The sequence below is a fragment of the Nocardioides sp. FY1077 genome, from assembly GCF_058681775.1.
Genome location: NZ_JBZWDB010000001.1, coordinates 677,214 through 905,885 on the forward strand (window position 1 = coordinate 677,214; position 228,672 = coordinate 905,885).

Below are 228,672 nucleotides of genomic sequence, written 5' to 3' on the forward strand. Positions count from 1 at the left end.
GGGTCAGCAGGGTCTCCAGGGCCCCACCGGCCTCGACGAGCCGCTCCGCGGCGTCGAAGCCCGACGCGGGGACCTCGGTGGCGGCCTGGTGCTCGGGGTAGACGAGGTCGGCGGGCGCCACGGCCGCGTCGCGGGACGCGGACCGGCCGGCGGTGGCGTCCTCGACGGTCTCCAGGTCGACCCACGACTGGTCGAGCCCGGTGAAGAACGACGCGCCGTCGCTCGGCACCCAGTCGTGGGGCAGCACGGCCACCAGCGGCTCGGCACTCCCCTCGCCCTCGACGTCGAGGAGCCGCACCGCGACCTCGGCCAGCAGCCGCTGGCGCATCGCGGTCGGCGTACGACGCTCGCCGGGGGCGGGCCCGCCGGCCATCGCGCCGGAGGAGGTGACCACGACCCGGCGACCGCCGACGGTGGCCGTCGTCGGCACCGACCCGTCGTCGCGGCGCAGGCCGGCGTCGCCGCGGGCCACGGCGCGGTCGGCGAGCAGCACCGTCTCGTCCTCGTCGGCGCCCTCCACCGCCTGGCCGGAGAGGTAGCCGAGCGGGGAGCGCAGGGCCGGGGTGGTCTCGACGTCGAACGGCGCGAGCACCGAGCCCGACCGGCGTCGGGCGCGCTCGTAGAGGCCGGGCTCGTGCACGGCGGCGGCCGAGACGTCGACGTCGCCGTAGGGCAGCGACAGCAGCTGGCTCGAGCCGTCGAGGGCGGTGCCGAGGTCGTCGAGCCAGGCGGAGCCGGCCTCCGCGGCGGCCGCGGTGGTCGGGTCGAGCTGGGCGGGCTCCTCCTCCGCCGAGGGGCTGGCGCTCGGCGAGGCGGTGCCGGCGGTGGCCCCCGGCGAGGTCGGCTCGCCGGCCCCGTCCCCCTCGTCGCCGTCCCCCTCGTCGCCGTCGCCGTCGCCCTCGTCGCCCGCGTCATCGCCGCCCTCGTCGGGGTCGACGGTGGGGGCGATGGAGCGGGCCGGGTTGCCGGCGGCGAGGCGCCCGGCGGCGTCGGTGACGGCGGGGTCGACCAGCCAGGTCAGCGGACGGGAGCCGGCGGCCGCGCCGAACTCGAGGGCGGCGCGGAGCCGGCCGCCGTCGCCGAGGCTGGTCGTCCAGTCCTCGACGTCGTCGATCGAGCCGTCGGCGGCGTAGGTGACGCCGCGGCGCAGCGGCACCACCAGGGCCAGGGGCACCGCGTCGTCGTCGGCGCGGGTGCCGTCGACCAGCGGCAGGAAGGTGCGGGCCCGGCCGTCGGCGGTGTCCTCGCGGCCGTCCTCGTTCTCGCCGTTGGCGTGCACGCCGAACCAGTAGACGCCGGGCTCGCTGACCGGCACCCGCCGCGACGGCAGCGTGATGCGGTAGGTCGTGCTCTGGCCGGGCGCCAGGGACTCGACGGTGTCGTAGGGCCCCGGGTCGACGATCCGGTCGCCGGCGTAGGAGAGCGGGTCGGTGGCGGCGGCCGCGGCGAGCTCGGCCGGGGTCGTCATCGGGGTGGTCACCCCCGGCGTGGACGAGGTGGCCCCGGGGCTGGCGGTGCCGAGCACGGGGTAGAGGTTGATCGCGGCCCAGTCGGTGTCGTCGACGTTCGTGATGGTGCCGGTGATCCGCAGCCTGCCGTTCTCGGGCACCACCGCCGGCGTCATCGAGTCGATGGTCACCTCGAGCGGCTCGACCGGCTCGTCGGCCGCGGGGGCCACCTGGGCGGGCCCGGGGGCGGCCGTCGCCGGGGCCGTGGTGCCGAGGGCCACCGCGAGCGCCGCCACGAGGGCAGGCAGCAGCGCGGACGGTCGGGACACGCATCGATGCTAGACGAGGAGCCTGTGGGTCCCGGGAAGCGCGACGGGGGTGCCCGCGCGGATAGACTGCCCGCCCGTGTCGTCCGACGAGCCCGCCCTCCTGCGCCCCCCTGGCCCCCTCAGCGTGGTCGAGGTGCAGCGCGCCGTCGCCGACGAGCTCGACCGCATCGCCGAGGTCATCGACGAGCTCGGCCGCCGCTTCACCGACGCCGGCCACGAGATCGCGCTGGTGGGCGGTCCGGTGCGCGACGCGATGCTGGGACGGCGCCACAACGACCTCGACCTCACCACCTCCGCGCGCCCCGACGAGACCGAGCGACTGCTGAAGGGCTGGGCCGACGCCACCTGGGACATGGGTCGCGCGTTCGGCACGATCGGCTGCCGCCGCGGCGACTGGCAGGTCGAGATCACGACGTACCGCTCGGAGACCTACGACCCCTCCTCGCGCAACCCCGAGGTGCAGTACGGCGACTCGCTGGTCGGCGACCTCGCCCGGCGCGACCTCACCGTCAACGCGATGGCGGTGCGGCTGCCGGGCCGCGAGGTGGAGGACCCGTTCGGCGGGGTGGTCGACCTCGCCCACCGCCGGCTGCGCACCCCCGGGCGCGCGGAGGACTCCTTCTCCGACGACCCGCTGCGCATGCTGCGGGTGGCGCGCTTCGCCGCCCAGCTCGGCTTCGACGTCGACCCCACGGTGACCGCGGCCATGACGGCGATGGCCGAGCGCATCGAGATCATCTCGGCCGAGCGGGTGCGCGACGAGCTGGTCAAGCTGGTCTGCGCCCCCCACCCGCGCGCCGGCCTGAGCCTGCTGGTGGAGACGGGCCTGGCCGAGCGGGTGCTGCCCGAGCTGCCGGCGCTGGCGCTGGAGCGCGACGAGCACCACCGCCACAAGGACGTCTACGAGCACACCCTCACCGTGCTCGAGCAGTCGATCGACCTCGAGGACCGGCTGCCGGGCGGCGGACCCGACTTCGTCTCCCGCTTCGCCGCCCTGATGCACGACGTCGGCAAGCCGCGCACCCGCCGCTTCGTCGACGACGGCACGGTCACCTTCCACCACCACGACGTGGTGGGCGCGAAGCTGACGCGCAAGCGGATGAAGGCGCTGCGCTTCTCCAACGACGAGATCGACGCCGTCTCCCGGCTCGTCGAGCTGCACCTGCGCTTCCACGGCTACGGCTCGGGGGAGTGGACCGACTCCGCGGTGCGCCGCTACGTGCGCGACGCCGGCGACCAGGTGGAGCGCCTCCACGTGCTCACCCGTGCCGACTGCACCACCCGCAACCGGCGCAAGGCCGAGCGGCTCAGCCGCACCTACGACGAGCTCGAGGCGCGCATCAGCGTGCTGGCCGAGGCCGAGGAGCTCGACGCGCTGCGTCCCGACCTCGACGGCAACCAGATCATGGAGGCCCTGGGCGTGGCGCCCGGCCGTGAGGTGGGCGAGGCCTACCGGTGGCTGCTGGAGCGGCGGATGGACCGCGGGCCGGTGGAGCCCGACGTCGCCCGCGCCGAGCTGCTCGCGTGGTGGGCGACACGCTGACGTCGCGACGTACTGACGGTACGTTCGGGCTATGACGGACACCACAGCCCCCACCGAGCTCGAGGCCACCATCGAGGTCGCCGCCTCCCCCGCCCAGACCTGGGCGCTCGTCTCCGACGTGCGCCGGATGCGCGAGTGGAGCCCGCAGGTGCTGCGCACCTTCGTGCCCGGCGGCGCGGTGCAGCAGGGCAGCCGGATGGTCAACCTGAACCACCGCGGCCGGCTGGTGTGGCCGACCACGGCCAAGGTCGTGCGCTTCGAGCCGCACCGCTCGTTCGCGTTCCGCGTGAGCGAGAACCGCACGATCTGGTCGTTCACCCTCGAGCCGACCGCCGACGGCGGCACCCGGATCACCCAGCGTCGCGAGACCCCCGACGGCATCGCCGCAGTCTCCAACGCACTGGTCAAGGTGGCGATGGGCGGGGTGCCGACCTTCGTCGGCGAGCTGCAGCAGGGCATGCGGCAGACCCTCGAGCGGATCAAGACCGAGCTCGAGCGCTGACGGGGCCGACCCCGGGTCGATTCCGGGGTTGACCTTGTCCCAGCGGCAGGCCGCACGGTCGCCTCACCGGCGAACGGTTCGCCGGTGACGAGGACGGACAGGATCGACCCGTGCCCCCACCCGCACCGATGACCATCGGCGACTTCGCCCGCGCCAGCGGGCTGACGCCGAAGGCCCTGCGGCTCTACGACGACTCGGGCCTGCTGGCCCCGGCCGCCGTCGACCCCGTCACGGGCTACCGGTGGTACGCCGCCGACCAGCTGGGCCGCGCCCGGCTGGTGGCGCGGCTGCGGCTGGTCGGCATGCCGCTGGCCCGGATCCGGGTGGTCGCCGACCTCCCTCCCGGGCCCGCCGCGGCCGAGCTGGTGTCGTACGGGCGCCAGCTCGCGGCCGACACGGCCTCGGCGCGGGCCCTCCTGGCCGACCTCGTCGACGAGCTCACCCGTGAGCCGAGCGAGGAGAACGAGATGACCCACCACCTGCACACCCGCAGCGCCGCCCGCCTTGAGCAGGGCGCGCGCGAGAGCCAGGAGGACGCCGTCCTCCTCGGAGCCCGGCTCGTCGCCGTGGCTGACGGCGTCGGCTCGGCCCGCGGCAGCGCGGAGCGCGCCCTCGCGGCGCTCGCCGCCGCCGAGCGCGACGGCGACCTCCCCGGCACCGACCCGGTCGCCGCCCTCGACGCGGCGCTCACGCGCGCGGCCGCTGCGGTCGCGGCCGACCCCGCGGCGGCCTCCACCCTGACCGCCGTCACGCTGGCCGACGGCCAGGCCGTGCTCGCCCATGTCGGCGACTCCCGCGGCTACCTGGTGCGCGACGGGCGGCTGACCCGGCTCACCCGCGACCACACCGTCGTGCAGACCCTCGTCGACGAGGGGCGTCTCACCGACGAGGAGGCGCGTGCCGACGACCGGCGGGTGCAGCTCAACCGCGCGCTGGCCGGCACCCGACCCCCGGAGCCCGACCTGTCGGCGTTCGCCGTGCGCCCCGGCGACAGGCTGGTGCTGACCACCGACGGCGTGCACGGCCGGCTTACTCCCGCCGCCCTCGCCGACCTGCTGTGCGCCGGCGGCGACCCGCAGGCCGTCGCCGACGCGGTCGCCGGCGCCGTCGAGACCGCCGGCGCCGACGACAACCTCGCCGTCGCGGTCGTCGACCTCACCTGACGCCTCGGCCTCGTCGTTCGAGCAGGGGAGGAGCGTCGGCGACGAGCCGTGTCGAGACCCCTGTCTCTCCGACACGTCCTGCTCGACCTCCGCTCTCGTTGGTCGAGCAGGGGAGGAGCGCCAGCGACGAGCCGTGTCGAGACCCTGGACGCACGACGGCCCGCCACCCTCGTCGGTGGCGGGCCTCGTGTGGTGCTGTTCGTTGCTGTGCGGCTCAGGTCGCGCTGTCGGCTGCGGTGGTCTCGACGCGCCCGTCAGCGGCTCACGACGAAGGAGTCGACGTAGGCCGCTCCGCGCCTCACCACGAGACGTGCGGTGTGCTCCCCCTCACCGAGGCCGGAGAACCGGGCCCGGGCGGGGAAGGCCGGCCGCTTCCGCTCGCCGCGGAACGACACCACGCCCGCCCGCTCGCCGTCGATCAGCACCACGGCCCGCCCGCCCGCCGTGGCGCGTCCGTGCACGACCTCCAGGCTGGGCCCGGAGAAGGTGGTGGTGAGGACGTCGCGACCGCGGCGCGAGCCCAGGTTGTCGCAGTACTGGCCACCGGGTGCGCCACCCGCGCGCACCTGGCGCCACGAACCGGTGCGCTCCACCCTGCCGGAGCCGCACACCACGATGCGGCGCACGGTGACGTCGCGGGTCGCGGTGTCGCTGGCGCCGGTCTCATCGGTGACGGTGAGCGTCACCTCGCGGGGGCCGGCCGAGGGGAAGCGGGTCGTCACCTGCTCACCCGAGGCGTCGGCGACGCCGTCGCCGTCGAGGTCCCAGCTGTAGACGAGGTCGTCGTCGCCGGAGTCGGCGTCTGTCGTGTCCTCCGCCGACAGGGTCGCTCTGGCGCCGACGTACGGCGAGCGCGGCGACACGGTGAACGCGGCCTCGGGGGAGGTGCCGGCCGCGGCGTCGTCGGCGACGGTGACGGTGACGGTCTCGGAGTCGCTGAGACCGGCGGGGTCGGCAACGGTCAGGACGACGTCGTAGGTGCCGGCCTCTTCGAAGGTGTGGGTGACCCGTGCCCCGGTGGCCTTCTCGCTGCCGTCGTTGAAGTCCCACGAGTACTCGAGGTCGCCGGGGGTCTCCGCGTCGGTGCTGCCCGCGGCGTCGAAGGTGACCTCGTCGCCGGTCCGCGCCGACGACGGGGTGGCCGACGCGCTGGCGCTGGGGGCGGTGTTGGCCGGCGGCTCCTCGACGGAGCCGGGGTAGCCGTGGTCGAAGGTGCCGCAGCCGGCGCCGAGGTCGAACGCGACGTCGCCGGTCAGGTCGCCGTCGGCCGTGGTCGGGCCCTCGCCCTGCCCGGTCATCGACAGGACGTCGAAGGTGAGGCAGTCGAACTGGAACCGCCACGGCGTGGTCACGTCGGGGTGGCGCTCGTCCACGTCGTCCTCGGCGGGGTCGGCGTAGTTGTCGGTGTGGCCCTCGCCGGAGTCGGTGAAGCGGGAGTCACCGGACGCCGCGGTCCACGCCGCGTCGTCCAGGTCGGGCGTGGCGCTGCCCGGCTCGGGCTGGCTGTCGAGCGGCGACTGGGCCGGCGGGTCGTCGACCCCGGCGTTGCCGTAGCCGTGGGCCTCGTCGGTGTAGACCAGCGACAGCCCGGCGCCGAAGCCGATGGGCTCGCGGTCGACCTGACCCTCGCCGTCGAGGTCGAAGCCCGACCGGTCGCGCATCTCGAGGTAGTAGGCGTGGTCGTTGGCCGCCTCGGCGCCGGCCTCCACGTAGCTCCAGCCGACCGTGCACTGCGGGGCGGTCTGCAGGTCGCGCCGGCAGCCGCCGTTGAAGACCCGGTCGTCGTCGGGCGTGCCCGAGGTCTCGAAGTCGGTGACCAGGACGTCGTAGGGGGCCTTGCCGGGCTCGGTCACGCTCACCGTGACGTCGTCGATGAACCAGCCGGGCAGCGCCAGGCCGGGGTCGGTGGCGTAGCTGAAGCGCAGCGCGCCGTCGGGCTCGCCGACCAGGTCGGAGACGTCGTAGCGGTCGGTGAGGAAGACGGGGTCGGGTTGCTCGCCGAGCTTGCGGTCGGTGACCTCCGTGCCGGCCTCGTACGACGCGCTGCTGCCGGTGAGGCCGTGGTCGTAGGTGGCCAGGCAGGCGTTCTGGTTCGGGTTGCCGGCCAGAGGGTCGGCGACCGAGGTGGTGTAGCCCTCCAGCGACTCGTGCGAGGTGTAGCTGTCTCCGCCGTCGGTCGTGGTCATCACGAAGCCGTAGTCGTAGTCCCACTCGATGTTCCACAGCGACTTCAGGCTCAGCTCGGCCGTGGTGCCCGCGGGGAGGTCGGCCAGCTGCGGGATCGACAGGTCGAGGTTGTGCCCGCCCTGGGGAGCGCAGCCGAAGTCGTTGCCCGAGCCCGACCACCAGGCGTGCGTGGCGCTCGCGCCCTCGCCGGAGTCGAAGACGGAGGCGTCGAGCAGCTGGCGGCCGGGGAGCTTGGCGACGTACGCCTCCGAGTTCTGCACCCGGCCGACGCCCTCGCCCTCGACGAGGGTGTACGGCGTGCCGTCGGCGGTCTTCCAGGCGATCGTGTCGACGTCCTGCTTGGAGTCGCGCCAGTCGTCGACGGTGGGCGACGTACCGGGCTCCAGCACGCGCGGCACCACCCAGCCGAGCTCCTGGCGGGAGAAGACGTCCATGTGCTGCGACTTGTCGGTGGCCATCAGGTTCCAGTCGCCGTAGGTCTCGCGGCTGCCGGTGGAGTAGAAGTCGGGCAGGCCGAGGGAGTGGCCGTACTCGTGGGAGATGACCGAGGCCTTGTCGATGGCCGTCTCGGGGTTGACGTTGTAGGGCCCGACGCGCACGAAGACTGGGAAGTCGGTGACGTCGGTGGTTTGCTGCGAGCGGGTCTCGTCGGTGTAGAACACCGGCTCGCCCTGGAGGTTCTCGAGCTGGTCGTCGGTGGTGTAGCCGGGCAGGCCGGTCTCGGGGTCGGTGTAGGAGAACTCCAGTGACGAGGAGTGCGGCCAGATGTTGTCGTAGGGCACCGCGTCGGACTGCGACGTGCAGCCCACCGCTCCGAGCTGCGAGCCGCCGTTGCCGCCGCAGCCGGCGAAGACGGCCATGAAGAAGTCGACCACGCCGTCCTTGTCGGTGTCGTAGTCCGAGTAGTCGATCTCGGGGTCGGCGATCGCGGCCGCGTCGTAGACGAGCTTGCCTGCCGGGCCGCACCCGGAGTCGATCTGCTGCAGCGTGCCGACCCCGGCCAGGGAGCCGACCACGGCGGAGCCGTTGGCGTCGGAGCCGTAGTAGCCGGTGGTGCCGGGCAGGTTGTAGACGCCGTCGGTGATGCGCTCGCTGTAGTCGACACCACCGACCGTGCCGGGGGCGGGCACGTCGCCGAGCGGCGTGGAGGTCTGGGTGACCCCGCCGCAGGTCTGGCCAGGCTGGACCTGCGAGAAGTCGAACCCGGGCTCGTAGTCGAAGCCGGCGGTGTCGACGCCGGCCGAGGGCACCGTGCCCTCGGGGAACAGCTGGCCCAGTGACATCTCCTGGAACAGGTTGAAGGTGGACCCGGGCAGGGCGGGGGAGTTGATGACCTCCTCGAGCTGCTCGCCGGTGTGGCCGTCGGTGTAGGCGCGGTCTCGGTACTGCACCGGCACCACCGGGAACGGGCGGTCGCCGTAGCGAGCGGTCTCGTACGCCGTGCCGGGCGGGATCACCTTCGGGCCGTGGCTGCCGGCCGACCCGGTCGTCTGGCCCACCTGCAGCTGCGCGGTGGTGGACAGGTCGCGCCACACCAGCGTCGGCAGCTGGGCCAGCGTGGCCGCACGGTGACCGAGCACCAGCGTGAGCGTGGCGGGCTCCTCGCCGGCTGGGGTGGCGGGCACCGACGGCACGCGCCAGGTGACCGTGGACGCCGACTGCGCCGCGGTGGTGCCGCCAGGCTCGTCGACGCCGGTGAACGTCGTGCCCTCGGGCGCAGTCACCGTCACCGTGGCTCCGGTGACGGCGGTGTCGCCGGGGTTGGTCAGGATCAGCCGCGAGGAGTAGGTGTCGCCGGGCTTCACCCACCCGACGTCCGAGACGAAGCTGTTCTCGAGCTCCAGTGCGCCGGCGCTGACGGTGGACTCGACCGGGGCCAGGCGTGCCGGCGCGACGGCCGCGGCGGCGAGACCGGGTGGGGTGGCTGCGGTGGTGGCTGCGGCGGACAGGACGCCGGCGAGGCCGACGGCGAGGGCGGCGGTGGCCACCACGGGGCGCAGGCGCCCGACAGGAGCGAAGGTCATGGGGTTCCTCGAGGCGGGGGGTCGCCGACGGGCGACCGGTTGCCAGGGGAACGACGCACCTGCGCGCCGGGTTACGTGGCTTCTCCCCGCCCCGGGCTGCCGAACCCGACGTGACCCGGGACGCACGACGGCCCGCCACCCTCGTCGGGTGGCGGGCCTCGTGTGTTGCTGTCCGGCTCAGGTCGCGCTGTCGGCTGCGGTGGTCTCGACACGCCCGTCGCGGCTTCGTCCCTCAGCCGCGGGGCTCGCTCGACCTGGCCCGGTGCGGACCCCCCGCTCGTTCCTCGCCGGTGTCCGCCGGGCTCACCTCAGCCGCGGGGCTCGCTCGACCTGGCCCGGTGCGGACGACCCGCTCGTTCCTCGCGGGTGTCCGCCGGGCTCACTCGTCGCCGGCGATGAACGCCTCGACGCGACGGCGGCCCTCGTCGTCGGGCAGCTGCACGGGCGGGGACTTCATCAGGTACGACGACGCCGAGATGATCGGGCCGCCGATGCCGCGGTCCTTGGCGATCTTCGCGGCGCGCAGGGCGTCGATGATGATGCCGGCGGAGTTGGGGGAGTCCCAGACCTCGAGCTTGTACTCGAGGTTCAGCGGCACGTCGCCGAACGCGCGACCCTCGAGGCGCACGTAGGCCCACTTGCGGTCGTCGAGCCACTGGACGTAGTCCGACGGGCCGATGTGCACGTTGCGGTCGTGGATCTTGTCGGCCAGCTCGCCCTGCAGGTTCGAGGTGACGGCCTGGGTCTTGGAGACCTTCTTGGACTCCAGGCGCTCGCGCTCGAGCATGTTCTTGAAGTCCATGTTGCCGCCGACGTTGAGCTGGTAGGTGCGGTCGAGGGCCACGCCGCGGTCCTCGAACAGCTTCGCCATCACGCGGTGGGTGATCGTGGCGCCGACCTGGCTCTTGATGTCGTCGCCGACGATCGGGACGCCGGCGTCCTCGAACTTCTTGGCCCACTCGGGGTCGGAGGCGATGAAGACGGGCAGGGCGTTGACGAAGGCCACGCCGGCGTCGATGGCGCACTGGGCGTAGAACTTGTCGGCCTGCTCGGAGCCCACGGGGAGGTAGGACACCATCACGTCGGCCTGGGTGTCCTTGAGGACCTGGACGACGTCGACCGGCTCGGCCGCGCTCTCCTCGATGGTCTCGCGGTAGTACTTGCCGAGGCCGTCCATGGTCGGGCCGCGCTGGACCTCGACACCGAGGGTCGGCACGTCGGCGATCTTGATCGTGTTGTTCTCGGAGGCGTTGATGGCCTCGGAGAGGTCCTTGCCGACCTTCTTGTCGTCCACGTCGAACGCGGCGACGAACTCGACGTCGCGCACGTGGTACTCGCCGAACATCACGTGCATGAGGCCGGGCACGGTGGTGTCCGGCGTGGCGTCCTTGTAGTACTCGACACCCTGGACGAGGGAGGTGGCGCAGTTGCCGGCTCCCACGATGGCTACTCGAACCGAACCCATCGGATTCCTTCCTTACTTCTGCTGCTCAGCCGCGGAGGCCGCGGGCGGTGTGGTGGTGCGTTCCTGGCGACGCGCCAGTTCGTCGGCGACCCGTTCGGCGTCGATGAGCTCGGACAGCCAGCGCACCTCGCGCTCGACCGACTCGACCCCGTGACGCTGGAGCTCGGCCGCGTAGCGGTCGACCTCCTTCTGGGTCATGGCCAGCTGGCCCTGCACGCGCTCGAGCCGCTCCTGGAGACGGGTGCGGCGGCCTTCGAGCACGCGCAGCCTGATCTCCATGTCGGTGCGGCCGAAGAACGCGAACCGGATGTCGAAGTTGTCGTCCTCCCACGCGGTGGGACCGACCTCCGACATCAGCCGCTCGAACTCGCAGTGGCCGGTGTCGGTGACCTGGTAGACGATGCGGGGACGACGGCTCACCGGGGTGGTGGTCGTCGCGGCCTCCTCGATGAGGGTGCCCTTCAGCATCTTCTTCAGCGTCGGGTAGAGCGAGCCGTACGACAGCACCCGCCCCCACCCGAGCATGAGGTTGAGCCGCTTGCGCAGCTCGTAGCCGTGCATGGGGCCCTCGTGCAGCAGCCCGAGGACTGCCAGCTCGATGGTCTCTGCCCGACGCGTCATGCGACCTATCGTAGCGATATATCCAGTTGTCGCGAACCACCGATGCATCGCGCGTGTCCAGCACGGTGTCGGGCGGAGGACCGGGGCCCCGGATCGGCGAGGAACCGCGGTACGGCGGGCGGTTGCGTACCCTGAGGGGCGCACCGCCGCCGGGTCCGACCCGCCGGTGGTGCTCCGCTGTGACCTCGAGGCGACCTGGAGACGACGACGTGAGTGGCAAGCGCAGGGCCGACGGCCCGCCCGTGACGAAGGCCCCGAAGCAGCCCGGGCGCCTCAAGCGGCGCCTCCTGACGGCCGTCAAGTGGCTGCTGGTGCTCGGCATCGTCGGTGCACTCGTCGCGGCGGGTGGCTTCTACTACCTGTACTCCACGACCGAGATCCCCGACCCCAACGAGGACTTCGAGACCGCCACGTCGTTCGTCTACTACAACGACGGCAGCAGCGAGGTCGGCAGCTACGCCACGCAGAACCGGGTGCCGGTCGACATCGAGGAGATCCCCCAGGAGCTGCGCGACGCGGTGGTCGCCGCGGAGAACCGCACCTTCTGGTCCGACAACGGCATCGACCTCAAGGGCATCGCCCGCGCCTTCCTCAACAACGCCACCGGCGAGTCGACGCAGGGCGCCTCCACGATCACCCAGCAGTACGTCAAGGTCCTCTACCTCTCCCAGGAGCGCTCCTACACCCGCAAGGTGAAGGAGGCCGTGCTGTCGCTGAAGCTGGCGCGCAAGGAGAGCAAGACCGACATCCTCGAGGGCTACCTCAACACCATCTACTTCGGCCGCGGCGCGTACGGCGTGCAGGCGGCCTCGGAGGCCTACTTCGCCAAGGACGTGCAGGACCTCGACCTGCGCGAGTCGGCGGTGCTGGCCTCGGTGCTGAACAACCCCACCAACCTCGACCCCGACAACGGCCGCGACGCGCGCGCCGAGCTCAAGGGCCGCTACGACTACGTGCTCGACAGCATGGCCGAGCTCGACATGGTCGAGCAGCGCGACGCCCAGCGGGCCACCGCGAAGCTGCCGGTCTTCCCCGAGATCGACGCCGAGAGCACCTACGGCGGGCAGAAGGGCCACGTGCTCACGCTGGTGCGCTCCGAGCTGCGCCGGCTCGGCTACACCGACGAGCAGATCGACGGCGGCGGGCTGAAGGTCACCACCACCCTCACCCCGCAGGCCATGCAGGCCGCCCAGCAGGGTGTCGTCGAGGCGCGTCCCGAGGGCTTCGGCGACAAGCAGCTGCACGTCGCCGTGGCCAGCGTGGAGCCGGGCAGCGGTGCGCTGCGCGGCTTCTACGGGGGTCAGGACTACCTGAAGTCGCAGCTGAACTGGGCCGTGGAGGGCGGGATGGTGGGCTCCACCTTCAAGCCGTTCACCCTGGCCACCGCGATCAACGAGGGCTTCTCGATCCAGGACACCTTCGAGGGCAACTCGCCCTACGAGTTCCCCGACGGCCTCGAGGTGCGCAACGAGGGCGACGGCCCCGACGGCCTCGGCAACGACTACGGCGCCGCCGTTGACGCGACCTACGCGATGGAGCAGTCGATCAACACCGCGTTCGTGGACATGTCGGCCTCCCTCGAGGACGGCCCGCAGAAGATCCTGCGCACCGCCGCCGACATGGGCGTGCCGCCGGCGGAGGCCGACAAGCAGTACCCCGGCATCCCGCGCACCAGCACCGACCTGTCACCCGACGACACCCTGATCACGCTGGGCCGGGCCCGGATCAGCCCGATCAACATGGCCAACTCCTACGCCACGCTGGCCAACGGCGGCGAGCGCGCCGAGGTGCACCTCATCGAGAAGGTGGAGAGCCCCAACGGCGACGACGACTACACCTGGGACGAGCCGACCCGGCGGGTGCTCGACGAGGACGTCGCCGCCGACGTCTCGTTCACCCTGCAGGAGACCGTGGCCGACGGCACCGGCGCCACCGCCGCCGGGCTCGGTCGCCCCGCCGCGGGCAAGACCGGCACCGCCACCAACGACAAGGACCAGGTGTCGTCGGCGTGGTTCGTCGGCTACACCCCCCAGCTGGCCACCGCGGTCATGTACGTGCGCGGCGACGGCGACGACCAGCTCGACGGCTGGCTGCCGTCGTACTTCGGCTCCGCCTACCCCACCGACACCTGGCTGGCGGTGATGGAGCCGCTGATGGAGGGCCGCGACGTCATCGAGTTCCCCGAGCCGGCCTACGTCGACGGCGACGCCCCCGGCGAGGACTCCGAGCCGGTGGAGACCACGGTGCCCGAGACGTCGGCGCCAGCCCCCGAGCCCGCGCCGGTGCCGTCCTCCCAGCCGCCGGCTCCCCAGCCGTCGTCGCAGGCCCCGGCCCCGCAGCCGTCGCAGACCCAGCAGCCGACGCCGACACCCACGCCGACGCCGACCCCGTCACCGACGGACGACGGCGGGATCATCCCGACGCCGACTCCCACGCCGACGCCGACTCCCACGCCGACCGCCGAGCCTTCCAGCGGGGGCGGGCAGGGCCCCAGGGAGCCGAAGGAGCCCAAGGGGCCGAAGGAGCCGGGGAATCCCGGGACCACCCGGGTCGCGCCGCGGCCGGCCCCCTGGGCCGTCCGACCGGCCTCGACCTCGGCGACGCTCTCGTGGGTGCCGGCGTGGCTCACCGCCCTGTGGTGACCCCGCGTGGCTGAGGCCCGCCGCCCCCACGTGCACCCCACGCGCGACGACGCCGTCGCACGGGCGCTCTCGGAGGGCGTGGGCGGGCCGGTGGGCGACCACGCGGGCCACCACCCCTGGTGGACCCCGGTGCGGGTGCTGCTCGCGCTGACCGCGATCTGCTTCGCCCTGGGGATGGTGCAGAAGAGCAGCTGCTTCGACGACACCTGGCAGGACGGACAGGCCCGCTACACCCACATGTGCTACTCCGACCTGCCCTACCTCTACACCGGGCGCGGGTTCGTGGAGCGGGCGTGGCCCTACTCCGACGACGCCGAGGTGCGCGAGCGCTTCCCGCAGGTCATGGAGTACCCCGTCGGCATCTCGTACGTCGCGTGGGGCACCTCGGTGCTGACCCACGCGGTGGTCGGGTGGCCCGACCTCGACGAGCGTCGCGCCGAGCCCACGGCCGGGCAGTTCGTCGACCCCGAGGTGGTCACCGAGATCCGCTGGTTCGTGGTGCTCAGCGCGCTGGGCTTCGCGCTGGTGGCCCTGCTGACCACCTGGCTGCTGGCCACCACCCACCGACGCCGGCCCTGGGACGCCGCGATGTTCGCGGTCTCCCCGGCCCTGCTGCTGACCGGCCTGGTCAACTGGGACCTGCTCGCCGTGGTCACCGTCGCGGGCGCGCTGTGGGCCTGGTCGCGCGACCGGCCGGTGCTCACCGGCGTGCTCGTGGGTCTCGGCACCGCCACGAAGCTCTACCCGCTGTTCCTGCTCGGCGGGGTCCTGATCATCTGCGTGCGGCAGCGGCGCTACCGCGAGCTCGGCGCCTGCATCGGCGCCGCGGTGGTGACCTGGCTGGTCGTCAACGCGCCGGCGTACCTCACCGGACCCGAGGAGTGGACGGTCTTCTGGACGTTCAACTCCGAGCGCGGGCCCGACCTCGGCTCGATCTGGCTGGTGGCCCAGGGCCTGGTCGACGACCCGATCAGCGCCCACACCGTCAACGTCGGCTCGTGGCTGTTCTTCGCGCTGTGGTGCCTGGGCGTGCTGCTGCTGGGCCTGCGCGCCCCGGTGACGCCCCGGCTGGCGCAGCTGGGGCTGCTGGTGGTCGTCGGCTTCCTGCTGGTCAACAAGGTCTACTCACCGCAGTACGTGCTGTGGCTGCTCCCGCTGGCGGTGCTGGCGCGACCCCGCTGGCGCGACCAGGTGGTGTGGCAGGCCACCGAGGTCCTGTACTTCGCGATGGTCTGGTGGCACCTCGGGGGCTACCTCGACGCGGCTGGCGGCGACGACTCCGGCTTCTACTCCGTCGCGATCGTGCTGCGCCTGCTCGGCGAGCTCTACCTCGTCGCCGTCGTGGTGCGTGACGTCCTGCAGCCGGCCCACGACCCCGTGCGCGGGTCGCCGGACCTCGGTCGGACGCCCGCGCTCAGTCGGTGACGACGCGGTCGAACGACGTGGTGGTGTAGCGCACCCGCACGTCGATGCGTTCGCCCACCTCGGGCACGCGCGCCCCGCCCGGCAGGAAGAGCATCGAGGCCTGCATGTGCGGCGGCTCGGCGAACAGCCGCTGCTTGCCGTCGGTGGAGAACGGCGAGCGGACGAACCCGACCGCGTCGAGCCCGCCCCGGGCCAGGGTGGCCGCGCGGGCGCGCAGCCCGGAGTCGCCGGTGGGGGACTCCAGGCCGATGCCGTGGGCGGTGCCGCCGGAGACGATCAGCAGGTGGCCGTCCTTGGGTGCCGTGCGCGAGCGGTAGCCGAACGCGTCGCCGCGCGCGACGGGGTGCACGTCGAGGACGGTGGAGGTGACCCGCAGCGCGCCGCGGTCGCCCAGCCAGAGGCCGGTGCCGATGCGCGGTCGCAGCCGGAAGTCGGGGTAGGCGCCGCGCAGCTCGGCCAGCTCGGCGTCGGTGAGGTGGCTGACCCACACCGTGCGGGCCGCCGTGGTGTCGGGGAGCCCGGCACCGATCACGTCGGTCATCAGTCGGTGCACCTCGCCGACGTGGGAGCCCTGCTGCAGCGGCAGGTGGAGGGCGATGCCCTCCAGCCGCGCCCGGGGGTGGGCGCGCAGCGAGTCGGCCACGGTCCACAGCTCGCGCGCGGAGAGCCCGTGGCGCTGCATGCTGGTGAGCCGCTCCAGCACGAAGCGGGCGTCGGGCTGGCGGGCGAGCAGGTCGGCGACGTCGGCGGCCCGGCTGAGCGTGTGCACGACCCGACCGGCGAGCGCCGGGTCGACCTCGAGGGCCGACTCGAACGGGCGCCAGGGGGTGAGCACCATCAGGTCGCCGTCGAAGCGGGTGGCGAGGTGGGGCAGCTCGTCGTAGGTGCCGACGGCAACGGTGTCGATGCCGTGGCCGCGGTCGTCGAGCCACTGCGCCTTGCGGGCGAGCCGGGCCAGCGTGAAGCCGTACCCGTTGCCCTTGCACACCGGCACCAGCCCGGGGTGCTTCTCGGCGGTCGCCAGGAGGTGGCGGCGCCAGCGGTCGCCGTCGACGGTGAGGGTCAGGCTCATCTCAGCGCCTCGCCATGTAGAGGTCGAAGGCCTTGTAGAGCAGCTTGTTCAGCGGCAGGTCCCACTCGCCGGCGTACTCGACGGCCTCGCCGCCGGTGCCGACCTTGAACTGGATCAGCCCGACGTGGGAGTCCTCGGCGTCGAGGGTGTCGGTGATGCCGCGCAGGTCGTAGACGTCGGCGCCGGCCGCCAGGGCGTCGCGCAGCATCGCCCACTGCACCGCGTTGGAGCCGCGCACCTCGCGCTTCTCGGTGGAGGAGGCGCCGTAGGAGTACCAGCAGTGGCCGCCGACGCGGATCGCGATGGTGGCGGCGACCAGGTCGCCCTCGTGGCGGGCGGCGTAGAGGCGGATGCGGTCGTCCTCCTCGGCGCCCAGCGCCTCGACCATCGTGCGGAAGTACGACAGCGGCCGCGGGGTGAAGTGGTCGCGCTCGGCGGTGTGCACGTAGAGGGGGTGGAAGTCGTCGAGAGCGGCGAGCGCCTCGGCGGGGGTGGTGCTGGAGGTGATCTCGACCCCCTCCTTGGCGGCCTTCTTGATGTTGCGCCGCCACAGCTGGTTCATGCCCTTCAGGACGTCGTCCTCGGTGCGGGGCTCGCCGTGCTCGTCGCGCAGCGGCACCTGGAAGACGTACTGCGGCTGGCCCGCGGCGAAGCCGCCCTCGGTCTGCTGCGGAAGCCAGCCCAGGTCGCGCAGCTGGGAGACCACCCGGGCCCCGGTGTGCTCGCGCCCGGCCGGCGGCAGCTGGCCCAGCGTCGCGACGTCGGCGTCGGCGATGCCGGCCTTCACCTGGGCGGCGCTCCAGCGACGGCACACCACCGGCGGGCCCATCCGCACCCCGAACGCCCCCTGCCCGGCCAGGTGGGTGGTGAGCGGCTCGAGCCACGCTGCGAGGTCGTCGTCGGCCCAGTCGATCACCGGCCCCTCGGGCAGGTAGGCGAGGTAGCGCCGCACCTTCGGCAGCTTGCGGTAGAGCACCAGCGCCACGCCGACCGGCGCCGGGCTGCCGTCGCGGAAGAAGCCGAGCGACTCGCGGCGCCACTCCGACTTCACCCGGCCCCACGCGGGGGTCTGCAGGAAGCTCGCGGAGCGCTGCGTGGCCAGGAAGGCCAGGTGCTCCGCGTCGGAGATCGGGCGCACCACCAGCGCGCTGACGGTGCGGGCGGTGGCGGTCTGGTCACGAGGCACGCCTGGGAGGCTACCGCCCGCGCAGCCGCCCCCGGGCCCGGCGGGGGTGGGGCTCAGAGCCGGTCGCGCAGCCACGTGAAGTCGTCGACGTGGGCCTGCGCCGGCCCCGGCGTCTCGCACACGACCGGCGCCCCGGCCTGGCGGACCACGCCGGCCAGCAGCTCGGGGTCGATGCGCCCGGTGCCGAAGCTGGCGTGCCGGTCGGCGCCGGAGTCGAACTCGTCACGGCTGTCGTTGGCGTGCACCAGGTCGATGCGCCCGGTGATGGCCAGCACGTCGTCCACGACGCTCTCCAGCGGGTTGCCGCCGGCGTGGGCGTGGCAGGTGTCGAGGCAGAAGCCGACCTGCTCGAAGCCCTCGGCCGCCGAGATGGCCTCCCACACCCGCGCGATGCGCTCGAGGTGGCGGGTCATCGCGTGGTCGCCGCCGGCGGTGTTCTCGATCAGCAGCGGGACCTTGAGGTCGGTGGCCTCGACGGCCTTGCGCCAGTTGTCGAACCCGGTCGCCGGGTCGTCGGACCTGCCGACGTGGCCGCCGTGCACGACGAGCCCCTTCGCGCCGATCTCGGCGGCGGCGTCGACGTGCTGCTGCAGCAGCTTGCGGCTCGGGATGCGGATGCGGTTGTTGGTCGTGGCGACGTTGACGATGTAGGGCGCGTGCACGTAGAGGTCGACGCCGGCCGCCTCGGCGTCGGCACGCAACGCCTGCGCGCCCCCGGCGTACGCGACCTCCGGGCCCTGGAAGCCCTGGGGGTCGCCGAGGAAGAACTGCACCAGCGGCGCCTGCCGCGCCGCGGCCTCGGCGAGGGGGTCGACCTGGTCGACGTGGGCACCGATGCGGACGTCGTGGCTCATGGCCTCACCCTACGAGCGGACGCCGACAGCGGCGGGCCGGAGACGGGCCGGAGACGGGCCGGTGGAGACGGGGCTGTGGAGAGCGGACGGCGGCGCGGGCCACGCGCTGCCAGGCTGAGGTCATGGCGTCGGAGTCGGCCGGGTCGACGGGGTGGCCGGGGTCGTCGCGGTCGGTGTCACCGGTCGCGTCCGTCCTTGTGGTGCTGCTGCTGGCGGGCTGCCGGGCCCCGACCGCCACCTCGGCGCCGGCGCCGGCCGACCCCGCCGACGTGCTGGAGCGTGTCGACGGCGCCGCGAGCGGCCAGCCGGTGCCACCGGTGACCCCGGGGCGCCACCTCGACGCCACGGTCGAGCCGGCGGCGGAGAACATCTACTCCGTGCGCCGCACGGTGCCCGGGTCCGTCCTCGAAGTCGGCGCGACGGCCCTCGGGCCGGTCGGGCCCGGCGCCCCGCGGCTGGCGGTGCTGCTGGGCTACCAGCGCCCCGACGGGCGGCTGGTGGCCTGCGGGCGCTCGAGCAGCGACGTCGCGGCACCGCCGGGCATGCCGCTGGCCACGGCCGTGGCCCGGTCGGTCGTCGACCGCGGCTGCGCCGCCCAGGACACCCTGGCGGCGTCGGTGTTCGCGCCCGCGGGTTCGAGGGTGCCGGTCGGCACGCCGTACGAGCTCGACGTGCGCGAGCTCGTCCCGCGCGGACGCGCGACCCGGGCCGCCGCGCCGCGGCCCACCCTGCCCGACCCCGTCGCGCCGACCGCCCGGGTCACGCCGGGGGCGGCGCCGGCGACCGCAGCCGTGGTCGAGCCGGGCGGTGCGGTGCGGGTGGAGGTCGAGGCGGGCCGGGTGGCCTGGGTGGGGGTGCCGGTGGGTGCCGGGGGGAGGGTGGCGGCCCGCCTCGCCACGGGGTCGCCCGCCGGGGCGGGGCTGGCCCTGGTGGGGCCGCTCGGCGGCGTCGTCGTAGGCGCTTCCGGGCGGGCGGGCGACGGCGGGGAGGGCGGGCTCGACGTGGAGGTCGTCGGGCCGGCCCCGGGGGCCGACGGTGCCGGGGTGCAGCACCTCGCGGTGTGGGTCGAGCCCGGTGCCGGTGCCGGGGACGCGGGCGACGTGGTGCCGGTGACGCTGACGACGACGGTCACCGCCGCGCCGCCCGCCACGGCCGCGGCGCCCGTCGACACATCCTTCCCGGCGCCGCAGGGGACGGCTCCCGTGGCGTGGTCGCCCCCGCAGCCGGACGGCGCTCCGGGCCGCCGCGACGTCGCGGCCGCAGGCGCGATGCTCGCTCTGGCGGCGCTGCTGGCGACCGCGGGGGTGCTCCTGCTGCGACGGGTCGCCCGGTCGCGGCGCGCGGGCTGACCCGGTACCCGGCGGGGTTCAGCCCAGGAGCAGCCGCAGCGCCGCGACGACCAGCCCGGCGGCTGCGACCAGGCACGCCAGCGCCGGTGCCAGTCCCGGTGCCGGTCCCGGTGCGAGCCGGTCCGTCGCCGGGGCGGGGCCGGCCACGGCGGGCGGCGGTGGCAGGGGTGGCGGGCCGAGCCGGTCGACGACGTCGGGCGGACGGTCGTCGTCCTGCCAGGGGCACCCGGCCGGCACCCCCAGCTCGTGCAACAGCCCGCGGGCCCTGGCGGCGGAGGCCGGGCGCCGCTCGGGGTCGGGATCGGTCAGGGCGTCGAGCAGGGGTGCGAGCGCCCCGGGCGGCACCACCGCCGGGCCCGTCGCCGCTGGGGCCCGGCCGGTCAGCAGCTCGACGGCGAGCACGCCGAGGGCGTGCAGGTCCTGGCGCGGGGCGGGCGGGGCACCGAGGCGCTGCTCGGGGGCCATGTAGCCGTCGGTGCCGACGCCGCCGGGGTGACGGGTCAGCCGCACCTCGTCGGCGGAGGTGGCCACGCCGAAGTCGCCCAGGCGCGCGTGGGGCCGGCCCGTGCCGGTGACCTCGAGCAGCACGTTGGCCGGCTTCACGTCGCGGTGCACCAGCCCCGCGCCGTGCACGGCGTCCAGCGCGAGCAGCAGCTGGTCGAGCACCACCGCCACCCACGACGCCGGCAGCGGCCCGTGGGTGGCGAGCAGCCCGCCGAGCGAGCCCCCGGCGACCAGGTCCATGGTCAGCACGACCAGGTCGTCCTCGGCGGCCCAGCCGCGCGGCGCGACGACGTGGGGGTGCTCGACCCGCAGCGACTGCTCGCGCACGAAGCGCAGCAGCATCGACCCGTCGTGGCGACCGAGCAGCTTGGCGGCGACGTGCTGCCCGCGGCGCCGGTCCCAGGCCCGCCACACCGCACCCATGCCGCCGGCGCCGACCTCGTCGAGGAGCACGTAGCGCCCGGCGACCACCGGCCCCGGGACCAGGGGCGCCGGCGGGGTCGGGCCGTGGACGGGGTGCGATCGGTCGGGCGGGCGCATCGGCACCGACGCTAGTGCCGCGGCGCCCCGGGCGGCCGGGCGTCGTCCACAGGGCCGCGGCGGTCCTCCCCAGGCGACGGACGCGGATTCCCGGCCCCCGGGCCGGCGCTGGTAATCTCAGGCGTCTCGCACGACGGCCCACCGACGGGTCCTCTCGGCGAGACAGCCACCCGAGCCGGCGCAGCCGGCGACGGTGGTCCGCACAGCCCTCCTGCCACGGAGAGACCGTGGCCGCCGAGTCCAGAGGAGGTGGAGACCGCTATGCGTGCTTATGAAGTGATGGTCATCCTCGACCCCAGCCTGGAGGAGCGCACGATCGCGCCCTCGCTCGAGAAGTACCTGAACGTGATCACCAAGGACGGTGGCTCCGTCGAGTCCGTCGACGTCTGGGGACGTCGCCGTCTGGCCTACGAGGTCAAGAAGAACGCCGAGGGCATCTACGCGGTGGTCTCGCTGACCGCCGAGCCGGCCACGGTCAAGGAGTTCGACCGTCAGCTGACCCTCAACGAGGCGATCCTGCGCACGAAGGTCATCCGCCCCGACGCCAAGTGAGCGTGGGTGGCGTCCCGGTCGTCCTGCGACCGGTCCGACCACCTGTGGACGACCCCTGTCCCTTGTCGGTGCCAGCCGCCACGATGGCGACCACCGGCATCGGACACGACTGATGCGCACCACCCGACACCCCTAGGGAGACCCCATGGCCGGCGAGACCCTCATCACCGTGGTCGGCAACCTGACCGACGACCCGGAGCTCCGCTTCACCCCGTCCGGGGCGGCGGTCGCCAACTTCACGGTGGCCTCGACCCCGCGCACGTTCAACCGCCAGACCAACGAGTGGGAGGACGGCGAAGCCATGTTCCTCCGCTGCTCGATCTGGCGGCAGGCGGCGGAGAACGTCGCGGAGTCGCTGCAGCGCGGCATGCGGGTCGTCGTCCAGGGTCGACTCAAGGCCCGGTCCTACGAGACGCGTGAGGGCGAGAAGCGCACCGTCTTCGAGGTCGAGGTCGAGGAGATCGGTCCCTCGCTGAAGTTCGCCACCGCCAAGGTCACCCGCGCCTCCCGTCAGGGCGGCGGGGGCGGCTACTCCGGCGGCGGCGCACCCAGCGGTGGGGGCTCCCAGGGCGGTCAGGGTGGCGGGCAGTCCGGCGGCCAGTCCGGCGGCGACGACCCGTGGGCCAGCCCGGCCCCCTCCGGTGGCGGCCAGGGCGGGGGCCAGTCGCGTCCCGCGGCCGGCAACGACCCGTGGGCTGCTCCCGGCGTCCAGGACGAGCCCCCGTTCTGACCTCGCACCACCTGCACCACCCGCTCGACCGCGCTGGTCGTCGACCAGCGCCCTGTCCATCCACCCTCAACCATTCCGACCTGGTAACCACTCCGGGACGGGCTTCTAGAAAGGAAGCACCACAATGGCCAAGGCAGTGATCCGCAAGCCGAAGAAGAAGGTTTGCCAGTTCTGCAAGGAGAAGGCGACCGGTGTCGACTACAAGGACACCACCCTGCTCCGCAAGTTCATCTCCGACCGCGGCAAGATCCGCGCGCGTCGGGTGACCGGCAACTGCGTGCAGCACCAGCGCGACGTCGCCATCGCGGTCAAGAACTCCCGCGAGGTCGCCCTGCTGCCCTACACCTCCACCGGTCGCTGAGAGGAGCGGAGAAGATGAAGCTCATCCTGACCCAGGAGGTCACCGGTCTCGGTGCCCCCGGCGACGTCGTCGAGGTGAAGGACGGCTACGGCCGCAACTACCTCATCCCGCGAGGCCTCGGCATCCGCTGGAGCCGCGGCGCGCAGAAGACCGTCGAGTCCATCAAGGCCGCCCGCGCCACCCGCGCGGTGCGCGACCAGGAGCACGCCGCCCAGATCAAGGGCCAGCTCGAGTCGGGTCCCGTCACCGTCAAGGTGCGCGCCGGCGAGGGTGGTCGCATGTTCGGCTCCGTCAGCGTCACCGAGATCGCCACGGCGATCACCGACAGCACCGGCGAGCCCGTCGACAAGCGCACGATCGCGGTCACCAACCCGATCCGCTCGCTCGGCGCCCACCAGGTGTCGGTCAAGCTCCACGACGAGGTGTCGGCCCAGGTCGCCCTCAACGTCGTCAAGAGCTGACGCCGCAGCACACCCGCACGGCCACCGGGGCCGGTCCTCCCACACGGGAGGGCCGGCCCCGTTGCCGTGTCGTGTTGCCGTGACGTGCCGGCGGGCCGGTACCCGACCCAGGTGACCGGGCTCAGGTGACCGGGGGAGCGGGGTGGCCACCGGCGGCGGCCGGCGCGGGCAGCGCCCAGGCCCGTCCGGCGTAGCGGAACCCGAGCCACACCACCAGCAGCAGCAGCGCCTGCGAGGCGACGTACGCCGGGGTCTCCAGCGCCCGCACCCCGGAGCCGAACACCACCGGGGGCAGCACCGCCACCACCGCTGCCAGCGCCCGCGCGCTGCGCAGCCAGGCCGCCGCGCGGGCCTCGCCACCGGCGGCCGCCGCGACGGCGAGCTCGTGGCACAGCAGCACCACCGTCAGCAGCTGCGGCAGGCTGGCGGTCCACACCAGCGCCGGGTCGGCGCCGGCGACCGCGTCGCCCACCGACGGGAACCAGACCACCGCCGACGTGGCCGCGGCGAGCGCGGCGAGGCCCAGCAACCACGAGCGGTGCGCCACCCGCAGGTCGCGCAGCCCCAGCAGCACCAGCACCCACCCGACCGGGTCGGCGAGCAGGTCGTGACCGCTGCGCGTCGGGGCGACCAGGACGATGATCACCAGCCCCATCGCCACGGACTGCAGCGGCTTCATGGCCTCACCCTAGGCGGGTCACCCGGGGTGCCGGGCCGGCCGGGGCGCCGCGCCGACGACGAGCCAGGCGTCGCCGCGGGCACGGTGGACCAGCACCGCGAGGCGTGCGCCCATGAAGACGCCGCTGTAGACGACCCACAGCAGCACCAGCCCGCCGACGGGTGCCAGCAGCAGGGCGAGCGGGGCGTAGACCACCAGGGTGACGAGCCCGCCCCACGCGAGGTAGCGCCCGTCGCCGGCACCGATCAGCACGCCGTCGAGCACGAACACCACCCCGGCCACGGGCTGGCCCAGTGCGGCCACCAGCAGCACCGGCACCAGTCGCTCCGCGACTGCCGGGTCGTCGCTGAACAACCCCCCGAGCACCGGGCTCAGGGCGGCGAGACCCGCTCCGGTGACCACCCCCGAGACCAGGCCCCACTGCACCATGCGCCGGGTGACCGCGCGGGTGCCGCGCACGTCTCCGGCGCCGAGCGCGCGGCCGGTGAGCGCCTGCGCGGCGATGGCGATGGCGTCGAGCACGAAGGCCAGGAAGGTCCACAGGGTCATCGCGAGCTGGTGGGTGGCCAGGTCGACGTCGAGCCGGCCCCCCTCGGCCTCGGCGACCACCCCCAGCGTCACGGCGTACGTCGTGACCAGCAGCGCCGCCCGCAGGGTCAGCGTGCGCACCACCAGCGGGACGCCGGCGCGCGCGGCCGCCCGGATCCCGGCGGTGTCGGGGCGCAGCGGGGCGCCCTCACGGCGGGCCCCGCGCACCACCACCACCAGCAGGGCCACCGCGCTTAGGACCTGGGCCACCACCGAGCCGATCGCCGACCCGGCGATGCCGAGGTCGAAGCCGTAGACCAGGACGAGGTTGAGCACGATGTTGAGCAGGTTGCCGACGACCGCGACGACGAGCGGCGTACGGGTGTCCTGCAGGCCGCGCAGCACCCCCGTGGTGGCGAGCATGACCAGCAGCGGGGTCGTGCCGAGGAAGGCCAGTCGCAGGTAGGTCTCGGCGTGGCCGGCGACCTCGGTGCCGGTGCCGAAGGCGGCGACCAGCGGCGTGGTGGCCGCGACCCCGACCACGGTGACGACGACGCCGATGGCCACGGCCAGCCAGATGCCGTCCACCCCCTGCGCCAGGGCCCGGCGCCGGTCGCCCGCGCCGAGGTGGCGGGCGACGGCGGCGGTGGTGCCGTAGGCGAGGAAGACGCACAGGCCCACGGCCGTCTGCAGCACGACCGCGGCCACGCCGAGGCCGGCCAGCTGCGGGGTGCCGAGGTGGCCGACGACGGCGGCGTCGGTGAGGAGGAACAGCGGCTCGGCCACCAGGGCGAGGAACGCCGGCACCGCGAGGCGGAGGATCTCGCGGTCCTCGGGTCTGCGCATGGGCCGGAGCCTAGCCCCGTAAGGGGCACCAGCGGCCTGTGGTCCTGACGCCACCGGTCTCCGCGAATCGGTGGATAACTCGCCCTCCGCTGTGCAAATCTGCTAGCCGCGGGGGTTTGTCGACATAGGTGCCGCGCAGACCCGGGATGACCGTCTGGTGAACGGAACTCCCCGAGAAATCTTCCGTTCCACACCCGGAAAGTGCCGTTCCTGCAGGTCAGGGACGTGCAGGTCGCCCACATCGGTGAGTTGTCCACAGGCTCCTCCCCAGGCGGTGCACAACTCGGCGCGTGTCGTCCACGGGGTGACCGGGGTTATCCACAGGGCCTGTGGACAAGGTGGTGTCGCCGGCCCCCTCGGGACGCGTACGGTCCGACGACTGTCGGTGGGGATCCCTACCGTCGACAGCCACCGGGGACGGTCCGTGCGCGGCCCGCCCGGGACGTCGGTCCGGGGTCGTGGCGAGCAGGAGGCAGTGCGTGAGCATCACCGAGCAGACGGGTCCCTCGGGGTCCGCGGAGCCGGCCGAGCCCCCCTTCGACGACTGGGGCGACGGGCCGGTGTCCTACGCCCCCGGCGAGCGTCCGAGCACCCCCGGCGCGCGCACGCCCCCGCAGGACATGGCCGCCGAGCAGTCGGTGCTCGGCTCGATGCTCATCTCCAAGGACGCCATCGCCGAGGTCTCCGAGGTGCTGCGCGGGGTGGACTACTACCGCCCCTCCCACGAGACCATCCACGACGCGGTCATCGACCTCTACGGCCGCTCCGAGCCGGTCGACATGATCACCGTCGCCAACGAGCTCCAGCGACGCGGCGAGCTGCAGCGCATCGGCGGCGCGCCGTACCTGCACACGCTGTCGGCCAACGTGCCGATCGCGGCCAACGCCGGCTGGTACGCCCAGATCGTGCACGAGAAGGCGGTGCTGCGCCGGCTCGTCGACGCCGGCACCAAGATCGTGCAGATCGGCTACGCCGGCGAGGGCGACGTCGACGACATCGTCGACCAGGCGCAGGCCGAGGTCTACAAGATCGCCGACAAGCGCAGCAGCGAGGACTACGCCCCGCTCTCCGACATCATGGACGGCGTCCTCGACGAGATCGAGGCCATCGGCAACCGGGAGAACGGCCTCTACGGCGTGCCCACGGGCTTCGCCGACCTCGACGACCTCACCAACGGCCTGCACGCCGGGCAGATGATCATCGTCGCGGCGCGGCCCGCCATGGGCAAGTCGACCCTGGCCCTGGACCTGTGCCGCTCGGCGTCGATCCACAACAACCTGTCCAGCGTCTTCTTCAGCCTGGAGATGACGCGCTCGGAGATCACGATGCGGCTGCTGTCGGCCGAGGCGAAGGTGCCGCTCAACCACATCCGCAACGGCGCGATGAACGACGACGACTGGACCAAGCTGGCCCGCAAGATGGGCGAGATCTCCTCGGCGCCGATGTTCATCGACGACTCGCCGAACATGACGATGATGGAGATCCGGGCGAAGGCCCGCCGGCTCAAGCAGCGCCACGACCTCAAGCTCATCGTGATCGACTACCTGCAGCTGATGAGCTCGGGCAAGAAGGTGGAGTCGCGACAGCTGGAGGTCTCGGAGTTCTCGCGGCAGATCAAGCTGCTCGCCAAGGAGCTGGAGCTGCCGATCATCGCCCTCTCCCAGCTCAACCGTGGTCCTGAGCAGCGCGGCGACAAGCGCCCGATGATGAGCGACCTGCGCGAGTCGGGCTCGATCGAGCAGGACGCCGACATGGTGATCCTGCTGCACCGCGACGACGTCTACGAGAAGGAGTCGACCCGCCCCGGCGAGGCCGACCTGATCGTCGCCAAGCACCGCAACGGCGCGACCCGCGACATCACCGTGGCCTTCCAGGGCCACTACAGCCGCTTCGTCGACATGGCCCACTGACACCCTGCCCGGGTCGGACGGCGGGCCGGCTCAGGTGACCTCGTCGCGCAGCAGCGCGAGGAACTCCTCGGCCATCGCCAGCTGCCCGGCGAGGGCGTCTCGGCGGGCGTCGGCGTCGGCGCGGATGTCGGCGAGCCGGGACCGGGCGGCGGTCACGTCGGCCCCGGTGGCGTCGGGGCGGCGCAGCGTCTCGACGTCGGTCATCACCGCCCGCATCTGCTCGAGGCTGAACCCCAGGGGCTTCATGCGACGTACGACGAGGATCTTCTCCACGTCGTCGTCGGTGTAGAGCCGGAAGCCGCCGTCGGTGCGCCCCGACGGCGTGATCAGCCCGACCTCCTCCCAGTGGCGCAGGCTGCGCAACGACAGCTCGGTGCGCGCCGCGACCTCCCCGATGTGCATGAACGCCGGCACCGCCGGCTCGGCGGGAGGGTCTGCGGCGGGGCGGGGCTGACCGGTCATCGTGGGCTCGCTCACTGCTGGTGGACTGCAACCCTCACCTTACGTCAGGGTAGTGTCGTGCCCGGCCAACCCCGGCACGCGTGTCCCGAGCCCACCGCGCGACCCGCGCCCTCGAACGGAGCGACCACCCTGTCCACCACTGCGCCCTCCCCCGCCCCGGCCACCCCCCTCGAGCCGACCGTGCGCAACGCCCTGCGGTCCCCGACGATGCTGCGCACCGAGGTGCTCGCGGGGCTCGTCGTCGCGCTGGCGCTGATCCCCGAGGCGATCTCGTTCTCGATCATCGCCGGGGTCGACCCGCGGGTCGGGCTGTTCGCGTCGTTCACGATGGCGGTGTCCATCGCGTTCCTGGGCGGGCGACCGGCGATGATCTCGGCGGCCACCGGCGCGGTGGCGCTGGTGATCGCCCCCGTCATGCGCGAGCACGGGCTCGACCACCTGATCGCCACGGTCCTGCTGGGCGGGCTGCTGCAGGTGGTGCTGGGTCTCGCCGGGTTCGGCCGGCTGATGCGCTTCATCCCCCGCTCGGTGATGGTCGGCTTCGTCAACGCCCTGGCCATCCTGATCTTCCTGGCCCAGGTGCCGTACCTGGTCGACGTGCCGTGGCTGGTCTACCCGATGGTCGCCGTGGGTCTCGCGGTGATGGTGGCCCTGCCGCGGGTCACCGCGGTGGTGCCGGCGCCGCTGGTCGCCATCGTCGCGCTGACCGGCTTCACCGTGCTCGCCGCCATCGCGGTCCCGGACGTGGGTGACCAGGGCGACCTGCCCGACTCGCTGCCGACGCTGTTGCTGCCCGACGTGCCGCTGAGCCTCGAGACCCTGCAGATCATCGCGCCGTACGCGCTGGCGATGGCGCTGGTCGGCCTCCTGGAGTCGCTGATGACCGCCAAGCTCGTCGACGACATCACCGACACCCCGTCGGACAAGACGCGTGAGTCGTGGGGCCAGGGCGCCGCCAACATCATCACCGGCTTCTTCGGTGGCATGGGCGGCTGCGCGATGATCGGTCAGACGATGATCAACGTGAAGGCCTCCGGGGCCCGCACGCGCATCTCGACGTTCCTCGCCGGCGTCTTCCTGCTGGTCCTGGTGGTCGGCCTCGGCGACGTGGTGGCCGTGATCCCGATGGCCGCCCTGGTCGCGGTGATGATCATGGTCTCGGTCGCCACCTTCGACTGGCACTCCGTGCAGCCGGCCACGCTGCGCCGCATGCCGAAGTCGGAGACCGCGGTCATGCTGGCCACGGTCGCGGTGACCGTGGCCACCCACAACCTCGCCATCGGTGTCGTCGTCGGCGTCCTCGTCGCGATGACGCTGTTCGCGCGCCGGGTCGCCCACCTCACCGAGACCCACCGCGAGCTGGTCGAGGACGCCCACGGCGGCGCCACGGCCGTCTACCGGGTCACCGGCTCGCTGTTCTTCGCCTCGTCGAACGACCTCTACACCCAGTTCGACTACGCCGGCGACCCCGACCGCGTCGTCATCGACCTGACCGACTCCCACGTCTGGGACGCCTCCACCGTCGCCTCCCTCGACGCGATCACCACCAAGTACGCCCGCCGCGGCGCGACCGTGGAGATCGTCGGGCTGAACGACGCCAGCGCCGAACGCCACGGTCGGCTCACCGGCCGGCTGCCGGCCCACTGACGGTCCGGGCGGACCGCCGAGGCTGATCGACTCGTGCTCGGTTCGGTCCGGTTCGTAGGCTGGCGGCATGGTGACGGTGCGCACGGGGCGGGGCGGTCCTCGCGCTGCCCGACCGGCGCAGTCGCGCCAGTTGCGCAGGCCCAGCGCGTCCGGACCCGTCCGAACCGTGCAAACCCCGACGCAGGCGCGGCCGGCCGCGTCATGGTCGGTGCCGGGCCGCCCGAACAGCGCACGTGCGCCGGTCGGGCAGGCCGGGGCCTCAGGTCGCTCTGCCACCAGGGCCCGGCGGGCCGGCCGGGCCGCGGTGGTGGCGGGCGTCGTCGCCGTCGTCCTGGGCATCCTCGGGATGCACGCCCTCGGCCTGCACGGCACGGCAGCGGCCGCCCCGGTCGACGCCACCCACGCCGCCCACGCGGACGGGCACACCACGGCTCCCGCGGACGCCGCCGAGAGCGGCAGCGCCAGCAGCGCCGGCAGCGCCGGCAGCGCCAGCCGCGACAGCGGCGACAGCGGCGGCGGGGGCCACGGCGACCACGGCTCCGGCGGCGCGGCGGCGCTGTGCCTGGCCGTGCTGGCCGCCGTGGGCGGCCTGCTGGCGCTGCGCGCCCTCGCCCGCCGCCTGCCCCGACGCACCTGGGCGGTCCTGCCCGCCGCGGTGGTCGCGATGGTGGCCGCCCGTCCGCCGCCCACCGGCACCGGACCGCCCCCGGTGTGGAGGTTCTCCGTCGTCAGGTGCTGATCGGCGCCGCCGCCGTGCCACGACCTCGTCGTGGCTCCGGACGGCTGCCGTCGACCCCACCGAAGCGATCCCAGGAGAACCGACATGCACGCACGCACCACCGCCCGCCGCACCACCGCACGCCGTACGACCGCCCGCCGGGCAGCGGGGTCCGCTGTCCTCGTCCTCGCGCTGAGCGCCACGACCGTCGCCTGCGGCGACGGCGAGGGCGAGGGCGGGACCAGCGCCTCCACCGAGGTCTCGGCCACCGAGCACAACGACGCCGACGTGGCGTTCGCGACCGAGATGGTCCAGCACCACGCCCAGGCCCTGTCGATGGTCGACCTCACGCTGGGGCGCCCGCTCGACCCGGAGGTGCAGGAGCTCGCCGACCAGATCCGGGCGGCCCAGGCCCCCGAGATCGAGACCATGAGCGACTGGCTCGTCGACTGGGACGAGGAGGTGCCGGAGACGGTGCGCGACCACGCCAACGCCGGGCACGGTGCGGGCGACCCCGGTCACGCCATGGAGGGCATGGACCCCGAGATGACCGACATGCCCGGCATGATGAGCGCCGCTGACATGAGCGCCCTCGCCGACGCCCCCGACGACGAGTTCCAGGCCCTCTGGCTGGAGATGATGGTCGAGCACCACACCGGTGCCGTCGAGATGGCGCAGGCCGAGCAGGAGAGCGGTCGGTACGCCCCGGCCGTCGAGCTGGCCGGCGCGATCGCGGAGGGCCAGCGCGCGGAGATCGCGACGATGGAGGACATGCTCGCCTCCTGAGGCGCCGCCTCAGCCCGTACGGCGGTCGGCCGCGCGGCTCAGCACGCCCTGGTCGGTGCAGAACCCGGCGCCGGTCGCCTTCAGGCAGAGCAGGCCGAGCAGCCGGCCGTCGGGGTCGACGACCGCGAGGCGGCGGCGTCCGGCGTCGACCATGGCCTCGTGGGTCGTCGCCAGGTCGGCGTCCGGGCCCACGGTGAGGTCGCCCAGCCGGGCGTGGCGCAGCGCGGGCTCGGCGGGTGCGGCCGCGGCGAGCTCGTCGCGGCCCACCGCGCCCCGCAGCACGCCGTCCGCCACGAGCAGCACGAGGTGGAGGTGGGCGCCCTCGAGCGCCGTACGGGCCTCGGCGACCGTGGTGGCGTCGCCGTGGGTGCGCGGCACGGTGATCATCGCCTGGCCCACGGTGCGCCCCGGCGCGCCCCGGGACGACGCCGCGGCCGTCCCGTCGATGCTGTGCACCCCACCATCCTGCACCGCGGGCCCTGCTGCCGCGGGCTCAGCCCCAGCGGCTGGGCCCACGGTCGGGCCCACGGTCGGGCCCACGGTCGGGCCCACGGTCGGGCCCACGGTCGCGGCCCTGGCCGGGCGGCGGGTCCTCGGGCGGGAGCTCGCCGCCGTCCTGCAGGGTGTCGATGACCTCGTCGTCGGTGGCCTCGTCGGCGGAGACCGCCTCGAACCGCTCCTGCACCTGCTCGCGCTCCTCGTCGCTCAGGCGGGCCAGGCCCTCCTCGAGGTTCTCGTAGTTCCGGGTCGCCATCGCCCAGAAGGTCGGGTGCTCGAACACGCGGCGCACGCTCTGCTCGCCGGCCAGCACGCTGAGGCACAGCCGCCGCAGGTCGGGGTCCTCGGTGCGGCGGGCGATCACCGCCATCGTCGCCCGGAGCCGCCGGGCCTGCCGGACGTCGCCCCTGGTCATCGCCTCGATGCCGGAGAAGTCGGGCCCGGTGGGGCCCCCGGCGCTGCTCACGCGTGGGCGCCGTTGCTGTAGGGCGTCCGCGGGAACCGGTGGCCGGTGTCGGTGTCCTTGAAGGCTTGGTCGAGGTACATCACCAGGCCGAGGAAGCTCTCCACGACGGTGGAGACGTGCCCGGTGTACTTGATGAACAGCGCGACGGCCTCCTTGGTCACCCACACCTGGTAGGCCCCGATGGCGGCGATGATGACGTTGATGCCCGGCACGCTCGCCAGGCAGCCCGCCGCGGCGAGCTCGGCCACGCAGATCAGGACCTGGTCGATGGCCGTGGCCAGGGCGCTGCCGAGGATCTCGGCGATCTGGGAGCAGCACTGCACGAGCTCGGCGTACTTCTCGCCGAGCTCGTCGAGCTCGCCGGCGTGGTCGGTGATGGCGGTCGCGAGCTCGGTGAAGTACGCCTGCGCCGCGTCGGCGCCGTTGCCGTTCCAGGTGGTCAGCAGGGTGCCGACCCCCTGCTCGAGGGCCCCGGCCAGGGCCCGTTCGAAGTCGGCGAGCGCCTCCGCGGCGTGACCGGCCTGGGCCAGCTCGTCGTAGTCGCCGAGCACCGACTGGGTGAGGTCCTTGACGGGGTCGAGGCCGAAGACCTGGGCGATCTTCAGGGCCACGCCGGCGATGGAGAGCCACCCGGCCTTGTCGATCACCCAGTGCACCATGTCGGGGATCGGCGCGTCCTGCGACGGCACCGCCGACAGGGCCGCGGTGGTGTCGCCCGGGTCGGGCCGGGTGCCGCTCGACTCCGGCAGCGGGGGCACCGCCGTACCGGGCCACACGCCGTCCATGCGCGCCGACTGGTCGGCGTCGGTGTCGCGGTAGATCTGCGCCGAGTGGCGCAGCGAGATCCCGTTGCCGGCGAACACGAAGCCGAGCTGCTGGAACGCGGCGTCGAGGCGGGTCACCACGTTGGCGTTGGCGGCGTAGATGTCGGCGAACAGGTCGCCGCCGTCGTGGGGCACGCCCGAGTACTTCGCGACGTAGTCCTGGGCCTCCTGGCAGGCGCCGCTCATCGTGGCACCCCCGCCGTAGTTGGTCAGGAAGTCGGCGAACGCGTCGAGGTCGGCCGGGACGACGGAGAAGGCGGACATGCGGTGCTCCTCGGAGGCGTGGGCCCCTCGGGGGGCGCTGTCACCGTAGGGTCTCCCCGTGGCGCGCACCTCAAACGACCTCGTCGGCCGGCCGCACTCCACGCAGCGGATGGTGAGCGTCCTGCCGGGTGTCCCGATGCTGCTCATCGGGGTGTTCCTGGTGGTCGCGCGCGCGAACCTCGTGGGTCTGGTGCTCGTGGTGCTCGGGTTCGTGATGGTGTCCAACCTGTGGCGCAAGGTGACCGTCACCGACGACCGGCTGGTCGCCCAGGGCCGCTTCTCGCGGCGCGCCCTCGACCTGCACGAGGTCACCCAGGTGGGGCTGTCGTCGTTCGCGGCGCCGTGGGTGCAGCCCCGCGACGGCGAGGCCGTGCTGCTGTGGATGGTCTCCGAGGGCGACGACGTGGTGAACCCCGGCCGGCAGCGGTTCGTGGGACTGCTGCGCGAGCGGGCCGCCCGGGCCGGGGCCACCCTGGGGCCCGAGCTGACCGAGCCCACCGACCCCGAGAGCCGGACCACCCTCTTCGGCCGCTGACCGCGTCGCCCTGCGCCGCCCCGCGAGGCCCCGCGCCGCGCTGCGCCGCAGACGCGACGAGGCCGCCCCCGTGGTCGGGGGCGGCCTCGTCGTACGACGTCCGGCCGGGTGGGCCGGGGGAGTCGGGTCAGCTCTTGGCGACGGCCTTCTTCAGCTGCGCGCCGGCCTTGAAGGCGGGAGCGGTGCTCGCGGCGATGTCCATGCTCTCGCCGGTCTGCGGGTTGCGGCCCTGGCGCGCGGAGCGCTCGCGGGTCTCGAAGGTGCCGAAGCCGGGCAGGGTGACCTTGTCACCGTCGGCGAGGGCCTTGGTGATGGAGTCGATGACGGCGTTGACGGCCTTGTCGGCCTGCGCGCCGCTGATGTCGGCTGCGGCGGCGACGGCGTCGCGGAGCTCGGTCTTGTTCATGGTGGAACCACCTCTCGGGTGCCGGGGCACCCCTGTCGAGTATCGGGATCCGCTCGCCGACGGCCCGTCCCGCGGGGCCGTGAGGGCCCGGGCCGGTGCCGTCGTCGGACGGCGGGAGCCTCGATCCCACCGCGCCGAGGGCGTTCCTGCCAAGTCGACGCACCGTGCAGACCCCTCGAAAACCGCGGAACGACGCGCCTCGTGGGCCGTTCGAGGCCGGTTCCGGGCCGGTTCCGGGCCGGTTCGGGGTCTGGTCGGGGCCGGCGGGGGTACCTCACGGGCCCGTGGCGTGGACGCGCGTTGTGACCGCCGACACGGCGTCGTAGGTTCGAGGGGACGCGGCCCGCCGGGGCGCCAGGACGAGGAGTGTGCGGTGGCCGAGCGCGAGAGCTTCGACTACGTGGTCGTGGGGGCCGGCAGCGGTGGTGCGGTGGTCGCGGCACGACTGACCGAGGACCCGTCGGTCTCGGTGCTGCTGCTGGAGGCGGGAGGCGCGGCGGAGGCCGACGAGATCACCATCCCGGCGGCGTTCGCCAACCTCTTCAAGACCCGCTGGGACTGGAACTACACCACCTCCGAGCAGAAGCAGCTGGAGAGCCGGCGCGCCTACTGGCCGCGGATGAAGGCGCTGGGTGGCTGCTCGTCGATGAACGCGATGATCTACATCCGCGGCAACCACCACGACTACGACACCTGGCGCGACGCCTACGGCGCCACCGGGTGGGGCTTCGACGACGTGCTGCCGGCGTTCGTGCGCTCGGAGGGCAACACCCGCCTCGGCGGGCCGTACCACGGCCAGGACGGCCCGCTGCACGTCGAGGACCGCCGCTACACCCACCCGCTCACCCAGGCCTGGGTCGACTCCGCGGTCGTGTCGGGCTTCCGGCCCACCGACGACTTCAACGGCGCCGAGCAGGAGGGCGCCGGGCTCTACCAGGTGACGCAGAAGAAGGGCCGGCGCTGGTCGACGGCCAAGGCCTACCTCGAGCCGGCCGCCGAGCGCCCCAACCTCACGATCCGCACCGGCGCGCTGGCCGAGCAGGTCGTCGTGGAGGGCGGGCGGGCCGTGGGCGTGCGCTACCAGCACGGGCCCACCACCCGCACGGCGTACGTCGAGGCCGAGGTCGTGCTCGCCGGCGGCGCGGTGAACTCCCCGCAGCTGCTGATGCTCTCCGGCATCGGCCCGGGCGCCCACCTGCGCGAGGTCGGCGTCGACGTCGTCGTCGACCTGCCCGGCGTCGGGCAGAACCTGCACGACCACCCGGCGGTGCCGCTGGTGTTCCGCACCCGGGGCACCACCGACCTGATGGACCACAACACCCTGACGCAGTTCGCCCGCGCCAAGGCCACCGGCCGCGGGCCGCTCACCTCCAACGTCGGCGAGGGCGGCGGCTTCTGGCGCTCCCGCGACGACCTGGTGGCTCCCGACCTCCAGGTGCACATCGCGCCCACCGGCTTCTACGACAACGGCCTGCACGAGCCGACCACGCGCAACGTGACCGTGGCCCCCACGCTGGTGCACGTCGCCAGCCGCGGCTCGGTGCGGCTGCGCTCCACCGACCCGCACTGGCACCCCGAGATCGACCCGGGCTACTACGACGACCAGGCCGACCTCGACGCGATGACCGCCGGGGTGCGCCGGATGCTCGAGACGGTGGCCACCGGCCCCCTGGCCGAGCTGGTCTCCGGGCCCGGCCTGCCGACGATGGCCGGCTGGGGCGACGACCCCACCGACGCGCAGATCGTCGAGCACGTGCGTGCGCAGACCCAGACGCTCTACCACCCGGTCGGCACCTGCGCGATGGGCGGCGACGAGCGCGCCGTCGTCGACCCCCAGCTGCGGGTGCGCGGCGTGGAGGGCCTGCGCGTCGCCGACGCCAGCGTCATGCCGATGGTCACCCGCGGCAACACCAACGCCCCCTCGATCATGATCGGCGAGCGCGCCGCTGACCTGCTGCAGGGTCGGGTCGCGCTGGCCGGGAAGGCAGTCCGATGAGCATCGACACCGCATCCCGCACCGACGGGCAGGCCCCCACGGGCCCCGAGACGTTCGAGTCGGTCAACCCCGCCACCGGTGACGTGGTCGGCGTGCACCCGGTCCACGACGCCGCCGAGGTGGACGCCGCGGTCGCCCGCGCCCGGGCCACCGCGGGCTGGTGGGCCGACCTCGGCTTCGCCGGGCGCCGCACGGTGCTCGAGCAGTGGCGCGGTGTGCTGACGCGCCGCATCGGCCAGCTCGCCGACGTCGTGCACCAGGAGACCGGCAAGCCCCATGCCGACGCCGCCCTCGAGATCGGCCTGGCCATCGACCACCTCGCCTGGGTGGGCGCCCACGCCGAGAAGGTGCTCGGGCGCCGGCGGGTCTCGCCGGGGCTGCTGCTGTCGAACAACGCCGCCTCCGTGGAGTATCTCCCGCTCGGCGTGGTCGGCGTCATCGGCCCCTGGAACTACCCCGTCTTCACGCCGATGGGCTCGATCGCCTACGCGCTCGGCGCCGGCAACCCCGTGGTGTTCAAGCCCAGCGAGCTCACCCCGGGCGTGGGCGCCTGGCTGGCCGCGAGCCTGCGCGAGGTCGTGCCCGACCGCGACCTGCTGCAGGTCGTCACCGGCTTCGGCGAGACCGGCGCCGCGCTGTGCCGCGCCGAGGTCGACAAGCTGGCCTTCACCGGCTCCACCGCCACCGGCAAGCGGGTGATGGCCACCTGCGCGGAGCGGCTCACCCCCGTCGTCATCGAGGCCGGCGGCAAGGACGCGCTGATCGTCGACGAGGACGCCGACCTCGTCGCCGCCGCCGACGCCGCCGCCTGGGGCGCGTTCAGCAACGCCGGGCAGACCTGCATCGGCGTCGAGCGGGTCTACGTGCACACCCGCGTGTACGACGCGTTCCTCGCCCAGCTCACCCAGCGCGCTCGCGCCGTGCACGCCGGCGTCGACTCGGAGGCCAAGCTCGGGCCGATGACCATGGCCAGCCAGCTCGACGTCGTGCGCAGCCACGTGGACGACGCGATCGCCCGCGGTGGTCGTGCGGTCGTCGGCGGGCCCGACGCCGTCGGCGAGCGCTTCGTGCAGCCGACCGTCCTGGTCGACGTGCCGGAGGACAGCCTGGCCGTCACCGAGGAGACCTTCGGACCGACCGTCACCGTGCGCCGGGTGCGTGACATGGACGAGGCCGTCGAGCTCACCAACGCCGGCAAGTACGGTCTGGGCTCGACGGTGTTCTCCGCCAAGCGGGGCCCCGAGATCGCCCGCCGGCTGCGCACCGGGATGACTGCGATCAACGCCGTCATCGCGTTCGCGGCCGTGCCGGGACTGCCGTTCGGTGGCGTCGGCGACTCCGGCTTCGGGCGCATCCACGGGCCCGACGGGCTCAAGGAGTTCACGTTCGCCAAGGCGGTGACGCGGCAGCGGTTCAAGCCGGTGCTGAACCTCACCACCTTCGACCGCACCCCCGCGCAGGACACCACCTTCGCCACGCTGCTCACCGCGCTGCACGGGCGCGCCACCCAGCTGCCGAAGCGTCCGCTGAAGACGAAGCGGGCCGCCCGGCCGTAGGCCCGTCGCGCCGGCGCGCATCGTCCCGGTGGTCGAGGAGCGAGCGCCATCGAGCGTCGTGCCGGTGGTCGAGGAGCGAGCGCGAGCGGGCGTCGTGCCGGTGGTCGAGGAGCGAGCGCGAGCGGGCGTCGTGCCGGTGGTTGAGGAGCGAGCGCCAGCGAGCGTCTCGAAACCACCTCGGCGAGGAGGACAGCGGCGGCGGGCTTGGACGGGCCTGCTCCACTGGGCCGGTGCCCGAGGGTCATTCCATCCACCGGCTGGCCCGGCGCCACCGTCGCATGGTGGGCGCCCGGGTGGCGGCATCGAGCCCGCAGGGGCGGTTCGCCGAGGGTGCGGCGCTGCTCGACGGGCAGGTGCTGGAGGAGACCACCGCCCACGGCAAGCACCTGTTCCACCGCTACGACGGCGACCTGTGGCTCCACGTGCACCTCGGCCTCTACGGCAAGTACACCGACGGCTCGGGCGAGCCGCCCGAGCCGCGGGGTGCGCTGCGGCTGCGCCTGGTCACCGAGCGGCACTGGCTCGACCTGCGCGGGCCCACGGCGTGCGAGCTGATCACCCCGGCCGAGCGCGACGTCCTCCTGGCGCGGCTCGGACCCGACCCCCTGCAGGACGACGCCGACCCCGGTCCGGCCACCCGGCGGGTGCTGCGCAGCCGGGCGCCGGTCGGGACGCTGCTGATGGACCAGTCGGTGCTGGCCGGCGTCGGCAACGTCTACCGCGCGGAGGTGCTGCTGCGCCACGGCACCAGCCCGTTCCTGCCGGGCCGCGAGCTCGACCCCGCCACGTGGGAGCACGTGTGGCAGGACCTGCGGGTGCTGATGGCCGACGGCGTGCGCACCGGCCGCATCGTCACCACCGACCCCGAGCACCGCGAGCGCCCCGCCGGGCGACCGCGCCGCGTCGACGCCCACTACGTGTACGGCCGCGCGGGCCTGCCGTGCCGGCTGTGCGGGACGCCGGTGGCCTCCGGCGACCTCGCGGCGCGTCGGGTGTTCTGGTGCCCGACCTGCCAGCCGCAGCCCTGAGCGCGACCGGCCCGGCTTGCCGGCCGCTGCCACAGTGGGCGACATGACCTCGCGCCTGCCTCCGCCGCGTCGTGGCCCGGCCCTGCTGGTCGCCGTCGGCCTGTGCGGCGTGCTGGGCGCCACCCTGACCGGCTGCGGCGCCGGCGACGACGCCCCGGGCGCGGAGCCGAACCCGGCGACCCGCACGGCCGCGCCGGACGCCGTGGCCGCCGACCCGCTGGTGGCGCGGGAGGTGGCCCGCGACCTGACCACGCCCTGGGGCATGGTGCTGCTCGAGGACGGCGCGGCGCTGGTGAGCCAGCGCGACACCGGCGACGTCCTGCTGCTGCCCGCGGGCGACCCCGCCTCGCCCGAGGTGGTCGCCACCCTCGACGACGTGCGCCCCAGCGGCGAGGCCGGTCTGCTTGGGCTCGCCGTCACCGCCGACGAGCGCACCGTGCTCGCCTACTACACCGCTGCCGACGACAACCGCGTGGTCGCGATGAGCTGGGACGGCGTCCGCCTGGGCGAGCCCGAGGTGGTGCTCGACGGCATCCCGGCGGGTGCGACGTACCACCACGGCGGCCGGATGGTCGTCGGGCCCGACGACCTGCTCTACGTCAGCACCGGCGAGACCGGCGACGTGGAGCTGGCCCAGGACCCCGATTCGCTCGGCGGCAAGATCCTGCGCGTCACCACCGAGGGCGAGCCGGCGCCGGGCAACCCGTCGGGCACCGCCGTCTACAGCCTCGGCCACCGCAACGTGCAGGGGCTGGCCTTCGACGACCAGGGCCGGCTGTGGGCCTCGGAGTTCGGCGCCCAGTCGTGGGACGAGCTCAACCTCGTCGAGGCCGGCGGCAACTACGGGTGGCCGCGCGTGGAGGGCACCGGCGGCGGGTCGCAGTACGTCGACCCGGTGGCGGTCTGGCGCACCGAGGACGCCTCCCCCTCGGGGCTGGCGTTCTGGGACGGCTCGCTCTGGATGGCGGCGCTGCGGGGCCAGCGGCTGTGGGAGGTGCCGCTCGACGGCGGTGACGGCCCGGAGACGGTCGGCGAGCCGGTGTCGCACCTCGCGGGCGAGTACGGCCGGCTGCGCACCGTCACCACGCTGCCCGACGGCTCCGGGCTGTGGCTGGTCACCTCCGACACCGACGGTCGCGGCGTGGTCGACGACGGCGACGACCGCGTCCTCGAGCTGACCCGCTGAGCCGGCAGCGCCGAGCCGGCCGGGCCCGTCAGCCGCGGCGGGCGTGCCACTCCTCGGCGAGCAGCGCGTAGCCGTAGCCGTCGAGCCACTCGCCGCCGCGGTGCAGCGAGTCGCGCACGGTGTGGGTCTCGCGGCGCATGCCGAGGCGCTCCATCAGCCGCCATGACGGCTCGTTGTCGACGAAGCACTCCGCCACGACCCGCCGCAGCGCCAGCGGCCCGAAGCACAGGTCGACGACGGCGGCGACCGCCTCGGTGGCGAGCCCGCGGCCGGCGTGCGCGGGGTCGAGCACCCAGCCCAGGTGGGCCTGGGTGCCGGCCGCCCGGTCGGCGACCTCGACCTGGGCCCACGCATCGCCCACCGCGAGCATCAGGTCGCCCACCAGCGGGCCCGGGGCGTCGTCGGGCCCGCGCAGGGAGTAGACCAACGTGGTGGCCAGGCGGCGCGGGTCGGTGAACGACGTGGCGTACGAGCCCGGGTCGAGCGCGGCCCGCGAGAGCCAGCGGTGCACCTCGGGCGCGCGGCGCAGCAGGTAGGTCGCCGTGGTGTGGGCGGGTCGGGCCCGCTCCAGCACGAGCCGGTCGGTGAGCACCGGCCAGGTGACCGCGTCCAGGGGGTCGGGGCGGTCGGGGCTGTCGGAGGGGCCGGGCGCGGTCGTCACCCGCCCATCCTGGCCCACCCCGTCAGGTCGTGGCCTCGGTGCGGACCGCGATAGGGCAGGGTGAGGGCGTGTACTTCATCGGCGTGGACCTCGCCTGGGGCGACCGCAGCCCCACGGGCCTGGCCGTGCTCGACGGCACCGCGCGCCTGCTCCACCTCGCCGCGGTGCGCACCGACGACGAGATCGCCGACGCGCTGGCGCCGTACGTCGCCGGTGACTGCCTGGTGGCCCTGGATGCCCCGCTGGTGGTCACCAACCCCACCGGGTCGCGACCGGCCGAGAAGGCGCTGAGCGCCGACTTCCGTCGCTACGAGGCCGGCGCCCACCCGGCCAACACCGGCAAGCCGGAGTTCGCCGACGGCACCCGCGGCGCGCGGGTGGCCGAGCGGCTCGACCTCGACATCGACCCGCGCTCCTCGCGCAGCCGGCGCGCCATCGAGGTCTACCCCCACCCCGCCACGGTCGTGCTGTTCGACCTGCCGCGCACGCTGAAGTACAAGAACAAGCGCGGCCGCGACCTGGAGACCCTGCGCGGCGCCCTGCTGACGCTGATGACCCACGTCGAGGGCGTCGTCGACGTCGACGACACCTGGGCCGGGCTGCGCCGGCAGGTGGAGCGGGCGGCCCGCAAGAGCGAGCTGCGGGTGGTGGAGGACCAGGTCGACGCGGTGGTCTGCGCCTACGTCGCGCTGTTCGCGGCCCGCTCGCCCGACCGCGTCACGACGTACGGCGACCTGGCGACCGGCTACATCCTCACCCCGTCGCTGCCCGGCGCTGCGCCGGAGCGGGCCCGCGACGACGTGGTGCGCGCCGCGGTGCGGGCCTACGACGCCGCCCACGGCGACCTGCGGCGAGCCGCCGAGGAGGCGGCGCGGCTGGTCACCGGCATCCTCGACGAGGCCGGCATCAACTACCTCACGGTGACGGCGCGCGCGAAGAGCGTCGCGTCGTTCGCGGAGAAGGCGGCGCGGACGTCGGCCGGCGTGGCCCTCTACTCCGACCCGCTCACCCAGATCACCGACCAGGTGGGCGTGCGGGTGATCACCTACACCGTCGGCGACGTCGACGCGGTGGCCGAGCTCCTCGGCGACCAGGTCGTGGTGAAGGACGACCGCGACATGGGCCAGCAGGCGATCTCGGCAGGCGGGTTCGGCTACGCCAGCCGCCACCTGCTGATCTCGCCGGCGCCGGCCGGTGAGGCCGACCCCGCGCTGGCCCACCTGCACGGGCGCACCGCCCAGGTGCAGGTGCGCACCGTGCTGCAGCACGCGTGGGCGGAGTTCGAGCACGACATCCGCTACAAGGGCGTGGTGCCCGAGGAGCACGCCGCCGACTTCGACCGCCGCTTCACCCTCGCCGCGGGCCTGCTCGAGCTCGCCGACCGCGAGTTCGCCGCGATCCGCGACCGGCTGCGCGCCGCCCCCCACGAGGCGCCGGAGGCCGGCCCCGCCGACGACCCCGACACCGACCCGCGCCTCGACGCGCGCGAGCTCGCGGCGTTCCTCGCGGGGCAGTACGCCGACGCCGGCTGGTCGCGCACCGACCACTACGCCTGGATCTCGGGCCTGCTGCTCGAGCTCGGCGTCACCTCGCTGCAGGAGCTCGCCGAGGCGCTGCGCCCCGTCGCCGAGGTCGACCTGAACGACCGGATGGACTACCGCTACCCGCCCGGCGCCGTGCGCCGCCTCGACGACGCCCTGCTCGCGGCCTACGGCGAGCGCTACGTCGCCCTGCACGGCAACGCCCACCGCGTCCCCCTCCTCACCTCCCGCCTCGAGCGCCTCCGCGGCTGACCCGCCGGGGCCTCGGGCTCTCGCGTGGGTCGATGGTTTCGAGACGCTCGCTGCGCTCGCTCCTCAACCACCGGGCGCTCGCCAGCGCTCGCTCCTGGACCACCGCGGGCGCTCGCTGGTCGAGTGCCGAGGAGCGCCAGCGACGAGGTGTATCGAGACCCCTGGCGCCTGCGCGCGGACTCGACCGCCGGCGGGCTCCGTCGCGACCCGGTGGTTTCGAGACGCTCGCTGGCGCTCGCTCCTCAACCACCGGGGACGCTCGCTGGCGCTCGCTCCTCAACCACCGGGGCCGCTCGCTCCTCGACCACCGCGGGATTCGTCGGTCGAGTGCCGAGGAGCCCCGGCGACGAGGTGTATCGAGACCCCTGGCGCCTGCGCGCGAAACCACCTCCACCGGGGCCGCACGGCACCGACGTACGGTCGGGGCATGACTCCCGCACAGCTGCTGACCGACGCCTTCGAGCGGGTCGTGGAGGGCGGGGTGGCGGCGGTGGACGGCCTCGACGTCGACGCGCTCGCGACTCGGCCTGCGCCCGGCGCCAACCCGGTCGGGTGGCTGGTGTGGCACCTCGCGCGCGTGCAGGACGACCACGTCGCCGACGTCGCGGGGCACGAGCAGGTGTGGACGGCGCAGGGCTTCGCCCGCCGCTTCGACCTGCCCTACGACGACACCGACATCGGCTACGGCCAGGACAGCGACGAGGTCGGGCGGCTGCGGGTGAGCGCCGACCTGCTCGCCGACTACCTGCGAGCGGTGCACGCGCAGACCGTCGCCTACCTCGCCACGCTCGAGGCGGACGACCTCGACCGGGTCGTAGACGAGCGCTGGGACCCGCCGGTCACCCTCGCCACCCGGTTGGTGAGCGTGGTGGACGACGACACCCAGCACGTCGGCCAGGCCGCCTACGTGCGCGGGCTGCTCGGCCGCTGACCCGCCTGCTGATCCGCCAGCTGACCGGGCCGGAGGGCCCGGTCACCCCAGGAAGCGCACGTCCACCGGGCTCTCGGCGACGGTGACCTCGGCCATCGCGTCGTCGAGCCCGTCGGCGTCGCCGGCGCGGTGCACGCGGAACGCCCGCGCGTCGGGCCGCGAGGAGACCGCCTCCACCACCTCGCCGTCGCGGTAGAGCACCGCGCAGCCGTCGTCGACGGCGATGCCGGAGGGGAGGTCGCCGCGGCCGACGAGGTCGACGTACGTCGGCTGCCGCTCCGCCTCGCCGTCGTAGTGGGGGCAGGCGCTGCCGCGCAGCAGCCCGAGCCCGTCGGACAGCGCCGCGAGGGGACCCCAGGAGTCGGTGACCGACCCCTCGAACCAGCAGTTCATGCCGGCGCTGACCCCGGCGAGCACGACGCCGTCGCGCCCGGCCTCCACCAGCGCGGCGTCCACGCCGTGCAGGCGCCACAGCGCGAGCAGGTTGAGGGTGGACCCCCCGCCGACGTACACCACGTCGGCGCCGCCCACGACCTCGCGCACGTCGCGGCCGTCGCGCTGGAACAGCCGCAGCACGTCGGTCTCGGCGCGGTCGGCGAAGGCCGCCTCGAAGCTCTCGACGTAGGTCTCCGCGTCGCCGCTGGCGGTCGGCACGAACAGCACCCGCGGGCGGCCGCCGGCGCCCCGGCGCCGGGTGGCCAGGGAGAGGAGGTGGTCGTCGAGCAGGGGGTTGTCGGGCTCCATGGAGAAGCCGCCCCCGCCCATGGCCAGGATCGTGGTGCTCACCGGTGGTCGTCTCCCTCGTGGGTGTGCTCGGGTGCCTGCGTGTGGTCCTGCTGCTCCTGGTCCTGCTGCTCCAGCTCGTCCTGGGCCTTCTCGACGCGCTTCTTGATGCCGCGCAGCCCGGGCAGCTTGCCTAGCATCTCGTTGAGCTCGCGGGAGACGTCGAGCAGGTCGTGGATGTCGGGCGCCACGGTGGCCAGCGTCGACAGCACCGGCAGCACGTCGGTCTGCACCTTCTCGGCCAGCTCAGGCATCTGGTCGATCAGCGCGACCATGGCGTCGACCTCGCCGGGGTGGGTGGTCTCGGCGAGCCGGTCGAGCACCGGCATCAGCCGGGTCAGCGACGGCACCGCCGCGGCCAGCAGCGGCTCCAGCTCGGCGAGCAGCGCGGCCGCGCGACCCACGAGCGGCTCGGCCTGCCCCACCAGCCCCTCGGCGCGACCGACCAGCGGCCCGCCCTGCGCGACCAGCCCCTCCGCCTGCTCCACCATCGGTGCGGCGCGGACGACGAGCGGCTCCACCTCGCCGACCAGCCCGTCGGCGCGGGCCACCAGGGGTTGCGCGTCGTCGAGCAGCCCGGCCACCCGGGCCACCTGCGGCTCCACGTCGTCCAGCACCGACGACGTGCGCTCGGCCAGCGGCTCGAACGACGTGAGCGCGTCGTCGGCGCGCTCGCGGGTGAGGTCGGAGGCCGTGACGAGCTCGTCGGCGCGCACCCGGGTCTCCTCGATGCGCGCCACCAGGCCCCGGACGTCGCCGAGCACGGCCTCGGCCGCCCCGAGCAGCTGGAGGGCCCGCGGCCCCGCCCCGCCCACCTGGTCGAGCAGGCCCAGCACGTCGGACGGACCGGGGATGGCAGGCAGTCTCATCGAGCCACCGTAGGCACGCCGACCTGCACGGGCATCGTCCGCACGGGTGACCGGCCTCACCCGGCGACGGGCGGTGCGGGCTGCGGGGAGCGGGTGAGCCGGTAGCGCACGAACGAGGGCACGGCGATCGCGGCCACGACGGTGCCGACCACCACCAGCACCCCGCCGCCGGCCGCGGCGGCGCCCGCCCCGACGGAGGCGGCCGCGGCGCCGTGGGTGACGTCGGCGATGCGCGGCCCACCGGCCACCACCACGATGAACACCCCTTGGAGCCGCCCGCGCACGGCGTCGGCGGCGGCGGTCATCAGCATCGAGTTGCGGAACGCCGACGAGGCCATGTCGGCGGCCCCGCCGAGCACCAGCATCAGCAGCGCCACCACCAGCATCGGGGTGCGCCAGCCGTCGACGGCGGCCAGCAGCACCGCCGTGCCGAAGCCGATGATCGCGGCCCCCCACACGAGGATGCACACGATGACGGCGAGGCCCTGCCGCTCCACGCGGGAGACCCACCCGCTGAACACGCCGCCCACCACCGCCCCCGCAGGGATCGCGGCGAAGAGCAGCGCGAACACCAGGCCGCCCTCGTCGGGGCCGCCGAAGTCGACGTGAGCGATCTCGGGGAACAGCGCCCGGGGCATGCCGAACACCATCGCGACCAGGTCGACGACGAACGACATCAGCAGCACCGGCTGGCTGCGCAGGTAGTGCAGTCCCTCGACCACCGAGCGCAGGCCCGGGGTGCCGGCCACGGCGTCGACCACGGCGAGGCGGGGCAGCCGCACGACGGCCCCGAGCGTCGCGAACAGCGTGATCGTGTCGACGAGGTAGAGCCACTCGAACCCCACGACCGGGATGAGCACCCCCGCCACCAGCGGCCCGGCGATGGCGCCGGCCTGCATCACGGTCATGTTCAGCGAGTTGGCCGCCGGCAGCAGCTCGGGGCCGACCAGCTTGGGCAGCACGGCACTGCGGGTGGGCTGGTTGACCGCGAAGAACGCCTGCTGCACCGCGAACAGCCCCAGCAGCAGCCACACGCTGCCGACGTCGGCAGCGGCCTGCGCCCAGAACAGGGCGCTGGTCGCGATCAGCCCGACGGTCGTGACGACGAGGATGGTGCGGCGGTCGAACACGTCGGCCAGCGCCCCGCCGTACAACCCGAAGACGACCAGCGGCACCAGCCCGAACAGGCCGGTGAGGCCGACGTACGCCGACGAGCCGGTGTCGGCGTAGATCTGCGCCGGCACCGCGACCACCGTGAGCTGCGCCCCCACGACCGTGACGATGTTGGCCAGCCACAGCCGCCGGAAGTGCGGATTCTTCAGCGGCCGCGTGTCGGCGACGAGGTCCCGGATGCCCACGTGGCGGCAACCTACGCCCCGCCCCTCGACGGTCCGCCCGCGGCCGGGGGTGGGCTGCGGTCGGGGCCGCGGTCGAGACTGGGGTCGGGACGTCATCCGAGTGGTGGGTGCGGCTCCACCATCCGTGTGACGCCCGAGCTCGGGCCACGGCGCCGGTAGCGTGCGGTCATGGACGCCACCGAGCCCGCCGCCCGCGAGCACCCCGCGCCGCCGCACGAGGCGGAGCAGGCGGGAGTCGACGTCGCCGACCTCACCGCCCGCCTCGACCGGCGCGGCGTCGTCGGCGTGACGGTCGGGTGGGTCGACAACAACGGCATCGTGCGCTCGCGCACCGTGCCGACCGCCGAGCTGCCCGCCGTGGCGCGCCGCGGGGTGGGCGTGACGGCGGCCTTCGCGGTGTTCGACTCCCACGACGGCATCACCTTCGCCCACGAGGGCCTGGCGACGCCGTCGGGCGACGTGCGGCTGGTGCCGGTGCTCGACGGGCCCGGCAGCGTGGTGCCGCTGACCGGTCAGCCCGGGCTGGCGTGGGCGGCCGGGCGGCTGCTCGACGCCGACGGCGACCCGTGGGCCTACTGCCCGCGCCGGGTGCTGGAGCGGCAGGTCGACGCCGCGGCCGAGGCCGGCTTCCAGGTGCGCGCGGGCTTCGAGGTGGAGATGGTGGTGGCGCGCGAGGGCGAGCACTTCGCACCCGCCCACCGCGGGCCGGCGTACGGCCCCAACGCGCTGCGCGACGTCGACGAGTTCACCCGGCGGCTGCTGCGCGACCTCGCCGCCGAGGGCATCGGGGTCGGCCAGCTGCACGCGGAGTACGGCGAGGCGCAGGTGGAGCTGGCGCTGTCGGCGCTCGACCCCCTGGCGATGGCCGACACCCAGGTGCGGGTGCGCCAGACCGTGCACAACGCGGCGCGCGCGGAGGGCCTGCGGGTCAGCCTGGCGCCGGTGACCACCGCCGACGGCGCCGGCAACGGGTGGCACCTGCACACCTCGCTGGTGCGCGACGGGCACAACGCGCTCACCGGCGACGGCGCGCACGGGCTCTCCGATGTCGGCCGCGGCTACCTCGGCGGCCTGCTGCGCGAGCTGCCCGGCGTCGTCGCGGTCACCGCGCCCAGCAGCGGCTCGCTGCGCCGCCGTCGTCCGGGCTACTGGGCCGGCGCCTACGGCTTCTGGGGCGTGGAGAACCGGGAGGCTGCACTGCGTCTGGCGCCGACCTCGCGCCTGCTCGGCCCCGAGCACACCAACGTCGAGCTCAAGGCGTGCGACGCCTCCGCCAACCCCTACCTCGCGCTGGCCGTGGTGATCGCTGCAGGCCTGGCCGGCGTGGCCGACGGCGCCGTCCTGCCCGAGCCGGTGCAGGAGGACGTCGGCACCTGGGACGACGCGCGCCGCGACGGCGCCGGCATCCGGGCGCTGGCCACCACCCACGCCGAGCAGCGCGCCCACCTGCTCGGCAGCGCGCTGGTGCGCGACGTGCTCGGCGCCGACCTGCTCGGCGCGTTCGTGGCGTGCCGCGACGCCGACGCCGCGTGGGCCGAGGACCACACGCCCGAGGAGGTCGTGGAGTCGCACCGATGGCTCTACTGACGTTCCCGGGGGCCGAGGCGGTGCTGGCCGCGCACGGCCCCGCGCTGCCCCAGCCCGACCAGCTGTGCGGCCCGTTCTCCGCCGCGGTGGCGCTGCACGCCGTGCTCGCCGACCCGCCCGGCGCCGTCGCCCTCGCCGCGGTGTCCGGGACCGCGGTCTGGCCCCACGACGTCGCCGCCTGGCGCCCGGCCGGCGCGCCGCTCGACCGCACCGGCTGGCCCGACCTCCCCCGCGCCGGCTCGCCGGAGACCTGCGGCACCGACGCGGCCGGCCTGCTCGACGGCCTCGAGGCGCTGGTCGGCGACCGCGTGGCGGTGGTGCCGGTGCCGGGGCGCGGGACGAGCGCCGCGGCGGTGCGCCACCTGCTGGGTGGGCTCGGCGCGGCCCCCTGGCCGGTCGGGGTGGTGGCCAACCTGCGCACCGGTCCGGTCGCCCCGCCCGGCGCCACCTGGGACGTCGGGCACTTCGTCGTCGTGTGGGGCCACGACCCCGACACCGACGAGGTGGCCCTCGCCGACACCTACGCCGAGCTGGGCGCGCCCGGACTGCCGCCCGGGTGCCGCATGGCCCCGCTGACCGCCCTGGCCGAGGCGCTCGCGGCGCCGCCCGGGCGGGGGCTCGTGCTGCTGGCGGACGTCGGCCACCGCGCCGAGCTCGAGGCGCGGGTGCGCGCCGCCGGGCTCGACCTCGGCCGCTGGGCCACCTGAGCCGGCCACCCGAGCCCGAGGGGTGGGGAACCCGCCCCGCGGCCGACCTACGCTCACCGCGTGCGTCCTCTGAACCCGCTCAAGCGCGACAAGCCCGGACCCGGCCAGGAGTCGGTGTGGGACTACCCCCGCCCCCCGGCCCTCGACGAGAGCCGCGAGTCGATCGAGGTGGTGCTCGGCGGCGTCGTCGTCGCCCGCACCACCCGCAGCTGGCGGGTCATGGAGACCAGCCACCCGCCCACCTACTACCTGCCCCGCGAGGCGTTCCTCGACGGCGTCCTGCGCCCGGCCGAGGGGGGCAGCTTCTGCGAGTGGAAGGGCCTGGCGACGTACTTCGACCTCGTCGCCGGGGAGGCTGGCGGACCTGGCGACGTCGTGGCGGCCCGCGCGGCCTGGACCTACCTCACCCCCACCCCCGGCTTCGAGGCCATCACCGGCGCGATCGCGGTGATGCCCGCCGCCGTCGACCGGATCACGGTCGACGACGAGGTCGTCGTGCCGCAGGAGGGCGGCTTCTACGGCGGCTGGATCACCTCCCGCGTCGTCGGTCCGTTCAAGGGCGCCCCCGGCACCTGGGGCTGGTGACCCGGCGCGGGGGCCGCGGCTCCCGTCGGTCGAGCAGCGGAGGGCCGGAGGCTCGGCGTCGTCGAGACCACCCGCCCCCGGGCCAGGACCCGGCGTGCGTCGCGTCCGGTGCGCGGCCTGCGGTGGTCTCGACGACGCTCGTCGCTGGCGCTCCTCCCTGCTCGACCTGCGGAGTCGGCGTGGCCTGCGGGGGTCTCGACGACGCTCGTCGCTCGCGCTCCTCCCTGCTCGACCTGCGGAGTCGGCGCGGCCTGCGGGGGTCTCGACGACGCTCGTCACTGACGCTCCTCCCTGCTCGACCTGCGGAGTCGGCGTGGCCTGGGGAGGTCTCGACGACGCTCGTCGCTGGCGCTCCTCCCTGCTCGACCGACGGAGGCGCCTGACGCCCTTGCGGGCCCTCGACGCTCGGCGTACGCTCACGATATATCGCGAAGCAGTCGCCGACATTCGGCCGGTGGCGGCGCGACCACCGTCGAGAGGAGTCCCGCCATGAGGCACGGACCTGACAGGCACGACCACCCCTGGGCCGGACGCGCGGAGGCGCACTGGGCCCAGCAGTGGGCCCAGCACGGCGGCCGACCCGGCGGGCCCTGGGGCCCGTGGGGCTCCTGGGCCGGTGGCCCCGGTGCGCCGGGTGGCCCTCGCGGACGCGGCGGACGGCCCGGCCCGCCGCCGTGGCTCGCCGGGCTGTTCGGCATGGGCGCACCCGAGCCCGGCCGCGGCCCGAAGGTGCGGCGCGGCGACGTGCGCGCCGCGATCCTGGACGTCGTCCGCAGTGCCGGCGAGGCCGGCGAGCCGGTCAACGGCTACCAGGTGATCCAGCAGATCGCCGAGCGCTCCGGCGGGGCCTGGCGCCCGAGCCCCGGCTCGGTCTACCCCACCATCGCCCAGCTGCAGGACGAGGGCCTGGTGGAGGCCGACGACGAGCCCCGCGGCCGCCGTACCCTCGCCCTGACCACCGAGGGCGAGGCGTACGTCGCCACCCACGTCGCCGAGCTCGCCGCCGTGTGGGCCCCCTTCGAGGTCCCGCACGCCGAGCCCGCGGGCGAGCGGGTCGACCTGCGTCCCGAGATCGGCCAGGTCATGAGCGCGGTGTGGCAGATCGTCACCACCGGCACCGACAGCCAGCGCCGGGCGGCGGTGGAGATCCTGGTCGACGCGAGGCGCCGGCTCTACGGCGTGCTCGCCGACGGTGACGCCCCGCTCGACGGCCCCGACGCCGAGGACGGCTTCGACGAGGGCACCGAGGGCGAGCTGCCCGACGGACCGCACGGGACCGGCGCGTGATGACCGGGCTGCGCATCGGCGACGCCGAGCGGGAGCAGGCGGTCGCGGCGCTCGGGGAGCACCACGCCCAGGGCCGCCTCGACGTCGAGGAGCACGGCGAGCGGCTCGACCGGGCGTGGGCGGCACGCACCGCCGAGGACCTGGTGCCGCTGTTCACCGACCTGCCGGCCCCCTGGCCCGAGGCCGTGGCCCGGGCTGCGGCAGCGGCGTCCGGCGCCACGCGCGCCGCCGCCTGGGCCGGTGCACAGCAGGCACCGTGGCCCGGCCAGTGGTCGACCGCCCCGGCGCGCCCGGCCCGCGGAGCGCGGGGGCTGGTGGCGCGGCTGCCCGCGCCGGTGCTCGCGGTGGCGGCCGTCCTGCTCGTGGTGGGCGTGGTCGCCCACCTGCCGCTGCTGCTGCTCGGTCTCGGCGCCTGGCTGTTCGTGCACTCCCGCGCGTCGCGTCGCTCCGGGTGCGCGCAGCGGACGGGTCGCGCCCACCCCGGCTGGTGAGGGCCGGGCGCTGACCGCGGGCCCGGGTCAGATCCAGCCCATGCGCCGCGCGATGGCGCACGCGTCGTGGCGGTTGGCAGCGCCCAGCTTGCCGACGGCGTTGGAGAGGTAGTTGCGCACCGTGCCGGGCGAGAGCGAGGCCCGCTCGGCGATCTCCTCCACGGGGGCGCCGTCGGCGGCGAGCTCGAGGACGTCGGCCTCCCGCGGCGTGAGCGGGCTGTCGCCGGCCGCGATCGCCTCGGCGGCCAGCTCGGGGTCGACGTGCCGTCCGCCGGCGTGCACGGCGCGCACCACCTGGGCCAGGGTGGCCGCCGACGTGGTCTTGGGCAGGAAGCCGCGCACCCCGGCGGCCAGCGCCCGCTTGAGGTGGCCCGGGCGGCCGTGGCTGGTCACGATCACCGTGGCGCAGCCCGGCCGGCTGCGGCCGAGCTCCTGCGCGACTCCGATGCCGTCGAGGCCGGGCATCTGCAGGTCGAGCACCGCCACGTCGACGTCCTCGGCCAGCGCCGCCGCCACCGCGGCGGGACCGGTGTCGGCCTGCGCGACCACCACCAGGTCGTCCTCGAGGGCGAGCAGCTGGGCCAGCGCGGCGCGGATGAGGTGCTCGTCGTCGGCGAGCAGCACCCGGATCACGCCTCCACCCCCGTCGGCACCGTGGCCGCGGCGTGCCCCGCGTCGGGCGCCGGGGTCTGCGGCAGCCGCACGCGCACGACGTACGCCGGACCGGTCGGCGCGTCCTCGACGCCGGCCAGCAGTCGCGCGCCGAGGGGGGCCAGTCGTTCGGCGAGGCCGGCCAGCCCGCTGCCGGGCGCGCTGCCGGCCTCCGACGCGGCGGGCCGGGGGCGGTCGTTGCGCACCACGAGCTCCTCGGCGGTGCCGGTGACCTCCACCGTGGTGGCCGCGGAGTGCCGCAGCACGTTGGTGACCGCCTCGCGCACCACCCAGCCGGCCGCCTCGTGCCACGCGGACGGCAGCGCGGCGACGTCGAGGCGCACCGCGATGCCCGCCGCGCCGAGGAGCGACCGGGCGCCGTCGAGCTCCTGGTCGAGGTCGGTCGCGCGGTAGCCGCGCGCCAGTGCCCGGGCCTCGCGCAGCGCGTCGTGGGCGACCTCCCGGACCTCCAGCATGCGCTCGGCGGCGCCGGTGTCGCCGCGCTCGGCGAGCCGGGCGGCCAGCTCGGCCTGCAGCGCGATGGTGGACAGCCGGCGTCCGAGCACGTCGTGGACGTCGCGGGAGAAGCGCAACCGCTCCTCGGCCACCGCCAGCTCGGCCTGGGCGCGCCGGGCACGGTCGAGCTCGCGCACGACGCCGAGCAGCCACAGCGAGACCCGGGCGGTGAACACGAGGAACGCCGCGGTGGCCGCCCCGCCCAGGGCCAGCCACGGCAGCCCGGTGGTCAGCCCGAAGGCCAGCGCGGCGCCGACGACCAGCGCGGCCGCCACCCGGTTGTCGCGCAGCCCTCCCAGGCTCCAGGTGGCGGAGCTGACCGCGATCATGGTGCCGAGGCCTCGCAGCCCGTCGGGCAGGAACCGGTCGACGACGAGCGATGCGGTCACGGCCGCGAGGAACAGCGTCAGCAGGCCCCGCGGCAGCGGACCGGTGGCGGGGTGCAGGCCGCTGACCACGTGCAGCACCGCCGTGGCCAGCGCGGTGGTGCCGGCCACGGCGAGCACCAGGGCGGCCACGAGGACCGGCGGCTGGGCGCCCGCGTCCTCCGCGCCGAGGAGGACCAGGGCGTTGAACGTCCACAGCAGCAGGTAGAGCGACTGGCGGGTGTAGAGGTCGACGCGCTCGATCTCGCTGCGCTCCGACCACGGCGTCCACCTCATGCCGGGCCTCCTGGTCGATCGGGTGCGGGCTCCTCGCCACGCCGGGAGCGAGCGTAACCAGGCCCGCTCCTGGGGCCCCGTCACGCCGTGGGTCGTCAGCGCCGACCGACGCCGGTCAGCGCAGGGGCTCCCAGCGCAGCCAGCGGCGGGCCATCGCCACACCGATGGCCGTCCAGGCGACGAGCACCAGCAGCGGCTGGCCGGCGGCGGCCCAGCTCTCGCCGAGGCCGAGGCTGGGCGTGGTGCCCGAGCCGTCGAGACCGAACCACCCGACACGCACCAGCTCGGTCAGCGCCGAGCCGGGCGTCAGGTCGGTGAAGCGCTGGACCGAGTCGGAGAACGACACCGCCACCTGGCCGACCACGAGCAGCAGGATCACCGGCAGGCTCGTCATCTGCGCGGCCTCGGCGTTGCGGGTCCAGGCCGCCGTCCAGAACGCCAGCGCGACGGCCATCACCGACCCCACGAGGACGGCGACGACGTGCAGCAGCGGGTTGACCGGGGCCGGCACGCCCATCGCCAGCGCCACCACCGCGGTGAGGACCGAGACCACCACGCCCACCGCCACCCCGGGCAGGGCGAGGGCGACCAGGAGCTCGAGGTCGCGGGTCTCGCCGGTGCGCAGCCGCTTGAGCACCAGCTCGTCGCGGCGGGTGACGAACTGCGAGAGCAGCGTGTAGTAGACGGGGAACAGCAGCGTCATCATCAGGCACGAGACGAGGCTGGCGGCGCCCGCGCCGACGTCCCCGCGATCGGCGGCCAGCAGCAGCGCCAGCGGTGCCACCGGCAGCACCAGGCCGTAGAGCAGGGTCAGCCGGTTGCGCGCCATCAGGGTGGCGTTGGCGCGGGCCAGGCCGACGACGCGGCGCAGGGCGACGCGGCTGCCGTCGGCGCCGCCCGCGGAGTCCGGGCTCGTGGGGCCGGTGGGGTCGTGCGGGGTCGCGGTGGGGGTGCTCATCGGCTCGCTCCAGCGGTGTCGGGGGTGGCGGTGTCGGGGGTCTCGGGGGCGGGGTGGGTGTCGGGGGTGCGCCCGTCGGCGACGGCGAGGAAGACCGTCTCCAGGCTGGCCGTGCGTGCGTCGAGGCGCTCGAGGCGCACGCCGTGCTCGTCGGCCCAGCGCAGCAGCGCGCCGAGGGTGGCCTGCAGGTCGGGGGTGTGCACGGCGGTGGTGTGGCCGTCGTCCTCGGTCCGGGCGGCGGCGAGCGCCGGCAGCGGGCGGCCGGGGGAGGCGAACCGGATCGTCGACGGGTGGCCAACGGCGATCTCCGCCGGCGTGCCGGCGCGCTGCACCCGGCCCGCGTGCATGATCGCGAGGTGGTCGGCCAGCGCCTCGGCCTCCTCGAGGTAGTGGGTGGTCAGCAGCACCGCCGCGCCCTGGTCACGCAGGTCGCGCACGATGCGCCACACGTCGCGCCGGCTCTCGGGGTCGAGCCCGGTGGTGGGCTCGTCGAGCAGCACCACGTCGGGGCGGCCCATCAGGGTGCAGGCGAGGTCGAGCCGCCGCTGCTCGCCGCCGGAGAGCGAGCCCACCCGCACGTCCGCACGGTCGGTGAGCGAGAGCCGCCGCAGCGACTCCTCCACCCCGCGCGGGGCCGTGAGCGTGGCGGCCCACATCCGCAGCGTCTCGCGCACGGTGAGGTCGCCGGAGAACCCGCTGGTCTGCAGCAGCACGCCGGTGCGCCGCCGCACCGTCGCCCGGTCGGCCACCGGGTCGAGGCCCAGCACCCGCACGCTGCCGGAGCTGGGCGAGGCGAGGCCCTCCACGAGCTCGAGGGTGGAGGTCTTGCCGGCGCCGTTGGTGCCGAGCAGCGCGGTCACCGAGCCGGCGGCGACCTGCAGGTTGACACCGCGCACGGCCTCGAAGGCCGTCGCACCGCTGCCGTAGCTGCGCCGCAGGTCGGTGAGCTCGATGGCCGGCGCGGTGTCGTCGGTGGGTGGTCGGTGGGGGGAGGGGCTGCGGTCGTCGTCCATGGGCACCAGCCTGCTGCGCCGACGCCGTCGGCGGCAGTGCCTGGGCTCACCGGTCGCGGTGGGGGCTGCACGCCTCGGCGGTGACAGATGTCATCGGTGCCGCAGGAGCGCTCGGGGCCGTCGGGGGCCGTCGGGGGCCGTCGGGGTTGGCCCGGGCGGTGGCGGGGCAGGGTGGGGGTGTGGGCGACGAGGTGCGGATCGGTGACGCGGAGCGGGAGCAGGCCTCGGCCTACCTCGCCGCGATGTACGCCGACGGGCTGCTCACCACCGACGAGCACGCCGACCGCGTGGGCCGCATCTGGGCCGCGACCACCCGCGGCGACCTGGTGCCGCTCTTCGCCGACCTTCCCGGACCCCACCAGCAGCCCGGGTGGTCGTCGGGCCGCGGGCCGGCCCCGACGTACGCCTACGGCCACCCGCCCGTCGCACCCCTGCCGGTGCGGCCGCGCGGGTCGTCGCCGGCCGGCCCCGCCCGCAGGGGCCTGCCCGGCACGACGACGGTGAGCCTGGCGCTCGGGGCGTCCGCGGTGCTGGTCGTGGGGTGGTGGACGACCACGTGGTGGCTGCTGCTCGGCGCGCTGGTGGCGCTGGTCGTCGTGCTGGGCCACGACCGCCGCGACCGGCGTCCGCGCTGACACCTGCACGCTTCCGGCTCCGCAGGAGCCGTTGCGTGGGCGCGTGGGGCCTGCCAGACTATTACCGACCGCTCGGTCTGTAATCGCACCGGCACCCGCTCCCGGAGGCACGATGACCACCACGCACCCCGCCACCGAGACCACCGGCGCCGCCACCGAGGCCGGGACCGACGCCGCCACCGACGCCGACCGGCTCGCGGAGTTCGAGGCGATCGTCGCCCGGCACGACCGGGTGGAGCCCCGCGACTGGATGCCGCAGGGCTACCGCGCGACGCTGGTGCGGCAGGTGGCGCAGCACGCCCACTCCGAGATCATCGGCATGCAGCCCGAGGGCGGCTGGCTCACCCGCGCCCCGAGCCTGCGGCGCAAGGCGATCCTGCTGGCCAAGGTGCAGGACGAGGCCGGCCACGGGCTCTACCTCTACTCCGCCTGCGAGACCCTCGGCGTCTCGCGCCAGGACCTCACCGAGAAGCTGATCGACGGGCGGCAGAAGTACTCCTCGATCTTCGCCTACCCCACGCTGTCCTACGCCGACGTCGGCACGATCGGCTGGCTGGTCGACGGCGCGGCGATCTGCAACCAGGTGCCGCTGTGCCGCACCTCCTACGGGCCCTACGGCCGCGCGATGATCCGGGTCTGCAAGGAGGAGTCGTTCCACCAGCGCCAGGGCTTCGAGCTGCTGGCCACGATGATGCGCGGCACCGACGAGCAGCGGGCCATGGTGCAGGAGTCGGTGGACCGCTTCTGGTGGCCGGCGCTGATGATGTTCGGCCCGCCCGACGCCGACTCGCCGAACACCGCGCAGTCGATGGCCTGGGGCATCAAGCGCGACACCAACGACGAGCTGCGCCAGAAGTTCGTCGACATGACCGTGCCGCAGGCCGAGGCGCTCGGGGTGACCCTGCCCGACCCCGACCTGGCGTGGAACGCCGAGCGCGGCCACCACGACTTCGGCACCCCCGACTGGGAGGAGCTGATGCGGGTGGTGCGCGGCGGCGGGCCGTGCAGCGCCGAGCGGCTGGCCCACCGGCGCCGCGCCTGGGACGACGGCGCCTGGGTGCGCGAGGCCGCGACGGCGTACGCCCGCGGCGGCCTGCCGCTGGGCTCCCCGGACGGGCCGGGTGCCACGCCGCGGACCGGGGCGCGCCTCACCGCGGGGGCGACGGCGTGAGCGCCGACCAGGACCAGCCGCGCGACCTGGCAGCCGGTGGGGGCCACGGGGCGGTGCCGCTGGCCGGCGTGCCGAGCGGGCTGGCCGACGGGCCGACCGACGGGGTGGGCGCGTCACCACGGGGCGAGTGGCCGCTCTACGAGGTGTTCGTGCGCAGCCGCCGCGGGCTCAACCACGTGCACGTCGGGTCGCTGCACGCCGCCGACGACCGGATGGCGCTGCACCACGCCCGTGACGTCTACACGCGCCGCAACGAGGGCGTCAGCATCTGGGTGGTGCGCGCCGAGCAGGTGGTGGCCTCCAGCCCCGACGAGAAGGACCCCTTCTTCGCCCCGGCCGGCGACAAGGCCTACCGCCACCCCACCTTCTACTCCGTCGCCGACGACGTCCCGCACCTGTGAGCGTGCGATGAGCCCCGACACCGGGTCCAGCACCGACCACGGGTCGGTCTACGACGGCCTCGCCGGCGGCGACGACTCCCGCTGGGCGTTCGGCACCGACGTCGAGGACCCCCTCGCCGGCGTCGACACGACGGTGCCCGACGGCGTCGACCCCGCCGCGCTCGCGGCGTACTGCCTGATGCTGGGCGACGACGCGCTCGTGCTGGCCCACCGGCTGTCGCAGTGGGCAAGCAACGCCCCCGACCTCGAGGACGACATCGCGCTGGCCAACGTCGCGCTCGACCTGCTCGGCCAGGCCCGGCTGCTGCTGGCGCGCGCCGCGGCCGCCGACCCCTCGGTGGTGCCGGTGCTGCCGGCGGCGTCGCCGGTGCCCGCAGAGGACGCACTGGCGTTCTTCCGGGAGGCCGGGGAGCTGCGCAACGTGCGCCTGGTGGAGGCCGCGAACGGCGACTTCGCCGCGACGACCGCCCGGCTGCTGGTCTTCTCGGCCCACCGCCTGGCCCTGCTGCAGCGCCTGCGCGACAGCCGCGACCCCGTGCTGGCGGCGGTGGCGGCGAAGGGTGTCAAGGAGGTCGCCTACCACCGCGACTACTCCGCTCGCTGGTTCGTCACCCTGGCCCGCGGCACCGAGGAGTCGCGCCGTCGGCTGCGCGCCGGGCTCGCCGTGGTGTGGCCTCACCACGACGAGCTGTTCGGCACCCACCCGGTGGAGGCGGCCCTCGCCCGGCAGGGCGTCGGTGTCGACCCGGCCGGGCTGGCCACGGAGGTGGCCGACGTGCTCGACCAGGTGTTCACCGCCGCCTCCGTGGAGCGTCCTGCGGTGCCGCAGGCCGGGGCAGTGGCGGGCGGTACCGGCCGCCACGGGCGCCACACCGAGGCCCTCGGGCCCATGCTGGCCGAGATGCAGGTCGTGGCGCGGGCCCACCCGCTGGGCCGGTGGTGAGTCCCGTGGTGAGTCCCGTGGTGAGTCCCGTGGTGCGTCCGGTGGTGAGTCCGGTGGGTCCGACGCCGACCCCCGTGCGCCCCGTCGTCGCGGACGACGTCCGCGCCCTGGTCGCCACGGTGGTCGACCCGGAGATGCCGATGCTGACGCTGGGCGACCTCGGCGTGCTGCGCGGCGTCGAGGTGGACGACGCCGGCCGGGTGGTGGTCACGCTGACCCCCACCTACTCCGGCTGCCCGGCGCTGGCCACGATGCGCGACGACGTCGTGCACCTGCTGCACGAGCACGGGCACCGCGACGTGGAGGTGCGGGTGAGCCTGGCGCCGGCCTGGTCGAGCGACTGGATCACCGCCCGGGGACGCGACCGGCTCCGCGCCCACGGGCTGTCGGCACCGGCACCGGCCCCGCTCCCCGGGCGGGTGCTGCTCGACCTGGCGCCCACGCGCCGGGCGCTGACCTGCCCGCGCTGCGGGTCGCCCGACGCGGTGCTGGTCTCGGAGTTCGGGGCGACGGCCTGCAAGGCGCTCTACCGCTGTCCGGCCTGCCTGGAGCCCTTCGAGCACGTCAAGGAGATCTGAGTGGCCCCCGCGACGACGACCGACGCCCGCACCGGCACAGGGACCGGGACCGGGACCGGCAGGCTCGGGTTCCACCCGCTCACGGTGGCGGCGGTGGAGCGGCTCACCGACGACGCCGTGGCGGTCACCTTCGACGTGCCCGAGCACCTGCGCGCGGCGTACGCCTTCACCGCGGGGCAGGCGCTCACGCTGCGCCGGGTCGTCGACGGCCAGGAGCACCGTCGTTCCTACTCCCTGTGCGCCCCTCCGGGCGGGGCGCCGCGGGTGGGGGTGCGCGAGGTCGCCGACGGGTTGTTCTCGACGTGGCTGGTGCGCGACGTGCGCCCCGGCGACACCGTGGAGGTGGCGCCGCCGTCGGGCGGGTTCCGCGTCGTCCCGCGCCCGGGCGGGCGCCACCTCTGCGTGGCGGCCGGCTCCGGCATCACCCCGCTGCTGTCGGTGGCGGCCGCCGTGCTCGCCGACCCCGACGCCAGGCTCACCCTGCTCTACGGCAACCGCACCAGCGGGTCGGTGATGTTCGCCGAGGAGCTCGCCGACCTCAAGGACCGCCACGGCCACCGGCTCGAGCTGGTGCACGTGCTGTCGCGGGAGCCGCGCGACGGCGAGCTGTTCTCCGGGCGTCTCGACGCCGACCGGTTGCGGCGGCTGCTCGCCGCGCTGGTGCCTGTCGCCGAGCTCGACCACGTGTGGCTGTGCGGCCCGTTCGGCCTGGTCACCGACGCCCGGGCCGTGCTCGACGAGCTGGGGGTGCCCCGCGAGCGGGTGCACGTCGAGCTGTTCCACGTCGACGAGCCGCCGCCCGAGCCCCGCCGTGCCGCGCCCGCGGCCGACGGCGACACCAGCGAGGTCACCGTCGTCCTCGACGGCCGCGCCACCACCTCGGCGCTCCCGCGCGGGCGCTCCTTGCTCGACGGCGCCGTGGCCACCCGCCCCGACCTGCCGTTCGCCTGCAAGGGCGGCGTGTGCGGCACCTGCCGGGCCCAGGTCGTGGCCGGCGAGGTCGACATGCGCCGCAACTACGCCCTCGACGACGACGAGGTGGAGCGCGGCTACGTGCTCACCTGCCAGACGTACGCCGTCGGCGAGCAGGTGAGCGTCGACTTCGACGCCTGACCCGCCGCGCTGCCTACGCGATGCCTGCGGGCGACCGGCGGCCGGCGGCGGTCAGCGGGCGCGCAGGCCCTCGAAGGCCAGCGCGGTGACCGCGTCGGCCAGCTCGGCGGGGTCCACCGGACCGCCGGGGCGGTACCACTCCACCAGGGAGTTGACCGTGCCGAACAGCAGCCGGCTGATCAGGTCGGGCGCGATGTCGTCGCGCACGGCGCCCTCCGCGGCCGCCTCCCGCACCAGTCGCGCGAGCTGGTCGTCGACCGCCCGGCGCCGCTCCAGCGCGGCGAGCTCCACGGCGCTGTTGCCGCGCACGCGCAGCAGCAGCGTCACCGCCGGCAGGTGGCGCACCAGGATCTCCACCGACTGGTGCACCGCCGTGCGCAGCCGCTCGCCGGCGCTGGTGGCGGGGTCGTCGACGGCGTCGGCCACCGCCGCGGTGAGCCCGTCGAGCGCCTCGTCGAGGGCGGCCGACAGCAGGTGCTCCTTGCTCGGCACGTGGTGGTAGATCGCCGACTTCGTCAGGCCGAGCTCGCGCGCGACGTCGCCCATGCTGGTGCCGTCGTACCCCTGCCGGTTGAACAGGTCGATCGCCCGCCGCAGCACGGTCTCCTGGTCGTAGCCGGGCCGCCCGCGCCGGGCCGGGGGCGCCGCGGGGGAGGGGCCGTCAGCGGTCACCGGCCGATCGTCCCACGGCCCGGCCGGGCGTCGACCGGGCATCCGCCACGCCGGCGGCCGGGGGGTGCCAGGATGGGGACATGGCGGTGAAGGCGGGGCGCTACCGGGGCATGTCGGCCCAGGAGCGTACCGCCACCCGCCGCGCGCAGCTGCTCGAGGCGGCCCTCGAGGTGTGGGGCGCGGCGAGCGGTCCGCGGGTGACGATGACGCGGATCTGCGCCGAGGCCGGGCTCACCGAGCGCTACTTCTACGAGCACTTCGCCTCCCTCGACGACGCCCTGGTCGCGGTGCTGCGCGGCATCAGCGACGAGATCACCCGGGCGGTCGTCACCGCGATCGACGAGACCGAGGGCGGCCCCACCGAGCGGGTGCGCGCCGGGCTCGGGGCCTTCGTCGCCGTGGTCGCCGACGACCCGCGGCGCGGCCGGGTGGCGATGCTCGAGGCGCCCGCCCGCCCCGAGACCCGCCCCGAGCGCAACGCGCTGCTGCGGAGCTTCGGCGAGCTCGCGGTGCGCGAGGCCCAGGAGCTGTACGGCGACGACGCCCTCACCGGCGAGGAGGCCCGGCTCTGGGCACTGATGTTCATCGGCGGGATCACCGAGCTGGTGACTGCCTGGCTCGAGAACGCCGTGGACACCGACCCGACGCACATCGTCGACGCGGCCACCCGCGCCTTCGCGCTCACCGCCCGCCGCTGACCCCGCCCGCCCGCCAGGCCGGGGCCTGGGGGCGTGGCGCCGGCGTGGTCAACGGAGGGGCACACGTGTGCCCCTCCGTTGAGCAGCGTGGATCCCAGCGCCGCCGCGGCGCCGCCCGTCCGTCGGGCCGCCCGGGCGACGAGGCCGTCCCTCACCAGGCTCCGGCCCGCCTGCCGACTAGGCCGTACGACGGGCCAGCAGCGTGGCGTCGTGCACGTCGACGGTGACCCCGTCGCGCACCATCGTGCGCGGGCGCTGCTCCACGACGACGACCTCGAAGCCGTCGGGCAGGCCCGGCACCAGCTCCTCGGCGAGGAACATCGCGCGGCGGTGGCTGTCGCTGAGCTGGGTGAACACCGACGACGGTGCGTGACCGACGACGAGGAGGTGGCCGCCGGGGGCGACGGCGCGGGCCAGCAGGCCGGCCACCTCGACCATGCCGCCGTCCGGCGGGTGCAGGAAGTGGGTGGTCACCAGGTCCCAGGTGCGACCGGCGGGGTCGAAGGTGCGGGCGTCGACCTGCCACCAGTCGGTGCGCTCCGCGACGCCGGACTGCTCGGCGTGCCGGGCCGCGCGGGCGAGGCCGTTGGCGGAGAAGTCGGCGCCGGTGACGCGCCACCCCTGCTGGGCCAGCCACACCACGTCGCCGCCCTCCCCGCAGCCGACGTCGAGGGCGGTGCCGGGGGTGAGCCGGGCGGCCTCGGTCACCAGCTGCGGGTTGGGCCGACCGCTCCAGATCGTCTCCTCGCCGGCGTAGCGCTCCTCCCAGGCGGGCGGCTCGAACATCTCCGTCGCGTGCCCCTGGTCCCGGTAGGTGGCGTCCCCGTGCTGCTCGTGCCCGCTCATCGCTGCTCCTCGCGCTCGTCGGCCGCTGTCCGCGACCGTCGTACCAGCCTGCGTGACCCCGCGCCGATTGACAAACATTGTTGCCGGAGTGGCAAACTGGTCGCATGGACGGACTGGCAGGTGCGCTGGAGCGGGTGGGGCCGCGGCTGCGCGCCCTGAGGGTCGAGCGGGGTGCCACCCTGACCGACCTCGCGGCGAGCACCGGCATCTCGGTGAGCACCCTGTCGCGGCTGGAGTCGGGGCAGCGCAAGCCGACCCTCGAGCTGCTGCTGCCGCTGGCCCGCGCCCACCAGGTGCCGCTCGACGAGCTGGTCGACGCCCCCGAGACCGGCGACCCCCGGGTGCGCGCCCGGCCGATCGTGCGGCACGGTCGCACCTACGTGCCGCTCACCCGGCGTCCCGGCGGGCTCCAGGCGTTCAAGATCGTGGTGCCGGCGCACGACCCCCCGGAGCCCTACGAGCCGCGGGTGCACGAGGGCTACGAGTGGCTCTACGTCCTGTCGGGCCGGCTCCACCTCGTGCTCGGTGACCGCTCGCTCGACCTCGCCCCGGGCGAGGTGGTCGAGTTCGACACCCGCACCCCCCACGTCATCGCCAACCGCGGCGACCACCCCATCGAGCTGCTCGGCCTCTTCGGCCCCCAGGGCGAGCGCATGCACGTGCGCTCCGGCGCCTGACGCCTGACGCCTGACGCCCGACGTCCGACGCCGTACGGCGGGCCCGCGCGGCCCGCGCTCACCCCTCCCGGGGGTCCGTGGCGGCGCCCTGCTCGCTAGCGTCGCGGAGATGAGGCAGCGGTGGGAGGAGCGGGCGCAGGACCCGATCTTCTGGACCGACGTGACCCAGCTGGTCAAGACCGTGGTGGCCGCGGCGCTGGCCTGGGTGGTGGCCACCCACGTGCTGTCGCTGCCGCAGTCGTTCCTGGCGCCGTGGTCGGCGCTGCTCGTCGTGCACGCCACCGTCTACCGCACCTTCTCCCAAGGAGTGCGCCAGGTCGCCGCGGCGGTGGCCGGGGTGGTGCTGGCCTGGGGCGTGGGCGACCTGCTCGGCCTGCAGACCGCGGCCGTGGTCGTCGTGCTTGCCCTGGGCCTGGCCGTCGGGGCGCTGCCGTGGTTCGGCACCGAGTCGACGACCGTGGCCGCCACCGCCCTGATCGTGCTCACCACCGGCTTCTCCGACGAGCAGAGCATGCTGTTCTCCCGGCTCGCCGACACCGCCATCGGCGTGGTCGTCGGCCTGCTGGTCAACCTGCTGGTGTGGCCGCCGCTGCGGCGGCGGGTCGCGGTGGTGGCGATCGACCGCATCGACGACGGCATCGGCGCCCTGCTCACCGACATCGCCGACGGCCTCGCCGAGGGCTGCTCCGACGAGGCCGCCGACGGGTGGATCGACCGCACCCGCGACCTCGACGGCGAGCTCGACCACGCCTGGGGGCTGGTGCGCCAGGCGCGTGAGAGCGCCCGGATGAACGTGCGCCGCTCCGCACGCGAGATGCGTGACCCCGAGGAGTGGTACGGCCTGCTGCGCCGCATGGAGCAGGCCGTGGCGGAGGCCCGCAGCATGGCGCGCACCCTCGGTTACCGCTCGACCGACCGCGCGGCTTGGCCCGCGTCCTTCCGACACGGCTGGGTGGAGCTGCTGCGCGACGCCGGGCACGCGGTGGCCGAGGCGCAGCCCACGGCGCTGCGCGACGTGCGGGTGCGCCTCGACGCGCTGGTCGACGAGCTGGGCGACAGCCTGGGCGCCGAGCTCGACCCCGCCGACCCGGCACCGCGGCTGTGGCCGGTGCTGGGCGGGCTGGTGATCAACCTGCGCAACATCCTCGACGCCCTCGACGAGGTGGCCGCGGCCAACCCGATGGGCCGCCCGCCCCTGCCGCTGTCGGCGGTGGTGCAGCGCCGCGCCGAGCGCCGGGCCCGCCGGGAGCAGCCGGCCGGCGGGGGCGGGGGAGAGGCGTGAGCCGCAGCGCTGACCGAGCTGGTGCGCCCGCACGGCGCCGGTTCCACGGCCGGATCGCCGGCGTCGGCACCACCAGCGGGGTGCGGGTGGTGGTGGGCCACTGGCACGACACGCCCCTGGGGCGGTTCTCCGACGCCATGGTGGAGACCGCGGCGGGCCACCGGGTGCTGCTGGCCCCGCACACCGAGGCGGCCGACTTCATCGAGGCCACCTACACCTTCGACGAGGTGCGCATCGAGCCGTTCTCGGTGGTCTCCGGCGCCACGGCCTGGCAGGTGCGGTCGCCCTCGCTGCAGCTCGACCTCGCCGTCGGGCGCCGCACCGCGATCGGCGTCCTGCTGCGCGCGGTGCCCGACCGGGTCGCTGCCGCGCCCTGGTGGTGCGCGGTCACCGACCCCGTGGCGCGCGTGGCGGTGCGCGGCGTACGCACCCGCGGCACCGCCGGCGGCAGCCGCCGTGAGTGGTACGGCGCCACCGACAACCACGCCGTGACCGCCGTCTCGGGATCGCTCGGGGGCGCCGACCTCGGCGCCCTGGCCGCGGTCGACCCGCCCCCGCGCTTCGGGTTCTCCTCCACCCCGCGCCGCCCGTCGGTCACCTCCGTGGTCACCACGGTGGAGGTGCCGGGCTGAGCCGGCCGCACGCCGGCGCGGTTCAGCGCCGGACGTCGGCGACGATCTTGGTCACGCCGTTGGCGTAGGTCTGGCTCTCGACGACGTCGAGCGGCGTGCGGTCGCGGTCGGCGTCGGAGAACAGCCGCTTCCCGGCGCCGAGCAGCACGGGGAACACCAGCAGGTGGTAGCGGTCGACCAGCCCGGCGTCGGCCAGGCTGCGACCGAGGCGGGCGCTGCCGTGCACGAGGACCGGTGCGCCGTCGGTCTGCTTGAGCGCGGCGACGTCGTCGAGGGAGCGCAGCACGGTGGCCGGCCAGCGCTCGTCGTCGGTGGCGAGGGTGGTGGACACGACGTAGCGGGGCATCGCGTTGTAGCCGGCGAAGTCGTCGACCATCGTGGGCCACACGGGGGCGAAGGCCTGGTAGGAGACCCGGCCCAGCAGCAGAGCCCCGGCCTCCTCCTGCTCGCGGCCCTTCAGCTCGTAGGCGGCGTCGTCGTGGGCGACGTCGCGGAAGGTCCACCCGCTGTTGCGGTAGCCGGGCTCGCCGCCCGGCGCCTCCATCACGCCGTCGAGGGACATGAACGCGGTGACGACCAGCTGGCGCACGGGGGGACTCCTCGGTGGTGACGAGCGGACGCTCCGCACGCTATCGCCGAGACGGGGGTCTCGACACACCTCGACCACCGAGGGCTGGCCCGGTTCGTTGGTCGAGCAGGGCGCGCAGCGCCCGTATCGAGACCTCCGCAGCCTGCGCTGGGACCGGGGTGGTCTCGATACACCTCGTCGCTGGCGCTCCTCGGCACTCGACCACCGAAGGCCGTACGGCGCTCCTCGGCACTCGACCACCGAGGGCTGGCCCGGTTCGTTGGTCGAGTAGGGCGCGCAGCGCCCGTATCGAGGCCCCCGCAGCCTGCGCTGGGACCGGGGTGGTCTCGACGACCCGTGTCGAGCCCCGTGCCGCGACAGGTGGGTCAGAGGCGGGTGGCCCGGTGCACCCAGGTGGAGGCGACCTGCATGCCGACCCGCTCGTAGAGCCCCAGCGCGCCGGTGCGGGAGTCGGTGGAGAGGGCGGAGGTGGTGGCGCCGTGGGCGGCGGCCTCGGCGAAGGCGTCGACGAGGAGCGCCTGGGCGAGGCCCTGGCCGCGCCGGTCGGCGCAGGTGGCGAGCCGGTCGACCCAGGCGACCCGCTCGTCGCCGTCGTCGGTGAGCACCACCGCGGCCATCGCCACCACCTCGCCCCCCGGATCGACGACCACCCGCAGCGCCCACGGCTCGGCGTCGGGCCGGTCGACGACGGCGGCGCGCCAGTCGGCGTACGGCAGCCGTTCCCGGTCCGACCACTCGAGGAACGCGTCCTCGTTGACCCGCCAGCACGCCTCGTGCTCGGCGGCGGTGGCCGCCCGCACCACGTGACCCGGCGGCAGTGGTCGCGCCGGGACGACGTGGCCCGGTGGCAGCCGCAGCTCCCAGCTGGTCCAGCGCACGTGGTGGCCGCGCGCCGCGAGCAGCCGGTCACCGGCCGAGCCCTCCGGCACCGGCATGCCGACCACCTCGGCGCCGCGCGAGCGCGCCAACTCCTCCACCCAGTCGGCGAGCAGCGTGCCGATGCCCCGTCCGCGGTGGTCGGGGTGCACGGCGGCGTCGTAGCGGGTGGGCCAGACGAGCTCGACGTACCCGACCAGCCGCTCCCCCTCGAGCACCCCCAGCGAGCTGCTCGCCAGGTCGTACGACGGGCGCTGCCAGTCGGCGACGATGTCGGCCTCGTCGAGGGTGGTGTGGCCGAGGTCGTGGAGCTCCTGGGCGGCCATCAGCTCGAAGACCGCACGGCTGTCGCCGGGCTGCAGTGTCCGAGCGATGACGCCGGGCGGCAGGTCCGTCGGCAGGTCCGTCGGCAGGGCGGGGCCGTCGGCGGGGGTGCTGGTCATCCCGCCATGCTGGCAGCAGACGCACGACGGGGCCGCTGGTTTTCCAGCGGCCCCGTCCGGGTGCGGCTCCCGTCGGGAGCCGGTGGTCAGGCGTTCTTGATCGCCGAGACGTCGAAGTCGAGCTTGATCTTCTCCGAGACCAGCACGCCGCCGGTCTCGAGCGCGGCGTTCCAGGTGAGGCCCCAGTCCTTGCGGTTGATCGAGGTCTCGCCCTCGAAGCCCACGCGGGTGTTGCCGAAGGGGTCCTGAGCGGAGCCGGCGTACTCGAAGTCGATGGTCACGGACTTGGTCACGCCGGCGATGGTGAGGTCACCGGTGATCGCCCACTCGGAGCCGTCGCGCTCGACCTTGGTGGAGACGAAGGTGATCGTCGGGTTGGCCGCGGCGTCGAAGAAGTCGGGGGAGGTCAGGTGGCCGTCGCGGTCGGCGGAGCCGGTGTCGATCGACGCGGTGACGATGGAGAGGGTCACCGACGACGCGGCGGGGTCGGCGGTGTCGATGTGGGCGGTGCCGGACCAGTCCTTGAACTGGCCGCGCACGGTGGTGACCATGGCGTGGCGCGCGCTGAAGCCGAGGCGGCTGTGGGTGGCGTCGATGGTGTAGTCGCCGGTGAGGTCGTCGACGACCGTGGTGGGCGGGGCGTCGAAGGTGGCGGTGTCGGTCTTGCGGCTGAAGATACCCATGAGGTGCTCCTGAGGTGTGGCGTCGGCGAGGCTGGCGCGGGGTGGTCGGTGAAGATTCAACCACTCTAACCGGACCATGGTCCGATTTCATTCCCGGGCGGGCTCGGCGAGTCCCGACGTGCGACGAGCCGCGACCCCGGCGGGGTCGCGGCTCGTGGCTGGTGCTGCGTCAGGCGGCGTACGGCCGGTGGGCCGGCATCGCGGTCTGAGCAGCAGCGGGGTCGATCCAGCGCGCCTCGAGGTGGGCGCGTCCGGTGGCGTCGGTGACGCTCACCCAGACCTGGGTCGGCCGGTCGGCCATCTGTGAGTTCAGCATGAGACACCTCCTGTTCATCCTCTGTTCACCAAAGGTAGCACGGCCCCACCGGGAAGTCCCGTGGAGCGCTCAGGTGGACGCGGTCCCCCACCTGGAGGGGTGATCTAGCGGCTGGCGCGGCGATGCCGCTCCACCTCGACGGATCAGGCCCCCCTGCCGAACGCCCTCACGACGCACCGCGACGAGAGCGGGCGGATGCAAGACCCCATTCCTGCCCGGATCCGGGCAGGAACTTGCCGAAAACGGGTCGGTGGCCCACGATCACCGGGTGACCCCCGCCTGGACGCCGCTCGTCGAGCACGTCGCGGCCACCACCGGCCTCAGCGAGGCCGAGGCGGCCCGCGTCGTGCAGGACGTCGTCGACCACCTCGCCGAGCCGGTGGAGGTCGTCGTCCGCCGGCGCCACGCCGAGCTGCAGCGGCGCGGGGTGCGCAACGCCGAGATCTTCGCGCTCCTGGCCGTCGAGCTGCGGAGCCGCGTCGTCGCGGCGCCGCCGCTCACCGAGCGCCAGCTGCGGCGCCTGGTCTACGGCTGACCCACCCCGCACGTCCCCGTTCACGAGCTCGACCCCACCCGGCACGACCAGAGGAGACCCCCGCATGTGCGGCATCGTCGGCTACATCGGCACCCAGCAGGCCGCCCCCCTGCTCCTGGAGGGCCTGACCCGCCTGGAGCACCGCGGCTACGACTCCGCCGGCGTCGCGGTGGTCGGCACCGGCCGCGAGCCGGTGGTGAAGGTCGCCAAGCAGGCCGGACGGGTGCGCGACCTCGGCGTCGACCTGCCCAAGCGCTTCGCCGGCAAGGTCGGCATCGGCCACACCCGCTGGGCAACCCACGGTCCGGCCAACGACGTGAACGCCCACCCGCACACCAGCGAGAAGGGCGACGTCGCCGTCGTGCACAACGGCATCATCGACAACGCCGCCTCGCTGCGCGCCCGCCTCGCCGACGAGGGCGTGAGCCTGGCCTCCGACACCGACACCGAGGTGCTGGCCCACCTCGTCGGGCGCTCCGAGGCCCCGACGCTGGAGGAGAAGGTCGTGGAGGCGCTCGCCGCGGTCGAGGGCACCTACGGCATCGCGGTGGTGCACGCCGACTTCCCCGACCGCATCGTGGTTGCGCGCAACGGCAGCCCGCTGATCATCGGCGTGGGGGAGAAGGAGATGCTCGTCGCCTCCGACCTCGCCGCGCTGGTGCGCCACACCACCACCGTCGCCCACCTGCAGGACGGCGAGATCGCCACGCTCACCGGCTCGGGCTTCACCACCGTCCGCCACGACCTCACCCGCATCGCCCGCACCGCCACCGAGGTCGACGTCGACCCCGGCTCCTACGAGACCGGCGAGCACGAGTCGTTCATGCGCAAGGAGATGCTCGAGCAGCCCGCCGCCGCCGAGCGCGTCCTGCGCGGGCGCCTCGACGAGCGGTTCGGCACCGCCCACCTGGGCGGCCTCGAGATGGACGCCCGCGACACCCGCGCGGTGCGCCGCGTGAAGATCCTGGGCTGCGGCTCGGCGTACTACGTCGGGCAGATGGGTGCTTCGATGATCGAGGAGCTCGCCCGCATCCCCGCCGACGCCGAGGCGGCCAGCGAGTTCCGCTACCGCAACCCGATCATCGAGCCCGACACCCTCTACGTCGCGGTGAGCCAGTCCGGCGAGACCGTCGACACGCTGCTGGCGGTGCAGGAGATCCAGCGCAAGGGCGGACGGGTGATCGGGCTGGTCAACGTCGTCGGCAGCGCCATCGCCCGCGAGGCCGGCGCCGGCATCTACCTGCACGCCGGGCCCGAGGTCGCGGTGGCCAGCACCAAGGCGCTGACCAACATGTTCCTGGGCTTCGCGCTGCTCGCGCTGCAGCTCGGCCGGGTGCGCGACCTGTCGGTGGCCGACGGCCGCCGCCTCATCGCGGGGCTCACGGCGCTGCCGGCCCAGCTCGAGGAGGTGCTGGCCGGCGAGGACCGCCTCGCCGACGTGGCCGCCCGCCTCGCCGCCGCCGACAGCCTGTTCTTCGTCGGGCGGGTGCGCGGCTTCCCGGTGGCACGTGAGGGCGCGCAGAAGTTCAAGGAGATCAGCTACCGCCACGCCGAGGCGTACCAGACCTCCGAGCTCAAGCACGGCCCGCTGGCGCTGATCTCCGCCGACGTGCCGACCGTGGCGATCGTGCCCGACGACGAGCTCACCGGGCGCAACGTCGCGGCGCTGCACGAGATCGCCGCCCGTGGCGGGCCGCTGGTGGTGATCACCCACGAGGGCGTCGACCTCGGCGAGCTCGACGTGGAGCGCATCGACGTGCCGCGCAGCGAGAAGGAGCTCGACCCCATCCTGATGACGATCCCGCTGCAGGTGCTGGCCTACCACGCCGCCAAGCACCTCGGCCACGACATCGACAAGCCCCGCAACCTGGCGAAGTCGGTCACGGTGGAGTGAGGCCGGCGGGGTCTCGGGTCGTGTGTGCGGCGACGCGCCGCAGCGCGTCGGGGGGCACACGACCCGGCCCTGTCACCCCACCTCGGCGGCGACGTGACCCAGGCCTCCGCGACGACGAATCCACCGCCGCCGCGCCGACCCACTACCGTTGCCGGGTGCCCCCTTCTGACGTACCGGCCGCCGCACCCGCTCCCGAGACCCCCGCCGACGCCCCTGTCGAGCCCACCTTCGCCGACTTCGGCCTCTCCGACCAGGTGCTCAAGGCGCTGCGCGACGTCGGCTACGAGACCCCCTCGGCCATCCAGGCCGCCACCATCCCCACCCTGCTCGAGGGCCGCGACGTCGTCGGCCTCGCGCAGACCGGTACCGGCAAGACGGCGGCCTTCGCGCTGCCGATCCTGTCCCGCCTCGACCTGTCGCAGAAGACGCCGCAGGCGCTGGTGCTCGCCCCGACCCGCGAGCTGGCGCTGCAGGTGTGCGAGGCCTTCCAGAAGTACGCCGCCGGCATCAAGGGCGTGCACGTGCTGCCGGTCTACGGCGGTCAGGCGTACGGGGTGCAGCTGAGCGCGCTGCGCCGCGGCGTGCACATCGTCGTCGGCACCCCCGGGCGCATCATGGACCACCTCGACAAGGGCACCCTCGACCTGTCGCAGCTGCGCTTCCTGGTGCTCGACGAGGCCGACGAGATGCTCAACATGGGCTTCGCCGAGGACGTCGAGACGATCCTCGCCGACACCCCCGACGACAAGCAGGTCGCGCTGTTCTCGGCGACCATGCCCTCGCAGATCCGCCGGCTCTCCAAGCAGTACCTGAACGACCCGGCCGAGATCACGGTGAAGAACAAGACCGCGACGGCCGCCAACATCACCCAGCGCTACCTGATGGTGAGCTACCCGCAGAAGGTGGACGCGCTCACCCGCATCCTCGAGGTCGAGAACTTCGAGGGCATGATCGTGTTCGTCCGCACGAAGAACGAGACCGAGACCCTCGCCGAGAAGCTGCGTGCACGGGGCTTCTCCGCCGCGGCCATCAACGGTGACGTCGCGCAGGTGCAGCGCGAGCGCACGATCAACCAGCTCAAGGCCGCCAAGCTCGACATCCTCGTCGCCACCGACGTCGCGGCCCGCGGGCTCGACGTCGAGCGGATCAGCCACGTCGTCAACTACGACATCCCCACCGACACCGAGTCCTACGTGCACCGCATCGGCCGCACCGGCCGCGCCGGCCGCTCGGGCGACGCCATCTCGTTCATCACCCCGCGCGAGCGCTACCTGCTCAAGCACATCGAGAAGGCCACCCGCTCGCCGCTGACCCAGATGCAGCTGCCCAGCGTGGAGGACGTCAACAGCACCCGGCTGACCCGCTTCGACGAGGCGATCACCGCGGCGCTGCAGGAGACCGCGCGCATCGACCGGTTCCGCGACATCATCACCCACTACATGAGCGAGCACGACGTGCCCGAGGTGGACGTCGCCGCTGCGCTGGCCGTGGTGGCGCAGGGCGACACCCCGCTGCTGCTCGACCCCGCCGACGACCGCGCGATGCGTGCTCCGGCCGAGCGGCCCGACCGTGGCGGCGACCGACCGGGCCGGGGCGAGCGTCCCGACCGCGGGGGCGAGCGGGGCGCCCGCCCGGCGCGCCGCGGCCAGAGCGACGTGCCGATGGCGACGTACCGCATCTCCGTGGGCAAGCGCCACAAGGTCGAGCCGCGCCAGATCGTGGGCGCCATCGCCAACGAGGGCGGCCTGCGGCGCGGCGACTTCGGGCACATCCAGATCCGGCCCGACTTCTCCCTCGTCGAGCTGCCCGCCGACCTCGACAACAGCGTCTACGCCAAGCTGGAGAACACCCGGATCTCCGGCAAGCTGATCGAGCTGCGCGAGGACGCCAGCGGCCCGGTGCGTCGCACGGCGCCCGGCGCCGACGAGGCGTCGTCCCGCAAGCCGCGCCACAAGGACTGAGGCACCCCTCGCCGCCCGAGGAGCACTCGAGGCGCGCGCTGCCCACGACGAGGGGAACCCCTCGTCGTGGGCGGGGTCGGGCCGAGGTCCTTCCGCGGTGGGTCCTGCGGCCCTAGGTTGCGGAGCACCGGTGCCGCTCGGGGCCCCGGGACACCCCCCGGAGGACCCGTGCCCGACCAGCCCGCCGCCCACCCGACGCCCCGGCCCTCCGCGGCCCCGCACCCCACCACCCGGACGTCGCGCGGCCGGCTGGTGAGCGCTGCCGTCGGCGTCGCCACCGTCGTGGCCTCGCTGGGCGCCACCTCGGCCGCCACGCTGCTGCCGGTGGTGCCGGCCCAGGCCGCGGCGCCGACGTACGTCGCCCTCGGCGACTCCTACTCCTCGGGCACCGGCACCCGCAGCTACCTCGACGACGGCACCACCTGCCAGCGCTCGACTCGCGCCTTCCCCAGCCTGGTGGCCGCCCAGCGTGGCTACGCGCTGAACTTCCGGGCCTGCTCCGGCGCGACGATCCCCGACGTCACCGCCACGCAGCTCGGCGCGCTCGGCGCCGCCACGTCGTACGTCACCGTGTCGGTCGGCGGCAACGACGCCGGCTTCGCCGACGTGCTCACCGAGTGCGCCCAGCCGGGCTGGCTGAGCGACTGCGACGACGCCGTCGACCGGGCGCAGGCCTTCATCAGCGGCACCCTCCCGGGCCGGTTGTCCACCCTCTACGCCTCGATCCGCAGCCGTGCGCCGCAGGCCAGGGTCGTGGTGGTCGGCTACCCGAGGGTGTTCATGGGCGAGGACTGCAACGCCGCCACTTTCTTCTCCCCGGCCGAGGAGACCCGCCTCAAGACCACCGCCGACCGGCTCAACGCACGGCTCGCCAGCGCCGCCGCGGCGCGCGGGTTCGCCTTCGCCGATCCCACCTCGCGCTTCCGCGGGCACGCGGTCTGCGACGACGTGGAGTGGATCAACGGCTTCAGCAACCCGGTCTCCGAGAGCTACCACCCCAACCAGCCCGGGCACGCCTCCGGCTACACCCCGCTCGTCTCAGGGGCCCTGGTCGGCGCCGCCCGCACCGCCCGGCCCGCCCCCGTCGACGCCGACCTGCGGCGTGCCGCCGACGCCCAGGGCGAGGCGCTGGCCGCCCAGCAGCGCACCTACGCCGAGGCCGACGCCGCCATCGAGCCGGAGAGCTTCGTCGCGCCCGACCTGACCACCCCCGCCGCCCGCGCCGCCGCCCGCCGCGCCGGCATCGACCTGGAGCGGTGGCTGGCGCGCCACTGAGCAGCGGCGGCGCGGGGCCGGTCGACAACCGGACGGCGCTCCCGCGCGTCTCCCTGGCGGAGCACCCGACCGTCACGTAGAAGGGACGACATGCCGCGACGCACCACGCCCCACCCGCCGGTCCCCGCCGAGCGACCCACCACCGCCCGCACCACCCGGCCTGGCCGCACGACCCGCACCCTGCGGAGCCGCGCCGCCGGCACCACCGCCCTGCTCGCCGTCGCGGGCCTGCTGTCGGCCTGCGACCAGGTGGCCGAGCAGGTGCGCACGCCCGACCCGGTGCCGACGGTCGACGCGCTCGCGGAGGGCCTCAGCGGCGGCGACGTGAGCGCCGTGGCCTGGGCCGGCCTGAGCGGCGCGCAGGCGCAGGCCCTGCTCGACGACGTGGTGGCCGGGCTCGGCGACCTCGAGCCCGCCGTCGTCACCGCCGGACCCGTCGAGGAGGACGGCGACGCCGCCACCGCCACGCTGACCTGGGCCTGGCCGGTGGCCGGCTCGACGTGGACCTACGACAGCACGGTCGACCTGGTGCGCGAGGGCGAGCAGTGGCAGGTGGCCTGGGAGCCGGCGCTGGTGGAGCCGAGCCTCGGCGAGCAGGAGGTGCTCGACCTGACCCCGGTCGCCGCCGCGCGCGGCGACGTCATGGGCGCCGGCGGCCAGACGCTGGTGACCGACCGCCCGGTCACCCGCCTCGGCATCGACCGCAGCCAGTTCCGCCGGGCCCCCCAGGCGCGACCCGCCGCGCTCGCGCTCGCACGGCTGGTGGGCGTGGACCCCGCGCCGTACGCCGAGCGGGTCGCCGCCGCCGGCGACGAGGCCTTCGTGGAGGCGATCACCTTCCGCCGCGAGGAGGTGCCGACCCGGGTGGCCGACGGCTACCGCCGCATCGCCGGCGCGCTCGCCGTGGCCGACGAGCTGCCGCTGGCGCCCACCCGCGAGTTCGCCGCGCCGCTGCTCGGCGCCGTGGGCGAGGTGACCGCCGAGATGGTGGAGGAGTCGCCCGACACCTACGCCGCGGGCGACGAGGCCGGCACCACCGGCCTCCAGGCGCGCTACGACCCCGAGCTGCGCGGCACGCCCGGCGCGGTCGTCAGCGCCGTGGCGGCCGACGGCGGGGACACCGGGGACACCGGGGGCGCGGCCGAGCGCGAGCTCCACCGGGTGCGGGCGCGCGACGGCGACGACCTGCGGCTCAGCCTCGACCGCGGCCTGCAGACGACGGCCGAGCGGCTGCTCGAGGGCGTCCCGTCGGCGAGCGCGCTCGTGGCGCTGCGCCCCAGCGACGGCGCGCTGCTGGCCGCGGCCAACGGCACCGCCAACGACGGGCTCAACCTCGCGACGTACGGCCAGCTGGCGCCGGGCTCGACGTTCAAGACGGTGAGCACGCTCGCGCTGCTGCGCGCGGGCCTGACCCCCGACAGCCCGGTGCCGTGCACGACGACGATCACCGTGGACGGCCGGGAGTTCGGCAACTACTCCGACTACCCCGCGGGGGCCACCGGCCAGGTGCCGCTGCGCACCGCCATCGCCAACTCCTGCAACACCGCGGTGATCAGCCAGGCCGACCGGCTGCGGGGCACCGACCTGTACGACGCCGCCGTGTCGCTCGGGCTCGGCATCGACCACGACCTCGGGTTCCCGGCGTACTTCGGCAGCGTCGAGCCGGCCGGCTCGCCCACCGCCGAGGCGGCCGACCTGATCGGTCAGGGCACGGTGCTGGCCTCGCCGATGACGATGGCCTCGGTCGCCGCGACCGTCGCCTCCGGCGAGCTCACGGTGCCCTGGCTGGTGCAGGGGCAGCGCTCCACCCCGCCCGACGGCGCGGCGCCGCTCACCGGGCGCGAGGCCGCCGCGCTGCGTGAGGTGCTGCGCGCGGTGGTCACCGAGGGCAGCGGGTCGCTGCTGGCCGACGTGCCGGGACCGCCGGTGCTCGCCAAGACCGGCACCGCGGAGTTCGAGCGCGGCGGGCGGGTGCTGACCCACGCCTGGATGATCGCGGCCCAGGGCGACCTCGCCGTCGCGGTGTTCGTCGACGTCGGCGAGTCGGGGTCGGGCACCGCCGGACCGGTGCTGGAGGCGTTCCTGCGCGCCGCCCGCTGAGCCTCCCGCCCCGCCCGCCCGGCCCGTCGGCCCCGCTGCTGCGGGGGGTGCGGCCGACGTAGGGTGACGCCACCATGTCTCGGCTCGTGGGTCGCCTCGACCTGCTCCGGGAGGTCGCGGACCTCCTCGGGCAGGGGACGCCGGTCGCCCTCCACGGGCCCCACGGCAGCGGTCGCAGCGCCCTGCTCGACGAGCTCGAGGCCGCGGCCCACGCCCGCGGCGAGACGGTGCTGCGGGCGGCGGGCGTGCCGGCCGAGCGGCGCCTGCCGCTGGCGGCGCTGCGCGACCTGGTGGCCCAGCTGCCCCGCCCGCTGGTCGACGCCGCACTGCTCGCGGTGGCGCCCGCCGCGCGCGACCGGGTGGGCGCCGGCCTCCTCGGGCTGCCCGACGACGTCGACGACGCCCTGCGCGCCCGGCTCGGCGCCACCCTGCAGGCCCTGCTGGCCGGGCTGTCGACGACCGCGCCGGTGCTGGTGCTGCTCGACGACGTGCAGTGGCTCGACGCCGAGTCGTCGGCGGTGGTCGGCTACGCCCGGCGCCGGCTCCCGGGGCGGGTGCGGCTGGTGTCCACCGTCGGGCCGGTCCGGACCACGGACGCCGGCGCGGCCGACCTGGCCGACCTGCACCAGCTGAGCGTGCCGCCGCTGCGCCCGGGCGACACCATCGAGCTGCTCGCCCGCCTGGGGCTGCCGGCCCATGTCGCCCAGCGCGTGCACCTCGACGCCGCCGGCCTACCGGCACCGGCGCTCGCCCTGGCCGGCGCGCTGCGCGACGAGCCCGCCCTGCTCGGACGACCGGTGCCGCTGCCGGCCAGCATCGAGGGGGTGCTGCGCGAGCGGCTGCTCGCCCTGCCCGACGGCGTGCGGGAGACGTTGCTGGTGGCCGCTGCGCTGCACCGGCCCACCGCGCGCCAGCTGGCGCGCTGCGGACGCCTCGACGCCGAGCACGACCTGCGCCACGCCGAGCTCGCCGGGCTCGTGGTGCGCGAGCGCGACGACGTGGTGGAGGGCGGGGTGCGGTTCACCCCGGCCCGGCTGCGCCGCGTGCTGCTCGACGTCACCCCGGCCACGCGCCGGGCGGCGCTCCACCACGACCTCGCCCGCTGGGCCGCCCGACCCGCCGAGGCGGCGCGCCACCGCGCCCTGGCCGACCCGCGGCCCGACGCCGCGCTGGCCGGTGACCTCGCGACGCAGGCGGCCGCGGCCGCGGCGTACGGCGCCCGCGAGCTGGCCGCCGAGCTCTACGTGCTCGCCGCCGACCGCGCCCCGGCCGAGCGGGCCGCCGACGCGGTGGAGTGGCTGGCCACCGGCATCGAGACCGCGGCTCCGGGCAACCACGGCGAGCTGGTGCACCGGGCGCTGGGCGACCTGCTCGACGCCGCGCCGAGCCCCGCGCAGACCGTGCGGGTGCGCCTCGCGCTGGCCGAGCTGGCCGGCTCCCCGGCCGGCACCCTCGACGAGGTGCTGGCGGTGGCGCTGGCCGACGCCGGTGACGACGACCGGCTGGTGGCGATGGTCCTGCTGCAGCGCTGCCGGGTGGCGCTGATGGAGGCGCGGCCCGAGGAGGCGGTGCGCCGCGGACGCCACGCCGTCGACCTGATGGCCCGCGCCGGCGACGACCTCGGGCGCGCCGCCGCGCTCACCGCGCTGGCCGCGGCCCACCGCTGGGTGGGCGGGCCCCACGCGGAGACCCTGGCCAGTGCCGTGCGCCTCGCGGGGCCGGGGCCCGGGCCCGACGGGCTGGTGCACACCTCGCCGGGCTACATGGCGGCGCGCTTCGCCTTCTACGACGACCGCCTCGACGTCGCCTGGAGCGCGTTCCGCACGATGCTCGGGCAGGTCGACCGCGGGGCCGGCGCCGACCAGGTGCACGTGCTGCGGTGCCTGGTGGAGGTGGGCGCGCGGGCCGGGCACTGCCGCGAGGTGGTCGAGTACGCCGCCCGGGCGGCCCGGGTGGCGCAGGCCCACGGCCTCGACCCCCACACCGCCTGGTTCGTCTCCGCCCAGGCCGAGCTGGTGGCCGGTGACCTCGGCGAGGCGCGGCGGCTGGCGGAGCGCGGCGCCGCCGCGGCCGAGGACAGCGGCGACCTGCGCTACCTCCAGCGCCACCTCGTCGTGCTCGGCCAGGCGCTGCTGCGCGGGGGCGACGCCGCGCGGGCGGCGCTGGTGCTGGGTCGGCTGCCCGCCCTCGAGGCCAGCCACGGCATCGCCGACCCGACGGTCAACCGCTGGCAGCACGACCTGGTCGCGGCCCTCACCCGCCTCGGCCGCTACGGCGAGGCCGCCGACCTGCTGGCCGCCACCCGGCAGGCCCTCGACGGGCGCAGCGGCACCGACGGGGTGCGCGCCCAGCTCGACCGCGCCGAGGGCGAGCTGCTCACCGCGCGCGGCGACGTGGACGCCGCGCTGCTGCTGCTCGAGCGGGCGGCCGTGGCGTGCGCCGTGCTCGGCCTGCGCGTCGACCTCGCCCGCACGACCGTGGCGCGTGCCCACCTCGAGCGGCGCCGCCGCCGCGCCGCGGCCGCGCGCACCGCGCTCGAGGACGCGCTGGCCCAGCTCACCGCGCTGCGCGCCCGACCGTGGGTCGCGCAGGTGCAGGCCGAGCTCGCCCGCGACCTGGTCCCCGGGGCCGGCCCGGTGGCCGTCGCCGGCGTGGCCGGCACGACCGGCACGACCGGCACGGCCGGCCCGGCCGGGGCAACCGGCGCAGCGCTGCTGGAGCGGCTCACCGAGACCGAGGCCCGCATCGCCCACGAGGTGGCGACCGGCGCCAGCAACCGCGAGATCGCCGAGCGCACCTTCGTCAGCGTGAAGACCGTCGAGGCCACGCTGACGCGCGTCTACCGCCGCCTCGGCGTGCGCTCGCGCACCCAGCTGGCCACCCTGCTGCGCCCCGGCGCCGAGGGCTGAGCCGCGGTGTGGGCGCGGGGCCGGACGGACCGGCCCCGCGCTCGCCGTGCGTGGGCGTGCCGCGTGGGGACGTCGGGCACACCCGTGCAAGGACGGACCCCTCGCTGCATGGGGTCAGCAAGGGGTCCACCGCCGTCGTCGGATTGCTCCCTCCGAGTTCGACGTGGCGAGTTTCCCACGGTGGGGGCGACGGTGTCACCGACTTGTCACAAGTGCGGGCCCGCAGTTGGATCGAGGACATGACTGGTCTCGACGTCCCCTCCTCCCTGCTGTCCGACGAGCACCGGGGGATCCTGGTAGGCGGCACGTGGCGCCCCGCGGCGGGCGGCGAGGTGTTCGACGTCCTCGACCCCGCCGACGGCTCGGTGCTCACCCAGGTGGCCGACGCCTCGGTCGACGACGCCCGCGCGGCGCTCGACGCCGCGGTGGCCGCGCAGGCCGGGTGGGCGGCCACCGCCCCGCGTGAGCGCGGCGAGATCCTGCGCCGCGCGTTCGAGGCCGTGGCGGCCGCCGCCGACGACCTCGCGCTCCTGATGAGCCTGGAGATGGGCAAGACCGTCAAGGAGGCCAAGGGCGAGGTGGCCTACGGCAACGAGTTCTTCCGGTGGTACTCCGAGGAGGCCGTGCGCATCCACGGGCGCTGGATGCAGGCCCCCGCCGGGGGCAGCCGGCTGCTGACGATCAAGAAGCCCGTCGGGCCCTGCTTCTTCGTCACGCCGTGGAACTTCCCGCTCGCGATGGGCACCCGCAAGATCGGCCCGGCGGTCGCCGCCGGCTGCACGATGGTGGTCAAGCCCGCTGCGCAGACCCCGCTGACCATGCTGGCGCTGGCGCGCATCCTCGGCGAGGCCGGCCTGCCCGACGGCGTCCTCAACGTGGTGCCGTCGACGCGGGCCGCGGAGATCAGCCAGGCGCTGCAGGGCGACGACCGGCTGCGCAAGGTCAGCTTCACCGGCTCCACGGGCGTCGGCAAGGTGCTGGTGCGCCAGTCGGCCGACCGGCTGCAGCGGGTGTCGATGGAGCTCGGCGGCAACGCGCCGTTCCTGGTGTTCGAGGACGCCGACGTCGACGCCGCGGTCGACGGCGCCATGGTGGCCAAGATGCGCAACATGGGCGAGGCCTGCACCGCCGCCAACCGGTTCCTCGTGCACTCCTCGGTGGCCGAGCGCTTCGCCGCCGCCCTGGGCGAGCGGATGGGCGGGCTCACCGTGGGCCGCGGGCAGGACGACGGCGTCGACGTGGGCCCGCTGATCGACGAGAAGGCCGTCGAGTCGGTCACCACGCTGGTCGGCGACGCCGTCGACGCCGGTGCCCGGGTCGTCACGGGCGGCTCGCCCGTCGACGGCGCGGGCTGGTTCTACCCCCCGACGGTGCTGCTCGACGTACCGGCCGACAGCGCGCTGAACCGCGAGGAGATCTTCGGCCCCGTGGCGCCGGTGACCACCTTCGAGACCGAGGACGAGGCGCTGGCGCTGGCCAACGACACCGAGTACGGCCTGGCCTCGTACGTCTACACCCGCGACCTCTCGCGCACGATCCGGCTGGCCGAGCGCCTGGAGTTCGGCATGGTCGGCGTCAACACCGGCCTGATCTCCAACCCCGCCGCCCCCTTCGGTGGGGTCAAGTCCTCCGGCTTCGGGCGCGAGGGCGGCTTCGAGGGCATCGAGGAGTACCTCGAGACCACCTACGTCGCCCTGCCGGCCGGCTGAGGCGGGGCGGGGCGGGGCAGTTTCCCCGCTCGAGCGGGGAAACTGCCTCTTGGTGGCTGAAATATCCGCCACCATGTTCCGGTTTCCCCGGCCGGCCGGGGAAACTGCCTGCCCCGCTCAGGCGGGCCCGGTGCCGTCGACGGGGGTGACCTCGAGGCCGGTGCCGACGGCGGCCTTGCCGACCGACTGCTTGATCAGCGCCTCGAGGTCGAGGCCGGTGGCGGTCTTCAGCATCGTCAGCGTCTGCACGACGTTGTCGGTGACCTGCTTCGGCATCGCGCCGGCGCCGTCGGTGGAGATGACGGTGAGCTGGTCGATCGCGCTGATCGGGGCGGCGACCTCGCGGGCGATCTGCGGGAGCACCTCGATCAGCATCTGCAGCACGGCGGCGTCGTTGTAGTTGGCGAAGGCCTCGGCGCGCTTGTCCATCGCCTCCGCCTCGGCCTGGCCGATGGCCAGGGTGGCCGCGGCCTGCGCCTCGCCCTCGGCCCGGGTGGCCTCCGCCTCCGCCGTACGACGGGCACGCTCGGCCTCACCGCGGCGCTCGCCCTCGATGGCCTCGGCCTCGGCGAGCGCGGTGCGCCGGGACTTCTCGGCCTCACCGCTGAGCCGGGCCTCCTCGGCGCCGGCCTGGGCGGCGGCGATGGTGGCGGCCTTGCGCGCCTCGGCGCCGGCGATCTCCGAGCTGCGGCGCGCCTCGGCCTCCTGCTCCACCTTGTAGCGGGCGGCGTCGGCCGGCTTGCGCACCTCGGTCTCCAGGTTGCGCTCGGTCAGCGCGGCCTGGCGCACCGCCACCTTCTCCTGCTCCAGCAGGATCGCCTGGTCGCGGTCGGCCTGGGCCAGCGGGCCGGCCGAGGCGGCGTTGGCGGAGGCGGCGTCGGTCTCGGCCTTGATCTCGGCCTGCTTCAGCGCCAGCGCGCGCTGGGAGACCGCGATCTCCTGCTCCGCGGCGATCTGCGCCTGCTCGGCGGCCTGGCGGGCGTTGGCCTCGGCGATGCGGGCGGCCTGCCCGACGCGGGCGGCCTCGGGGCGACCGAGGTCGGCGAGGTAGCTGCCGTCGTCGGTGACGTCCTGGATCTGGAACGCGTCGAGGATCAGGCCCTGCCCGGTCAGCGAGTTCTCCGACTCGTCGGCCACGCGCTGGGCGAAGGCGGCCCGGTCGCGGATGATCTGCTCCACGGTCAGCCCGCCCACGATCGAGCGCAGCGCGCCGGCGAGCACCTCCTGGGTGAACGCCTCGACGTCGGCCTGCTGCGACAGGAAGCGCTGGGCGGCCAGCCGGATCTGGTCGGCGTTGCCGCCGACCTTCACGATCGCCACGCCCTCGACGTTGAGCTTGATGCCCTGCCCCGACACCGCGCCGCGGATCTGTACCGAGATGCGCCGCGACGACAGGTCGAGGGTGGCCAGCTTCTGCACGAACGGGATGACGAACGTGCCGCCGCCGAGGATGACCTTCTGCCCCGACAGGTCGGTGGTCAGCGCACCGGTCTCGGGGTTGAGCACCGCCTTGCCCTTGCGGCCGGTGACGATGTACGCCTCGTTGGGCCCGGCCACCTTGTAGCGGCTGGTGACCAGCAGCACGAGGAGGACGAGCAGGACGAGGAGCCCGCCGAGCGGGATGAGCAGGTCCATGGGTGACCTTCCGGGAGTGGGGCGGTGACGAGCGGGGCGGGGCGAGCGGGGTGGGGCGAGCGGGGTGGGGCGGGACGGGAGCGGTGGTGCTCAGCGCACCTCGGGCCACAGCGGCGCGACGGTGACGGCGGTGGGGGAGAGCACGCTGGTGACGTGCACCCGCGTGCCGGGCGCGAGCGGCGCCTCGGCGCGGGCGTTGAGGCGCACGGTGTGGCCGCCGACCAGCACGTCGACGACGCCGTACCCGTCGACCGGCACGGCGTTGACCACCCGGCCGTCGCGGCCCAGGGCGTCGTCGGTGGTGAGGGTGTCGTCGCTGCCGCCGTCGCGCACCAGGCGGGTCAGCCACGTCGCGAACCACCCCGCCACGACGCCGGCGACCACGCCGACGGGCAGCGACAGCGCGAGGGGTGCACCGAGCGCCTGGGCGGTGGCGCCCCCGAAGCCGAGCGCGGAGAGGAAGCCGCCGAGCACGGCGGTGGAGAACACGTCGCCCGACAGCGCGTCGAGGAGGCCGTCGAGCACGTCGCCGAGCAGCAGCGAGACGGTGAGCACCACGAGCCCGACCAGCCCGACCACCACGTAGACCGTCACCCGCGCCGCCCCCCTCTCCGCGCCGGGGAGCCCCGGTCGACAGCCAGCATGTCCGAGCGGCCCCCCGCGCAAACCCCGGCCCCACGCGGCACACTGCGCTCATGGAGCTGTGGGGCGACCTCGCCGAGCGCTACCGCGACTTCGCGGCGTACGCCGACGGCGACTCGTCCTGCTTCGCCGACTGGGCGCGCGCGGTGGCCGACGACCCCGAGGTGCTGGCCTGGCTCGCGACGCTGCCCGACGCGAAGCGCCAGCCCAACCTGGTGCTGGCCGCGGCCCGCTGGCACGGCGTGGCGGCGCCGGGGCCGTACGCCGGGCTGCGCGACGCGCTGCTCGGCGACGACGGGCGGCTGCGCGCCACCGTGCTGTCGCGGGCCACGCAGACCAACGAGGCCGGTCGACTGGCCACGCTGCGCCCGGCGTTCGCGCTGGCCGCGGCAGGAGGCGACGAGCCGCTGGTGCTGCTCGAGGTGGGTGCCAGCGCCGGGCTCTGCCTCCACCCCGACCGCTGGCGCTACCGCTGGACGACGCCCGAGGGCGCTGTCGAGCAGGGTGGGCCGGCGCTGCCGCTGCTCACCTGCGACGTCACCGCGACCGGCCCGGCGGGCGTGCCGGTCGACCTGCTGCGCGCCCCGCTGCCGCCGGTGGCCTGGCGCGGCGGCCTCGACCTGCACCCGCTCGACGTCACCGACCCCGACCACCCCGACGACGCGACCTGGCTGCGCGCACTGGTGTGGCCCGAGCACGACGACCGCCGGGCCCGCCTCGACCAGGCGGTGGAGGTGGCCAGGGCCGACCCGCCCGACCTGCGCCGCGGCGACCTGCTCACCGACCTGCCTGCGCTGGTGGCAGAGGTCGCCCCGCGCGGACGCGTCGTGGTGTTCCACAGCGCGGTCGTGGCCTACCTCGACGACGCCGGGCGCCGCGACTTCACCACGATGATGACCGGTCTGGTCGCCGACGGCGCCTGCCGCTGGGTGAGCAACGAGGGGCGCGGCGTGCTGCCGGAGGTCACCGCCACGGTCGCCGGGCTCGACCCGGCTCGCTCCACGTTCGTGCTGGCTCTCGACGGGCGTGCGCTGGCCCTCACCCACGGCCACGGGCGGCGCATGGAGTGGCTGGGCTGAGCGCGGCACCACGCAGGCTCAGTCGGCGAGCAGCACGGCGAGCTGGGCACGCGAGGAGATGCCGAGCTTGCGGTAGATGCGGGACAGGTGCCACTCCACGGCCTTCACGGTGACGTCGAGTCGGGCGGCGACCTCGCGGTTGGTGGACCCGCCGGCCACGGCCGTCGCCACGAGCCGCTCGCGCTCGCCGAGCGGGGCCAGCAGCTCGGCGGCGGCGCGCCGCGGCTCCTCGCCGAGGTGGGTCAGCAGCCGCCGGGCGCGGTCGTGCAGCGGGCGCAGCCCCGACCGGCTGGCGAACCGCTCCACCGGGCGGAGCAGGGCGACGGCGCGTTCCCGGGCCTCGACGCCGAGGGTGAGCGCGAGGGCGCCTGCGAGGTCGGTGTCGACCTGGGCGGCCAGCCGGGCCGCCGGCACGCCCTCCAGCGCGGCGCGCGCGGCCTCGAGGCGGGCCACGGTGTCGGGGCCGGCCACCACGGTGGCGTGGGTGCGCAGCGCGCCCGCCAGCGCGTACGGCGACCCGGAGCGACCGGCCAGCGTGAGGTGCTCGCGGGCCAGCTCGCGGGCCTCGACCCGGTCTCCGGTGCGCACCAGTGCGATGGCCAGGCTGGCTCTCCACGGCAGCAGCGCGGGGTGCGCGTCGGGGTCGAGGCGGCCGGTGGCCCGGGCGTGCTCCACGCAGCCGGCGGTGTCGCCGGTGGCGGCGGCCAGCTCACCGAGGGCGTGGTGCACGACCGCCTGCACGACCTGGGCGGGGCGGTCGTCGGGTCCGACCGGGGCGAGGCGCAGCAGCACGCGACCCAGGTCGAGCGCGTCGCCGAGCGCACCGGTGGCGAGGTGGGCGTCCACGGCCGTGGCCACCGCCCGCACCGCCACCGGGTCGGGGCGCACGACGGTGCCGACCGGTCGCGGGGAGGGGTGCGGGGCCATCAGCGGCACCAGCAGCGGGGTCAGCGACTCCAGCGCCGCCCCGGCCCGCCCGGCGCGCAGCAGGTGGATGGCGCCGGCCACGGTGACCGCGGCCGCACCGGGCGTCGGGTCTGCACCGCCGGCCGGGTCCGGGGCGCCGGCGTGCGCGGGCGGGGGGAGCGTGCGGCGTCCGTCGAGCTGGCCGTCGCGGGCGCCGTTCAGGCCGGTGAGGTCGGTGCGGTCTGCGCGGTCGGGGCGGGCGCTCAGGCCGGTGGAGAGGGCCGCCGCCAGCTCGGCGGGACCGGGGCCGTCGGCTGCCGGGGTGCCCGGCGCGGCGGGCACCCCGGGTGTCGCGGGGGTGGTGCGCTCGCCGGACGGGGCGGCCGGGGAGACCTGCATGGGCACAGGTTAGGAAGCCCGGGGCTCCCCCGGCAGCCGTTTGGCCCGATTGACCCTCCCGGGCGTGGCGTCGGGCGTGGCGTCGGTCCTGCGGTGGGGTCGGGCCCGATGCCCCGGCACGTGGTCGACGTCACGGCCCAGCAGGGCCAGCAGCCGGACGTCGGGTGCGCTCGAGGCGGGCTCCTGCGCCGGGGCGAACGACCCGCCGGCGACGTCCAGCAGCAGCGGAGCCACCTCGAGCAGCCGCGCCGCGAGGGCCGCCGGCACGGGGTGCTCGGTGCCGGTCGCGCGTGCGACGTCCCAGCCGTGCACGGTGACCTCGAGCGCCGAGGCCGCCACCAGCAGCGGCGCCGGCAGGTCGCGGTCACCCACCGTGACGGTGGCGGGACGACCGGGTGCGGGCGCCACCCATGCCGCGAGCAGTGCGCAGGCCTTGACCTGCAGGCGCGCCACGACGTCCTCCCGCGGGTCGACGGCCCCCGGGCCCAGCGGCGCGGGCAGCCCCACCGACCCGGCGGCGGCCTCGGTGAAGGCGTCGAGGGAGTCCTCCATGTGGGCCAGCAGGGCCTGCAGGTCCCAGCGCGCGCACGGCGTCGGACGTCGCAGCCCGGCCGGGTCGAGGTCGACGCCGGCCAGCGCCACCCGGGTGTAGCCCAGCGACCGCTCGAGCAGCTCGACCGCCGGGCCGAGCCGCGGGATCACCCGTGGCTCGCCGGGGAGGGGCTCGCCGGGGTCGCCGGGTCAACGGCCGGGGTGGGGTCGCCGGGGGTCCAGCCGGTCGGCAGCCGCGCGGGGAGGCCGAAGCGGGTGAAGTCGACGTCGAAGAACGCGCCGACGTGGCGCACGCGCTCGCCGTCGAGCTCCAGCACCTGCAGGTGGAACGGCTCGAAGTCGCCGGCGGGGGTGCGCATGTAGAGGCCGAAGGCGGGCTGGCCGTTGGCGGACGTCGCCAGCATCGGCATGTCGTGGTGACCGCCGGGGCACTGCCCGTCGATGAGGGCGCCGATGTTGGCGGCGCCGACGTACCAGCCGGTGAAGGGGGGCATCTCCCAGATCGCGTCGGCACGCAGCATCGCGACGACCTGGTCGACGTCCTTGCGCCAGAAGGCGTCGACGTAGCGCTCGAGCAGCCGCTCCTGGTCGGGGGTGAGCTCGGGGCGCACGGTGTCCTCGGTGAGGCCGCGCTGCTCCATCTGCGCGTGGGCGCGCTGGAGGGCGCTGTTGACGGCCGCCGACGTGGTGTCGAGGGCGGTGGCGACCTCGGCGGCCGACCAGCGCAGCACGTCGCGCAGGATCAGCACCGCGCGCTGGCGCGCCGGCAGGTGCTGCAGGGCGGCCACGAACGCGAGGCGGATCGAGTCGCGCTCGGCCACCACCACCGCGGCGTCCGGCACCGGCTCCAGCCAGGCGATCTCGTGGTCCTGCTCCAGGGCGTCGCCGGCCATCTGGTCGGGCGTGCCGAGGCCGGCCGGCAGCGGACGCCGCGGGCGGCCCTCGAGGTTGGTCAGGCAGACGTTGGTGGCGATGCGGTAGAGCCAGGTGCGGACCGACGAGCGGCCCTGGAAGTCGGCCGAGGCCTTCCAGGCGCGCAGGAACGTCTCCTGCACCAGGTCCTCGGCCTCGTGCACCGAGCCGCTCATCCGGTAGCAGTGGGCCAGCAGCTCGCGCTGGTAGCGCTCGGTCAGCGCCGGGAAGTCGGTCAGCTCGCCCTGCGCGGTCGCGCCGTGGGCGCTGCGGGTGGTGCGGGTCGTGCTCGTGCCGCTGGTCGTGCCGCTGGTCGTGCCGCTGGTCGTGCCGGTGCCTGTCTGGGTCATCGTCCTCGTGCCTGTCGCCGTGGCCGTCATCGCCGCTCCTGGTCCCTCGTCAGTGTGCCCGCCTGCACCGACCGGCGTCGACGGTCGAACTCATCGGTCCCGGGCGGACCTGCTGCGCCCGGCTGGGCCGGGTGGTGGCGGGGCCTGCGTCATACGAGTCGTGGAGGCGACTCCACGGAACGTATGACGCTCGGGGGGCCGCGGGGGCGGGCGGCGCGGGACGTCATGCAAATGGTGGAGGCGACTCCACAGAACGGATGACGTCCGGGTGGCCGCGGGGGCCCGCGGGCGGGACGTCATCCGAACGGTGGATGCGACTCCACGACTCGTATGACGCACGCCCCGCCTCAGCGGCAGGCGCCGGGAGCGGCGTCAGGACCGCGCGGCGGAGGCGCGCACGAGGTCGAGGGCGCGGCGGGCGGCGGGCTCGGCGAGGGCGCGGTCGGCCGGCACGAGACCGACGCGGGTACGACGGTCGAGCAGGTCGCCGACGTCGCAGGCGCCCTCGTGGGTGACGCCGAAGACCAGCTCGGCCAGCGTGGCCGGCACGCCGGGGGCCAGCGGGGCGAGCAGGGCGTCGGCGTCGAGGCCGGTGACCTCGCGGGCGGTGGCGAGCACCAGCGCGGCGTCGGTGCCGTAGCGGCGCACCAGCCGCTCGGGCTCCTCGAGCGCGGCGAGCACCGGTCGGGGGGCGGCGCCCAGCAGCGGCAGGGTGCGGGTGCGGCAGGGCCCTGCGTCGGCGGCCCCGGGGCCGAGGGCGAGCACGGCGGCGTCGACGGCGTCCTGCGCCATCCGGCGGTAGGTGGTGAGCTTGCCGCCGACCACGGTCACCACGCCGCCCGGCCCGGGCAGCACGGCGTGGCGGCGCGACAGGTCGGAGGTGGAGCCGTCGGCGCTGTCGAGCAGCGGGCGCAGCCCGGCGAAGGCACCCACCACGTCGTGGCGGTGCAGCGGCCGGGCGAAGCACGCCGAGACGACGTCGAGCAGGAAGCCGACCTCGGGCTCGGTGGGCTGCGGCACGTCGGGCACGGGCCCGTCGGTGGGTTCGTCGGTGAGCCCGACGTACACCGTGCCGTCGGCCTGGGGGAGCACCAGCACGAAGCGGTTGCGGTGGCCCGGCACGGGCGCGAACACGCTGACCCGCAGCCCGGGCAGCGTCTCCGCGCGCAGCACCAGGTGGGTGCCGCGGCTGGGCCGCAGGGTGACCCGCGGGTCGAGGGAGCCGGCCCAGACGCCGGTGGCGTTGACCACCGCGCCGGCGCTCACCACGTGGACGGCGCCGGTGAGCTCGTCGCGCAGCTCCACCCGCGAGCCGCCCGTGCCGCAGCCCGGGCCGCCCGGTCCGCCGTCCCGCGGGACGATCGACACCACCCGCGCGCGGGTGCGCACCTGCGCGCCGTGCGCGGCGGCGGTGCGGGCCAGCGTGGTGACCAGCCGGGCGTCGTCCTCGAGGTGGCCGTCCCAGCTGAGCAGGCCGCCGCGCAGGCCGTCGGGGCGCAGCGCCGGGGCGAGGCTGAGGGTCTCGGTCCGGGAGAGTCGCCGCGGCCGGGGCAGCGTGTCGGTGGAGGTGCGCGCGCCGCGGCGCAGCGCGTCGCCGGCCAGCAGCCCGGCGCGGGTCACGGTCTCCTGGGCCCGGCCCAGCGAGGTGGTGAGCGGCAGCAGCATCGGGGCGGGCCGGGTGAGGTGGGGCGCGGTGACGTCCATCAGCACCCCACGCTCCACCGCGCTCTCGTGGGCCACCGCGACCTGCCCCTGGGCGAGGTAGCGCAGGCCGCCGTGCACCAGCTTCGACGACCACCGCGACGTGCCGAACGCCAGGTCGTGGGCGTCCACGGCCAGCACCCGCAGCCCGCGGGTGGCGGCGTCGAGCGCGGCCCCGGCGCCGGTGACACCGAGCCCCACGACCAGCACGTCGACGTCGGTGGCCGCGCCGGTCAGCCCGGCCGCGATCCGCATGGCCGACCCGTCGCGGCTCACGGGCGCAGCGCCCGGGTGAGCGTCGTGGTCAGCTCGTCGTCGAGGGCCGTCGCGTCCACCCGGTCGTCGACCATGGTGTGGGCCGACAGCACGTGGCCGTGCACGGCCAGCACGAGCCCGCGGGCGATCGTCGTGGCGTCGCCGGCCCGCACGGCTCCGGCGTCCTGGCCGGCGCGCACGGCCTGCTCCACGACGTCGAGCACCAGGTCCTGGGAGCGGCCGCGTCGGGAGAGCAGGTAGGGCAGCACGAGCTCGGGGTCGAGCTCGACGATGCGCACGAACAGCTCGTCGTCGCGCAGCCCCCGCACGGTGGCCGAGACCTGCGCGACCAGCCGCTCGACGGGCGGCAGGTCGGCACCGGCGCTGACCGCGTCGACGACCACCGCCGACCACTCGCGCGTCATCAGGTCGCCGAGCAGCGTGGGCATGTCGGCCCAGGAGCGGTAGATCGTCATCCGCGACACCCCGGCACGGCGGGCCACCTCGGTCAGGGTCGTCCGGCGCCACCCGACGTCGAGGATGCAGGCGCGGGCGGCGTCGAGGTACCCGTCGCGCGGGTCGACCGGGCCGCCGGCCGCAGCGTTGTGACGAAGTGACGACATGTGTCACACTGTAACACGTGACCACGACCACGCCCGGCGCCGACGGACCGCCCGCACCGCACCCCGAGACCCCGTCGACCGAGGCGCGGCAGCCCGAGATGCACCCGCAGCGCTGGGGCCGGGCCGAGCGGGCGGCGCCGCTGCCGGAGGCCGCCCGGGGACTGGTGGAGCTGGCGTTCGGCGTCGACGAGCGCACGCCGGTGAGCGACCCGGTGCCGCCGCCGTCCCGGCTGGCGCCCGAGGTGCACGCCGCGCTGGTGGCGCTGCTCGGCGAGGCGCACGTGTCGACCGACGACGCCGCACGCCGGCTGCGCACCCGCGGCAAGTCCACCGCCGACCTGCTGCGCGCCCGCGCCGGCGACCTCGCCGACGCCCCCGACGTCGTCGTGCGTCCCGCCGACCACGACGAGGTGGCCGCGGTGCTGGCCCTCGCCGTCGACCACCACCTCGCCGTGGTGCCCTTCGGTGGCGGTACGTCGGTCACCGGCGGCCTGGTGGCGCGCCGCGACGGCTGGGCCGGGGTGGTCAGCCTCGACCTGGGCCGGCTGCGCCGGCTCCTCGCGGTCGACGAGGTGTCGATGACCGCGGTGCTCGAGCCGGGGCTGCGCGGCCCGGAGGCCGAGGCGCTGCTCGGCGCCCACGGACTGACCCTGGGCCACTTCCCGCAGTCGTTCGAGCACGCCACGATCGGCGGCTTCGCCGCCACCCGCTCCAGCGGGCAGGCCAGCGCTGGCTACGGCCGCTTCGACAGCCTCGTGGTGGCCCTGCGCGCGGCGACCCCCCGCGGCGAGCTGCGCCTCGGCACCGCCCCCGCCAGCGCCGCCGGCCCCGACCTGCGCCAGCTGCTGCTCGGGTCGGAGGGCGCCTTCGGCGTGCTCACCGAGGTCACCGTGCGGGTGCGTCGGGCGCCCACCGCCACGGCGTACGAGGGCTGGCGCTGGCCCGACCTCGCGGCCGGCACCACCGCCCTGCGCACCCTCGCCCAGGCGGGGCTGCTGCCGACGGTGCTGCGGCTCTCCGACGAGGCCGAGACCGCGGTCAACCTGGCCCGCCCCGACGAGATCGGGGGCGAGGCGGCGGGCGGCTGCCTGATGGTGGTGGGCCACGAGGGCGATGCCACCACGGTCGCGGCGCGCCGGGCGGCGGTCGCCGCGGTGCTCGCCGACCTCGGCGGCACCCCCCTCGGTGACGAGCCCGGCGAGGCCTGGGTGCGCGGGCGCTACGACGGGCCCTACCTGCGCGACGCGCTGCTCGACGCCGGCGTGCTGGTGGAGACCCTGGAGACCGCCACGTTCTGGAGCGGGGTGCCGCGCCTGCACGCCGCGGTGCGCGAGGCGCTGGAGGCCTCGCTGGGCGCCGACGGCGGCTCGGTGCTGGTGCTGTGCCACGTGAGCCACGTCTACGAGACCGGCTGCTCGCTGTACTTCACCGTCGCCGCGCGCGGCGGCGACGACCCGCTGGCGCGGTGGGGCGCCGCCAAGGCGGCCGCGAGCGAGGCCATCATGGGCGCGGGTGGCACGATCACCCACCACCACGCCGTGGGCAGCGACCACCGGCCGTGGCTGGCGCAGGAGGTCGGCGGGCTCGGGGTGTCGCTGCTGCGCGCGGTCAAGGCCGAGCTCGATCCCACCGGCATCCTCAACCCCGGAGTCCTCGTCCCGTGACCCGTTCCTTCACCTTCCTGGTCAACCCCGCCTCGGGCGGCGGGGCCGCACCCGGGGCCGTCGTGCCGGTGGCCCGCCTGCTGCGCGAGGCCGGCGCCCGCGTCGACGTCACCTACTCCCCGGGCCCGCGCGCAGTGGCCGCGCTGGTCGACGAGGCGGTGGCCCGCGGCGACGTCGTGGTCTCGGTGGGCGGCGACGGGATGTTGTCCCACCTCGTCGGCGGCGTGGCCGCCGGAGGCGGCACCCTGGGCGTGCTGCCGGCCGGGCGTGGCAACGACTTCGCCCGCATGCTCGGCCTGCCCACCGACCCCGACGCCGTGGCCACCCTCCTCCTCGACGGCGCGGCCACCCCGGTCGACCTGCTCGCGTGGTGCCTGCCCGGAGCCCCCGAGCGGCTCGTCGCGGGCTCGGTCTACAGCGGCGTCGACGCCCGCGCCGCTGCTCTGGTCGACCGCATGCGCCGTACGCCGGCCGCGCTGCAGTACCCCCTCGGCGCGGTGCGCGCGCTCGCGACGTACCAGCCCGGGCGGTTCCGGGTCAGCGTCGACGGCGTCACCGCGGAGTACGCCGCCGCCACCGTGGTGGTCGCCAACTCGGGCTACTACGGCCAGGGCATGCACGTCGCCCCCGCGGCCGCCGTGGACGACGGCCGCCTCGACGTCGTGGTGGTCGAGGCCGCCTCGCGCCTCGAGCTGGTGCGCCGCTTCCCGAAGATCTACGACGGCTCCCACGTGCACCTGCCCGAGGTCACCGTGCTGACCGGCACCCGCGTCGAGCTCACCGCCGACTCGCGCACCCCCGTGCCCGTCGGCGCCGACGGCGAGCCGCTCGGCGTGCTGCCCCCGCTCGGCGCCGCCCCGGCCGTGGTCGAGCTGCGCCCCGCGGCGCTGACGGTGGTGCGCTGAGCCGCCGCCTCGCGCTGGCCGGTGCGTCATGCGAATGGTGGGTGCGACTCCACGATTCGCATGACGCCCGACCCGGCACCCGGGGCGTGACACCACGCCGAGGCGGAGGTCAGCCGGCGAAGGTCCAGACCAGCAGCTCGGTGGGTACGGCGGCGGTGACGTCGTGGGCGGGCTCGTCGGTGAACAGGTAGGCGTCGCCCGACTGCACCGGCTCGGCCAGCGAGGCGCGCATCAGGGCGCCGCGGGAGACGAAGACGTGGGCGAGGGGCGCGGCGGGCAGGGTCACCGTGTCGCCGGTCTCCAGGCGCAGCACCTGCAGCCGGGCGCCCGGCACGCGCGGCACCTCCAGCGACGTGGCACCGGGGTGCACGGCGTACGCCGGGGCGCGCTCGGCGTCGGGGTCGACGCGCAGCCAGACCTGCACCAGGCGCACCGGCCCCGCGCCGGCGACCGCCACCTCGCTGTGCGTGACGCCCGTGCCGCTGCTGAGCAGCGCCAGCGAGCCGGCCTCCACCCGCACGGGCTCGTCGCCGGCCTCGTCGGTGGCCCCGTGGCGGTGCTCGAGGGCGCCGCTGACGACGTAGGTGACGATCTCCAGGTCCTGGTGGTGGTGGGGGTCGAAGCCGGTCCCGCCGCGCAGGTGGTGGTCGTCGTGGCAGACCATCGGGCCGAAGGCGAGCCGCTCGGGGTCGTAGTGCTCGCCGAACGAGAAGGAGTGGCGGGTCTCCCGGCCGGGGGCGCGGCTGACGAAGCGAGCGGTTCCCCGGCGGATCTGGCTGGTCACGGCCATCATTGTGCCGTGCCGACCCCCCACCGCCCTGTCGCCGGCCCCCCGCCGCAGCTCGTGCCGGGCTCACGGATCGGGGTGCTGGGCGAGACGTTGGGCGAGACGTCGGGCGAGACCGCAGGGGCCGGCGTGGACGTCGCCGACACCGCGCTGCTGGCCGGCCTGGGGGTGACGTCGGTGCGGCTGGGGGTGTCCTGGCCCGGGCTGCAGCCCGACGGCCGCGGTCCGCTCGACGCCGCGGCCCTCGACCGGGCCGACCGCCGTCTGGATGCACTGGCCGAGGCCGGGGTGGCTCCGTCGGTGACGCTGCACGACGGCACGCTGCCGCGGGCGCTCCAGGACGACGGCGGGTGGCTCAACCCCGCCACGGCCGAGCGCTTCGGCGACCTCGCCGCCGCCCTCGCCGCCCGCTGGGGCGACCGCGTCGAGCACTGGGTGCCGGTCGACCGGCCCGCGGTCGTCGCGGTGGACGGCCACATGACCGGACGTCGGGCGCCGTGGCGGCGCCTGGCCTTCGACGCGCTGCCCGCCGCCCACCACCTGCTGCTCGGCCACGGCCTGGCCGTCGGTGCCCTGCGCGCCGGCGCCTCCGGGTGGCCCGGCCCGCGCGGGCCGCGGGTGAGCGTGGGGTGCGCCAACCACCACGCCCCGATGTGGCCGGTCAGCGACGACGCCGCCGACGTCGCCGCGACCAAGCTCTACGACGCGCTGTGGAACGCGATGTTCCTCGAGCCGATGCTGCTGGGCCGGCACCCCGTCGACCTGCAGCCCCTCCTCGACGACCTCGGGCTCGGCGGTGACCTCGCCACCGTGCGCCAGCCGCTGGACTTCTACGGCGTCACCTACGACAGCCCGGTCAAGATCGGCATCGCCGGCGAGGACTCCCCGCTGCCCTTCGAGGTGTGCGCGCTGCTGGGCCACCCCGTGACCGACGACGGCCTCCCGGTGGTGCCCGACGCGCTGCGCGAGTGGCTGATCACCCTGCGCGCCCGCTACCGCGCCGCGCTGCCCCCGGTGCACGTCACGCTGCTGGGCCCGGCGTACGGCGAGCACCGCGACGCCGACCGCGTCGACCACCTCGACGGCCACCTGCGTGCGGTGGCCACCGCCGCCCGGCGCGGCGTCGACGTGCGGGTGGTGCACGTGGGGCCCCTGCTCGACCCCCCCGCCGATCCGGTCGACCCCGCCGGACCCGCCGACGCCGCCGCCGACCCCGCTGGCCCCACCGACGCCAGGCGCACCCCGGCGCCCCGCGGGCTGGTGCGCACCGACGGCCCGGGCGCCCCGGCACCGCGCGCGGCGTACGGCTGGCTGGCCGAGACCATCGCCGCGCAGAGCCGCTCGCGGGGCTGACCCCGGCGGCACCGGGCGTCGCTAGGGTGAGGGCCATGTCGTCCGAGACCCCGGTGCCCCGCCCGTCCCCGGCGACCCCCGGCCCCGCGCCGACCGGCCCCGCGCCGACCAGCGACGTGCTGGCCGAGCCGACCGAGGTGCCGCGGCGCATCGTGTTCGTCGTCGGCCCGGGCCGCAGCGGCACCAGCACCATGGCCGGCGCGCTGCAGGCGCTCGGCATGCACGTGCCGCAGCCCGAGGTGGCCCCCGACGAGACCAACCCGAAGGGCCCCGTCGAGCCGCAGTGGGTGGTGGACCTGCACGACGAGCTGCTGGGGCGCTGCAACGTCGAGGTCGCCGACGCCCGGCCCTCGGCGTGGTTCGACGCCGGCAAGCTGGCCACCTACGGCCCGCTGCGCGCGCGGCTGCACACCTGGCTGGAGCAGCAGCTGGTCGAGGGCGGTCCCGAGCTGGTGGTGAAGGACCCCCGCGCGGCGTGGTTCCTCGGCCTGTGGCGGGCCGCGGCGCTGCGCTGCGACGCCACCCCGGCCTACGTCACGATGCTGCGCCCGCCGGCGGAGGTGGTGGGTGCCGGCGCGGCGTCCGGCGCCGCGGGCCACGAGGCGACCACCCGCACCGCGGCCTGGGTCAACGTCATGCTCCACACCGAGCGCGCGACGCGCGGGTCGCTGCGGGGCTTCGTGCGCTACGGCGACCTCCTCGACGACTGGACCGTGCCGGTGTTCGGCCTCGGGCAGCGCTTCGACCTCGACGCCGTGAAGGCCGCCTCGGCCAACGACGTGCGCGCCGTGCACCGCTTCGTCGACCCGGCGCTGCGCCGCGGGCAGCTCACCTGGGCCGACCTCGACGTACCCGCCCGGCTGCGCGAGGTGGCCCAGGAGTCGTGGCTGGCCCTCGACCGGCTCGCCGACGACGACGGCGACACCCCCGAGACCCACGCCCGCCTCGACGAGCTGCGCGCGGCCTACACCACGCTGTTCGAGGAGTCGGCGGCCGTCGCGTCGTCGGTCGCGGTGGCGGCGCGCCGGGAGGGCGAGGCGGCGGCCGTCGAGCCGGACGTGGTCGCGGCGCCTGCTGCCGGTCCTGCGCGCGCCGGGGTCGACCGGGTGCCCCACTCGGTGCGGGCGCTGGTGCCGCCGTCGGTGCGCCGGGGGCTGCGGAAGGCCGCGGGCCGCGCGCGATGAGCCCCGTGCGCGGCGCCGACATCCCCTGCCGGGAGGGCGACCCGGCCTACGACGTGCGCTGGCCCTGGCACCGTGGCCCGGCGATCCCCGGGCTGACCTGCGTGTTCCGCGTGCGCAACGAGGCGCACAACCTGCCGTGGGTGCTGCCGCCGATGCTCGAGGCGGTGCAGCGCGTCGTGCTGGTCGACAACCGCTCCGACGACGGCACCGCCGAGGTGGCCCGCCGGGTGGCCGAGGAGTGCGGCGCCGGCGACCGGCTCACCGTGCTCGACTACCCCTTCCAGGTGTCACGCGCCGGCACCGAGCACCTGACGACCCCGCCCGACTCCGTGCACTCGCTGACGCACTTCTACAACTGGTCGCTGTCGCAGGTGACGACGACGTACTCGATGAAGTGGGACGGCGACATGGTGCTGACCCGTGAGGGCTCCGCGCTGCTCGCCGACCTGTCGTGGCAGCTCGAGGACTCCGGCGCCGTGGTGGCGATCCCGCGCCACCCGCTGACCGTGGTGAGCGAGTCGCTGGCCTGGCTCGACCTCGGCTACCGCTTCCTGGAGCCGTGGGTCTACCCGATGGGCCCGGAGTACACCTTCAAGAAGGCCTTCGAGTGGGAGGTGCGCGAGTTCCCCGAGGACGCCGACCGCATCATCGCCCCCGAGGGGATGGTGGTGGAGCTGAAGTGGCTCGACCGCGACGAGTTCGCCCACTGGACCAGCCCGAACGACTTCGACTCCTCCCGGGCGCCGCGCAAGCGCCGCGAGTGGGAGGTGTGGAGCGCGCTGCGCGACGGCCGCGGTGACGAGGTCGTGGGGCTGCAGCGCATCGAGGCACCGCCGGGCGTCCACGTCGTCGACCACGTGACCCGCACCTGGCTGCCCCAGGCCCCCCGCCCGCTCGTCGGGCGGCTGGGCCGGCTCACCGTCTGAGGCACCGACCCCTCAGGCCAGCGCGGTCGCGAGCCGCCGTACCGCCTCGGTGAGCCGCTCGGGGCTGGTGGCGACGTTGAGCCGGGCGTGGCCGGGCAGGCCGGGGTGGTAGTCGTGACCGGGCGCCAGCCGCACCCGCCCGCGCTCGAGCGCCGCCGCGGCGGGGTCGTCGTGACCGAGCGCGCGCAGGTCGAGCCAGGCCAGGTACGTCGCCTCCAGCGGCCGCACCCGGGCCGCCGGCAGGTGCTCGGCGAGCAGTGCGCCGAGCAGGGTGCGCTGGGCGTCGAGCCGCTCCAGCAGGGCGTCGAGCCAGGGGTCGCCGTCGTCGTACGCCGCCACCGCGGCGACCACGCCGAGCGACGACCAGGAGTCGTTGCGGACCAGCTCGACCTCGCGCAGGCGACGGTGGGTGGCAGCGTCGGCGCTCACCACCTGGGCGCACTTCAGGCCCGCGGTGTTGAACGCCTTGCTCGCCGCCACCAGCGCGACGGCGTGGTCGGCGGTGCCGTCGAGGGACAGGTAGGGCACGTGCTCGGCGCCCGCCAGCACCAGCGGGGCGTGGATCTCGTCGCTGACCACCCGCCCGCCGTGGCGCACCACCACGTCGCGCACGGCCTCCAGCTCGGCGCGGGTGTGGGCGTGCCCGCAGGGGTTGTGCGGCTGGGTGAGCAGCAGCGTGCGGGCGCCGTCGGCGAAGAGCCGCTCGAGGTGGTCGAGGTCGAGCACGTAGGCGTCGCCGTCGGGGGTGACCGGCAGGTCCCACCGCTCCCGGCCGGTGACCCGGGGCAGGTCGAGCTGCGGGGCGTACGCCGGCAGCGGCAGCACCACCGGCCCGGGGTCGCTCAGCGCGTCGACCACCAGCCGCACCCCGGCGCTCACGTCGACGGTGGGCAGCACCTGCGCCGGGTCGACCTCCCAATCCCAGCGGCGCCGGGCGAACCCGGCGTACGCCTCGCCGAGCTCGGTGGGCGCGCCCTCGGTCGGGGCCATCGCGGGGTAGCCGGTGACGCCGCGCTCGATCGCGGCGTGGAGCGCAGCGGTGACCACCGGGGCGACGGCGTAGTCCATCTCGGCCACCCACAGCGGCAGCACGTCGGCGGGCACGTCCCACTTGGTGACCAGCGCGGCGCGGGCCTCGGCATCGGTGAGGTCGCGGATCATGGGTCGAACCTAGGCCACGCACCAGCCGCCGCACGGCGTCCGGCGGTCCTAGGGTGGGTGGCCTCGCACGCCACCCGTCCGCGTGCCCTCTCGGAAGGCCCGTCATGCGCCTCGTCCCCCGCCCGTCGACCGCCCTGCTGCCGCTGCTGCTCGCGGCCCCCCTCCTGGGCGCCGTGTCCGCCCCCGCCGCTGCGTCGGCTCCGGAGCCGGGCGCAGAGCCCGTCTCCACGACCGTGACGGTCGACGACCCCGCCGGCGACGTGGTCGTCGACGGCGGGAAGCGCAGGGCCTGGCGCGACGACCTCGACGTGTTCTCGGCGACCTACACCGTCGACCGGCCGGTGGACGCGGCGCCGTCGCTGCAGGTCACCTGGCAGGTCGACGACCTGGTGCGGCCCGCTCGGGCCCGCGGCCAGCAGCTGTTCGTCCTGACGGGCTCCTCCGGCGGGGAGAGCCGATGGACCGTCGTCGTCGCGGTGGGCCGCGACGGCCTCGTCGAGCTGCCGCCCGGGACCACCACCACGGAGGACTACCGCGGCGACGTGCTGGCCGTCGAGGTGCCGCTGAGCAGCCTGCCCGACGGGTCGGTGCGGCTGCGGTCGGCGTCGCTGGTCGAGGAGCGTGGCGGCGGCCGCGACCTGGGGTACGACACGGTGGCGTCCACCGGCCTGGTCGACCTCACCGACGCCGGCCCCAACGGCTGACCTCGGCCGGGCGCGCCGCGCGGGGCCCACCACGCGGGGCCCACCACGCGGGCGGCGCGGCGGCGGCGGCGTACCCGCTCCTAGGGTGGCTCGACGCCCCGACCCCCGAGGAGACCTCGTGACCGACGCCCCCACCGCCCCGCTCGCCGGACGCACGCTGCTGATGTCCGGCGGCAGCCGCGGGATCGGCCTGGCCATCGCGCTGCGCGCCGCCCGCGACGGCGCCAACGTGGTGATGCTGGCCAAGACCGACACCCCCGACCCGCGCCTCGACGGCACCGTGCACACCGCGGCGGCCGAGGTGGAGGCCGCCGGTGGTCAGGCCCTCGCGGTGGTGGGCGATGTCCGCAAGGAGGAGGACGTGCAGCGCGCCGTCGACCTCGCCGTGGAGCGCTTCGGCGGCATCGACGTGGTGGTCAACAACGCCTCCGCCATCGACCTGTCGTCGACGGCCGACATCGCGATGAAGAAGTACGACCTGATGATGTCGATCAACGCGCGCGGCACCTTCCTGCTGTCGAAGACCGCGCTGCCGTGGCTGGTGCGCTCCGAGCACGCCCACGTGCTGACCATGTCGCCGCCGCTCGACCTCGACCCGCGCTGGGCCGGGCAGTACCTCGCCTACACGATGGCGAAGTACTCGATGAGCCTGGTCACCCTCGGCCTCGCCGAGGAGCTGCGCGAGCAGGGCGTCGCCGCCAACTCGCTGTGGCCGCGCACCCTGATCGCCACCGCCGCGGTGCAGAACCTCCTCGGCGGGGCCGAGGCCGTCGCCAAGGCGCGCACCCCCGCCATCGTCGCGGACGCCGCCCACGTCATCCTGTCGCGCGACCCCCGCACCTGCACCGGGCACTTCTACCTCGACGACGAGGTGCTCGCCGAGGAGGGCGTCACCGACCTGTCGGGCTACCGCGCCGGCCCCGGCGACGGGCCCCTCGAGGCCGACCTCTTCCTCGACCCGCTGGACTGAGACCCGCTCCCTCGCTCCGGTTCCTGCGCGGGGTGGGGCCGAGCGTCATACGTCGCGTGGAGTCGCACCCACCATTCGTATGACGTACGGCCCGGCGCGCCGCCGGGCGGCCCCCGACGACCAGCACGGTCAGAGCGCCGCGGCGACCCGGGTGCCCTGCTCGATGGCGCGCTTCGCGTCGAGCTCGGCGGCGACGTCGGCGCCGCCGACGAGGTGGGCGGTGACACCGGCGGTGACCAGGTCGTCGTACAGGTCGCGCACCGACTCCTGCCCGGCGCAGAGCACGACGTGGTCGACGGCGAGCACGTGGTCGACGCCGTCGACGGCGTAGTGCAGACCGTCGTCGTCGACTCGGTCGTACGTCGCGCCGCTCACCAGCGTCACGCCCGACTGCTTGAGCACCGCGCGGTGGGCCCAGCCGGAGGTCTTGCCGAGGCCGGCGCCGATCGGGGTGGTCTTGCGCTGCAGCAGGGTCACCTCGCGCAGGGGCTCGCGCGGGGTGCGGTCGGTGAGGCCGCCGCGGTGCAGCGACGGGTCGCCGACGCCCCAGTGCGCCAGCCACGCGTCGAGGTCCTCCGTGGCGTCGTGGGCGGTCCCTGAGGAGGGAGCGGAGCGACCGTCTCGATGGGTCAGCCAGACGCTCACGTCGACGCCGATGCCGCCGGCCCCGACCACCGCCACCCGCCGCCCGGGCACGACGCGACCGGCCAGCACGTCGGCGTACGACACGACGCTCGGGTGGTCGATCCCGGCGAGGTCCGGCACCCGCGGGGTGACGCCGGTGGCGACCACGACCTCGTCGAAGCCGGCGAGGTCGGCCACGCCGGCGCGGGTCGAGAGGCGCACGTCGACGCCCAGGACCTCGAGGCGACGGCGGTAGTAGCGCAGCGTCTCGGCGAACTCCTCCTTGCCCGGCACCTCCATCGCCAGGCGGAACTGCCCGCCCAGCTCGCTGCCGGCCTCGAAGACGGTGACGGCGAGGCCGCGCTCGGCCGCCGAGACGGCCGTGGCCAGGCCCGCCGGCCCGGCGCCGACCACGGCCACCCTGGCGCGGCTGCGCGTCGGGGCGAGCACGAGCGTGGTCTCACGGCCGGCGCGCGGGTTGACCAGGCAGGAGGCGGGCTTGTTCTGGAAGGCGTGGTCGAGGCAGGCCTGGTTGCAGGCGATGCAGGTGTTGATCTCGTCGGCGCGGCCCTCGGCGGTCTTGCGGGCGAACGCGGGGTCGGCCAGCAGCGGGCGCGCCATCGACACGAGGTCGGCCTCGCCCGCGGCCAGCACCGCCTCGGCGAGGTCGGGGGTGTTGATCCGGTTGGAGGCGCACACCGGGACGTCGACCTCGGCCTTCAGCCGCGCGGTGAGTGAGCGCCAGGCGCCCCGCGGCACCTGCGTGATGATCGTCGGCACCCGCGCCTCGTGCCAGCCGATGCCGGTGTTCAGCACCGTCACCCCGGCCTCGACGAGGCGGTGGGCGAGCTCGACGGTCTCCTCCCACGACTGCCCGTCCTCGACCAGGTCGAGCAGCGAGATGCGGTAGAGGATCGGGAAGTCGTCGCCCACCACCTCACGGGCGCGCCGCACCACCTCCACCGGCAGCCGCATCCGCTTCTGTGCCGTCCCGCCCCACGCGTCGCTGCGGTCGTTGGTGCGCGCGGCGAGGAACTGGTTGAGCAGGTAGCCCTCCGAGCCCATCACCTCCACCGCGTCGTAGCCGGCCTCGCGGGCCAGGCCGATGCTGCGCGCGAAGTCGGAGGCGGTGCGGTCGACGGCGCGGCTCGACATCGCCGAGGGCCGGAACGGGGTGATCGGCGACTTGCGGCTCGACGCCGACACGCTGAACGGGTGGTAGCCGTAGCGCCCGGCGTGCAGCACCTGCAGCGCGATCGCACCGCCCTCGGCGTGCACCGCGCCGGTCACCGCGTGGTGGCGGCGGGCCTGGCGCCGCGTCGACAGCTCGGAGGCGAACGGCTTGAGCCAGCCGCGCCGGGAGGGGGCGTAGCCGCCGGTGACGATGAGCCCGGTGCCGCCGCGGGCGCGCTCGGCGAGGTACGCCGCCAGCGCCGGCAGGTCGCGCACGCGGTCCTCCAGGCCGGTGTGCATCGAGCCCATCACGATGCGGTTGCGCAGGGTGAGCGCGTCGGCCCCGGCGCCGAGCGTGAGCGGCGAGAGCAGCAGCGGGTGGTCGGTCATCGGGGCTCCTGGGGTGCGGCAGCGGTGGTCGTGTCGGTGGTCGTGTCGGTGCGGGGAGGGTCGGGGGCGGCGTCGTGCGCGGCGAGGTACTCCTCCAGCCACGACGTCCAGAACTCCTCGAGCCGCACCCCGCCGCGCAGCACCAGGTGCTGGTCGAGGGCCAGCCCGCCGTCGGCGTACCGGGTGTCCCGGCCGGCACGGGGGGCGAGGGCGCCCGGCGCGGACGGGTCGCCGTCGCGCTCGAGCAGGCGGCGGTAGTGGGCGAGGCGCAGGTGGTGGTCGGCGAGCTCGGCGCGCACGACGTCGAGCACGGCGGCGCGGTCGCCGAACGACGCCCCGCGCATGCGCACCGCGAGGCCCGAGCGCATCGGCTCGGGCTCCCCGGGACGGCCCAGCCAGTCGGCCAGCTCGGCGCGTCCGGACGCGGTGACGTCGTACACCTTCTTGTCGGGGCGCCCGACCTGCGCCACCTCGGTCACCGCCACCCAGCCGGCGGCCTCCATGCGGGCCAGCACGCGGTAGACCTGCTGGTGGGTGGCCGACCAGAAGTAGCCGATGGAGCGGGCGAAGCGGCGGGTGAGGTCGAGCCCGGAGGCCGGTTGCTCGCGCAGGGCGACCAGCAGTGCGTGCTCCAGGGCCATGCCGCCATCGTCACCCACCTATGCAACGAGTTGCAAGCCGCGCCCGACCCGGTGGCGGGTCTGGTCACCGGGACGGCGACCGCCGGCGTCCACGGGCGGTGCCGGTCGCCCGCGGGGTCTCGCGGCGCGGCCTACGATTCGCCCATGCTCCTGCGCTCGCTGGCCTCCGCCGCCGTCCTCCCGCCCCTGCTGGTGCTCACCGCGGCCTGCGCGCCGGTCGAGGACAGCGACACCGCGGGCGACCCGGCCCCCTCGACCGGAGAGTCGTCCGACGCCTCCGGCTCGGCCACGCCGGCCGCCGACGTCGACCCGGCGCAGTGCGCCGCCGAGGCCGGTCTCGTCGAGGACGGCACGCTCACCGTCGGCACCGACTCGCCGGCCTACGACCCCTGGTTCACCGAGAACGACCCGACGACCGGCGAGGGCTTCGAGTCGGCGGTGGCCTACGAGGTGGCCGACCGGCTCGGGTTCGCCGCCGACGAGGTCACCTGGCTCACGGTGCCGTTCAACACCTCCTACAAGCCGGGCCCCAAGGACTTCGACCTCGACATCAACCAGATCTCGATCACCCCGGCCCGCGCCGAGGTCGTCGACTTCTCGCAGGGCTACTACTCCGCCGCGCAGGCCGTCATCGCGCTCGAGGGCACCCCCGGCGCCGAGGCCGCCAGCCTGGAGGACCTGAAGGGGCTGCGCCTGGGCGCCCAGACCGGCACCACCTCGCTCACCGCGATCCGCGACGTGATCCAGCCTGAGACCGACGCCGTGGTCTTCGAGGACACCAACGCCGCCAAGCAGGCCCTGCAGAACGACCAGGTCGACGCCGTCCTCGCCGACCTGCCCACCGCCTTCTACATCTCCGCCGTGGAGATCCCCGGCAGCGTGCTCGTGGGGCAGTTCCAGCCCGAGACCGGCGAGCAGGAGGAGTTCGGCATGCTGTTCGAGAAGGGCAGCGCGCTCGTGCCCTGCGTCGACGCCGCGCTCACCGCGATGCGCGACGACGGCACCCTCGCCGACCTCGAGCAGCAGTGGCTCTCGGACGTCGTCGACGTGCCGCAGCTGCAGTGACGGCCACCCCGGCCACCCCCGCGACCCCGGCCACCCCCGCCGCCTGGACCCCCAGCGAGCGCGAGCTCGAGCGCCGCGCCGTGCGCCGGGGCGTGCGCCGGCGCTCGCTGGCCACGGCGACCACCGCGCTGCTCGTCGTCTTCGTGGGTCTCGGCGCCCTGCTGGTCACCTCGCCCGGGTGGGCGCGGGTGCGCGACTCGTTCTTCGACGGCTTCCACGCGGGGGCCTCGGTGGGCGACATCGCCGACGCGTTCTGGATCAACGTCACGATGTTCCTGGTCGCCGAGCCGATCATCCTGGTGCTCGGCCTGCTGATCGCGCTCGCCCGCGGCGCCCGGGCGCCGCTGCTGGCGCCGCTGCGGGTGCTCGCGGTGGCCTACACCGACGTGGTGCGCGGCGTGCCGACGCTGCTGCTGGTGCTGCTCATGGGCTTCGGCATGCCCGCGCTGCAGCTGCAGGGCCTGCCGAACAGCCCGTTCTTCTGGGCCACCACCGCGCTGGTGATCTCCTACAGCGCCTACGTCGCCGAGGTGTTCCGCTCCGGCATCGAGTCGATCCACCCCTCCCAGGTGGCCTCCGCCGAGGCGCTGGCGCTCTCGCGCGCGCAGACCCTGCGCTTCGTGGTGGTGCCGCAGGCCGTGCGCCGCGTCGTGCCGCCGCTGCTCAACGACTTCGTCTCGCTGCAGAAGGACACCGCCCTGGCCTCCACGATCGGTGTCTTCGAGGCGGTCTTCGTGGCCCGCGACTACACCAACTACAACTTCAACTACACGCCGTACGTCGTGGTCGCGGCGTTCTTCGTCGCCCTCACCATCCCGCTGGCGCGGCTCACCGACTGGCTGGGCCGCCGCTACGCCCGCCGCGAGCGGACCGGTGCCCTGTGAGCGCGCTGCTGCAGGCCTCGGGGCTGCGCAAGTCCTACGGCGACCGGGTCGTGCTGGCCGACGTGTCGCTGGAGGTGCAGCCGCACGACGTGATCTGCCTGATCGGCTCGTCGGGGTCGGGCAAGTCGACGCTGCTTCGCTGCCTCGACCTGCTCGAGGACGTCGACGACGGCACCATCGTCTTCGAGGGCCGCGAGGTCTCCGACCCCCTGGTCGACCCGCGCGAGGTGCGCCGCCGCATCGGGATGGTGTTCCAGGCCTACAACCTCTTCCCGCACCTGTCGGTGCTCGACAACTGCACGCTCGCCCCGCGGCGGGTGCACGGCGTGTCTCCCGCGGCGGCCGACGCGCGGGCGCGGGAGCTGCTGGCCCAGTTCGGGCTGGCCGACCACGCCGACAAGCACCCCGACAAGCTCTCGGGCGGTCAGCAGCAGCGGGCCGCGCTGGTGCGGGCGCTGTGCACGTCGCCCACGCTGCTGCTGCTCGACGAGATCACCGCCGCGCTCGACCCCGAGCTGGTCGGGGAGGTGCTGGCCATCGTGCGCGACCTCGCCGCGGCCGGCACCACCATGGTGCTCGCCACCCACGAGATGGCCTTCGCCCGCGAGGTCGCGACGTCGGTCTGCTTCCTGCACGAGGGCCGCATCCTCGAGCAGGGCCCGCCCGAGGAGATCTTCTCCGCCCCGCGCGAGCCGCGCACCCGCGAGTTCCTGCGGCGGGTCCTGCCCGGCTGACGCGTGGCGACGTCCCGACCGCGCGGCGACCGACCCCGACACGAGCGCCCAGCCGAGGCAATCGTGACACCACTACTGTCACGGTTAGGGCACAATGGCGGCCATGAGCTACGAGCTGGGGCAGGGGACGGGCCCGCTGAAGGGCGTCAAGGTCGTGGAGATCGCGGGCATCGGGCCGGGCCCGCACGCGTGCATGCTGCTGGCCGACCTGGGTGCCGACGTGGTGCGGGTCGAGCGTCCCGGGGGGTCGGCGATGAGCGGGGGCAGCCACGACCTGCTCAACCGCGGTCGTCCGAGCGTGGCGCTCGACCTGAAGAACCCCGAGGCCGTGCAGACGGTCCTCGACCTCGTCGAGGGCGCTGACGTGCTGGTCGAGGGGATGCGCCCGGGTGTCACCGAGCGGCTGGGGCTCGGCCCCGAGGAGTGCCGTGCGCGCAACCCGCGGCTGGTCTACGCCCGGATGACCGGCTGGGGCCAGGACGGGCCGCTGGCCCGCGCGGCCGGCCACGACATGAACTACGTCGCGGTCACCGGTGCGCTCTTCGGCCTCGGGCAGGACAAGGCGCGCCCGCACTTCCCGACCAACCTGCTCGGCGACTTCGGGGGTGGCTCGACGTACCTGGTGATCGGGATCCTGGCCGCGCTCCTCGAGGCGCGCGTGAGCGGCGAGGGCCAGGTGGTCGACGCGGCGATCGTCGACGGCACCGCCCACCTCAACGCGATGACCACCGCGTTCGTCGGCGCGGGCCTGTTCCGCGAGGAGCGCGCGGCCAACCTGCTCGACGGCGGCGTCCCGTTCTACGACGTCTACGAGACCTCCGACGGGCGCCACCTGAGCGTCGGCGCCCTCGAGCCGCAGTTCTTCGCCGAGCTGGTGCGCCTGCTCGGGGTCGCCGACCGGTGCCCCGGGCAGGGCGAGCCCGAGCGGTACGACGAGATGCGGGCGCTCTTCGCCGAGACCTTCCGCGGTCGCACCCAGGCCGAGTGGGTGGAGCTCTTCGAGGGCACCGACGCCTGCGTCGCCGGGATCATCCCGCTCACCGAGGCCAAGGACCACCCCCACCTCGCCGCCCGCGGCACGCTGGTGGAGCGCGACGGCCGCCTGCAGCCGGCCCCAGCGCCCCGCTTCTCCCGCACGGAGGCGACCCTGTCCACCCCGCCGCCCGACGCGGCCGGCCGGCACACCCGTGACGCGCTCACCGCCTGGGGCGTCGCCGACGTCGACGGGCTGCTCGCCCGGGGCGTCGCGGTGCAGGCCGACTGACACCGGCGCGGCGCCGACCGGCACACTGGCGCGGTGCTCCCCTTCCTCTTCCTCGGCACCCGCGCGGAGGACCTCGCCGCCGACGGGGAGTACGACGCCGTCCTGCGCTGCACCGGGCTCGACGAGCGCGACGTGCGCCGGGTGCGCCTGGAGCGCGACGGCCTGGCCGAGGCCCTCGGTGGCCCGCTGCGCCTCGACGACTGGTCGGGCATCGTGCTGGGCGGCGGACCGTTCAACGTCTCCGACCCCGCCGCAGCGAAGGGCGCCACCCAGCGCCGGGTCGAGGCCGAGCTGCACGACCTCGCGCTGCGGGTGGTCGCCGCCGACCACCCGTTCCTCGGCGCCTGCTACGGCATCGGCACCCTCGGCGTCCTGCGGAGCGGCGTCGTCGACCGCACCCACGCCGAGCCCATCGGCGCCACCACGATCACCCTGACCGACGCCGGGCGCGCCGACCCGCTCACCGGCGTCCTGCCGACCTCCTTCGACGCCTTCCTCGGCCACCAGGAGGCGGTGTCGCGGCTCCCCGACGGGGCCGTGCTGCTGGCCGGCTCGCCCGGCTGCCCGGTGCAGGCCTTCCGCCTCGGCGAGCGCGTGTGGGCCACCCAGTTCCATCCCGAGCTCGACGTCGAGGGCATCTGCACCCGCATCGACGTGTACGCCGACCACGGGTACTTCGAGCCCGGGGGAGCCGCCGCCCTGCAGGCCGCCGCCCGCACCGCCGTGGTCACCGAGCCGGCCCGGATGCTGGCCCGGTTCGTCGAGCTCGCCGCCCGCTGAGCGCGGTTCCCCGGCGGTGCCGCGCCCGGCGGGGTTACCGTCGGCCATGAGCATCACCGCCGCCCGCGGCCGTCGCCGCGCCGCCCGCCTCGTCGTCCTCCCCGCCCTGCTGGCCGGTGCCCTCGCCGTCGGGGCCTCCGCGGCCCCGGCCCGGGCGCCCGGGGAGCCGCGGGTGCCGACCGAGGTGGTGCGCGCCGAGCGCTTCTACCCCGCCGGGCCCAGCGCGGTGTACGGCAGCGACTTCGGCTCGATCGGCGGCGTCCGCGCGGTGCCGGTCACGGTGCCCGACACGTCCGACACGGGCGCAGCGGGCGACACGTGGTCGGCCGTGGTCACCGTGTCGATGCAGTACGTCGCGCGCGGTGAGGGTCCGTTCACCCTCTCGCTCGGGGTGGACGACGCCGACGACGGCGGCACCGGGCCCGGCGACGGCGACGACGGCGGCTCCGACGTGACGGTGCGCCCCGGCGACACCCGGCTGGGCGCCACGGGGGGCTCGCCCACGACCACGACGGCGCGGTTCCTGGTGCCGGAGCTGGTCGGCGGCACGACGTACCGGTTCACGCCCTCGGTCAACGCGGCGATGTCCGACGCCGGGCCCAACCTCGTGCGCACCCGTGCGGTGCTGGTGACCGTCGAGCTCGCCGCGCGCTGACCTGCGCCCACCCCCTCGCCCACCCCCTGACCCACCGGCGCGACCTGGCCGCGCCGCCGGCCCTCGGCACCAAGGGGTGATCACGGGCACCGGTGCACAGTGGTGCACTGGGGGGGTACCCCAGGGAACAACCGACACGAAGGAGACGACCATGGGCATCGGCGACAAGATCAGCAACAAGGGCGAGAACCTCGGCGGCAAGGCCAAGGAGTCCACCGGCAAGGCGACCGGCGACGAGCACCTCGAGGCCGAGGGCAAGGGCGACCAGGCCTCCGCCGGCCTCAAGGACGGCGTCGAGAAGCTCAAGGACGCCGGCAAGGACATCAAGGGCGCCGCCAAGAAGTGACCGCGCCGTGCGCCGGGTGACCAGGCGCACACCCCGCCGGGGCACCGGCGAATCGAGATCACCGGGCTGCACCCCTAGAGTGGGGTGCAGCCCGGTTCGTCTTGCCTCGGGCTCCGCCGGACCGACGTACCACCGCACCACCAGGTCCGCGCGCCGCCTCCGCCGGAGGCACCCCGCTCCTCTCGCCCGTCTCCGGGCCAGTCGTGCAGCCATCATCATGGCGAGACACGCCAACAGTGAGTGACTACTTCTGTGTCTGACGCAACTCCCTCTGCCCGCACGCCCCGCACCGCCGGCTTCGCCGAGCTGGGTGTGCCCGCCGACCTCGTCGCGATCCTCGCGGCCACCGGCATCACCTCCCCGACCCCGATCCAGGCCGCCACGCTGCCCGACTCCCTCGCGGGTCGCGACGTGCTCGGCCGTGGCCGCACGGGCTCGGGCAAGACCTACGCCTTCCTGCTCCCGCTGGTCGCCCGCCTCGTCGCCTCGTCGATGCCCGCCACCCCGCGCCGTCCGCGCGCGCTGGTGCTGGCCCCGACCCGCGAGCTGGTCAACCAGATCCACGACGCCCTCAAGCCGCTGGCCAAGGCCGCGGGCCTGACCACGCAGACCGTGTACGGCGGCGTGGGCCAGACCCCGCAGGTCACCGGCCTGCGCAAGGGCGCCGACATCGTGCTGGCCTGCCCCGGCCGGCTCGAGGACCTGATCTCGCAGAAGCACTGCGACCTCGGCGCCGTCGAGGTGACGATCCTCGACGAGGCCGACCACATGGCCGACCTGGGCTTCCTGCCCGCCGTGCGCCGGATCCTGTCGCAGACCCCGGCCTCCGGCCAGCGGCTGCTGTTCTCGGCCACGCTGGACAACGCCATCGACACCCTGGTGAAGAAGTTCCTCACCAACCCGGTGACCCACCAGGCCGACTCCGCGCAGTCGCCGGTCTCGACGATGGACCACCACGTCCTGCACGTCGCCCGCGAGCAGCGGGTGCCGGTGCTGGCCGACCTGGCCAGCGCGCCTGGCCGCACCGTGGTCTTCACCCGCACCAAGCACGGCGCCAAGGCGCTCACCCGCCAGCTCAACAAGCTGGGTGTGCCCGCCGTCGAGCTGCACGGCAACCTCAGCCAGAACGCGCGGGTGCGCAACATGGACGCCTTCCACGCCGGCAAGGCCAGCACCCTGGTCGCGACCGACATCGCCGCGCGCGGCATCCACGTCGACGACGTGGCCCTCGTCGTGCACGCCGACCCGCCGGCCGAGCACAAGGCCTACCTGCACCGCTCCGGGCGCACCGCCCGCGCCGGTGCCGCCGGCACCGTCATCACGCTGATGACCGCCGAGCAGGTGCGCGACGTGCGCGACCTGACCCGCGCGGCCGGCATCAAGCCCACGATCACCAAGGTCGAGGGCACCGCCAACCCGATCCTCGTGCAGCTCGCCCCCGGCGAGCGGGTGCTGGTGCCCGGTGGCCTCGCGGTCGCCGAGGTGCCGTCCTCGGGCGGCTCGGGCTCCGGCTCGCGCCCGGCCGGCGGCGGCGGCGGACGTCGCCGCTCCGGCGGTGGCTCGGGCGGGTCGGGCGGCTCGCGCGGCGCGGCCGGCTCCGGCTCCTCGCGCCAGGGCCAGTCCGGCCGCAGCGCGTCGGGTCGCGGCGGCCAGCCCGCCGCCGGCGGCTCGACGTCCGGCGGTCAGCGCTCGGGCTCCGGGCGTCGCTCGAGCGGCTCCCGTGCGGGCTCCGCCACGGGCGGGTCCGGCAGCGGCAGCCACAGCGCCTCCACCTTCAGCTCCCGTAGGGGCTGACCGTAAGGTCGTGGGCGTGAGCCCGGTGCGTGAGTTCGTCAGGCGTTCGTTGTGGGACGTCGTCCCTCGCGACCACCGGGACACCCCCGCGGCGCTGCGGCGCCGCCAGGTGGTCACGGCCGTCTTCGTGGTCATCGGGGCGGTGGTGCTCGGCTTCTCGCTGCGCATCGAGCCCGGCAGCGGCTGGTTCTACGTCTCGACGGTCGTGCTGGCCCTGGTGTGGATCGTGGGCGCGTTCGTCTCCGGTCCGCTCCACCTGGGCCGGATCGGCAACCCCGAGAACCCCCGACGCCCGGTGGTGTCGCCGATCCTGCTGGGCGCGGCGATGGTGGCGGTGTTCGTGGTCGGCGCGATCGCCATCCGCGAGATCCCGCTGGCCGACCCGCTGGTGCGCCAGATCCAGTCGGTCCTCGACTACACCGTCGAGGGCCCCTGGCCGCTGCTGCTGTTCGTCACCGCTCTCAACGGCGTGGCCGAGGAGCTGTTCTTCCGCGGGGGTGCGTACGCCGCCACGCCGCGCTACCCCGTGCCGATCACCACGGTCGCCTACACCGTGGCCACGCTGGCCACCGGCAACGTGATGCTGACCTTCGCCGCCGTGCTGCTCGGCGTCGTGGTCGGCCTGCAGCGCCGCGCCTCCGGCGGCATCCTCGCCCCGATCCTGACCCACCTCACGTGGTCGGTCTCGATGCTGTTCCTGCTGCCGCTGATCTTCCTCTGAGCCGATCGCTCGCTCGGTCGCGCGGCGCGGGTGCGGGGCGGGACGTCATGCGTTGTGTGGAGTCGCCCCCACGATGCGCATGACGCTCCGGCCCCGGCCCCGGCCCCGGCCCCGGCCCGGCGGCGCGGCGCGGGTCAGGCCTTGGAGTCCTCGGCGACGGCGCGGCGCACGGCCTCGGCGTAGCTGAGGGGCTCGCCGGGCACGACGTCGCGGATGGCGTAGTCGGTCTGCAGCACCTCGGTGCCCATGGAGTCGATGAGGTTGGCCGCGGTGGTGGTGTTGACGCCGGTGACCAGGCGGATCCACCACGACGACAGGTACGGCGTCCCGACCGGCAGCTGCACGATGGGGATGTTGCGGCCCAGGATCTCCTTGGCCGCGCCCCGCATCATGCCGACGTAGCTGAGCTGGTCGGCGCCGCCGACCTCGAAGACGCGTCCCTTGGCCTCGTCGTTGCCGGTGACGCCGACGAGGTAGCGGATGACGTCGTCGACGGCGATCGGCTGGGTGCGGGTGGCGGCCCACCGCGGCACGACCATCGCCGGGAGGTTCTTGACCAGGCCGCGGGTCATCTCCCACGAGACGCCGCCGGCGCCGACGACGATCGCCGCGCGCAGCACGGTGACCGGGACGCCGGAGTCGCCCAGCAGCTTCTCCACCTCGCGGCGCGAGCGCAGGTGGGGCGAGAGCACGTCCTCGTCCTTGCCGAGCCCGCCCATGTAGACGATCTGGTCGACGCCGCTGGCGGCCGCGGCCAGGCCGAACGCGGTGGCGGCCTCGGCGTCCTTGCGCTCGAAGTCGCTGTCGTCGAGGGAGTGCACCAGGTAGATGGCCACGTCGACGCCGGAGAGCGGCTCGGCGAGGGTGCCCGGGTCGCTGACGTCGCCGTACACCGCCTCGCCGGGGCCGTCGTAGCCGTCGGGGTGGCGCGTCATCGCCTTGACGTGGTGGCCGGCGTCGGCGAGGGCGGGCACCAGGCGCTTGCCGATGAACCCGGTCGCTCCGGTGACCAGCACGGTGAGACTCATGTCGCCAGGGTAGGGGGTGCCTCCGCGCCCGGCCTCACCCTCGCGGCGACCGGGCTCAGCCCTGCGCCCGCCGGGCCCGCCGGGCGATGCGCTCGCGCTTGGCCTCGTCCATCGCCTGCTCGTAGGCCGACACCAGTCCGGCGATCGAGAGCGGCTTGAGCCGTTCCACGACCTCACGGATGGTCTCGGGGGAGGCGCCGGCCTCCTTGTACGCCGGCCACACCATCGTGGTGAAGACCTCGTTCAGCTCCTCGGCCAGCTGCCGCCCGTGGCGGGCGTAGACCTGGGCCGAGGCCACCGCGGCCTCGGTCGGGAAGCCGAGGTCGAGCAGGCTGAGCCCCACCGGCAGCTGGGTGAGCGCCACGGCGTACCGCCCGCCGCGCAGGGGGCGGGCGATCCCGAGGGCGGCCAGCGTCGACAGGTCGTCCTCGGAGATCTCGCGCCCGGCGCGGGTGGCGAGCTCGGCGACGGTGAGCTCCTCCGGCACGTCGGCCTGCCACGGCGCCAGCATCGTGCGGTGCAGGGCGATGTCCTCGGGGGTGGCGTCGGTCGGGATGGCGGCGACGTAGCGCTCGATGGCCGAGAGGGTGAACCCGTGGCCCTGCAGCTCGGCGACCAGCTCGAGGCGGGCGACGTGGTCGGGGGTGTAGTAGCCCGAGCGGCCGCGGCGGATCGGCGGCGGCACCAGGCCCTTGGTCGTGTAGAAGCGCACGTTGCGCACGCTGATGCCGGCGCGCTGGGTGAGCTCGTCGAGGGTCATCAGGTCCTTCACCGACGCCGTCGGGTCGTTCGGGGTCTCCCTGCGGGGCTCCGTCACGCTGCTCCTCCTCCCCGGCGCCGTGCCGGCGCGGCCGCACCCATCCTGCCGGTGTGGCCACCGACACACCCCGGCGGCGCGCACGGCGTCCCGGATCGCTTGACGACCATGACAGCAACAATGTCACAATCGAGGCCGCAACCGAGGACACAGACACCGCACTACGAGGGACGGTCATGGCAGAGGCATTCGTGTACGACCACATCCGCACGCCGCGCGGCAAGGGCAAGGCGGCGGGCGCGCTGCACGAGGTGAAGCCGGTCGACCTCGTCGTCGGGCTCCTCGACGAGCTCACCGTCCGCAACCCCGGGCTGGACCCGCACCGCGTCGACGACGTCGTGCTCGGCGTCGTCACGCCCGTGGGTGAGCAGGGCGGCGACATCGCCAAGACCGCCGCGCTCAAGGCCGGCTACCCCGACACCGTGGCCGGGGTGCAGCTCAACCGCTTCTGCGCCTCCGGCCTCGAGGCCGTCAACCAGGCGGCGGGCCGCATCCGCGGCGGCATGGAGGACCTGATCCTCGCCGGCGGCGTCGAGTCGATGAGCAACGCCCCGATGGGCTCCGACGGCGGCCCCTGGGCCCAGGACCCGGCGACCGCGCTCGCCACCGGCTTCGTGCCGCAAGGCATCGGCGCCGACCTGATCGCCACCCTCGGCGGCTGGCGCCGCGAGGACGTCGACGCGTTCGCCGCCGAGTCGCACCACCGCGCCGCCAAGGCGTGGGCCAACGGCTACTTCGCCGACTCCGTCGTCCCGGTGAAGGACCAGAACGGCCTCACCGTGCTCGACCACGACGAGCTGATCCGCCCCGACACCAGCGTCGAGGGCCTCGCCGGGCTCAAGCCCAGCTTCGCGCAGATGGGTCGCGACGCCGGCTTCGACGACGTGGCGCTCGAGAAGTACCACTGGGTCGAGAAGATCGACCACGTGCACCACGCCGGCAACTCCTCCGGCATCGTCGACGGCGCCGCGCTGATGGCGATCGGCACCGAGCAGGTCGGCACCGACCTCGGGCTGACCCCGCGTGCCCGCATCGTGTCGATGGCCGTCTCCGGTGCCGACCCGACCATCATGCTCACCGGTCCTGCCCCGGCCGCCCGCAAGGCGCTGGGCAAGGCCGGGCTCGAGGTCGGCGACATCGACCTGTTCGAGATCAACGAGGCCTTCGCGGCCGTGGCCATGCGGTTCATGCGCGACATGGGCATCAGCGACGAGATCACCAACGTCAACGGCGGCGCCATCGCCATGGGACACCCCCTCGGCGCCACCGGCGCGATGATCCTCGGCAGCCTCATCGACGAGCTGGCCCGCCGCGACCTGCGCCGCGGCCTCGCCACGCTCTGCGTCGGCGGCGGCATGGGCATCGCCACGATCGTCGAGCTGGTGTGAGCCAGGCGCGAGCAGCCACCAGCTGAAGGTGGTCGAGCGCGACACGGCCGAGCGACGCCGTGACCCGCGCGCCGAGACCAGGTGACGTGCCCGCCCGACCGGGCCACCCAGGCGCCGCCCCGGACCAGCCCCGCGGGGCCGCGCCCGCCGTACCCACTGACCTCCACGAACAGGACCACACGATGAGCACCACCACCCACGAGCAGCAGACCGCCGTCCGCTACGACAAGGACGCCGACGGCATCGTCACCCTGACCCTGGACGACCCCAACCAGTCGGCCAACACTATGAACGAGCTCTACAGCGCCTCGATGCGCGCCGTCGTCGACCGCCTCGAGGACGAGATCGCCGCCGACCCCGACTCCGTCACCGGCGTCGTCGTGGCCAGCGCCAAGAAGACGTTCTTCGCCGGCGGCGACCTCAAGGGCATGGTGAAGGCCGGCCCCGACGACGCCGCCGACGTGTTCGCGATGGCCGAGGGCGTCAAGGCCCCCCTGCGTCGCCTCGAGAAGCTGCCCCGTCCCGTCGTCGCCGCCGTCGGTGGCGCCGCGCTCGGCGGCGGCTTCGAGATCTGCCTGGCCACCAACCACCGCATCGTCGTCGACGACCCGAAGGTGGCGCTGGGCCTGCCCGAGTCGTCGCTGGGCCTGCTGCCCGGCGGGGGCGGCGTGACCCGCGTCGTGCGGCTCCTGGGGCTCCAGGAGGCGCTGATGGACGTGCTGCTGGCCGGCACCCAGTTCACGCCCGCCCAGGCGCTGGAGAAGGGCCTGGTCGACGAGCTGGTCGCCACCCGCGACGAGCTCGTGCCGGCCGCGAAGGCGTGGATCAAGGCCCACCCCGAGGCCACCCAGAACCCGTGGGACGCCCCCGGCTACAAGATGCCCGGCGGCAACCCGAAGGGCCCGGCGCTCGGGGCGTTCCTGCCGGCGTTCCCGGCGCTGCTGCGCAAGCAGACCAAGGGCGCGGTCTACCCCGCCGCCCGGGCGATCCTCTCGGCCGCCGTCGAGGGCGCGATGCGCGACTTCGACACCGCCTCGCGCATCGAGTCGCGCTACCTGACCAAGCTGATCACCGAGCAGGGCTCGAAGAACATGATCCAGGCGTTCTTCTTCGACCTGCAGGCCATCAAGTCGGGCTCGCTGCGTCCCCAGGGCGTCGAGCCGTGGAAGGCCACCAAGGTCGGCGTGCTCGGCGCCGGCATGATGGGAGCCGGCATCGCCTACTCCTGTGCCCGCGCGGGCATGGAGGTCGTGCTCAAGGACGTCTCCGACGAGAACGCCGCCAAGGGCAAGGCCTACTCCGAGAACCTCCTCGACAAGGCCATCTCCCGGGGCAAGAGCACCGAGGAGAAGAAGGCCGAGCTGCTCGGCCGGATCACCGCCACCGGCGACCCCGCCGACCTCGCCGGCTGCGACCTGGTCATCGAGGCCGTCTTCGAGGACCCCTCGCTGAAGGCCAAGGTGTTCGCCGAGGTGGCGCCGTACGTCGACGCCGACGCGCTGCTGTGCTCCAACACCTCCACCCTGCCGATCACCGAGCTGGCCCAGGGCGTCGACCGCCCCGCCGACTTCATCGGCCTGCACTTCTTCAGCCCCGTCGACAAGATGCCGTTGGTCGAGATCATCCGCGGCGCGGAGACCTCCGACGTGGCGCTGGCCAAGGCCTACGACGTGGTGCAGCAGATCCGCAAGACGCCGATCGTGGTCAACGACAGCCGCGGCTTCTACACCTCGCGGGTCATCGGGTTCTTCGTCAACGAGGGCCTCGCGATGCTCGCCGAGGGCGCCCACCCGGTCTCGCTCGAGCGCGCCGCCACGCAGGCCGGCTACCCGGTCGGCCCGCTGCAGCTCACCGACGAGCTCAACATGGAGCTGATGGCCAAGATCGAGAAGGCCACCCGCGAGGCCGGCGAGCGCGACGGCACGCCGTACGCCACCCACCCCGGCACCGCCGTCGTGCAGCGGATGCTCGGCCTCGAGCGCCCCTCGCGGCTCAAGGGCGCCGGGTTCTACGAGTACGCCGACGGCAAGCGCCAGGGTCTCTGGTCCGGGCTCGCCGGAGAGTTCCCGGTCGCCGAGGAGCAGATCCCGTTCGTCGACATGAAGGAGCGGATGCTCTTCGCCGAGGCGCTCGAGACCGCGAAGTGCTTCGAGGAGGGCGTGATCACCTCGGCCGCCGCGGCCAACATCGGCTCGATCATGGGCATCGGCTTCCCGCCGATGACCGGCGGCGCCGCGCAGTACATGACCGGCTACCAGGCCGCCGACGGCGAGATCGGCCTCGCCGCCTTCGTCCGTCGCGCCGACGAGCTCGCCGCCGCCTACGGCGACCGCTTCGCCCCCACGCCGTACCTGCGGGCCATGGCCGAGCGGGGCGAGTCGTTCCCGGTGTGAGGTGGTGAGGGTTTCACCGGATATCCGGTGAAACCCTCGGTCGTCGGCCGAAGCCTCGGTCGACAACCAAGGGTTCGGGTCGACAACCCCCGGCCGACGGGTGGGCGGGGCGGGTCTGCGGGTTTCACCAGCCGGCTGGCGAAACCCGCACCTGTCGGCCGACGCACGGGCCGACAGGTGCGGGTGCGGGCCGACAGGTGGGACGCCTGGGGTCGGCCGCCCCCCACACCGACCGGCCCAGCGGTGCGACCGGCCGACGAGCCGCGCCCGAGCCGTACGACGGGCGCAGGACGGCACGAGCGCCTGACCGGACGCGCGCCTGCCGCACGACCGGCACCGAGTCCTCCGATCGGGGGACCCGGTGGCGCGTCCGGGTCATTGTGGCCGTGACCCGTCGCGCGGGGGCGCGCGGCGGGCGAGGATGGCGCGGTGACGACCCCTCCGCCCGCTGTCGACGTTCGCGGCCTGCACGTGCGCTTCGGCGAGGTGGAGGCCGTGGCCGGTGTCGACCTGCAGGCCCACGCCGGGCGGGCGACCGCGCTGCTGGGCCGCAACGGCGCCGGCAAGTCCACGACCATGCGGGTGCTGGCGGGGGTGGTGCCGCCGACCGCCGGCACGGTGCTGGTGGCCGGCCACGACGTGCGCCGCGACCCGCTGCGCGTCAAGCAGGCGGTGGGCTACTGCCCCGACGTCGGCGGACTGGTGCCGCGGGCGACGCCGTGGGAGCACCTGCAGCTCTCCGCGCGGCTGCGCCGCCTCGACCGCACCTGGCGCGACCGTCCCGGCGGGTGGGAGCGCCGCGGGCGCGACCTGCTGGAGCGCTTCGAGCTCGGTGACGCCGCCCACCGGGTCACGGCGGGCTTCTCCCACGGCATGGGACGCCGGCTGTCGGTGGTGCTCGCCGCGCTGCACGAGCCCGACGTCCTGCTCCTCGACGAGCCGTTCGACGGCGTCGACCCGATCGGGGTGGAGGCCACCCTCGAGGTGGTCGCCGACGCCCGCGCCCGTGGCGCCTGCGTGCTGGTCTCGACCCACCTGCGCGAGCTGGCCATCGAGGCCTGCTCCACCGTCACGGTGCTGCGCGGCGGCGCCCAGGTGGCCACCCTCGCCGCCCAGGAGATGGTGGGGGAGGACGGCGCACGTGCCTACCGCGGTCTCCTCGACTGAGCCGGCGCCCGCCCCCCGCCGCGACCGGGTCGCGCCGGCCGGCGTCCTGGCCGACGTGCTGGCCGACGCCGGGCGTGCCGTGGTCGACACCGGGGTGCTGCTGCGCTTCCGGCGGGCCGGCGTACGACGCCGCGGCGTCCTCGCCGCGCTGGTGGCCCTGCTCGTCGGCGTGACGGTGGCGGCCGCGGTGGTGCCGGCGTTCGTGCCGGGCGCCGGGGACACCGACGGCGGCGCCTTCGACGCGCTGCTGCTGCTGCCCACCGCGATGACCGGCTTCCTGGCGCTGGCCCTGGTCTCGGCGGTGGCCTCCGGCGGCGGGCGCGAGCTGCTGGCGCGCGAGCCCGCCGCGGTGCACCCCGTCAGCCCCACCACCGACCACCTCGGCGCGCTCGCGCTGGCGCCGCTCAACATCGCCTGGCTGCTGCAGGCCTGGACCCTCCTGGGCGCCACGGCCTTCGCGCTCGGACCCGACCGGGTGGCCGCCGCCCAGGCCGGCATGGTGCTGTGGCTCGCCGCCGCGACCGCCCTGGCCCAGGTGGTGGCCTGGACCCTCGAGGGCGTACGACGCACCCGTCACGGCATCGCGGTGGTGCGCACCCTCACCCTCGCCGCGGTGGTCGCCGCCGTGGTGCTGCAGGCCACCGGTCGACTGGTGGCGGCGCTCGACCGGGTGCCGACCGTCGAGGTGCTCGCCGGGCTCGTCGACGGCGTCTCGCTGCGCTGGGCGGTGACCCTGCTGGCGCTCCTGGGGCTGCTGGTCGGTGCGGTCGCCGTCGGCGCCGTGCCGGCGCACCTCGCGGCGCGGCTGCTGCCGCGCGACGAGTCCGACGTGGAGACCGACCACCACGCCGTGCGCCGGCTCCCGCGCTCGGCGTTCGCCGCGCTGGTGCGCACCGACCGCGCCTCGGTGTGGCGGGCGGTGCCGATGCGGCGGGGACTGCTGGTGCTGGCCGTCGGCCCCGGGCTGGTGGCCCTGCTGGGCGACCTGCCGTGGAGCACGATGACGGTGCTGCCCGGGCTGGTCGCCTCCGGCGGGGCTCTGCTCTTCGGCGTCAACGCGTGGTGCCTCGACGGTCGCGGCGGACGCTGGCGCGAGAGCCTCCCCGTCGACCCCGCCACCGTCTTCGCCGCGCGGGCGTGGGTGCTGGCGGAGTTCCTGCTGGTGGCCTCGCTGCTCACCATGGCCATCGCCGCCGTGCGCGCCGGCGTGCCGACCCCGCCCGAGCTCGCCGCGCTGGCGGCGTCGGTGGTGGTGGTGACCGTGCAGGTCGTCGCGGCCGCGATGCGCTGGTCGGCGGCCCACCCCCACGCCGTCGACCTGCGCTCGGCGCGCGCCACCCCCGCCCCGCCGCTCGGCATGGTCGGCTACTCCACCCGCCTCGCGGTCAGCACCACCGTCACCGGCCTGGTCTTCTCCGGCCTGGCCCGCACCGAGGGCGTCGGCGTGCCGCTGCTGTGCGCCGTGCCGTTCCTGGCGTGGTCGTCGGGGCGGCTGCTGCGCACCCGGCGCCGCTGGCTCGACCCCGTCGACCGGGCCCGCGTCGTCCTCACCGTGACCGCCTGACCGGCTCCGGGTTCGCCGGGGCCGCCGGGTCCGCCGGCGGAGGGGGCGTTGCGTCATACGAGTCGTGGAGTCGCATCCACGGTTCGTATGACGTCCGCCCGCGGGGCGGGGGCGGTGGGCCGAGCGTCATACGGAGGGTGGAGTCGCATGCACGATCCGTATGACGTCCGACCGCGGGGCGGGGCGGGGCGGGGCGACCGCGGGGCGGGGGCGGGGGGGGCCGAGCGTCACACGAAGGGTGGAGCCGCATCCACGATTCGTATGACGTCCACCCCCGGACCCCCAGACCCCCAGACCCCCAGCCGCCCAGACCCCAGACCCCAGGCCACCGACCACCCGACGGCCCCGCCACGAGGCACGCGGCGACCACCACGAGGACCCTGAGACGGCGGTCACGCGGCAGGTCCTAGGGTGCGAGGCATGGACTTCTCCCCGTCCCCCCGCGCCGCCGACCTGACCGCCCGGGTGGCGGCCTTCATCGCCGAGGAGGTGGCGCCGGTCGAGCCGGCGTACCACGCCGAGCTGGCCCGGCGCCGCGCCGACAGCACCGGCCCCAGCCCCTGGGAGCCGCAGCCGGTGCTCGAGGAGCTCAAGGCGAAGGCGCGGGCCCGCGGCCTGTGGAACCTGTTCCTGCCCAAGGAGCACGCCGGCGAGTACGCCGCCCGCTTCGGCACCGACGGCGGCGAGGGCCTCACCAACGTCGACTACGCCCCGATCGCGGAGCTGACCGGGCGCAGCGCGATCGCCCCGCTGGTGCTGAACTGCAACGCCCCCGACACCGGCAACATGGAGGTGCTGCTGCGCTACGGCACCCCCGCCCAGCGCGAGCGTTGGCTGGAGCCGCTGCTCGACGGGCGCATCCGCTCGGCGTTCACGATGACCGAGCCGGGCGTGGCCTCCTCCGACGCCACCACGATGGAGGCGACCGCGGTCGTCGACGGCGACGAGGTGGTGGTCAACGGCCGCAAGTGGTGGTCGACCGGGGTGGGCCACCCCGACTGCGAGATCTTCGTGTTCATGGGGCTCACCGACCTCCCGGAGAACCAGCAGAGCGTCGACCGCCACCACCGCCACTCGATGGTGCTGGTGCCGCGCGACACCCCCGGGGTGCGGATCGAGCGGATGCTCAGCACGATGGGGCTCCACGACGAGCCGCTGGGGCACGGCGAGGTGTCGTTCGCCGACGTGCGGGTGCCGGTGACCAACATCCTCAGCGGCCCCGGGGAGGCCTTCGCCATCGCCCAGGGCCGTCTCGGCCCGGGCCGGGTGCACCACTGCATGCGCCTGATCGGGCTGGCCGAGATGGCGCTCGAGCTGGCGTGTCGCCGCGGCCTGGAGCGGGAGGCGTTCGGCAAGCCGCTGGCCAACCTCGGCGGCAACCGCGAGCGCATCGCCGACGCCCGCATCGCGATCAGCTCCGCGCGGCTGCTCGTGCTCGACGCCGCCTGGAAGCTCGACGTCGGCGGGCCGATGAACGCGCTGTCGGAGGTCTCCCAGATCAAGGTGGCGGTGCCGAGCATGGCCCAGCAGGTCATCGACATGGCCATGCAGCTGCACGGCGGTGGCGGGCTCTCCGACGACCACCCGCTGTCGGCGGCCTGGACGTCGGCACGCGCGCTGCGCCTGGCCGACGGCCCCGACGAGGTGCACCGCGGCGTCGTGGCGCGCCTCGAGCTCGGCCGCTACGGGGCGCGCCGGTGACGACCCCGCAGACGACCCCGCGGACGACCCCGGGCCACGGCCCCCTCGACCAGCCGCGCCGGGTGCTGGTCACCGGCGCCGCCTCCGGGCTCGGGGCGGCGCTGTCCGACGCCCTCGAGGCCGGCGGCCACCGCGTCCTGCGCACCGACCTGCGCGCCCCCGAGGGCGGCCTGGCCCTCGACATCACCTCCGACGAGCAGTGGGCCGACGCGGTCGTCGAGGTGGAGCGGCGCTGGGGCGGGCTCGACGTGCTGGTCAACAACGCCGGCGTGGCCGGCGGTGGGCGCCTCGACGTGGCGACCGTCGACGAGTGGCACTGGATCTTCGAGGTCAACCTGTTCGGCGCGGTGCGCGGCACCCGCGCGGTGGTGCCGCTGCTGAAGCGCCAGGGCTCCGGCGCGATCGTCAACGTGGCGTCGCTGGCCGGGCTGGTGCACCCGGCCGGGATGGCGTCGTACAACGCCGTGAAGGCCGCGGTCGTGGCGCTCACCGAGACCACCGGGCACGAGCTGGCCGCCCACGGCGTGACGGCCCACGCGGTGTGCCCGTCGTACTTCCGCACCAACCTGATGGACTCCCTGCAGGGCGCCGACGCCGCCCTCGGCGCCACCATGGCGCGACTGGTCGAGCGATCGACGACCACCGCGGCCGACATCGCCGCGGCGGTCGTCGAGGGCCTCGCGCGCGGCGACGAGCTGATCGTGCCCGACCAGCCCGCCCGCGACGCGTGGGCGCTCAAGCAGCACGACCGCGCGGCCTACGACCAGGTGATGCGCGCCCAGGCCGCCAAGCTCGAGAGGAACGCACCGTGACCGCACACCCCGAGGCCGACGGCAACCCCGCGAAGGCGCTGCGCGCGGAGGACTCCTTCGACGTCGCCGCGCTGGAGGCCTGGCTGGGGCGCGGCCCGGTGGCCGAGGTGCGCCAGTTCCGCGGCGGTGCGTCCAACCTCACCTACCTGCTGCGCATGGAGCAGGGCCCCGACCTGATCCTGCGCCGGCCGCCGGCGGGGCGGAAGGCGAAGGGCGCCCACGACATGGGCCGCGAGCACCGCATCCAGGCCGCGCTCGCCCCGGTGTTCCCCTACATCGCCCCGCAGCTCGGCCACTGCGACGACGAGTCGGTGATCGGCTCGGAGTTCTACGTCATGGAGCGCCTCGACGGCACGATCCTGCGCCAGGACTTCCCCGAGTCGATGCAGCCGGTGACGCCTGCGACGGCCGAGGCGCTGTGCGAACGGTTCCTCGACGTGCTGGTCACCCTGCACGGCATCGACGTCGACGCCGTGCCGGAGCTGGCCGCGCTGAGCCGCGGCGAGGGGTACGTCGCGCGGCAGGTCTCGGGCTGGACGCGCCGACTGGGCGACGCCCGCACTGACGACACCGGCGACTGGTCGGACCTGACCGGCTGGCTCGACGCCCACCAGCCCGCCGACACCGGCCGGGTGCTGATCCACAACGACTTCCGCTTCGACAACCTCGTGCTCGGGGCCGACCTCGACGTCGTCGGGGTCCTCGACTGGGAGCTGGCCACCGTCGGCGACCCGCTGATGGACCTCTCCTGCACCTCCGCCTACTGGGTGCAGGCCGACGACGACGAGCTGTTCCAGCTGTTCCGCCGCCAGCCCACCACGACCCCCGGCATGTGGACCCGTGCCGAGCTGGCCCGCCGCTACTGCGAGCGCACCGGCCTCGACCTCACGCCGACCGCGTGGACGTTCTACGAGGTCTTCGGCCTGTTCCGCCTCGCCGTGATCGCCCAGCAGATCTGGTACCGCTACGTCCACGGCCAGACCACCAACGAGTCTTACGCCGTCTACGGCCAGGTCGTGCCCTACCTCGAGGCGCGCTGCCGCCGCCTCGTCGCCGAGGCCTGATGGGGGTCCTGCTGCTGGTGCGCCACGGGCAGGCCAGCTTCGGCGCCGACGACTACGACGTGCTCTCGCCGACCGGCTGGGAGCAGGGCCGCCTGCTCGGTGCGTGGCTGGCCGCCCACGACGTACGACCCACGCGGCTGGTGCGGGGCGCGATGCGCCGCCACCGCGAGACCCTGGAGGCCGTGTCGCAGGCCGCGGGGTGGGCCGATCTGTCGGCGGACGTCGACCCCGGGTGGGACGAGTTCGACCACCTCGGCGTCCTGGGCGCCCACCCCGAGCTGCTCGGTCCCGACACCCTCGACGACCGGCGCGCGTTCCAGCGGGCCTTCGAGGAGGCCACCCGGCGTTGGACGGCGGGCGAGCCCGGTGCCGGCGGTGCGGCGTACCCCGAGTCGTGGCACGACTTCACCGCCCGGGTACGGGCCTCCCTGGACGCCGCGGCGCGCGCCTCGGGCCGGGGCGGCACCACCGTGGTGGTCACCTCGGGCGGGGTGGTGGCCGCGGTGGCCGCCGCGCTGCTCGACCCCGACGAGGACGACGCCGCGCGGGTCGCGCGGTCGTGGAGCCGGCTGAACACGGTGTGCGTCAACACCGGCGTGACCCGCGTCGTCGTCGGCTCCACCGGCGCGCGCCTGCTCACCTTCAACGAGCACCCGCACGTCGCGGGCGAGGCGCTGACCTACCGGTGAGCACCGACCCCCTGCTGTCGGTGCTGGCCAGCACGCTGGCCCGCGTGCTGCTGGGCGGGTTCCTCGTCGTCGCCGGGGTCGCCCACCTCGTCGACGTCGACGCCTTCCTGGCGCAGGTGCCGCCGTGGTTCCCGGCACGGGAGACCACCGTCGTGGTCTCCGGCGTGGTCGAGATCGTGCTCGGCACCGCGCTGCTGCTCACCCGCGGACGCTGGCGCGCCCGGGTCGGCCTGGCCGTCGCGGCGCTGCTGGTGGCGGTGTTCCCGGGCAACGTCAGCCAGTACGTCACCGGCACCGACGGGTTCACCCTCGACACCGACCGCGCCCGGCTGGTGCGGCTGTTCTTCCAGCCGGTGCTGGTCGCGTGGGCGCTGTGGTGCTCGGGGGCGTGGGACCTGCTGCGCGACGTCCTCGCGCGCCGCCGCCGTGGGCGCTGAGCCGGGCTGACCCAGGGCTGGTCCAGGGCTGGCCCAGGGCTAGAGCAGGCGCTTGAGCACGCCGAGCGGGGCGTGCCGCACGACCACCGACAGCGGCGCCCACGGCAGCGCCGGGACGCACGCCGAGTCGACCTGCTTCTCGATCGCGGCCACCATCGCCCGCACGCCCTTCTCGGTGGAGACCATCAGCGGCGTCGAGGACGTGTGCTCGTTCATCTCCGAGGCGATGTAGCCGGGGTAGAGCACCGTGACCTTGACGCTGCGCGCCAGCGGGGTGCCGTGCAGCTCGTGGCGCACGCCCTCGGCGAGGTAGGCCGCGCCGATCTTGCTGGCGGCGTACGTCGTCATCGACCGCGGCATCGCGCGCAGCGCGGAGACCGACGACACCATCACGAGGTGCCCCTGCTCCTGGGCGCGGAACACCTCCATCGCGGCCTCCACCTGGCTCAGCGCGCCCACGAAGTTGGTCATCGCGGTCTCGCGGTTGACCTCGGCGCGACCGGTGCCGACCGGGGCGCCCTTCCCAAGGCCGGCGTTCACCACGACGCGGTCGAGGTGGCCGAAGGCGGCACGCAGGTCCTCCACCACGGCCGGCACGGCGTCGTGGTCGGTGACGTCGAGGGCGCGCACCTCCACCCGTCGGTCCGGGTGGGCGGCGAGCACCTCGGCGCGCAGCGCGTCGAGCCGCTCGGTACGTCGGGCGCAGAGCGCGAGGTCGTGGCCGCGGGCCGCCAGCTGGCGGGCCATCTCGGCGCCGAGGCCGGAGGAGGCGCCGGTGATCAGGGTGGTCGGCATGGGCGCGATCATCGCCCACCCGCTCGGTGCAGGGTCGCCCGGGGCGCGTCTCGGTCGTACCACGTTCGGGTGTCGGCGCGGCGTACCCCTTGACAGGGGCCGCGTGGTGGCCTTCTGTCGTCTACACCGCGCCTTCTGTCGAAACATCGGGTGTCGACGCGCGGGTGTCTCGGTCTCAGGGAGTCTTCGTGTCGATCTTTCACTCACGCCGGGCGGCGCGCAGCGCGCTCGGCGTCGTCTCCGCGGGCGTCGTCGCGGCCGGGTTGGTGGCCACCGTGTCGCCGGCCGGCGCCGCCGACCCCAGCGGCATCCAGCCCCTCGACGCGTCGCAGCGTCCTGCGCTCGACGTGTTCGAGGACGGCCGCTACATCGTCCTGATGGAGCAGCCCAGCATCGCCGCCTACGACGGGGGCACCCGCGGCCTCGCCGCCACCAAGGCCGCCCCCGGCCGGTCCCTCGACGCCCGCTCCGCGGCCGCCGTCGACTACCGCGCCTACCTGCAGCGCCAGCAGCGGGCCTCGGCCTCCGCCGTCGGTGCGGAGGTGGTGCGCAGCTACACCACCGCCACCAACGGCTTCGCGACCCAGCTGACCGGGGCCCAGGCCACCGAGCTCGCCGCGTCCAAGGACGTCTACGCGGTCGTCCCGGTGGAGGCGCGCACCCCCGACGCCAGCACCACCAACACCGCGGCGGCGCTCGGCATGTACGGCAAGGGCGGCGTGTGGCGCCAGCACGGCGGCCAGGCCCGCGCCGGCTCCGGCGTCGTGGTCGGCGACCTCGACACCGGCATCTGGCCCGAGAACCCGTCGTTCTCCGGCCAGCAGCTCAGCGGCACCCCCACCGGCCAGTGGCGCGCCCGCGTCGACCCGCTGGGCAACACCACCATGGAGAAGGCCGACGGCGGCGCGTTCCGCGGCGCCTGCGAGACGACCGACGACTTCGCGATCACCGACTGCTCCACCAAGATCATCGGCGCGCGCTACTACCCCGACAGCTTCGTCGACACCGTCCCGCCCGAGGAGTACGGCCCCGGCGAGTTCATCTCCCCGCGCGACGGCGGCGGACACGGCAGCCACACCGCGAGCACCGCGGCCGGCAACGTCGTGCCCGACGTCTCCGTCGACGGCATCGACTTCGGCGAGGTCACCGGCATGGTGCCCGGTGCCTCCATCGCCTCATACAAGGTCTGCTGGGAGGACACCGACCCCGACACCGGCGGCTGCTACACCGACGCCATCCTCTCCGCGATCGACGACGCCGTGCGCGACGGCGTCGACGTCATCAACTTCTCCATCTCCGGCGCCCTGGACACCGTCGTCGACCCCGTCGAGATCGCCTTCGCGGGCGCGGCCGACGCCGGCATCTTCGTCGCCGCCTCCGCCGGCAACAGCGGCCCGACCGCCTCGACCGTGGCCCACAACAGCCCCTGGCTGACCACCGTGGCCGCCACCACCTACCGCAACTTCGACGGCACCGTCGAGCTCGGTGACGGCACCCGCTACCTCGGCGCCATGATCGACGGCGAGGGCCTGCCCACGCAGACCCCGCTGGTCGACTCCGCCGAGGCCGTCGCCGCCGGGTCCACCGAGGACGACGCCGCTCTCTGCGCGCCCGACAGCCTCGACCCCGCCGTCGTGGCCGACACGGTCGTGGTCTGCCTGCGCGGCACCTACGGCCGCGTGGAGAAGTCCACCGAGGTCGAGCGCGCCGGGGGCGTCGGGATGATCCTGGTCAACCCCGCCCCGAGCAGCATCGACGCCGACCTGCACCCCGTGCCGACCGTGCACCTGAACAACGACGACGCGGAGGCGATCTACGCCTACCTCGACACCGCGGCCCCCACGGCCGCGCTGCTCCCGGGCAACCAGACCGACGAGGCGTCGGCCGCGCTGCCCCAGGTCTCCGGCTTCTCCTCGCGGGGCCCGGCCGAGGCCAACGAGAGCGACATCCTCAAGCCCGACATCGCCGCGCCCGGCCAGAGCGTGCTCGCCGCCGTCGCGCCGCCGTCGAACAGCGACCGTGACTTCGACCTCTACTCCGGCACGTCGATGGCCGCACCCCACATCGCCGGTCTCGGTGCGCTGCTGCTCGCCGAGAACCCGACCTGGACCCCGCAGATGGTCCAGTCGGCGATGATGACCACCGCCACCAGCACCCGCACGGAGAACGACGGCGCCTCGCGCGACGCCTTCGCCCAGGGCGCCGGCCAGGTCACGCCGGGCAGCATGTTCCAGCCCGGCCTCTTCATCACCTCCACGCCGCGCCAGTGGTACGGCCTGATCACCGCCCAGGGCTACGACACCGGTGTCGAGGAGTTCGACGCCAAGCGCGTCAACCTCCCCTCGATGGCCGACCACGCCGTCGTGGGCAGCACCTCCTTCACCCGCACCGTCACCAGCCAGGCGAAGGGCTCCTGGAAGGTCGTGCCGAGCGTCCCGGGCTTCAGCGCCACCGTCGACAAGCGCACCATCTCCGCGGCCGGTCCCGGCGTGAAGCGCAAGATCACCGTGACCTTCACCGCCAAGCCCACCACGGCGACCGACACCTGGAAGAAGGGCTTCGTCAAGCTGGTCGGCACCACCACGGCCCGCATGCCCGTCGCCCTGAAGGCCGTGGCCCTCGATGCACCCAGCGTCGTGACCGGCACCGGCACCGACGGCTCGGTCGACGTCACCGTCACCAGCGGTGAGACCGGCGAGATCGACCTGACCACCCAGGGCCTCACCCAGGCCGAGTCCGTCGAGGACTCCGTCGACGTCGGCGACGACGCGGTCTACTGCGTCGACGTGCCGGCCGGCACCCCGCTGGTGCGCTTCGACGCCGACGCCGCCGACGACACCGCCGACCTCGACCTGTTCACCTACGAGGCCACGGCCGGCTGCGCCGCAGCCACCGCGGAGGGCCCGTCGTCGGCCACCGGTGCCGCCGACGAGTCGGTCACCATCACCGAGCCGAGCGCCGCGGCGTACTTCGTCGTGGTCAACGGCTACGCCGCCGGCGAGGAGGGGGCCCCGATGGACTTCCGTCTCGACAGCTACGTCGTCGACGACGCCACCGCCGTGGGTGACCTCACCGCCACCCCCGACCCGCTCCCGGTGACGCAGGGCGAGGAGTCCACCTACGAGATCTCGTGGACCGGTCTGGCCGAGGACGCCCGCTTCCTGGGGCAGGTCCTCTACGGCGACACCGGTCTCGCGACCACCGTGGAGGTCTCCACCGCCACCCCGTGACCCGGTGACGGGGTTGCACTCGACCCCACCCTGGTCCACGAGCACGACCTGGACGGCCACCCCGCTGCGGCGGGGTGGCCGTCCGGCGTTCCCGGCCGTCGGGCACCACCTCGGGCTTGCATCCTGGGTATGCATACGTGGTATACATACTGCGTATCCATGAGGCCGCGGCTCGCGCGGCCCCGGAGGGACGAGGTGGTCACGTGTCGGTCAAGCAAGCACTCCTGGCGCTGCTGGAGCAGGAGCCCATGTACGGCTACCAGCTGCGCACCGAGTTCGAGCAGCGCACCGGGGCGACCTGGCCACTGAACGTCGGGCAGGTCTACACGACGCTGACCCGCCTCGAGCGCGACGGCCTGGTGGAGGCCGCCGGCGCCGACGACGAGGGCCACGAGCGGTGGCGGCTCACCGACGCCGGCCACGACGAGGTGGCCACCTGGTTCACCACGCCGGTGGCCCGCACGCAGCCCCCGCGCGACGAGCTGGCGATCAAGCTCGCGCTGGCCGTGACGGTGCCCGGCGTCGACGTCGGCACGGTCATCCAGCAGCAGCGCAGCGCCACGATGCGCGCGCTGCAGGACTACACCCGCCTCAAGCGCCGCGTCGGGAGCGACCCCGACGACCGCGCCGACCTCGCCTGGGGCCTGGTGCTCGACTCGCTGGTGTTCTCCTCGGAGGCCGAGATCCGCTGGCTCGACCACTGCGAGGCCCGGCTGCGACGTGCGGCCGTGCAGCGCGACGACAGCGCGCCCCGCGTGTCCGCCTCCGGCTCCGGCTCCGGCTCCGGCTCCGAGCGCGGCGCCGACGTCCGCCGCACCCCTGACGGGAGCCGGCGATGAGCGCCCCGACCAGCGCGGTCGCCCCGGCGCAGGCCGCCGCCCTGCGCCAGGCCGAGGCCCGCTGGCTGGCCCAGTCGGCGGCCCGCCTGGCCGCCGCCCCGCGCCGCCGCGCCGCCGCCTCGCGCCGCCGCGCCGTCGGCGCCCGTCGTACGGCGGTGTTGCGATGAGCGCCGTGCTCGAGCTCGTCCGGGTCTCGCGGGTGCACGGCGAGGGTGCCACCGAGGTGCACGCGCTGCGCTCGGTCTCCTTCGCCGCCCACGCCGGCGAGCTGGTCGCCGTGATGGGTCCCTCGGGCTCCGGCAAGTCCACGCTGCTGACGCTGTCGGGCGGCCTGGACACCCCCACCGACGGCGTGGTGCGCGTCGAGGGCGCCGACCTCGGCGCCCTCGGACAGCGGGAGCGGGCGCGGATGCGCCGCACCTCCATCGGCTACGTCTTCCAGGACTTCAACCTGGTGCCGGCGCTGACCGCGGTGGAGAACGTCTCTCTGCCCCTCGAGCTCGACGGCGTCCGCACGCGCGCGGCCAGGGCCGCGGCCGTCGTGGCCCTGCAGGAGGTCGACCTGGCCGACCTCGCCGACCGGTTCCCCGACGACATGTCGGGCGGGCAGCAGCAGCGGGTGGCCATCGCCCGCGCCATCGTGGGGGAGCGCCGGCTGATCCTGGCCGACGAGCCCACCGGAGCCCTGGACACCGAGACCGGTGAGGGGATCCTGCGCCTGCTCCGGGCGCGCTGCGACGCCGGCGCGGCCGGCGTCATGGTGACCCACGAGGCCCGTCACGCCGCCTGGGCAGACCGCGTGGTGTTCCTGCGCGACGGCGTGGTGATCGACGAGTCCGGCTCCGTGCCGGTCGACGTCCTGCTCGAGGAGGGGGCGAGCCGATGAGCCCGCTCTCCGGATGGCGGGTGCCGCTGCGCCTGGCCTGGCGCGACGCCAAGCGCGCCCGCGGGCGCAGCCTGCTGGTGCTGGTGATGATCGCGCTGCCCGTGCTCGCGGTCGCCGCCGCCGACACGTTGTACGGCACCCAGGACGTCTCGGGGGTCGAGAGCCTGGAGCGCCGGCTCGGCGCCGCCGAGGCCCGGGTGGAGCTGTCGCCCGGCTCCCGGGAGGCGGTGCAGAGCTTCGACCCCGACAGCGGCAGCTGGGGCCTCGGCGAGCGCCGGGAGCCCGGCGCGGCCACCCTCGACGACGTCGAGCGGGTGCTGCGCAACCCCGACCTGGCGACGGTGCCTCTGGAGTCGGGAAGCACCCGGGTCGAGACCGACGACGGCCAGATCGACGTCGACGTCACCGGCACCGACCTGCTCGACCCGCTGACGCGGGGCCTGGTCGAGCCCGTCTCGGGGCGCCTCCCGCGCACCGACGACGAGGCGGTGGTCAACGGCGACCTCGCCCGGCGCGGGCCCGGCGAGGGGGAGCAGCTGGTGCTCGAGGACGGCACGACGCTCGACGTCGTGGGCGTCGTGGAGTCGACCGCCGTCACCGGCTACCCGCAGGTGTGGGCCCGCCCGGGCGTCGTGGAGGCCGGGGTCGCCGCCTCCCGCCCCACCACCGTGCTGGTCGGGGGCGACCCCGTGTCGTGGGAGCAGGTGCGCGCGCTGAACGTCCTGGGCGCCGTCGTGCTGTCGCGGGCGGTGGTGACCACCCCGCCGCCGGACTCCGCGCTGCCCGCCCAGCTGCAGGGCCCCGACGAGGGCCTCGACGAGGCCACGCTCACGGTGCTGGCGCTGGTGGTGGTCATGGTGCTGATCGAGGTGGTCCTGCTCGCAGGTCCCGCCTTCGCCGTCGGGGCGCGCCGCCAGGCACGCACGCTGGCGCTGCTCGCGGCGGTCGGTGGCGTGCCGGCGCAGGCCCGACGGGTGGTCCTGGCCTCCGGGGTCGTCCTGGGCGCGCTCGGCGCCGTGCTGGGCGTCGGGCTGGGCCTGCTGGCGGCGCTGGCGCTCGCGCCGGTGCTGCAGGCCTACTCCATGACGCGCTTCGGGCCGTTCGAGGTGTCCTGGACCCACCTGGCCGGCATCGCGGCGTTCGGCCTGGTGAGCGCGCTGCTCGCCGCGGCCGTGCCGGCGTGGGTGGCCTCGCGCCAGGACGTCGTGGCGGTGCTGGCCGGACGCCGCGGCGACCGGCAGGCGTCCCGGCGCTCGCCGGTGCTGGGCCTGGCCCTGCTGGGCGTCGGCATCGCGGGAGCGACGTACGGCGCGATGGGCCGCGGCGAGATCTGGATCGCGGTGTCGGCGATCGTGTCGGTGCTGGGCATGATCCTGCTGGTGCCGGTGGTGGTCGTCGCGGTCGCCGCGCTCTCCTCCCGCTTCCCGCTCGCGCTGCGCTTCGCCGCGCGTGACGCCGCGCGCCACCGCACCCGCACGGTGCCTGCGGTGGCGGCCGTGGCCGCCACCGTCGCCGGCGTCGTGGCGCTCGGCATCGCGGTCACCAGCGACGAGACGCAGAACCGCGAGACGTACGTCGCGGCGTTCGCCACGGGCACGGGGGTCCTCAGCGCGTACGGCGGCGACCTCGACTGGGACGCCTACCGCGCGGCCGCGGTCGACGCGCTGCCCGACGCCACGGTGGAGGAGGTGATCGGCACGCGGCTGCCCCGTGAGGGACGGGCCTACCGCCAGGTCACCGTCACCCGGCCCGGCGGCGGCGACCGGCTCCTCAGCAGCTACGGCGGACCGTTCAACGCCGACCTCCTGGTCGGCACCACCCTCCCGCCGGGGCTCGCCGGCGTCGACGACCTGGAGGCCGACCGGGCCGCGCGGGTGCTGGCCTCCGGCGGCGCCGTGGCGTTCTCGGCGGGACCCGTCGACGACACCCGCGTGCGGCTGGTCACCGAGACCTACGCCCGCAACGGACCGAGCGAGCGCACCCGGCTCGAGGTGCCCGGCACCTACATCGACCTCGGGCAGGACTTCGCAGTCGTGCCGGGCATGGTCGGGCCGCAGCTGGCCGAGCGGCTCGGCGGCCGCGACCGGGTGGTGGCCGTGGTGGCCGTCGCGGCCGGCGGAGCGATCAGCACGGACGCCGAGGAGCGGCTCTCCGAGGCCGTCACGGCGCTGAACGGCGAGGCGTCGTTCGACGTCGAGCGGGGCTACACCACCGAGGAGGAGACGCTGGTGATCCAGCTGATCCTCGGCGCCCTCGGCGGCGTGCTGATGCTCGGCGGCACGCTCACCGCGACGTTCCTCGCCCTCTCCGACGCCCGCCCCGACCTCGCCACGCTCGCCGCGGTGGGCGCCAGTCCCCGACGCAGACGCGGCATCGCGGCGTCGTACGCGCTGGTGGTGGGGCTGGTCGGTGCGGTGCTCGGGGCGCTGGTCGGCGCGATCCCGGGGGTGGCGATCACCTACCCGCTCACCGGGCCGAGCGACTACGGCTCGCCGGCCGGCGCCCCCGGCAGCTACCTCGACGTGCCGTGGCTGCTGGTCGGCGCCGTCGTGGTCGGCCTGCCGCTGCTCACCGCGGCGCTGGTCGGGCTCACCGCCCGCTCCCGGCTCCCGCTGGTCGCCCGGCTCGACTGAGGCGCCGGCACCTGTCGGCCCTGACCCGCACCTGTCGGCCCGCGCGACGGCCGACAGGTGCGGGTTTCACCAGCCGGCTGGTGAAACCCGCCAGGTGAGCGGCGGGCCGCCGTCCTGGAGGTCGTCGACCCGAACCCTCGGTTGTCGACCGAGGCCTCAGCTGACAACCGAGGGTTTCACCGGGTGTCCGGTGAATCCCGCAGAACAGTCAGGCTTGACTGTTTGTAAGTGCGCGGGGTGTGATGGGCGCGTGACGACCACCCCGACCCGTGTGCCGCAGGAGGAGCGCAGCCGCCTGATGCGGGCGCGGCTGCTGGAGGCGACGGTCGAGCTGCTGGTGGAGCGCGGCTTCGCCGGGACGACGACCACGCTGGTCTCGCAGCGGGCCGGGGTGAGCCGGGGTGCGCAGCTGCACCACTTCCCGTCGAAGAACGACCTGGTGGTCGCGGCGGTCGAGCACCTCACCGAGAAGCGCGGGGTCGAGCTGAGCGCCGCCGCGGCCGCGCTGCCCAGCGGCGAGCGGCGTACCCGCGGGGTGCTGCGGATGCTGGGCGAGCACTTCACCTCGCCGGTCTTCACCGCCGCCCTCGAGCTCTGGGTCGCCGCCCGCACCGACGCCGCGCTGCTCGCGGCCGTCGCGCCGCTGGAGCAGCGGGTGGGCCGCGACATCCACCGGCTCACCGTCGAGCTGCTGCGCGCCGACGAGTCGCAGCCGGGCGTGCGCGAGCTGGTGCAGGCCACCCTCGACCTGGTGCGCGGCCTCGGCCTGGCCGACACCATCACCGACGACGCCCGGCGCCGCGAGCGGATCCTCGACCAGTGGGCCGCCACCCTCGACGCCACCCTCGACGCCACCCCCGACCGGCGTCCCGCCGCCGGCCCGACCCCGACCCCGGAGCGCCCGTGAGCACCCTGCTGGATGACCTGCTCGACGACCTGCGCGCGGAGGGCGACCAGCTGCGCGCGGTCGTCGCCGACCTCCGGCCCGCCGGCGGCGACACCGGCACCGACGCCCACGCCCACGGCGGCTGGGCCACCCCCACGCCGGCCGCGGGCTGGACCGTGGCCACCCAGGTGGCCCACCTGACCTGGACCGACGAGGTGGCCGTGCTCGCCGCGCGCAGCGCCACCCCCGAGGGGAAGCAGGCCTGGGACGACGTCGTCACCGGGGCGATCGGCGACCCCGACGGCTTCGTCGACACCAGCGCCCACGCCATCGCCGCGCTGCCGGGCGCGGAGCTCCTGGCCCGCTGGGACGCCTCCCGCGAGGCGCTCGCGCGGGCGCTGCGCGATGTGTCGGCCGGGCAGCGGATGCCGTGGTTCGGTCCGCCCATGTCGGCGGCGTCGATGGCCACCGCCCGCTTCATGGAGACCTGGGCCCACGCCCAGGACGTCCACGACGCCCTCGGCACCCACCCCGAGCCGACCGACCGGATGCGCCACGTCGCCCACCTCGGTGTCCGCACCCGCGACTTCGCCCACTCCCTGCACGGCGAGCCCGCTCCCGGCTCGCCGTTCCGCGTCGAGCTCACCGCGCCCTCCGGCGCCACCTGGAGCTGGGGCCCCGACGACGCCGAGCAGCGCGTCACCGGCCCGGCGCTCGACTTCTGCCTGCTGGTCACCCAGCGGGTGCACCGCGACGACACCGCGCTGGTGGCCACCGGCGCCGGCGCCGACCACTGGCTGTCGATCGCCCAGGCCTTCGCCGGCGCCCCCGGGGCCGGCCGCGCCCCCCGCGCCGCCCACGACGCCGTACCCGGACGCACCGACAGGGCCACGTCGTGACCGCGACCGTGACCGCGACCGGGCAGCAGCCCGGCACGCTGCTGGTCGGCAACTGCTCCGGCTTCTACGGCGACCGCCTCTCGGCCATGCGCGAGATGGTCGACGGCACCGTCGGTGGGCGCCACCTCGACGTGCTCACCGGCGACTACCTCGCCGAGCTCACCATGCTGATCCTGGGCCGCGACCAGCTCAGGGACGCCTCGCTCGGCTACGCCCGCACCTTCGTGCGCCAGCTGGAGGACTCCCTCGCCGGCGCCCTCGAGCACGGCACCCGCATCGTGGCGAACGCCGGCGGCCTCAACCCCGCGGGCCTGGCCGACAAGGTGCGCGAGGTGGCCCGCGGCCTCGGCCTCGACGTCGCGGTCGCCCACGTGGAGGGCGACGACGTGCGCGCCCTCGCCGCCGAGCAGGGCTGGCACGACGCCCTCACCGCCAACGCCTACCTCGGCGGCTTCGGCATCGCCCGTGCGCTGGCCGGCGGCGCCGACGTGGTGGTCACCGGGCGCGTCACCGACGCCTCGCTCGTGGTCGGTCCGGCCGCCGCCCACTTCGGCTGGACCCCCGACCAGCACGACGCCCTCGCCGGGGCGGTGGTCGCCGGACACGTGCTGGAGTGCGGCGCCCAGGCCACCGGCGGCAACTTCAGCGGGTTCGCCGCGCTGCTCGCCGCCGGCATGGACCCCGCCCTGCCGCTGGGGTTCCCCGTGGCCGAGGTCGCCGCCGACGGCAGCAGCGTGATCACCAAGCCCGACGGCACCGGCGGCGCGGTCACCTGCGACACCGTCACCGCCCAGCTGGTCTACGAGATCCAGTCCACGCGCTACCTCGGCCCCGACGTGACCACCCACCTCGACTCCGTGCGCCTCGAGCAGGTCGGCCCCGACCGGGTGGCCGTCTCCGGCGTCACCGGCCAGGCGCCCCCGGAGCGGCTCAAGGTGTGCGTCAACGAGCTGGGCGGCTGGCGCAACACCGTCGAGCTGGTGCTCACCGGCCTCGACGTGGAGGCGAAGTCGGCCTGGGTGCGCGCCCAGCTGGAGCCACGCCTGCGCGCAGCGAGCGTGACCTGGTCGGAGGCCGCGACGCCGCAGGCCGACGCCGACACGGAGGAGGGCGCCTCCACCCTGCTGCGCTGCACCGTGATGGACCCCGAGGCCGGGCCCGTCGGCAAGGCGTTCACCGCCCCCGTGGTGGAGCTCGCCCTGGCCTCCTACCCCGGCTTCACCCTCACCGGGCCCCCGCCGCAGCCCACGCCGTACGGCGTCTACCGCGCGGCGTACGTCGAGCGCGCCGCCGTCGAGCACACCGTGGTGCACCCCGACGGCCGCCGCGAGGTGGTGGCCGACCCCACCGGGCCCGACGGGCTCGCCGACGTCACCGCGGCCGAGCACGACGCGGGCCGGCGTCCCTCGCCGTACCCCGCCCCGCCCGACACCCTCAACCGGCGGATGCCGCTCGGCACGTTCGTGCACGCCCGCTCCGGCGACAAGGGCGGCGACGCCAACATCGGGCTGTGGGTGGCCCGCGACGGCTCGCCCCGCTACGCCGAGCGCGTCACCTGGCTGGCCAAGGTGATGAGCCCGCGCAAGGTGCGCGAGCTGGTGCCCGAGACCGCCGACCTGCCGCCCGACGCGGTCGAGGTGCACCTGCTGCCCCACCTCGGCGCCGTCAACGTCGTCATCCACGGCCTCCTCGGCCGCGGCGTCGCCGCCTCCACCCGCTTCGACCCGCAGGCCAAGGGCCTGGGGGAGTGGCTCCGCTCCCGCACCGTCCACGTCCAGGAGGGCCTTCTGTGACCGCCCAGCTCACCGCCCCGTCCACCAGCCCGTCCACCAGCCCGCCCGCCGCCGACCGCGCGGCCGAGCGGGCCGCCGAGATCGCGGCGCTGCGCGAGACCGCGGCGGAGTTCACCCGCCGCGAGGTCGTGCCCCACCTCGACGACTGGGAGGAGGCCCGCGAGGTGCCCCGCGCCCTGCACCGCGCCGCGGCACGCCAGGGCCTGCTCGGCATCGGGTTCCCCGGGTCGGTGGGCGGCGAGGGCGGCGACCTCAAGCACGCCACGGCGCTGCAGGAGGCGATGTTCGCCGCGGGCGCCTCCAGCGGCCTGATGGCCGCGCTGTTCACCAGCGGCATCGCGCTGCCCCACCTCGCCGCCCACGGCTCGCCCGACCTCGTCGAGCGCTTCGTGCGGCCCACCCTGGCCGGCGAGCTGGTCGGCGCGCTGGCCGTCACCGAGCCCGGCGGCGGCTCCGACGTCGCCGGCCTGCGCACCACCGCCCGCCGCGACGGCGACCACTTCGTGGTCAACGGCACCAAGACGTTCATCACCTCCGGGGTGCGCGCCGACTTCGTCACCACCGCGGTGCGCACCGGTGGTGCGGACGGCGGCGACCAGGGCCACGGCGGCCTCAGCCTGCTCGTGGTGGAGAAGGGCACGCCCGGCTTCTCCGTCGACCGCACGCTGGAGAAGATGGGGTGGCACTGCTCCGACACCGCCGAGCTGTCGTACGTCGACGTGCGGGTGCCGGTGGGCAACCTGGTCGGCCAGCAGGACGCCGGCTTCTACCTGATCGCCGAGCAGTTCGTCGTCGAGCGCCTCGCGCTGGCCGTGCACGCCTACGGCACCGCCGCCCGCGCGCTGGCGCTGACCGCGGCGTACTGCCGTGACCGCGAGACGTTCGGCCGACCCCTGGTGGCCAACCAGGTCGTGCGCCACCAGCTGGTGGAGATGCACCGCCAGGTCGAGGTGGCGCGCGCCTACACCCACGACGTCGTGCGCCGCCACGTCGCCGGAGAGTCCGTGATCGCGGAGGCGTGCCTGGCCAAGCAGACTGCGTGCGAAGCCGCCACCGCGGTCTGCGACCGGGCGGTGCAGCTGCACGGCGGTGCGGGCTACCTGCACGGCACCGAGGTGGAGCGGCTCTACCGCGACGCCCGGATCCTGCCGATCGGCGGTGGTGCCACCGAGGTGCTGACCGACCTGGCCGCCAAGCTGCTCGGCTACGGGCGGTGACCGCGATGACCACCGACGGCACCGACGGCACGGGCAGCACCGGCGCGGGTCTCGCCGGCACCACGGGCCACCGCGAGGCCATGCTCGCCAAGATCGACGCGCTGCACGTCGAGCACGCCAAGGCGGTGGCCGGGGGCGGGGAGAAGTACGCCGCGCGCCACCACGCCCGCGGCAAGCTGCTGCCGCGCGAGCGCATCGAGCTGCTCGTCGACGAGGGCTCGGCCTTCCTCGAGCTCAGCCCCCTGGCCGGCTGGGGCTCCGACTTCGCCGTCGGCGCCTCCCTGGTCACCGGCATCGGCGTCGTCGAGGGCGTGGAGTGCCTGATCACCGCCAACGACCCCACGGTCAAGGGCGGCGCCAGCAACCCGTGGACGCTGAAGAAGGCGTTCCGCGCGGCGCAGGTGGCCGAGGAGAACGGGCTGCCCACGATCGCGCTGGTCGAGTCGGGCGGGGCCGACCTGCCCACGCAGAAGGAGATCTTCATCCCCGGCGGGCGGATGTTCCGCGACCTCACCCGCGCCAGCGCCCGCAAGCAGCCCACGATCGCGCTGGTGTTCGGCAACTCCACCGCCGGTGGCGCCTACGTGCCGGGGATGAGCGACCACGTGGTGATGGTCAAGGAGCAGGCCAAGGTGTTCCTCGGCGGCCCGCCCCTGGTGAGGATGGCCACCGGCGAGGAGTCCGACGACGAGTCGCTGGGCGGCGCCGAGATGCACGCCCGCACCTCGGGCCTGGCCGACCACCTCGCCGAGGACGAGCACGACGCCCTGCGCATCGGGCGTCGCATCGTGGCCCGGCTCAACTGGCGCAAGGCGGTCGCCGCGCCCGACCCCGCGTCGTACGCCGAGCCCGACCTCGACCCCGACGGGCTGCTCGACCTGGTGCCGAGCGACCTGAAGGAGCCGTTCGACCCCCGCGAGGTGGTCGCCCGCGTCTGCGACGGGGCCAGCGCCGCCAACGCGGTGGCCTTCGACGAGTTCAAGCCGCTCTACGGCACCTCGCTGGTCACCGGCTGGGCCCGGCTCCACGGCCGCCCGATCGGCGTCGTCGCCAACGCCCAGGGCGTGCTGTTCAGCGAGGAGGCGCAGAAGGCCGCGCAGTTCGTGCAGCTGGCCAACCAGACCGACACGCCGCTGCTGTTCCTGCACAACACCACCGGCTACATGGTCGGCAAGGAGTACGAGCAGGGCGGCATCATCAAGCACGGCGCGATGATGATCAACGCCATCTCCAACTCCACCGTGCCGCACCTGACGGTGATCCTCGGCGCCTCCTACGGCGCCGGCAACTACGGCATGAACGGGCGCGCCTACGACCCGCGCTTCCTGTTCACCTGGCCCTCGGCGAAGTCGGCGGTGATGGGCCCGGCGCAGCTGGCCGGGGTGATGGAGATCGTGGCGCGCCAGTCGGCCGAGGCCAAGGGCGGCGACTTCGACGTCGAGGGCTTCGCCCCGGTCAAGCAGCTGGTGGAGAGCCAGATCGAGGAGCAGTCGCTGCCGTACTTCCTCTCCGGGATGGTCTACGACGACGGCGTCATCGACCCCCGCGACACCCGCACCGTGCTCGGCATCTGCCTGTCCGTGATCGAGAACCGGCCCTGGACCGGCGCCGCCGGCTACGGCGTCTTCCGGATGTGATCAAGCGAGCAGCGGGCCGCGAGGAACGAGCGGGCCGCGTGGGCGAGACGAGGTCGAGCGAGGCCCGCGACCGAGGAACGAGGTCGCGACGGCCGCGTCGAGACCACCCGACCCGGGATTCCGGACGGCCGCCCCAACCGGCGCAGTTGCGCTACCTGAGCACCCCACCCACGGGACAACCCGCCCAACCGGCGCGATCCCCCTCACGAGCACCGACGGAGACCCGAGCATGACCATCACCCGCCTCCTCGTCGCCAACCGCGCGGAGATCGCGACCCGCGTGTTCCGCACCTGCCGTCGCCTCGGCATCGCCACGGTGGCGGTGCACTCCGACGCCGACGCGACCCTGCCCTACGTCACCGAGGCCGACGTCGCGGTGCGGCTGCCGGGCACGTCGCCGGCCGACACCTACCTGCGCGTCGACCTGCTGCTCGAGGCGGCACGGGCCACCGGCGCCGACGCGGTGCACCCCGGCTACGGGTTCTTGTCGGAGAGCGCCGACTTCGCGCGCGCCGTCCTCGACGCGGGGCTGACCTGGGTGGGCCCCGACCCGGCGTCGATCGAGCAGATGGGCTCGAAGATCCGGGCGAAGGAGCTGATGGCGGCCGCCGGCGTCCCGGTGCTGACCAACCACGCGGTGGAGACCGCCACCGAGGCCGACCTGCCGCTGCTGGTGAAGGCGTCGGCGGGCGGCGGGGGCCGCGGGATGCGCGTCGTGCGCCACCTGGCCGACCTGCCCGGCGAGGTCGAGCGGGCGCGCGAGGAGGCCGCGTCGGCGTTCGGCGACGGCACCGTGTTCGTGGAGGCCTACGTGGAGCGCGGCCGCCACGTGGAGGTGCAGGTCGTCGGTCACCGCGAGGGCGTGCTGGTGCTGGGCGAGCGCGACTGCTCGGTGCAGCGCCGCCACCAGAAGGTGGTGGAGGAGTCGCCCGCGCCGGGCCTGCCCGACGTGGTGCGGGCGCGGCTGCACGAGGCGGCCCGGGCGGCGGCCGCGGCCATCGACTACCGCGGCGCCGGCACCGTGGAGTTCCTCTACGACCCCGACACGTCGCGGTTCTTCTTCCTGGAGATGAACACCCGCCTGCAGGTGGAGCACCCCGTCACCGAGCTGGTGCACGGCGTCGACCTGGTCGACCTGCAGCTGGCCGTCGCGGAGGGCGGGGTGCCCGACCCCCGCGCGATCGGCGAGACCTACGGCCACGCCCTCGAGGTCCGCCTCTACGCCGAGGACCCGGCCGACCACCAGCCCCAGAGCGGCGCGCTGACGCTGCTCGACGTGCCCGGCGTCGACGCGACGTTCGACCTGCTCAACCGTCCCGGGGTGCGTCTCGACGCGGGGTTCGCCACCGGCAGCGAGGTGTCGACCCACTACGACGCGATGCTGGCCAAGGTGGTCGCCTGGGCGCCCACCCGCGACCAGGCCGCCCGTCGCCTCGCCGACACCCTCGCCCGCACCCGGGTGCACGGGGTGCTCACCAACCGCGACCAGCTCGTGCAGGTGCTCCGCTCGCCGGCGTTCCTCGCCGGCGAGGTGAGCACGGCGTTCCTCGCCGACCACCCCTTCCAGCCCCGCGCCGCCGACCCCGACGCCCCGGTGGCCGCCGCCCTGGCGCTCGCCCAGCGCGCCCGGGCGAGCCGCACCGTGCAGCACCGCGCACCGCTGGCCTGGCGCAACGTGGCCAGCCAGCCGCAGCGCACCGAGCTGCTCCACGACGGCGAGCCGGTGGTCGTCGCGTGGTGGGGCGGGCGGGGACTGCCCACCGTCGAGGGGTGCACGGTCGTCGCCGTCGGCGCCGACGCGGTGACCCTGGAGCGCGACGGCGTGCGCACGACGTACGCCGTGGCCGTCACCGGCGCGCTCGGTCGTGAGGTCGCCGACGTCGACTCGCCCCGCGGCCACGCGCGCCTCGAGCGGGTGCCCCGGTTCGTCGACCCCGCCGACCAGGTGGCCGGGGGCTCGCTGCTGGCGCCGATGCCCGGCACGGTCGTCAGCGTCTCGGTGGAGGCGGGCCAGCAGGTCACCGCGGGCCAGCCCGTGCTGGTGCTCGAGGCCATGAAGATGCAGCACACCGTGAGCGCGCCGACCGACGGCGTGCTCACCCGGATCGACGTACGACCCGGTGCGCAGGTCGCCGCCGGCGAGGTGCTGGCCGTGGTCGAGGCCACCGACGGAGAAGAGGGAGCATGACGACGTTCACCGAGACCGAGGAGCGCCAGGAGCTGCGCACGCAGGTGGCGCGGCTCGCGGCGAAGTACGGCCGGGAGTACTTCACCGAGAAGGCCCGCAGCGGTGGCAAGACCACCGAGCTGTGGCTGGAGATCGGCCGCAACGGCTACCTCGGCATCAACATCCCCGAGGAGTACGGCGGCGGCGGGGGCGGCATCGGCGACATCGCGGCGGTCTGCGAGGAGCTCGCCGCGCAGGGCTGCCCGCTGCTGCTGATGGTCGTCAGCCCCGCGATCTGCGGCACGATCATCGCCCGCTACGGCACCGAGACCCAGAAGCAGCGCTGGCTGCCGGGCCTGTGCGACGGCACCGGCACGATGGCCTTCGCGATCACCGAGCCCGACGCCGGCACCAACACCCACAACATCACCACCACCGCGCGCCGAGACGGCGACGGCTGGGTGCTGACCGGCCAGAAGATCTGGATCTCCGGGGTCGACGAGGCCGAGAACGTCCTGGTCGTGGCCCGCACCGAGGACGCCCGGACAGGTCGGCTCAAGCCGTGCCTGTTCGTGGTGCCGACCGACGCCGACGGCTTCGAGGCCCGCGCCATCCCGATGGAGATCGTGTCGCCGGAGAAGCAGTTCCAGGTGTTCATCGACGACGTGCGGCTGCCGGCCGACGCGCTGGTGGGCGACGAGAACGGCGGGCTCGTGCAGCTGTTCGCGGGGCTCAACCCCGAGCGCATCATGGCCGCCGCGTTCTCCCTCGGCCTGGCCCGGCACGCGCTGGAGAAGGCCACGCAGTACGCCAAGGAGCGTGTCGTCTTCGACGTGCCGATCGGCGCCCACCAGGCCATCGCCCACCCGCTGGCGCAGAGCCACATCGAGATCGAGCTGGCCCGGCTGATGAACCAGAAGGCCGCCGCCCTGCTCGACGCCGGTGACGAGCAGGCGGCCGGCGAGGCCGCCAACATCGCCAAGTACGCCGCCGCCGAGGCCGCCTGCGACGCCGTCGACCGCGCGGTGCAGACCCACGGCGGCAACGGCGCCAGCCAGGAGTACGGCATGGCCGGCCTGCTGGTCGCCACCCGCGTCGGCCGCATCGCCCCCGTGAGCCGCGAGATGATCCTGAACTACGTCTCGATGCACTCCCTCGGCCTGCCCAAGTCGTACTGACCGCCCCTCGCCCCCCTCGCCCCCCTCGCCCCGAGCCGGCACAACGCTTGTAACGCGCCGTTGCCCCTTCTGCCACCCCGTCACGACGGGGCAGCAGAGGGAACAACAGCGCGTTACAGCGGACGTCACAGCGGGCGGGGGCCGGTGCCGGGGCGGGGCGGGGCGGCCGCGGCGGCCCGCCTAGGGTCGAGGCGTGGCAGGGGTGTTCTCGGGGTTCGCGACGATCGGCGTGCTCATCGCCCTCGGGATCCTGCTGGCCCACCTGCGCGTCGTCGACCTCGCGGGGCAGCGCACGCTCGCGACGCTGGCGTTCTACGTCGCCAGCCCCGCGCTGCTGGTCACCGTGCTGGAGGACAGCGACCTCGCGGAGGTCTTCTCCGCCACGCTGGTGGCCAGCGCCTGTGCGGTCGTCGTCACGGTGGCGGCGTACCTGGCGCTGCGCCGCCTGCGCGGCCCGTTCGACCTCGGCACGGCGGTGATCGGGTCGATGACGGCGGCGTACGTCAACGCCGGCAACCTGGGGGTGCCGATCGCGGCGTACGTGCTCGGCGACGTGGCGCTGGTCGCGCCGATCCTCCTGATGCAGATGCTGGTGCTGCAGCCCCTCGCGCTGACGCTGATGGACGTCGCGGTCAGCCAGACCCGGCTCGGCGTGGGGCGGGTGCTGGCCCGCCCGCTGACCAACCCCCTCACCATCGCCTCGGCGATCGGGGTGGCGCTGGCGCTGAGCGGGGTGCGGCTGCCCGACGTCGTGCACGACCCCCTCGAGCTGGTCGGCGGGATGGCGGTGCCGGCCATGCTGATCGGGTACGGCGTCGCACTGCGGCTCGGCCCGCTGCCGGGACGCGGCGTCCCCGCCACCGAGCTGGTGCTGCCGGTGGCCGTCAAGCTGGTGCTGCAGCCGGTCACGGCGTACGTCGTGGGCCGCTTCGTGCTCGGCCTCGACACCGACGCGCTGCTCGCGGTGACGGTGCTCTCGGCGCTGCCCACGGCGCAGAACGTGTTCGTCATCGCCACCCGCTACGCCCGCGCCGAGCTGCTCGCGCGCGACGCGATCTTCGTGAGCACCCTCGCGTCGGTGCCCGCGGTGGTCATCATCACCGCGCTCATCGCATAGCGTCGACGTCATGACCCGGGTCGTGCAACGTGCTGACAGGGTGCAGCGACGCGTCCCGCCGCTCGGGGTGCCGCTGGCGATCCTCTACAAGTACTTCGACGACCAGGGCAGCTACCTCGCCGCGATCATCACCTTCTACGCCTTCGTCGCGATCTTCCCGCTGCTGCTGCTGGCCTCCTCGATCCTCGGGTTCCTGCTGCAGGGGAACCCCGAGCTGCAGGGGCAGGTGCTGAGCTCGGCGCTGAGCCAGTTCCCCATCATCGGCGACCAGCTGGGTCGCCCCGAGGGCCTCCAGGGCTCGACGACCGCGGTGGTCGTGGGTGGCGCCGCCGCCCTCTACGGCTCGCTCGGCCTGGGCCAGGCCCTGCAGAACGCGATGAACATCGCCTGGTCGGTGCCGCGCAACAGCCGGCCCAACCCGGTGCTGCTGCGGCTGAAGAGCCTGGTGCTGCTGATCACCGCCGGCCTCGCGGTGCTCGCGGTGTCGGTGATCTCGGCCCTCGGCTCCCAGACCGACGTGTTCGGCCCGCGCCTCGACGGCACCGTGACCTGGCTGATCCGGGTGGCCACGGTGCTGGCGGTCGGGCTGGTGCTGACGTTCGTGTTCCGCCTGGCCGCCGCACGCCGCCACGGCCTGCGCGCCGCCCTGCCCGGCGCGATGGCGCTGGCGCTGATGTGGCAGCTGCTGCAGGTGCTCGGCACGGTCTACGCCACCCGGGTGCTCGCCGAGACCACCGCGATGAACGCCACCTTCGGGTTGGTGCTCGGCCTGATCGGCATCATCTACATCGCCTCGGTGATGGGCGTGCTGGCGATGGAGGTCAACGTCGTGCTGACCCGCCGGCTGTGGCCGCGCGCACTGCTCACCCCGTTCACCGACAACGTCGAGCTCACCGACGCCGATCGTCGCGCGTACGCCGGCTACGCCCGCGCCCAGCGCCACAAGGGCTTCGAGCACGTGGAGGTGTCGTTCGCCGACCCCGACACCGGCGCGATCACCCTGCCGGCCCCCGAGCCCGGCCGCGAGCGGCGCCGCGACGACCGGGAGCCCCGCCCGCCCCGGGCCGACCCCGACCCCGCCGACCCCGACCCCGCCGGTCCCGACCCCGCCGGACCTGCACCCGCCGGACCTGCGGCGGCGACGCCCACGGGCGGGGCCACCGCGGCCGGCCCTGTCGAGCGCTGACGCGTCGCGACCACGCCGCTCGCGCGTCGCGCGCGGTTCACCGGCCGGTCGGCGACCCCCGGCAGCCTGCCGCCCATGCGTCCCACCGCCCCGACCCTCGTCGTCGTGTCCTGCCTCACCGCCGCCACCGCGCTGCTGGCCACCGCCACGCCCGCCCCGGCCGACGGCCGGACCGCGGAGCCGACCAGCGCCGCCGCGCGCGCCGCTGCGACGTCCACCGCCGCCGCGCCCGCGTCGTACGACGTGCTGCGCGCGCGGGCGGAGACCCCGTCGGCCTTCGACGACGCCGCCGGCGGTGACGCCGACGCCGACGACCCCGCGATCTGGGTGCACCCGACCCGGCCGGGGCGCAGCGTGGTGCTCGGCACGCTGAAGAACGGCGGCCTCGACGTCTACGACCTCGACGGGCGCCGCCTGCAGCACGTCGACGTGCCGCAGGCCCCGGGCGAGGGCCTCGAGGAGGGCCGGTTCAACAACGTCGACGTCGTGTCCGACTCGGCGTGGGGCGCCCTCGCGGTGGTCACCGACCGCGGCCGCGACCGGCTGCGCGCCTACCGCATCGCCCCCCGCGGCGCCGCCGCCGGCCGCGAGGTGCTGCGCGACGTCACCGACCCCGCCGCCGCCCCGCTGTTCAGCGCCGACGAGGCCGAGGTGGAGCAGCAGGCCACCGGCTACGGCCTCGCGCTGCGGCCCGTCGGCTCGACGACGTACGCCGTGGTGAGCCGTCGCCACACCTCGACCCTCGGCATGGTGCGCCTGGTCGGGGAGCAGCGCGTGGGCTACCGGCGCACGGCGCTGCTCGAGCTGCCCGACACCTTCACCCTCTCCGACGGCACCACCTGGTCGCCGTGCGGCGAGCCCGGTGAGGGCCCGCAGGTGGAGGGGATGGTCGTCGACGCCGACCGCGACGTGCTCTACGCCGCCCAGGAGGACGTCGGCGTGTGGCGCATCCCGCTGGAGGGCGACGGCTTCGGCGAGCCGCGCCTGCTCGACCGGGTGCGCGAGTTCGGCCGGGAGGCGACCTACGACCCGGAGACCGAGGAGTGCACCGTCTCCACGACCCGTCACCCCGACAGCGGGCGCCACCTCTCCGCCGACGCCGAGGGGCTCACCCTCGTCGAGCGCGGCGGTCGGGCGACCCGGCTGGTGGCCGCTAGCCAGGGCAACGACACGTTCGCGGTCTACGGCCTGCGCGGCGGGTTCGAGCGCGGCTTCGTCGTGCGGGGCGGCTCGGCCACCGACGGCGTGCAGCACAGCGACGGCGCGGCGCTCACCACGACCCCGCTGGGCGGGCGCTACCCCCACGGCCTCCTCGTCGTGCACGACGGGGAGAACCGCCCCGTCACCCTCGCCGAGGGCGAGCAGCGCCCCGACACCGACTTCAAGCTCGTCGCCTGGCCGCGTCGCTCCTGACCACCGCCTCGCGGGTTCCGTGGACAGGAGCCGCGCCGGCGCGCCAGGATGCTCCGCGTGAGCAGGCTCGGTCTCGTCGTCGGCGTCCTCGGCTTCGTGCTGTGGGTCTACTGCCTCGTCAGCGTCATCACCACCCCGGCCGACCGGGTGCGCCACCTGCCCAAGGTGGCCTGGGTCGTGCTGGTGCTGCTGTTTCCCCTGGTGGGTTCGGTCGCCTGGCTCGCGGTGGGTCGCGAGCGCGTCGCGCGGCCGCTCACCCGCGGCCAGGGCGGCGCCCCGGGGTTCCCGGAGTACGAGCGGCCCGGCCGGATGGCCCCTGCCGACCCCGCGAAGGACGAGGAGTTCCTGCGCCAGGTGCGCGCCCGCGCCGAGGAGCAGCGCCGCCGCCACGATCAGGCCCGCCGTGAGCAGGCCGCCCGTGAGGAGGCCGACCGCCAGAGGCGGGCGGGCGACGCCCACGCGGCGGAGGACGGCTCGCCCGGCGACTCCGGGGCCGACCCCCTCACCTGACGCCGGCGTCGGTCGGCCGCGACCCGTCGCGGGGGGCCGTCAGGACCAGCTGTGGCCCTGGGAGTCCTGGTGGGGATCCTGGGCCGGCACGAGCTGGTCGACCAGTGCGGCCAGGCGACGCTCGTTGCGCGCCCTCAGCCGCACCGAGGCGTACGCCGTCAGGGCGAGCACGAGGGTGACCACACCCAGGAACACCAGCACGCCGACCGGCGCGTCGCCGCGGACGGCGGAGACCACGACCACCACGGCCAGGACGACGCCGAAGACGACAGGGCCCGCCCAGGACAGCCACACCATCCACCTGCTCTCGGCGAGGAAGCGCCGCCGGCGGGTGAGCTCACGGGCCCACGCCTCGCGGTCGGCCTCGGGCGGCACCGTGCCGGTGCGCATCGCCTGACGCAGCAGCTTCGTCTGCCCCGAGCCGCCGAGCCGGCGGCCGGCGAGGCGCTGGCCGACCACGAGCAGCACGACGGTGACCAGGGCCATCACGCCGAGGTACGTCCAGCGGCTGCCCCGGTCGTCGATCTGGTCGGGCACGATCCGCAGCGCGACCCAGAAGGCCACCGCGGCGACCACGCCGACGGTCCAGCGCACGGCCGCCGGCAGGTCGTGCCAGCGCCGCCGCCAGGTGCCCTCGCGGTACGGCGTGGTGGTGCGCGCCATCAGCGGCGTCTCGGGGGTGCGGGGAAGAACATGGGGACCCTCTCGGCGTACTCGGGGAAACCGTCGCGGCGCATCATCTTCTCCTCCAGCAGCCGGGCGCCGGTGACGTTCCGCAGGAACCACGTCATCACCACCGGGCAGGCCAGCGTCAGCAGGCCGGGCAGCCAGCCGGAGGCGAGGCCTGCGCTCAGCCACAGGCCCCACCAGACCAGCGCGTCGCCGAAGTAGTTGGGGTGGCGCGTCCAGGCCCATAGCCCGCGGTCCATCACCGGCGGGCGGGTCCCGCGCGGCAGGGCGCGGTACGCCGCGAGCTGGCGGTCGCCGACGGCCTCGAAGACCGAGCCGACCGCCCACACCGCGACGCCGACCCACACCACCGGCCACCACTGCACCGTGAGCACGGCACCCACCTGCACCGGCAGGGAGACGAACCACTGCGCGGCGCCCTGCACGGCGAAGACGCGGCGCACCACCGTGCGCATCCCGACCTCGGCCAGGCTGCCGCCGAGCATCTCGGTGTAGCGGGGGTCGTCGGCGCCGCCGTGGTCGCCCAGCGCGCGGCGGCGCACGTGCCAGGCGAGCCGAGCGCCCCACAGCGCCACCAGCACCAGCACCAGCCAGCGCCGTCCGTCACCGCCGTCGCCGTACGCCGAGGCGAGCCCGGCCGCGACCGCGGCCACCGCCACGAAGCCGAGGCCCCACGCCACGTCGACCACCGCCACGACACCGAGCCGCCGCGCCCGGAGCGCGGTCAGGGTCATCACGACGGCGACCGTCGCCAGGCAGGCGGCCAGCACGAGCGGCAGCAGGATCAGCGGGTCCACCGGGGTCACCGCCTCAGAGGTCGCGGACCCAGGGCAGCGTGTGGGGGCCGCCCGGGCGCACCATCAGGACCTGGTCGACGCCCATCCGGCCGTCGCGGAACGCCATCGCGCCGCCGACGAGGTAGAGCCGCCAGACCCGCACGACCTCCTCGCCCACCAGCTCGGTGAGCCGCTCGACGTTGGCCTCGAAGCGGGCCAGCCAGCCGGCGACGGTCAGCACGTAGTGCTCGCGCATCGCGTGCACGTCGCGCACCTCGAGCCCACCGCGCTCGAGGAACGCGACGGTCTCCCCGACGGGGCGCATGTACATGTCGGGGGCGATGAACGACTCGATGAACGGACCGCCGCCGGGCCACCGGCCGGTGCGCGACATCTGCTGCACCAGCACCCGCCCGCCGGGGCGCACGGAGTCGTGCAGCACGGAGGCGTAGGTGGGGTAGTTCGACTGGCCGACGTGCTCGCCCATCTCGATCGACGACACGGCGTCGTACTCCTCGCCGGCCGGCGGGACGGCGTCGCGGTAGTCCTGGAGCCGGATCTCGACGCGGTCCTGCAGGCCGCGCTCGGCGATGCGGGCGTCGATGAACCGCTTCTGCTCGGCCGCGATCGTCACGCCCACCACCCGGGCGCCGAAGTGCTCGGCGGCGTGCAGCGACAGCGAGCCCCAGCCGCAGCCGACGTCGAGCAGCCGCATGCCGGGCTCGAGGCCGAGCTTGCGGCACACCAGCGACAGCTTGGCCGCCTGCGCCTCCTCGAGCGGCTGCTCAGGCGAGGAGTGGTAGCCCGAGGAGTAGGCCATGCTCTCCTCGAGGATGAGGGAGTAGAACTCGTTCGACAGGTCGTAGTGGTGGCTGATCGAGCGGACGTCGCGCAGCTTGGAGTGCAGCCGCCCGCGGATGCGCGCCTGCGAGGCCGGGTGGGCCGGGGGCAGGCCGAGGACGCCGAGGTCCTTGGCGGTGCGCAGCGCCTGCGCCATGGCCGCCGGCGCGGGCAGCCCGCCGCCCGACAGCCCGCGCTCGCGGGCCACCGCGAAGGCGTGGGTGAGCGCGGCGTCGAGATCGCCGTGCACCTCGATCTCGCCGGTGACGTAGGCCTGGGCGGCGCCGAGCTCGCCCGGGCGCCACAGCAGCCGGCGCACCGCGTCGGGGGTGCGGATCTCGACCAGCGGCGCGTCGAGCGGGCCGGCCTCCGAGCCGTCCCAGGCGCGCAGGCGCACCGGGAGGTCGCCGCCGACGAAGGGCCGCAGCGCCTCGGCGAGGCGTCCGGCGACGCCGCCGGGCGCAGTCGTGGGGTCGGTGGGGCCGGTCGTGGTGGTGGTGGGCACGGTGTCGGTCACGCTCGCTCCTCGGGTCGGGTCAGCACGACCTGGTTGACGTCGAGGTAGCCCGAGGCGAATCCCGCCCGGGAGTACTCGAGGTAGAAGTGCCACATGCGCAGGAAGGTGTCGTCGAAGCCGAGCTCGAGCACGCCGTCGGCGTCGCCCAGGAAGGCCTCGTCCCACAGCCGCAGCGTCTCGGCGTAATGCTGCCCGAAGGACAGCCGGTCGCTCAGCCGCAGCGAGGTCTGCGCACGAGTCACCTCGTCGATGACCTCCACCGACGGCAGGAAGCCGCCGGGAAAGATGTACTTGTGGATCCAGGTCCAGGTGTTGCGGGTGGCCAGCATCCGGTCGTGCGGCATCGTGATCGCCTGGATGCCGACGCGGCCGCCGGGGGCCAGCACGCGGTCGATGGTCTGGAAGTACGTCGTCCAGAACTGGTGGCCGACCGCCTCGATCATCTCCACCGACACCACGGCGTCGAACTCGCCCGACACGGCGCGGTAGTCGCACAGCTCGACGCGCACGCGGTGCGACATGCCGGCCGCCTCGATCCGGGCGCGGGCCAGGGCCTGCTGCTCGGTCGACAGCGTGATCGTCAGGACGTCGGCGCCGCGCTGCGCCGCGCGCAGGGCCAGCTCGCCCCAGCCGGAGCCGATCTCCAGCACCCGCGTGCCCTCGGTGACGCCAGTGGCGTCGAGGAGCCGCTCGATCTTGCGCGCCTGGGCGTCGTGCAGGTCGTCGCTGGTCACCCCGAGCGGGGTGGCCGCCACGTGGTGGTCGCCGTGGTCGGCCACGGGCACGTCGAACAGCGCGGAGGAGTAGCTCATCGACGGGTCGAGGAACAGCTCGAAGAGCGCGTTCGACAGGTCGTAGTGGTGGGCGATGTTGTCGCGGGAGTTGGCCCGTGAGCTGACCTGCGCCCGCGGGGGCCGCTTGGTCACCACGGCGCGCAGGCGCTGCAGCGGTCGGGGCACCAGGTCGCCCATGCGGGCCGCCAGCACGGCCAGGAAGCCGCCGAGGTCCTCGGCGTCCCAGGCCCCCACGAGGTAGGCCTCGCCGAACCCGATCAGCTGGTCGCGCCCGAGCCGGGCGAAGAACTCCTCGGGGCGGTGCACGACCGCGACCGGTCCGCCGCGGCCGACGGTGGTGGTACCGCCGGCGTCCTCGATCACCACGGTGAGCGGCAGCCGGCCGAGCGCGGCGGTGAACAGCCGCCGGGCGACGCGGGCGCTGACCTGCGTGCGTGCGCCGGACGGGACGACGTCCAGGCCGCCCCAGCGCTCGGTGGCGGGGTGGGCGGAGCGGGCCGGCGGCTGGGGGCCGCCCTCGGGGGCCGGTCGGGTGATGGTCACCGCGGGCCTCCTTCCGGTGCTGGGTCGGTGCCTGCCCCGAGGTCTGCGGGGCCGGCGGGGGACAGGTGGCGCTGGGCGACGGGCGGCTGGACCGTCGGCTGGGCGTGCGGGGGCCGCGGCCGGATCGGCAGCCGACGCAGCCACAGCCAGGTGCCGTGGGCGCGGATCAGCAGCGAGCCCCTCAGCGCCGCCGGTGCCGCACGCAGGGCGCCGGTGGTGGAGCGCACGCCGTCGAGGGAGGCGCTGAACACGGCGCCGTCGTCGCTGTGCAGGGTGACCGCGACGTGCAGCCGGTCGCCGGGCACCGGCACGGCCAGCTCGTAGTGGCCGTCGGTGCCGTGGAACGGCGACACGTACATCGCCTTGTCGGTGCGGGCGCGGCCCTGGGCGTCGGGGTGCACGAGGTAGGCGTGCCGGTCGCCGTAGGTGTTGTGCACCTCCACGACGGTGGCGACACCGCGCCCGGCGCGGTCGAGGCACCAGAACACGGTGATCGGGTTGAAGCAGTGGCCGAGAGCACGCGGCTGCGCGGCCATCAGCACCCGACCGCCCTCGGCGGGGGTCGGCAGGGTGACGCCGGCGGTCGCCAGGAACGCCTCGAGGTTGTCGCGGATGCTGCGCGCCGGGTCGCCGAGGTGGTCCCGGGCCTCGAACGAGCCCGTGAACCACGACCGGGCGCCGTGGTCGGGGAGGTCGTCGAGGTCGACCAGCCAGGTGTGGGAGGTGTGGGTGAAGCGCCGCTCGAACGGGCGCCGGCGGGTGTGGCGCACCGTGGTGTCGTAGATCGCGGGCGTCTCCACGCGGGGAGCGGCACCCGGCTCCTCGGGCCAGGCCAGCCCCAGGCGCTCCGCGGCGGCCAGGCCGGAGCGTGCGCCGTCCTCGTGGAAGCCCCAGCCGTGGTAGGCGCCGGCGAAGGCCACCCGGTCGGTGTCGAGCTCGGGCAGGCGCTGCTGCGCGGCCACCGAGGCGGGGGTGTAGAGCGGGTGCTCGTACTCCATGCGCTCGATGACGGTGGCGGGGTCGACGAGGTGCTCGCCACCGAGGGTGACCAGGTAGTGGGTGTCGGTGTCGAGGCGCTGCAGGCGGGTGAGGTCGTAGGTCACCACGACGCCCGGGCTGTCGTCGGGGCGCGGCGCGTCGGCGGCGGGGCGCTGGAAGTTCCACGACGCCCACGCGTTGCGGGTCGTCGGCAGCAGCGAGGTGTCGGTGTGCAGCAGCGCCACGTTGGGTGCGTACGGCATCGCACCGAGCACCTCGCGCTGCGCCGGCGTCGGCTCGGCCAGCACCGCGAGCGCCTGGTGGGGATGGGTCGCCAGGACCACGGCGTCGTAGGTGTCGACGACCCCGTTGCCGTCGGTGACGGCCACCCCGGTGGCGCTCTCCTGCACGGAGGTCACCTTCGTGCCGGTGCGGACGTCGGGGAGCCCTGCGGCCACCCGGGCGACGTAGGTGCGGCTTCCGCCGGTGACGGTGCGCCACGTCGGCGAGCCGAACACCGAGAGCATGCCGTGGTGCTGCAGGAACGTGAACAGGTAGCGGGCGGGGTAGTCGAGGGCCACCTCCGGGTCGCACGACCACACCGCTGCCACCAGCGGCTCCATGAAGTGCCGGGTGAAGAACGGCGTGAAGCCGTGCTGGGCCAGGAAGTCGCGCAGCGGCTGGTCGGCGCCGGTGCCGGGCGTGGCCAGCAGGGCGCGGGCCGCGCGGTGGAAGCGCGGCACCTCGGTGAGCATCCGCAGGTACGCCGGGCGCGTCAGGTTGTCGCGGCGGGGGAAGACCCCGCGGCGGCCCAGCGCGCCGGCCCACTCCAGCCCGGTGTCGTCGTCGCGGATCGACATCGACATCTCGGAGGGCTGGGTCTCCACGCCGAGCTCGGCGAACAGCCGCAGCAGCACGGGGTAGGTGCGGCGGTTGTGCACGATGAAGCCGGTGTCGACACCGAGCGTGCGACCCGTGGCGTCGTCGACGACCAGCGAGGTGTCCGCGTGGCCGCCGAGGCGCTCGTCGGCCTCGTAGAGGGTGACGTGGGCGGAGCGCGAGGCGACGTGGGCAGCCGTCAGCCCCGCCACACCCGATCCGACCACCGCCACCCGGGCGGTGGAGGTCATGCCTCGAACTCGACCGTCCCGAGCACCGTCTCGCTCGGCTGCACCGGCTGGCTGCCGGCCTCCTCCAGCGAGATCGCCGCGCCGCTGGCGTCGGCGGCCTGGCCGCTGAAGACCGTCTCGTCGCCCTCGGAGGCCATCGGCCCCGCTGCGACGTACTGGCCGTCGCGCTGCAGCCACAGCTCGTACATGTAGCCCTCGGGCGGCGGCGGCATGTCGGAGGTGACGATGACCGCGCGGTTGAGGTCCTCGGAGCGGATGACCGTGGCCGCGGCGTCGGCGTCGACGCCCTCGGCGAGGGCCACCTGGAAGCGTTCCGCGTCGTCGGCGCGCTTGACGGCCTCGACGGCGGTGTAGTCCTGGGGCGAGTCCTGCGACGCGGTCCACACCGCGCCGCCGCCGCCGACGACGATCACGGCAGCCGCCGCGGCCACCAGGCCGCGAAACCGACGGCGCTCGCGCCGGTCGGACAGGGAGGTCACCTCCGCCACCACGGGGGGCAGCGGTCGCACCGTGGTGATGCCGGTGAGCACCCGGTCGCGCAGGTGGGCCGGTGGGGCGATCGCGATGGCCTCGGCCATCAGGGAGGCGGCCTCGGCCAGCCCCTGGACCTCGTCGCGGCACTCGGCGCAGGTGTCGAGGTGACGCTCGAACTCCGCGCGCTCGTCGTCGTCGAGGGCGTCGATCGCGTATGCCCCGGAGAGCGCATGGCTGTCGCTCATGACCCACCCACTCCCATCGTGTCGCGCAGCCGGATCAATCCGTCTCGGATGCGGGTCTTGGCGGTGCCGACCGGGAGGTCGAGCAGTCCTGCAACTTCTGTGTGCGTGTAGCCACCGAAGTACGCCAGCTCCACGGCCTCGCGCTGGACGGCCGTCAGGCTGCTCAGCGCGCCGCGGACCCGACGTGCCTCGAGCGAGGCGTGTGCGGCCTCGGCGGTCGAGTCGTGGTCGACCGGTTGGTTCTGGTGGTGGTACTTCTCGTCGCGCCGGCTGGAGGCCTCCGCCGAGCGGACCCGGTCGACGGCCTTGCGGTGCGTGATCGTGAGCAGCCAGCTGAGCGGACTGCCCCGGTCGGGGTCGAAGCGGGTGGCGGTGCGCCAGATCTCCAGGAAGGCCTCCTGGAGGACCTCCTCGGCCTGGGCCGGGTCACGCACCACCCGGACCGCGAGCCCGAAGACCCGCGACGAGGTGGCGTCGTACAGACGCGCGAACGCAGCCTCGTCTCCTCGGCCGGACTGCTTGAGCAGCTCGGCGAGGTCGGGTGCGGCGTGGGCCGCCGGGGCCCCCCTCTGCAGGGGGGCCCCGGCGGCTGCTGGCCTGGCTTCGTCCACGTCAGTCATTCTCTCGTGCCGGTGGGACCGGTGCTGGTCCGGTCCGGCCAGCGGGTCGTGCCAACTGCTAGGTGGTGCAGGGTACTGCCGGGTCGTGCTCGGTGGTGCTGGTTCGTGCTGGTTCGCGCTGGGCGGTGCTGGGTGCTCCGGCTCAGGCGGCCGGGGGCATCAGGACCTCACCGATGACGTACACGGTGGCGTTGGCGGTGGGCACGTTGCCGCACAGCACGTCGACGCCGTTGACGGTCATGCCCTCGGTGTCGCCCATGACGTTCACGGTGCCGCCCTGGACCGACTTCTGCTTGCCCACGACGGCCTCGGGGTCGAGGTTCTCGGGGAGCACGTGGTAGGTCAGGATCGTCGAGAGGAGCTCCTTGTCGGCCAGCACGGCCTTGAGGTCCTTCGGCGGGATCGCGGCGAACGCGTCGTTGGTGGGCGCGAAGACGGTGGCCGCCTCCAGGTCGTTCAGGGTGCCGACCAGGTCGGCCGCGGTGACGGCGTCGACGAGGGTCGAGAGCAGCGGGTTGTTGCTCGCGGCGGTGGCGACCGGGTCCTGGACCATGCCGTCGAAGGAGCCCGGGCCGGAGGTGGGGACAGCCGCGCAGGCGTCACCGAAGGTCTGGGCGCCGGCCTCGGAGGCGGGAGCCTCGGAGGTCTCCTCCTCGGCGGGAGCCGAGGACTCCTCGGAGGGGGTGGACTCCTCGGAGGGCGCAGCGCTCTCGGCGGCGTCGGCGCCGGTGGAGGCTGCCTCCTCCGCCTCGTCGCCACAGGCGACGAGCGAGAGGGACAGGGCGAGGGTGGCGACAGCGGCGGCGCTGTTGCGGCGGAACGTGGTGTTCTTCATGGGGAATCTTGCCTTCCGTCTGAGTGACTGGACGGGGGTAGTTCGGCACCGGGGGGGAGGCGGATTGGTCGGTGTGGGAGGAATTCCCGTTCCTGGCCCAGAAGGGTGGCTTTCCGGCCGGTCCGGGTGTAGCGGCCCCCGCCGCCGCAGGCGGCACGTCGTCGCTCGGCTCTCGGTGGCCGCTCTCCTCCTCGCCCCGCTGGACCGGGCTCCGCTGTGTCGCCTCTCGGTCCTGGGTGGGGCGGGCGGGGCGTCATGCGTTTCGTGGGGTCGCATCCACGGTCCGTATGACATCCGGCCCCGCCCTGTGCCGCGCAGCTCGAGGGGGGCGCGGCGTCGAGCGTCATGCGTTCTGTGGGGTCGCATCCACGGTCCGTATGACGTCCGGCCCCGTCCGGTGTCGCCGCCGGGGGGCTGAGCACCGTGAGGTGCACGCAGCTGCAGGACGCAGCACGGCCCCGTGCGCGCCGTGGGGCGCGGACGGGGCCGAGTGGGCCGCTGGTGCGGCTCGTGCTGCGGGCGGTGCCGGGTCAGGCGACGCTGACGATGAGCGAGTGGATGCCGCTGGCGCCGTTCGGGAAGGGCTGGGCGGACGCCGGCGTCTGCACGTTGCCCTCGCCGTCGACGCACCGCGCGGCGATGGTGTGCTGGCCGGTGTCGCGGGCGTCCCACTTGTAGAACCACTGACGCCAGTAGTCGTTGTTCACGTCGGGGCCGAGCTCGGCCTCCTGCCAGCCGCTGCCGTCGATCTGCACCTCGACCTTGGCGACGCCGCCCTTCTGCTGGGCCCAGGCCACGCCGCCGATGATGTTCTGTCCGGCGTCGAGCTGGTCGAGGGCGTTGGGGGTGTCGATGCGGGTGGAGATCTTGATCGGGGCGTCGGTGGCCCACTCGCGGTCGGTCCAGTAGGCCGTCTGCTCGTCGTACGTCGTCAGCGTGAGGCGGGTGATCCACTTGCAGGCGCCGACGAAGCCGTAGAGGCCCGGGGTGATCATCCGCGCCGGGAAGCCGTGCTCACGGGGGAGCGGCTCGCCGTTCATGCCGATCGCGATCATCGTGTCGCGCCCGTCGACGGCGAGCTCGAGCGGCGTGGAGATCGTCATGCCGTCGTAGTCGGTGGCCAGGAGCTGGTCGGCCCCGGTGCCCTCGATGCCGGCGCGCTCGAGCAGGTCGGTGACCCGCACGCCCAGCCAGGTGGCGGCGCCGACGAACTCGCCGCCGACCGAGTTGGAGACGCAGGTCATGGTGATGTCGCGCTCGATCAGGTCCATCTCGAGCAGGTCGTCGAAGGTGAACGTGACCTCCTCGTCGACGTCGCCGTCGATGGTCAGCGTCCAATCGTCGGCCGACAGGATCGGGGTGTCGAGGCGGGTGTCGACGCGGTAGAAGTCGTCGTTGGGGGTGCGCAGCGGCGAGATGCCGGGGTACTGCTCGGAGAGGTCGGTCGGCAGCGCCTGCACCGGGTCGGCCGCGGTCGGCAGCTCGACGTCCTCGGGGCGGGTGCGCACGCTGGTGATCAGGCGCCCGGCGCCGGCGAGGGCGGCCGCGGCGAGGGCGAGCACGCCGGTCGCGATCAGCACGCCGCGCCGCGAGGGGCTGCGCACGTCGTCGCCGGCGCCGTGGGCGGCGTGGGCGGAGCCCGAGCCGGGCTCGGTCGGGCGGGCGGCCTTGGCCTCGGCGCGGGTGGCGGTGCGGTGGAGCAGGTACAGCGCGGCGACACCGGTCGCGGCGGCCACCAGGCTCGGCACGACGTCGGACAGCTTGGCGCCGGTGCTGGTGAGCGCGGCGAACGCCGCCACGGCCACGAGCACGACCAGGAGGGCCGCGCCGAGGAGGAAGCGCTTGCGCGCCAGCAGCCCGGCCACCGCGGAGAGCAGCAGCACCACGACCAGCACCGAGCCGATCAGGATGGGCTTGTCGGCGGTGCCGAAGGTGCGGATCGCCCACTCCTTGACCGGCGTGGGCGTGGCGTCGATGACCCGGGAGCCCACCGCCAGCACGGGAGAGGCGGAGGGAGTGGTCAGCGCGGCCAGGAAGTGGCCCGCGGCCATGCCCACCAGCGTCGCGAGGACGCCGAACAGGGCCCACATGGCGGCGGGGCCGACCCGGGTGCGCGGTGAGGAGGTCATGGCAGGTGTTCGGAGCCGCGGGCGTCCCGGATTCCCGAACCGGTGTCCGTCCCGGGTGACCCGGGTCCCACCGGGGCCGGTCAGGGGGCCGGTCAGGGGGCCGGTCAGGGGGCCGGTCAGGGGGCCGGCCGAGGTGGGGGAGCGGCTCAGCGACCGGGCTCGGGCACCGGCCCGAAGTCGCGGTTGCACGCCGCGGGCCCGGCGCAGCGCGACAGCAGGCGGGTACGGCGCTCGAGCTCGGCGCGCACGGCGGCGTACCGCGGCGACTGCGCCACCGACTCGACCTGGAACGGGTCGCGCTCGCGGTCGTAGAGCTCCTCGAAGCCGTCGTCGAAGCGGGCGTAGGTGTAGCGCGCCGTGCGGATGCCGCGGTAGAACCAGCCGCGCGGGCCGGTCTCGGACTTGTAGGCACCGGCCTGGATGAGCACGCCGCCCTTGTGAGGGTCCTCACCGCGCTCGCCGTGCCACAGGTCGAGCATCGAGACGCCGTCGAGGGTCAGGTCGGCGCGGGCGCCGGCGATGTCGAGGAACGTCGGCACCAGGTCGACCAGCGTCATCGGCCGGTCGGTGCGCGAGCCGGCCTCGACGCCCGGACCGCGCACCAGCATCGGCGTGCGGAGGTTCTCCTCGTAGGGGAGGATCTTGCCCCAGAAGCGGTGCTCGCCGAGCTGGTAGCCGTTGTCGGTGACGAAGACCAGGTAGGTGTTGTCGAGCTCGTCGTCGGCGGCCAGCTGGGCCACCAGGCGGTCCACCGAGCGGTCGACCTCGTCGAGCGCGGCGGCGCGTCCGACGACCTGCTCGTAGGCCTGGCGGGCGGCCACCCGCGGCTTCGTGCGCACCAGGTGCTGCTTGTCGGAGACGTCGCGCTCGTTGAACGACGGCTTGGCCACCAGCTCGCGGGCGTAGGCGCGCGCCGCGTCGTCGGTGGTGGCGTCGCCCATCACGCGGCGCTGCAGCGTCGTGGTGGGGCCGGCCGCGGGCGCCCGCAGCGTGCACGTCTCCCCGGCCTCGCAGTCGGGGGTCTTGCGCGACGCGTGGGGGCCGAAGTGGGCGACCCACATGAAGAACGGCGCGTCGCGCTCGCTGAGCTCGTGGGCGTAGTCGACGGACTTCTGCGAGACGTAGTCGGTGAAGTAGCCCGGCTCCTGCACCGACTCGCCGTTGGCGTACTGGGTGAAGTCGACGTAGTCGGAGAACCCGTGGCTGCTGGCGTCGAAGATCGTCCAGCCGGGGTCGCGGCCGTCCTTGTCGGAGTAGCCGTTGAGGTGCTTGCCGACGAAGGCGGTGTTGTAGCCGGCGTCCTGCAGCCAGGTGGCCAGCGTGTGGCGGGTGTCCAGGCGGTCGTAGCCACCCTCGGGGGCGAAGTTGGTGTGCACGCCGTTGTTCTGGGCGTACTGGCCGGTGAGCATCTCCGCACGCGCCGGGCAGCACAGCGGGTGGGGCGTCACGGCCTGGGTGGCGGTGAGCCCGGCGTCGCCGAGCAGCCGCTCGGTGCGGGGCAGGAACTGCATCTCGTCGTAGCGCTGGTCGTCGGTGATGATCAGCACGATGTTGGGCCGCTCGTCGCCGGGGGCCGTGCGGGCGTCCACCCCCACGGGCGCGAGGCCGGCGTCGGCCAGGCGCTGCACCGAGGTGGCGGGCGTCGCGGACGGCGGCTGCGCGGCCACCACGGCGGCCGGTGTGCCCGAGCCGCGGTGCTCCACCACCTCGAGGCCCACCGCGAGCGTCGACAGCAGCAGCGTGAGCAGCAGCATCGCGCGGAACGGGGTCACAGGAGGTCCAGGATCGGTCTCGGGGCGGCGGTCGCACGGACGGGCGCGTCGTGGCTGCCCCGGCCCGGGCGACGATAGCCGAGGGCCCGGCACCCTCCCGCACCGTCGGAGCGGGGCCCCCGGGCCGGCGGCCGACGACGGCGGGCGGGACGGGGGACGGGTGCGGCAGGATGTCGCGCATGTCACCCCTCCCGGCCGACGAGACCGCTGCCGCACCCGCCGACGGCCCGCTCGTGGGCTACCGGGTGGACGGGCCGGTGGCCACGCTCACCCTCGACTCCCCGCACAACCGCAACGCGCTGTCGCGGCGCCTGCTGGGCGACCTGCACGCCGGGCTCGACCGCGCCGAGGCCGACCCCGACGTGGTGGTGGTGGTCGTCGCGGCGACCGGACGGGTGTTCTGCTCCGGCGCCGACCTCGCCGAGGCCGCCTCGGGGTCGATGGCCGAGGGCGCCCGCGCGATCGTCGCGCTGCAGCGACGCCTGCTGGCCTCGGCGAAGCCGGTGGTCGCGCGCGTGCAGGGGCCGGTGCGGGCCGGCGGCACCGGCATCGTGGCCGCCGCCGACGTCGCAGTCTGCGCCACGGGGGCGACGTTCGCCCTCACCGAGGTGAAGCTCGGGCTGGCGCCCGCCGCGATCTCGCTGACGGTGCTGCCGCGGATGACCTCGCGCGCCGCCGCCCTCGCCGCCCTCGGCGGGGAGGTGTTCACCGCCGCGGACGCCGCCGCCGCTGGCCTGGTGACCCGTGCGGTGGAGCCCGACGACCTCGACGACGCCGTCGCCGAGGTGTGCCGGTCGCTGGCCACCGGGGCCCCCCAGGGCCTGCGCGAGACCAAGGCGCTGCTCAACCGCGCCGTGCTCGCCGACCTCGACGCCCGCGGCGACGACCTCGCCGACCTCTCCGCCCGCCTCTTCGGCTCCGACGAGGCGAAGGCCGCCATGACGGCCTTCCTCACCCGCGGCCGCTGACCCGTCCGTCGGTCGAGCAGCGAGGATGGTGTCGAAACCACCGGCAGGTCCGCGTGGTCTCGATACACCTCGTCGCTGGCGCTCCTCGGCACTCGACCACCGAAGGGCTGGCGCTCCTCGACACGCGAGGCGAGCCGCCCTTCGTTGGTCGAGTAGCGAGCGCCAGCGAGCGTATCGAGACCCCTCGACACCATCGGCATGATGACGGCCGGAACGGGGTCGCCGGCCGGGCAACCTGAGAGGTGGGCCAGGTGGTCCAGCAGGACATGACCCCACTGACCCGGACGCGGGACACCGCGCCCACCTCGGGAGGACCGGTGCCGCAGGAGCGCGTCGGCTTCGAGGAGTTCGTCGCCGCTCGGTCGGGCAGCCTGCTGCGCACGGCGTACCTGCTGACCCACGACCACGCCCTGGCCGAGGACCTCCTGCAGACGGCGCTCACCAAGGGCTACCTCGCATGGGGCCGCATCGAGGGCAGCCCGGAGGCCTACGTGCGCCGCATCCTGGTGACCACCTACGCCACCTGGTGGCGTCGACGCTGGAACGGCGAGTCGCCCACCGAGGAGCTGCCCGAGGCTCCGTCGGGCGACGCGACGGCCGCCGCCGACGCCCGCCACGACCTGTGGGCCGCGATGGAGCGGCTGCCGCGCCGCCAGCGCGCGGTGGTGGTGCTGCGCTGGTTCGACGACCTGTCGGAGGCCGAGACGGCCCGGGTGCTCGGCTGCTCGGTCGGCACCGTGAAGAGCCAGGCCAGCAAGGCCTTCGCCAAGCTGCGCATCGATCCCTCGCTCGCCCCTGACCACACCGCGGCGCCCGCCGTCCACGAGGGAGACCCGGCATGAGCAGCATCCAGGACCTGCGCGACACCCTCGCCGGGCACGCCGACACCGTCGCCGACCACGACACCTGGGCCCGCACCGTGGCCGTGCGCCGGCGCGCAGGGGTCGTGCGCCGCCGCCGCCGGGGCGTGGCCGCGGTCGCCGCGACGGTCGTGCTGGTCGGCGGCGCCGGCCTCGGCGCCGGGCTGCTCGAGGACGACGCCGGTGTCGACGCGGCGGCCGTGCCGACCGTCGCGGGCCGCGAGGTGCCCGCGAGCGTCACGGTGCTCGGCCAGGGCTACGAGCTGACCGCGACGGAGCAGGCGGGCGCCGGGGACGCGCTGCGGCTGCGCGTGCCCGGCGGGGACGACGACGGGGTGGTGTCGCTGGTCGCCGCCGACCTCGGCGACGGCACCGCGACCCTCTGGCGAGACGGCTCGCCGGTCGCGCGCTCGACCGGTGGCGGCGCGGTGGAGGTGCCGGTCCCGGCGTACCCCGGCTCGCGGCTCGTCGTGCGCGTCGACGGCGCCCCGGCGGAGGCGGTCGCCGGCCTGGCCCTCTACCAGCCGGACGGCGAGCCGCCCGCCGGCGTCGGCACCGGCGACGGCCGGTTCCGCGCCGAGGAGTCCGGCGCCCGGCTGCTGGACACGCAGGTGTCGAGCCCCGGCGACACCTCGGTCACCGCCGGCTACACCACGGCGGAGCAGCAGGCGGAGATCTGGACCTCCTGCACCACCGACCGGCGCGGGCTGTGGCTGCAGGTGGAGGTGGACGGCCGCCCGGGCGTCGCGACGACCTGCAGCCCCGACGACACCGGCACCCCGGGACCGACCTCCGACAACGGCGGGGCACCGGGGCGGGCCCACGAGGTGGAGGTGTTCCTCACCCGCGGCTCCGACGGCCCCCGGGTGCTCCTCGACGAGGCCACGACGCTCGGCGTCGGGGTGTACGAGCCGGAGGCGCCGGCCGCCACGGTCTCCGGCATGTCCGTCGAGCGCACCGTCGAGGCCGAGGGCCGGGCCTGGACGTTCGGCGGCGTCGACCCCGCCGACGGGGGCAGGGTGACGATCGACCTGACCGGTCCCGGCGCCGAGGACGTCCTGGTCGGGTTCGTCCTCCCGCCCGGCCTGCGCTCGCCGGTGTCGCGGGGCAGCGTGTCGGGACCGGTGTCGGACGGCAGCTACGACAACCGCGCCGGCACCCCGACGATGACGGGCGGCACCCTGCTGCTGCGCGGTGAGGTGTGGACCGTCGACCCCGACGGCGGCACCGTGCTGCGCTGGACCCCCGCCGACTGACCTCGCCTCGGGTGGTCTCGATACACCTCGTCGCTGGGGCTCCTCGGCACTCGACCACCGAACGGGTCCGACGCTCGTCGGCACTCGACCACCGAACGGGTCCGACGCTCGTCGGCACTCGACCAGCGAACGGGTCCGGTGCTCCTCGGCACTCGACCACCGAACGGGTCCGGTGCTCCTCGGCGCTCGACCACCGAGGAGAGTCCGCGGTTCGTTGGTCGAGTAGCGAGCGCCAGCGAGCGTATCGAGACCCGTGCGCGCCGGGCGGTCTCGATACACCTCGTCGCTGGCGCTCCTCGACACTCGACCACCGAAGAGGTCGGCGCTCCTCGGCACTCGACCACCGACGAGGTCGGCGCTCCTCGGCACGACAGCGGCGTCCCGGCGTCCGCAGCGGGATGTGCCCGACCGGCGAGCGCGGGGGAGCGGTAAAGTCAGGTTGCTCGCCACCAGGGGGTGGCGCGGGCACGTCGAGGAGCAGGGTTGAGCAGCAGCACCGCGGACCAGCAGGCCGAGCGGGAGATCGCCGCCGAGCAGGCGTTCGTCGACCGGGTCCACCTCCAGCTGACCGAGTCGGCCCGCAACGCGCGCGAGCTGGCGCGCGAGGGTCACGACCGCGCCCGCCTCGGCCACGAGGGCGGGCTGGTGGAGCGCGACGCGATGGTGTTCCAGGCCGCGCGGCGCATCGCCCAGCTCGACGCCGCCCACGAGGGCGTGGTGTTCGGTCGCCTCGACATGGACCCCGACCTCGACCCCGCGCCCCGCTACGTCGGCCGCATCGGGCTGCGCGACGCCGACCGCGACTCGCTGCTCATCGACTGGCGCGCGCCGGCCGCGGCGGTGTTCTACCAGGCCACGGCCGCCGAGCCCCACCGCGTGATCCGCCGGCGGGTGCTGCGCTGCGCCGGTCCCAGGGTCACCGGCGTGGAGGACGAGCTGCTCGACGCCGAGCGCCTCGAGGAGAGCGGCGCCGACCTGCCGATCATCGGCGAGGGCGCGCTGATGGCCCAGCTCTCCCGCGCCCGCGACCGCACGATGCACTCCATCGTGGCGACGATCCAGGCCGAGCAGGACCGTGCCATCCGGGCGCCCGGCAAGGGCGTGGTCACCATCTCCGGCGGCCCCGGTGTCGGCAAGACCGTCGTCGCGCTGCACCGCGCGGCGTTCCTGCTCTACAACGACCGGCGCCGCTACGAGGCCGGCGGCGTGCTCGTCGTCGGGCCCAGCGGGGTGTTCATGCGCTACATCGAGCGGGTCCTGCCCAGCCTCGGCGAGACCGCCGTGGCCCTGCGCTCGCTCGGCGAGGTGGTCGACGGCGTGCGCGCCGTGCGCCACGACGAGCCGGCGGTGGCCGCGGTGAAGGGCTCGGCGCGGATGGCGGAGGTGCTGCGGCGCCTCGCGCGCCAGCAGGCGCCGGGCGGTCCGACGCAGTTCCGGGTGTTCTGGCGCGACGACGTGCTGCTGCTCGACCGCGGCCTGCTGGGCCGGCTGCGGCGCCAGCTGATGACGCAGGGCCGGCGCAACCGGCAGCTCCCGCGCGTGCCGGGCACCCTGCTCGACGCGCTGTGGCGCCAGGTGCGCGGCGAGCGGGGTCGCGAGCGCGGCCGCGAGGCCTTCAACGACGACCTGCTGTCCGACCCGTCGTTCCTGGAGTTCGCCGCCGCCTGGTGGCCGCCGCTCGACGCCCCCACGGTGCTCGGCTGGCTGCGCGACCCCGAGACGCTGGCGCGGGTCGCCGACGGCGTCCTCGACGCCGAGGACCAGCGGCTGCTGCTGAAGTCGTGGGGGTCCTCCGAGCCCGACGCGGGGCTGTCGGTGCAGGACGTGCCGCTGCTCGACGAGCTGCGCTACGCCCTCGGAGACGTGCCGGCCCGCACCGACGACGAGCGCGACCTCGACGACACCGGGCTGCTCGAGGGCGGTCACGACATGAGCGAGCTGACCACCGCCGCCGACCGCGAGTACGCCCCGGCCGGCCGGTCGTGGACCGCGCCCACCCACCGCATCGAGGACGACCCGTTCGCCCACGTGCTGGTCGACGAGGCCCAGGACCTCACCCCGATGCAGTGGCGCATGGTCGGACGGCGCGGGCGCACCGCGTCGTGGACGATCGTCGGCGACCCCGCGCAGTCGTCGTGGCCGGTGCCGGAGGAGTCGGCGGCCGCGCGCGCGGAGGCGTTGCTCGGCAAGACCCTCCACGAGTTCCACCTGTCGACGAACTACCGCAACTCCGCGGAGATCTACGACTTCGCCGCGGCGTACGCCGCCCGGGTCGGGCTCGACGCCGACCTGCCCACCGCGGTGCGCTCCACCGGGGAGGAGCCGCGGGTCGTCGAGGTGACCGGGGAGGACAGCCTCGAGGAGGCGACTCGGGCGGCCGTCGACGAGGTCGCCGGGCGCGTCGGCGGCACCGTCGGCCTGGTGGTGCCGGTGGCCCGCCGGGCCGAGGTCAACGGCTGGCTGGCCGGCTGGCCCGAGCGGGCCGACGACGCGCCGTCGGCCCGCGAGGCCGCCGGACCGGGCGGGTCGGGCGCGTCGCCGTCCGGTGACGACCGGGTGGTGGTGCTGACCGGGCTCGACACCAAGGGCCTGGAGTTCGACGCGATCGTGGTCGTGCGGCCCCAGGAGATCGAGGACGAGTCGGCCACCGGCCGGGCGACCCTCTACGTCGTGCTCACCCGCGCCACGCAGCTGCTCACCACCGTAGGCTGACGGCGCACGTCGGCGCTCGTCGGCGCCCGTCGGGCCTCGCACCGGCCCGCGGGGGCCGCCACGGGCCCCACTACAGTTCGCGCATGACGACCACGCCGCCATCCGCCCGGGACGCCCTCGCCGCGCTCCAGGAGCACGAGGCGTGGGCGGTCATCCGGCGCTCCACCCGAGCCGGTGACCGCGACACCGTGGGCCTGGTGGGCGGGCGCCGCCACGTCGTGGAGTCGCTGCTCGACGTGCCGCTCGAGGACGGCCCGCCCGCTGAGGGCCACGTCGCCGACCGGCTGCTGGCCATCCCGTTCCGTCAGGTGCGCGAGCGCGGTTTCGAGGCCCACGACGACGGCACCCCGCTGGTGGTCGTCGACGTGGAGACCGAGCTGGAGTTCTCCGTGGCCGAGGTGGTGGCCGCCATCGACGACGTGCCGGTGACCTTCGCCGACACCGGCGGCTTCGACACCGACGACGCGACGTACGGCGAGCTGGTGCGCACCGTGATCGACGACGAGATCGGCCAGGGCGAGGGTGCCAACCTCGTGCTGGGGCGCAACTACCGCGCGAGGCTCGCCGACTGGGGCGCCGCCACCGCGCTCACCGTGCTGAAGCGGCTGCTCGAGCGCGAGCGCGGCGCGTACTGGACCTACGTGTTCTTCACCGGCGACCGCTACCTCGTGGGCGCCAGCCCCGAGCGCCACGTCTCCATCCACGGCGGCGACGTGCGGATGAACCCGATCAGCGGGACGTTCCGCATCCCCGCCGAGGGTGACACCAAGCAGCAGCTGCTCGACTTCCTCGCCGACGAGAAGGAGGTCTACGAGCTCTTCATGGTGGTCGACGAGGAGCTCAAGATGATGTGCGACATCTGCACCGAGGGCGGGCAGGTGCTCGGGCCGTTCCTCAAGCCGATGAGCCGCCTGGTGCACACCGAGTACCTGCTGGCCGGGCGCACCACCCGCGACCCCCGCGAGGTGCTGCGCGACACGATGTACGCCGCCACCGTCACCGGCTCCCCGGTGGAGAACGCCTGCCGCCTGATCACGCGGTACGAGACCGAGGGCCGCGGGTACTACGGCGCGGCGCTGGCCGTGCTGGGCCGCGACGCCGCCGGCGGGCCGGTGGTCGACAGCCCCATCGTCATCCGCAGCGCCGACGTGGACCTCGAGGGCAACCTGCGGGTGACCGCCGGCGCCACGCTGGTGCGCGACTCCGACCCGGTCTACGAGGTGGCCGAGACCCACGCCAAGGCCGGCGGCATCCTCAGCGCGTTCGGGCTCGTCCCGCCCGCGCCCGTGCCGACCACCGACGTCGCCGAGCTGGTGCTCGACGAGGACGTGCTGCTCGCGCTCAACGCGCGCAACCGGCGGCTGTCGTCGTTCTGGCTCACCGACCAGGGCGGCTCGCCGCCCGACCCGCGCCTGCGGGGGCTGAGCGCGGTGGTGCTCGACGGCGAGGACGACTTCGTCAACATGCTGCGCCACGTCCTGCGGGTGCTGGGCATGACCAGCGAGGTGGTGCGCCACGAGGACTACGTGCCGGGCTGCCTCGACGGCCACGACCTGGTGGTGATCGGCCCCGGCCCGGGCGACCCGCGCGACGGCGACGACCCCAAGATGGCGAAGCTGCGCGCGGCGGTCGCCGACGTGCTCGCCTCGGAGCAGCCGTTCCTCGCGGTGTGCCTGGGCCACCAGGCGCTCTGCCACACCCTCGGCCTCGACCTCGCGTTCAAGGACATCGTCTTCCAGGGCACCCAGTCGGCGGTCCCGATCGCGGGGCGCACCGAGCGGGTCGGGTTCTACAACACGTTCGTGGGACGCGTCGGCGCGGCCGGCCTGCCCGACGGGGTCGAGGTGGAGGTCGACGAGGCCACCGGCGACGTCCACCTGCTGCGCGGGCCGCACTACCGCGGGATCCAGTTCCACGCCGAGTCGATCCTCACCGAGCACGGCTACGACCTGCTGCATGACATCGTGGTCTCGCTGCTGCTGGACCGCTGAGCGCGGTGGCGTCCGCTCCGGGGGCCGGCGTGGTGGGGGCTGGCGTGGCGGGGGCCGACGTGGTGGTGGTCGACCACCACGACTCCTACACCTGGAACCTGGTGCACCTCGTGGCCGCGGTGACCGGGACGCTGCCGCGGGTGGTGCAGCACGACGAGGTGGAGCCCGACGACGTGCTGCGCCACTCCCACGTCGTGCTGTCCCCGGGCCCGGGGCACCCCGACGAGCCGGCCGACTTCGCGGTGGGCGGCGCGGTGCTGCGCGCCGGCACCCGGCCGGTGCTGGGGGTGTGCCTGGGCATGCAGGGGCTGGTGGCGGCGTACGGCGGTCGCGTGGAGCGGGTGCCGCCCGGGCACGGCGTCCTGGCGCGGGTGCGCCACGACGGCACCGGGCTCTTCGCCGGCGTGCCGACGCCGTTCGCCGCGGTGCGCTACCACTCGCTGGCCGCCGTCGCGCTGCCGTCGTGCCTCGAGGCGACCGCCACCGACGACGACTCGGGCCTGGTGATGGCCGTGCGGCACCGCTCGCTGCCGCTGGTCGGCGTGCAGTTCCACCCCGAGTCGGTGCTCTCCGAGAACGGTGAGCGGCTGGTCGCGAACTTCCTGGGCGCGGCGTGACGCCGGACGCGCCCCGTGGGTCGGACGGCCCTGCGGGTCCGGACGGGTTGGAGGCGTGGGTGGGCGCGCTCGCGGCCCGCTGCTCCCGCGTCGTGTGGCTCGACGGCGGCGGGGGTCGCGACTGGTCGGGCCGGCGTTCGCTGGTGGGCTGGCTGGAGGACGACGACGTGTCGCTCACCTGGTCCGCGGCCCGGCGCGAGGTGACCCGCCATGCCGGCGGCCAGGCGCGGGTGGTGGGCGACGACCCGTTCGCCGTCCTCGCCGCCGAGGTGGCCGCGGGCCGCCCCGACGACACCTGGCTCGGCTACTGGGGCTACGCCTGCCGCCCCGACCTGCCCGCCCGCGCCTCGACCGACGTGCCCGACGCGGTGTGGGTGCGGCCCTCCCACCTGCGGGTCGTCGACCACCCCGCGACCCACAGGCCCGGCGCCGACGACGGACCTGTCGGCCCGGACCCGCACCTGTCGGCCCACGCGACGGCCGACAGGTGCGGGTTTCGCCAGCCGGCTGGCGAAACCCGCGACCCCACCCCCGCCTACCGGGAGGCGTTCGACCGGGTGCAGGAGCGACTGCACGCGGGAGACACCTACGAGGTGAACCTGACCCACCGGCTGCGGGTGGAGAGCGGAGTGGCGCCATTCGCGGCGTACGCCCGGCTGCGCGCGGCCAACCCGGCGCCGTACGCCGGGTTCGTGCAGCACGACGTCGACGGGGCGCGGGGCTGGCTGCTGAGCAGCAGCCCGGAGCGCTACGCGCGGGTCGGCGCCGACCGCACGGTGGAGACCCGCCCGATCAAGGGCACCACGGCGCGCTCGGGCGACCCCGTGGAGGACGCCGCGCAGCGCGAGGCGCTCGCCACGCTGCCGCGGTTCCGCGCCGAGAACCTGATGGTCACCGACCTGCTGCGCAACGACCTGGCGATGGTGTGCGCGCCCGGCACGGTGGAGGTGCCGCGGCTGATGGCGGTGGAGTCCTACGCCTCGGTGCACCAGTTGGTCACCACGGTGCGTGGGCGGCTCCGCGACGACGTGACCACCCTCGACGCGCTGCGCGCGCTCTTCCCGGCCGGGTCGATGACCGGGGCGCCGAAGCGGCGCACCATGGAGGTGGTCGACGAGGTCGAGGCCACCCCGCGCGGGGCGTACGCGGGCGCGCTCGGCTGGGTGGGCGGCGACGGGCGCGCCGACCTCGGCGTGGTGATCCGCTCGCTGACGACCACCGGTGACGGCCGCTGGCAGGTGGGTACCGGTGGCGGGGTCACCGTCCACTCGGAGGTGACCGAGGAGTGGGAGGAGACGCGGATGAAGGCCGAGCGCTTGCTCCACGTGCTCTCCCAGGAGTTCAGTGGGGTGTCATGACCGTGAAACACCCGCTCGATAGCCTCGACCGCATGGAGAAGCCGCACGTCGTCGTGCTGTTCGGAGCCACCGGGGACCTGGCCCGCCGCAAGCTGCTGCCGGGCCTGCTGCGCCTGTTCGAGGCCGGCCTGCTGCGCGACGCCAAGATCGTCGGCACCTCCCTGGAGGAGGTCGACACCGAGCACTTCGCGAAGCTGGCGCGCGACGCCTGCGAGGAGTTCGGCAAGGGCACCATCGACGACGTCCGCTGGGCGCCGTTCGGCGACATGCTCAGCTACGTGCCGCAGACCGCGGGCCCCCACGCGCTCGCCGCGGAGGTGCAGCGCGTCGAGGACCTGCTGCCCGGCGAGCCGGAGGACCGGCGCCGGCTGCACTACCTCTCGGTCCCGCCGAAGGCCGCCCTCGACGTCATCCGCCAGCTGCAGGACGCCGGTCTCGTCGAGCGCTCGCGCATCATCATGGAGAAGCCGTTCGGCACCGACCTGGAGTCGGCCAAGCGGCTCAACCACGAGGTGCACCAGGTCTTCGACGAGAGCCAGGTCTTCCGGATCGACCACTTCCTGGGCAAGGAGGCGGCGCAGAACATCCTGGCCTTCCGCTTCGCCAACGGCCTGTTCGAGCCGATCTGGAACCGCCAGTTCATCGACCACGTGCAGATCGACGTGCCCGAGACCCTCGGCCTGGAGGGGCGCACCAAGTTCTACGAGACCACCGGCGCCTACCGCGACATGGTGGTCACCCACCTGATGCAGGTGCTGGCGTTCATGGCGATGGAGCCGCCGACGTCCCTGGCGCCGGGCCCGATCAGCGACGAGAAGCTCAAGGTGTTCCGCTCGATGCGCCCGGTCGAGCCGCAGAACGTCGTGCGCGGCCAGTACGCCGGCTACCGCGGCAAGGAGGAGGTCGCCGACGACTCCGACACCGAGACGTTCGTGGCGCTGAAGGTCGAGATCGACAACTGGCGCTGGGCCGGCGTCCCGTTCTTCCTGCGCACCGGCAAGAAGCTCGCCGAGGGCGCCCGGATCATCTCGATCGCCTTCAAGGAGCCCCCGCTGACGATGTTCCCCAAGGGGTCGAACGTCGGCACACAGGGTCCCGACCACCTCACCTTCGACCTCGCCGACCAGTCGCGGATGTCGCTGTCGTTCTACGGCAAGCGTCCCGGCCCGGGCATGACGCTGGACAAGATGTCGATGCAGTTCGCCACCCACGACACCACGTCGTCGGCGGCGGTGCTCGAGGCCTACGAGCGGCTCATCCACGACGCCATGCGCGGTGACCACACGTTGTTCACCACCGCGGCCGGCATCGAGGAGCTGTGGGCCAAGTCGATGCCGCTGCTGGAGCACCCCGCCCCGGTGCGCAGCTACCAGCCCGGCTCCTGGGGCCCCAATGCCATCCACCAGCTCGTCGCCCCGCACGCCTGGCGGCTGCCCTTCGAGCGGTCCTGGCGCGACACCACCGTCACGACGCAGATCTGATCCTGGCGGGCTCCGGGGGTCTCGATACGCCTCGACCAGCGAGGTGGCGGTCTTCGTTGGTCGAGTAGCGAGCGCCAGCGAGCGTATCGAGACCCGGTCGGTCGGCGGAGGGGTCTCGATACGCCTCGTCGCTGGTGCTCCTCGGCTACTCGACCAGCGAGAAGCGGCTGCTGCTCGACCGACGGATGGCGTCGTCTCGTTGGTCGAGTAGCGAGCGCCAGCGAGCGTATCGAGACCTGGTTCGTCGGCTGAGGGGTCTCGATACGCCTCGTCGCTGGCGCTCCTCGGCTACTCGACCGACGAGAAGCGGCTACTCGACCAGCGAGGTGGCGGTCTTCGTTGGTCGAGTAGCGAGCGCCAGCGAGCGTATCGAGACCTGGTTCGTCGGCTGAGGGGTCTCGATACGCCTCGTCGCTGGGGCTCCTCGGCTACTCGACCAACGCAAGCGGCTAGTCGACCATCGAGGGGGAGGGGCGGCCGGGGAGCTGCAGGACCAGGCGGGCGCCGCCGTACGGCGAGCGCTCGGCGCGCACGGAGCCGGAGTGGCGCTCGGCGGTCTGGTGGACGATCGAGAGCCCGAGGCCGGAGCCGGGCATGGAGCGGGACTCGTCCGAGCGCCAGAACCGCTCGAAGACCCGCTCGAGGTCGGCCTCGGCGATGCCCGGGCCCTCGTCGTCGACGACGAGCACGCCCTCGGCGAGGCTGACGTGGATGGTGGCGCCGGCAGGGCTCCACTTGGCGGCGTTGTCGAGCAGGTTGGTCATCGCCCGCTCGATGGCGCCCGACTCGCCCTCCACGACCCAGGCGCTGGTGGTGACCTCGAAGTCGACGCCGGGGGCGCGGCGGCGCACTCGGGCCAGCGCCTGGTCCAGGACCTCGGTGAGCTCCACGGCCTCCACCACCGGCGCCATCGGCTCGTCGCGGGCCAGCTCGACCAGGTCGCCGATCAGGGTGGTGAGCTCCTCGATCTGCGCGGCGACGTCGTCCAGCAGCTCGGCGCGCGCGTCGGGGGGCAGGAAGCCGCCGTCGGGGGCGGCGTCTGACTGGCTGAGCAGCTCGATGTTGGTGCGCAACGACGTCAGCGGGGTGCGCAGCTCGTGGCCCGCGTCGGCCACCAGCCGCCGCTGGCGGTCGCGGGAGGCCTCCAGCGCCACCAGCATCTGGTTGAACGCGGTGGCGAGCCGGGCGATCTCGTCGTCGCCCTCGACCTGGATGGGGTCGAGCCGCTCGGTGCGGGCGATGTCCTCGACCGCGGTGGTCAGGTGGCGCACCGGTCGCAGCCCGTTGCGCGCCACCGCCATGCCCGCCACCGCGGCGGCGATCACGCCGGCGAGGCCGAACAGCAGCGTCACCGCGCCGAGCTTGCGCAGCACCTGCTCCTGCGACTCCAGCGACTGCGCCAGCACCAGCGCCTGGCCGTTGGCCTGCGCGGGCACGGCCACCACGCGGTAGCGCAGCTCGCCGGCGGAGATGGTGCGGATGCTGGTGTCGCGCTCGCCGGTGGCGACCTCCAGCTCGGGCCGGTCGATGGTGAGACGGGGGCCGTCGTCGAAGGAGACGGTGTCGACGGTGCCGTCGTACACCGAGACGAACGCGATGCGGATGTCGGCCGCGCCCAGCGCCCAGGCCGGGAAGCGGCCCTTCACGGTCAGCTCCTGCAGGGCCGGGGAGTCGGCAGCGGCCTGGGCGCGCGAGAGCAGCGACTCGTCGAGGGTGTCCTGCAGCTGCATGCGAGCGGTGACGAACGCACCGAGCGCGACGAAGGCGACCGCGAGGCCCACGGCGATCGTGGTGAGCAGGGTGACCCGGGACGCCAGCGAGCGGCGGTAGCGCAGCCGGCGGGGCCCGTCGGTCGACCCGTCGCCCGGAGCAGCGGTCGACCCGTCGGTCGGTGCGTCGCCGGGCTCGGCCGCCAAGGTGCGGCCAGGTGGCCCGGACGGCGGCGGCCCGAGGGGCCGACCGGACGACGCGGGCGCCCGGACGTCGTCCGGGGCCGTGCTGCCCGTCCCGCCAGGCGTCCCGCCGGTCGTTGCGCCGCCCGCCCCGGGCGCCGGGTCGGCGGCGGTGCCGCGACGCGCCAGGGCGTCGCTCATGACTCCTTGAGCACGTAGCCGACCCCACGCACCGTGTGGAGCAGCCGCGGCTCGCCTTCCGCCTCGGTCTTGCGTCGCAGGTAGCCGACGTACACCTCGAGGGAGTTGGCGGTCGTGGGGAAGTCGTAGCCCCAGACCTCCTCGAGGATGAAGGAGCGCTCCAGCACACGACGCGGCCGGCGCAGGAACATCTCGAGCAGCGTGAACTCGGTGCGGGTGAGCTCGATGCCGCGGCCGGCGCGCACGACCTCGCGGGTGGCGACGTCCATCGACAGGTCGGCGAAGGCCAGCACCTCGTCGTCGCCGTCGCCCTCGGGCGGCACGGCGCGGCGCAGCAGGGCGCGCAGCCGGGCCAGCAGCTCCTGGAGGGCGAAGGGCTTGGTGAGGTAGTCGTCGGCGCCGGCGTCGAGGCCCTCCACGCGGTCGCCGACGGCGTCGCGCGCGGTGAGGACGAGGATCGGCACGTCGTTGCCGGCCTGGCGCAGCGCCCGGGTCGTCTCGATGCCGTCGAGGCGCGGCATCATCACGTCGAGCACCACCACGTCGGGGGCCGTGGCGCCGATGATCGCCAGCGCCTCGGCGCCGTCGGTGGCCAGGGCGACGTCGTAGCCGTTGAACTGCAGCGAGCGCCGCAGCGACTCGCGCACGGCCCGGTCGTCGTCCACGACGAGGGCACGGGGGCGAGTGGCGGCGACGGGGTTCACGGACCCATGGTGCCAGTGACCCCTGAGGTGGCCCTGAGGAAGCGCCCTGAGGAAGCGCCGGGCACGCCGACGCTGGCCCGGGGGGGGGTGAGTCGCGGCGGGGTGGGGGTGAGTCCGCGCTTGTGGGCAGGGGCGACGGGTACCGGCTGCCGAGCACCGGGCGACGAGCCCTCCACCGAGCGCGCGCACGCGCCGCACCGGGGTGCGAGAGACAGAGCGAGGCCGAACCATGGAACGCAACGAGTACTCCACCGACCGGGACCGCGATCCCGTGGTCCACCAGGACGACGACCGCGCCACCATCCCGCGACCCGCCGACGAGGAGGTCGTCTACCGCGCCGAGGGCGGGGGCGACGTAGTGGGGGCCAAGAAGCCCAAGTTCGACCTGCCGGCGACCATCGCCGGCGCGCTCGCCGCGCTCGGCACCCTGGTGCTGCTCTCCAGCCTGGTCGGGGCCGTCATCGGCTCGATCGGCTACCAGAGCGGCGTCGAGGACGACGACCTGTCGATCGGCGGCCTGATCGCCGGTCTCGTCGTGCTCACCCTGGCCTGCCTGGTCGGCGGCTGGGTGGCCGGCCGCATCGCCCGCCACCGCGGCGGCCTGCACGGCCTGGTCGCGATCCTGTGGCTGGTGCTGCTCGCCGCGGCGCTCGCCGCCCTGGCCGCCCTCGCCGGCGACGCCTACGACGTGACCGAGCGCGTCGGCCTGCCCGACTGGTTCTCCTCCGACGCCCTCACCGCCGCCGCGATCGGCACGGGCCTGCTGGCGCTGCTGCTGATGCTCGGTGCCGGCTACCTCGGTGGTCGCCTCGGTGAGAAGCACCGCTCGACCGAGGGTGTCGAGGTCGTCTCGACCCGCCGCGCCGTGCGCGAGCACCCCGGCGGCATCCAGGCGGGTGGTCAGCGATGAGCGACACCACCGGCGGTCGCCACGACCCCCTCTCCGACCCGGTCGACCCCGCTGACCGCACCACCGAGGTGCCGGTCGTCGGAAGCCACGAGACCGACGACACCTACGACACCTACCGCGCCGACTCCGGCGGCGCCCACCCCGTCACCGGCGAGGTGGAGCCCGGCGACCGCGAGCCGGTGGCCTACACCGACAGCGATCAGACCCGGGCCGTCGGCGACGTGGGCGTGACCCGCCACGAGGAGAACGCCGTGGTCGGCACCGAGCTCCACGAGACCGGGCGGGTCAAGGTGCGCAAGCACGTCGAGACCCACCAGGTCGAGGAGGTCGTGCCCCGCAGCGTCGAGCACGCCGACACCTCCGAGCGGGTCACCGCGGTCGAGGGAGACAGCGGTGAGGTGGAGGTGCTCGAGGACGGGTCGGTCTCCATCCCCGTCTTCGAGGAGGTGCTCGTGGTGACCAAGAAGCTGGTGGTCCGCGAGCGCGTCATCGTCCGCAAGCACACGGTGGTCGACGAGCACACGCTGCAGACCGACCTGCGCCGCGAGCACGTCACCGTCGACACCGACGGCGACGTCGACCTCGACCAGTCCGCGGTGTCCAGCACGACCGGCACCACGACGACCACGGACGACGACCACGTCGACCGCGACAGCACCACCGGCGACCTGCGCTGAGGTCCACCGGCGCGGCCTGACCACTGCCGCGCGAGCGAGTGGTCGAGGGAGGGGCACACCTGTGCCCCTCCCTCGACTGCGTCGTGGGGGGTCCGGCGTGGTGTCAGGCGTAGCGGGCGGCGGCCTCGGCCGCGCGGGCGCCGTACCCGCCGCCGAAGCTGCACGCGTGCACCAGGAGCGGGAACAGCTGGTGCAGCGCCACCCGGTCCTCCCAGTCCTCGGCCAGCGGCGACGCCTCGTCGTAGGCCTCGAGGACGCGGGGCAGGTGGGGGAGCCCGAAGAGGGTGAGCATGGCCAGGTCGGCCTCGCGGTGGCCGCCGTGGGCCGCAGCGGCGTCGACGAGGTAGGTGCGCCCCTCGGGGCCCCACAGCACGTTGCCGTTCCACAGGTCGCCGTGCAGGCGTGAGGGCGCCTCCTCGGGCAGCAGCGTCGTCAGCCGTCCGACCACCGCCTCCACCCGCGCGGCCTGCGGAGCGGTCACGTGCCCGCGGTCGCGGGCGAGCTTGAGGTAGGGCAGCACCCGACGCACCGCGAAGAACTCCGCCCACGTCGGCGCCGTCCGGTTGGGCAGCGGCAGCCGGCCGATGAACCCGTCACGCTCCCCGCCGTACGCCGGGGCGCCGGCGGCGTGGGTCGCGGCCAGCGCCCGGCCCAGGTCGGCCGCGGCGTCGGCGGTGCTGCGGCCGGGCTCGACCCAGCGCAGGATCACGCAGTCGTGGTCGGCGGCCAGCAGCTCCGGCACCGCCACACCGCCGGTCCCCGCGGCCTCGTCGAGCCACCGCAGCCCCGCCGCCTCGGCCTCGAAGATGCCGTCGGGGGCCTGCGGGAGCGTCTTCATCAGCGCCACGGTGCCGTCGGAGAGGCGCAGCTTGGTGGCGGTGCAGACGTCTCCGCCGGCGACCGGTGAGGTCGCGGCGACGGCGGAGCCGAGCAGGTCCTCGGCGCGGCGGGCCAGCAGGGGCTGACGGGTCATCGCGCTCCCGGCGCGAGCAGCGGGTCGCGCTGCAGGGCCGCGACCAGCGCCGCCGACGTGCGCTCCACCATCGCGAGCACCTCCTCGAAGCCGTCCTCGCCACCGTAGTACGGGTCGGGCACGTCGTCGCCGGTGCCGACGGGGTCGAAGTCGCGGTAGAGGCGGACCCGCTCGCCGGCCCCGCCGAGGTCGGCGAGGTTCTGCGCGTCCATGGCCAGCAGCAGGTCGGGGGTCGGTGCGGCGGGGTCGTGCTGCCGGGCGCGGTGGGCGCTGGGGTCGTAGCCGGCGGCGAGCAGGCTGGAGGCCGCCCGCAGGTCCATCGGCTTCCCGACGTGCCAGCCACCGGTGCCGGCGCTGCTCACCGTCACCTTGGCGGCGAGGCCGGCCTCGTCGAGGCGCTCGCCGAGCACGACGTCGGCCATCGGGGAGCGGCAGATGTTGCCCAGGCAGACCAGGGCCAGCGTGTAGCGCCCCGGCTCGCGGGCGGGCGGCAGCGAGGCCGGGCCGTGCACGCCGGTCACCGGCTCTCGTCGCGGCCGACGAGGGCGTCGACGGCCCAGGTGACCACGGTGACGACGACGGCGCCGAGCACGGCCGGCCAGAACCCGGTGACCCGGAACCCGATGTCGAGCTGCTCGGCCAGCCAGCCGGTGAGCAGCAGCACGGCGGCGTTGATCACCAGCAGGAACAGCCCGAGCGTGACGATGATGAACGGGATCGAGAGCAGCTTCAGCACCGGCTTCACCAGCGCGGTGACCACCCCGAGGATCAGCGCCACCCCCAGCAGCGGCAGCAGCTTCTCCTGCACCTCGGCGGTGCCGGCGCGCGGTCCGACGAAGCGGATGCCGTCGACCAGCCACGCCGCCGCCGCGAGGGCAAGGGCGTTGGTCACCAACCAGGTCACGAGGCGCACGGCGTCAGTGTGGCAGGTGCGGCTGAGAGGAACCCGTGCTCGCCGGCCGGGCGAAAACGACCTGCACCGCGCCCGCGCGCCGACGTACGGTCGCCGGGTCCCCCGACCCCACGACGGACGGAGCCGGTGTGCGCGAGCTCACCTACCTGGTCGCGGTCTCCCTCGACGGCCGCATCGCCGGACCGGACGGCGACTTCTCGGCCTTCCTCACGACCGGTGACCACATCGACATGCTGGTCCGCGAGCACCCCGACACCCTGCCGGCCCCCGCCCTGGCGGCCCTCGGCGCGCGCCCCGCCGGCCGGTTCGACACCGTGCTGATGGGCTGGCACACCTACGACGTGGGGCGGGCCCAGGGCCTGCTCGACCCCTACCCCCACCTCGACCAGGTGGTGTTCACCCGCCGTCACCTCACCGTCGAGGCACCGCCGCACGTCCGTCGGGTGTCGACCGACCCGGTCGCCGAGGTGCGGCGCCTCAAGGAGCAGCCGGGCAGCGGCATCTGGCTCTGCGGCGGCGGGACGCTCGCCGGTGTGCTCGCCGACGAGGTCGACCGGCTGGTGCTGAAGGTCAACCCTGTGGTGCTCGGCGACGCCGGCACGCCGCTGCTCGCCGGCGGTGCGGGCTGGCCGCGCACCCTGCAGCTGGTCGCCAGCCGGGCCTTCGGCTCCGGCGTGGTCGTCAACGAGTACCGCAGGGAGCGCCCGGCCAAGGCCTGAGCCCGCGGGGCGGGCGGGTGCTCAGAGGCCGAGGGCGTCCACGATCGCCACCTCGGCGTCGGCCAGGTGGTCGACGAGGAAGGCGTGCGCGGCGTCGGTGTCGCCGCGATCGAGCAGCAGCAGCAGCGCGGCGTGGGAGTCGGCCTGGTCGTGGGCGTTGCGGCGGATCCGGTCGACCTGGGCCAGGGCGAGCTTGAGCTCGATGACCAGGTTCTCGGCCATCGCGACCAGCCGCGGGGAGCCGGTCAGGCCGACCAGCGCCACGTGGAAGGCGAGGTGGCGCTCGTTGAGCTCCTGGTAGGAGCCGCCGTCGCGCACGGCCGAGGTGTAGCGCACCAGCGCCGCCCGCACGGCCTCCCGCCCGGCGTCCGACGCCTCGTGCCACTGCCGTACGCCGGCGCCCTCCAGCACCAGCCGGGCCCGGCACACGTCGCTCACCGACTCGCGCCCCGGCCGGGTGACGCTCACGCCGCGGTGGGGCTCGCGGGTGGCCAGCCCCTCGGCCACCAGCAGGGTCAGCGCCTCGCGCACGGTCGGGCGGGACACACCGAGCTGCTCGGCCAGCGCCACCTCCCGCAGCGCGGTGCCCGACTCGAGCTCGCCGTCGAAGACCGCACGCCGGAGCTCGCCCGCGACCCGGTCGACGGTCGAGGAGTGCTCCAGGCGCAGCGAGGCGAAGCGCGCGGTCATGGAGCCATCGTGCCGCAGACGGCGCGTCGTTTGCGCGGCGCGTCGGCGTACCCCACACTGGCGCTGTCAGATTGTCTGACAATCATGACCGTCGTCACAGTGGGGGAGAGACATGGTCCAGCAGCTCGCGTGGGGTCGGCACTACCTGGCGGTGGAGCCCACCCACTTCCGCGTCGACTACTCGATCAACCCGTTCATGGACCCCGCCGACCAGCCCGACCCGCAGCTGGCGCTGTTGCAGTGGCACGCGATGGTCCGCACCCTCGAGCAGCTCGGCGCACGCGTCGACGTGATGCCCCAGCGCGCCGACGCCCCCGACATGGTCTACGCGATGAACCTCGGCCTCGCCGTGCAGCGGCCCGACGGCTCGCCGCACGTCGTGATGAGCCACATGCGCCACCCCGAGCGGCGGATGGAGACCCTCTCGGCGCAGCCGTGGCTCGAGCGCGCCGGTGCCACCACCTCGACCGTGGGCCGCGACGGCGTCGGCGCCCACCTCGAGTCGGGCGACGCGTTCGCCTTCGGCGACGCGCTCGTGGTCGGTCACGGACCCCGCACCGAGGAGCTCGCGCTCAAGCACCTCGCCGCGGAGCTCGGCGTGCGGGTGCGGGGCGTGCGGATCACCCACCCCGCGATGTACCACCTCGACCTCGCGTTCTGCCCGCTCGACGAGCGCCGGGCCATGGTGTGCCCCGCCGCGCTCGACGGCCCCTCGGGCGAGGCGCTGCTCGCGCTGGTGCCCGAGCCGCTGGTGCTCACCGAGGAGGAGGCCCTCTCCACCTTCTGCGCCAACTCCGTCGTCGTCGGCGACACCGTGGTGATGCCGGCCTGCCCCGACCGCGTGCGGGAGCAGCTGGAGGAGTGGGGCTTCCACGTCGTCGTGGTCGACGTGTCGCAGTTCCACAAGGGCGGCGGGTCGGTGCGCTGCCTCACCAACCCCCTCGACGTCCGCCTCGGCCGCGACCTCCCCCTCGTGCCCGGCGGCGAGGTCCTCCTCCCCGAGCTGCCCTAGCCACGCCCTTCGTTGGTCGAGCAGTCGAGGCCCGCTGCGCCCTTCGTTGGTCGAGTAGCCGAGGAGCGCCAGCGACGAGGCGTATCGAGACCCCTCGTGCGCGCTGGGTCTCGATACGCTCGCTGGCGCTCGCTACTCGACCACCGAAGGTCGGCGCGTCTCGCTCGCTCGACCACCGGAGGTCGGCCCCGTCTCGTTGGCTCGACCACGGGAGGTCGTCCCGGTTCGTTGGTCGAGTAGCCGAGGAGCGAGACGCTCGCTGCGCTCGCTCCTCAGGAACCACGCCAGCGACGAGGCGTGTCGAGACCCCTCGACGCGCGCGGGGACGACGCCGCGAGCGGTGGGGGGCCGGCTCCGTTAGCCTCCTGCGCGTGTTCCCGGTCGGTGGTGTCGAGGTGATGCTCCTCGGCGCGTTCGTGTCGGGGGTGCTGTGCGCGCTGCTGGGGCTGGCGCTGCGCGGGCGCGGCGAGGTGCACGCGTGGGCGGTGGCCGGGTTGGTGTGGTCGCTGGCGGTGATCGCGTGCGTCACGCTGATCCCGGCCAACGGCGCGCCGGGCGTCGTGTCGGCCAGCGGGCGGCTCGCCACCTGCTCCTTCGACGTCGGCGGTCCCGCGCCGGAGGGCTTCTGGATCTTCCAGAGCGGGCAGCGGCTGCTCAACACCGTGCTGTTCCTGCCCTCGGGTGCCCTGCTGGTGGTCGCCGTGGCGCGCTGGCGCGCCGGCTGGGTGCTGGTGCCGGTGGGCCTGGCGGTGCTGGCCGGCTACAGCGTGGCGATCGAGAAGGTGCAGCTCGAGCTGGCCCGGCTCGACCGCGCCTGCGACGTCACCGACATCCTCGACAACGTCACCGGTGCCGCCCTCGGCGTGGGCCTCGGCCTGCTGCTGGCGCTGGTGCTGCGGCCCTGGCGCGCCCGGCGCTGACGCCGTCCGCCGAGGCGTCGCGGGTCGGCGCGCGTCACTAGCCTGGGGTCATGACCACTCCCCGGCCGCGGGCCACCATCCTGCAGATCCCGGCGTACGTCCCCGGCAAGCCGCCCACCCCGCGGCACGACCTGGTGACCTACAAGCTGTCGTCGAACGAGAACCCCTACCCGCCGCTGCCCGGCGTCGTGGAGGCCGCCCACGCGGCGGTCGACCTCGCCAACCGCTACCCCGACATGGGCAACAGCGCGCTCTACGCCGGCCTGGCCGAGCGCCTCGACGTACCCGTCGAGCACCTCGCCGCCGGCACCGGCTCGGTGGCGCTGATCTACCAGCTGCTGCAGGCGTTCTGCGACCCGGGCGACGAGGTCGTGCACGCCTGGCGCTCCTTCGAGGCCTACCCGATCGCGATCACCTCCGCGGCGGCCACCTCGGTGCAGGTGCCGCTGACCGACTCGGCCGAGCACGACCTCGACGCGATGGCCGCGGCCGTCACCGACCGCACCAAGGTCGTCATCGTCTGCACCCCCAACAACCCCACCGGCCCGGCGGTGACCCAGGCCGCGCTCGACGCGTTCCTCGCGCAGGTGCCGCCGCACGTCGTGGTGGTCGTCGACGAGGCCTACCTCGAGTTCGTCCGCATGCCCGACGCCGTCGACGGCCTGACCACCTACCGCGCCCACCCCAACGTGGTGCTGTTCCGCACCTTCTCCAAGGCCTACGGCCTGGCCGGCTTCCGGGTGGGGTACGCCGTGGCGCAGGCCGAGGTGGCCGCGGCGCTGCGCGCGGTGTCGCTGCCGTTCGGGGTCTCGTCGGTGGCCCAGGCCGCGGCCCTCGCCGCGCTCGACGCCGAGGAGGCCCTGCTGCGCCGCGTCGACGACCTCGTCGCCGAGCGGGACCGCGTGGGTGCTGCGCTGCGGGAGTCGGGCTGGGCCGTGCCCGACTCGCAGGGCAACTTCGTCTGGTTCCCCCTCGGCGAGCGCACCGCCGCCTTCGCCGCGGCGTGCGACGAGGCCGGCATCGTGGTGCGTCCGTTCGCCCCCGTCGGCGCCCGGGTGTCCATCGGCGAGGTGGAGGGCAACGACCGGCTGCTCGCGGTGGCGCGGGCGTTCGGAGCCGCCTGAGGACAGGTGTCACGTCACCTACTTCGTGGGACCATGAGGTCATGGACAGGGCGGCGTTCCCGACGGACGGCGACGTCGTCGGCGACTTCGTGCTCCAGGAGCGCCTCGGCTCCGGCGCGATGGGGGTGGTGTTCGCCGCCGAGCAGCGCGGTCTCGGACGTCGCGTCGCGCTCAAGCTGATCGCCCCCGAGCTGGCCTCCGACGAGGTCTTCCGCGACCGCTTCGCGATCGAGGCGCGGGCCCTGGCCACCGTCGACTCGCCCCACGTCGTCACCGTGCACACCTACGGCGAGCACGACGGCCTGCTGTGGATCGCCACCCAGCTCGTGCCCGACGGCGACCTCGGCGCACTGGTCGAGGACCACGGCCCGCTGCCCGTGGCCCAGGCCCTCGACACCGCCGCCCAGGTGGCCGACGGCCTGTCGGCCGTGCACGAGGCCGGCATGGTGCACCGCGACGTCAAGCCGGCCAACGTGCTGCTGCGCCGTCGCGGCGACGGCTGGCAGGCCTACGTCTCCGACTTCGGCATCGTGCGGACGCCGGGCTCGAGCGGGCTGACCACCGGCGGCGGCAGCATCGGGACGCCGTCGTACATGGCCCCCGAGCTGCACCTCGGCCACCCCGCCGAGGTCACCTGCGACGTCTACTCCCTCGGCTGCGTGCTCTGGACGGCGATGACCGGGCGCCCGCCCTACACCGGCACCACCGACTACACGCTGGTCGAGGCCCACCGCAACGACCCCGTGCCGCAGCTGGCGCGGCCCGGGTCGGGGCCCGCCGACGCCGTGCTGCGCACCGCGATGGCCAAGAAGCCCCGTGACCGCTACCCCAGCGCCGCCGCGATGGCCGTCGCGCTGCGCGACGCCGCCGCGACCGTGCCGCCAGGCCTGGTGCTGCCCGCGCCGGCCCGGCCGCCCGCGCCCGCCGCGGCGGTGCATCCGGTCGTGGACCCGGTGGTGGCCTCGCCGCCGGACCCCGTGCCCGTGCGGGAGCCCGCCGACCCGACCCCGGAGCCGGCACCTGCGGCCGTGCCGTCGCTGTCGGCAGCGCCCCGGACGGGCGGCCGCCTGTCCTGGTGGGAGGGCCCCCGCCCGGCGGGCCGGCGCCGGGCGCCGGTGGTGGCCGCTGCGGCGGTGCTGGCCCTGCTGGTGGCCGCGGCTGCCGCGTACTGGGCGCTCACCCGTCCGCCCGACCCGGCCGACGCCGTCGGCGACCTCGCCCGGGCCTGGACCGGGGGCGACTGCCCGCTCTACGCCTCCGCGACCACCCCGACCTATCGCGAGGCCCGCAGCAGCGCCACCTGCGCCGAGGCGGAGGCCTACTTCGCGCGGCTCGACGACGAGCGCGACGGCTTCGACCTCGACGTCCTCGACAGCGAGGTCGACGGCGACCGGGCGTTCGTGCTGACCCGCGAGACCTACACCGACCTCACCGGTGGCGACCCCGTCGCCACGGAGCGGACCTGGGTGTACGCCCTGGTGCGCGATGACGACCGCTGGCGGGTGGACAGCGCGGCCGAGCGCAGGTGACCTCGGGCCGCCGCGCGGAAACCCCGGCGACACCCGGTCCGGGGCCGGGGACACTCACGGGGTGGACGAGTGGTGGGACCTGCTGCTGGAGCACCTGCGTGCCTGGGCCGACGTGGTCGAGACCGCGCCGGGACGCCTCCGCCTGACCGTGCCCGCACCGGCCGGTCAGCGCGTGGTCGAGGTGGTGATGACACCGCAGCAGTGGGACGACACCGCGTCGGTCATGTTCGGCAGCGTCGCCTCGGCGGCGGGGCACGTGCGCCTGCGCGTGCAGGAGATGGGCCTTGAGCACACCCACCTGGTGCACGACGACAGCTACGACCTGGTACCGGCCACCGGCGACACGCTGCCGCCGGACGAGGAGCCCGACGTCCGCTTCGACCCCGAGGCGGCCGCCCGGGCGGCGCGGGAGGGACGGCGCTGGGGCTGGTACGCCGAGTCTGCCGACGGCAGCAGGTCGTGGTTCAGCGACTCCGACGACAACGGCGACGGCGAGCCCGCGGACCCGCCGTCCCGGTAGGCGCGTCGCTCAGCCGGCGGCGGGGACGGTGACCCGCACCCGCATCCGCTCGACCCGGTCGCCGGGGCCCTCGGCGGTGTATCGGACGGAGTCGGGGAAGGAGGTCGCCTCGTCGCCGGTGCTGGGGCCGACGCGGGCCCCGGAGCCGACCACGCCGCCGCGGCAGACCTCGTCGAGGCTGGTCACGCCGTAGCTGCTCCGGGGGAAGGTCAGCGCGGTCGTCGAGCGCCAGCGCGTGCCGTCCTTGCAGCCCAGCACGAGCCCACGCGCGATGAGGTCGCCGGCGCGGGTGGCGCGCTGCACCACGATCAGGTCGTCGGTCCGGGCGGTGACGGTGCGTGCCTTGGTGACCACCTTGGCCTCGCACGTGGTCGTCCGCGACTCGATCAGCACGCCGCCGGTGGGCCGGCTTAGCCCGTCGAGCGTGGCCTCGAGGTGCAGCACGCCGTCGCGGGCGGTGCCGCCGACCTCGATTGACTGCTCGGTGTCGCCCTCCTGGCCCACGACGAAGCCCGTCCACCGGCCGTCACGCACGCCGCGCAGGTCGACGGTGGCGGCGGTCGTGCCGGCCTCGCCGGGCGACAGCGCCACGCGCACGGTGCCGGCCCCGCAGGCGCCGGTCACCGCGACGGCGCTCGGCGTCGTGGCCTCGGGTGCCGTGCCGGCAGTACCGGCGGCGGCACCGGCCGGCGAGGTGGTGAGCGGGGCGGCGGCGAGGCCGCAGAGGACGGCGAGCGCGGCGGCGCGGGGGACCAGCGGGGTCATGGGTGCTCCGAGGGCGAGGTGGGTGCGACGGGGTGCGCCCGGGCAGTCTGGCAGGCCGCGGCTCGCGCGCGGGGCGGCTAGGCCGAGATCGTCGTCGCGGCCGCCACCACGGCAGGCAGCAGCGAGTCGGCGATCACGGCGTAGCCGGCGCTCGAGGGGTGGAAGCGGTCGGCCGAGAACAGCCGCGGGTCGGCGGCGAAGGCCCGCGACGCGCGCTGGTCGGCGTCGGCCACCACGCCGCCCTCGGCCGTCACCACGGCGGCCTGGCGGGTGCGCAGGTGCACCCCGGCGGCCCGCACGGTCTCGCGCAGGAACACCGGCACGTGCGGCACCGCGCTGAGGTCGGGCGCCGGCGCGACCACCACCTGGGCGCCGGTGGCGCGCAACCGGCGTACGGCGTCGCGCAGCGCGGCGACCGCGGGCTCCGTCGGCTCGAGGTGGGTGAGGTCGTTGGCGCCGATCACCACCACGACCAGGTCGGGGCCCCACGCCAGCGCCCCGCCGACCTGCGCGGCGAGGTCGGCGCTGCGCGCGCCCGGCACCGCCAGCACCCGGGTCTCCGCGTCGTGGCCGTGGCGGGCCAGGCCCTCGACGAGGCGGGGGGCGAGCCGCTCCTGCTCGCGGGTCGCGCCCTGCCCCCAGGCGATGGAGTCGCCGAGCACGGCCAGTCGCAGCGTCATGGGTCCCAGGAGAGCAGACCCGCGCAAGCCGGCCGCGACCGCCGTCGGACGCCCTGGCTGTCGGAGTCCGACGGGCAGTGCTGAGCGGCGCCGGTCGTGCCGGGCGCGCGACCCGCGCAGCGGCGCGGTGTGCGGGCCTCGACGCGCGCCGCGGGGTGGGCACTGCACGTCCGGCTCCACGGTCCCTCGGGGTGCCCGGTGCTCAGCCGCCGGTGAGGCTGAAGTGCTGGTAGTCCTTGAGCGAGTCGTAGGCGCCGCCCCACGACCACCCGATCTCCGCGAACGCCGCCACCACGGGCCCGTCGGCGGTGACCGTGCCGGGCGCGCGGCGACTGCGGTCGAGGTAGGCCGAGGCCAGCTCGGGCAGCACCACCCGCTCCGGGCCGGTGCCGCGCACGTACGGGTTGTGGAACGGGTTGACGTCGACAGCCAGGCCGTAGGCGTGCTCGGAGTACGACGTGCCGCCGGTGACCGCGCGACACACGAACGCCCCCGTGGTGCCGCCGTCGCCGGTGGGCGGGGCGTCCAGCTCGGCGCGGGTGGTGATCGCGACCTGCTCGAGGGGGAAGCCGGCCTCCCACAGGCGCCGGAAGACCAGCGCGAGGTCGTCGGCCACCGACGCCGCGACCAGCAGCTCGCCGGTGTGCCGGGCGCCGTCGAAGCCGCGGTGCACGACGCGCAGCCAGGCCAGGTCGCCCACCGCCACGGGACAGCCCGGCTCCCACGTCGAGCGGCGCACGACGTCCGCCGGCGGCGGGGAGACCACCCGCGAGGCGTAGCCGCGTCCCGGGAGCGCCGCGACCGGGTCGGGCAGCGTGAAGCGGCGCAGTCGCAGCGCCGGAGGCGTGGGCCGCACCTCGCCGTACCCGGTGGCGGCGCGCGGCAGCACGCGGGTGCCGAGCCACGGCGGCGGCACGGTGCCGACGGGCGGCTGCTCGGGCGCGGGCTCCGCGGTGGGCTCGGCGGTGCTGGGTGCGGTGCTGGCTGGCGTGCTGGGCGCGGACGGCGCCGGCCGGGTCGTCGCGGTCGGCACGGGACGCTGGTCGGGGGCGCCGCAGCCCGCGGCGGTCAGGGCGAGGCCCGCGATGAGCAGCAGGGCCGGGCGCGGGCGGGGCATGCGCCCACGCTAGGGCCGCCGGGGTGAGCAGTGCGGACGGCGGGCCGACCTAGGGTCGGGGGCATGAGCGACGAGAAGCCGACGTACGTCGAGAAGGGCAAGGAGTTCTCGCGGGACATGACCTACGTGTCCGACCGGATCACCCGCGACGCCCGCACCCCTGAGCACGGTCCGGTCGACGGCACGATGTGGCCGGTCGAGCCCGGCCGCTACCGGCTGGTCGCGGCCAAGGCGTGCCCGTGGGCCAACCGGTCGATCATCGTGCGCGAGCTGCTCGGCCTGCAGGACGTCATCTCGCTCGGCACCCCCGGGCCCACCCACGACGCCCGCAGCTGGACCTTCGACCTCGACCCCGGCGGCAAGGACCCGGTGCTCGGCATCGAGCGGCTGCAGGAGGCCTACTTCGCCCGCTTCCCCGGCTACGAGCGCGGCATCACCGTGCCGGCCGTGGTGGACGTGGCCACCGGTGGGCTGGTCACCAACGACTTCCCGTGGATCACCCACGACCTCGCCGCCGAGTGGAAGGACCATCAGCGGCCCGACGCGCCCGACCTGTGGCCCGACGACGTGCGCGAGGAGATGGAGGAGGTGATGCAGCGGGTGTTCACCGAGGTCAACAACGGCGTCTACCGCTGCGGCTTCGCCGGCTCGCAGGAGGCCTACGACAAGGCCTACGACCGCCTCTTCACCGCTCTCGACTGGCTGGAGGAGCGGCTCACCGACCGCCGCTACCTGATGGGCGAGCGGGTGACCGAGGCCGACGTGCGGCTGTTCACGACGCTGGCGCGCTTCGACCCCGTCTACCACGGCCACTTCAAGTGCAACCGCAACAAGCTGAGCGAGATGCCGGCGCTGTGGGGCTACGCGCGCGACCTGTTCCAGACGCCGGGGTTCGGCGAGACGATCGACTTCGAGCAGATCAAGGCGCACTACTACGTCGTGCACACCGACATCAACCCCTCCGGCATCGTGCCGAAGGGCCCCGACCTGGCCGGCTGGCACACCGCCCACGGCCGCGAGCGCCTCTGACCTCGCCGGCTGCGGCGTCCGGGCGCCGGCTGCGCGCCTAGGCTGGGCGCGTGGGACACGGTCACGGGCACGGTCACGGGCGGGCCGCCGGTCGGGGGCACGCCGCGGGGCGTGCCGACGACCGTCGCCGCCTGCGGGTGGTGCTGGCCGTCACCGCGAGCGTGATGGTGCTGGAGGTGGTCGGGGCGCTGCTGACCGGCTCGCTGGCGCTGCTGGCCGACGCGGGCCACATGGCCGCCGACGCTGGCGCGGTGGTGCTGGCGCTGGGGGCGTCGTACGTCGCCGGGCTGCGGCCCGGGCCGCGCTCCACCTTCGGTCTGCACCGCGCCGAGATCCTGGCCGCCCTGCTCAACGCGCTGGCGCTGCTGGGGGTCTGCGGCTACCTCGCCTGGGCCGGTCTCAGCCGCCTCGCCGACCCGCAGCCGGTCGACGCCGCCCCGATGATCGCGTTCGCGGCGGTGGGCCTGGTGGCCAACGCGGTGTCGATGGTGGTGCTGAGCCGCTCGGCGTCGGGGTCGCTCAACCTGCGCGGCGCCGCCAACGAGGTGCTCGCCGACCTGCTGGGCTCGGTGCTGGTCGTCGTCGCCGGTGCGGTCGTGCTGCTCACCGGCTTCCAGCGCGCCGACCCGCTGGCGTCGCTGGCGATCGCGGTGATGATCCTGCCCCGAGCGGTGCTGCTGGCCCGCGACGCGGTGGCGGTGCTGCTCGAGGTGGCACCCGCCGACCTCGACATCGCCGACGTGCAGCGCCACCTCGCCGACGTCCCGGGGGTGGTGGAGGTGCACGACCTGCACGCCTGGACGATCACCAGCGGGCTGCCCAGCCTCTCCGCCCACGTGACGGTCACCGACGAGGCCCTCGCCGCTCGCGGCGTCGGCGCGGTGCTCGACGACCTGTGCGGGTGCGTGGCCGAGCACTTCGACGTACGCCACGCGACGTTCCAGGTCGAGCCGGTCAGCCACCGGGCCCACGAGGACCTGGGCGAGGTGCACTGACCGCTCAGGCCCCACCCGTCACGGCGGTCGGGGCAAACCCTTGGTTGTCGACCGAGGCTTCGGCCGACAACCAAGGGTTTCACCGGATATCCGGTGAAACCCGCAAGCCCTCAGTCCTCCGCTGCAGCCCGGAGCTTGACCAGGGTCCGCTCGATCCCGCGCAGGATGCGGGGGGCCACGCCGGAGCGGTGGTAGGCGGCCTGGACCAGGCCGGGGTAGCGGCTGATGTCCCAGGTCTCGGTGACGCGGGTGCGCCCGTCGGGCAGCGCGGCGAGCTCGTAGCGCCAGCGGTGGAGGCCGACGTGGCGCCAGGCGATGAGGCGGTCCTCCTCGAGCTCGACGACCCGGTTGCGGATCAGGTACGGCGCACCGATGCGCATCTTCATGCCGAACGTCGAGCCCAGCACGAGCCGGTCGGGGCCGCTGAGGGCGCCGCGCACGGTGCCGGAGCCGTCGATCAGGGGGTGCTGCCGGGGGTCGGCGAGGATGTCGAAGACCGCCGCGGGCGGGGCGTCGACGACGGTGGACGCGGTGACGGGAGGGCGGGCCATGGCCCGACGCTAGCCGGGTCGGTTGGCGCGGCGCTCACCCTCGGCGGTACGTTGTGGGGGACCACGATGTGTCCCGGGTCACAGGCGCACCACCCCCGCGCCGGTGCTCCCGCGGACCCACCGCCCGGCCGCGGAGACCCCGACGGGCCGGTGACCTCGAAGGAGCGCCCACGTGAGCCAACCGACCTTCGGCCCCGACCTGGTGGAGGTCTTCGGACCCTCCCAGAGCGACGGCGGCCCCGAGCTGGTGCAGCTGCTGACCCCGGAGGGCGAGCGGGTCCACCACCCGGAGTTCGACCTCGACTTCAGCGCCGACCAGCTGCGCGGCTTCTACCGCGACATTGTGCTGACCCGGCGCATCGACACCGAGGCCACCGCGCTCCAGCGCCACGGCGAGCTGGGCATCTGGGCGCAGCTGCTGGGCCAGGAGGCCGCGCAGATCGGCGCCGGCCGCGCGCTGCGTCCCCAGGACCACGTCTTCCCCACCTACCGCGAGCACGGCGTCGCGTGGTGCCGGGGCGTCGACCCGCTCAAGCTGCTCGGGCTCTTCCGCGGTGTCGACCACGGCGCCTGGGACCCCGCCGACAACAACTTCGGGCTCTACACGATCGTCATCGGCGCGCAGACCCTCCACGCCACCGGCTACGCCATGGGCATGCAGCGCGACGGCGTCGTCGGCACCGGCGACCCGGAGCGCGACGCCGCCGTGGTGGCGCACTTCGGCGACGGCGCCTCCAGCCAGGGCGACGTCAACGAGGCGTTCATCTTCGCCGCGTCCTACAACGCCCCCGTCGTGTTCTTCTGCCAGAACAACCAGTGGGCGATCTCGGAGCCCATCGAGCGCCAGACCCGCATCCCGCTGTACCAGCGCGCGCTGGGCTTCGGCTTCCCCGGCGTGCGCGTCGACGGCAACGACGTGCTCGCGACGTACGCCGTGACGCAGGCAGCGCTCCAGCGCGCCCGGGACGGCCAGGGCCCGACGCTGGTGGAGGCCTACACCTACCGGATGGGCGCCCACACCACCACCGACGACCCCACCCGCTACCGCCTCTCCGACGACGTGGAGAGCTGGAAGCTCAAGGACCCGATCGCCCGGGTGGAGGTCTACCTGCGCCGCAACGGCCTGGTCGACGACGCGTTCGTGGCCGAGCTGAAGGACGAGGCCGACGAGCTCGGCGCGCGGCTGCGCGAGGGGTGCAAGGCGATGCCCGACCCGGACCCGATGAGCATGTTCGACCACGTGTACGCCGAGGTCACCGACGAGCTCGCCGCCCAGCGCGACGGCTACCGGTCCTACCTCGAGTCCTTCGAGGGGGCCAAGTGAACGCCGCGACCCAGACCCAGAGCCAGTCCCAGGCCCAGGCCCAGTCCCAGGGCAGGGGCCAGACCCAGAAGGTCACCCTGGCCAAGGCGCTCAACATGGGCCTGCGCCGCGCGATGGAGGACGACCCCAAGGTCCTGCTGATGGGCGAGGACGTCGGCAAGCTCGGCGGCGTCTTCCGCATCACCGACGGCCTGCAGAAGGACTTCGGCGAGGACCGCGTCATCGACTCCCCGCTCGCGGAGTCCGGCATCGTCGGCACCGCCGTCGGCATGGCCCTGCGCGGCTACCGCCCGGTGGTGGAGATCCAGTTCGACGGGTTCGTCTACCCCGCCTACGACCAGATCGTCTGCCAGGTTGCGAAGATGAGCTACCGCAGCAAGGGCCGCTCGCCCATGCCGATGGTCATCCGCATCCCGTACGGCGGCGGCATCGGCGCGGTGGAGCACCACAGCGAGTCGCCCGAGGCGCAGTTCGCGCACACCCCGGGCCTCAAGGTGGTCTCCTGCTCCAACCCCGTCGACGGCTACTGGATGATCCAGCAGGCCATCGCCAGCGACGACCCGGTGATCTTCTTGGAGCCCAAGCGGCAGTACCACGCCGACAAGGCCGACCTCGACACCTCGGCAACCCCCGAGCCGCTGTTCACCTCGCGGGTGGTGCGCCGCGGCGCCGACCTGACGCTGCTGGCCTACGGCCCGATGGTGAAGACCGCGATGAAGGCCGCCGAGGCCGCCGCCACCGAGGGCCGCTCCATCGAGGTCGTCGACCTGCGCACGCTCTCGCCGCTCGACATGGCGCCGGTGCTGGAGTCCGTACGACGTACCGGGCGCGCCGTGGTGGCCCACGAGGCCCACGTCAACCTCGGCATGGGCGCCGAGCTGTCGGCGCGGATCACCGAGCAGTGCTTCTACTCCCTGGAGGCCCCCGTCCTGCGGGTCGGCGGCTTCGACACCCCCTACCCCGCGTCGCGCATCGAGGAGGACTACCTCCCCGACCTCGACCGGGTGCTCGACGCCGTCGACCGCAGCATGGAGTTCTGAGATGGCCCACGACGAGTTCCTCCTCCCCGACGTCGGCGAGGGCCTCACCGAGGCCGAGATCGTCGGCTGGCGGGTTAAGGTCGGCGACGAGATCGCGATCAACGACGTGGTCGTCGAGATCGAGACCGCCAAGTCGCTGGTCGAGCTGCCCTCGCCGTACGCCGGCACCGTGCTCGCGCTGCTGGTCGACGAGGGCGAGACGGTCGCGGTCGGCACCCCGATCATCCGCGTCGGCGACCCCGCCGCGGCCGGTGACCCGGCGCCGGCGCCCGCGCCCGCGCCCGCGCCCGAGATGACGATCGACCTGTCCAACCCCGCCGCGTCCGGCGGCGGTGAGGGCGAGAGCCTGGTCGGGCGCAACAAGGCCGAGCGCGGACCCGTGCGCCGCGCCCGCAAGGGCTCGGCGTCGCCGTCGACCGAGGCGGGCGCCTCGGCGCAGATGCAGCTGCAGGGCGCGTTCGCGCCGGGCGGCGCGCAGTCCGACGACGTGGTCGCCGCCGACGAGCCGGCGGTGCCGGCCACCCCGGCCCCGCCCGTGCCGGAGCCGGCGCCGGCGCTGGTGCCGGCTCGCGCCACCGACCCCGTCGCCGCCCGGGCGCTGGCCAAGCCGCCGGTGCGCAAGCTGGCCAAGGACCTCGGCGTCGACCTCGGCTCCTGCCGCGCCTCCGGGCCCGGCGGGGTCGTCACGCGCGGCGACGTCCTCGAGGCCTCCAACGCGGCGGCGGGCTCGAGCCCCGCGCTCTCCGCCGACCTGGCGATGACCTTCGACTCCGCCGACCGGCGCGAGACCCGCGAGCCGGTCAAGGGCGTGCGCAAGATGATGGCCGGGGCGATGGTGGGCTCGGCGTTCACCGCGCCCCACGTCACCGAGTGGGTCACCGTCGACGTCACCGCCACGATGGAGCTCGTCGAGCGGCTCAAGGCGCGCCGCGAGCTGCGCGAGGTGAAGGTGTCGCCGCTGCTGGTGCTGGCCCGCGCGGTGCTGCTGGCGATGCGGCGCACCCCGGAGATCAACTCGTGGTGGGACGACGCCGCCCAGGAGGTCGTGGTCAAGCACTACGTCAACCTCGGCATCGCCGCCGCGACGCCGCGGGGCCTGGTCGTGCCGAACGTCAAGGATGCCCAGGACCTCTCGCTGGCCGACCTGGCCCGCGCCCTGGGCGACCTCACCGCCACCGCCCGCGAGGGCCGCACCCAGCCCGCGGAGATGGCCGGCGGCACGTTCACCATCACCAACGTGGGCGTCTTCGGCGTCGACGCCGGCACCCCGATCATCAACCCGGGCGAGTCGGCGATCCTGTGCTTCGGCGCGATCTCCAAGCGGCCGTGGGTCGTCACCCGCGACGGCGTCGACGAGGTCGTGCCGCGGCAGGTCACCACGCTGGCGCTGTCGTTCGACCACCGCCACGTCGACGGCCAGATGGGCTCGCAGTTCCTCGCCGACGTCGCCGGCATCCTCGAGGACCCCGCCTCCGCGCTGCTCTTCTGACCCCGAGCCCCGGCGTCGCCCGCTGCGGTGTGCGCCGGGTCGGGGCGGACGTCATACGAATCGTGGGTGCGACTCCAGGGAACGTATGACGCTGGCCCCGGCCTGCTCGGTCGCGGCTGGGCTGAGGGTCGGACGTCATGCGAACCGTGGATGCGACTCCACGCAGCGTATGACGCAAGCCCCGGCCTGTTCGGTCGCGGCGGGGCCGGGGGTCGGACGTCATACGAACCGAGCATGCGACTCCACGCAACGTATGACGCTGGCCCCGGCCTGCTCGGTCGCGGCGGGGCCGGGGTCGGACGTCATACGAATCGTGGGTGCGACTCCACGCAACGTATGACGTAAGCCCCGACCCCAGGGCCGGACGGCGGCGGATGAGCCGAGGAGGAACCAGGGGAGAGGATCAGGAGAGGGCGGCGAGCACCGCGGCCTCCCGGTCGCGGGCGAGCCCGGTGACGGGGGCGTCGGGGGTGGCGTCGAGCCAGGCGAGGGTGTCGCGGGCGCTGTCGGCGACCGGCCGCACGACGAGGCCGGCGGCCAGCGACGGGGCGGCGTCGTGGGCGAGCATGCCGTCGTACGCGGGGCGGGGGAGCCACAGCGGCAGCGAGGCCGGTCCCGACCACGGCTCGACGCCGTGGGCGGCGAGCACGTCGGAGGGCGCCCACACCAGCCGGGCGGTGGAGCCGACCGCCGCGGCCACCTCGGCGAGGAGGTCACCGGCGCGGGTGACCGGGCCGACGCCGTCGTAGGTGCCGGTGAGGCCCGTCTCGGCGGCGGCGACGATCCACTCCGCGAGGTCGCGGACGTCGACCACCTGCACGGTGTCGTCGGGGGAGCCCCCGGCCAGCGCCGCCGCGCCCGCGTACGACCCCGCGCCCGCCTCCGCCCCGGCGAGGCGCCGCGGCCAGTAGGCGAACCGACCGCTGGGGTCGCCGGGGCCGACGACGAGCCCGGGCCGCACGACGAACGCCCGGGCGGCGCCGGCGCGCACGGCGTCCTCGCAGGCCACCTTCATCCGCCCGTACGCCTCGGGGTCGTCGGCCAGGTCCACGTCGTCGGCGACCGGGTCGCGCAGCACGCCGGTGGCGGGCGTCTGGCCGGGGGTCGCCTCGTCGGCGTACACGTTGACGGTCGAGACGAACGTGTGGTGGGCCTCGGGCCACGCCGCCAGCGCCGTGCGCACCCACGAGGGCAGCCGCGCGACGTCGACCACCGCGTCGTGCGCCGCCTCGCCGAGCGCGGCCGGGACGCCGCCGGCGGCGCGGTCCCACACCACGTGGCGGGCCCCGTCGGGCACGTCGCCGGAGACGCCGCGGCTGGCGCAGGTGACGTGGTGGCCCCGGGCCAGGGCCGCGGCGGCGACCGCACGGGAGAGGAAGACCGACCCACCGAGGACGAGGAAGCGCATGGCCCGAGCAGACCGCGCCCGGGCCGTCGGCACAACCACCCCGCGGCGGGTTCCGCCCTCGGCGGAGGCCCCAGCCCCAGCCACCCAGCCACCCAGCCACCCAGCCCCGCACCCCCGAGAGCGGGTCAGCCCAGCGGCGGGTTGTCGGCGTCGAGCAGCCAGGAGCGGAAGAACGCCGTCAGCTCGACGCCCGACTCGTCCTCGAACCAGCCGGTGATGTCGTCGTAGGACTGGTTGGTGCCGGCGTGCTCGGCGGGCCAGCGGCGCACCAGCTCCCAGAACACGTCGTCGCCGAGCCGCTCGCGCAGCGCGTGCCACATCAGCGCCGGCACGTAGTAGACGTTGCTGGCGCCGAACGCGCGCGGGTCGTAGTCGGCCGGCGGGCCGGCCTCGGCGCGCAGCTGGTCGGCGACGGCGCGGTAGGTGTCGAGCACCGCCTCGAGGCCGGGGCCCTGCTCGCCCTGCCAGACCGCCTGCAGGTACATCGCCATGCCCTCGTTCATCCACAGGTCGCGCCAGTCGGTGGGGGTGACCTGGTCGCCCCACCACTGGTGCACCACCTCGTGCACCAGCACCTCCGGCGAGGTGGCGTAGTCGTCGGCGCCGAGGGTGATCATCGACTGCGTCTCCATGCCGCTCGCGGAGTCGACCAGCACGACGCCGAGGCTGTCGAAGGGGTACGGTCCGAGCCGCTCCTCCACCCAGTCGAGCGCGGCCGGGGTGGCGGCCAGCGCGTCGGCGTACTGCTCGGCCCCGGCCGGCACCCACCACGACACCGGCACCCCGCTCGCCGAGTTGGCCTCGGTGACGGTGTAGTCGCCGGTGGCGGCGGTGACCAGGTACGACGCGGCGGGCGAGTCGAGGCTCCAGCGGGTGGTGACGGCGCCGTCGGCCTCGCTGCGCTCGAGCAGCACGCCGTTCGCCACGCCGACCGCGGGCTCGGGCACGGTGAGGGTCAGGTCGTAGAACGCCTTGTCGGAGGGCTGGTCGTTCACGGCGTACCAGGTGAGCGCGCCGTAGGGCTCCTGCATCGTCCAGGTCGACCCGTCGGCGGCGACGGTCCAGCCGAGGCCCTCGACGTCGGTGCGGGTGGTCGGCGCCGGCACGGGCCGCGGGGTGCCGGCGTACTCGACGACCAGGGTCACCCGCTGGTCGGCGGCGACGTCGGCCTCGACCACGAGGTCGTCGCCGTCGTGGCGGTAGGTCGCGTCGGCGCCGTCGACGGTGACCGCGGAGGGCTCCAGGCGGCGGGACAGGTCGAGCACCAGCACGCCCGCGGCGGTGGTGGCGCGCAGCAGCACGGTCTCGCGACCGGTGAGCCGGGTGGCGTCGGGGTCCCAGGTGAGGTCGAGGTCGTAGTGCAGCGCGTCGACGCCGGGGTCGCCCAGCGCGGGGTAGACCGCGTCGGCGACGGGCCGGCTGAGCGCCGGGTCGAGCACAGGGTCCTCCGGCCCCGCTGGGTCGACCGGGTCGACGGCGCCCTCGGGGTCCACCGGGTCCGACGTGCCCGACTCGGACGGGGCTGCCGACGCGGAGGGCGAGGGTGACGACGGCGCGTCGGCGCCGCACCCGACGGCTCCCAGCGCGAGCGCGGCGGTGGTGGCGAGCGCAGCGAGCCGGGCGGGCCTCACTCGTCGCCGCGCAGCATCGGGCGGGCCAGCCGGCGCCCGTGGTGGATCTGCGCCTTCACGGTGCCGAGGGGGACGTCGAGCAGCCGGGCGATCTCGTCGTAGGGGAGGCTGTAGACGTCGCGCAGCAGCAGCGGCTCCACCAGCTGCGGGTGGTCGCGACCCAGGGTCTCCATCGCCTCCAGCAGGTCGAGGCGGGTGCCGGCGATGACGCTGGTCGTGCGCGGGTCGGGGCGGTCGAGGAGCGGGCCGCCGGCCTGCGGGTCTGCGGCGACGGCCTGGTTGCGCATCCGGCGGTAGGTGGTGCGGGCGCTGTTGACCGCCACGACGTGCATCCAGGTGGTGAACCGGCCGCGCCCGCCCCAGGAGCCGATCTTGGCGGCGATGTTGACCAGCGCGTCCTGGCAGGCGTCCTCGGCGTCGGCGGAGTGGGGCAGCACCCCGCGGCAGACGTTCAGCGCGCGGGGGCGGACGGCGGCCAGCAGGTCCTCCAGCGCCTCGCGGTCGCCGGCCTGGGCACGCCGGGCGAGCTCGTCGACCTCGTCGGGCGTGGGCGCGGGTCGGTCGTCGCTGGACAGCATGTCTCCACTCTTCCCGCGCTCGCAGATTTTACCCGTGCGGGTCGATCCCGCCGCAGTACCTATCATGCTCGGGTGTCCATGCCCCAGCGACTCGGCCGCTACGCCGTGCGTCGGCGCATCGGGTCCGGGGGCTTCGCCACCGTGTGGCTTGCCTACGACGAGCAGCTCGACTCGCCAGTGGCGGTGAAGGTGCTGGCCGACAACTGGACCGACGACCACCAGGTGCGTCGCCGGTTCCTCGAGGAGGGGCGCTACCTGCGCCGCGTCGACTCACCGCACGTCGTGCGGGTCTACGACGCCGGCGAGCTCGACGACGGCCGGCCCTACCTGGTGATGTCGTACGCCGACCAGGGCACCCTGGCCGACCGGCTCGACGTCGACGGGCTGACCACCCGGCAGGCCACCGAGGTGCTGCGCCAGGTGGGCGCGGGCCTGCAGGCCCTGCACGACCTCGACATCCTCCACCGCGACGTGAAGCCCGCCAACGTCCTGTTCCGCACCACCCGCGGCCCCGGCGCCGGCAGCGGCGGTCCGGCGGGCAGCGGTGCGGACGGCGACGTACAGGCCCTGCTCGGCGACCTCGGTCTCGGCAAGGCGCTCGACGTGTCGAGCCGGCTGACGATGGTGGCCGGCACCCCGTCGTACGTCGCCCCGGAGCAGGCCCAGGGGGAGGCCCCCGACGCCCGCGCCGACCAGTACTCGCTGGCAGCGCTGGCCTACCTCCTGCTCAGCGGCCGCCCGGCCCACGCCCACACCACCCTGCGCGCCGCCGCCAGCCCGGAGACCGTGCCGCCGCTCTCCACGCCGGAGCGCCCGCTGCCGGAGGCCGCTGACGCGGTGGTGCGCCGGGCGCTGAGCGTCGACCGCGAGGAGCGCTGGCCCGACGTCACCGCGTTCGTCACCGCCCTGGTCGAGGCCCTCGCGCCGGTGCTCGGCGGCGAGGTCGGCTCGGGGGCGATCGCCCGGCCGTGGCTCCCGGTCGACCCCGACCTCACCCAGCCCGGCAACCGGCCCTCGGCGCACCACCCGTCCGGCCCCGCGTCCCACGACGACCTGCCCGACCCGCCCGCCCCGCCGACCCCGGAGGGCGGTGCGCGGCGCCGGGGCCTGCGGCGGGCCGGCGCGGCGCTGGTGGCGCTGGCGGCCCTGGCGGCGGGCGGGGTGGCGGGCTACGCCCTGGTGGAGGGCCGCGCGCCCGACCAGGTCACCGTGACCGACGCGTCGGGCTCGCTGTCGGTGGTGGTGCCGGCCCGGTGGGACGACGCCGAGTCCGACCAGTCGTGGGTGGCCCCCGACGACGACGTGGCGTACGACGCCCTCTCGGTCGGCACCAGCGCCGCCTGGACCGACCCCGCGGGCGAGGGGGAGGGCGTGTTCCTCGGCCTGATGAGCGGCACGGCGCTGCCCGGGCGGATGCCGGGCCACCCCGAGTGCACCGCCACCGGCGAGCGGGTGACCGACTCCGTCGACGGCCAGGCGGTGCAGACCGTGCTCCACAGCGGCTGCCCCGGCGAGGGCGTCGTCGTGGAGCGCGTGGTGCAGGTCGCGGCCAACCGGCTGCTGTGGGTGCAGGTGCGCAGCGCCAGCACGGCCACCGCCTACCGCGTGCTCGACAGCATCGAGACCTACGGGTTGTGACGCCGGCGGGCGGCGCCCGTCAGGTGCGGGCGCCCGAGGTGACCGCCTCGAGCAGGCTGCTCAGCCCGTCGCGGTCCATCGCCCGTCCGACGACCGCGATCGAGGCGAAGGCCAGGTCGTCGCCGGGGGCGGCGCTGATGTAGCGCTCGTAGGTGAGGCGCTGGTGGCCCTGGCTGACGTAGGTGGCCACGAAGGTGTCGCTCGAGCGGCTCTCGACGTCCAGCGCGGTGACGTCGGTGGCCATCTTGAGCGCGCGCAGCCGGGCGGTCAGCGCCTCCGACACCGTCTCGTGGCCGTTGCCGATCAGTCGCACGCGCAGGAAATGGGTGTTCGCGGTGTTCTCGTCGGTCATCGGGTCCTCGGGGTACCACCGCCACTCGCCGGCCGTCGCCTGGGTGCGCACCCACCCGCGCGGCACCGGGATCGACAGCGCGAACGGCGGGGTGCCGACCGTGGCGCGCCGCGTCGGCACCGCCCGCTGCAGCACGGGGTAGTCGGGGTCGGAGATCACCAGCACCCGGGCGTCCTGCGGGTACGGCGGGGCCGCCGCGGGCACGGGGGTGGGCGGGTCGAAGGCCACGGGCTCGTCGTCCGCGCCGAGCGCCAGCAGCGCGCCGCCCAGGGCGCCGACGACGGCCAGCGCCACGGTCGCCAGCGCACCCCGCAGTCCCATGGGGGACACCGTAACGGCCGCCGGCGACCTGCCGGGCTCATCCAGCAGTCCTCCTGAGGAGGAGGTGAACGACAGGTGAACGTGGCACCCTTGGCAGGTGAACGCCCCGACCACCCCCTCTCCTGCCGTGACGGCGTGGCGGCTCCTGGTGGCCGCGAGCGCCGCCGGTGGCGTGCTGCTGGCCGCCCGGGAGTACGACGTGTGGTGGACCGCCCTGAGCCAGCTGGCCAACCTCGCCGCGGCCGTGGCGTTCGTTGCGCTGGCCGTGCGGGAGCCGGCCTCGCCGCTGCTGCGCGGCGCCCTGGCCACGGTGATGCTGCTGGTCGGCCTGGCCTACCTGCCGATGGCCAACGGCAACCTGGGCGAGCCGTGGTCGATGCTCGAGCACCAGGTCACCCCGGCCCTCGTCGTCGCCGACTTCCTCCTCGTCGGCAGCAGCCAGGTGCGGGTGCGCTGGTGGCACCCACTGGCCTGGCTGGTGCCGCCCGCGGCCTACCTGGTCTGGTACGTCGCCGCCGACCTCGCCGTCTACGACGCCCTCGACCTGGCCCGCCCGGCGCAGTTCTGGTCGCGGGTCGCGCTGCTGCTCGCGCTGGTGCTCGTCTGTGGCCACGCGCTGCGCGGCTGGTGCGGGCGCCGTGCGGTGCCGGTCGAGCGGGGCTCGGAGCGTTCGTCGGTCGTGTAGGGGAGGAGCGCCAGCGACGAGCCGTGTCGAGACCCTTCCCGCACGCCTAGAACTGGCGGTCCGGCGTACCGGACTCGGCGGCGGCGGTGGTGTTCGCGCCCAGCCCGCCCAGGTCGGTGGCCAGGCCGGAGGGCACCCAGGTCATCGCGGAGGTCGTGGTCACGGTGCTGACCGACCCGCCGCTGCTCTGCTGGCCCACCGTCATCGTGACCCGGGTGACGGCGACGCCGTTCACGGTGGTGGTCGTCGCGGTCATGGTGGCCGAGAACTGGGCGGCGCCGAAGAAGCCGATGTAGTCCTCGCGCAGGTTGACCGCGCCCAGGTTGACCGCAGCGCCCCCGCGCAGGACGTCGACGCTGTCGCCGCGGCCGCCCAGGCCGAGCAGGTTGCCGTCGCGCAGGCGCACGGTCACCGGCACCGCCGAGCCGTCCCAGCCGGGGCTGATCGAGGCGGGCCGCATCAGCTCGCTGTAGGTGAGGCTCAGGGTGTCGCCCGGGTCGAGGCGACCGGCGACGCCGCCGTTGGTCGTCTGCACGTCGGCGGCCCGCGGGGCGGTGTTGTCGACCCTGCGGCCCGCGACGACGGCCGAGGCGGTGGTGCGACCGGCGCCGTCGGTGACCACGGCGCGCAGGTCGTAGAGCCCGTCGGGCACGGCGGTGGTGGCGAAGGAGCACGAGTAGGGGGAGGTGGGGTCGGTGCACACGTCGGTCCAGGTCCCGGTGCCGGCCGGCGAGCGCTGGAGCCGCACCGAGGCCACCCCGGCGGTGGAGCTCGCGCTGGCGCCGAGGGTGACGGTGCCGGTGAGGACCGGCCCCGGGTCGTTCGCCGCGACCGTGGTGACCACGTTGTCGACCACCCGGCCGCCGACCACGGCGGAGGTGGTGGAGCTGCCGGCGACGTCGGTGGCGACGGCCCGGAAGGAGTAGGTGCCGTTGGCGAGCGTCGTCGTGTCGACGCGGCACGACCAGGGGGCGGCGGTGACGGTGCACAGGTCCTGGTAGGTCGCGGAGCCCGACACCGCCTGCTGGACGACGACGCGGGCCACACCGGAGTGGGCGTCGGCGGCGCTGGCGGTGAGGGTCACCGTGCCGCGCAGCGGGGTGCCGGGGTCCTGCAGGGCGACCGTGGGAGCGACGTTGTCGACGAGCACCCCCGCGACGACCGGGGAGGTCAGCGTGGTCGTGCCGGCGGTGGCCACGGCACGCAGGTCGTGGCGACCGTTCGGCGTCCCGGAGGTGAGCCAGGCGCACGAGTACGGCCGGGTCGAGGTGGTGCAGGCGGTGGTCCAGGTCGTCGTGCCGGCCGGCGCGCGCTCGATCCGCACGGTGTAGTCGGTGGTGTCGGCGTTCGACACGGTGGCCGTCAGCGGCACCGATCCCCGCACGACCGCGCCGGGCGAGGCCAGGGCGACGCGGTGGGCCAGCGAGGCGGAGACCGTCCAGCTGTTGGCGGGTGCGACGGTGCGGTCGGTGAACCCGGCGGTGGCGGTGTGGCCGCCCGAGAGCCCCATCCCGCCGGCGACCAGCAGGGCGAGCGCCGGCAGCACCGGCAGCGCGGCGGCGGGACGCCGGCGCGGGAGGCCGCGGTGACGTCGTCCGGGGCGAGGAGTCCCCGCGCCCGGCCCGTCGGTGTCCCGACCGGCCCGTCTGCGGGTGGCCAGGGCGAGGGCCAGGGCGGTGAGTACGCCCCACAGGACGAGCGGCAGGACGTGGCCGTCCCTGACCCAGACCAGCGGGCGCCCGACGTACGGGACCAGGAGCGTGGCGCGCGCCTCGACGTCGGCGCTGGTGATCGGGGTGGCGTCGTAGGTGGGGCTGGCGTCACCGGCGGTGGCGTACTGCCCGTCGCCCAGCTTCTCGACGACCCGGTGGACCACCAGCTCGCCGTCCTCGGGCTTCGCCGGGTTGCCGAACAGCACGACGCGTCCGAGCGGGACCTTCTCGGAGGCCGAGAACGGCTTGGCCACGACCACGTCGCCCACCGAGATCGACGGCTCCATCGAGCCGCTGCGCACCACCGAGCTCGACCAGCCCCACAGGGTCGGCACCATCGCCGCGACCAGCAGGGTCAGCAGGAACGCGCGGTAGGCGCGGCCCAGCACCTGGGCCACCAGCCGCGCCCGCCCGAGGTGGGCCCGGGGGCCGGTGGCGGCCGGTGCCTGCGGGGAGGGCGCGTCGACGGGAGGGGGAGGCACGGTGGCGGTGGCCATGTGCGGGACCTCCTGACGGCGGGGCGGGGCTCTGGCTGGCGCGGCGGGCTGCGAGCCGGCTCAGCTGGTCTGCAGCTCCCACTGGAGGTCGATGCCGGTGTGGCTGCCCTGCAGCTGGTCGACCTGCGCCTGCGTCAGCCCGGTGGTGTCGAAGGTCCAGGTGACCTCGTAGGTGCGCGACTGGGTGCCGGTCGTGACCGGCCAGCTGCCCACGCCGTTGGCGTAGCTGTTGGACAGGGCGAGCTGCGAGAGCGGGGAGTCCTCGACGACCGGGTTGCCGGTGGCGAACGGGGTGAACCCGGCGCAGTCGGCGAACGAGCCGCCGGTGCCCGCCCTGACGGTGACCTCGACGTAGCGCTCGAGGCCGGCCGGGGAGGTGACGGGGTTGACCATGTAGGCCCTGACCGTGCCGGCCGCGGTGGCGTTTGCGGTGACGGTGATGCACTTGGTCTCGGTGGCCCCGGGCAGCATGCTCGCCACCTGGAACCGGGCCGAGCCGGCGTCGTCGTCGGTCAGCGCGACCGAGCCGGTCGCCCAGTCGTTGCCCGAGTTGCGGGTCGTGCCGCTGAACGCGGCGTACGACGACTGCCACACCAGGGCACCGGCGGCGATGACCGCGACGGGGGTGGCGGCGGCGGCGACGATCTTGCCGGTGGTCGCTGAGGTGATGCGCATGGGGGTGCTCCTGGTCGGTGGGGGGTGTGCCGCCGCCACTGTCGCGGTCGTCACCGGCTGCCGTGGGCTTTCACCCGGACGCTGACCCATCGCCGGGCCGCACCACCCGGACGGACTACCCCCGCGCGCCGCGCGGGTGCCGCGTGGACGCCGTCCGGGCGCTGCGCCGCCCCGCCCGCGAGTGGCGGGGGCCACGTCCCTACGGTGGGGCGCCATGAGCAGCCTCCTCGTGCGCCGCGCCCGCGTCGTGGCCCTCGCCGCCGGCGACCGCGTGCCCGACCGACCGGTCGACGTGCTGGTGGAGGACGGCCGGGTGACCGCGGTGGGTTCGGGCCTGGTGCTGCCCCGCGGCGCCGGGGAGCGGAGACCGGTCGAGACGGTCGACGCGGGCGGGCGCTGGGTGGTGCCGGGGCTGTGGGACCAGCACGTCCACCTCGCCCAGTGGACGCTCACCTCGGCCCGTCTCGACCTCACCCCGGCGCGCTCGCCGGAGCAGGCCACCGCGCTGGTGGCCGAGCGGGTGCGGGAGTACCCCGACCTGCCCGTGATCGGCTGGGGCCACCGCTCCGCGCTGTGGGGCCGCGAGGTGACCGTCTCCGAGCTCGACGCCGTCACCGGCGACACCCCGGTGGTGCTGATCTCCGGCGACGCCCACCACGCCTGGCTCAACACCACCGCGCTGCTCCACCTCGCCCTGCCGGTGCGCGACTCGGTGGTGCGCGAGGCGGAGTGGTTCCGCGCCTACGCCCGGCTGGCGACGCTGATCGGCGACGAGGGCACCTCCCACGAGGCCTACCGGCGCACCCTCGACCACGCCGCGTCGCTCGGCGTCGTGGGCCTGGTCGACTTCGAGTTCTCCGGCGGCGCCCGCGAGTGGGCCGAGCGGTGGGCCCACGGCTGCGACCTGCTGCGCATCCGCATGTCCACCTACGCCGAGGGCCTCGACGACGTGCTGGAGGCCGGGCTGCGCACCGGCGACACCCTGCCCGGCTGCGACGACCGCGCCACGATGGGACCGCTGAAGATCATCAGCGACGGCTCGCTCAACACCCGCACGGCCTGGTGCTGCGAGCCGTACGGCGACGCCCACCGCCTGGAGTACCCCGCCGGGCAGCCCAACCTGTCGGGCGAGGAGCTGCGCGCGCTGCTGGCCCGCGCCCACGCCCACGGGCTCGACGTCGCCACCCACGCCATCGGCGACGCCGCCTGCGCCGAGGCGCTCGCGGCGTACGCCGACACCGGCGCGCGCGGCTCGATCGAGCACGCGCAGATGGTCGGGCGCGCCGACGTGCGCCGGATGGCCGAGCTCGGCATCCGCGCCAGCGTGCAGCCGGCCCACCTGCTCGACGACCGCGACCTCACCGACCACATCTGGGGCGAGCGCTCGGCGCGCTGCTTCGCCTACCGCTGGATGCTCGACGACGGCGTCGAGCTGGCCCTGGGCTCCGACGCCCCGGTCTCCCCGCTCGACCCGTGGCTGGCGATGGCCGCGGCGGTGCACCGCAGCGCCGACGAGCGCGAGGCCTGGCACGCCGAGCAGGCGCTGACCCCGCGCGAGGCGCTGAGCGCCTCCGTCGACGGCCAGGGCACCGTGGCGCCGGGCTCGCGCGGCGACCTGGTGCTGCTCGACGCCGACCCGCTCGCTGAGGCCGGCTCGGCGCTCGACGCCGCCGCCCGGCTGCGCGACATGCGCGTCGCCGCGACGTACGTCGCCGGCCGCGAGGTCTTCTCCGCCCTCTGACCCCGGCGGCGACGGCCGGCCGGCGCCCGGCGCACCTCGGTCAGCGGGCGGGCTCCCGCTCGAGCAGGCGCAGCACCTCGGCGGCGACGGCCTCCTGCTCCACGGCGAACGGGTGGAACGCGAGGGCCTGGTCGGGGATGGTCTCCTTGCCGTTGACCCACGGGTCGTCGGAGCACAGGTCGTGGCCCTCGCTGAGCGACCAGACGTCGACGAACTCGACGCCGGCCGTGCGGGCCGCGCGCTCGACGGCGTCGTCGAGGCTGGCGTTGGCCTGCCGGGCGAAGGCGTAGTCGCCGGCGGCGAGGTCGATCTGGTCGGGGCAGGTGCCCCGCGCGGGGATGATCTGGGGGTAGCCGACGGCGAGCACCCGGGCGTCGGGCGCCCGGTCGAGCACACCGGCGAGGGCCGCGGCCAGGGTGGCGCTGACCTGGCGGAACGTCTTGTCGGTGACCGCGCCGCGCGAGGCGTCGGTGCACGGCGAGCCCTCGGCCCCGCCGGCGGCGAGCTGGCCGCACTGGCCGATCAGCCGGGAGAACAGCTCCCGGTCGTTGCCGCCGATGCCGAGGGTGACCAGGTCGGTCTCCTCCGTCACCGCGTCGAACTGCGCCGGCTGCGTGGCGCCGTCGAGGGTCTGCTGCACGCCGATCAGGGAGGTCGTGGTGGCGCCGCTGCAGCTGACGTCGGTCAGCACGGTGCCCTCGAGGCCGGCGGCGACCAGGGTGGGGTAGTTGCCCGTGGAGCGCAGGCAGCCGTCGTTGACGTCGGTCTCCGGCACCAGCGGGGCCGCGGTGTAGGAGTCGCCGAGCGCCACGTAGTCGGGGTAGTCGCCGCTGCCCTCGGCGGGGGCGGTGCTGCTGGGCCCGCTGGGCTCGGCGGTCTCGCTGGGAGCGGTCGACGAGGACGACGAGGACGACGGCGACGAGGACGACGGGGCCGCGTCGGGCTCGGCGTCGCCCCCGCCGCAGCCGGCGAGCACCAGGGCGCCGGCGGCCAGCAGCGCCGGCAGCAGGGCGGCGCGCGTGGGTCGGGCCGGGCGGGGCGTCGTACGACTCGTCATGGACCAGACGGTACGGGCCCCGCCCACCCGTCGGTGCCGGGCGGTCGGGCAGCGGCGCTCAGCCGAGGGCGACGGTGGCGGCCAGCACGAAGTCGGGGTCGTCGAGGCGGTCGCCGTACGCCTCGCGCAGCTGCCCGAGGCGGTAGCGCACGGTCTGGGGGTGCACGAAGAGGGCGTCGGCGACGTCCTCGCGGCGGCCCTGGTGGAGCAGCCACCAGCGCAGCGTCTCGGCGAGCTTCTCGGCGGTGGCGGGGCGCAGGTCGGCCAGCGGCGCCAGCACCAGCGCGCGCAGGTCGGCGCGCGCGGCGGGGTCGGCATCGAGCACCAGCGCGGGCAGGTGGGCCTCGGTGTCACCGGTGTCGTCGGCGCCCGCCCCGAGGCCGAGCTCGCGGGTGCGCAGCACCCGGTCGTACGACGCCCGCACCTCCAGCCAGGGCCGCGCGGGGCCGGCCAGCGAGCTGCGGTCGCGCAGCGTGCGCAGCAGCACCGGGCGGGCGAGGTCGTGGGCGTCGGGCACCAGCAGCAGGGCGTGCTCGGGCAGGGCGGCGAGGTCGGGGACGGCGAGCGTGGCCGGGGCGACCGCGGCCAGCACCGGGCGCAGCTGCGAGCCCGGCACGAGCACGGCGGTGAGCGTGGTGGGCGGCTCCCAGCCGGCCCGCTCGGCGGCGTCGATGACGGTCTCGACCGGGCTGTCGTCGAGCAGGTGGCCGGCCAGCCGGTCGAGGAGGCGCTGGCGGGCGCGGCCGGTGGAGGCGAGCTCGTCGGTGTGGCCGGCGACGCTGGCCGCGGACAGCTCGTCGATGTAGGCGAACACCAGCTCGGCGAACGACGCGACGGTCTCGGCGGGCATGCCGGTGCGCACGGCCGCGCCCGACATCTCCCGCCACGACACCCGCGCCCCGATGCGGTAGGCGGCGAGCAGCGCGTCGGTGGTGCGGCCGCTGCGGGCCTCACCGCGGCCGAGCTGGTAGGCGCCCTCGACCGCCGGGGCGGCCGGGGTGCGGGGGTCGGCGCCGCGGCGTCCGCTGGCCAGCGACAGGAACCCGCCGAGCGCCAGCTGCACCGCCTTGCGGATGTTCTCGCCCATCGAGCCGGTCAGCGAGCCCTCGTAGCTGGGCACCTCGGCGATGATGGCGTCGACGACGCGGTCGGCCACCACGGCCAGCTCGGAGCGCATCTCGCTGACCGCGCGCGGCGGCAGCTGCAGGCCGTGCCCGGCGGTTCGGCGGGTGACGCGGCGCACCATGACGGCCTCCAACGGGTCCAGATCCGGCAGAACTGTCCCGAGTGAACAAAAGCAGCCAGCAGGTTCACGTCGACGGCACAGGACTTTGAGTGCCAAGCGTAGGACAGTAGAACGCATGACCACCACTGCACCGACGCCCGCGGCTCCGTCGCTGCGACAGCGCCTGCGCAAGGTCGCCGAGGCCGCGGTCACCCCGCTCGACCTCGACGACGTGCTGGACGTGTTCCACCCGCTGCGCGCCGGCGCCGACCTGCGCGGCCGTGTCGTGCAGGTCGTCCCCGAGACCGCCGACTCCGCCACGATCGTGATCAAGCCGGGCAAGGACTGGGCCGGCCACGTGCCGGGGCAGTACCTGCGCATCGGCGTCGACGTCGACGGTGTCCGCCTGTGGCGCACCTACTCGCTGACCCACGGCCCCCGCGCCGACGGCTGCATCAGCATCACCGTCAAGGCCATCCCCGACGGCGTGGTGTCGAACTTCCTGGTGCGCAGCCTGCGCGCGGGCCAGATGGTGCAGCTCGGCCAGGCCGAGGGCGACTTCGTCCTCGCCGACCCGCTGCCCACCAAGCTGCTGCTGGTCACCGCCGGCTCGGGCATCACCCCGGTCATCGGCATGCTGCGCAACATGTTCTCGCGCGCCGAGCCGGTGCAGGCCGACATCGTGCTGCTGCACTCCGCGCTCTCGCACTCCGAGGTCATCTTCGGCGAGGAGTTGCGCCGCTACGCCGCCGAGGGTCGCCTGCGCCTCGTCGAGCTGCACACCGACGTCGACGGCATGCTCGAGGTCGACCACCCCGAGCGCGGCCTCGCCACGATCGTCCCCGACCTGGGCGAGCGCACGACGTACGCCTGCGGGCCGGTCGGGCTGCTCGACGCCCTCGAGGGCCACCACGGCGAGCTCGACCTGCCGCTGCACATCGAGCGGTTCCGCACCGCGGTCGTGGCCACCGGCGAGGGCGGCACCGTGTCGTTCTCCGGCAACGACGTGGTGGTGGAGGCCGACGGCGCCACGCCGATCCTCGACGCCGCCGAGTCGGCCGGCGTCCTGATGCCGAGCGGCTGCCGGATGGGCGTCTGCTTCGGCTGCGTGCTGCCGCTGCGCGAGGGCGCCGTGCGCGACCTGCGCAACGGCGAGCTGACCATCGCCCAGCCCGGCGACGGCGTGAACATCCAGACCTGCATCAGCGCGGCCGCCGGGCCGTGCCAGATCGACCACTGACCACCTTCCCCCTGCTCGACCACCCGCTCGTCACCTCGAGAAGGAGCGTTCCATGACCGTCATCACCAAGCAGCCCGTGAACCCCACCGCCCACCTGACGCCGGAGGACATCGAGGCGATCGGCGTCGAGCTCGACGCGATCCGCCAGGACGTCCTCGACGACCGCGGCGCCTCCGACGCGGCGTACATCCGCCGGGTCGTCGACGTGCAGCGCAAGCTCGAGCTCGGCTCGCGTGCGGTGCTGCTGGCCAGCGTGTTCCCGCCGGCCTGGGTGGCCGGCACCATCGGGCTCTCGATCGCCAAGATCCTCGAGAACATGGAGATCGGGCACAACGTCATGCACGGCCAGTGGGACTGGATGCGCGACCCGAAGATCCACTCCACCACCTGGGAGTGGGACAACGCCTCCACCGCCGACGGCTGGAAGCACTCGCACAACGAGATCCACCACACCTACACGAACATCGTGGGCAAGGACAACGACCTCGGCTACGGCATCATGCGCGTCGACGAGGACCAGCGCTGGATCCCGATGTACCTCGCCCAGCCGCTCTGGAACGCGATCAACGCCTGCTTCTTCGAGTACGGCATCGCCGCCTACGACCTCGAGCTCGGCAAGAACCTGTCGGTGCCGAAGGACAAGCGCAGCGAGGAGTTCACGACCAACACCAAGAAGACGCTGCGCAAGATCCGCCAGCAGGCCACCAAGGACTACGTCGTCCACCCCGCGCTGTCGCTGCCGACCGGTTCGTTCCTGCCGACCCTGGCCGCGAACTTCACCGCCAACCTGGTGCGCAACGTGTGGTCGCACTCGGTGATCATGTGCGGTCACTTCCCCGAGGGCGTCGAGACCTTCGAGAAGAAGTCGATCCCGGAGAAGGAGACCCGCGGCGAGTGGTACCTGCGCCAGATGCTGGGCTCCGCCAACATCTCCGGCTCCAAGTTCATGCACCTGATGACCGGCAACCTGTCGCACCAGATCGAGCACCACCTCTTCCCCGACCTGCCCTCCAACCGCTACGCGGAGGTCGCCCCCAAGGTGAAGGCGCTGTTCGACAAGTACGAGCTGAACTACCACGAGGCCCCGCTGCCGGCCCAGGTCTACTCCGCCTGGCACAAGGTCGTGCGGCTCTCGCTGCCCAACGGCTTCCTGGAGACCACCACGGTGAAGAACGCCCCCGAGCAGCTCAAGACGCTGTGGGCGATGACCACCAAGGGCCCCAAGGTCCGTCGCGCCGCCCAGGCCCGGCTGACCCAGCTGGCCCGCAAGAAGGAGATGGCGAAGGCCGCCTGACCCCACGCACGACGAACGGCCCCGGGCGGTTGCCCGGGGCCGTTCGCATGCCCGCTGCTCGTCGCCCTCAGCGCATCGAGCACCAAGCGCCAGCGGGCGCTGCCCTCGGTGGTCGGGAGCGAGCGCCAGCGAGCGTTGTCCTCGGTGGTTGAGGAGCGAGCGCCAGCGAGCGTTGTCCTCGGTGGTTGAGGAGCGAGCGCCAGCGAGCGTCTCGAAACCACCCTCAGCGCATCGAGCACCAAGCACGAAGGGCCCCGACCGCAGCTGCGGTCGGGGCCCTTCGCGGTGGAATCAGGAGACGCGGACGTTCTCAGCCTGGGGACCCTTGGGGCCCTGGGCGAGGTCGAACTCGACCTTCTGGTTCTCGTCGAGCGACTTGTAGCCGCTGGTCTGGATGGCGGAGTAGTGGACGAACACGTCCTCGCCGCCACCATCCTGAGCGATGAAGCCGAAGCCCTTTTCGGCGTTGAACCACTTGACGGTGCCCTGAGCCATGATCGAATCCCTTGTTCACGTGTCGGGGGCCTCGTGCCCCACAACCGCTGAAGACAACTCACCTGTGCTGATGTCCAGCGTGCCGAAAACCAGGAGTACGAGAAATAAGCCACGGCATCTTGCGCGGCCAGGACGACTGTGGAGCATCGTCCCTTCAACAAGCACCACGATAGGGCATCAGGCCGCGTGCTGCGATTCCGGGCCGACAACGGGCGTGGCGCCGGGCTCTGGTGGTCTCGATACACCTCGTCGCTGGCGCTCCTCGGCACTCGACCACCGAAGGCTTCGTGAGCGCGGGCTCGGCCTTCGTTAGTCGAGTAGCGAGCGCCAGCGAGCGTATCGAGACCCGTCGCCGGTGATCGATGGTCTCGAAACACCTCGTCGCTGGCGTGGTTCCTGAGGAGCGAGCGCAGCGAGCGTCTCGAAGGGCTCCTCGGCACTCGACCACCGAGGGCTTCGTGAGCGCGGACTCGGCCTTCGTTGGTCGAGTAGCGAGCGCCAGCGAGCGTATCGAGACCCGTGGCGGCGCGAGTGCGGCCGCCGACGACCGCCGCGGGGCAGACTGGCGCGAGCGCCAACGACGAGAGGTGGACACATGGGTCAGCAGACCGAGACGGGGACGCCGGGGCGCGAGCTGCTCGACGAGCTGGCGGCGCAGGAGGCGCGCCTGGTCTTCGACCGGTTCGACGAGGACACCGCGTGGGCGCTCGGAACCGCCCTGCGCGACGCCGCCCTCGCCGCCGGGCTCCCGGTCGCGATCTCGGTGCGCCGCAACGGCCAGCGCCTGTTCCACGCCGCGCTCCCGGGCGCGTCGGCCGACAACGACGGGTGGCTGGAGCGCAAGTGCGCGGTGGTCGACCGCTACGGGCGGTCCTCGCTGCGCGTCGGCGAGCAGTTCCGGGTCGACGGGAGCACCTTCGAGAAGAGCTCCCGGCTCGACCCGTCGCGGTACGCCGCGCACGGCGGCGCCTTCCCGGTCCTGGTGAGGGACACCGGCTGCGTCGGCACGGTCGCGGTCTCGGGCCTGCCCCAGCTCGACGACCACCGGCTGGTGGTCGAGACGCTCGAGGCCTTCCTGGCCGCGGGGCGCTGAGGCGCCGCTCAGTCGAGCGGCAGGGCCGCCAGGGCGGCCACCACGTCGTCGGCCTCGGCCAGCCGGCGCACGGCGTCGAGCAGCGGGGCGCCGTACCCGGCGTGCACGAGGGCGTCGACCTTGGCCACCACCTCGGCCTCGCCGAGGGGGAAGTGCGCGGTGTCGCCGATCGGGTCGGGCTGCGCGAGCGCCCAGGTGCGCCCGTCGTGCAGCTCCACCTCGACCTCGCAGACCCGGCGGGCCGGCAGGTGGCGGTCGAGGTCGTCGCTCAGCTCCACGGCGACGCGGTCGCTGAAGGCGTCGGCCGCGGCGAAGGCCGGGGTGCCGGGCTCCATCGTGGTGGGGGTGACCTCCCCGCTGACGGCCGCGGTGGCCACCGCGAAGGGCAGGGAGAACATCGCGGCCAGCCGGTTGGCCGGGTGGCGCTGGCGCAGGGGAGCGGCGAGGGAGTGGATGCCGACCCGCACGGCGGCGACGTCCTCGGCGCGCCAGCCCCCGGCGGCCCGCAGCGACAGCACGAGGTCGATCGCGGCGTGGGTGTAGGAGCAGGCGGCGTGCTGCTTGAGGTAGCCCTCGGCGGCGAGCCAGCGGTCACCGAGGCCGTCGAGCAGCAGGTCGGGCTCGAGCCCGCCGACCAGCGCGAACGCCGCGGCGGCGCCGCCGCGGTTGGTCACCAGCCCGGCCCGGGCGAGGTGGGCCGAGGAGAGCCCGGCCACGCCGGCCTGGCCGGCCCACAGGTTGCGGGTGACGTCGCCGGCGAGCACCGCCGCCCAGGGGGCGGCCGTCATCAGCCCGGTGGAGGCGTCGACGGCGGCCGCGACCTGGGCCGGGGTGGCCCCGAGCAGCCGCGCCGCGGCGTACGCCGCTCCGGTGACGCCCCAGTGGCCGTGGGTGTGCCACGCCGGGTCGCGGCGCACGGCGTGCCCGAAGCGGGCCGCCACCTCGTAGCCGCCGGCCACCGCGGCCAGCAGGTCGGCGCCGCTGACCGGACCGGGCGCCTGCTGTGCCGCGGCGATCGCGGCGGGCACGACGTGCACCGCGGGGTGGCCCGCGGCGTGCTTGTTGCCCTCGTCGAGCTCCTGGGAGCAGGCCGCGGCGGCGGCCAGCAGCGCGACGGTCTCGGGCGTGGTGGACACCGGCGTGCCGGGCAGCCGGTGCGCGCCGGGCGGAACGGGCCAGACCTCCAGCAGCGCGCGCAGCTCGGGCGTTCGCAGGCCGGCCACGGTGACGCCGAGCAGGTCGGTGAGCACGACGGGCAGGCGGCGGGCCACCGGGGCGGGCAGGTCGGCGTACGGCAGCGACACCTCCCGCACCAGCGTGGTCACCGCGTCGCGCGTGCGTTCCGCCAGTAGGAACGTGTCTGCCTCCGCCATGCGCCCACGATACGGCGCCGGGCGCCGCGGTGACAGTGGTTGAGCGGGATCAGCCGCGGCCCTTCACGGGGCGACGCGTTCCGGCTACAGTGACGCCACGGTCCTGATCGTTCCTCCTGCCGAAACGGATGCTGCGTGTCCCTCCCCCCCGCACCCCTCGAGGGCCTGCGCGTGCTCGACGTCTCGACGATCCTCGCGGGCCCGCTGTGCTGCCAGCTGCTCGGCGACTACGGCGCCGACGTGATCAAGGTCGAGCACCCGCGCGGCGGCGACAACATGCGCGGGCACGGCCGGAGCAAGGACGGCGTGCCGCTGTGGTGGAAGGAGATCAGCCGCAACAAGCGCACCGTGGCGGTCGACCTGAAGGCCACCGGCGGCGCCGAGGTGCTGCGCCGCCTGGCCGCGCAGGCCGACGTGCTGGTCGAGAACTTCCGCCCCGGCACCCTCGAGCGCTGGGGCCTGGGCCCCGAGGTGCTGCACGCCGACAACCCCGGTCTGGTGGTCGTCCGGCTGACCGGGTTCGGCCAGACCGGCCCCTACAGCAGCCGTCCCGGGTTCGGGACCCTGGCGGAGGCGATGAGCGGCTTCGCGGCCGCCACCGGCGAGGCCGACGGCCCGCCCACGCTGCCGGCGTTCGGCCTGGCCGACAGCATCTGCGGGATCGCCGCGTCGTCGGCGGTGCTGATGGCGCTGCGCCACCGCGACCGCACCGGCGAGGGCCAGGTCGTCGACCTGAGCATCCTCGAGCCGATCATGGCCGCGGTCGGCCCGGGCCCGACGGTCTACCAGCAGACCGGCGAGGTCGCCCAGCGCCACGGCAACCGCTCCACCAACAACGCCCCCCGCAACACCTACCGCACCTCCGACGGCGGCTGGGTGGCCATCTCGACCAGCGCCCAGCGCATCGCCGAGCGCGTGATGACGCTCGTGGGCCACCCCGAGGTCATCGACGAGCCGTGGTTCGCCACCGGCGCCGGCCGCGCCGAGCACGTCGACCTGCTCGACGACCACGTCGGCGGCTGGATCGCCGCGCGCGACCGGGAGACGGTGCTGGCGGCGTTCACCGACGCCGGCGCCGCGATCGCCCCCGTGTACGACGCCCGCGACCTCACCGAGGACCCCCACGTGCGCGAGACGCAGATGCTCGTCGAGGTCGACGACCCCGACCTGGGCCCGCTGCTGCAGCACAACGTGATGTGGCGGATGAGCGGCTCGCCGGGCCGCATCCGCTTCACCGGCCGAGCGCTGGGCCAGGACACCGACGAGGTGCTGCGCGAGCTCGGCTACGACGACGCCGACATCACCCGACTGAAGGAAGAGGAGGCCGTGCGGTGAGCGACGCCCCGACGACCGACGCCCCGACCGCCGACGCCCTGCTGCAGGCCGTGCAGGGCGGGGTCGACACGATCGACCTCGGCCGGCAGCTGCGGGTGGGCATGCCGCAGTCGCCCAACCACCCCCAGTTCTGGCACACGCTGCCGCGCCGCCACGGCGACATGGTGCGCGCCGACGGCAGCAGCGCGGCCAACGACATGATCACCACCGGCACCCACGTCGGCACCCACATCGACGCGCTGGCCCACGTCTCCTTCGACGGCAAGCTGCACGGCGGCGCCGACGCGGCCGCGGCGTGCGTGGCCGGCAAGTACGAGGAGCACGGCGTGCACACCATCGCGCCGATGCTGCGCCGCGGCGTGCTGCTCGACGTCGCGGGCCACCTCGGCGTCACCCACTGCGAGGGCGGCTACGAGATCACCGTCGCCGACCTCGAGGCCACCGCCGAGCGCCAGGGCGTCACCGTCGGCGCGGGCGACGTCGTGCTGATCCGCAGCGGCTGGGGCTCGCGCTTCGCCGAGGGCGCGCCGTACGTCGGGGGGCCCTCGGGCGTGCCCGGCATCGGCGAAGCCGGCGCGGTGTGGCTCGCCGAGCGCGGGGTGCACGCCGCCGGCGCCGACACCATCGCCTTCGAGCGGCTCGCGCCGGGCGGCGGCCACGCGCTGCTGCCGGCCCACCGGGTCCTGCTGGTCGAGGCCGGCATCTACATCGTCGAGGCGCTCGACCTGGAGGGCCTCGCCGCCGCCGGGTGGGGCGAGTTCACCTTCGTGCTGGTGCCGATGAACATCTTCGGCGCCACCGGCTCCCCGGTGCGCCCGCTGGCCCTGCGCTCGCAGACCGCCGCCCAGCCCACCCAGGCCGAGTCGTGAGCGAGCCGACCCTGGCCCAGCAGCTGGGCGCCTTCGCCGAGGCCACGACGTACGACGCGCTGCCCGACGGCGTCGTCGACAGCGTGCGCAAGCGGGTGCTCGACACCGTCGGCATCGCGGTGGCCGCGGCGCCGTTGGAGACCAGCCGCGCGGCGCGCGCCTGGGCGACGAGCCAGGGCGGGCGCGCCTCGGCGTCGGCCGTGGGCGTGCCGGAGCGGCTGCCGGCCGGGCTGGCGGCGTTCGTCAACGGCGTGCTGGCCCACTCCCTCGACTACGACGACACCCACCTGCCCTCGGTGCTCCACCCCAGCGCCACGGTGGTGCCGGTCGCGCTGGCCGCGGCCGAGCGCAGCGGCGCCGACGGGCGCGAGCTGGTGCGCGCGATCGCGCTGGGCCTGGAGACGTGCGTGCGCCTGGGCATGGCCGGCTACGACGAGGCCGCGAAGAACTCCACGTTCTTCGAGCACGGCCAGCACGCCACCTCCATCTGCGGCGCCATGGGCGGCGCGGTGGCGGCGACCGTGCTGGGCGGCGGCGGGGCCGACGCGGTGGTCGACAGCCTCGGCGTCGCGGCGTCGATGGCGTCGGGGATCATCGAGGCCAACCGCACCGGCGGCACCGTGAAGCGCCTGCACTGCGGCTGGGCCGCCCACGCCGCGGTCTCGGCCGCCGAGCTGGTCTCCTACGGCCTCACCGGCCCGCCGACGGTGCTCGAGGGCCGCTTCGGCTTCTACCAGGCGTGGCTGCACGGGAAGTTCGACCCGAGCGCGGTCGTCGACGGCCTGGGGGAGACCTGGGCGGTGCCCGACATCTTCTTCAAGCCCTACCCCGCCAACCACTTCACCCACGCCGCGATCGACGCGGCCGGCCGCCTGCGCGAGCGCGGCGTGCGACCCGACGACGTGGAGCGGCTCGTCCTCGGCGTACCGGCCCCCAACCTGCGCACCATCGGCGAGCCCATCGAGGTGAAGCGCACCCCGGAGACCGGCTACATGGCCCAGTTCAGCGGGCCGTACGCCGTGGCCGTCGGCCTGCTCGGCGGCGCCGGCCTGGGCGCCGGGGTGGAGGACTACACCGACGAGCTGGCCCGCGACCCGCAGCGGCGCGCGCTGATGGCGAAGGTCGACGTGGTGCCCGACCAGCGGTGCACCGACATCTTCCCGACCCAGTTCCCCGCCGTGCTGACCGCGCGGCTGGTCGACGGCAGCGAGCTGGTGGAGGAGGTCCTCACCACGCGCGGCGGACCGCAGCGGCCGCTGACGTTCGACGAGCTGGCCTCGAAGTTCCGCGCCAACGCCGGCCGCACGCTGGCCGACGACCAGGTCGAGGCCCTGGCGCAGGCCTGCGCCGAGCTCGAGACCTGCACCGACGTCCGGGCGGTGCTCGCGCCGCTCACGGCGGTGGACCCGTTCGACCCCACCGACCCGACGACCACCGACCGCACGAAGTGAAGGGTGACGACATGAGCGACTACGACCTGGTGATCACGAACGCGCGGGTGGTCCGTCCCGGGCACGACGAGCCCGAGCGGCTCGACGTCGGCGTGAAGGACGGCGTCTTCACCGCCGTCGAGGCCGACCTCGACCAGAGCGGCGCCGCCGACGTGCTCGACGCGGGCGGCAAGCTGCTGTTCCCCGGCGTCGTCGACGTGCACCAGCACTGGGGCATCTACAACGAGCTGGGCGAGGACGCCGAGACCGAGAGCCGCGCCTCGGCGCAGGGCGGGGTGACCTCCGGGATCACCTACATCCGCACCGGTGCCTACTACCTCAACCGCACCGGGCCCTACCGTGAGGTGTTCCCCGACGTGCTGGCCGCCACCGACGGCCGCGCCTACGTCGACTACGCCTTCCACGTCGCGCCGATCCTCGAGGAGCACATCGAGGAGATCCCGATGATGATCGAGGAGTTCGGCGTCCCGTCGTTCAAGATCTTCATGTTCTACGGCAGCCACGGCCTGCACGGCCGCTCCGCCGACCAGGGCTCGTTCCTGATGCTGCCCGAGGACCAGTCCTACGACCTGGCCCACTTCGAGTTCGTGATGCGCGGCATCCAGAAGGCGCGCAACGACGAGCGCTTCACCGCCGACCGCGACGCCATCTCGCTGTCGCTGCACTGCGAGACCGCCGAGATCATGCGGGCCTACACCAAGCTGGTCGAGGCCGACGGCACGCTCACCGGCCTGGAGGCCTACAGCGCCTCGCGCCCGCCGCACTCCGAGGGCCTGGCGATCACCATCGCCTCCTACCTCGCCCACGAGACCGAGCTGCCGAACATCAACCTGCTCCACCTCACCTCGCGCAAGGCGATCGAGGCGGCGATGATGATGCAGTCGACGTTCCCCCACATCGACTTCCGCCGCGAGGTCACCGTGGGTCACCTGGTGGCCAACTTCCACACCGCCAACCTCGGCGGCAAGGTCAACCCGCCGCTGCGCTCGCCCGAGGACGTCGACGCGCTGTGGGAGCACCTCCTCGCCGGCAACTTCTCCTGGGTCACCTCCGACCACGCCTGCTGCAAGGAGGAGACGAAGTTCGGCGAGCCGAAGGATGACGTGTTCCTGGCCAAGTCCGGCTTCGGCGGCACCGAGTACCTCCTGCCCGGCCTGATCACCGAGGGCCGCCGCCGCGGCCTGTCGTACGGCGCCGTCGCCGAGCTCACCGCCCGCGGCCCGGCCGCGCGCTTCGGGCTCTCGCAGAAGGGCGACCTGGCCGTCGGCAAGGACGCCGACTTCTGCCTCGTCGACGACGACGTCTCCTACGAGGTGCGCGCCGCCGACTCGCTGTCGACGCAGGAGTACACCCCCTTCGAGGGCTTCGAGCTCACCGCCCGCGTCACCGACACCTACCTGCGCGGCTCCGCCGTCCTGCGCGACGGCACCGTCGTCGGTCACCCGCGCGGTCAGTTCGTACGGCGCTCCGGGCGCCGCTGACCCAGCCCCCGTGCGCGCCCCTGGCTGGAGCCGGGGCGCGCACGGTCCCTCGTGATCGCGCCCGGGCGCTGCGGCGCCGTCGCCCGGGCGCCCCGCCCGGCCTCACCAGGGCACGACGCCCCCGTCGTCGAAGAACCCACCGCGGGGCCCGTCGTCGGGCAGCGTGGCGAGCCGGACGACGACGGCGGCGCCCTGCTCCGGCGTGCGCGACGAGGCGTGACCGGTGAAGTCGGTGGCGACGTAGCCGGGGCAGCAGGCGTTGATGATGACGTTCGTGTCGGCGAGCCGGCGGGCGTACTGCACCGTCAGGGCGTTGAGCATGCTCTTCGACGGGGCGTACGCCGCCATGACCGGCCCGGTCTGCAGGGCCAGCGAGCCCATGTTGGACGACACGTTGACGATGCGCGGTGAGGCCGAGCGACGCAGCAGCGGCAGCAGCGCGTTGGTCACCCGCACCACGCCGAGCACGTTGGTCTCCAGGACCGTGCGCACGACGTCGAGGTCGAGCGTGGTCGGGTCTTGGGCGCCCCCGTCGGTGCGGCCGCCGATGCCGGCGTTGTTGACCAGCACGTCGAGGCGTCCCGCCGTGGCCTCGACGGCCACGGCCGCGGCGGCGACGCTGTCGTCGGAAGTGACGTCGAGGGCCACCCCGAACGCCTCGACACCGCCGGCGAGCAGTCGCGCCACGGCCTCCTCGCGGCGGGCGCCGTCGCGGGCGCCGACGGCGACCCGGAACCCCTCTGCGCCGAGCCCCTCGGCGACGGCGTAGCCGATGCCCTTGTTCGCGCCGGTGACCAGCGCGGTCCTCATCTCGTCCATGCACCCATCGTCGGCGGGTGGGCGCGACGGCGTCCAAGACCGATCGGCTGGGCTGTGATACCCGCCGGGTACCAGGGGCTAGGGTCTTCGGGTGGCCGACCTGGAGACACGTGAGCTGCGGTACTTCGTGGCCGTCGCGGAGGAGCTGCACTTCGGTCGAGCCGCCGATCGCCTCGGCATCGCGCAGCCGCCGCTGTCACGCGCCATCCGCCAGCTCGAGCACCGGCTCGGGGTCCAGCTGCTCGACCGCGACCGCCGCGGGGCCGCGCTGACCGACGCCGGTGCGGTGCTGCTCGTCGAGGCGAGGGCGGCCCTGGACGCCGTGGCGGCAGCGGCCCGTCGTACCCAGCGGGCCGGCGAGACGACGCCGCGTCTCGTGCTGGCCACCAAGGCGGGCGCGTCCCACGATCTGCTGCAGCGGCTGCTCGACGCCCACGCGGCCGAGCCGGGCGCGACGCCGGTGGAGGTGCTGCTGTGCGAGGTGGGGGAGCAGGCGGGGCTGCTGCGCAGCGGGCGCGCCGACGTGGCCCTGATGCACCGCCCCTACGACGACCTGGTCGGGTTCGACACCGCCGACCTGCTCGTCGAGGGGCAGGTCGCGATCGTGCCCCGCACCCACCCGCTGGCCTCACGGGAGCGGCTGACGCTGGCGGAGGTGAGCGACGTGCCCGACCTCCCCATCGCCCGCTGGCCGCGGCTCGACGGCACCTACCCCGACGGGCCCGGGCCGGAGGCGCGCACCCAGTCGAAGCTCGCCCAGCTCGTGGCGCTGGGCAGGACGCTGCTGGTCATCCCGGCCTCGAGTCGGGCGTGGCAGTGGCCCGCGCACGTCGCGGTGCCGGTCACCGACGCCCCCGAGGTGACGACGGTGCTCGCGTGGCCGTCGCACTCCCGGTCGCTGGCGGTGGCGTCGTTCGTGCGCTCGGCCGACCGCCTGGCGCTGGCCGCCCCGGCCTAGACCGGCCACATCCCGCCGCCGCCGGGCTGGTCCATACTCGGCGGGTGCTCCGACATGTCTGGTGGGTCCTCGGCCTGATCCTCGTGGCGGCCGGCGTCATCATCGCGCTGTCCACCCGGGCGACCCCGGCCGACCTCGGCTGGTACGCCTACACCCCCCTCAGCGGCAGCGGTGACTGGAACATCCGCTGGAAGGACACTGTGAGCGCTCCGACGGTGGTGCTCGTGACGCCGGCCCAGCTGGTCGGCTACGCGATCGCCGCCGCCGGGCTGGCGCTCGTCGCCGCGGCGGTCGGCTTCCGGCTCGGACGCCGGCGCGCGGACGACACGCCTTAGCGAACCCCGGGCTCAGGCCGTGGCGCGGGGGTCAGCCAGCTCGTCGCGCCAGGAGTGCTGCGGGTCGAAGCCGAGCAGGTCGCGGGCCTTGTCGATGGCGTAGAACGTCTCGTCGCGGCCCATCTCGCGCCGCACCTCGACGCCCTCGTAGAACCGCTCGATGACCTCCTGGGTGGTCGCGGCGACCGACATGTCGGCGTTCGCCACGTTGAAGACCTCGTAGCCGAGCCCGTCGGTCTCCAGGCAGCGCAACGTCATCTGGGCCAGGTCGCGGGTGTCGATGTAGGCGAAGATGTTGCGCCGGCGCAGCGACGGGTCGTCGAGGAACGGCGGGAACATCTCGGCGTACTCGTGGGGCTCGATGACGTTGTTGATCCGCAGGCCGTAGACGTCGGCGCCGGTGCGGGCCTGGAACGACCGCGCGGTCACCTCGCCGGCCACCTTCGACATCGCGTAGGCGTCCTCCGGCACGACCGGGTGCTCCTCGTCGACCGGCACGTAGAGCGGCTTGCGCTCGCCCTGGGCGAAGCAGATGCCGTACGTCGTCTCCGAGGAGGCGAAGACGACCTTGCGGATCCCGAGGCGGGTGGCGGCCTCCAGCACGTTGTAGGTGCTCAGCATGTTGGTCGCGTAGGTCTTCGCGTCCGAGGTGAGCAGGATGCGCGGCACGGCGGCGTAGTGCACCACCGCGTCGTACGTCGGCTGCGCGTCGAGCTCGAGCTCCTCCATGGTGGCGAGCCCCGCCATCGCCGAGTAGGTCTCCCCGGCGTCGGTGAGGTCGACCTGCAGGTCGGCGACGTCCGGGTGGCCCAGGGGCTTGAGGTCGGCGTTGGTGACGTGGTGGCCCTGAGCGGCGAGGTAGGGCGCGACGTGCTTGCCGGCCTTGCCGCTGCCCCCCGTGAAGAAGATGCGCATGGAGCCAGCCAACCACCCCGGTCCTCACCCGCCTCCCCGGCCCGATGAGTTCGGCACGGCCGGGCGGTCTGAGGTGGCGACGACCCCACGTGGTGAGGAGCAGCAGTGACGCAGATGGTCAGGGTCCACAACTTCGGCGTGTCGAGCGACGGGTACGCCGCCGGGGAGGGGCAGAGCCTGGAGCGGCCCTTCGGCCACGCCGACCCGATGGCGCTGATGAGCTGGGCGGCGTCCACGGCGAGCTGGCCCGGCCGCACCGACCCGGGCGGCAGCCGCGGTCTCGACGACCACCTGGTGCGCGAGTTCCACCGCGACATCGGCGCGGAGATCATGGGGCGCAACAAGTTCAGCCCCCACCGCGGCCCGTGGGTCGACGAGGAGTGGCAGGGGTGGTGGGGCGCGGAGCCGCCGTTCCACACCCCGGTGTTCGTGATGACCCACCACGAGCGGCCCTCGTTCACCCTGGGCGACACGACCTTCCACTTCGTGGGCGGCGACCCCGCGACGGTGCTGGAGCAGGCCCTGGAGGCCGCCGACGGCAAGGACGTCCGCCTCGGCGGCGGCGCCGACACCGTGCGGCAGTTCCTGGACGCCGGGCTCGTCGACACCCTCCACGTCGCGGTGGCCCCCGTCGAGCTGGGCGCCGGGTCGCGGCTGTGGGGCTCGCCCGACGAGCTCCTCGACCGCTACCACCGCGACGTCGTCCCGAGCCCGAGCGGCGTGGTCCACCACCTGTTCTGGCGCGACTGAGCCGGCGGCCGAGCGGGTCCTGTGCCCTGCCGCGCCCCCGCGGCCTACGGTGAGCGGGTGCCGGCAGCCGCAGTACGACGCGACGCGGCCGGGGGAGCGGCTGCGCGCTGGGGTGTCGCGGCGCTGCTGGTGCGACCGGCCTACATCGCGACCGAGGTGGTCGTCGCCGCGGCGACCACGGGCGGCTACAGCTTCGTCGCCGACTCGGTCAGCCGGCTCGGGGAGGTCGGCTGCTCGACGGCGTACTGCTCGCCGCGCCACGACCTGATGAACCTCTCGTTCGTCGGCTTCGGGGTCCTGCTGGCCGGTGGGGCGCTGCTGCTCGCCCGGTCGCTCGGGCCCTGGGTCACCGGGCTGCTCGTGGTCTCGGGGCTCAGCTCGGTCGCCACCGGCCTCGCGCCGCTCGACCGCGACGCCACATTGCACGCGCTGGCCGCCGCGCCGCTGTTCGTCGCGCAGCCCCTGGCGCTGCTCGTGCTGGGTGCGCGGCTGCGCCGCGGCGAGCCACGGCTGGGCCGGGGGCTTTTGGTCACGGGAGCGATCACCGGAGTGGCCGCCGCGGCGTTCGTGCTCGCCGGTGAGAGCCCTGCCTCGGGCGCCCTCGAGCGCCTCGCGCTGTGGCCGGTGCTGGTCGCGCTGGCCGTCGTCGCCTGGACCCGACGCCCCCGCCGCGCGCGGTCGGCGTACTAGAACCCGTCGCGACGGCGCAGCGGCTTCGGTCGGCCGTCGGGGTCGTGGAGGGCGAGGTACTGCGGGACCGCCAGCGCCTGGACGAACCGGCCCATGTCGGGCGCCTGCACCGTGCGGAGACGTCCAGGCGGCCGCGGCCCCTGGCGTCCGCCGTCGTGCCAGGCGTCCAGGGCCCTCGCCGAGGCGGCGAACGCCTCGTACATGCCGAGCGGGTCGACGCAGTCGGACGCCGCGCGCAGCAGCGCCGCGTCGTCGCCGGGGTCGGCCTCGGTGTCGACGGGCCGGTCGAGGTGCTCGGCGGCCAGCGTCAGCCGCAGGCGCATCGGGTAGCGGCCGTGCACGCGGCCGTCGTCGTCGTGGTGCTCGGCGCGGTCGACGACCGCCGCGGTGAGCTCGGAGTCGTGGGTCCAGGAGCGGCGGTTGAAGTTGTCGGAGCCGACGGCGGCCCACAGGTCGTCGACGACGCAGATCTTGGCGTGCACGTAGACCGGGGTGCCGGCGTGGTTCTCGATGCCGTAGATCGCGACCCGGCCGGGGCCGGCCTTCATCATCTCGGTCATCGCGCGCCGCCGCCCGAGCAGCTGCGGCGGGCGGGAGACCCCGCTGAGGTCGGGGTACATCGGCACGACCGCCACCACGTGCAGGCCGGGGTTGCGGCGCAGCGCCTCGGTGAACACCTCGCCGACGTGGTGGCCCCACAGGTACTGGTCCTCCACGTAGACCAGCGTCCGCGCGCCGTCCAGCGCCTTGGAGTAGCCGCGGGCCACGCTGCGCTCGCCGCCGCGGGCGAAGGGGTAGTCGCGGCCGTGGCGCAGGTTGGGGTAGGTGCGCAGCAGCTGCACGGCGTGGGTGCCACCCTCGACCTGCGGCGGCGCGGGCGCCTGCGCGGGCAGCGGGTCGGGCGAGATGTCCATGCCCAGGATCCGCTCACGCAGCACGTACGCCGGGTTGCGGCTCAGCGGCGTCGGGTCGAGCCACCGCTCGCGGAACACCGTCTCCACGTCGTGCACCGCCGGCCCCTGGATCGCGACCATCACGTCGTGCCACGGCGGCGTGGGCCCGTACTCCTCGGTCAGCTCGAGCGCCTGGGCGTCGCCGTGGTGGTCGATGGTGTCGCGCCGGGAGTGGCACAGGTCGATGCCGCCGACGTAGGCGATGTCGCGCGTGGCGTCGTCGCGGTGGCGGATCACCACGAACTTCTGGTGGTGCGACCCGCCGGTGCGCACCCGCATGTCGAGCAGGGCCTCCGCTCCGCGTCGCTGCAGGGTCTTGCCGAGCCGGCGGTTCTCACTCGCGCTGAACCCGAGCTTGGCCCAGTGGGAGCGCCACACCAGCCCGCGTACGTCGACGCCGCGCTCGTCGGCGCGCGCCAGCACGTCGGCCACGGTGCTGGCGGGGTCGTCGGTGAGCTGCTCGTCGGCGTCGCCCTGCCAGTCGGTGAAGTAGACGAGGTCGCCGGCCTGCGTGGCCTCCAGCCGCTCGTGGAGCTCGGCGAAGTACGTCGCGCCGTGCACCAGCGGGCGCACCAGGTTGCCCTCCGACCAGGCGCGGTCGCCGGGGTGCTGGTCGTCGAGCACGGTGGTGGGATTGGCCCGCTCTGACTTGGTCAGCAGCCAGGCCTCGGGCTCGGACCGCTGGGGCGGGTCGTCGGTGGTCACGGGCCCCAGCATGCCGGTCGCGGGCCGCGTCGTGGGGTCAGACGTCCGGGGCGTGCACCACCTCACTCACCTCTTGTGCGCCCCGGCAGGCCACGGCGAGCTTCGCGGCCCACTCAAAGGCCTCGTTGCAGGACGCGACGTCGAGGATCAGAACCCGCCGGGGTGTCGCGTCACTACGGGGGCGGCCCGTCGGTCACGGTGCCGTCGGTGTGGCCACCACGGTCGCCGCGGCGGCGGAGTCACGTCACTCCGCCCGCTATGACGCAGGTTTCGGTCTGGCCCGTTCGTCGCATCAGGGATATATACGAGCTGGCGGGCCCACCAAGTGGCATGACAAAGAACAGCAACGAGATCACAGGCATCGCCTGTGGCGCGTCACGGCTGACGACGACGCCGAGTGCCCTGGCTGCGGTGGCGAAAGGTTCGTGCTCGATCCGGACCACCCGTTCGCTGGCGAAGAACAGGACCGACACGGCGGCTTTTCCCGTGCCGCCCTAGTGTGGGAGAAGTGCATCACAGCCCTAAGCTAGGCGGTCGCCCGTGCGGGCGAACTCGCCCGTCGTCCCTGATGGTCTTGAGAGCTAGTACAGGGACCGCGGGTGTCTGCGTTCTCGACTTCAGGGCCTCTCGGGGAGGTATACTTCACTCGACGCATGTGCGTCAGCCCCATGTCGGGCACCCAACAAAGCCTGCCCCAGTCGGCAGGAGAGCGGAGATCGTCATGTCGACGACGCCCAGCAACACCTACATCGACCTCGCGGACAAGGCGAGCGGCGGCGGCCACCAGATCACCCTGTGGTGGTCCCCCTCGCAGTCCGACCGCATTCACTTGGTCCTGACGGACCCGCGCCTGGTGGACAGCAAGGGCGAAAAGCCCGGCCTCCGCCTCGTGCTCTCGTCCAACCCGAAGAGCGCGGACTACTCGCCCGCCAACTTCAACCGCTGCGGCCGCCTGCTGCGCTCGCTGGGTATGCCCGCGCCCGCCGCCGACGTCGAGGAGCACCAGCGCCACCTGCGCTACCGCGACAAGGTCATCGAGACGGTCCTCGGTGCCGAGGCCGCCATGGTGACGGCGAGCAAGACGCCGCCCGCTGGCGTGCCCGAGGAGGCGCAGGTCTGCCCCGCGTGCAGCTCGTACGTCTACGACCTCGAGGTCCATGACGCTGCGCTGCACGACGGCTAGGCGGGCGGGCTGAGATGCCCTGAGGCGTGTTGCGACCGGTCGGCGGGCCAACTACCCGTCCGGCCGGTCGCGACCTGTCCGGCCGGTCGCCACGGCCCCGGAGGCTAGTCCAGGAGTAATGCTGGCAACAGACGGGCCTCAACGTCCGCCTCGCCCTTCGGGGAGATGACTCCAAGCCCGCTTTGCTCGTCGTACTCCACCAGCACTTGCTCATCAAGGGCCCGCAACGTCTTCTTGTAGTCACGGAGACGACCGTGCTTAAGGTCGGCAGCCAAGTCAGCGTCCGTCATGCCGCTGGTGGAGCCGTACAGCAGCAACAACGTCTTGTCGGCCAAGCGCATTGTCGGGTCCATGATGCGACGCCGGCCGTTGACCTCCCAGATCAGTGGCAGCGTCCGCTCGACCAACGCGTCCACGGTGGCGGTGGCGGTCGGCACGTCAGTCGCATGGAAGAGCCGAACCAGTTCAGCCATGACCCACTGGGCTGCATGCAGGACATAGGTGGCGTCCATGTGATTCGCATCCACCTCACCACCGACATGCCCGCTGTCACGGTTGTTACGGAACTCGTACAACCCGATCAGCAGGCGAGGAATCCCGATCCGAACCGACTGCGGGAACTTGGCCTTGTCGGCCTGCTGTTCCAGATCGCGACACTTCTGCGGAAAGTTCGCTGGCTTCGACGCCGAGGTCGGAAACCGGCCGTCCACGTGACCCTTGAGGATCGAGTAGACGACCTCGCAGAAGCGACCGCCGTACAACTCAGCCGATCCCCACTCGCCTCGTGCGAAGTTCTTCGTGATCTTGGTGTACTCCTCCAGCAACTCATCACGCAGACCCTGGGGCAGGTCGCCCAGGGTCTGCGAGGGGTCGAGCCCTGAGGTCACGAGTCGCCGAGCAACTGGTCAACCAACGCCGGGAACGACGCGATCCCACCAGCCTTCGCGCGCACCCGCTTGTTCGCGCCACCTCCAGTGATGACGTAGCCAGGCGTCAGCCGGGACAACTGCTTCGTGAAGTTCGGCCCGTCGTAGCACTTGAGGCGCTGCGCTTCCAGGCGAACTGACTCGACGCTCGTGCCGTCCTCATCCAGGCCGAAGGCGCGCACGATGCTGAGCACCTGCGCGACCGCCCGCGTCTTGTCTGCGTTGTTCTTGCCCAGCTTGATGCCCGGCAGACTGATTTTCAGCACACCGTTGTCCAGATGAACCAGGTTCTCCAACTTCTCCTGGGAAGTGCCAGTGCCGGCGGCAACCTTGCTCAGGAGCTCGTTCTCACTCATGGTGATGTCACCGCCGCTACCGCCGGTGGCGCCCGCGTCCTTCGCGCTTCCACCGCCGTCGCCGGTTGAGTCGGGCTTCGGCGTCTGGCCGTTGCCGCCGTTGTGACCGATCGGAGCCGCCGGGCCGCCGACAGCCGTCGGCGCCGACAGCAGCCGCACCGCCTCGCGGAACGCGACCTCGTGCACTTCTTCCGGCAGATCGGCTCCTTGAACCGCCTCCCATGCCTCCTTCAGGACCTTGCTTGCGTCGACCACATGCCCCCCTCGTCGCTTGATGTTGAACCGAAGAGTACTTCCCGAACGCAGACCGCGCAACGGGTCACATCACCATCATCTCTTTCGCGTCCAGGGAGGCGTCTTGTCGCTTCCCGGTGCCTACAAGGTATTGCCAGGTCAGATGGGGTCTAATCAGCCAAGAGGTATGGGTGATGTGAGCAGATGTGTAGACGCGCATTGAGCGAACGCGGTTGACGTCCATCCATGAGCGGCGACCGCGACGGGGCAACACACCTCTGACCTGCATCTTTACTGCCCCAGGCCAAGGTTGAACGCTAAGCGGTGGTACACCTCACGTCTTTGTCGTCTCGTTGACGCGTCCCGCTGTCACGGCGACGCATCTGCTCTCCGCCGGTCAGGAAGCCTGCCTCCAATGTCGGAGACGGGCTTGATCTGCTGGTGTCGCCTATCGGTTGTTTCACCACGCCGTAACACCTGGTAGGCCAGGCAGAGCGCCCAAATGACGACGACGAAGCCGATCAACTCGGCGGCAGTGATGTTCTCCAGCCGCGCTCGGCGTCGTCGGTTGACCTGATGTCACTCGATCCGTACGAGCGCTGGACAGACGCCCACGTCGACCCGGCACGGTCGCCCAGCCAAACTCGAGCGTTCCGCCCGAACCAGGGCAAGGCGCCCTCCGCTAGTCGCGTCAAACCGCCGCTAGAGGCCTCGGGCTGCCTGTCGCAGCAGGTTCGCAGCGTGTCGTCGTAGAAGGCCTAGCTCCAGCCTGCTCCACCTCCTGAGAGACGAGGAGTTGCTGTACTTTCCATAGATGTCGTTATGGTCGAAGGAGGCGGGATGGTGCAACTAGTACCCATGTCAGCCGTAGTAGACCTCCTCGCAACGTTGTCCGGCAGCCTAGGTGCTGCGCTTGCAGCCTCCGCCGCCTACTTCGCCATCCAGAATCTTCGTCGTGCGAGCGACTGGAACAGACGCCAGTTGCAGCTGACGCAAGTGCGGCGGGACGTCAACATCGCCATTGAGCAGATCGGTACTGACGGCCACCGGTACACGCTTCACGTGTCGTCCGACGACACCGACGACCTTCTTCGGCTGATGCGTGACCTTCGCCTGCTCCAGGAGAAGCACCCAGCCCTTGACGACGAAGCGGTGCGCAAGGTGCTGGAAATCGTGGTGGACTCGAGATCTCGAGAGGCGCATGCCGACGGATGACACGAGTCGGGACGCCCTAGTAGAGGCACTGCTCAACCTCGATCCCGCGGATCTGGCGAGCCTTCGTCCTTCCGCCTCGGTGCCGTCATCCCCTGGGGCCCCTCCGACAGAAGCTCCCGTCACGGTAGCCCGCATCGAGACACGAGGTCTGATTGTCACGGCCTCGATCGGCGCCGCGGGCCTGATTCTCGGTGCATTGATCACGGTGGGTGGGGCAGCTATCACAAGCGATGATCCGCCTGCGCCCGAGCCCGTGCCGGTTGCGTGCAGCGTTGAGAAGGCAGCCGCCCGAAACCTGTACAAGGCGGATCGCATGTGGACTGAGCTTCCCGACGACTCGCCCGCAGAGAAGCAGTGCGAGATCAATCAGTACATCGTCGAGTACGTCGCAGGTCATGAGTCCAAGTCCGTTCCATAGGCGTCACGAACGCAGACACGACTACGCAATTCGGGCAATGGGCCTGCGGGAGGGGCGCGTCTGAACCCGCACGTCTTTCCGCCGCGTGCGCGGCGTGGCGTGGCGTCAGCCGATCAATCGACACCGTCGGTTGCCTTGCTGCGCGTAGCGTCGATCCTCTGACCTCGTCGCGTTGACGGCGAGCACGGCAGGTCACCCCGGCATCGCCGCGGAGAACTCCATGACCAGCCAAGACGCTCCTCGGGAGCTGATGCCGTTCCAGCCTGCCAACATGACGCCCGCGCAACTTGCCGCCGTCTCGTTCCTCGCCCGCTACTCCGGACCTACTCACCACCTGTACTCCTACCAGTTGCGCCGGTGGTTCGCCTGGTGTGAGACCAACGGGGTCGACGCCTTGATCGGCGTAGAGCGCGCACACGTCGAGCTCTACATCCGCTCGTTGACCGGAGGCGGCCTGATGGCCTCGTCGGTGGTCACGATGATGCATGGGGTGCGCGGGTACTTCCGGTTTGCCATATCGACGGACTCACGTCCTCCGATCCAGCGCTCTACGCCCGGCTACCCGAGGTGCATCGTGATGAGTCGCGTACCCAAGGGCTCGACCGACTCGAGCTCATCCGGTTCCTGCAAGTCGCTCAGACGGTCACCGTCCATCACGGCGCACTCGCCTACCTGCTTGGCATCAACGCTCTGCGAGCCTCAGAGGCGGCAGCGGTCCGGATCGAGGACTACGCCGAGACGCTGCGCGGCCACCGCGTCCTGCACCTAGTCGGCAAGGGCAACAAACCCGCCACCATGCCAATCACTGTCTCGGTACTCCGAGTGCTCGAGGCATGCCGAGGCGAGCGGACCGCCGGACCGCTCATCCTGCGTCCGCTCACCGGCAAGCCGGTAGATCGACGTGACGTGTATCGGATGGCCCAGCGCATCGCCCGGGTCGCAGCGATCCCGCGACACATCAGCCCGCACTCGCTGCGCCATGCCGCGATCACCAACGCGCTCGACGCTGGCGTCCCGCTGCGGGGCGCCCAGATCCTCGCCCGGCACGCCGACCCGCGCACCACCGGGCACTACGACCGTGCCCGAGGGAACCCTGACCGCCACGGCGTCCACTTCCCCACCGCCTACGTCGCTGGCGCATAGCTTCGGTGGCACGCCGCCCAGAATGACGCGCCGGAACAGGACGCCTCCCAGGAGAACCGGAACAGTGTTGCGACATAGCGCGATTTCGAGCTTCATGGGGGCCGCTCTCCGCGATCGATCCGCCGCGAAGGTTCAGCGGCAGTTGACCTTCGCGACTTCTCCTTGCTAGGGCTCCACGTTGCCCGGTCCCTTAGACAACATTCGGCCCGCGGCCCGCGGCCCGCGGCCCGCGGCATTCGGCTGGTTGGCGCGGACAGCGCATCGAGCTAACGCAGCTGCGTGAGTCGCCATGCCTGTTCGAACTAAGGCAGGTGCTTCTGCGGGCGAGGGCAGGAGCGGAACTCCGTCACGGCCATCCTCGCGCCGGACGGGCCCTTGTGCTTGTTGATAACCGCGCCCTGTTCGTCGTGCTCGGCGACGTGGTTCATCCAGCCGTCGGTCTCGCGGTAGGTCTTAAAGACCGACCCGCCGTGACCGTCAGCGTCACGTGTCCACCACGTGTTGTCCGCGCCGTCAAGGACGTAGACCCGCTGCGTCTTGCGGTGGTGGCGGCACTCGCGGGGATCGGAGAGGGGCAGGGCGGGCCTCGCGGTCGATGCCGGCCTCGCCACTGCGGGCGGGGTCAGCGGGTGCAGTGCGGCATCGAGGCCGGCCGCGCTCAGCAGGCGATCGGCAAGGTCGTCCTCCAGGGGCCTAACCCCCGGGAGGATCCAGCTCGTGGTCCTACCTCGACCTGCGGCAGCGAAGGCTGCCTCCAGTTCGACCGAGACGTGGTCTCGCGGCCCTACACAGACGAGGTGAACGCCTGAGGATCCGCTGACGCGCGTGCGAACCGACCGCGCGTCCAGCGACCCACGATCCACGACGTCGAGCGAGAGCCCGAGGTGCGCTGCGCGCAACCGCAGCCGTGGGAGGTCGAGGAGGCCGAAGGCGCCGCCCACCGACGGGGCAAGGAGGACGGTGACGGCCTTGGACGGGAGGAGGTAGTCGGGCGCGGCGAAGGGATGGGCGCTGCACATGGCGTCCACGAGCGCGAGCGTGGAGGTGACCCACTGCGTCGTGAGCCAGGCCTCGACCGGCCCGCCACCCGTTGCAGATTCGACGGTGAGCACGCCCATGACCGCCAAGCGCTCGTCGACGGCGCCTGCTTGAAACGCCTCGTCTTCGACTGCTGCCACGGCCACGAGACCGACCCTGTCGACATGCCCGCCCGCCAAAGCCGGCTGGACGTCCCAGGGATCCGACAAGGCCGGTGGCAGCATCCGGAAGCGAAAGCCCGGGGCGCCTAGGAGTGCCGCCCAGGCGGAGTCGCGCAGGTGCTCAGGGATAGGCGGGGGCACACCTGCGGTGAGAGCCTCGGCGAGCGCGTGCAGGGCCGGCCCGTGCGCGGGAAGGTGCAGGCGCCCGTCGGGGAGCAGATAGGCAGTGTCGTCGGCGATGCCGGGTCCGAGGCGGCTGGCGGTCCTTCCGCTGCCCACGGTCACGGTCTGGGTCAGGGGACGGGGACGCTCCAGCAGCTCGCGCAGGCTGAAGGAGGACAAGCGGTCACGGCCCCAGCAGATACTCCGCCGGCACGCTGAGCCTGAGGAGGTCGCTCAGCGGCATACGGTTGATGACGTCCACCAGTTGCGCACGCACCCGGGTCTCGTAGGTGCTGGCTTCGCCTGACGGTCCGATGGCGGCGAAGTGCCTGGCCCGCTGCACTCCCGCCACACCAGCCGGATACGCCGTCCGCGTCGGCTCACCTGCGATCGTGACGTCTTGCGACACGGTGCGAAAGACCGTTTCGAGATCGATGTCGTTGGCCTCGGCCCATGACTTGGCGTGTTCCATGATCCGCTCGCGCAGGAAGCGACGCCAACGTCGCAATGTGGTCTGATGCACTCGAGCAATCTGAAGGAAGACGTCGACTCGGTTGGCACCATCTAGGGCTGTCGACAGCCGCGACTGCATCTCGTTGTGCGAAAGCCCAGCGGTGAACTCGCGCATCCAGCCGGTGAGCGTGTCGTCGTCGACCGCGTGCAGCGGCACCTCATCGGCGTCGGCAGTCGCGTCCGAGAGCGCAGTCCCATCGTCGGCGTAGGACTTTAAGGTGCCGGTGCGGCGATTCCAGAGGTGAGGTCCGGGGTGACCGCGGTCCTGGAACGCCTCCCACACGCCGCGGTCGAGCCGCGTCTGAACTTGCGCATCCGGCTGCGCTATCGCCGTTACGCCGAGCGTGTCCGGCGTGTGGATGCTCAGGTCGTCGGGGCCGCGACGTGCGAGGACGTGCCCTTCGACCTCGGCAGCGCTCAGGAACCGGCGGAAGGTCGTGAACCCGAGCGCACGGGGATCAAATGCCCCGTTCCTCAGTCTCATCCGCGCGGAAACTCCGGCCGCGGAGGTAGTTGCTCCGGAGAGCTCCATCGCGGTCACGGTGGCGACGAGCAGGTCGAACGATTCCGATAAGGACAGCGCGGCGACGGGCGCGTCGACTCCGCTCGAAGCTGCGGATCCAGGATCCCCCACAGTTCCGGTTCCCAAGTCTTGCTTGGCGCCCGGGGCGATCATGCCCTCGGCGCTGGTGGTGGGGTTGGACATTCCGCAGCCTCTCGCGTCGTCGTCCCGGCACGTGCCGGGACCGCGAGAAACAGATCAGCTCCTTCTTCGTCCGCATGAGGCCCTCGCCAAGAGCTTGACAGCGACCCCTGCTGACGAGGTGACTGCCGTACTCTCTTCGGACGAAACTCCTTGGCCCTCGCAAGTCTGATTCTGGTCAGACTTGATTGGGTCCTCGTTTCCCACTGCTAATGCTACGGGTTGCCCGGTGTCCGTCAAGTCCAGTCCACCCGTGTAGGCGCGAGCCGGGGCCGGAGAGTTGGTCAGGCACCGGTGTTCGTGAGGTCGCTTACCTCAAGCGCCGAGTTGTCGGGATCGGGGTCGTCGCGTCGTCGCGCGGCCGGTTGAGAGAACGGGCGAAGGCACTGGTGGCACGGTCATCTGATGCTCCAAGGCCACCCATCGCTAGGCACCTGTCGCTGCCGTCGCGTCGGGTTGCAGCCTCGCGCTTTGAGGCAGCCGCACAGCTAGCGAGCACGTCGGCCAAGTCACGCAGCAGTGCTGGAGCGAAACCGACCACCGACGGCGCGGGTGGCCGGGCCCGGACCTTAGCGCGACAGTTGGTGGCATGGAGCTGAGACTGAGTCCGCTCAGTTGAGACGGACCCCGCTTTGAGCGCAGGCGCAGTCGATGGAGTGGACGGGGTCCGTGCGTC

204 protein-coding genes and 1 pseudogene (1 of these 205 cut by a window edge) are annotated in these 228,672 nt (G+C 74.5%); 124 read left to right on the plus strand and 81 right to left on the minus strand.

Features of this window, described 5'->3' with window-relative positions; all coding sequences use genetic code 11:
* Window positions 1-1,777, minus strand: the 5' portion of a protein-coding gene (locus AC4OR8_RS03195; RefSeq protein WP_492164120.1) for a DUF6049 family protein. It extends 587 nt beyond the left edge of the window; the window shows 1,777 of its 2,364 coding nt (coding positions 1-1,777); it begins with the start codon at window positions 1,775-1,777; the stop codon falls past the left edge of the window.
* Between the two features lie 76 nt (window positions 1,778-1,853).
* Between AC4OR8_RS03195 and AC4OR8_RS03200 the strand changes: the two genes are divergently transcribed.
* From AC4OR8_RS03200 to AC4OR8_RS03210, 3 genes are all read left to right on the plus strand, one after another.
* The gene (locus tag AC4OR8_RS03200; protein WP_492164121.1) at window positions 1,854-3,320 is read left to right on the plus strand and encodes a CCA tRNA nucleotidyltransferase; all 1,467 of its coding nucleotides are present in this window, start codon (window positions 1,854-1,856) and stop codon (window positions 3,318-3,320) included.
* Window positions 3,321-3,351: 31 nt separating this feature from the next.
* Complete coding sequence (locus AC4OR8_RS03205) at window positions 3,352-3,822, plus strand: SRPBCC family protein (RefSeq protein ID WP_492164122.1); 471 nt, start codon at window positions 3,352-3,354, stop codon at window positions 3,820-3,822.
* 110 nt (window positions 3,823-3,932) lie between these two features.
* Complete coding sequence (locus AC4OR8_RS03210) at window positions 3,933-4,985, plus strand: MerR family transcriptional regulator (protein ID WP_492164123.1); 1,053 nt, start codon at window positions 3,933-3,935, stop codon at window positions 4,983-4,985.
* A 254-nt stretch (window positions 4,986-5,239) separates the two neighbouring features.
* On the opposite strand, the gene AC4OR8_RS03215 is transcribed toward AC4OR8_RS03210, so the two are convergent.
* From AC4OR8_RS03215 to AC4OR8_RS03225, 3 genes are all read right to left on the minus strand, one after another.
* On the minus strand, window positions 5,240-9,196 hold the full coding sequence (locus tag AC4OR8_RS03215; RefSeq protein WP_492164124.1) for a PKD domain-containing protein: 3,957 nt from the start codon (window positions 9,194-9,196) through the stop codon (window positions 5,240-5,242).
* Between the two features lie 379 nt (window positions 9,197-9,575).
* Entirely contained in the window at window positions 9,576-10,661 is a 1,086-nt protein-coding gene (locus AC4OR8_RS03220; protein WP_492164125.1) for an inositol-3-phosphate synthase, read from the minus strand.
* Between the two features lie 12 nt (window positions 10,662-10,673).
* On the minus strand, window positions 10,674-11,282 hold the full coding sequence (locus tag AC4OR8_RS03225) for a PadR family transcriptional regulator (protein WP_492164126.1): 609 nt from the start codon (window positions 11,280-11,282) through the stop codon (window positions 10,674-10,676).
* A 242-nt stretch (window positions 11,283-11,524) separates the two neighbouring features.
* On the opposite strand from AC4OR8_RS03225, the gene AC4OR8_RS03230 reads away from it, so the two are divergent.
* Both AC4OR8_RS03230 and AC4OR8_RS03235 read left to right on the plus strand, forming a co-directional pair.
* Window positions 11,525-13,924, plus strand: coding sequence for a transglycosylase domain-containing protein (locus AC4OR8_RS03230; protein WP_492164127.1), 2,400 nt, complete (start codon window positions 11,525-11,527; stop codon window positions 13,922-13,924).
* Window positions 13,925-13,930: 6 nt separating this feature from the next.
* Window positions 13,931-15,349, plus strand: coding sequence for a glycosyltransferase family 87 protein (locus tag AC4OR8_RS03235; RefSeq protein ID WP_492164128.1), 1,419 nt, complete (start codon window positions 13,931-13,933; stop codon window positions 15,347-15,349).
* Here the strand turns inward: AC4OR8_RS03235 and AC4OR8_RS03240 are convergent.
* From AC4OR8_RS03240 to AC4OR8_RS03250, 3 genes are read right to left on the minus strand one after another with little or no spacing between them, the layout of a single operon-like run.
* Window positions 15,339-16,421, minus strand: coding sequence for an alanine racemase (locus AC4OR8_RS03240; protein WP_492164129.1), 1,083 nt, complete (start codon window positions 16,419-16,421; stop codon window positions 15,339-15,341). The genes AC4OR8_RS03235 and AC4OR8_RS03240 overlap by 11 nt on opposite strands.
* A 1-nt stretch (window position 16,422) precedes the next feature.
* Window positions 16,423-17,607, minus strand: coding sequence for a lipid II:glycine glycyltransferase FemX (locus AC4OR8_RS03245; RefSeq protein ID WP_492164130.1), 1,185 nt, complete (start codon window positions 17,605-17,607; stop codon window positions 16,423-16,425).
* A gap of 53 nt (window positions 17,608-17,660) precedes the next feature.
* Entirely contained in the window at window positions 17,661-18,461 is an 801-nt protein-coding gene (locus AC4OR8_RS03250) for a deoxyribonuclease IV (RefSeq protein WP_492164131.1), read from the minus strand.
* A 197-nt stretch (window positions 18,462-18,658) separates the two neighbouring features.
* On the opposite strand from AC4OR8_RS03250, the gene AC4OR8_RS03255 reads away from it, so the two are divergent.
* Window positions 18,659-19,810 (plus strand): hypothetical protein, encoded by a 1,152-nt coding sequence (locus AC4OR8_RS03255; RefSeq protein WP_492164132.1) that lies wholly within the window; start codon window positions 18,659-18,661, stop codon window positions 19,808-19,810.
* An 18-nt stretch (window positions 19,811-19,828) separates the two neighbouring features.
* Here AC4OR8_RS03255 and AC4OR8_RS03260 read toward each other — a convergent pair whose 3' ends face one another.
* Window positions 19,829-20,854 carry a serine/threonine-protein kinase gene (locus tag AC4OR8_RS03260; protein ID WP_492164133.1) on the minus strand — a complete coding sequence of 342 codons (1,026 nt, stop codon included), beginning with the start codon at window positions 20,852-20,854 and terminating at the stop codon, window positions 19,829-19,831.
* A 261-nt stretch (window positions 20,855-21,115) separates the two neighbouring features.
* Here AC4OR8_RS03260 and rpsF point away from each other — a divergent pair, with 261 nt between their 5' ends.
* From rpsF to rplI, 4 genes are all read left to right on the plus strand, one after another.
* On the plus strand, window positions 21,116-21,406 hold the full coding sequence (gene rpsF, locus AC4OR8_RS03265) for a 30S ribosomal protein S6 (protein ID WP_492164134.1): 291 nt from the start codon (window positions 21,116-21,118) through the stop codon (window positions 21,404-21,406).
* A 145-nt stretch (window positions 21,407-21,551) separates the two neighbouring features.
* Window positions 21,552-22,136, plus strand: coding sequence for a single-stranded DNA-binding protein (locus tag AC4OR8_RS03270; protein WP_492164135.1), 585 nt, complete (start codon window positions 21,552-21,554; stop codon window positions 22,134-22,136).
* 124 nt (window positions 22,137-22,260) lie between these two features.
* Complete coding sequence (gene rpsR / locus AC4OR8_RS03275) at window positions 22,261-22,497, plus strand: 30S ribosomal protein S18 (RefSeq protein WP_428345517.1); 237 nt, start codon at window positions 22,261-22,263, stop codon at window positions 22,495-22,497.
* Between the two features lie 14 nt (window positions 22,498-22,511).
* The gene (rplI, locus tag AC4OR8_RS03280) at window positions 22,512-22,958 is read left to right on the plus strand and encodes a 50S ribosomal protein L9 (RefSeq protein ID WP_492164136.1); all 447 of its coding nucleotides are present in this window, start codon (window positions 22,512-22,514) and stop codon (window positions 22,956-22,958) included.
* A 121-nt stretch (window positions 22,959-23,079) separates the two neighbouring features.
* Here the strand turns inward: rplI and AC4OR8_RS03285 are convergent, their stop codons facing one another.
* Together AC4OR8_RS03285 and AC4OR8_RS03290 are read right to left on the minus strand one after the other, a co-directional pair.
* A complete protein-coding gene (locus tag AC4OR8_RS03285) occupies window positions 23,080-23,637 on the minus strand; it encodes a hypothetical protein (protein WP_492164137.1) in 558 nt (185 codons plus the stop codon).
* Between the two features lie 18 nt (window positions 23,638-23,655).
* On the minus strand, window positions 23,656-25,011 hold the full coding sequence (locus tag AC4OR8_RS03290) for an MATE family efflux transporter (RefSeq protein ID WP_492164138.1): 1,356 nt from the start codon (window positions 25,009-25,011) through the stop codon (window positions 23,656-23,658).
* A 560-nt stretch (window positions 25,012-25,571) separates the two neighbouring features.
* Between AC4OR8_RS03290 and dnaB the strand changes: the two genes are divergently transcribed.
* Complete coding sequence (gene dnaB, locus AC4OR8_RS03295; RefSeq protein WP_492164469.1) at window positions 25,572-26,921, plus strand: replicative DNA helicase; 1,350 nt, start codon at window positions 25,572-25,574, stop codon at window positions 26,919-26,921.
* Between the two features lie 30 nt (window positions 26,922-26,951).
* Here dnaB and AC4OR8_RS03300 read toward each other — a convergent pair whose 3' ends face one another.
* Window positions 26,952-27,398: a MerR family transcriptional regulator gene (locus AC4OR8_RS03300; protein ID WP_492164139.1), complete on the minus strand. Its 447-nt coding sequence runs from the start codon at window positions 27,396-27,398 to the stop codon at window positions 26,952-26,954.
* Between the two features lie 165 nt (window positions 27,399-27,563).
* Here AC4OR8_RS03300 and AC4OR8_RS03305 point away from each other — a divergent pair, with 165 nt between their 5' ends.
* The 3 genes from AC4OR8_RS03305 (at window position 27,564) to AC4OR8_RS03315 (ending at window position 30,534) form a co-directional block, all read left to right on the plus strand.
* A complete protein-coding gene (locus tag AC4OR8_RS03305) occupies window positions 27,564-29,030 on the plus strand; it encodes a SulP family inorganic anion transporter (protein WP_492164140.1) in 1,467 nt (488 codons plus the stop codon).
* A gap of 307 nt (window positions 29,031-29,337) precedes the next feature.
* On the plus strand, window positions 29,338-29,769 hold the full coding sequence (locus tag AC4OR8_RS03310; protein ID WP_492164141.1) for a DUF6153 family protein: 432 nt from the start codon (window positions 29,338-29,340) through the stop codon (window positions 29,767-29,769).
* A gap of 84 nt (window positions 29,770-29,853) precedes the next feature.
* Complete coding sequence (locus AC4OR8_RS03315) at window positions 29,854-30,534, plus strand: DUF305 domain-containing protein (protein ID WP_492164142.1); 681 nt, start codon at window positions 29,854-29,856, stop codon at window positions 30,532-30,534.
* Between the two features lie 9 nt (window positions 30,535-30,543).
* Here the strand turns inward: AC4OR8_RS03315 and AC4OR8_RS03320 are convergent, their stop codons facing one another.
* The 3 genes from AC4OR8_RS03320 to AC4OR8_RS03330 are packed head-to-tail and all read right to left on the minus strand — an operon-like array spanning window position 30,544 to window position 32,586.
* Entirely contained in the window at window positions 30,544-30,990 is a 447-nt protein-coding gene (locus AC4OR8_RS03320) for a CBS domain-containing protein (protein ID WP_492164143.1), read from the minus strand.
* 37 nt (window positions 30,991-31,027) lie between these two features.
* Window positions 31,028-31,498: a hypothetical protein gene (locus AC4OR8_RS03325; protein ID WP_492164144.1), complete on the minus strand. Its 471-nt coding sequence runs from the start codon at window positions 31,496-31,498 to the stop codon at window positions 31,028-31,030.
* Window positions 31,495-32,586, minus strand: a complete 1,092-nt coding sequence (locus AC4OR8_RS03330) for a WXG100 family type VII secretion target (RefSeq protein ID WP_492164145.1) — start codon at window positions 32,584-32,586, stop codon at window positions 31,495-31,497. The genes AC4OR8_RS03325 and AC4OR8_RS03330 overlap by 4 nt, the downstream gene beginning before the upstream one ends.
* A gap of 58 nt (window positions 32,587-32,644) precedes the next feature.
* Here AC4OR8_RS03330 and AC4OR8_RS03335 point away from each other — a divergent pair, with 58 nt between their 5' ends.
* Window positions 32,645-33,121, plus strand: a complete 477-nt coding sequence (locus AC4OR8_RS03335; protein WP_492164146.1) for a hypothetical protein — start codon at window positions 32,645-32,647, stop codon at window positions 33,119-33,121.
* A gap of 127 nt (window positions 33,122-33,248) precedes the next feature.
* Here AC4OR8_RS03335 and AC4OR8_RS03340 read toward each other — a convergent pair whose 3' ends face one another.
* Window positions 33,249-33,527 (minus strand): HU family DNA-binding protein, encoded by a 279-nt coding sequence (locus AC4OR8_RS03340; protein ID WP_492164147.1) that lies wholly within the window; start codon window positions 33,525-33,527, stop codon window positions 33,249-33,251.
* Window positions 33,528-33,900: 373 nt separating this feature from the next.
* Here AC4OR8_RS03340 and AC4OR8_RS03345 point away from each other — a divergent pair, with 373 nt between their 5' ends.
* The 4 genes from AC4OR8_RS03345 (at window position 33,901) to AC4OR8_RS03360 (ending at window position 39,293) form a co-directional block, all read left to right on the plus strand.
* Window positions 33,901-35,523: a GMC family oxidoreductase gene (locus AC4OR8_RS03345; RefSeq protein WP_492164148.1), complete on the plus strand. Its 1,623-nt coding sequence runs from the start codon at window positions 33,901-33,903 to the stop codon at window positions 35,521-35,523.
* Window positions 35,520-37,079: an aldehyde dehydrogenase family protein gene (locus AC4OR8_RS03350; protein WP_492164149.1), complete on the plus strand. Its 1,560-nt coding sequence runs from the start codon at window positions 35,520-35,522 to the stop codon at window positions 37,077-37,079. The genes AC4OR8_RS03345 and AC4OR8_RS03350 overlap by 4 nt, the downstream gene beginning before the upstream one ends.
* Window positions 37,080-37,309: 230 nt before the next feature.
* Window positions 37,310-38,107 (plus strand): Fpg/Nei family DNA glycosylase, encoded by a 798-nt coding sequence (locus AC4OR8_RS03355; RefSeq protein ID WP_492164150.1) that lies wholly within the window; start codon window positions 37,310-37,312, stop codon window positions 38,105-38,107.
* 43 nt (window positions 38,108-38,150) lie between these two features.
* Complete coding sequence (locus AC4OR8_RS03360; RefSeq protein WP_492164151.1) at window positions 38,151-39,293, plus strand: PQQ-dependent sugar dehydrogenase; 1,143 nt, start codon at window positions 38,151-38,153, stop codon at window positions 39,291-39,293.
* 28 nt (window positions 39,294-39,321) lie between these two features.
* On the opposite strand, the gene AC4OR8_RS03365 is transcribed toward AC4OR8_RS03360, so the two are convergent.
* Window positions 39,322-39,954 carry a GNAT family N-acetyltransferase gene (locus AC4OR8_RS03365; protein ID WP_492164152.1) on the minus strand — a complete coding sequence of 211 codons (633 nt, stop codon included), beginning with the start codon at window positions 39,952-39,954 and terminating at the stop codon, window positions 39,322-39,324.
* 68 nt (window positions 39,955-40,022) lie between these two features.
* Here AC4OR8_RS03365 and AC4OR8_RS03370 point away from each other — a divergent pair, with 68 nt between their 5' ends.
* Together AC4OR8_RS03370 and AC4OR8_RS03375 are read left to right on the plus strand one after the other, a co-directional pair.
* Window positions 40,023-41,747 (plus strand): DUF429 domain-containing protein, encoded by a 1,725-nt coding sequence (locus AC4OR8_RS03370; protein WP_492164153.1) that lies wholly within the window; start codon window positions 40,023-40,025, stop codon window positions 41,745-41,747.
* A 427-nt stretch (window positions 41,748-42,174) separates the two neighbouring features.
* Window positions 42,175-42,678: a mycothiol transferase gene (locus tag AC4OR8_RS03375; protein ID WP_492164154.1), complete on the plus strand. Its 504-nt coding sequence runs from the start codon at window positions 42,175-42,177 to the stop codon at window positions 42,676-42,678.
* 42 nt (window positions 42,679-42,720) lie between these two features.
* Here the strand turns inward: AC4OR8_RS03375 and AC4OR8_RS03380 are convergent, their stop codons facing one another.
* Genes AC4OR8_RS03380 through AC4OR8_RS03390 form a run of 3 tightly spaced genes read right to left on the minus strand, consistent with a single transcriptional unit; the run spans window position 42,721 to window position 45,688 of the window.
* Window positions 42,721-43,464 carry a Type 1 glutamine amidotransferase-like domain-containing protein gene (locus AC4OR8_RS03380; protein ID WP_492164155.1) on the minus strand — a complete coding sequence of 248 codons (744 nt, stop codon included), beginning with the start codon at window positions 43,462-43,464 and terminating at the stop codon, window positions 42,721-42,723.
* The gene (locus AC4OR8_RS03385; RefSeq protein WP_492164156.1) at window positions 43,461-44,330 is read right to left on the minus strand and encodes a hypothetical protein; all 870 of its coding nucleotides are present in this window, start codon (window positions 44,328-44,330) and stop codon (window positions 43,461-43,463) included. The genes AC4OR8_RS03380 and AC4OR8_RS03385 overlap by 4 nt, the downstream gene beginning before the upstream one ends.
* Before the next feature lie 56 nt (window positions 44,331-44,386).
* Window positions 44,387-45,688 (minus strand): MFS transporter, encoded by a 1,302-nt coding sequence (locus AC4OR8_RS03390; protein WP_492164157.1) that lies wholly within the window; start codon window positions 45,686-45,688, stop codon window positions 44,387-44,389.
* A gap of 168 nt (window positions 45,689-45,856) precedes the next feature.
* On the opposite strand from AC4OR8_RS03390, the gene AC4OR8_RS03395 reads away from it, so the two are divergent.
* From AC4OR8_RS03395 to AC4OR8_RS03415, 5 genes are all read left to right on the plus strand, one after another.
* Complete coding sequence (locus tag AC4OR8_RS03395; protein WP_492164158.1) at window positions 45,857-47,275, plus strand: type I glutamate--ammonia ligase; 1,419 nt, start codon at window positions 45,857-45,859, stop codon at window positions 47,273-47,275.
* Window positions 47,263-47,982: a DUF6885 family protein gene (locus tag AC4OR8_RS03400; protein ID WP_492164159.1), complete on the plus strand. Its 720-nt coding sequence runs from the start codon at window positions 47,263-47,265 to the stop codon at window positions 47,980-47,982. Before AC4OR8_RS03395 ends, AC4OR8_RS03400 begins: the two co-directional genes overlap by 13 nt.
* Window positions 47,983-48,042: 60 nt before the next feature.
* On the plus strand, window positions 48,043-48,567 hold the full coding sequence (locus AC4OR8_RS03405; protein WP_492164160.1) for a DUF427 domain-containing protein: 525 nt from the start codon (window positions 48,043-48,045) through the stop codon (window positions 48,565-48,567).
* A gap of 489 nt (window positions 48,568-49,056) precedes the next feature.
* Window positions 49,057-49,854 (plus strand): PadR family transcriptional regulator, encoded by a 798-nt coding sequence (locus AC4OR8_RS03410; protein ID WP_492164161.1) that lies wholly within the window; start codon window positions 49,057-49,059, stop codon window positions 49,852-49,854.
* Window positions 49,854-50,345: a DUF1707 SHOCT-like domain-containing protein gene (locus AC4OR8_RS03415; protein WP_492164162.1), complete on the plus strand. Its 492-nt coding sequence runs from the start codon at window positions 49,854-49,856 to the stop codon at window positions 50,343-50,345. The genes AC4OR8_RS03410 and AC4OR8_RS03415 overlap by 1 nt, the downstream gene beginning before the upstream one ends.
* A 27-nt stretch (window positions 50,346-50,372) precedes the next feature.
* Here the strand turns inward: AC4OR8_RS03415 and AC4OR8_RS03420 are convergent, their stop codons facing one another.
* The 4 genes from AC4OR8_RS03420 to AC4OR8_RS03435 all read right to left on the minus strand — a co-directional run bounded on the left by AC4OR8_RS03420 (window position 50,373) and on the right by AC4OR8_RS03435 (window position 54,145).
* Entirely contained in the window at window positions 50,373-50,978 is a 606-nt protein-coding gene (locus tag AC4OR8_RS03420; RefSeq protein WP_492164163.1) for a response regulator, read from the minus strand.
* Window positions 50,975-52,174, minus strand: a complete 1,200-nt coding sequence (locus tag AC4OR8_RS03425; protein WP_492164164.1) for a sensor histidine kinase — start codon at window positions 52,172-52,174, stop codon at window positions 50,975-50,977. The genes AC4OR8_RS03420 and AC4OR8_RS03425 overlap by 4 nt, the downstream gene beginning before the upstream one ends.
* A 115-nt stretch (window positions 52,175-52,289) precedes the next feature.
* Complete coding sequence (locus tag AC4OR8_RS03430; protein WP_492164165.1) at window positions 52,290-53,132, minus strand: ABC transporter permease; 843 nt, start codon at window positions 53,130-53,132, stop codon at window positions 52,290-52,292.
* Window positions 53,129-54,145 carry an ABC transporter ATP-binding protein gene (locus AC4OR8_RS03435; protein ID WP_492164166.1) on the minus strand — a complete coding sequence of 339 codons (1,017 nt, stop codon included), beginning with the start codon at window positions 54,143-54,145 and terminating at the stop codon, window positions 53,129-53,131. The genes AC4OR8_RS03430 and AC4OR8_RS03435 overlap by 4 nt, the downstream gene beginning before the upstream one ends.
* A gap of 179 nt (window positions 54,146-54,324) precedes the next feature.
* On the opposite strand from AC4OR8_RS03435, the gene AC4OR8_RS03440 reads away from it, so the two are divergent.
* From AC4OR8_RS03440 to paaE, 6 genes are all read left to right on the plus strand, one after another.
* Entirely contained in the window at window positions 54,325-54,780 is a 456-nt protein-coding gene (locus AC4OR8_RS03440; RefSeq protein WP_492164167.1) for a DUF1707 SHOCT-like domain-containing protein, read from the plus strand.
* Window positions 54,781-54,892: 112 nt separating this feature from the next.
* On the plus strand, window positions 54,893-55,951 hold the full coding sequence (gene paaA / locus AC4OR8_RS03445; protein ID WP_492164168.1) for a 1,2-phenylacetyl-CoA epoxidase subunit PaaA: 1,059 nt from the start codon (window positions 54,893-54,895) through the stop codon (window positions 55,949-55,951).
* Window positions 55,948-56,352, plus strand: a complete 405-nt coding sequence (gene paaB, locus AC4OR8_RS03450) for a 1,2-phenylacetyl-CoA epoxidase subunit PaaB (RefSeq protein WP_492164169.1) — start codon at window positions 55,948-55,950, stop codon at window positions 56,350-56,352. Before paaA ends, paaB begins: the two co-directional genes overlap by 4 nt.
* A 7-nt stretch (window positions 56,353-56,359) precedes the next feature.
* Window positions 56,360-57,295, plus strand: a complete 936-nt coding sequence (gene paaC / locus AC4OR8_RS03455) for a 1,2-phenylacetyl-CoA epoxidase subunit PaaC (protein ID WP_492164170.1) — start codon at window positions 56,360-56,362, stop codon at window positions 57,293-57,295.
* A gap of 53 nt (window positions 57,296-57,348) precedes the next feature.
* Window positions 57,349-57,873 carry a 1,2-phenylacetyl-CoA epoxidase subunit PaaD gene (gene paaD, locus AC4OR8_RS03460; RefSeq protein ID WP_492164171.1) on the plus strand — a complete coding sequence of 175 codons (525 nt, stop codon included), beginning with the start codon at window positions 57,349-57,351 and terminating at the stop codon, window positions 57,871-57,873.
* Window positions 57,874-58,986 (plus strand): 1,2-phenylacetyl-CoA epoxidase subunit PaaE, encoded by a 1,113-nt coding sequence (paaE, locus tag AC4OR8_RS03465; RefSeq protein ID WP_492164172.1) that lies wholly within the window; start codon window positions 57,874-57,876, stop codon window positions 58,984-58,986.
* Between the two features lie 51 nt (window positions 58,987-59,037).
* Here paaE and AC4OR8_RS03470 read toward each other — a convergent pair whose 3' ends face one another.
* On the minus strand, window positions 59,038-59,658 hold the full coding sequence (locus tag AC4OR8_RS03470; RefSeq protein ID WP_492164173.1) for a TetR/AcrR family transcriptional regulator: 621 nt from the start codon (window positions 59,656-59,658) through the stop codon (window positions 59,038-59,040).
* Window positions 59,659-59,738: 80 nt separating this feature from the next.
* Here AC4OR8_RS03470 and AC4OR8_RS03475 point away from each other — a divergent pair, with 80 nt between their 5' ends.
* Window positions 59,739-60,356, plus strand: coding sequence for a TetR/AcrR family transcriptional regulator (locus tag AC4OR8_RS03475; protein WP_492164174.1), 618 nt, complete (start codon window positions 59,739-59,741; stop codon window positions 60,354-60,356).
* Window positions 60,357-60,533: 177 nt separating this feature from the next.
* On the opposite strand, the gene AC4OR8_RS03480 is transcribed toward AC4OR8_RS03475, so the two are convergent.
* On the minus strand, window positions 60,534-61,202 hold the full coding sequence (locus AC4OR8_RS03480) for a class I SAM-dependent methyltransferase (protein WP_492164175.1): 669 nt from the start codon (window positions 61,200-61,202) through the stop codon (window positions 60,534-60,536).
* 104 nt (window positions 61,203-61,306) lie between these two features.
* On the opposite strand from AC4OR8_RS03480, the gene AC4OR8_RS03485 reads away from it, so the two are divergent.
* From AC4OR8_RS03485 to AC4OR8_RS03495, 3 genes are all read left to right on the plus strand, one after another.
* Window positions 61,307-61,879, plus strand: a complete 573-nt coding sequence (locus AC4OR8_RS03485) for a helix-turn-helix domain-containing protein (protein WP_492164176.1) — start codon at window positions 61,307-61,309, stop codon at window positions 61,877-61,879.
* A 109-nt stretch (window positions 61,880-61,988) separates the two neighbouring features.
* Window positions 61,989-63,161, plus strand: coding sequence for an aromatic acid exporter family protein (locus tag AC4OR8_RS03490; RefSeq protein WP_492164177.1), 1,173 nt, complete (start codon window positions 61,989-61,991; stop codon window positions 63,159-63,161).
* Complete coding sequence (locus AC4OR8_RS03495; protein ID WP_492164178.1) at window positions 63,158-63,793, plus strand: hypothetical protein; 636 nt, start codon at window positions 63,158-63,160, stop codon at window positions 63,791-63,793. The genes AC4OR8_RS03490 and AC4OR8_RS03495 overlap by 4 nt, the downstream gene beginning before the upstream one ends.
* 22 nt (window positions 63,794-63,815) lie before the next feature.
* On the opposite strand, the gene AC4OR8_RS03500 is transcribed toward AC4OR8_RS03495, so the two are convergent.
* The 4 genes from AC4OR8_RS03500 to AC4OR8_RS03515 form a co-directional block, all read right to left on the minus strand.
* Complete coding sequence (locus AC4OR8_RS03500) at window positions 63,816-64,382, minus strand: dihydrofolate reductase family protein (RefSeq protein ID WP_492164179.1); 567 nt, start codon at window positions 64,380-64,382, stop codon at window positions 63,816-63,818.
* A 365-nt stretch (window positions 64,383-64,747) separates the two neighbouring features.
* Window positions 64,748-65,701 carry a GNAT family N-acetyltransferase gene (locus AC4OR8_RS03505; RefSeq protein ID WP_492164180.1) on the minus strand — a complete coding sequence of 318 codons (954 nt, stop codon included), beginning with the start codon at window positions 65,699-65,701 and terminating at the stop codon, window positions 64,748-64,750.
* 86 nt (window positions 65,702-65,787) lie between these two features.
* On the minus strand, window positions 65,788-66,384 hold the full coding sequence (locus AC4OR8_RS03510) for a YceI family protein (RefSeq protein WP_492164181.1): 597 nt from the start codon (window positions 66,382-66,384) through the stop codon (window positions 65,788-65,790).
* A 169-nt stretch (window positions 66,385-66,553) separates the two neighbouring features.
* Complete coding sequence (locus AC4OR8_RS03515; protein WP_492164182.1) at window positions 66,554-66,700, minus strand: hypothetical protein; 147 nt, start codon at window positions 66,698-66,700, stop codon at window positions 66,554-66,556.
* A 268-nt stretch (window positions 66,701-66,968) separates the two neighbouring features.
* On the opposite strand from AC4OR8_RS03515, the gene AC4OR8_RS03520 reads away from it, so the two are divergent.
* The 7 genes from AC4OR8_RS03520 (at window position 66,969) to AC4OR8_RS03550 (ending at window position 79,083) form a co-directional block, all read left to right on the plus strand.
* A complete protein-coding gene (locus AC4OR8_RS03520; RefSeq protein ID WP_492164183.1) occupies window positions 66,969-67,235 on the plus strand; it encodes a hypothetical protein in 267 nt (88 codons plus the stop codon).
* A gap of 64 nt (window positions 67,236-67,299) precedes the next feature.
* Entirely contained in the window at window positions 67,300-69,129 is a 1,830-nt protein-coding gene (glmS, locus tag AC4OR8_RS03525; protein ID WP_492164184.1) for a glutamine--fructose-6-phosphate transaminase (isomerizing), read from the plus strand.
* A gap of 155 nt (window positions 69,130-69,284) precedes the next feature.
* Complete coding sequence (locus AC4OR8_RS03530) at window positions 69,285-71,090, plus strand: DEAD/DEAH box helicase (RefSeq protein ID WP_492164185.1); 1,806 nt, start codon at window positions 69,285-69,287, stop codon at window positions 71,088-71,090.
* 168 nt (window positions 71,091-71,258) lie between these two features.
* Window positions 71,259-72,365 (plus strand): SGNH/GDSL hydrolase family protein, encoded by a 1,107-nt coding sequence (locus AC4OR8_RS03535; RefSeq protein ID WP_492164186.1) that lies wholly within the window; start codon window positions 71,259-71,261, stop codon window positions 72,363-72,365.
* 90 nt (window positions 72,366-72,455) lie between these two features.
* Window positions 72,456-74,465: a penicillin-binding transpeptidase domain-containing protein gene (locus AC4OR8_RS03540; protein ID WP_492164187.1), complete on the plus strand. Its 2,010-nt coding sequence runs from the start codon at window positions 72,456-72,458 to the stop codon at window positions 74,463-74,465.
* Between the two features lie 74 nt (window positions 74,466-74,539).
* A complete protein-coding gene (locus AC4OR8_RS03545; RefSeq protein ID WP_492164188.1) occupies window positions 74,540-77,374 on the plus strand; it encodes a helix-turn-helix transcriptional regulator in 2,835 nt (944 codons plus the stop codon).
* A 239-nt stretch (window positions 77,375-77,613) separates the two neighbouring features.
* On the plus strand, window positions 77,614-79,083 hold the full coding sequence (locus tag AC4OR8_RS03550) for an NAD-dependent succinate-semialdehyde dehydrogenase (RefSeq protein WP_492164189.1): 1,470 nt from the start codon (window positions 77,614-77,616) through the stop codon (window positions 79,081-79,083).
* Window positions 79,084-79,200: 117 nt separating this feature from the next.
* Here AC4OR8_RS03550 and AC4OR8_RS03555 read toward each other — a convergent pair whose 3' ends face one another.
* Together AC4OR8_RS03555 and AC4OR8_RS03560 are read right to left on the minus strand one after the other, a co-directional pair.
* Window positions 79,201-80,718, minus strand: a complete 1,518-nt coding sequence (locus AC4OR8_RS03555; RefSeq protein ID WP_492164190.1) for a flotillin family protein — start codon at window positions 80,716-80,718, stop codon at window positions 79,201-79,203.
* Window positions 80,719-80,808: 90 nt separating this feature from the next.
* Window positions 80,809-81,312 carry an NfeD C-terminal domain-containing protein gene (locus AC4OR8_RS03560; RefSeq protein ID WP_492164191.1) on the minus strand — a complete coding sequence of 168 codons (504 nt, stop codon included), beginning with the start codon at window positions 81,310-81,312 and terminating at the stop codon, window positions 80,809-80,811.
* 101 nt (window positions 81,313-81,413) lie between these two features.
* Here AC4OR8_RS03560 and AC4OR8_RS03565 point away from each other — a divergent pair, with 101 nt between their 5' ends.
* Window positions 81,414-82,439: a DUF2332 domain-containing protein gene (locus AC4OR8_RS03565; RefSeq protein ID WP_492164192.1), complete on the plus strand. Its 1,026-nt coding sequence runs from the start codon at window positions 81,414-81,416 to the stop codon at window positions 82,437-82,439.
* A gap of 18 nt (window positions 82,440-82,457) precedes the next feature.
* Here the strand turns inward: AC4OR8_RS03565 and AC4OR8_RS03570 are convergent, their stop codons facing one another.
* The 5 genes from AC4OR8_RS03570 to AC4OR8_RS03590 all read right to left on the minus strand — a co-directional run bounded on the left by AC4OR8_RS03570 (window position 82,458) and on the right by AC4OR8_RS03590 (window position 88,137).
* On the minus strand, window positions 82,458-83,744 hold the full coding sequence (locus AC4OR8_RS03570; protein WP_492164193.1) for a helix-turn-helix transcriptional regulator: 1,287 nt from the start codon (window positions 83,742-83,744) through the stop codon (window positions 82,458-82,460).
* Window positions 83,745-83,753: 9 nt separating this feature from the next.
* On the minus strand, window positions 83,754-84,446 hold the full coding sequence (locus AC4OR8_RS03575) for a TIGR03086 family metal-binding protein (RefSeq protein WP_492164194.1): 693 nt from the start codon (window positions 84,444-84,446) through the stop codon (window positions 83,754-83,756).
* Window positions 84,443-85,558 carry a sigma-70 family RNA polymerase sigma factor gene (locus AC4OR8_RS03580; RefSeq protein WP_492164195.1) on the minus strand — a complete coding sequence of 372 codons (1,116 nt, stop codon included), beginning with the start codon at window positions 85,556-85,558 and terminating at the stop codon, window positions 84,443-84,445. Before AC4OR8_RS03580 ends, AC4OR8_RS03575 begins: the two co-directional genes overlap by 4 nt.
* Window positions 85,559-85,930: 372 nt before the next feature.
* Window positions 85,931-87,514: a glycerol-3-phosphate dehydrogenase/oxidase gene (locus tag AC4OR8_RS03585; protein WP_492164196.1), complete on the minus strand. Its 1,584-nt coding sequence runs from the start codon at window positions 87,512-87,514 to the stop codon at window positions 85,931-85,933.
* A gap of 17 nt (window positions 87,515-87,531) precedes the next feature.
* The gene (locus tag AC4OR8_RS03590) at window positions 87,532-88,137 is read right to left on the minus strand and encodes a TetR/AcrR family transcriptional regulator (RefSeq protein ID WP_492164197.1); all 606 of its coding nucleotides are present in this window, start codon (window positions 88,135-88,137) and stop codon (window positions 87,532-87,534) included.
* Between the two features lie 17 nt (window positions 88,138-88,154).
* On the opposite strand from AC4OR8_RS03590, the gene AC4OR8_RS03595 reads away from it, so the two are divergent.
* Together AC4OR8_RS03595 and AC4OR8_RS03600 are read left to right on the plus strand one after the other, a co-directional pair.
* On the plus strand, window positions 88,155-89,801 hold the full coding sequence (locus AC4OR8_RS03595; protein WP_492164198.1) for an FAD-binding oxidoreductase: 1,647 nt from the start codon (window positions 88,155-88,157) through the stop codon (window positions 89,799-89,801).
* Window positions 89,798-90,706 carry a diacylglycerol/lipid kinase family protein gene (locus AC4OR8_RS03600; protein WP_492164199.1) on the plus strand — a complete coding sequence of 303 codons (909 nt, stop codon included), beginning with the start codon at window positions 89,798-89,800 and terminating at the stop codon, window positions 90,704-90,706. The genes AC4OR8_RS03595 and AC4OR8_RS03600 overlap by 4 nt, the downstream gene beginning before the upstream one ends.
* 109 nt (window positions 90,707-90,815) lie before the next feature.
* Here the strand turns inward: AC4OR8_RS03600 and AC4OR8_RS03605 are convergent, their stop codons facing one another.
* Window positions 90,816-91,490 (minus strand): pirin family protein, encoded by a 675-nt coding sequence (locus AC4OR8_RS03605; protein WP_492164200.1) that lies wholly within the window; start codon window positions 91,488-91,490, stop codon window positions 90,816-90,818.
* Window positions 91,491-91,505: 15 nt separating this feature from the next.
* Here AC4OR8_RS03605 and AC4OR8_RS03610 point away from each other — a divergent pair, with 15 nt between their 5' ends.
* Genes AC4OR8_RS03610 through AC4OR8_RS03620 form a run of 3 tightly spaced genes read left to right on the plus strand, consistent with a single transcriptional unit; the run spans window position 91,506 to window position 94,956 of the window.
* Window positions 91,506-92,846: a glycoside hydrolase family 1 protein gene (locus tag AC4OR8_RS03610; RefSeq protein WP_492164201.1), complete on the plus strand. Its 1,341-nt coding sequence runs from the start codon at window positions 91,506-91,508 to the stop codon at window positions 92,844-92,846.
* A gap of 35 nt (window positions 92,847-92,881) precedes the next feature.
* Window positions 92,882-94,030 carry a sulfotransferase family protein gene (locus tag AC4OR8_RS03615; protein WP_492164202.1) on the plus strand — a complete coding sequence of 383 codons (1,149 nt, stop codon included), beginning with the start codon at window positions 92,882-92,884 and terminating at the stop codon, window positions 94,028-94,030.
* Window positions 94,027-94,956, plus strand: coding sequence for a hypothetical protein (locus tag AC4OR8_RS03620; protein WP_492164203.1), 930 nt, complete (start codon window positions 94,027-94,029; stop codon window positions 94,954-94,956). Before AC4OR8_RS03615 ends, AC4OR8_RS03620 begins: the two co-directional genes overlap by 4 nt.
* Before the next feature lie 12 nt (window positions 94,957-94,968).
* On the opposite strand, the gene AC4OR8_RS03625 is transcribed toward AC4OR8_RS03620, so the two are convergent.
* Window positions 94,969-96,117 (minus strand): MalY/PatB family protein, encoded by a 1,149-nt coding sequence (locus AC4OR8_RS03625; protein WP_492164204.1) that lies wholly within the window; start codon window positions 96,115-96,117, stop codon window positions 94,969-94,971.
* 104 nt (window positions 96,118-96,221) lie between these two features.
* On the opposite strand from AC4OR8_RS03625, the gene AC4OR8_RS03630 reads away from it, so the two are divergent.
* On the plus strand, window positions 96,222-96,821 hold the full coding sequence (locus AC4OR8_RS03630; RefSeq protein WP_492164205.1) for a hypothetical protein: 600 nt from the start codon (window positions 96,222-96,224) through the stop codon (window positions 96,819-96,821).
* A 118-nt stretch (window positions 96,822-96,939) separates the two neighbouring features.
* A complete protein-coding gene (locus tag AC4OR8_RS03635) occupies window positions 96,940-97,791 on the plus strand; it encodes an SDR family oxidoreductase (protein WP_492164206.1) in 852 nt (283 codons plus the stop codon).
* A gap of 129 nt (window positions 97,792-97,920) precedes the next feature.
* On the opposite strand, the gene AC4OR8_RS03640 is transcribed toward AC4OR8_RS03635, so the two are convergent.
* Window positions 97,921-99,978 carry an oxidoreductase gene (locus AC4OR8_RS03640; RefSeq protein WP_492164207.1) on the minus strand — a complete coding sequence of 686 codons (2,058 nt, stop codon included), beginning with the start codon at window positions 99,976-99,978 and terminating at the stop codon, window positions 97,921-97,923.
* Entirely contained in the window at window positions 99,975-100,619 is a 645-nt protein-coding gene (locus AC4OR8_RS03645) for a PadR family transcriptional regulator (protein ID WP_492164208.1), read from the minus strand. Before AC4OR8_RS03645 ends, AC4OR8_RS03640 begins: the two co-directional genes overlap by 4 nt.
* Window positions 100,620-100,763: 144 nt before the next feature.
* Here AC4OR8_RS03645 and AC4OR8_RS03650 point away from each other — a divergent pair, with 144 nt between their 5' ends.
* The 9 genes from AC4OR8_RS03650 (at window position 100,764) to AC4OR8_RS03690 (ending at window position 108,862) form a co-directional block, all read left to right on the plus strand.
* Window positions 100,764-101,684: an ABC transporter substrate-binding protein gene (locus tag AC4OR8_RS03650; protein WP_492164209.1), complete on the plus strand. Its 921-nt coding sequence runs from the start codon at window positions 100,764-100,766 to the stop codon at window positions 101,682-101,684.
* On the plus strand, window positions 101,681-102,568 hold the full coding sequence (locus AC4OR8_RS03655) for an amino acid ABC transporter permease (protein WP_492164210.1): 888 nt from the start codon (window positions 101,681-101,683) through the stop codon (window positions 102,566-102,568). Before AC4OR8_RS03650 ends, AC4OR8_RS03655 begins: the two co-directional genes overlap by 4 nt.
* The gene (locus AC4OR8_RS03660) at window positions 102,565-103,302 is read left to right on the plus strand and encodes an amino acid ABC transporter ATP-binding protein (protein ID WP_492164211.1); all 738 of its coding nucleotides are present in this window, start codon (window positions 102,565-102,567) and stop codon (window positions 103,300-103,302) included. Before AC4OR8_RS03655 ends, AC4OR8_RS03660 begins: the two co-directional genes overlap by 4 nt.
* A 103-nt stretch (window positions 103,303-103,405) precedes the next feature.
* Window positions 103,406-104,566: a CaiB/BaiF CoA transferase family protein gene (locus AC4OR8_RS03665; protein ID WP_492164212.1), complete on the plus strand. Its 1,161-nt coding sequence runs from the start codon at window positions 103,406-103,408 to the stop codon at window positions 104,564-104,566.
* Window positions 104,567-104,599: 33 nt separating this feature from the next.
* The gene (locus AC4OR8_RS03670; RefSeq protein ID WP_492164213.1) at window positions 104,600-105,346 is read left to right on the plus strand and encodes a glutamine amidotransferase; all 747 of its coding nucleotides are present in this window, start codon (window positions 104,600-104,602) and stop codon (window positions 105,344-105,346) included.
* A gap of 46 nt (window positions 105,347-105,392) precedes the next feature.
* Window positions 105,393-106,001, plus strand: a complete 609-nt coding sequence (locus AC4OR8_RS03675) for a hypothetical protein (protein WP_492164214.1) — start codon at window positions 105,393-105,395, stop codon at window positions 105,999-106,001.
* A gap of 151 nt (window positions 106,002-106,152) precedes the next feature.
* Window positions 106,153-106,347: a CsbD family protein gene (locus tag AC4OR8_RS03680; RefSeq protein WP_492164215.1), complete on the plus strand. Its 195-nt coding sequence runs from the start codon at window positions 106,153-106,155 to the stop codon at window positions 106,345-106,347.
* A gap of 252 nt (window positions 106,348-106,599) precedes the next feature.
* A complete protein-coding gene (locus AC4OR8_RS03685) occupies window positions 106,600-108,141 on the plus strand; it encodes a DEAD/DEAH box helicase (protein ID WP_492164216.1) in 1,542 nt (513 codons plus the stop codon).
* Window positions 108,142-108,157: 16 nt separating this feature from the next.
* A complete protein-coding gene (locus AC4OR8_RS03690) occupies window positions 108,158-108,862 on the plus strand; it encodes a CPBP family intramembrane glutamic endopeptidase (protein WP_492164217.1) in 705 nt (234 codons plus the stop codon).
* Between the two features lie 134 nt (window positions 108,863-108,996).
* Here the strand turns inward: AC4OR8_RS03690 and AC4OR8_RS03695 are convergent, their stop codons facing one another.
* On the minus strand, window positions 108,997-109,890 hold the full coding sequence (locus tag AC4OR8_RS03695) for an NAD(P)H-binding protein (RefSeq protein WP_492164218.1): 894 nt from the start codon (window positions 109,888-109,890) through the stop codon (window positions 108,997-108,999).
* A 55-nt stretch (window positions 109,891-109,945) separates the two neighbouring features.
* A complete protein-coding gene (locus tag AC4OR8_RS03700; RefSeq protein ID WP_492164219.1) occupies window positions 109,946-110,707 on the minus strand; it encodes a MerR family transcriptional regulator in 762 nt (253 codons plus the stop codon).
* A gap of 176 nt (window positions 110,708-110,883) precedes the next feature.
* On the opposite strand from AC4OR8_RS03700, the gene AC4OR8_RS03705 reads away from it, so the two are divergent.
* The 9 genes from AC4OR8_RS03705 (at window position 110,884) to AC4OR8_RS03745 (ending at window position 121,922) form a co-directional block, all read left to right on the plus strand.
* The gene (locus AC4OR8_RS03705; RefSeq protein WP_492164220.1) at window positions 110,884-112,095 is read left to right on the plus strand and encodes an acetyl-CoA C-acetyltransferase; all 1,212 of its coding nucleotides are present in this window, start codon (window positions 110,884-110,886) and stop codon (window positions 112,093-112,095) included.
* A 182-nt stretch (window positions 112,096-112,277) separates the two neighbouring features.
* Window positions 112,278-114,488 carry a 3-hydroxyacyl-CoA dehydrogenase NAD-binding domain-containing protein gene (locus AC4OR8_RS03710; RefSeq protein WP_492164221.1) on the plus strand — a complete coding sequence of 737 codons (2,211 nt, stop codon included), beginning with the start codon at window positions 112,278-112,280 and terminating at the stop codon, window positions 114,486-114,488.
* 429 nt (window positions 114,489-114,917) lie between these two features.
* Window positions 114,918-115,655: an ABC transporter ATP-binding protein gene (locus AC4OR8_RS03715; protein WP_492164222.1), complete on the plus strand. Its 738-nt coding sequence runs from the start codon at window positions 114,918-114,920 to the stop codon at window positions 115,653-115,655.
* On the plus strand, window positions 115,630-117,219 hold the full coding sequence (locus AC4OR8_RS03720; RefSeq protein ID WP_492164223.1) for a hypothetical protein: 1,590 nt from the start codon (window positions 115,630-115,632) through the stop codon (window positions 117,217-117,219). The genes AC4OR8_RS03715 and AC4OR8_RS03720 overlap by 26 nt, the downstream gene beginning before the upstream one ends.
* Before the next feature lie 420 nt (window positions 117,220-117,639).
* Window positions 117,640-118,920, plus strand: coding sequence for an acyl-CoA dehydrogenase family protein (locus AC4OR8_RS03725; RefSeq protein WP_492164224.1), 1,281 nt, complete (start codon window positions 117,640-117,642; stop codon window positions 118,918-118,920).
* A complete protein-coding gene (locus AC4OR8_RS03730; protein WP_492164225.1) occupies window positions 118,917-119,732 on the plus strand; it encodes an SDR family NAD(P)-dependent oxidoreductase in 816 nt (271 codons plus the stop codon). The genes AC4OR8_RS03725 and AC4OR8_RS03730 overlap by 4 nt, the downstream gene beginning before the upstream one ends.
* Window positions 119,729-120,796: a phosphotransferase family protein gene (locus AC4OR8_RS03735; RefSeq protein ID WP_492164226.1), complete on the plus strand. Its 1,068-nt coding sequence runs from the start codon at window positions 119,729-119,731 to the stop codon at window positions 120,794-120,796. Before AC4OR8_RS03730 ends, AC4OR8_RS03735 begins: the two co-directional genes overlap by 4 nt.
* Window positions 120,796-121,485: a histidine phosphatase family protein gene (locus AC4OR8_RS03740; protein ID WP_492164227.1), complete on the plus strand. Its 690-nt coding sequence runs from the start codon at window positions 120,796-120,798 to the stop codon at window positions 121,483-121,485. The genes AC4OR8_RS03735 and AC4OR8_RS03740 overlap by 1 nt, the downstream gene beginning before the upstream one ends.
* Window positions 121,482-121,922: a DoxX family protein gene (locus tag AC4OR8_RS03745; protein WP_492164228.1), complete on the plus strand. Its 441-nt coding sequence runs from the start codon at window positions 121,482-121,484 to the stop codon at window positions 121,920-121,922. Before AC4OR8_RS03740 ends, AC4OR8_RS03745 begins: the two co-directional genes overlap by 4 nt.
* Before the next feature lie 39 nt (window positions 121,923-121,961).
* On the opposite strand, the gene AC4OR8_RS03750 is transcribed toward AC4OR8_RS03745, so the two are convergent.
* Complete coding sequence (locus AC4OR8_RS03750; RefSeq protein ID WP_492164229.1) at window positions 121,962-122,717, minus strand: SDR family oxidoreductase; 756 nt, start codon at window positions 122,715-122,717, stop codon at window positions 121,962-121,964.
* Window positions 122,718-122,905: 188 nt separating this feature from the next.
* Between AC4OR8_RS03750 and AC4OR8_RS03755 the strand changes: the two genes are divergently transcribed.
* The 16 genes from AC4OR8_RS03755 to AC4OR8_RS03830 all read left to right on the plus strand — a co-directional run bounded on the left by AC4OR8_RS03755 (window position 122,906) and on the right by AC4OR8_RS03830 (window position 144,308).
* Window positions 122,906-125,947 (plus strand): S8 family serine peptidase, encoded by a 3,042-nt coding sequence (locus tag AC4OR8_RS03755; RefSeq protein WP_492164230.1) that lies wholly within the window; start codon window positions 122,906-122,908, stop codon window positions 125,945-125,947.
* A gap of 203 nt (window positions 125,948-126,150) precedes the next feature.
* Complete coding sequence (locus AC4OR8_RS03760; protein WP_492164231.1) at window positions 126,151-126,786, plus strand: PadR family transcriptional regulator; 636 nt, start codon at window positions 126,151-126,153, stop codon at window positions 126,784-126,786.
* Complete coding sequence (locus AC4OR8_RS03765; protein ID WP_492164232.1) at window positions 126,783-126,953, plus strand: hypothetical protein; 171 nt, start codon at window positions 126,783-126,785, stop codon at window positions 126,951-126,953. The genes AC4OR8_RS03760 and AC4OR8_RS03765 overlap by 4 nt, the downstream gene beginning before the upstream one ends.
* Window positions 126,950-127,672 (plus strand): ABC transporter ATP-binding protein, encoded by a 723-nt coding sequence (locus AC4OR8_RS03770; protein ID WP_492164233.1) that lies wholly within the window; start codon window positions 126,950-126,952, stop codon window positions 127,670-127,672. Before AC4OR8_RS03765 ends, AC4OR8_RS03770 begins: the two co-directional genes overlap by 4 nt.
* The gene (locus AC4OR8_RS03775) at window positions 127,669-130,305 is read left to right on the plus strand and encodes an ABC transporter permease (protein ID WP_492164234.1); all 2,637 of its coding nucleotides are present in this window, start codon (window positions 127,669-127,671) and stop codon (window positions 130,303-130,305) included. The genes AC4OR8_RS03770 and AC4OR8_RS03775 overlap by 4 nt, the downstream gene beginning before the upstream one ends.
* Before the next feature lie 250 nt (window positions 130,306-130,555).
* Complete coding sequence (locus AC4OR8_RS03780; RefSeq protein WP_492164235.1) at window positions 130,556-131,212, plus strand: TetR/AcrR family transcriptional regulator; 657 nt, start codon at window positions 130,556-130,558, stop codon at window positions 131,210-131,212.
* Window positions 131,209-132,090: a TIGR03084 family metal-binding protein gene (locus AC4OR8_RS03785; protein ID WP_492164236.1), complete on the plus strand. Its 882-nt coding sequence runs from the start codon at window positions 131,209-131,211 to the stop codon at window positions 132,088-132,090. Before AC4OR8_RS03780 ends, AC4OR8_RS03785 begins: the two co-directional genes overlap by 4 nt.
* Window positions 132,087-133,883 (plus strand): acyclic terpene utilization AtuA family protein, encoded by a 1,797-nt coding sequence (locus AC4OR8_RS03790; protein WP_492164237.1) that lies wholly within the window; start codon window positions 132,087-132,089, stop codon window positions 133,881-133,883. The genes AC4OR8_RS03785 and AC4OR8_RS03790 overlap by 4 nt, the downstream gene beginning before the upstream one ends.
* The gene (locus AC4OR8_RS03795; protein ID WP_492164238.1) at window positions 133,880-135,100 is read left to right on the plus strand and encodes an acyl-CoA dehydrogenase family protein; all 1,221 of its coding nucleotides are present in this window, start codon (window positions 133,880-133,882) and stop codon (window positions 135,098-135,100) included. The genes AC4OR8_RS03790 and AC4OR8_RS03795 overlap by 4 nt, the downstream gene beginning before the upstream one ends.
* 80 nt (window positions 135,101-135,180) lie before the next feature.
* On the plus strand, window positions 135,181-136,737 hold the full coding sequence (locus AC4OR8_RS03800; protein WP_492164470.1) for an acyl-CoA carboxylase subunit beta: 1,557 nt from the start codon (window positions 135,181-135,183) through the stop codon (window positions 136,735-136,737).
* Window positions 136,738-136,966: 229 nt separating this feature from the next.
* Window positions 136,967-138,925 (plus strand): acetyl/propionyl/methylcrotonyl-CoA carboxylase subunit alpha, encoded by a 1,959-nt coding sequence (locus tag AC4OR8_RS03805; RefSeq protein WP_492164239.1) that lies wholly within the window; start codon window positions 136,967-136,969, stop codon window positions 138,923-138,925.
* Window positions 138,922-140,082, plus strand: coding sequence for an acyl-CoA dehydrogenase family protein (locus AC4OR8_RS03810; protein WP_492164240.1), 1,161 nt, complete (start codon window positions 138,922-138,924; stop codon window positions 140,080-140,082). Before AC4OR8_RS03805 ends, AC4OR8_RS03810 begins: the two co-directional genes overlap by 4 nt.
* A gap of 193 nt (window positions 140,083-140,275) precedes the next feature.
* Window positions 140,276-141,199, plus strand: a complete 924-nt coding sequence (locus AC4OR8_RS03815) for an AEC family transporter (protein WP_492164241.1) — start codon at window positions 140,276-140,278, stop codon at window positions 141,197-141,199.
* A 10-nt stretch (window positions 141,200-141,209) separates the two neighbouring features.
* Entirely contained in the window at window positions 141,210-142,385 is a 1,176-nt protein-coding gene (locus tag AC4OR8_RS03820) for a YihY/virulence factor BrkB family protein (protein WP_492164242.1), read from the plus strand.
* Window positions 142,386-142,460: 75 nt separating this feature from the next.
* Window positions 142,461-143,798 (plus strand): phytase, encoded by a 1,338-nt coding sequence (locus AC4OR8_RS03825; protein WP_492164243.1) that lies wholly within the window; start codon window positions 142,461-142,463, stop codon window positions 143,796-143,798.
* A 57-nt stretch (window positions 143,799-143,855) separates the two neighbouring features.
* Complete coding sequence (locus AC4OR8_RS03830) at window positions 143,856-144,308, plus strand: PLDc N-terminal domain-containing protein (RefSeq protein WP_492164244.1); 453 nt, start codon at window positions 143,856-143,858, stop codon at window positions 144,306-144,308.
* A gap of 39 nt (window positions 144,309-144,347) precedes the next feature.
* Here the strand turns inward: AC4OR8_RS03830 and AC4OR8_RS03835 are convergent, their stop codons facing one another.
* From AC4OR8_RS03835 to AC4OR8_RS03880, 10 genes are all read right to left on the minus strand, one after another.
* Window positions 144,348-144,971: a hypothetical protein gene (locus AC4OR8_RS03835; RefSeq protein ID WP_492164245.1), complete on the minus strand. Its 624-nt coding sequence runs from the start codon at window positions 144,969-144,971 to the stop codon at window positions 144,348-144,350.
* Window positions 144,971-145,804, minus strand: a complete 834-nt coding sequence (locus tag AC4OR8_RS03840; protein WP_492164246.1) for a DUF1295 domain-containing protein — start codon at window positions 145,802-145,804, stop codon at window positions 144,971-144,973. Before AC4OR8_RS03840 ends, AC4OR8_RS03835 begins: the two co-directional genes overlap by 1 nt.
* A 4-nt stretch (window positions 145,805-145,808) precedes the next feature.
* Window positions 145,809-147,131: a class I SAM-dependent methyltransferase gene (locus tag AC4OR8_RS03845; protein WP_492164247.1), complete on the minus strand. Its 1,323-nt coding sequence runs from the start codon at window positions 147,129-147,131 to the stop codon at window positions 145,809-145,811.
* Window positions 147,128-148,468 (minus strand): class I SAM-dependent methyltransferase, encoded by a 1,341-nt coding sequence (locus AC4OR8_RS03850; RefSeq protein ID WP_492164248.1) that lies wholly within the window; start codon window positions 148,466-148,468, stop codon window positions 147,128-147,130. Before AC4OR8_RS03850 ends, AC4OR8_RS03845 begins: the two co-directional genes overlap by 4 nt.
* A complete protein-coding gene (locus AC4OR8_RS03855; RefSeq protein ID WP_492164249.1) occupies window positions 148,465-150,576 on the minus strand; it encodes an FAD-dependent oxidoreductase in 2,112 nt (703 codons plus the stop codon). Before AC4OR8_RS03855 ends, AC4OR8_RS03850 begins: the two co-directional genes overlap by 4 nt.
* Window positions 150,573-151,295 (minus strand): anti-sigma factor, encoded by a 723-nt coding sequence (locus AC4OR8_RS03860; RefSeq protein WP_492164250.1) that lies wholly within the window; start codon window positions 151,293-151,295, stop codon window positions 150,573-150,575. Before AC4OR8_RS03860 ends, AC4OR8_RS03855 begins: the two co-directional genes overlap by 4 nt.
* Window positions 151,292-151,906 (minus strand): ECF RNA polymerase sigma factor SigK, encoded by a 615-nt coding sequence (gene sigK, locus AC4OR8_RS03865; protein WP_492164251.1) that lies wholly within the window; start codon window positions 151,904-151,906, stop codon window positions 151,292-151,294. The genes AC4OR8_RS03860 and sigK overlap by 4 nt, the downstream gene beginning before the upstream one ends.
* Before the next feature lie 151 nt (window positions 151,907-152,057).
* Window positions 152,058-152,750, minus strand: a complete 693-nt coding sequence (locus tag AC4OR8_RS03870) for a fasciclin domain-containing protein (protein ID WP_492164252.1) — start codon at window positions 152,748-152,750, stop codon at window positions 152,058-152,060.
* A gap of 530 nt (window positions 152,751-153,280) precedes the next feature.
* Window positions 153,281-154,879 carry a molybdopterin-dependent oxidoreductase gene (locus AC4OR8_RS03875; protein ID WP_492164253.1) on the minus strand — a complete coding sequence of 533 codons (1,599 nt, stop codon included), beginning with the start codon at window positions 154,877-154,879 and terminating at the stop codon, window positions 153,281-153,283.
* Between the two features lie 146 nt (window positions 154,880-155,025).
* Window positions 155,026-156,651: a sulfatase family protein gene (locus AC4OR8_RS03880; RefSeq protein ID WP_492164254.1), complete on the minus strand. Its 1,626-nt coding sequence runs from the start codon at window positions 156,649-156,651 to the stop codon at window positions 155,026-155,028.
* A gap of 179 nt (window positions 156,652-156,830) precedes the next feature.
* Here AC4OR8_RS03880 and AC4OR8_RS03885 point away from each other — a divergent pair, with 179 nt between their 5' ends.
* The 8 genes from AC4OR8_RS03885 to zwf all read left to right on the plus strand — a co-directional run bounded on the left by AC4OR8_RS03885 (window position 156,831) and on the right by zwf (window position 167,894).
* Window positions 156,831-157,619 carry an enoyl-CoA hydratase family protein gene (locus AC4OR8_RS03885; protein WP_492164255.1) on the plus strand — a complete coding sequence of 263 codons (789 nt, stop codon included), beginning with the start codon at window positions 156,831-156,833 and terminating at the stop codon, window positions 157,617-157,619.
* Between the two features lie 251 nt (window positions 157,620-157,870).
* Window positions 157,871-158,461, plus strand: coding sequence for a SigE family RNA polymerase sigma factor (locus tag AC4OR8_RS03890; protein WP_492164256.1), 591 nt, complete (start codon window positions 157,871-157,873; stop codon window positions 158,459-158,461).
* On the plus strand, window positions 158,458-159,735 hold the full coding sequence (locus AC4OR8_RS03895) for a hypothetical protein (protein ID WP_492164257.1): 1,278 nt from the start codon (window positions 158,458-158,460) through the stop codon (window positions 159,733-159,735). Before AC4OR8_RS03890 ends, AC4OR8_RS03895 begins: the two co-directional genes overlap by 4 nt.
* Window positions 159,736-160,218: 483 nt before the next feature.
* On the plus strand, window positions 160,219-162,447 hold the full coding sequence (locus tag AC4OR8_RS03900) for a HelD family protein (protein WP_492164258.1): 2,229 nt from the start codon (window positions 160,219-160,221) through the stop codon (window positions 162,445-162,447).
* Between the two features lie 83 nt (window positions 162,448-162,530).
* Window positions 162,531-164,438, plus strand: a complete 1,908-nt coding sequence (locus AC4OR8_RS03905) for an anthranilate synthase family protein (RefSeq protein ID WP_492164259.1) — start codon at window positions 162,531-162,533, stop codon at window positions 164,436-164,438.
* A gap of 44 nt (window positions 164,439-164,482) precedes the next feature.
* The gene (locus tag AC4OR8_RS03910; protein ID WP_492164260.1) at window positions 164,483-165,055 is read left to right on the plus strand and encodes an anthranilate synthase component II; all 573 of its coding nucleotides are present in this window, start codon (window positions 164,483-164,485) and stop codon (window positions 165,053-165,055) included.
* 59 nt (window positions 165,056-165,114) lie between these two features.
* Entirely contained in the window at window positions 165,115-166,413 is a 1,299-nt protein-coding gene (locus AC4OR8_RS03915; RefSeq protein ID WP_492164261.1) for an anthranilate synthase component I family protein, read from the plus strand.
* A 32-nt stretch (window positions 166,414-166,445) separates the two neighbouring features.
* Window positions 166,446-167,894, plus strand: a complete 1,449-nt coding sequence (zwf, locus tag AC4OR8_RS03920; RefSeq protein ID WP_492164262.1) for a glucose-6-phosphate dehydrogenase — start codon at window positions 166,446-166,448, stop codon at window positions 167,892-167,894.
* Between the two features lie 449 nt (window positions 167,895-168,343).
* On the opposite strand, the gene AC4OR8_RS03925 is transcribed toward zwf, so the two are convergent.
* Together AC4OR8_RS03925 and AC4OR8_RS03930 are read right to left on the minus strand one after the other, a co-directional pair.
* Window positions 168,344-169,810, minus strand: coding sequence for a sensor histidine kinase (locus tag AC4OR8_RS03925; RefSeq protein ID WP_492164263.1), 1,467 nt, complete (start codon window positions 169,808-169,810; stop codon window positions 168,344-168,346).
* A gap of 173 nt (window positions 169,811-169,983) precedes the next feature.
* Window positions 169,984-170,691, minus strand: coding sequence for a response regulator transcription factor (locus AC4OR8_RS03930; protein ID WP_492164264.1), 708 nt, complete (start codon window positions 170,689-170,691; stop codon window positions 169,984-169,986).
* A gap of 229 nt (window positions 170,692-170,920) precedes the next feature.
* On the opposite strand from AC4OR8_RS03930, the gene AC4OR8_RS03935 reads away from it, so the two are divergent.
* Entirely contained in the window at window positions 170,921-171,601 is a 681-nt protein-coding gene (locus AC4OR8_RS03935) for a YrzE family protein (protein WP_492164265.1), read from the plus strand.
* Window positions 171,598-172,278 (plus strand): YsnF/AvaK domain-containing protein, encoded by a 681-nt coding sequence (locus AC4OR8_RS03940; protein WP_492164266.1) that lies wholly within the window; start codon window positions 171,598-171,600, stop codon window positions 172,276-172,278. Before AC4OR8_RS03935 ends, AC4OR8_RS03940 begins: the two co-directional genes overlap by 4 nt.
* A 103-nt stretch (window positions 172,279-172,381) precedes the next feature.
* Here AC4OR8_RS03940 and AC4OR8_RS03945 read toward each other — a convergent pair whose 3' ends face one another.
* Genes AC4OR8_RS03945 through AC4OR8_RS03955 form a run of 3 tightly spaced genes read right to left on the minus strand, consistent with a single transcriptional unit; the run spans window position 172,382 to window position 174,164 of the window.
* Window positions 172,382-173,251, minus strand: coding sequence for a fructosamine kinase family protein (locus tag AC4OR8_RS03945; RefSeq protein WP_492164267.1), 870 nt, complete (start codon window positions 173,249-173,251; stop codon window positions 172,382-172,384).
* Entirely contained in the window at window positions 173,248-173,772 is a 525-nt protein-coding gene (locus AC4OR8_RS03950; protein WP_492164268.1) for a low molecular weight protein-tyrosine-phosphatase, read from the minus strand. The genes AC4OR8_RS03945 and AC4OR8_RS03950 overlap by 4 nt, the downstream gene beginning before the upstream one ends.
* Window positions 173,769-174,164: a phage holin family protein gene (locus tag AC4OR8_RS03955; protein WP_492164269.1), complete on the minus strand. Its 396-nt coding sequence runs from the start codon at window positions 174,162-174,164 to the stop codon at window positions 173,769-173,771. The genes AC4OR8_RS03950 and AC4OR8_RS03955 overlap by 4 nt, the downstream gene beginning before the upstream one ends.
* A gap of 128 nt (window positions 174,165-174,292) precedes the next feature.
* Between AC4OR8_RS03955 and AC4OR8_RS03960 the strand changes: the two genes are divergently transcribed.
* The gene (locus tag AC4OR8_RS03960; RefSeq protein ID WP_492164270.1) at window positions 174,293-174,883 is read left to right on the plus strand and encodes a dihydrofolate reductase family protein; all 591 of its coding nucleotides are present in this window, start codon (window positions 174,293-174,295) and stop codon (window positions 174,881-174,883) included.
* A 21-nt stretch (window positions 174,884-174,904) separates the two neighbouring features.
* Here AC4OR8_RS03960 and AC4OR8_RS03965 read toward each other — a convergent pair whose 3' ends face one another.
* On the minus strand, window positions 174,905-175,573 hold the full coding sequence (locus AC4OR8_RS03965) for a GntR family transcriptional regulator (RefSeq protein ID WP_492164271.1): 669 nt from the start codon (window positions 175,571-175,573) through the stop codon (window positions 174,905-174,907).
* 112 nt (window positions 175,574-175,685) lie between these two features.
* Here AC4OR8_RS03965 and AC4OR8_RS03970 point away from each other — a divergent pair, with 112 nt between their 5' ends.
* The 5 genes from AC4OR8_RS03970 to AC4OR8_RS03990 all read left to right on the plus strand — a co-directional run bounded on the left by AC4OR8_RS03970 (window position 175,686) and on the right by AC4OR8_RS03990 (window position 180,678).
* Window positions 175,686-176,585 (plus strand): dimethylarginine dimethylaminohydrolase family protein, encoded by a 900-nt coding sequence (locus tag AC4OR8_RS03970; protein WP_492164272.1) that lies wholly within the window; start codon window positions 175,686-175,688, stop codon window positions 176,583-176,585.
* A gap of 371 nt (window positions 176,586-176,956) precedes the next feature.
* Window positions 176,957-177,505 (plus strand): VanZ family protein, encoded by a 549-nt coding sequence (locus AC4OR8_RS03975; RefSeq protein ID WP_492164273.1) that lies wholly within the window; start codon window positions 176,957-176,959, stop codon window positions 177,503-177,505.
* Between the two features lie 50 nt (window positions 177,506-177,555).
* Window positions 177,556-178,629 carry a histidinol-phosphate transaminase gene (gene hisC, locus AC4OR8_RS03980; protein WP_492164274.1) on the plus strand — a complete coding sequence of 358 codons (1,074 nt, stop codon included), beginning with the start codon at window positions 177,556-177,558 and terminating at the stop codon, window positions 178,627-178,629.
* A gap of 41 nt (window positions 178,630-178,670) precedes the next feature.
* On the plus strand, window positions 178,671-180,158 hold the full coding sequence (locus AC4OR8_RS03985) for a protein kinase domain-containing protein (protein WP_492164275.1): 1,488 nt from the start codon (window positions 178,671-178,673) through the stop codon (window positions 180,156-180,158).
* 61 nt (window positions 180,159-180,219) lie between these two features.
* The gene (locus AC4OR8_RS03990) at window positions 180,220-180,678 is read left to right on the plus strand and encodes a hypothetical protein (protein WP_492164276.1); all 459 of its coding nucleotides are present in this window, start codon (window positions 180,220-180,222) and stop codon (window positions 180,676-180,678) included.
* A gap of 9 nt (window positions 180,679-180,687) precedes the next feature.
* Here AC4OR8_RS03990 and AC4OR8_RS03995 read toward each other — a convergent pair whose 3' ends face one another.
* The 3 genes from AC4OR8_RS03995 to AC4OR8_RS04005 form a co-directional block, all read right to left on the minus strand.
* Window positions 180,688-181,443, minus strand: coding sequence for a hypothetical protein (locus AC4OR8_RS03995; RefSeq protein WP_492164277.1), 756 nt, complete (start codon window positions 181,441-181,443; stop codon window positions 180,688-180,690).
* Between the two features lie 77 nt (window positions 181,444-181,520).
* Window positions 181,521-182,123: an SGNH/GDSL hydrolase family protein gene (locus AC4OR8_RS04000; protein WP_492164278.1), complete on the minus strand. Its 603-nt coding sequence runs from the start codon at window positions 182,121-182,123 to the stop codon at window positions 181,521-181,523.
* A 202-nt stretch (window positions 182,124-182,325) separates the two neighbouring features.
* Complete coding sequence (locus AC4OR8_RS04005) at window positions 182,326-183,240, minus strand: M15 family metallopeptidase (protein ID WP_492164279.1); 915 nt, start codon at window positions 183,238-183,240, stop codon at window positions 182,326-182,328.
* A 63-nt stretch (window positions 183,241-183,303) separates the two neighbouring features.
* Between AC4OR8_RS04005 and AC4OR8_RS04010 the strand changes: the two genes are divergently transcribed.
* Both AC4OR8_RS04010 and AC4OR8_RS04015 read left to right on the plus strand, forming a co-directional pair.
* Entirely contained in the window at window positions 183,304-184,269 is a 966-nt protein-coding gene (locus AC4OR8_RS04010; protein WP_492164280.1) for a glutathione S-transferase family protein, read from the plus strand.
* Window positions 184,270-184,319: 50 nt separating this feature from the next.
* On the plus strand, window positions 184,320-185,264 hold the full coding sequence (locus AC4OR8_RS04015) for a cation diffusion facilitator family transporter (protein WP_492164281.1): 945 nt from the start codon (window positions 184,320-184,322) through the stop codon (window positions 185,262-185,264).
* 110 nt (window positions 185,265-185,374) lie between these two features.
* Here the strand turns inward: AC4OR8_RS04015 and AC4OR8_RS04020 are convergent, their stop codons facing one another.
* Window positions 185,375-185,815: an SRPBCC family protein gene (locus AC4OR8_RS04020; protein ID WP_492164282.1), complete on the minus strand. Its 441-nt coding sequence runs from the start codon at window positions 185,813-185,815 to the stop codon at window positions 185,375-185,377.
* Window positions 185,816-185,987: 172 nt separating this feature from the next.
* Between AC4OR8_RS04020 and pdhA the strand changes: the two genes are divergently transcribed.
* The 3 genes from pdhA (at window position 185,988) to AC4OR8_RS04035 (ending at window position 189,668) form a co-directional block, all read left to right on the plus strand.
* A complete protein-coding gene (gene pdhA / locus AC4OR8_RS04025) occupies window positions 185,988-187,139 on the plus strand; it encodes a pyruvate dehydrogenase (acetyl-transferring) E1 component subunit alpha (RefSeq protein ID WP_492164283.1) in 1,152 nt (383 codons plus the stop codon).
* 77 nt (window positions 187,140-187,216) lie between these two features.
* A complete protein-coding gene (locus AC4OR8_RS04030) occupies window positions 187,217-188,179 on the plus strand; it encodes an alpha-ketoacid dehydrogenase subunit beta (protein WP_492164471.1) in 963 nt (320 codons plus the stop codon).
* A 1-nt stretch (window position 188,180) separates the two neighbouring features.
* The gene (locus AC4OR8_RS04035) at window positions 188,181-189,668 is read left to right on the plus strand and encodes a dihydrolipoamide acetyltransferase family protein (protein ID WP_492164284.1); all 1,488 of its coding nucleotides are present in this window, start codon (window positions 188,181-188,183) and stop codon (window positions 189,666-189,668) included.
* Between the two features lie 403 nt (window positions 189,669-190,071).
* Here the strand turns inward: AC4OR8_RS04035 and AC4OR8_RS04040 are convergent, their stop codons facing one another.
* The 3 genes from AC4OR8_RS04040 to AC4OR8_RS04050 form a co-directional block, all read right to left on the minus strand.
* Window positions 190,072-191,076, minus strand: coding sequence for an NAD-dependent epimerase/dehydratase family protein (locus tag AC4OR8_RS04040; protein ID WP_492164285.1), 1,005 nt, complete (start codon window positions 191,074-191,076; stop codon window positions 190,072-190,074).
* Window positions 191,077-191,201: 125 nt separating this feature from the next.
* Window positions 191,202-192,515: a M1 family metallopeptidase gene (locus AC4OR8_RS04045; RefSeq protein ID WP_492164286.1), complete on the minus strand. Its 1,314-nt coding sequence runs from the start codon at window positions 192,513-192,515 to the stop codon at window positions 191,202-191,204.
* A 188-nt stretch (window positions 192,516-192,703) separates the two neighbouring features.
* The gene (locus tag AC4OR8_RS04050; RefSeq protein ID WP_492164287.1) at window positions 192,704-193,285 is read right to left on the minus strand and encodes an RNA polymerase sigma factor; all 582 of its coding nucleotides are present in this window, start codon (window positions 193,283-193,285) and stop codon (window positions 192,704-192,706) included.
* A gap of 78 nt (window positions 193,286-193,363) precedes the next feature.
* Between AC4OR8_RS04050 and AC4OR8_RS04055 the strand changes: the two genes are divergently transcribed.
* Window positions 193,364-194,923: a serine/threonine-protein kinase gene (locus tag AC4OR8_RS04055; protein WP_492164288.1), complete on the plus strand. Its 1,560-nt coding sequence runs from the start codon at window positions 193,364-193,366 to the stop codon at window positions 194,921-194,923.
* A 19-nt stretch (window positions 194,924-194,942) separates the two neighbouring features.
* Here the strand turns inward: AC4OR8_RS04055 and AC4OR8_RS04060 are convergent, their stop codons facing one another.
* Window positions 194,943-195,596 (minus strand): hypothetical protein, encoded by a 654-nt coding sequence (locus AC4OR8_RS04060; protein ID WP_492164289.1) that lies wholly within the window; start codon window positions 195,594-195,596, stop codon window positions 194,943-194,945.
* 97 nt (window positions 195,597-195,693) lie between these two features.
* Here AC4OR8_RS04060 and AC4OR8_RS04065 point away from each other — a divergent pair, with 97 nt between their 5' ends.
* A complete protein-coding gene (locus tag AC4OR8_RS04065; RefSeq protein WP_492164290.1) occupies window positions 195,694-196,281 on the plus strand; it encodes a hypothetical protein in 588 nt (195 codons plus the stop codon).
* 46 nt (window positions 196,282-196,327) lie between these two features.
* Here AC4OR8_RS04065 and AC4OR8_RS04070 read toward each other — a convergent pair whose 3' ends face one another.
* A complete protein-coding gene (locus AC4OR8_RS04070; protein WP_492164291.1) occupies window positions 196,328-198,490 on the minus strand; it encodes a signal peptidase I in 2,163 nt (720 codons plus the stop codon).
* A gap of 60 nt (window positions 198,491-198,550) precedes the next feature.
* Complete coding sequence (locus AC4OR8_RS04075) at window positions 198,551-199,165, minus strand: hypothetical protein (protein ID WP_492164292.1); 615 nt, start codon at window positions 199,163-199,165, stop codon at window positions 198,551-198,553.
* Between the two features lie 214 nt (window positions 199,166-199,379).
* On the opposite strand from AC4OR8_RS04075, the gene AC4OR8_RS04080 reads away from it, so the two are divergent.
* Window positions 199,380-200,906, plus strand: coding sequence for an amidohydrolase (locus AC4OR8_RS04080; protein ID WP_492164293.1), 1,527 nt, complete (start codon window positions 199,380-199,382; stop codon window positions 200,904-200,906).
* A 40-nt stretch (window positions 200,907-200,946) separates the two neighbouring features.
* Here the strand turns inward: AC4OR8_RS04080 and AC4OR8_RS04085 are convergent, their stop codons facing one another.
* Window positions 200,947-201,963, minus strand: a complete 1,017-nt coding sequence (locus AC4OR8_RS04085) for an SGNH/GDSL hydrolase family protein (protein ID WP_492164294.1) — start codon at window positions 201,961-201,963, stop codon at window positions 200,947-200,949.
* A gap of 58 nt (window positions 201,964-202,021) precedes the next feature.
* Window positions 202,022-203,209: a PucR-like N-terminal domain-containing protein gene (locus AC4OR8_RS04090; protein ID WP_492164295.1), complete on the minus strand. Its 1,188-nt coding sequence runs from the start codon at window positions 203,207-203,209 to the stop codon at window positions 202,022-202,024.
* A 115-nt stretch (window positions 203,210-203,324) separates the two neighbouring features.
* Between AC4OR8_RS04090 and AC4OR8_RS04095 the strand changes: the two genes are divergently transcribed.
* Window positions 203,325-204,428, plus strand: a complete 1,104-nt coding sequence (locus tag AC4OR8_RS04095) for a ferredoxin reductase (protein WP_492164296.1) — start codon at window positions 203,325-203,327, stop codon at window positions 204,426-204,428.
* Window positions 204,429-204,480: 52 nt separating this feature from the next.
* Window positions 204,481-205,722, plus strand: a complete 1,242-nt coding sequence (locus AC4OR8_RS04100) for a fatty acid desaturase family protein (RefSeq protein WP_492164297.1) — start codon at window positions 204,481-204,483, stop codon at window positions 205,720-205,722.
* 291 nt (window positions 205,723-206,013) lie between these two features.
* Here the strand turns inward: AC4OR8_RS04100 and AC4OR8_RS04105 are convergent, their stop codons facing one another.
* The gene (locus AC4OR8_RS04105; protein WP_492164298.1) at window positions 206,014-206,217 is read right to left on the minus strand and encodes a cold-shock protein; all 204 of its coding nucleotides are present in this window, start codon (window positions 206,215-206,217) and stop codon (window positions 206,014-206,016) included.
* A gap of 595 nt (window positions 206,218-206,812) precedes the next feature.
* Here AC4OR8_RS04105 and AC4OR8_RS04110 point away from each other — a divergent pair.
* Window positions 206,813-207,310 carry a heme-degrading domain-containing protein gene (locus AC4OR8_RS04110; RefSeq protein WP_492164299.1) on the plus strand — a complete coding sequence of 166 codons (498 nt, stop codon included), beginning with the start codon at window positions 206,813-206,815 and terminating at the stop codon, window positions 207,308-207,310.
* 8 nt (window positions 207,311-207,318) lie between these two features.
* Here AC4OR8_RS04110 and AC4OR8_RS04115 read toward each other — a convergent pair whose 3' ends face one another.
* Window positions 207,319-208,683, minus strand: coding sequence for an MmgE/PrpD family protein (locus AC4OR8_RS04115; protein ID WP_492164300.1), 1,365 nt, complete (start codon window positions 208,681-208,683; stop codon window positions 207,319-207,321).
* Between the two features lie 135 nt (window positions 208,684-208,818).
* Between AC4OR8_RS04115 and AC4OR8_RS04120 the strand changes: the two genes are divergently transcribed.
* From AC4OR8_RS04120 to AC4OR8_RS04135, 4 genes are read left to right on the plus strand one after another with little or no spacing between them, the layout of a single operon-like run.
* Entirely contained in the window at window positions 208,819-210,018 is a 1,200-nt protein-coding gene (locus AC4OR8_RS04120; RefSeq protein ID WP_492164301.1) for a CaiB/BaiF CoA transferase family protein, read from the plus strand.
* Window positions 210,015-210,887 carry a cyclase family protein gene (locus AC4OR8_RS04125; protein WP_492164302.1) on the plus strand — a complete coding sequence of 291 codons (873 nt, stop codon included), beginning with the start codon at window positions 210,015-210,017 and terminating at the stop codon, window positions 210,885-210,887. The genes AC4OR8_RS04120 and AC4OR8_RS04125 overlap by 4 nt, the downstream gene beginning before the upstream one ends.
* The gene (locus AC4OR8_RS04130; RefSeq protein WP_492164303.1) at window positions 210,884-212,338 is read left to right on the plus strand and encodes an MmgE/PrpD family protein; all 1,455 of its coding nucleotides are present in this window, start codon (window positions 210,884-210,886) and stop codon (window positions 212,336-212,338) included. Before AC4OR8_RS04125 ends, AC4OR8_RS04130 begins: the two co-directional genes overlap by 4 nt.
* A gap of 11 nt (window positions 212,339-212,349) precedes the next feature.
* Entirely contained in the window at window positions 212,350-213,819 is a 1,470-nt protein-coding gene (locus tag AC4OR8_RS04135; RefSeq protein ID WP_492164304.1) for a dihydroorotase, read from the plus strand.
* A 102-nt stretch (window positions 213,820-213,921) separates the two neighbouring features.
* Here the strand turns inward: AC4OR8_RS04135 and AC4OR8_RS04140 are convergent, their stop codons facing one another.
* Window positions 213,922-214,638, minus strand: a complete 717-nt coding sequence (locus AC4OR8_RS04140) for an SDR family oxidoreductase (protein ID WP_492164305.1) — start codon at window positions 214,636-214,638, stop codon at window positions 213,922-213,924.
* Between the two features lie 91 nt (window positions 214,639-214,729).
* Between AC4OR8_RS04140 and AC4OR8_RS04145 the strand changes: the two genes are divergently transcribed.
* Window positions 214,730-215,596, plus strand: coding sequence for a LysR family transcriptional regulator (locus tag AC4OR8_RS04145; RefSeq protein ID WP_492164306.1), 867 nt, complete (start codon window positions 214,730-214,732; stop codon window positions 215,594-215,596).
* A gap of 44 nt (window positions 215,597-215,640) precedes the next feature.
* Window positions 215,641-215,931, plus strand: a complete 291-nt coding sequence (locus tag AC4OR8_RS04150) for a hypothetical protein (RefSeq protein ID WP_492164307.1) — start codon at window positions 215,641-215,643, stop codon at window positions 215,929-215,931.
* Window positions 215,932-215,943: 12 nt separating this feature from the next.
* Here AC4OR8_RS04150 and AC4OR8_RS04155 read toward each other — a convergent pair whose 3' ends face one another.
* The gene (locus AC4OR8_RS04155) at window positions 215,944-216,846 is read right to left on the minus strand and encodes an NAD-dependent epimerase/dehydratase family protein (RefSeq protein WP_492164308.1); all 903 of its coding nucleotides are present in this window, start codon (window positions 216,844-216,846) and stop codon (window positions 215,944-215,946) included.
* A gap of 114 nt (window positions 216,847-216,960) precedes the next feature.
* On the opposite strand from AC4OR8_RS04155, the gene AC4OR8_RS04160 reads away from it, so the two are divergent.
* Together AC4OR8_RS04160 and AC4OR8_RS04165 are read left to right on the plus strand one after the other, a co-directional pair.
* Window positions 216,961-217,596: a dihydrofolate reductase family protein gene (locus tag AC4OR8_RS04160; RefSeq protein WP_492164472.1), complete on the plus strand. Its 636-nt coding sequence runs from the start codon at window positions 216,961-216,963 to the stop codon at window positions 217,594-217,596.
* 57 nt (window positions 217,597-217,653) lie between these two features.
* Complete coding sequence (locus tag AC4OR8_RS04165; protein ID WP_492164309.1) at window positions 217,654-218,286, plus strand: DUF998 domain-containing protein; 633 nt, start codon at window positions 217,654-217,656, stop codon at window positions 218,284-218,286.
* Here AC4OR8_RS04165 and AC4OR8_RS04170 read toward each other — a convergent pair.
* Both AC4OR8_RS04170 and AC4OR8_RS04175 read right to left on the minus strand, forming a co-directional pair.
* A complete protein-coding gene (locus AC4OR8_RS04170; RefSeq protein WP_492164310.1) occupies window positions 218,283-219,944 on the minus strand; it encodes a phospholipase D-like domain-containing protein in 1,662 nt (553 codons plus the stop codon). The two genes, AC4OR8_RS04165 and AC4OR8_RS04170, sit on opposite strands and share 4 nt — an antisense overlap.
* Before the next feature lie 239 nt (window positions 219,945-220,183).
* Window positions 220,184-220,417 (minus strand): hypothetical protein, encoded by a 234-nt coding sequence (locus AC4OR8_RS04175; protein ID WP_492164311.1) that lies wholly within the window; start codon window positions 220,415-220,417, stop codon window positions 220,184-220,186.
* A gap of 248 nt (window positions 220,418-220,665) precedes the next feature.
* On the opposite strand from AC4OR8_RS04175, the gene AC4OR8_RS04180 reads away from it, so the two are divergent.
* A complete protein-coding gene (locus AC4OR8_RS04180) occupies window positions 220,666-221,127 on the plus strand; it encodes a hypothetical protein (protein ID WP_492164312.1) in 462 nt (153 codons plus the stop codon).
* A 104-nt stretch (window positions 221,128-221,231) separates the two neighbouring features.
* Here AC4OR8_RS04180 and AC4OR8_RS04185 read toward each other — a convergent pair whose 3' ends face one another.
* Entirely contained in the window at window positions 221,232-222,014 is a 783-nt protein-coding gene (locus tag AC4OR8_RS04185; RefSeq protein ID WP_492164313.1) for a hypothetical protein, read from the minus strand.
* The gene (locus AC4OR8_RS04190; protein ID WP_492164314.1) at window positions 222,011-222,664 is read right to left on the minus strand and encodes a hypothetical protein; all 654 of its coding nucleotides are present in this window, start codon (window positions 222,662-222,664) and stop codon (window positions 222,011-222,013) included. The genes AC4OR8_RS04185 and AC4OR8_RS04190 overlap by 4 nt, the downstream gene beginning before the upstream one ends.
* Before the next feature lie 837 nt (window positions 222,665-223,501).
* On the opposite strand from AC4OR8_RS04190, the gene AC4OR8_RS04195 reads away from it, so the two are divergent.
* From AC4OR8_RS04195 to AC4OR8_RS04205, 3 genes and pseudogenes are all read left to right on the plus strand, one after another.
* The gene (locus AC4OR8_RS04195) at window positions 223,502-223,858 is read left to right on the plus strand and encodes a hypothetical protein (RefSeq protein WP_492164315.1); all 357 of its coding nucleotides are present in this window, start codon (window positions 223,502-223,504) and stop codon (window positions 223,856-223,858) included.
* Window positions 223,859-224,547: 689 nt separating this feature from the next.
* Window positions 224,548-224,784 (plus strand): annotated as a pseudogene (locus AC4OR8_RS04200) (hypothetical protein); the annotation flags it as partial.
* A gap of 59 nt (window positions 224,785-224,843) precedes the next feature.
* Entirely contained in the window at window positions 224,844-225,419 is a 576-nt protein-coding gene (locus tag AC4OR8_RS04205; protein ID WP_492164316.1) for a tyrosine-type recombinase/integrase, read from the plus strand.
* A 302-nt stretch (window positions 225,420-225,721) separates the two neighbouring features.
* On the opposite strand, the gene AC4OR8_RS04210 is transcribed toward AC4OR8_RS04205, so the two are convergent.
* On the minus strand, window positions 225,722-226,960 hold the full coding sequence (locus AC4OR8_RS04210; protein WP_492164317.1) for a hypothetical protein: 1,239 nt from the start codon (window positions 226,958-226,960) through the stop codon (window positions 225,722-225,724).
* Between the two features lie 4 nt (window positions 226,961-226,964).
* The gene (locus AC4OR8_RS04215; protein WP_492164318.1) at window positions 226,965-227,999 is read right to left on the minus strand and encodes an LOTUS domain-containing protein; all 1,035 of its coding nucleotides are present in this window, start codon (window positions 227,997-227,999) and stop codon (window positions 226,965-226,967) included.
* Window positions 228,000-228,672: the final 673 nt, after the last annotated feature.

Coding starts and splice junctions, on each gene's coding strand:
- AC4OR8_RS03640 (WP_492164207.1), bottom strand. CDS start 99,978: ATGACCGACCACCCGCTGCTGCTCTCGCCGCTCACGCTCGGCGCCGGG.
- AC4OR8_RS03775 (WP_492164234.1), top strand. CDS start 127,669: ATGAGCCCGCTCTCCGGATGGCGGGTGCCGCTGCGCCTGGCCTGGCGC.
- AC4OR8_RS04000 (WP_492164278.1), bottom strand. CDS start 182,123: ATGACGCTGCGACTGGCCGTGCTCGGCGACTCCATCGCCTGGGGGCAG.
- AC4OR8_RS03750 (WP_492164229.1), bottom strand. CDS start 122,717: ATGCCGACCACCCTGATCACCGGCGCCTCCTCCGGCCTCGGCGCCGAG.
- AC4OR8_RS03485 (WP_492164176.1), top strand. CDS start 61,307: ATGGACGGACTGGCAGGTGCGCTGGAGCGGGTGGGGCCGCGGCTGCGC.
- AC4OR8_RS03590 (WP_492164197.1), bottom strand. CDS start 88,137: ATGTCGTCACTTCGTCACAACGCTGCGGCCGGCGGCCCGGTCGACCCG.
- AC4OR8_RS03490 (WP_492164177.1), top strand. CDS start 61,989: ATGAGGCAGCGGTGGGAGGAGCGGGCGCAGGACCCGATCTTCTGGACC.
- AC4OR8_RS03645 (WP_492164208.1), bottom strand. CDS start 100,619: ATGGCCCTGGAGCACGCACTGCTGGTCGCCCTGCGCGAGCAACCGGCC.
- AC4OR8_RS03395 (WP_492164158.1), top strand. CDS start 45,857: ATGGACGCCACCGAGCCCGCCGCCCGCGAGCACCCCGCGCCGCCGCAC.
- AC4OR8_RS03415 (WP_492164162.1), top strand. CDS start 49,854: ATGACCGGGCTGCGCATCGGCGACGCCGAGCGGGAGCAGGCGGTCGCG.
- AC4OR8_RS03515 (WP_492164182.1), bottom strand. CDS start 66,700: ATGCTGAACTCACAGATGGCCGACCGGCCGACCCAGGTCTGGGTGAGC.
- AC4OR8_RS03205 (WP_492164122.1), top strand. CDS start 3,352: ATGACGGACACCACAGCCCCCACCGAGCTCGAGGCCACCATCGAGGTC.
- AC4OR8_RS03285 (WP_492164137.1), bottom strand. CDS start 23,637: ATGAAGCCGCTGCAGTCCGTGGCGATGGGGCTGGTGATCATCGTCCTG.
- AC4OR8_RS03250 (WP_492164131.1), bottom strand. CDS start 18,461: ATGAGCCACGACGTCCGCATCGGTGCCCACGTCGACCAGGTCGACCCC.
- AC4OR8_RS03550 (WP_492164189.1), top strand. CDS start 77,614: ATGACTGGTCTCGACGTCCCCTCCTCCCTGCTGTCCGACGAGCACCGG.
- AC4OR8_RS03410 (WP_492164161.1), top strand. CDS start 49,057: ATGAGGCACGGACCTGACAGGCACGACCACCCCTGGGCCGGACGCGCG.
- AC4OR8_RS03240 (WP_492164129.1), bottom strand. CDS start 16,421: ATGAGCCTGACCCTCACCGTCGACGGCGACCGCTGGCGCCGCCACCTC.
- AC4OR8_RS03935 (WP_492164265.1), top strand. CDS start 170,921: ATGGAACGCAACGAGTACTCCACCGACCGGGACCGCGATCCCGTGGTC.
- AC4OR8_RS03435 (WP_492164166.1), bottom strand. CDS start 54,145: ATGGACGACGACCGCAGCCCCTCCCCCCACCGACCACCCACCGACGAC.
- AC4OR8_RS03620 (WP_492164203.1), top strand. CDS start 94,027: ATGAGCCCCGTGCGCGGCGCCGACATCCCCTGCCGGGAGGGCGACCCG.
- AC4OR8_RS03695 (WP_492164218.1), bottom strand. CDS start 109,890: ATGAGTCTCACCGTGCTGGTCACCGGAGCGACCGGGTTCATCGGCAAG.
- AC4OR8_RS03290 (WP_492164138.1), bottom strand. CDS start 25,011: ATGCGCAGACCCGAGGACCGCGAGATCCTCCGCCTCGCGGTGCCGGCG.
- AC4OR8_RS04010 (WP_492164280.1), top strand. CDS start 183,304: ATGAGCGACGAGAAGCCGACGTACGTCGAGAAGGGCAAGGAGTTCTCG.
- AC4OR8_RS03665 (WP_492164212.1), top strand. CDS start 103,406: ATGAGCTACGAGCTGGGGCAGGGGACGGGCCCGCTGAAGGGCGTCAAG.
- AC4OR8_RS03400 (WP_492164159.1), top strand. CDS start 47,263: ATGGCTCTACTGACGTTCCCGGGGGCCGAGGCGGTGCTGGCCGCGCAC.
- AC4OR8_RS03475 (WP_492164174.1), top strand. CDS start 59,739: ATGGCGGTGAAGGCGGGGCGCTACCGGGGCATGTCGGCCCAGGAGCGT.
- AC4OR8_RS04140 (WP_492164305.1), bottom strand. CDS start 214,638: ATGGACGAGATGAGGACCGCGCTGGTCACCGGCGCGAACAAGGGCATC.
- AC4OR8_RS04100 (WP_492164297.1), top strand. CDS start 204,481: ATGACCGTCATCACCAAGCAGCCCGTGAACCCCACCGCCCACCTGACG.
- AC4OR8_RS04105 (WP_492164298.1), bottom strand. CDS start 206,217: ATGGCTCAGGGCACCGTCAAGTGGTTCAACGCCGAAAAGGGCTTCGGC.
- AC4OR8_RS03810 (WP_492164240.1), top strand. CDS start 138,922: ATGACGACGTTCACCGAGACCGAGGAGCGCCAGGAGCTGCGCACGCAG.
- AC4OR8_RS04040 (WP_492164285.1), bottom strand. CDS start 191,076: ATGCGCTTCCTCGTCCTCGGTGGGTCGGTCTTCCTCTCCCGTGCGGTC.
- AC4OR8_RS03680 (WP_492164215.1), top strand. CDS start 106,153: ATGGGCATCGGCGACAAGATCAGCAACAAGGGCGAGAACCTCGGCGGC.
- AC4OR8_RS03965 (WP_492164271.1), bottom strand. CDS start 175,573: ATGACCGCGCGCTTCGCCTCGCTGCGCCTGGAGCACTCCTCGACCGTC.
- AC4OR8_RS04035 (WP_492164284.1), top strand. CDS start 188,181: ATGGCCCACGACGAGTTCCTCCTCCCCGACGTCGGCGAGGGCCTCACC.
- AC4OR8_RS04085 (WP_492164294.1), bottom strand. CDS start 201,963: ATGACGAGTCGTACGACGCCCCGCCCGGCCCGACCCACGCGCGCCGCC.
- AC4OR8_RS03375 (WP_492164154.1), top strand. CDS start 42,175: ATGACTCCCGCACAGCTGCTGACCGACGCCTTCGAGCGGGTCGTGGAG.
- AC4OR8_RS04050 (WP_492164287.1), bottom strand. CDS start 193,285: ATGCTGTCCAGCGACGACCGACCCGCGCCCACGCCCGACGAGGTCGAC.
- AC4OR8_RS03805 (WP_492164239.1), top strand. CDS start 136,967: ATGACCATCACCCGCCTCCTCGTCGCCAACCGCGCGGAGATCGCGACC.
- AC4OR8_RS04075 (WP_492164292.1), bottom strand. CDS start 199,165: ATGCGCATCACCTCAGCGACCACCGGCAAGATCGTCGCCGCCGCCGCC.
- AC4OR8_RS03870 (WP_492164252.1), bottom strand. CDS start 152,750: ATGAAGAACACCACGTTCCGCCGCAACAGCGCCGCCGCTGTCGCCACC.
- AC4OR8_RS04005 (WP_492164279.1), bottom strand. CDS start 183,240: ATGCCCCGCCCGCGCCCGGCCCTGCTGCTCATCGCGGGCCTCGCCCTG.
- AC4OR8_RS03480 (WP_492164175.1), bottom strand. CDS start 61,202: ATGAGCGGGCACGAGCAGCACGGGGACGCCACCTACCGGGACCAGGGG.
- AC4OR8_RS04020 (WP_492164282.1), bottom strand. CDS start 185,815: ATGGCCCGCCCTCCCGTCACCGCGTCCACCGTCGTCGACGCCCCGCCC.
- rpsF (WP_492164134.1), top strand. CDS start 21,116: ATGCGTGCTTATGAAGTGATGGTCATCCTCGACCCCAGCCTGGAGGAG.
- AC4OR8_RS03800 (WP_492164470.1), top strand. CDS start 135,181: ATGCTCGCCAAGATCGACGCGCTGCACGTCGAGCACGCCAAGGCGGTG.
- AC4OR8_RS03545 (WP_492164188.1), top strand. CDS start 74,540: ATGTCTCGGCTCGTGGGTCGCCTCGACCTGCTCCGGGAGGTCGCGGAC.
- AC4OR8_RS04160 (WP_492164472.1), top strand. CDS start 216,961: ATGGTCAGGGTCCACAACTTCGGCGTGTCGAGCGACGGGTACGCCGCC.
- rplI (WP_492164136.1), top strand. CDS start 22,512: ATGAAGCTCATCCTGACCCAGGAGGTCACCGGTCTCGGTGCCCCCGGC.
- AC4OR8_RS03565 (WP_492164192.1), top strand. CDS start 81,414: ATGGAGCTGTGGGGCGACCTCGCCGAGCGCTACCGCGACTTCGCGGCG.
- AC4OR8_RS03510 (WP_492164181.1), bottom strand. CDS start 66,384: ATGGGTATCTTCAGCCGCAAGACCGACACCGCCACCTTCGACGCCCCG.
- AC4OR8_RS03940 (WP_492164266.1), top strand. CDS start 171,598: ATGAGCGACACCACCGGCGGTCGCCACGACCCCCTCTCCGACCCGGTC.
- AC4OR8_RS03630 (WP_492164205.1), top strand. CDS start 96,222: ATGCGCCTCGTCCCCCGCCCGTCGACCGCCCTGCTGCCGCTGCTGCTC.
- AC4OR8_RS04135 (WP_492164304.1), top strand. CDS start 212,350: ATGAGCGACTACGACCTGGTGATCACGAACGCGCGGGTGGTCCGTCCC.
- AC4OR8_RS03425 (WP_492164164.1), bottom strand. CDS start 52,174: ATGAGGTGGACGCCGTGGTCGGAGCGCAGCGAGATCGAGCGCGTCGAC.
- AC4OR8_RS03625 (WP_492164204.1), bottom strand. CDS start 96,117: ATGATCCGCGACCTCACCGATGCCGAGGCCCGCGCCGCGCTGGTCACC.
- AC4OR8_RS04055 (WP_492164288.1), top strand. CDS start 193,364: ATGCCCCAGCGACTCGGCCGCTACGCCGTGCGTCGGCGCATCGGGTCC.
- AC4OR8_RS03615 (WP_492164202.1), top strand. CDS start 92,882: ATGTCGTCCGAGACCCCGGTGCCCCGCCCGTCCCCGGCGACCCCCGGC.
- AC4OR8_RS03875 (WP_492164253.1), bottom strand. CDS start 154,879: ATGACCTCCTCACCGCGCACCCGGGTCGGCCCCGCCGCCATGTGGGCC.
- AC4OR8_RS03385 (WP_492164156.1), bottom strand. CDS start 44,330: ATGAGACTGCCTGCCATCCCCGGTCCGTCCGACGTGCTGGGCCTGCTC.
- paaC (WP_492164170.1), top strand. CDS start 56,360: ATGAGCCCCGACACCGGGTCCAGCACCGACCACGGGTCGGTCTACGAC.
- zwf (WP_492164262.1), top strand. CDS start 166,446: ATGGAGAAGCCGCACGTCGTCGTGCTGTTCGGAGCCACCGGGGACCTG.
- AC4OR8_RS03340 (WP_492164147.1), bottom strand. CDS start 33,527: ATGAACAAGACCGAGCTCCGCGACGCCGTCGCCGCCGCAGCCGACATC.
- AC4OR8_RS03330 (WP_492164145.1), bottom strand. CDS start 32,586: ATGTCCGCCTTCTCCGTCGTCCCGGCCGACCTCGACGCGTTCGCCGAC.
- AC4OR8_RS04070 (WP_492164291.1), bottom strand. CDS start 198,490: ATGGCCACCGCCACCGTGCCTCCCCCTCCCGTCGACGCGCCCTCCCCG.
- AC4OR8_RS03905 (WP_492164259.1), top strand. CDS start 162,531: ATGACGACCACGCCGCCATCCGCCCGGGACGCCCTCGCCGCGCTCCAG.
- AC4OR8_RS04110 (WP_492164299.1), top strand. CDS start 206,813: ATGGGTCAGCAGACCGAGACGGGGACGCCGGGGCGCGAGCTGCTCGAC.
- AC4OR8_RS03885 (WP_492164255.1), top strand. CDS start 156,831: ATGTCACCCCTCCCGGCCGACGAGACCGCTGCCGCACCCGCCGACGGC.
- AC4OR8_RS03570 (WP_492164193.1), bottom strand. CDS start 83,744: ATGCAGGTCTCCCCGGCCGCCCCGTCCGGCGAGCGCACCACCCCCGCG.
- AC4OR8_RS03650 (WP_492164209.1), top strand. CDS start 100,764: ATGCTCCTGCGCTCGCTGGCCTCCGCCGCCGTCCTCCCGCCCCTGCTG.
- AC4OR8_RS03770 (WP_492164233.1), top strand. CDS start 126,950: ATGAGCGCCGTGCTCGAGCTCGTCCGGGTCTCGCGGGTGCACGGCGAG.
- AC4OR8_RS03710 (WP_492164221.1), top strand. CDS start 112,278: ATGAGCACCACCACCCACGAGCAGCAGACCGCCGTCCGCTACGACAAG.
- AC4OR8_RS03260 (WP_492164133.1), bottom strand. CDS start 20,854: ATGCGCCCGCCCGACCGATCGCACCCCGTCCACGGCCCGACCCCGCCG.
- AC4OR8_RS04180 (WP_492164312.1), top strand. CDS start 220,666: ATGTCGACGACGCCCAGCAACACCTACATCGACCTCGCGGACAAGGCG.
- paaA (WP_492164168.1), top strand. CDS start 54,893: ATGACCACCACGCACCCCGCCACCGAGACCACCGGCGCCGCCACCGAG.
- AC4OR8_RS03705 (WP_492164220.1), top strand. CDS start 110,884: ATGGCAGAGGCATTCGTGTACGACCACATCCGCACGCCGCGCGGCAAG.
- AC4OR8_RS04060 (WP_492164289.1), bottom strand. CDS start 195,596: ATGGGACTGCGGGGTGCGCTGGCGACCGTGGCGCTGGCCGTCGTCGGC.
- AC4OR8_RS03970 (WP_492164272.1), top strand. CDS start 175,686: ATGGTCCAGCAGCTCGCGTGGGGTCGGCACTACCTGGCGGTGGAGCCC.
- AC4OR8_RS03945 (WP_492164267.1), bottom strand. CDS start 173,251: ATGACCCGTCAGCCCCTGCTGGCCCGCCGCGCCGAGGACCTGCTCGGC.
- glmS (WP_492164184.1), top strand. CDS start 67,300: ATGTGCGGCATCGTCGGCTACATCGGCACCCAGCAGGCCGCCCCCCTG.
- AC4OR8_RS03725 (WP_492164224.1), top strand. CDS start 117,640: ATGGACTTCTCCCCGTCCCCCCGCGCCGCCGACCTGACCGCCCGGGTG.
- AC4OR8_RS03675 (WP_492164214.1), top strand. CDS start 105,393: ATGAGCATCACCGCCGCCCGCGGCCGTCGCCGCGCCGCCCGCCTCGTC.
- AC4OR8_RS03985 (WP_492164275.1), top strand. CDS start 178,671: ATGGACAGGGCGGCGTTCCCGACGGACGGCGACGTCGTCGGCGACTTC.
- AC4OR8_RS03825 (WP_492164243.1), top strand. CDS start 142,461: ATGCGTCCCACCGCCCCGACCCTCGTCGTCGTGTCCTGCCTCACCGCC.
- AC4OR8_RS04095 (WP_492164296.1), top strand. CDS start 203,325: ATGACCACCACTGCACCGACGCCCGCGGCTCCGTCGCTGCGACAGCGC.
- AC4OR8_RS03995 (WP_492164277.1), bottom strand. CDS start 181,443: ATGACCCCGCTGGTCCCCCGCGCCGCCGCGCTCGCCGTCCTCTGCGGC.
- AC4OR8_RS03855 (WP_492164249.1), bottom strand. CDS start 150,576: ATGACCTCCACCGCCCGGGTGGCGGTGGTCGGATCGGGTGTGGCGGGG.
- AC4OR8_RS03585 (WP_492164196.1), bottom strand. CDS start 87,514: ATGCGGATCGCGGCCGGGCTGACCGGCGCGGCCACCGACGTCGACGTG.
- AC4OR8_RS03765 (WP_492164232.1), top strand. CDS start 126,783: ATGAGCGCCCCGACCAGCGCGGTCGCCCCGGCGCAGGCCGCCGCCCTG.
- AC4OR8_RS03215 (WP_492164124.1), bottom strand. CDS start 9,196: ATGACCTTCGCTCCTGTCGGGCGCCTGCGCCCCGTGGTGGCCACCGCC.
- AC4OR8_RS03740 (WP_492164227.1), top strand. CDS start 120,796: ATGGGGGTCCTGCTGCTGGTGCGCCACGGGCAGGCCAGCTTCGGCGCC.
- AC4OR8_RS04080 (WP_492164293.1), top strand. CDS start 199,380: ATGAGCAGCCTCCTCGTGCGCCGCGCCCGCGTCGTGGCCCTCGCCGCC.
- rpsR (WP_428345517.1), top strand. CDS start 22,261: ATGGCCAAGGCAGTGATCCGCAAGCCGAAGAAGAAGGTTTGCCAGTTC.
- AC4OR8_RS04090 (WP_492164295.1), bottom strand. CDS start 203,209: ATGGTGCGCCGCGTCACCCGCCGAACCGCCGGGCACGGCCTGCAGCTG.
- AC4OR8_RS03350 (WP_492164149.1), top strand. CDS start 35,520: ATGAGCATCGACACCGCATCCCGCACCGACGGGCAGGCCCCCACGGGC.
- AC4OR8_RS03225 (WP_492164126.1), bottom strand. CDS start 11,282: ATGACGCGTCGGGCAGAGACCATCGAGCTGGCAGTCCTCGGGCTGCTG.
- AC4OR8_RS03505 (WP_492164180.1), bottom strand. CDS start 65,701: ATGACCAGCACCCCCGCCGACGGCCCCGCCCTGCCGACGGACCTGCCG.
- AC4OR8_RS03835 (WP_492164245.1), bottom strand. CDS start 144,971: ATGGCGCGCACCACCACGCCGTACCGCGAGGGCACCTGGCGGCGGCGC.
- AC4OR8_RS03580 (WP_492164195.1), bottom strand. CDS start 85,558: ATGACCCAGACAGGCACCGGCACGACCAGCGGCACGACCAGCGGCACG.
- hisC (WP_492164274.1), top strand. CDS start 177,556: ATGACCACTCCCCGGCCGCGGGCCACCATCCTGCAGATCCCGGCGTAC.
- AC4OR8_RS04215 (WP_492164318.1), bottom strand. CDS start 227,999: ATGTCCAACCCCACCACCAGCGCCGAGGGCATGATCGCCCCGGGCGCC.
- AC4OR8_RS03895 (WP_492164257.1), top strand. CDS start 158,458: ATGAGCAGCATCCAGGACCTGCGCGACACCCTCGCCGGGCACGCCGAC.
- AC4OR8_RS03540 (WP_492164187.1), top strand. CDS start 72,456: ATGCCGCGACGCACCACGCCCCACCCGCCGGTCCCCGCCGAGCGACCC.
- AC4OR8_RS04195 (WP_492164315.1), top strand. CDS start 223,502: ATGTCAGCCGTAGTAGACCTCCTCGCAACGTTGTCCGGCAGCCTAGGT.
- AC4OR8_RS03270 (WP_492164135.1), top strand. CDS start 21,552: ATGGCCGGCGAGACCCTCATCACCGTGGTCGGCAACCTGACCGACGAC.
- AC4OR8_RS03315 (WP_492164142.1), top strand. CDS start 29,854: ATGCACGCACGCACCACCGCCCGCCGCACCACCGCACGCCGTACGACC.
- AC4OR8_RS03360 (WP_492164151.1), top strand. CDS start 38,151: ATGACCTCGCGCCTGCCTCCGCCGCGTCGTGGCCCGGCCCTGCTGGTC.
- AC4OR8_RS03555 (WP_492164190.1), bottom strand. CDS start 80,718: ATGGACCTGCTCATCCCGCTCGGCGGGCTCCTCGTCCTGCTCGTCCTC.
- AC4OR8_RS03430 (WP_492164165.1), bottom strand. CDS start 53,132: ATGAGCACCCCCACCGCGACCCCGCACGACCCCACCGGCCCCACGAGC.
- AC4OR8_RS04115 (WP_492164300.1), bottom strand. CDS start 208,683: ATGGCGGAGGCAGACACGTTCCTACTGGCGGAACGCACGCGCGACGCG.
- AC4OR8_RS03860 (WP_492164250.1), bottom strand. CDS start 151,295: ATGAGCGACAGCCATGCGCTCTCCGGGGCATACGCGATCGACGCCCTC.
- AC4OR8_RS03820 (WP_492164242.1), top strand. CDS start 141,210: ATGACCCGGGTCGTGCAACGTGCTGACAGGGTGCAGCGACGCGTCCCG.
- AC4OR8_RS03220 (WP_492164125.1), bottom strand. CDS start 10,661: ATGGGTTCGGTTCGAGTAGCCATCGTGGGAGCCGGCAACTGCGCCACC.
- AC4OR8_RS04155 (WP_492164308.1), bottom strand. CDS start 216,846: ATGCGCATCTTCTTCACGGGGGGCAGCGGCAAGGCCGGCAAGCACGTC.